Raw genomic sequence first — 230686 nt, 5'->3', positions numbered from 1 at the left:
GGATGTGTTGTTTAACTATTTGTTTATGAATAATTTATTGGGTTTTCTGGGAGGTGGTGGAATCTCAATCCGATGGTCCTGGAAACCATTGAATTGAGTTGTTAACCATTTGAAATGTAAACCTTTATATCTAGTGGGTGCTGTTAAGTATTTCTCAGGTTCGTTGAGCCTGAACCTGTCAGCACTGATCATTGCAGCGATCTTACCATTTTAGCAGCCGTTTACCTAACTGGGGTTGGGTAAATCACGCTCATTTGACAAGGTATACATCAACATATTCATGCTTAGCGTCTATTTCAGCCCTTGCGGCTTGCGTATTCCTGTGGTGTACACCCAAACAAAGACTTAAATGCCGAGATAAAACTGCTGACGCTTTGATAGCCGAGCTGGTGGGCGACGGTGGTTGTATTGGCGCCATTGACGATATGCTCCAGAGAATTCATCAGTCGAAAGCGACTGCGCCACTGACGGTAAGTCAGGCCAGTTTCAGCTTTGAACAGTCGCTCAATGGTTCGCACACTGGCCCCCACTCTGCGTGACAGTACGTCCAAAGGTTCGTTCTGCGCGGCATGGTTAACTATGTGGCTGATGAGCTTTTTCAAGCGCGGATCGTCACCGGAGGAGATGAACAGTTGCAATGGCTCCAGAGCATCAAGTTCATCCAAGGCGACCAACCCCAGACGCTGAATCCGTTCTTTAGAAAGGTGATTTGCACTTTCCGTCAACTTCAATACGATTTCTCGCATCAACGGACTCATTTTCAACATGATGACCGCTTTTTCATTCTCTCGAATCGCAAATGACGGGTCGATATAGATGTTGCGTGTCTGCGCCGCAGTTTCACTGCTGACCTGATGCAGTAATCCCCCCGGAATCCAGACTGCGTGTGTTGAAGGCACGACCCACACTGCGTGCTCACTGGTGACGCGCAGAATGCCTTTGGCTGCCCATAATAACTGACCACGGGGATGTGAGTGAGGAACGATGCCTGATTCAGCCTGCATGCTGCGGGTATGAGTCAGTACCGGCTGAGAAGCATCCAAAGTGAATGCCACTTCGCTGGGCGTTTGCATTGTCGTTTCAGGAATATGGTTTGGCATATGAGGTTCTTAAAACGTCACGGAATGTCGGGTATCTTAAAGCTCTGTTCACGTTGTATGCAATCTTTCTTTGACTGTGGAGTCAGTCGCTATGATGAATAAATTAAGTGCCAAACCGGTTATTGTTGTTTCCGCGATGATGCTCGCAGCCGTATTGGCGGTGTATCCGTTTGCCGGGCAATCGGCCAACTTTTCGCAAAGCGCCGCGGTGGTGTTGATTACTCTCGTGTTCTGGAGCACGGGATTGTTTCCGCCATTTCTGACCGGGCTGCTGTTTTTTGCTCTGGCTACGGTGTTTCATCTGATTGAGCCATCTGCGTTATTTGCCGGATTCGGCTCAACGGCGGTATGGCTGATTATTTCTGGTTTTGTAATTGGGTCAGCGATATCCGTCTCTGGGCTCGGCAAGCGTCTGGCATCATTCATTGCGCCACATTTGACGAGCAGTTACCCGCGCTTAATCGGTGGTTTGGTATTCACTTCCGCCTTGCTGGGGTTTGTGATGCCCTCGTCGGTCGGCCGCGCGGTGGTGTTGATTCCGATCGGCATGGCACTGGCCGATGCGGTTGGGTTTGCCAAAGGCAGCAATGGGCGATTGGGGATCGCGACGTCTCTGGCTATCGCCTGTAACATGCCGAGTTTTGCGGTGCTGCCAGCCAATATTCCCAACATGATTCTTGCTGGGGCCAGTGAAACACTGTTCGATATTCATTTTGGTTACACTGAATATTTGTTGCTGCATTTTCCTGTGCTTGGGATTGTGAAGTCTATTTTGTTGGTTTGGTTGGTGGTGCGAATTTTCCCTGCGCAGATTGATCCATCTTTTCTGCTGACAGCGGCGCAGACGGAGGAATTCCCCTCAAATTATGCGATGCAAAAGAAAGTCTCAGTTCTTCTCGCGATCACGTTGTTGTTCTGGATGACAGACACGATTCATGGCGTGAACCCGGCTTGGGTTGGGCTGGTCACTGCCATTTTATTACTACTGCCAAAATGGGGCGTGGTAGAACCAAAGGCGTTCAATAGCTCGGTAGACTTTGGCACCGTAGTATTTGTTGCATCCGCACTTGGCCTTGGTGCGCTGGTCAATGGTTCCGGCTTGGGGGCAGAGATGGGGCAGATGTTCAGCCATATGTTGCCTTCTGATCCAAATACGCCGTTTCTCAGCTATATGGCGCTGTCGATGATTTCAACCTTAACCGGATTAGTCGCAACGATTCCTGGTGTACCGACGGTGTTGACCCCAATGGCCGCTGATTTCGCTAATGCGACAGGCTTTTCAATACCTGCGGTACTGATGACTCAGGTGATCGGCTTCTCGACGGTAATCTTCCCTTATCAGGTTGGGCCATTAATTGTCGCTATGCAGCTTTCTCAAGAACCTTTATCTAAACTGGTGAAAGTGACACTTCCGCTCGCTGCGGTCACCATTATTGTACTGATGCCACTGGATTACCTGTGGTGGAATCTGTTGGGTTGGATCCAATAATTTCGCCGACTATGGCGGTATGTGTGACGGTTTATGGCATGGAATTCCGTGCCAGAGGCGACAATACCGCCGATCCTTGCTTATGTTTGATAAATTGACACTAATCACTCCTAATCCTCTGTATAGCGACTAAATTAGTAATGACTAAATTTAACGTCGCGTTTAAACAGCGCCGCCATTAAGAAGCATCGGCCCTCCGTAGAGGGGAATGCAGTTCGTACCAACAAGGGACGGGTTGGTATTGCGGCAGGGATAGCTCGTATTTGATAGGAGTTTCAGGATGTTTGATGTGTCGTCATCCAAACCGACGCTGTTAGTAATCGATGATATCCCAGAGAATCTGACGCTGATGTATCAGTTACTCAAAGAGGATTACAAGGTCAAAGGGGCGAACAGTGGTTTACGCGGTATCAGTATTGCGGAAGCGGCAAGCCCGGATCTGATTCTGCTCGATATTATGATGCCTGAAATGGATGGGTTCGAGGTGTGTGAGCGTCTGAAATCGAACCCGGCGACTGCGCATATTCCGGTGATTTTCCTCACCGCCAAATCTGAAAAATTCGATGAGTGTCGAGGCTTGCAACTGGGCGCGGTAGATTACATCACCAAACCAATCAACCCCGATATAGTGAAAGCTCGCGTTAATGCGCATGTTTCGCTCAAATTGGCTAAAGATCTGCTTCACGGTGAAAAGCAGGCGCTGGAGAAAGAAGTCGAACGTCGCACGCTTGAGCTGGTGCGCCAGCGTGAAGAGCTGCATGCGATTCAGGACGTTGCGTTCTACGCTATGGTGTCGCTGGCCGAGACCCGCGACAATGAAACTGGTAACCATATTCGCCGCACACAAACATACATCAAACTGCTCGCCGAGAATCTGCGCAAAAATCCGCGCTATGCGTTGCAACTCGACGATCGCACCATCGATTTACTCTACAAATCGGCCCCTTTACACGACATCGGTAAAATTGGTATTTCCGACACTATCTTGCTTAAAGAGGGCAAGTTGACGGAAGAAGAGTTTGAAATCATGAAAACTCACACCACGATTGGTTATGAAGCGATCCAGAAAGCCGAAGTCGTCACCGGAAAATCGATTGAGTTTCTGCGCTACGCCAAGGAAATAGCCTATTCGCATCATGAACACTGGGATGGCCGGGGTTATCCGCGCGGCTTGTCCGGCACCGATATTCCTCTGGCGGCACGTCTGATGGCGGTTGCCGATGTGTATGACGCGCTGATCAGCAAACGTGTCTATAAACCTGCTTTCACCCATCAGGATGCGGTGCAGTTGGTCTTGGATGGTAAAGGAACACATTTTGATCCGGATATTGTCGATGTTTTTGTCGACATTGCCGATGAGCTATATGAAGTCGCGCTTCGTTACGCGAATTAATCTTTGTCGTATTGCTGCCAATAACGTGGAATAACAATGAAATCAAACACGATCAGTACACAAGCCTGGGTATGGCGTTCTATGGTCAAGACCGGGATCATTCCGCTGATTCTGGTGGAGTCGGTGCTTATAGCTGTCTATCTGTTGAGTAACCATTTCATCAGTGCCGACAACATGAGCTACATCAATCGGCAGGTCAATACCGAGCTGGAGAGGTCTTCAAAGCGAGAGACTGAAATCATCGGTGAAAAGCTGAAAAACATCGCCAGCCTGACGGCGTTATACAGCCACGAAACTGAGCGCGCTTTTGCATCTCCTGTCAGCGAAATCGACACTGAAAAAGCCAATATTCAACTCAGCGACAATGGGGTGCTGTATTCATTGCGCGATGAGGGTGGGGCCGCGTCGTATTATTCCGGTTTGACGAAAAACAAACAGATGGAAAAGGTCTATCAACTGGCGACCTTGGATCCGCTGATGAAACAGATTAAAGAGAACAACGATCTGGTGGCGGCGGTTTATTTCAACAGCTGGGACTCATACAACCGCATTTATCCTTGGTTCTCGACGTTAGAGCAGTATCCGCCGGACATGAATATTCCGGATTACAACTTCTACTATCTGGCGACCTACCCACACAACCCGCAGAAAAAAGTGGTGTGGACGGATGTTTATATTGATCCCGCAGGTCAGGGTTGGATGGCGTCGTCGATCGCACCTGTTTATTTCCGCGGCTTTCTTGAAGGTGTGGTAGGTCTGGATATTACTGTCAGCGCCATTGTTGAGAGTATTCAGAATCTGGCGGTGCCGTGGAATGGCTACGCAGTATTGGCGAGCAACACCGGGAATATCATGGCACTGCCGCCACAAGGCGAGCGGGACTTCGGTGTTAAAGAATTAACCGATCACCACTATCAGCAAGCGATTTCGGAAGAAGTGTTCAAGCCGGAGCAGTTTAACCTTCACAAACGTCCGGATACGGCGGTACTCAGCCAGCAACTCAGTCATCAGGAGCACGGGATTACCCAAATGACGCTGGGCGGAGAGAACAAGTTGGTTGCCTGGGCCACGATTCCCGAAACCAAGTGGCAATTGCTGATGATCGTTGATGAAAGCAAGATGTTTGCGGAATCTCGCCTGCTGGAAACCAAGTACCAGAATATCGGTTATGTGCTGATTCTGGGGTTGATTGGCTTCTATTCGCTGTTCCTGATCTTCATCTGGCTGTCGTCGAAGAAGATGAGTCAGGCTATCGCTCAGCCATTGGCACAGATTCAGGATATGGTGCACAAGGTCAGTATCGGTGACTTCAATGTGTCTCACGGTGGCTATAGGCTGAAAGAGCTGGATGAAACCGCCAACTCGGTCATGCTGATGGGGGACAAACTCGATAAGTTGACGGGCGCGTTGAAAGACGCCAAGTTGCAGGCGGAAAATGCTAACTTGGCGAAAAGTCAGTTTATCTCCAATGTCAGTCATGAAATTCGCACGCCGATGAACTCCATTCTGGGCATGTCGCATCTGCTGATGAGTTCCAGCCTCACCGACGAGCAGCGTAACCATCTGATCACGATTGATAAATCAGGCAAACACCTGTTGTCACTGATCAACGATATTCTCGACATGTCGAAAATTGATGCGGGTAAAGTAGAGATTGAGCAAATCCCGTTTGATATCAAATCGGTAGTTTACGATGTGCATGACATTTTCGATTACAAAGCGAAAAAACATGGCGTAAAACTGCATGTGGATATGAACGGAACACTGCCGCCGCTGGTGGGGGATCCACTCAGGATCAAACAGATCATGCTTAACTTTGTCAGCAATGCGATTAAGTTCTCCGAACAGGGCGAGGTGACCATGCGCTTGCGAGGTGAAGCAAGTTCGGAATCGGTCATGGCGCTCCACTTCAGTGTACAAGACAACGGAATTGGCCTGAGCGAGGAAGAGCAACTCAAAGTGTTTGATAACTTCCAGCAAGCGGATTCTTCGACAACGCGCAAGTATGGAGGGACAGGGCTTGGTCTGGCAATTTGCAAACGTATAGCACACCTGATGGGGGGAGAAGTCGGTGTGGAAAGTCGTCCGGGCGAAGGCAGCACCTTCTGGCTGGCGTTAGAGCTGAGTATCGATACCACGCAGAGTGTTACGCTCACCCAACGTGAAGAAGCACAGGACTCGCACGATATGTTGGTCGAGCCGAGTCAGGAGAGTTGCGAAGAACTGGATTTTTCCGTGCTGGAGTTCAAGTTACAGCATTTGTATGAACTGCTCGAAGAGAATGATCTCGAAGCAGAGTATTACTATACCCAACATAAGTCCTGTTTTGATAAGGCTAACTCTGCGCTCAGTTCACAACTAGAAATCTGTGTTTCTGCCTATGACTTTGAAGGCGCATTGCTGGTAGCGAAAGAATTTCGCGAGTTTCTGCTTGAGCGGATAAAAGAGACCACATGATACCTGCAGTGATGTACTCGCGTATCAGTAACTTCCATCTGCACTTGATCTGTGAACGTCTGGAATCGGGTCAGAATTGGTCGGGTTATCGTGGTTATCGGGATGAAGAGATGCAGAAATGGCCGCTGAAGAAGCGGATGCCATTGTGCCGAGCAAATTGATTGAAGTGGCGTTTACCAACAGCGACAAATCGGTACATATTGCACAGGGCGAAACGGTGCACGCTGCCGCGGCCAGAGCGGGGTTGACCATTCCTAAAGCGTGTAGCATGGGGATTTGTGGTACTTGCAAAGTCAATAAAGTCAGCGGCAACGTGGAGATGCTGCACAACGGCGGCATTACTGATGAAGACGTGGCGGAGGGGTATATCCTTTCCTGCTGTAGTATTACAACCGAAAACGTGATTGTTGAATACCGAGCTAGCGGCCATTGATTCCACCCGGTTATTGAACGATGACCGGGTGTTTCATTAATGGAATGTTAGTTTAATCTTATGGTTAGTGGTGCATATAATGCATGAACAGCCTGTAAAGAACGTTAATGTGCGGGCATCAGCTGCGAATATACGTCAAAAATAAACCTTTGATAAAATATGGTTTTCTTGACCGAACGCAAAGTGAGGAGTAGTTTGCTGCCAACTGTGTTTTAACACAGCTCCCACTTTACACATTAAGCCATTGCTCTGGGTATCAACAACGTTGCCACTTGCCATGCTTATCGTGAAAGTCAGTCAGCCAATAATAAGAATCATGTTAGAAAAAACCGCCACTACGACCACTCAGAGTGCTAAATCTGAGGGGGTGGGTCACGTTTATCGTCAGCGTTTCGATTGCGAAATGGGGCTGATTCTTGAGCACGATCCTCTCGCCATCGAAGAACCATTGCAGATCAGTGTGCAATGGCAAGACACTGCGACTCAAATTCTGCATACGCAAGAATGGAGCATGACGATGCGCACGCCCGGAGATGATGTGCATTTGATTCGAGGCTTGTTGTTGTCACAACAAATCGTGGATTCACTGGATCAGATACTCAACATCGAAATTGCCGATGAGGAAGCGTGTAATGCCGACAACCATTGGCTCGTCACGCTGAATCATCAACAAGCCATGCGCATTCAAGGTCAGGAACGCCGTTATGTGAGTCAGTCCAGCTGCGGAATTTGCGGACTAACCTCGATTAAGGCATTGGCGCTGCATCGGGAAATTCGCGTAGATAGTGAAACGGATTGGCTAACTTCAGACACAGTGATGCACCTGCCGGCTATGCTTGCTTCGCGTCAGCCTCTGTTTGCTGAAACCGGGGCTGTGCATGGCGCAGGTTACTTTGCGGGCGGAGAGTTTATTGCGGCGGAGGAAGATGTGGGGCGCCACAACGCCGTCGATAAGTTGATTGGGAGAGTGGTCAGTGAACAACGCTGGCATCCACAAGGGGTATTGATCCTCAGCGGGCGTGTCAGCTTTGAACTTATGCAAAAGGCGGCGATCGCGCATATTCCGGTGGTCGTTGCTGTTGGCGCACCATCAAAACTGGCGGTTGATATGGCGCGCCAGTTTGACATTACGCTTATCGGTTTTACCAAACGTCAGCAGTTTAATATTTACCACGGTCGTTCGCGTTTGCAGTCAGTGAGAAAGTGAGAAGAATAAAATGAGTATTAAAGAATATACCGGGTCAGCGGGTGGCTGGGGCGCACTGAAAAGCACCGCGCATCATCTGTTCAAAAGTAATAACGTTGCCAAAAACATTTCAAACCTATTGAGAACCAACCAGGATCACGGTTTTGACTGTCCGGGCTGTGCCTGGGGTGAAAAACATGTCCCGGGACGCTTCCGTTTCTGCGAAAACGGCGCAAAAGCGGTGAACTGGGAAGCGACAGCCCGTCGCGTTGGTGGTGAGTTTTTCCAACAGTATTCGGTCAGTTGGCTGAACAAGCAAAGCGACTATTTTCTCGAATACCAGGGCCGTTTAGCCGAGCCCGTACGCTACAACGCAGAGACGGACCATTACGAGCCGATCAACTGGGATGACGCCTTTGCACTGATTGCCAGACACCTGAACCAACTGGACAATCCGAATCAGGCCGAATTTTACACCTCCGGCCGAGCCAGTAACGAAGCGGCATTTCTCTATCAGTTGTTTGCCCGCCGTTTTGGCACCAATAACTTTCCAGATTGCTCCAACATGTGTCACGAAGCCACCAGTGTTGCGTTATCACGCACAATCGGGATTGGTAAAGGCACCGTGACGATTGACGATTTTGAAGAAGCTGATGCGATTTTCCTGTTTGGTCAGAACCCGGGCACCAACCACCCACGTATGCTGGAAACCTTGGCGTCGGCTTACAAACGTGGCGCGCGCGTGGTGGCGTTCAACAACCTGAAAGAGCGTGGATTGGAACGCTTTACCAACCCGCAGAACCCATTTGAAATGCTCAGCAATGGTTCAACGCCAACAACCAGTGACTATTTCATGCCCAAACTTGGTGGTGACATGGCGGCGGTGCGTGGTCTGGTCAAAATTTTGCTGGGTCGTCACGAAGAAGCTCAAGCGCGCGGCGAATCAGTGTTTGATTTGGCGTTTATCGAACAACACACCGAAGGACTGGATGCGTATCTGGAGTTAGTGCGTGTAACGCCTTGGGAACACATCGAACAACAATCGGGCCTCAGCCAGGCTGAACTGACGCAAGCAGCGGATATTTATCAAAACGCCAATCGCGTTATCGTCACTTGGGCGATGGGCGTGACACAGCATAAACACTCGGTAGCAACGATTCAGGAACTGGTGAACTTACAGCTACTGTTTGGTCAGGTGGGTAAAGACGGTGCCGGCTTGTGTCCGGTACGTGGTCACTCCAACGTGCAGGGTGACCGCACGGTGGGCATCAATGAAAAACCGCCAGCCGCGCTGCTGGAAAATATTGAAAAAGCACTTGGCTTTATTCCTCCAAAAGAACACGGACACAACGTCGTCAATGCACTGCAGGCAATGAGTCGCGGTGAAAGCAAAGTGTTTATCGGCCTGGGTGGCAACTTGGTTGCTGCCGCGCCGGATACTGAGCTGGTGGCTAAAGCGATGCGCAATTGCGAGCTCACCGTAAACATCGCAACCAAGCTAAACCGCAGTCATGTGAATCCGGGTAAAGATTCGCTGATCCTCCCGTGTTTGGGTCGTACTGATGTCGATATGCAAGCGTCGGGACCACAGAAAGTGACTGTGGAAGATTCATTTTCCATGGTGCACGCATCATCAGGCCGCGTCGACATGACCGGTGAACAGATGCGCTCGGAACCAGCCATCATTGCCGGCATGGCAAAAGCAACACTGGGCGAAAACAACCCGGTTAACTGGCAGTCGATGGCAGATAACTACGACAACATTCGCGATTTGATTGAAAAGATCATTCCGGGATTCACAAACTTTAACCACCGAATTGAAGGTCCGGGAGGCTTTTACTTAGGTAACTCAGCGCGTGATTTGAACTGGAAAACGGCGAGCGGCAAAGCACAAATCAGCTGCAACGCACTGCCTCAGTCAATCATTCCGGTAGAAACGGAGCAGATGACCAAAAAGCCAGTATTTGTGCTGCAAACCATGCGTTCTCACGACCAGTACAACACCACGGTTTACGGTTTTGATGATCGCTATCGCGGCGTATTTGGTGAACGAAACGTGATTTTCATGAACGCCAAAGATATTGATAAACAAGGTCTGCAAGCGGGCGATCTAGTGGACATCGAAACATTGTGGACTGATGATGTGAAGCGTCAGATAATCGGATTTAAAATCGTGGCGTTTGACATTCCTAAAGGCAACGTCGCCGTGTATTTCCCGGAAGCCAACGCGTTGATTCCACTGGGCAGTAAAGGGGATTTGAGCGATACGCCAACGTCGAAGTCGATTGCGGTGGTCATCACCCCGACACAAGTCGCGCCGTTACTTGTAAAAGCCCAATAGTCACCAAGCCCACTGATTCAGTGGGCTTTATTTTAGGTGACAATGTCACAAATGAGTTAAGTTATACATTTCAAAAGGATAGGTGATTTCATGAATCTGTTTGAGACCATACCCGCTGAGTTGCTTAACGAGCAGTTTACTGACTTGCTACGCCATCACCATGTGCGTATAGAACGTATCTTGTCAAAAGGTCACACATCCCCGGAAAGCGGTTGGTACGATCAGGACGAACATGAATGGGTGTTGGTACTGCAGGGCTGTGGTACGGTCGAGTTTGACAATGGTGAGTCAACAACACTGAATGTGGGAGATTACCTCAATATTCCGGCACACACTCGACATAAAGTATGCTACACATCGCCCGATCAGGTCACACTCTGGCTGGCGGTATTTTATCAGGACTAGTGGTGTTACATCTGGTGACGCTGTCACTAATTATGAGTCATTGAACGTAATGACGCTCAAAAACTTGAGTGAGTTTAGCGTATGTCATTCTTAAAGTGATCGACTTTTGCTGTGAACGTGTCGCTATTTTGCACTAAATATCAGATTGACTGAAAAACGTTTCGGCATGGTTTTGTAAGTTGGATATACTACCCACTTCATTTAAAAACCATCATTAGAGCGGAATATAAAAGTGGCACCGTTACCACATCAGAATATCGTTCACCATCATTCATGGTTGACGCTGGTTCGAGCTCATTCTACGTCAGTAAAGATCAGACTTATCACAGCAACATATCAGTTGCCTAAAGTCGTTTTGGGCATAATGGCTTTCTTTATGCTGTCTCTTTGTGTGGGGATACCGCAGGCTCTTGCGCAGTCCAGACTGGTACTGAATGACCAAAGTGCCACAGTGATTCCTCTGAGTGGCAAAGCCGAATACCTGAGCGATACGTCGGCTCAGCTAGCCATTCAAGATGTACTCAAGTTAAGTCATAAGTTCAAAACCACAATGCATACGCAGGAAATGAACTTTGGTTATACCGACAGTGCGATTTGGCTCAAGTTGGATTTGTCATCCGAATTTAAAACCAGTCAAAACTGGGTGTTAGAGTTTCAATACGCTTACCTGGATGATGTGCGCTTTTATATTGTTTCCGACCAAGGGATTGAAACCTTCTATTCCGGACGGGATGTGCCAGTCAACCAATGGCCACTTGCCAGTCGTAAACCCGCATTTCCCGTTTCTTTCCAACCGGGAGAGCACGCCACTATCTATATTCGCGGAGCGAGTCATGCCGCTTTGGCGATGAGCGTGAACCTGATGACGCAGCAGGCGCATGCCAAGTCTGATACCCGCACACTGGTGGTGCTGTCTTTGTATTACGGCATGTTGATCGCGCTGGGTAGCTATAACTTGCTGCTGTTTATCGGTTTGCGACAACGTATTTTCCTGCTGTACGCCAGTTTTGTGTTCACCTTCGCTCTCGCTGCTTCCAGCATGAATGGTATTGGTCCGTTGCTGCTATGGCCGGACGTGACACATGCGTCAGATCGTGTGGTGCCAACTGGCTATAGCATTGCGGCAACTCTTGCATTAATGTTTGCCCGCCGTTTCCTCAATCTCGCGACTTTCGCGCCGCGCTGGGATAAGTTTGTACTTGCGGCGATTGGTGTCTGGGGCGTTTGTGTCGTGGCGACCTGGTTTACCGAGATTCCTCTGGCGTTCAAAATTATGTCGATTCAGGCGGTCCTGACCACGGTGAGTTTACTGTCGGTGGGGATCGCAGCGGTGCGGCTGAAGATCCCGGCCGCCAGAATATTTGTATTGGCTTGGGCTTTGTTGCTGGTGGGCACGTCGCTACTGGCAATCCGTAATGCCGGGTTACTGCCATCAAATTTCTTTACCGTATACAGCATGCAAATTGGTTCGGCAGTTGAGATGTTGCTGCTCTCTTTCGCGTTGGTGGCAAAATTTAACGATCTCAAGCGTCAGAAAGAGAAAGCACAGGCCGATTTGGTCAACACTTTGATCGAACAAGAAAAAGTACTGGAAACCCGCGTTGCCGCACGTACGGCGGAACTTGAGCAGGCGAAGAGTCAATTGGAAGTGCACGTGACGGTAGACCCTCTGACCGGTATTCTCAATCGCCGTGGCCTCAATAAATATTTCGAGAAACTCAAATTGCAAACTCGTCATGAAGATGACGCCGCAGTTGTGGTTCTAATCGACCTTGATGAATTTAAACCCGTCAACGATCTTTACGGCCATGAAGCGGGAGATATGTTGCTGCAAACACTGGCGCTGAGAATGAAAAAACAACTCAGTGATACTGCAGGTTTAGGTCGCTTGGGTGGGGATGAATTTGTTGTTCTTCTGGCCGGCCAAACGGTGACTTCTATCGCCGAGCTTGAAGCTCTTGGGGAGACGTTATTGGCCGTAATCTCGGAACCTGTCGCCATCAAACCTGGTGTGTTGGTGAATGTACGGGCAAGTATCGGTGTTTCATTATGTCAGGTTGAGAGTCACACACTGTCGACGGCTCTGCGAGCTGCCGATGCAGCGATGTACGACATCAAGCATAATGGGAAAAACGGCGTGGTGGTGGTATCGGAAAGCGACTTTCCTGAATCCGTTACGATGTGAATAAATAAAAGTGGTCGATACAGATGGTCGGCCACTTTTTTATTGGCCGATGGCCATTTTGATTGATGCGCTGCCACCAATAGGAACAATCGCTTCTGGCATGCCCAGGTAATAACCCTGAAACATATCAATATCCAATGCCTGCATTGCACGCAGTTGCGATTCAGTTTCAATACCTTCTACAACCGTCATAGCGTTGGCTCGCTTGGCAACGTTCATCGCGTTGAGCAACAGTGCGGTATTACCTTGCATATACTCCGCCAATAAATGGCGGTCAAACTTGATAATGTCAGGACACAGTAAATCAACGCGGGCCTGATTAGAGGCCTGACAACCAAAATCATCGATTGCAATCCTATATCCGTGTGTCGACAACTGACGCGTAGCTCGTTGCAACTGAACATCATCATCAGAAGCGAGCTCTACCAGCTCCATGACGACTTGGTCATGAGATAAGCCCAGCTCATCTAAACGGTGGGACAATAAACTGTCGCTGATACTTTGATTGACGGCATTCCCACTAAGCGGAAGTACATTGAGAAAGAGTTTTAAGTGGCGGAAGCATGAAATGGAGAAATTACGCAGGTGGAGAATACGGCTCAAATATTCGACATTCAGTTTATCAATCAGGCCATATTGGTCTGAATGAAAGAAAATGTCTGGCCGAATTTGCGTATGGTAATGGGTATGAATGCGTACCAGAGCTTCAACGCCAACCATTCTCTGAGTCCTTGAGAAGATAGGTTGAAAAACGCTACGCAGTGTTAAGCCTTTGTAGTGAGCAATATATTGCCCATCCATATCAAATGTGACGTATTGCTGATACTGCTGTGGCTCAGTGAGAATCATACAATTTTCGATATCCTTGAGTAATCACGGTGCTGACGCGTCCATGCCGTGTTTATTTTGACATGGTCATAATATTGACGAAGAGCCGATCGTGTCAACCAGATAAAACACTTAAATTTGGAGCAGATCAAAGGCTAGTGGATCAAAACGTCTATTTTGATCGTTTTATGATCTAATGTATGCTGGCTTATGAAATAACACATTAGTTTACATAGAGTTAAATCATGTCGAGCCATATCACATAACGTCATGTTCACGATTTTTTAGCCTTACATCTGTGGCAGGGGGCGAGTGTTGCTGTGTAATCATTAGGTAAGTTGCGGATAAATAGGGACGAAGTTCAAATTTATACATTTCATCGTTCATCAAAAAAATCTTTGTTGCGTATGTAGCGGCTCATCAAATGATAGGAAAATGGCCTTATTAACCATGAAACCAAAGATCTTCCCAACCGAATAAACGTGGGTGTGTTTTCATAGATCTTGCCATTATGGAGCCAGAGCAGTTTTCCTACGTGCCAGTAATAAAGCGGAATCGGCGGTAAGAAGGTCACTATATCCAAATCGCAACACACACGATAAGTGCGGTGAGACAGGCGATAGTGTTTGTGAAATCGATAGCCGCCAATCGCTGGTTGGCCAAAAGTCACGACACGTTTTATGCGCTTTGGGTATCGTTGCTCCAGCATATCTGCGAGTACGCAACCAATCGCACCTCCTGATGAGTGTCCGGTGATCGTTATCTGTTTGCCTTGGGCGATCAGTGGCTCGACATAACTTAACAATCGCTCGTAAACCGCAAGACCCAACTTGTCACTGTTGTAACCCGGTAAGCTTTCCTGATTGATCAGATAGTGATAGCCCGCGTGTATCGGATAACTGAGTCCCAGTTCCCTAGTATTACGTTTCCACATACCCAAATTGAGCAACCAGTCGACCAGAGAGTGAGAGCCTTTGATTACGACGATCGCCTCGTCATCGCGTTTGCTCCACAGCACTCGCATCATGATTTTTCCAACGCGGTTATAAACAATGCGCTGGCCGTTGGGATCAAACCCATAGTTGGTTTGTTTGAACACGCGCGGATAGGCCAAATTACATAAAACTGCATATCGTTCATATTGATAGCGCTTGAGGCTCTTCACATCAGTGTCATATCCAGTGGCTTTGGCTGACACTATGCGACATCAAGATGAAGCTTATGTGACGGATGAAAAAAAGCCGTGAAAGTCGGGGACTTCACGGCTCTTTCAGGGATCAGGCCCATTGCAGGACGGCGTATAACTGAATGTATTTCCGTACCAACTGTTGATTTTTGGAGCGTTTCAGCGGATGACCAAACTTAATATAGCAGGGGCTGATATTGAAAAAGGTGTCCAAAGCTTGAGTCAGTTGCGATTCGCTTTCATACAGTGTGATGCCTTGTGCGCTGTAATCTTCGATTTCATCGGGAAGTTGTCCGGTCCACCAATGCAGCAGTTCGCGGCTTTTCTGGCTGCGGCTGATCCAGTGATCCGTCAACAACAGCAACAAATCATTGGGTTGAATGGCGTAGCCGTATTCCTGCTTCCATTGGGTAATGTCGCGCATAAGTTTGTCTCGGCATGTTTTGCCTGCGCTGACCATATGATGCGTAAGAACCCAAACTGTCCCGGCATCACTGCTGATTCGGTAATGGTGGGGTTGTTCTGTCTGATAAACCGATTCGATGGGCGCGTATTCGCAGCGATGGCCAAATTCTGTCAGCGTACGTGCCAGACGGCGGGCAAAGGCTAAGCCGAGATGATGTTCACTCATTCCCTGATTGTGAATCGTCGGGTAGTGCTTTTCACACAGCTTTAAGCAGTCTGCCTGGAATTCATTGACACTTTGAGTGAGGATGTCCAGTAACAACTCGTTGTTCTCCATTACGAAAGCTAGGTAAGATTATCACAGTTACTGTTTGCCACTAGCGGCAAATGACCACTTCTTGATCTTTTGCACCTTTATTCTCTGTGCTGATGAATAATTGGCTGAAAAATGATCACGCTTATCAACAACGCCGAAGGAAACCTGCCATGAGTGACGTATCTTTTACTCAACAACAGCGTGAGGAACTGGCTTCTGCACTGCAAAAGTTTTGTGCCGATGAGCTCGATATTGAGCTGGAGCAGTTTGATGCCTGGTTCCTGTTAGATTTTGTTACAAATAAGATAGGGCCATTTTACTATAACCGAGGTGTTTCTGATGCCCAATCTGTGGTTGAGCGCAAAATGCTTGATATCGCTGATGAGCTCTATCAAATTGAAAAAGAAAGTGAATTTTAAAAACGTCTTTTTAACCTGCCACTTCAAATTATTCGAACGTCTTCATCAATCCAGTCGTCTATTCGCTGCGTAAATCTTGGTAAATACTCTGTTACGAATATGTAGTAACCGATATGCTTGCCGTTGATTATTGTTGTACTGACTACCAATGAGAGAAATATCATGAGTACAGAAGTCACCCATTACAACCGAACTTCTCAGCTTATCCACTGGCTGTCAGCGGTGGTTGTTGTCGGTATGTTTGCTGCCGGTATCTGGATGGTCGATTTATCGTATTACAGTCAATGGTACCAAACGGCACCACACTGGCATAAATCGGTCGGCATCTTATTAATTGCCCTGACTATATTCCGCATTGTGTGGAAATTGGTGACGTTGTCACCTAGGGTTGAAGGGGCAAGCTGGGAAAAAGCATCAGCAAAATTAGCTCATGGTTTCATCTACTTAGATTTGATTATTCTGTTTGTATCAGGCTATTTGATTTCAACAGAAGATGGCCGTGGAATCGACGTGTTTAACTGGTTTACCGTTCCTGGCGCGGGTGCGCTGTTCGAAGGGCAAGCCGACTTAGCAGGTTTGATCCACGAGTATGCAGCGTGGACATTGATTGCGATGGCGGTACTGCATGCTGCGGCTGCTTTGAAGCACCACTTTATTAACCAAGATAATACGCTACGCAAAATGATAGGAGCATCAAAATGAAAAAGACGTTATTGGCATCGGGCTTAGCATTGGCAATGGTAATGCCATTCGGCGCTAGCGCAGCGGACTATGTGATTGACACAAAAGGTGCACACGCATCGGTAAACTTTAAAGTTAGCCATCTCGGCTACAGCTTTACAATGGGTCGTTTTAATACATTTAGCGGTGAATTCTCTTACGACCCAGCAAACGTTGCTGCATCTAAAGTAAGCGTAACGGTTGATACGACCAGCCTGGATTCAAACCATGCTGAGCGTGATAAGCACATTCGCAGTTCAGACTTCATTGACGCTGCAAAATACTCAACAGCGACCTTTACCAGCACCAAAGTGGTCGATAAAGGTGATGGCAAACTGGAAGTGATGGGCGATCTGACGTTACATGGTCACACCAAGCCAATTACTATTGATGCTGAATTCATCGGTGCAGGTAAAGATCCATGGGGCGGTGAGCGCGCTGGTTTTAGCGGCACAACTCGTCTTGAACTGAAAGATTTTGATATTGCGGTGATGGGCCCGACATCTTACGCGGACATGCAGCTGTACATCGAAGGTGTGAAGAAGTAATTCTTTCGCTCTGACAGAAGAAAGCCCCCTTGTCTCTAGAGACAACGGGGGGCTTTGTCTTACTTAGCCGTCTGACTTATTCGTGTTGTAAATTAGGCGCGGGCCAGTTCTTGTTCTTCGACGACACTCAGACGCTCGCCGTAAATCGGTCTCAATGCTGCCAGTACATGATTGCGTTCCAACACGCCGACAAACTTACCGTTTTCCAGAACAGGCAGCACATGCGGTTTGCTGACTTTCATACTTTTCGCGCGCTCTTCGAGTGAGAGAGAGTTAAAGCGGGTTGCTATGCCCATGTTAGTGGTTGGGAACAGCTGCTCTTTATCGATACAGAAGAATTCAGCCACATCGACCAGTTTGTCGTTGACGTCGATGGCAATCACGTCGCGTGTCATCAGGTCTACGACTTTTTGTTCGTCTGCCGGAATGTAATCCTGACACCACAAATCAACCATAATGTCGTGTGTGGACAGAATACCCACCAAACGACCTTCAACATCCACCACTGGCGCAGCATTTAAATGGTGTTCAACCAGCGTATCCACAGCCACTGCTGTTGGTTGTTCTACGCTCAGAGTGACAGGTTGAGCATTCATCATGTCTTTAACAGTTAGGGTATTTTTCATCATAGCGTCCTTCAGTGACTTGATATTGGTGGTTTCCGTAATGGTGGCAACACTGGCCACTTTCAGATGAGGGCGGCGGTAGATAACCCAGTTGGCCAATCCCACCAGAACTGCACCACCAACAATGTTGCCGAGCGTAACGGGAATGAGGTTAGCGGTGATAAATTGTGTAACGTTTAAGTCGGCGTATTGAGCCGGATTCATCCCCACTTGCTGCCAAAAGCTTTCAGGCGCGAAGTAATGGATAACAATACCGAGTGGGACCATGAACATGTTGGCGACACAGTGTTCAAAGCCGCTGGAGACAAACATCGCCACGGGCATAATGGTCATGGCTGCTTTGGTCATCGCATTCGCCGAGCTGAAGGTCAACCAGATAGCGAGACAAACGAGCAGGTTACACAGCACACCCAACGCAAAGGCCTGCAACATGGTGTGATGGAGTTTGTGCTGGGCGATGTTCAGTGCATTCAAGCCCCATTGGCCGTGATCGAGCTGGTATAAACCCGCTGCGCTCACTAATGCCAGCAAGAACATCGCACCAATAAAGTTACCCACGTAGACCTTGCCCCAGATGGACAGCATCTTGCCGAAGCTGATCTGTTTATTCGCCCAGGAAATACTGGACAGCACGGAGCTGGTGAAGAGCTCGCCACCACAAATGACAATCAGTATTAAGCCCATGCTGAATGCCAGGCCACCAGCCAAACGGCTCAGACCCCATCCGGCACTTCCACTGCCAGTGGTTACTGTGATGTAAAACAAGAAAGCCAGTCCTATGAATGCACCGGCCATGACAGCAAGGCTGAGTGTCATGCCACTGGTCTTTTTTGCTTTGCTCAATGCGAACTTCTCTGCTTCCGCCATCATTTCGTAGGGCGAAAAATAATTTTGATTTTCAGAGTAGGCTGCAGACATATTCGCTCCCCCAACTGATGTTCATGTATTACCTCCTTATGTAAAACAACACGTTATGTGCTGCGTTGAAATCAGATTAGGGACAGAAGCCCTACAGGTAAAATTGATAATTTTTCTTATCCACATCAATTGTATTGATATAAGAAACTTAACCAGTAAAATGAAACCGCTTGCGCATAGACAAGCTGTTCAATCACAGAACACATAGGAAAAGCAGTGCGATATTCATTGAAACAATTAGCCGTATTTGAAGCGGTCGCTGATTGTGGCAGTGTCAGTGCAGCAGCGGATAAGCTTGCTCTGACACAATCTGCGACTAGCATGTCTTTAGCTCAGTTGGAAAAAATGCTTGGCAGGCCTTTATTTGAAAGGCAGGGTAAGCAGATGGCTTTGACCCATTGGGGAATGTGGCTGCGCCCTAAAGCCAAGAAGCTGCTGCAGGACGCACAGCAAATCGAAATGGGTTTTTATGACCAGCATTTACTCAGTGGAGAAATACGCTTGGGGGCAAGCCAAACTCCCGCTGAACACCTAGTTCCAGACCTTATCAGTATTATTGATAGTGACTTTCCAGAGATTCGAATTGAACTGGGTGTGAAAAGTACTCAGGGGGTTATCGAGGGGATTCTCGATTACAAGTATGATCTTGGCATTATTGAAGGACGATGTGATGACAATCGAATTCATCAGGAAGTGTGGTGTCGTGACCATCTGACGGTTGTCGCGTCCGCCCATCATCCATTTGCCAAGCGTGATTTTGTCAGCCTGGCGCAGTTGGAGCAGGCTAAATGGGTTCTGCGCGAACATGGATCAGGGACTCGCAAAACGTTTGATAGCTCCATTCACAAATTAATCGCCGATCTCGACGTATGGCGTGAATACGAGCATGTACCGGTACTGCGCAGCTTGGTCGCAAACGGTTCTTATCTCACGTGTCTGCCTTATCTGGACGTCGAGCGATATATTCAGAGTGGACAACTTGTCGCTCTGAATGTGCCAGAATTGAATATGGAGCGGACGTTGTCGTTTGTGTGGCGTGCGGACATGTCTGAGAACCCGTTAGCAGAGTGCATAAAGCGGGAAGGGCTGCGAATGATGAAAGGAAGACCTTCAGTTCTATAGGTGTTTTATATTTCCTAAATCTGTTGATTTACCGTTTGCGTCACGATTTTTATGATATTCATTTATAGTTTGCATATTTAATGTGATCAATATCACTGGTAAAGGTGTGTTTTAGCTCTTAGTATTCTCGCTTGATTCACTGATGTGACCATCCTTATGGGGTGGAAACTTCGCAGAGGGTATTATGAGCACACTGTTCGCTATTTCACTGACTACAGGAATTCTGTCGGGTATTTGGGGCTGGGTAGCCGTTTCACTTGGACTACTATCATGGGCTGGCTTTCTTGGATGTACCAGCTACTTTGCCTCGCCGAAAGACGGATTGAGAGGTTTAGGTGAAAGCCTGCTGACCAATCTTAGCGGCGTATTTTGGGCGATGGTGATTATTGAAGCTTCTGACTACGTTGGCATTGAAATTCTGGGGTATGTCATTACTGCGGTTGTTGCATTTTTCATGTGCATTCAGGCCAGTAAACAGTGGCTCGCGTACATTCCTGGAACCTTCATCGGTTCATGTGCGACGTTTGCCGCCAGTGGCGACTGGAAGCTCGTCATTCCTTCACTATTCTTGGGTGGGCTGTTTGGCTACCTGATGAAATCGAGCGGCGTTTGGCTGCATCAGCGATCAAAACAGTCCGATCTTAATAAAGAGTTAAACAAAGCGGAGCACGTTGCCTAACGGCGCTCGGCTTACCTCTTGCTTCTGAGAAAAGACACCCCCGATTAATTTGTATCGAATTATCAGTTTATTTGATATTGGCGTTCAGTTGACTGTCCCTTTGTTCTGAACTGCATTGATACCAGGCACACAGGAATGTGTGCCTTTTTTTATGCGGTGGCGATATCAGGTGTTGCCATTGGCCATGGTAATGACCCGCTTCAGTGTCCAGCGCAGAAGTACCGGAATACAATCAACGCCATTCTCTTCGCAGTGTGAAACAATAGCTAATGCCAAATCCGGTTTAGCATGCTTCTTCAGTACCTTCGTCACGACTTTTTTGGCCGGGATCGGATGATCATGTGGGATCTTTACCATGTCTTTGAAAAAGAACTCAAAGCCGTGTGAATAAAGGAAGTGTTCAATATCACGGTCAGGCAGTTCCGTTAAGCGGTGACGCTCCTGATCATGGCCAAGCATACCTTGAACTGTCGCTGCGTACTTTTTACCTGCCGCGTCACCATCGGTCACTACGTGCCATTCAATACCAAACGCTTTGGCGACTTTGATCAACGATTTCAAACCTGATTGCGCAAACTCAATAATTTGTACACCTTCGGCTGCCAGGTTGTAGCCGCATTGACGCGCCAACTCGCTGAACAGCCAGACTTCCGTTTCGCCTTCCACTAATAGCCAGCAGCGCGCATAGAGCGCGCCCGAACGATGAAAGCGAATGTGGAAACCAATGCGTCTGAGTTCGTCACGGCTCAAACCTTTCAGCGGCATGCTGGTCGCGACTGTTTTATCGGATTTTCTCACTAAGCGTCGTATGGAATGCAGTGGCACAGAGCCAAGCAAATCTCCGCTGTTGGTGGTCAGAATCTTCTGCATTGGCAGCAGTTCGAGCAGGCTCCAGGCGCGGGCAAGGTGAGTGGGGTGCAGACGACCTTCAGGGTCTTCAACGATGAGAATCGGACGCGCAAAGCGTCGCAGCTCATGTGGGCCTTTTGCCTGCAGATAGGCATTCAATAATCCTAATAGCAGCAATCGAGTTTGCCGATTCTTCGTTTCGTCAACAATTTGCGTCAGGCTTTTTTCGTTGGCCGGGGAACCATACACCAGACTTTCGCGCTCGCGCCGAGGATTCTTTCGACTCTGGCTTTTAAACGAAAAGTAGTGTTCTACCAGAGCGTGCATGGCATTTAAGCTGCTGCGCATTTCGCCTTTGTTGACGTGACCAGGAATGGCCATCAAACGCCTAGCCGTATTATTGATGCGTTTTTCGACCCGAGAGCTGACGCCATTTTTGCTGTCGAACGGGCGATCAAACTGGCGTGAGTCACGCAGACGAATGACCGGATGCAGACTCATCAGCTCTTTGGCCAGTACTTCAGTATGATGAATCGGAATCGGATTTCCGTCGAGATCGAGGAATGCGTAATCAGTGGTGATATTGTATTGCACTCGCGAGCCGCTCACGCGATAAATAATGCGGTGCTGGCCGTTATCGTCTTCACGCCAAACCGGTTTGAGATTGCGGTAACGCCCGGCACGATGCTCTTTCGCATCGGACGCGACGAAACTGAGGATGATCTGAATATCCTGAGTTTGTGGGTGCGAGATGGAGTAGTCGACGTGGAAGTCTTGCAACTCGAATTGATACGGCTGGCCATTGGCCGGCAACATCACTGAAAGCGCATCCAGCAGGGAAGATTTACCCCAAGTATTTTCGCCTATTAACGTTGTGAGTTCATCCAGAGTGAGCGATAAACGACGAATGCCACGAAAACCAGATACTTCTATTCGCTCTAAATGCATAGGCTCAACTTCCTTTTGGTTATCTGCGTTGAGTTTTCTTTAAGAATAAAGGAAAAAGAAGCCTAAGGCAGAACCTTAACTCACAGAATAGTATGTATGTATCACAAATTCAGTGTCTTACAGCGAGCAATGCCGAATCTTTACCGACGCGTAAAGGGTGACAAACATCAAATACGTTAAGTTTCTTTTCAAAGCCATTTCATAAAAGTCACGATTCTGTCATGATCGGTGCGCTAGGATGAGAGTGAAAGAAAAGAGAAAGAAAGTATGAAAAGAACAAAAGAGATTACATCCGTCACTCTGGCACACATCAACGATACCCACTCCTATTTCGAACCGACTTCCCTGCAACTGACACTGGACATCAACGGCCAAACGCTGACCCCTTTCGTGAGTGCAGGTGGATTCGCACGCATCGCAACACGCATTCAACAGCTCAAAGACGATGCAGCGCGTATGAAGCGGGGCTTCGTGTTTGTTCATGCCGGTGACTGTTTCCAGGGCACCTTGTACTTTTCCCTGTTTAAAGGGAAAGCCAATGCCGACATGCTCAACGCGTTGGGTATTGATGCGATGACGCTGGGCAATCATGAATTGGACATGGGCAACGAGCCAGTGGCTCAATTTGCCAAACGAATCAATTTCCCGTTGCTGGCGGGCAACTGGGACTTATCTGCTGAACGTACCAACAAAACTTATCGTTTGTCGGACAACAACAACGTCAAAGCGTTTGATGCTGCGCGCCGTTGTGCTAATTGGGTGACAAAATCTGTCGATGACAGTGAAGTGGCCATATTCGGGGTATCACTGGATAAAATGGCCGATATCGCCAACCCGGATATTGACACTCCGTTTGTCGATTCGCTGCAGACTGCTCGCAATACCGTGGCAGAGATTCAGCGTTCAGGCATCAACAAAATTATTTTAGTCAGCCACTTAGGTTACGATGTCGACAAAGAGATCGCAGAGCAAGTGGATGGCATCAGTGTGATTGTGGGCGGACACAGTCATGTGCTGCAGGGCGACTTTAGCGCGCTGGGGCTCTCGAAAGAAGACGAATACGGCCAGTTTATCAACGGGACTTACGTAGTTCAGGCCGGGTTATACGCGTTGGCGCTTGGACACTGCCATATTGACTTTGACCAGAACGGCAAAGTCGTGCACTTCGAAGGTCGTAACGAGCTGCTGCTGGGCCGACGTCTGTTCCTGGATGCCAGCATGAATGAAGCGGGCAGCGATTCAGCGCATTTGCAGGCGTGTGAGTATGTTAACAATCACCCGAATGTGGTGGTGTGTAAGAAAGATCCGCAAGTGCAGGGGATTTTGATCAATAAATACATCCCTCGCGTACGTGAGCTGCAGAGCCAGGTGATTGCGAAAGCGCCGGAGAAACTGCGTCACGTGCGTATTCCTGATGAAGATGGCCCGAGTGAACTGGCACCGCTGGTGGCAAAATCATTTGTCTATGCAATGCGCCAACGGGGTCATCAGGTTCAGTTTGCGATTCACAACGCAGGCGGTGTTCGCACCTCGATTCTTCCGGGGGAAGTGACGGTTGCCGATATTGCCGGAAAACTGCTTCCGTTTGCCGTTCCGATCGGTGTGTATAAAGTCTCGGGGCAAACCATTGCCAGTACGCTGGAAGGGGCAATCAATAACGCGACGAATAATGGCGTTTCTGGTACTGGTTCGGGCAGTTACCCGTACACCAGCAACCTGTCGTTCCAGTATCATGCGGAAAAACCGATGGGGCAGCGTATCAGCCGACTGCATATTTTCATAGAAAATCAGTGGCAACCCGTTGACCCTAATGGCATTTATTGCGGTACATCGTCGGCCTACACCATGAAAGGCAAAGAGGGTTACGACGCGCTGGTGAACATGCAGGGCGAGGGGATTATCACGACGGTTTCGATGGCGGATGCGTTTATTGAGACGTTGTCTGAGCAGCCGGATTTGTTGCAACCGGGTAAATCACTGGCGGTAAACGGGCTAAACTAGCTTGGCATACTCTTTGCTGACTCTTTTTTGTCTCAGTTTCTCAACTCGGAAATTGAAGGGGGAAAAGATGTGGAGTAAAGACTGGCTGGACACGCTAGTTGTCGTAGCATGGGTCGGGGTATGGTCAGCATTAGTTTATATACTGCCATTTGCCGGAATCTGACAAAAAGGAGCGGGAATCGCTCCTTTTTTGATCTTGGTCTGGACCTGATGAAACTGAGGGCATAGAATTGCCCTGTTTGGGGAGTAGTCGCCACCGGTTTACTTGTCGTCATCACGTTAAGCTTAGGCTTATCCGGCAAGTATGAGTGCCTGAACTGTTGAACAACAGATCAGCCGCTTCGACGAGACCAACGCATTCAACGCTGCTTTAGAGCAGTGGTCGTTGCTATGCGGAAGGTGTCGTGGTGTGTCTGTTTTCGATCCTTCCGCTTATGGAGGATTGTATGACCCCGATAACCTATGCAGGATTCGCTATCCTGACCCTTTCTTTAGTCTCTCTCGATATTTGGCAAACCCGAGGCGGCGCGGTGACGTTAAAGCGCGCGGTCGTCTGGAGTCTGTTTTGGTTCGTGCTTGCTTTTGCTTTCGCCGTCAGTATTTATTTCTGCTGGGAATTTTATGCGCCTGCCAGTGATTACAGTGCAGAAAAAGCCACTGTTGCGTTTCTGACGGGCTATCTGCTAGAAAAATCACTTAGCGTCGATAACTTGTTCGTGTTTGCCATCATTTTTCACCAGTATGCGGTACCGGAGCATTTACGGCCTCGTGCGCTGTTGTGGGGGGTGATCGGTGCTCTGATTCTGCGGGCCGTCATGATCATGGTAGGGGCTGAACTGTTGGCCAAATATCATTGGTTACTGTATGTCTTTGCTCTGTTCTTGATTTGGACGGGTATCCAGTTGGCGCGCGATAACGGTGACGAAGAGATCAACCCGCTTCCTGAACGCTTGATTCGCCGTATTTTCCCTGTGTCGGACCGTTATGCCGGCAATGCATTGTGGATTCGCCACAACCATCGCTGGTGGGCGACTCCGATGTTGATAGTCGTTGGTGTGATTGCCTTCATGGATGTAATGTTTGCGCTGGATTCTATCCCGGCCATCTTTGCGGTGACGCAGGAGCCGTTTTTGGTGTTGGCTGCCAACGTATTCGCATTACTTGGATTACGGTCTCTTTACTTTGTTCTTCAGGGAATGATGGATAAGTTTATCTACCTCAAACCTGCGTTATCTTTCATCATGATGTTTATTGGGGTGAAAATGTTACTTGTAGGATCTGTCTGGGAGATCCCAACGCCTGTCTCCTTGTTGGTTTTGTTATTCACCATGGTGACTGCGGTGATTGCGTCGATGATAAGAGGTCACGCCGAGACCAGATTGAGACAAGTAAAATCAGAGGATTAGAAACGCATTCGATGCCAGTGAGGTATCAACCTGGCGGTGAACACCGTTTTATCTCCGGATCAAATTTTTTCAGATATTTAGATGTAAAATAATTGTATGCGGTTGTGACCATTTAAAATGCTCACGCGTTAATTATGCTGATGGCAGCAATTTAAATGACTAAAAATGCGTCATTTCTGAATGGGTATTTTTGCGATTGTTATCACCTTGTTTCATAAGTTTAACTAATCCGAATGGCCAATTTTTGTCATTTTTTTATTCGAACAAACTTGCCTAATATTCGAGCCAACACAGTAAGTTACCGATTTATTTAAGAGAGGCTCACATGGCACAAGCAATGCATTTGGGTACTGTTACAGCACCAACCTCTATGGATAAAAAAACCTACCCGGTTAACTTCAAAGGATTGATGAAACATTTGGTTGATATTCTGTTTGTTGATAGCCAGCAAACTCGCAGCTACTACAGTGCAGAACTATCTAGCCACATGCAACGTGATATTGGTTTATCACGCTAAGCTGAACACAAAAAAAAGCCGACAGTGATGTCGGCTTTTTTATTGGCACTTTATGACAGATAAAGAAAACGCGGCCGGAGCCGCGCTTTTTCTGAATTACTTCTTGCGGCAGTATTCCGCAATAATGTACATCGTTTGACCGTTCACTTTACCCTGAATGTGTTTAGGATCATCGGTCAGTGCGATACCGCGTACCGCAGTACCTTGTTTGATCACCATGCTGGAACCTTTTACTGGCAGATCTTTAATCACGGTTACGTCATCGCCTTTTTTCAGCTCAACGCCGTTCACGTCCAGTGGTTTCTCTGCGTCATCGTCCATGCCGATTTCTGCCCATTTCTGAGTTTCCTCGTCCATGTACATCATTTCGACCAGATCCTGAGCCCAGCCTTCAGAAGTCGCCAGGCGCTTCAGTTGACGCCAAGCCAACACCTGAACAGGCGTAACCTGACTCCACATGCTGTCATTCAGGCAGCGCCAGTGGTTTGCATCTACTGTGTCTGGGTCTTCGATTTGACCTTTACAGGTATCGCAAAGCATCACTGCGTGATCCACAGTAATTTGCGTGTGTGGTGCAACCACAAAAGGAGTTAGCGGTGACTCTGCAGAACAGAGTTCACATTTAGATTCGCAGCGTTCAAGTAGCGTTGCTTCAGTAGACATAATACCCACCTTGTAAAATTTCGTAAGCGCGTATTATCCACTTTACGCACAAGATTTAAAGGGGTATTGCATCAAACGCGGCAAATCAATGGGTTATTTGTATTGATTTGATGCAAATAACCCCAATTGACTTAAGTTATCTCAGCCACACTGCGGATGTGGTACAGAATAAGACGGCAATTTTTTGATCATCGCAGTCAGATCCTGAATGCGGGTGCTGTGCGAAGGGTGGGTTGAAAGCAGTTCTGGTGGCTGGTTGCCTCCTGACGCTTTTGCCATGTTTTTCCAAAGTTCGATGCTTTGGCGTGGATCGAACCCCGCTTTAGCCATGATCTCCAGTCCAACGATATCAGCTTCAGACTCCTGAGATCGGCCGTAAGGAAGGATCACTCCGTATTGAACGCCCACGCCCAACGCGGCCATCGTGATGTCTTTGTATTGAGCATAGGCTGAAGAGCCGATAGCCATATCCGTTACCTGCAAACCGACACTTGCCAACTGAGTTTGTGATAAGCGCTCGTTACTGTGATTGGCCAGTACGTGTGCGACTTCATGGCCAAGCACCGTTGCCAATTGGTCTTGATTGACCGCGACTTTGAGCAGTCCGGTGTAAACGCCAATCTTGCCTCCGGGCAGGGCGAAAGCATTCACTTGCTCACTGTTGAACACCACGACTTCCCATTGTTCGAACCCCGCTTGCTTGGGGACTTGAGCGGTGATGGCGTTGGCTACACACTGCACGTAAGCATTAGTTTTTGCGTCTTGATTAATCGGTGTGTCTTGCTTCATTTGTGTGAAAGACTGAGCGCCTAAATTGCTCATGTCGTTGCTCGAAAACAGCAGAATCTGGTTTCGTCCGGTAGGGGATGCGGCACATGCGGTCAGACCGATCGCTGTCAGAATACAAGAAGCTTTAAACCATGAACGCATTGCTGGCTCCATAATTTTCAGAGGTTAATATTAAACGTGCAAATAATATCATGGCTTAAGCTGAATTGAAGGTGAATGTGGTTTTGTCATTGGCATTCAGAGCGTTACAATAGAACCCACTCACATTTCTTTGCTGCGCACCTGTCTGCGTCTCATCTCAAGGAATTACCTATGGAAATTTGGAAAAAACCGATCAGTCTGGAGATTCTTAATGCAACTTCAAAAAATACGCTGATTGATCATCTCAATATTGTTTATACCGAGATCGGGGATAATTCTGTATCGGCTACTATGCCTGTTTGTCATTTTACTCATCAACCTTTGGGTATGCTGCACGGAGGCGCTTCGGTTGTTCTGGCTGAAACATTGGGCTCTGTGGCGGCAAATTTCTGTGTGGATGATGATTCTTACTGCGTTGGTCTGGATATTAATGCTAATCATATTCGCTCAATGCGTGACGGTCATGTGATTGGGACGGCAACGCCAATTCATTTGGGCGTATCGACTCAGGTTTGGCAAATCACGATGACCGACGAGCGCGGCCGTTTGGTGTGCACCAGTCGCCTGACCATGGCGGTAAAGAAAGCGAAAAACAGCAAGCAGAAACTAAACACTGAGGCGTAAATGGTTATTGAGTTTAAAAGCGGAAAAATTGTCGTCACGGCGCATGAGCTGGTGATCCGTTTACAAGGTGACCATCATGTGACGCTTCAGGCGCAAAGTGATGCGGTCGAACTGATTGGTCGCGGAGCGAATGTGGTGGCCGTGAATGGCTCGGAAGCGAAGTGGTCATTGAAGTTGGACAACGAAGAGCAACTGCGCCAACTAGCGGCTGAACTGGGTTGTGATATCGCTTAAAGAATCCTGTCTCTGACTTGAAAAAATACCATAAAATAGGGAAACTCATTTCGTAGCTGTTTAAATGAGATTTCCCCTTTATGAGTAGCCCCCGCTTACGTGTCCAGTTCGAAACCCTATTCGAACACTTCAATGGTCAGGATGCTGAAACCCAGCTCGAAGATGTCACTGAAATTCTGTTCTGTACCCGTCGTAACGCACGTATTGTGCTGAACAAAATGGAAGAAGAGGGCTGGATAGAATGGCATCCGGCCGCGGGGCGCGGCAAATTGTCTCAGTTGCTGTTTAAACGCAGCCGAGCCGATGTCAGTGAAAATCTCGCCCGGCGTTATCTTGAAGAAGGAAAGATCGGCCAAGCGTTATCGGTTTTGGATCAGGATGCTGCCAAGCTGACTCAGGTGATTCAGAGCTACCTCGGGGTTCAGCATCAAGAAGGTCTGCAAGTTGTCCGGCTGCCATACTACCGACCACTGTCGATGCTCAATCCGTCCAAGCCAATGCGTCGCTCAGAGCAACACATTGCACGCCAGATATACAGCGGCCTGACTCGGCTTGATGAAGACGAGCAATTACAGCCAGATCTTGCTCATACCTGGCAAGCAATTACACCTACTCATTGGCGGTTCTATATTCGCCCGGGTGTGCGCTTCCATAATGGTGAACTGTTGACGACGGATATTGTCATTCAAAGCCTGTGGGAATTGCGCTTTGTGAATCTGTTTTCTCACATTGATCAGGTGGAGTCTCCGGGAGATTGTGTGGTGGATATCCACCTGCAAAAACCGGATCACCGTTTACCGTTGCTGCTGTCGGAAGCGTGCGCGAAGATCCTGTTACCGGAATCTCAGCGCAGTGAAGATTTTGACCTGATGCCAGTCGGGAGCGGTCCATACAAGGTGATCGTCAATGACGAAAAACGTTTGGTTCTGCAGGCATTTGATGGCTATTTTGGTTTTCGCCCGTTGTTGGATCGGGTTGAAGTGTGGGTGATTGACGAAGTGCATTCATCGATGGTCTTCCCGAGTTTGTCTCACCCCATTAAAACGCAGCGAGGATCCTCTACAGAAGATGTGGATCTCGATCCGGGATGTACCTATTTGTTGCTGAATAAGAAAAATGGTCTTGCCAAAGAGGATGAGTGGGCAACCTATTTTCATAACAAACTGAGTACTCTAAACTTGTTCCGCCGATTACCCGAGGAAAAAGTAGTTGAGCTCGGCGTGCTGCCTGCCTATGGTTTGAAGCCGGGTTGGTACCATCAGGCGCCAAGTAATTTTTCCATCACACCACCTGCGCAACGTACTGTCACGGTTGCCTATCATGCGCAGCATCCCATGTTTCCAACGCTTGCGAAGGTGATACAACAAGTTCTCAATGAGGATGGCATCAACGTTGAATTCATCAAATATGAGCTTTCCCTAACCGAAGTGGGTGAGGTGGATATCTGGATTAAAGCCATGGGGATTGCCAATCATCGTGATGACGCATTAGCAGGCTGGCTGTTGAACTATTCGGATGTTGAACACCTGAGTTTGGCTGATGATTTCAATTACTGGTGTGGATTAGTCGATCAATGGCGTGCGGACAAATACGCGACCTTCCCCGCAAGAGAACTGGGTAAGTCGCTTGTGGAGCAACACCAAATTATCCCAATGTTCCATTGTTGGCTGGGAGTCTCAAAAGATCAGTGTGGCTCGCTACAGAATGCCAAGTGCAATGCTTTGGGATGGTTTGATTTCAGCCAGGTATGGGTTAAACCTGAGCTCGATTGAGATGGCAAAACCAAGAAAAAAACTACCGGAAAAGGTAGTTGATATCTACTGTGCCAAGTGCCGGACACTATTGCTTAAGTACCATAAAGGTGGAAAAGGAGCTTTAGTGAAGTGCTTTAAAGAACGTATTGCTCAGGATTTCACGTCCGGTGATGGTCGCTGCCCAAATTGTGGTAGCGAGTTTGCCAGGGACGCAATGGTCAGGGGCACGCCTGCTTTAAAAATGGTGGGTGGCAAAGTGATGATGAAATAAACAACTCTCAAGTTATCTTTTGAAAAAATCGAAAATTCGGTTCAGAAAACTTAAAATTTCATGTAGTTGATACCGATATTGATCTCGGTCGATAAAAAAGGGAATTCTTAGGCTAAAAGCTACAAATATGTTTTAGACGTGTTAAACTTCAATTGTTCCAAATTTGGACCAGAAGTAGCTCTAAAATAGGGGGAGAGTCAATGGAACTCGCGCTAATCATCACTTTTATCGTAGCGGCAGTTGTTATGGTGAAAAAAGAGATGGCAGAAAACAAATAATTTAGTTCATTCTCATTTTTTCTTTTCCTTTTGAATGCATTAAATGTAAAAAAGCCAGCTTTCGCTGGCTTTTTTGACCCTTCAAATGTGCGTCATCAGAATTCGTACTTAGCGGTAATGGCAAAGTTACGTTTTGGCTGAGACTTATCCAGATCCAGTTCGCTTGATCCGCGTACATCGTTCCACTTGTAATACTCTTTGTCGGTCAGGTTGAAAATACCTGCTGTCAGAGTTACGTCTTTGATTGGCTTATAGTATGCCGTGATATCAATAATGGTTGCACTTGGTAGTTCAGTTTGTGCGGAATCCTCACTGTTGATATTACTGGACGATTTCTTCGCCGTGTAGTTTACCTTTAGGCTTGAACCCCATTGAGTGCTCGGTGCGTCATAGTTCAGGGCAACGACTGCATTCCAGGGGTTAACACTGTTTAACGGGTTGCCTTCGCCATCTTCGCCTTCTGTGTATGCTGCCACCAGCTTGGTGCTCATACCTTGTGGAGCATTCACAAGTTTATCCAGCAATAGCGTATTGCTCAGCTCCACACCTTTGATGGTCGCCTTATCAATGTTGGTGTAGTAGTACGAAGTCATTGAGCCATCGTTGGTACTGGTTTGATCAATAAAGTTGTCGTAATCACTGTAGAATACCGAAATCTCTGATCGCGAGGCATCCGTTTTGTGGCGGTAACCCAGTTCGTAAGAAATACTTTCTTCTGACTTCAGATCTGGGTTAGGTATGTTTTCATAGCAGAAGCCATAGTAACAGCCGCCAGCGTAAACATAGTAAAGCTCACTAAACGTCGGTGCTCGGAAGCCTTGGCTGACTTGGGAGAAAACGCTGTTTTCGGTATTGAGATGGTAAACAGCGCCGACTCGACCAGTCACTGCGGAATCTTTGTAGGTTTCGTAATTTGTGCCTTCCACATCACCAGGATTGGTGTTGAACCAGTCGTAACGCAAACCCGGTGTGACGATCAGGTCACCGTTCAAAAATGCCATTTCGTCTTGCAGGAACACGCCAACCTTTCGCTCTTTCGCATCCGGTGTGTACACGATTTGAGAGCTGCTGTTGGTCGATGAATCATACTGGATATTGGTGTTTTCGATATCAGCAGCGGTCAAGCTGATACCATAAATGAAGTTATGTTCTACACTGCCAGTGGTTAACAGTTTGTCGAATTGAGTTTCCACATCCCAACGATTGTCTTTATATACGTAGTCTTTGGTCTGGTTGTTTGACGAGGTTGAACGGTGAGTGACACCGTTGTCGTCCTTTTTCTGCCAGGTGACTTTACTGGTAATGGTGTCTGCCAAGCCAATGTCTGCGTTCCAGATGTGCTTTAATCCCAAACGTGTTTTCTTGGTCGTGTCGTCACCAGTGTAATTGGTGTAAGTCGAATGATAGATATCCGAGTTCGACTCGTTGTGCGTAATTTCGCCCAGCAGCTCAATACGATGAGCAGGGTTTAGCTGATATTGCAGCTTGAGAAGCAGATCGTTTTTTTCTGTGTCTTGATCTGTAACGGAATAGTTCTCATGTTCGGCATTGGCGAAGTTATTGACGTTCTGACCGTCACGACGGGTGAATGCGACCAACGTTTCCAGATCGCCGATACGGTTTGCCAGTGCGACGTGCTCACTGAATGATTTGTCTTCTGAAAAGTAGGAGAGCTTCACCTGGCCGCCAAAGGATTCACCATCTTTGAGAAAATCGCGCGGATCTTTAGTTTCGAATGCGACAACCCCGCCCACCGCATCGCTGCCGTGAAGACTTGAAGCCGCGCCTTTCACGACTTCTACGCTTTTGACCATGTCTGGTTCAATGTACACTGCACTGGAATTCACGAATTCGGTGTTGCCGCCGTCGAAAGATTGACCTTGAGCTACGCCATCGACAAGAATTTTGACTCGGTTCCCTTCGACACCACGAATGTTGACGGTTTGAATGCCTTGACGATTAGAACCGTTCACGGTTACACCCGGTGTGTACTCAAACACTTCCGCGACATCTTTTGACATGTTTTTTTCAATGTCTTTGTCACTGACAACGTCGACTTTCGCGGCGGTATTGCCTAACGTTTGATTTGTGCGGGTTGCCGATACCACCACTTCGTCGAATGAGGCATAATCATCGGCATAGGCGGAAGGAGAAAGGGCAAGAACAATCGCAATCGATAGTAAAGATTTGTTATACATCTGCTTTTACCTTATTAAATCCATATAACGTAAGTTCGCCGCAGAGTCTATTTGATCTAAATAATAATTACTATCATTTGCATTTGTGTTTGTTGTTGGTTTTTGCTGCGAAAGTGAGTGCTCTGTTCACAGTTATACCAAATATATCAATAAGTTAATTAATAATTTCGCTAGAAATAAAGTTTTTGCTTTATTAAATAAGTGTGATTTAGATCACCAATAACTGGGTATTCTATCAATATTAGGATGTTGGTTTTGCAAAGTCCAATTACGTTAGAAGCGTTACATATTCTCGATGCAATTGACCGACGAGGCAGTTTTGCAGCGGCGGCGAATGAACTAAATCGTGCTCCGAGTTCGCTCAGCTATCAGATTCAAAAACTGGAGCAAGATCTGGATATCATGATTTTCGACCGCTCCGGTCACAAAGCGAATTTCACCGATGCGGGTAAGCTCATTCTGGAACGGGGGCGGGCCATTTTGTCTGCGACCGAGAAGCTTGTTAATGACGCAACGCTTCTGGCTAACGGCTGGGAGCTGGATATCACCGTAGCGTTTGATGGCATCATACCGATTGCCAACTTCTTCCCATTAGTTGAAGCGCTGGGCAATGTGAGCAAAACCCGTATTCGCTTACAAGAAGAAATTCTTGCGGGTAGCTGGGAATCTCTGGCGACTGATCGCGCAGACTTACTGATTTGTCCTCGTATCGAAACGCTTCCTCAGGACGTTAAGGCTGAGACATTGGGTGAGATGGAAATGGTCTGGGTAGCGGCAAGTAACCATTATGTGCATAAGCGGACGGGTGAATTTGATGAAGAAGCACGCCAGAAGTATCGTGCGATTGCTATTGCCGATACAGCTCGCGACCAGCCAGCGATGAGTGTGAATATCCTTCAGAAGCAGCCACGTTTAACGGTGACCAACTTTAACGCGAAGTGCCAGGCTCTGGTGAATGGTTTAGGCATCGGTACGCTGCCAAAGCATGTTGCCGAACCGTTGATTGCTGAAGGTAAGTTAAAGAAAATTGAAGGTAGCCAAGGGTCGAAAATGGAAATCATTATGGCGTGGCGCCGAAACAAAATTGGTGAGGCGAAATCCTGGTGTATTCAATACCTTAAGAAGCACTGGAATCTGGTTTAAGATCAAAAATAGAAAGGCGGATCAACAAGATCCGCCTTTTTGCTTATCGCTGCTAAGGATTGAGTGGCAGTACCATATCTGCCGTACCATCCTCAAAATGGATATCGACTTCAAATCCGAGTCGCTGAGCCAAAGTTAACATGCCTCGGTTGGTTGGCATTGTCATTCCCGACATCTGTGTTGTGCCTTTGTGGCGGCAGTAATCTATGATCTTGCCCATCAAAATTTTACCTAATCCTTTTCCTTTGAGATCGGATCGAATCAGAATCGCAAATTCGGCATCGGTGTTCTCTGGATTAATCAAAGCGCGCGAAACGCCAATGATCTCATCTTTATCGCCCTGATGGCTTACCGCAACAAACGCCATCTCCCGGTCGTAGTCAATCTGGGTCAGGTTGGCTAGCGCTTCGTGATGAAATTCACCGACATCAGAGAAAAAGCGTTTATAAAGGTCCTCTTTACTTACTTTCTTAATAAATGCGGCGTGATCGGGTTCATCTTCAGGAAGAATTGGCCGAATGGTCACCAGCTCGCCGTCTTTGGCCTGAACGTCTTCCGCCATCTCTGAAGGATAAGGGCGAATCGCCAGTCTGCTTTGTGCGTCGCCTTCAAAACGTTTGAGCGTTAAATCTGCATCGAGGATGGTAAATTGACTGCCATTTACCAATACTGGATGAATATCCAGTTCGTGAACTTGTGGGCATTCCACCACCATTTGGGAAATTCGGACCAGAAATTCAGACAAACCTTCAATGTCTATCGGCACAGGCAATTTCTGCAGACGAATCTTCCCGCTGCGAATAGCCCGCACAATCAAATAACGCGCCAGCGTCATATTGAGAGGCGGTAAGGCCGCGGCGGCATCGATCGATTCATTCCACTCTGATCCTCCTTGGCCAAGCAGGATCACTGGGCCGAATGTGGTGTCGTTTTTCACTTTAATTCGCAGCTCTTCACCGCCAGCGAGTTTAGCCATGCCTTGGACAAGTAAGCCGTGAATGTTGGCTGATGGGTAGGAGATCTGTGTTCGGTCTAAGATCGCCTGCGCTGCGTTGGCGACTTCAGTGCTGTTGCGCAGATTGAGCATGACACCCTGAACATCGGATTTATGGGCAATGTCCGGTGAGCGCAGCTTTACCGCAACCGGATAACCAATCGTTTCAGCAATATGCACGGCTTCGCTGGCATCAGATGCTATCCAGGTCGGTAGCACATTGAAGTTAAAACATCTCAGCAAAGTGCCAATCTGGTGGGTATCAAGGTGAACCAGATTATTACTCTCCAGATGTTCTTCTATCCATTGTTTGGCACTGTTCACTTCTGAGACATGGACCGCTTCCGCCGTGGTTGGGGTCTCCATCAGTTGTTTTTGGTTGCGGCGGTACTCGACCAAGTGCATGAAGGCCACGACTGCACTCTCGGGAGTACGATAAGTCGGAATACCAGCTTGATTAAAAATCTGCCGCGCTGGCTTGGCCGTCATTTCGCCAGACCAGTTGGTCAGAATATTAAATCGTGGTGAACGAGGATGCGCTTTAATTACATCGACAATAGCTTGAGCCGTCTGTTCAGAATGAGCAATTGCTGAGGGGCTATGCATGATCAGAATGGCATCAATAGTCTCGCTATCCAGTACGGCTTTAAGTGCATTCACATAACGGGTATGGTCGCCGTCGCCAACAATGTCGATAGGATTACTGTGCGACCAGCTCTGCGGTAAGCACTGATTCAACTTTTCGTACACACTTTCTTCAAGCTCGGCCAGTTTCCCGCCTCGCTCTAACAATGTATCAATCGCCATAATTGCCGGCCCGCCGCCGTTGGTGATGATCGCCAAGCGCTCGCCGCGGAGAGGGACTGAATGAGTCAAGGTTTCTACGGCAGCGAACAACTCATGCGTGTTGTTTACTCTCAACATACCCGTGCGTCGAATGGCTGAATCGTAAATGATGTCCAGTGTGTCATCGCCGCCGGTATGCATTTGCGCGGCCTTGCGTCCGGCGCTCGTGCGTCCGCCTTTCAGAACCAATATCCGCCGGTTGCGTGATGCTGCACGCGCTGCTGACATAAAGCGTCTCGCGTCTTTAATTGTATCAATGTAAAGCAGAATGGCATCGGTATATTTGTCAGTGCTGAGACAGTCGAGCAGGTCGGAAAAGTCGATGTCACTGGCGTTACCTAAGGAAACAAAAGCAGAGAACCCGATCTCTTTATCGTTTGCCCAATCAAGAATCGTGGTGCATACAGCCGCTGATTGTGAAATGAAAGCAATGTTGCCTTTAAGCGCAGTCACGGGAGAGAAAGAGCCATTGAAATTGATCCAGGGCAGAATCAGTCCCAAGCTGTTGGGCCCAAGGACACGCATTCCTGCCTCTTTGGCGATGGCGCTACATTGTTCTTGGATTTCTCGCCCCTGAGCATCCAGTGAATACATATCGGAAGAGAGGACAACGACGTTGGATACGCCTTTTTCGGCCAACTGACGAAAAATGGAAATATTACGTGACGCGTGAGTGCATAAAATTGCGATATCCGGAACTAACGGCAGCGCATCAATGGTTTTGTACGCAAGGACGCCACAAACGGAGGGATAATAGGGAGTCACTGGCATAATGGCGCCATCAAAGCCTCCTTGCAGCAAATTCTTCATCACAATATTGCCGGCACGGAATGGGCGGATAGAGGCACCAATCACCGCAACGGATTTAGGCTTCAGTAACTGACTTAAATTATTCATAATTATTGCGCCACAAGTTGACCTGTCTATATCCTAACCAATTCTCGTATTGGCTGTTCGTCTATTTGGTCTGGTTGTGATCCTGTCAGCACCGGAGTGAGTCGACTTTGTGTCACAAATCACAGGATATCCTTGATAAATCGGCCGCTAAGCTTGATTCTCAGCGCCGCTATCGGCATGATTTAATTACTTTCTACTTAGAGTGTTTATGAATCCATGAAAAAAGTTGCAATTGTTGGCTTGTCAGCGTTACTCGCTGCTTGTTCCTCGGGAAGCTACATCACAGATGTGACCACGGAAAGTCATACGGAAGAATATGCGGTAGCTGAAGTACCTCAACCAGTTGTTTCAGACGAAGGAACAGCAGTAGGTGTGACAGAACAAAACGTTGAAATGAACGTCATCAAGATGGCGCCAACTGACAACGATAAGAAAGTGGTTAAAATGAGCCCGCAAACTCAGGCGAAACCTGCAGTTGCCATCACGCCTCCGACAGCTAAGCAAGTTGCGATGAATCCTCGCTACGGTTTTACGATTCAGGTCGTTGCTGTAGGCACTCAGAACAAAGTGGATCACTTTGCCAACAATCTGCCAAAAGATGGCCAGCCGATTTGGGAAAACTACAAAGTTGTAAACGGAACAAAATGGTACACCGTGCTTTATGGTGACTACGCGACGCGCAAAGAAGCAGCGGAAGCGATTACCACGCTACCAAGTGAGTTCCAGTCTCTGAAACCTTTTGTGAAGAGCATTGACTCAATTAAAAACTCTGAGTTCCCGACGCTGAATAAGCTTAACTAACTCTGACTGAAACGATAAAAGGGGCGATTTGGCCCCTTTGTTGTTTGTTCTCTGACCACTTAAACCATGATTGTGTGAGAAATTGTCTCGAACGGTGTAAGTTCATGGCGAATTGTCTATCATAGTGGACAAATAATCTCTGGTGTCACGGAAAGATCTAATGACAAAAACGACTATCTTACTTTTGTGTGGCGGCGGCTCTTCTGAACATGAAGTGTCGCTGGTTTCTGCTAACTATTTGCAGCAGCAATTATCACAAACTCCTGAATTTGATGTGTTCAGGGTTGAAATGAAAAAAGAGGGATGGTTCTCTGATTGCGGTGAGATAGTATATCTGGATACAAACTCAGCCACATTGAATGGCGAAGGTTTATCAATCAAGATCGATTTTGTTGTGCCGTGTATCCATGGTTACCCGGGTGAAACGGGCGACATTCAATCCATGTTTGAACTTGCTGGTATTCCTTACTTAGGCTGTGGCCCAGAAGCCAGTTCAAATAGCTTTAACAAAATTACATCCAAACTATGGTACGACGCGTTAGGTATTCCAAACACACCTTATCTGTTCTTGTCAGAAAACAATGCGGATGCACTAAAGTCGAGCCAAGAAGCATTTGCTAATTGGGGCAGTCTCTTTATAAAAGCTGCGCGTCAAGGGTCTTCTGTTGGCTGTTACAAGGTCACAAAAGAGGACCAAATTGCTCCCGCTATTGATGCCGCATTTAGTTATTCAGAGCAAGTACTGGTTGAGAAGGCCGTTAAACCCCGTGAACTGGAAGTCGCCGCCTATGAAATGGGTGGTAAGGTTTTTATCACCAAACCTGGTGAAATTATTGCTCCTGAAGATGCGTTTTACAGTTACGAGGAAAAGTACAGTACCGACAGCCACTCGCGCACTGAAGTGGAAGCGGGTAATTTGACTGACGACCAACAAACTTTGATTCACAGTGTTGCTGAGAAAGTCTTCACCCACATGAAACTGCGTCATTTGTCGCGTATTGATTTCTTCTTAACACCAGAAGGTCAGGTTTATCTCAATGAGGTAAACACTTTCCCAGGCATGACGCCGATTTCAATGTTCCCTAAAATGCTTGAACATAACGGCCATAAGTTTGCCGATTTCCTGGCAGATTGTGTTCGCACCTCACTTACTCCCAAGGCTTAAATTTCACAAATTTTAGCTTCTCTCGCTCTGCGGTATTTTTATCACCAATGTATTGATAAGGCATCGCAGGGCTGAGCCAACGCCCGAATTCTTGAATCTCTCTCGCTTTATATCCTTGTTTCGCCAGTTCTTTCGCCGCTCCTATGCGCGTTGATTGTCCTGAGAAACGCAATTGTTCATCGCCCAAATATCTTCCTGCGTTTCGTAGGATCCGAAATATTGATGAATCATCAAGTGGAGATGTAGAAACGTTACCATGTCGATCGATAGCTCGGAAAAGTACGCCACTTGTATCTTCGATACAGGTGAGCCATTTCGACAGACATTGACTCGCTTGTTCAGAAAGCGAATAAGTGTAGCCTGACATTTGCAAACTCAAATTAGGTTGTTCGTGATTAAGCCTAACTAACTGAGATGCATCGAGAGATTTAAGCTCTGAGCGCTTTAACGCACACTCAAACATAACGTGGTAAATCGCAAGATCCCGGATCGTTTTTATTGCCTGACGATCTTTAAGCTTTCCAAATAGCTGACTCAGATGGTCTTGATTAAAACTTTGAGCTTGTGTGGCATCGCCATGTTTATCTAACCGTAGTCGCTGTAACGATGTGCGCACCTGACTATTCGTTGTCGGGTCTCGTTGGCCGAGTAAGGTGTGAACTAAACTTATGGTGACCGTGTAACGTTTAAGAGTGCTAAATTTTCTGGAACGAGCCTCTAATTCAATGAACTGACGCACTGCGGTGATTGATGCAGGAATTGCGTTAACTGATCGAAATTGACAGAATTCCAGAAATAGATTCCAGTCTTTAGTGAACGCAAGTAATGAATTGCGACTGTACTGATGTTGGGTGAGTTGATTGAACTGTTCGAGAGTGACTAGACGACCAAAATCGATAAGCATCTGTTTTAAAATGCTTTGATCTGTGACGACAGTAAGGTTTTTTTTCATACTAGCGCACTATAACTTGATGTTTTGATAATAAATATACTTGCTAACCCGAGATATACAATTATTATTTAGGTAACTGCAACTAAAAGAACCAGATGCGTATGGCTATAGCTACTTATAGAGGGTTTACCCTCAAATCTGCACCAAATTCAACTGAAGTATGGCAAGTTCAGATAAAAAACCATGTTTTGACCGGCAACCTTGCGGCAGTGAAGAAGAGTATCGATTGGTGGTGTGATACGGCATCAATTATCGATCCTCGCGAATTTGAATCGGTCGGCCGTAAACGAGAAGTTGCTGCAGGAACGCAAGAGAACTTCAACGGGTTCAGCCTCAAAAACGACACTGGTGAAGCAAATGGATGGTACTGCTTTTTTAATGGCCGCTTAATCAAAGGTTCTAAAGTTGCTATTCAAAAACACATCGAAGCTTTTTTGCTTGCTAAACAGCGAGCAGAAACACAACACAAGAAGTAGTAAAGATCATGACACTCGTATATTCGACAGACGTCGGCCGAATTAAGCAGGAACCAGAGAAAGCAGAACGTCCTAAAGGTGATGGTATTGTCCGTATTCACAAAGAAACGAAAGGACGTAAAGGTAAAGGTGTCTGCATCATCAAAGGACTAGACCTGGATGACGCGCCGCTTAAGCTGCTTGCCGCCGAACTCAAGAAAGTCTGCGGTTGTGGTGGTTCGGTTAAAGATGGTGAAATCGAAATCCAAGGCGACATGCGAGACAAAATTAAAGCGATGCTTGAGAAGAAAGGCTTTAAAGTCAAGCTAGCCGGCGGCTAATAACCAGGTTGATATCGTTAGATAGCAAAGTAGTTATTAGCTATTTTATGGTAAATCCAGTTATGTTGAATAGCTTCGCTAGATAACCAAGCAAATACAGCACAGCAGAGAAGAGCACCCAAAAACGTGCTCTTCTTATTAGCAAATACAATTTAACATAACGTACATAATGCGCACTGAAGTAGTGACGCTTTAACCTCGGTCGCATACAGCGCAAAACTGCTCGAACCCATTAATATATAGTTTGTATCTGTAGCGTGTCCGGGCTTTTAGTTGAAGTTACCACCAAAGTGTTTATTAATCTGCTGTCGCGTTTCTCTACGGTTTTACCGCTTGATCATTTCGTCGCTACACTGTCACGCTGTGTGCACTAAATAATAATGTTCGTCCGTGATGCGAGTTGCCACATGCTTCATCATGGCGTTGAGCTTTCCAAGTAACTAACTCTATGGTTCGACATTCGCTGACTGTTCAATCGATGACAGAGAAATTACTCCGGTTTAAACCGCGTTCTGTCCGCTGCCAGTCATGCCTAAACTCAACGTCGTCAGCGCGATCCAAATTCCAAATACTGAATGACACTTGAAATCTTTCCCCGTTGCCATTCACACGCCATCAAATTAAGACAGAAGCACTCACCATGCTTCAAACCTTCTCTATCTGCGCAGAGATAAGCGCACGAAGCCTAACTAAGTGACGGCGTCACCTGGTATGTTTTGTGCTGTATTAAGCTGTCATTAACGACCAAATCAAATCTTGATGCGATACCTTTCGATTGGCGGTTGGATCGATTGTCATTTCTTCCATGTTTAATTCAATGATAGTTACGACGATGGATATGACGACAGTGAGTAATCACACCGTAACGCATCAGGATAATAAACTGGCTTTTATTTTGAGTGTAATTTGATGTGTAATAAAATTACAAGATAGTGAAAGTTCACACTTACGACAGGATTTTATCCTGTCGTAAGTGTTTGTTATACATTGGTTTGTTTTGGTTTCTTGGTGTTTTTGGTGGGGTTATTGATTTGAAGCGTGACTTGTAAGTCTAAATGAAAGGCAAAAAAAGAGCACTTACGTGCCCTATTCTTTGGTTTGTTGCTCTGTTTGTTGTTGTCTTATTTCTTGAGCAACGATTTTTATTGCTTCTGCAGTGCTGATTCCTTGCGCCATAAGCGCCTGAATCTTTTCTACTGCCGCCTGCTGTTCGGCGTGAGAGAGAGTTGGTATATCGTCAAACATAAAAAAGGCTCCTTTTAAGGAGCCCAACTATAGTGTTTCGCTTAATAACTCGCAAGGAAGTTTACGTAAGCACCCATTGCTTGTTCATTGGTGTAACTTGCGCCAATATCTAATTGGAATAGGTTGAGTGGCGAAATACCCACACCAGCCGTTACCGTCCCTTCACTACCGCTGTAGGCCAGATTTTTGTAATAACCAGCACGCAGTTTTAGCTGGCGTAGTAAATCAATTTCACCACCGACACGAATCATTTGCGTGTTGTCTGCAAAACTTTTGTAACGCTCGTCTTCGTTGAGATCGTAGTCCACGCTCAGAGTGACATAGTCGGCAACCAAACCGACACCAACCGTGTACTGTGGACGAATCTGATAGGAGTACTGCAGATTGGGATTGCCTGAAACTTTTGACGCTACGGTTTTGGTTTCAATGTCTCGACTGATCAAGTTGGTTGCTGCAAAACCGATTCGAAATGGGCCATAGAACCACAAGGCACCAGCATCAATATTGAACGTTGTTTCGCCCGTGCTGTTTTCGCGAAGATCTTTAAAGTCATAATCGCTGATGCTGGCTTCATACACGTATGTGTAGATACGTTGCAATTTCGGGCTGATACCAAACGAAAGGTGCTGTCCCATAAAGGTTTGATATTTGGCTAATGAAATCCCTACTTCGGTTACAGCGACAGATACCGCATTAACGGTGCTGTTCTGGGCTTTTTCGAACGTACACTCGTCGGAGCCTTCGCTATAACTCGGGCAACTATCGGCAATATTGGTTGTTGCAAATGATTCAGTGTAAGCCTTACCAAAAATGTTCATGGCCAGATATTGGTTTGGAATACCAAATGCCACCACGCCACCAAGATGTGCGCTTAGAACATCGCCACTGACGTCATTCATTGCACTCTGTAGTTCGTCGACACGAGAAACGTCATTGCTATCGAGAATGCTTGAGATCTGATCAAGGCCGTCGACCATTTTATCTGGGTCATTATACGAACCACCGATACTTGGCAGGATCATACCGGCATCGTCATTGCGGCGGTATATTGCAACAATCGCTGGGTTGTAGAAAGGAGCGGTCAAATAGTTTGCTGATACGACGCCAACACCACCCATTGCATCACCGCGAGCTTCAACGGCGTAGTTGGCTGCGAGAGCACTTGGTGCTGCCAATGCGACAGACAGTGCGAGAAGTTTGATTTTATTATTCATGCCGATATAAACCGTAAGTTCCGTTTCGTTTTATAACGGCATATTGTCCATTATCTTTAGTTATTCCTCTAGCGAAACGTCATATGTTTTGCTGATAACTTGAGATTGCTCAATGGTGATTGGCCCTTGCCAACGTTGATGGGTCATCGAGACTGCCAAAACATAGCGATCGGACGGTAAATTATTTAGCCCTAGCGATGTCGGGTAATCCGATTCGTAACTCTGGCTCCAAATTTCCTTATATTTGCCGTCTACGTAATCAAAGACCGACACGCCAAGTTTTGGTAGTGGACAGAATCGATTTAGGAGTGCATTTTTCTCCACAATCCACTGATCTTTGGATGCCCAGCGAACAGTTTGCTTCGCTTTGGGTTCACCAAATATAATCCACGCGCTCCAGGATTCTTGATCACTTGCCGTAATATCCAGTCGGTACAATCCCATACTTAGCTTAGTATTCAAGTTGTAACGTTTAAGATAGGAAATGGTTGAGCTAGTGACGTTGTCACTATCGGTTTTGGTGAACGTACTGTCTGTGGATAACGGTTTATCTACCCACTGAGTGAGTCGAATGTCAGAAATATTCTTTTTGGATTTCGCGTCAATAATTACTTGATAGGCGTCTCGACCAGGGCTTTGTATGTCGACCCGACGAATAAGAACAGACTTAATCCACTCTGGGAAAGGTTTGGAATCGAGTCCTTTTCCACAATCGACAGTCAGTGACTGAACTAACAGATCGTTCAGATGTGCAGTTATGCTTTTGTTGTGCTCCAACTGCCACACCTCAACTAAGGAAGCGAACATGCTTTCCAAGTCGTTATTGAGCAAATGTTGGTGTGCTTGGGTTAATGGCGTGTTTTTCTCAAACCATTCGACCGCTTGTGTAGATAAGGGCACGCATAATAGCGTGCCCATTAACAATGCTGATTTCCGCATTCGTTACGCTTTCATCTTGTAACCGACACCACGTAGGGTTTCGATTTCCAGACCGGGTAACTTTTGGCGCAACTGAAGTACGTGAGTATCTACAGTACGGGTTGTTGGGAAATGGTTGTAACCCCAAACGTGGTCCAGCAGCTCGTCACGGGTAAATACACGGCCTAAATTGCTTGCCAAAAACAGCAGTAGATCGAATTCAGTACGAGTCAGTGTTACCGATTCGCCGTTGAAATAGACTTCTCGTGTTGCTTTATCAATCGTCAGGTTCTCGGTGACCACTTTGCTGTCGTCTTGATCTTCATTTTCAGGCGAACGAAGTTGAGCGCGCACGCGTGCAAAGAGTTCTGCTTCGGCAAAAGGTTTAGTCAGGTAATCATTCGCACCTGCGTCCAGACCTGTTACTTTATCTTTAACCGTCACCAATGCAGTTAAAAGAATCACAGGGACATCTTTCAGTTTTTTCCAATCAGCCAAGTGTTGTACTGAATCACCATCAGGTAGCTGGCGGTCCAGAATCACTAAATCCGCTTTCTCCCAGTATTGCTTTACACCAGCAATCGTTTCTGCATGTAAACAGTCATATCCTGCTTGCTCCAAACTAACCAGAAGTCCGTCAGCTAGGTTTTTATCATCTTCAACGAGAAGCAATGTCTGTTTCACAGGGTATCTCCAATATAAAAGTGGTCGGCGGTCCAACAAGGGTCATTGTTCCCCCCATTCTTCCGACCATCGATTCTACTATAGTTAAGCCAAGTCCTAAGCCACTTTTACTGACAAATGGCTTGCGTAAATGACGCCAATCCTTGTTTGTAAGCGTTCCTTGGTCCGTAACCTTAATTGTGACAGCGTTAGATTTTGTTGTTACTTCTAGTGTCACTGGAGCAACGCCGTATTTCACCGCGTTGCGTATTAAATTATCTACACAGGTTCCTAGCCAGTAGACATTGAGTTTGGCCGCTATGTCTTTGTCTATTTTAAGTTCTACGGGATCTACGAACTCTTCTTCAACTTTGTATCTTAACCACTCTTCAACCGACGGAACCCAGTCTGTTGCAAGAGGTTTGTTATCGGATTGCAAATAATCTTTGCTTGCTTCCGCTAATTGACGTAATCGGCGTGAATCTTCACACAGTCTACGGAACTCATCGTATACAGACTCAGGCAAATGTTCAAATTCGCGACGAAATCCTTCTACGGTCAATGAGAGACTTGCGATCGGTGTACGCAGCTCATGAGTCAGAATTTGCAGGATGAGCATTCGGCTCTTCATTTCCTGACGCTTTGAATTCCAACGATAAATTGACCAGCCAAGTACCAAGAGTATGTTGGCAATGACTAGGGCAACCATGCTGATACGCAGCAAGTCAGAATGGTCTTCTATATCCCAACAAATGTTACCACGCTGTACGAAACAGGTGCTTTCTGAGGTTGCGATACTGTAGGAAAGCCCCGCTTTGCTGGCGTTACGGTTCCAAGTCTCTTCGTCGAAAACGTAATATTCGTCCCCTTTTCTCAGCCAAAGTTCCGTATCGTCACCAAACATTACCGCGCCAGCGATTAACGCGGTCATGGTATCTTCATTCATACTTTGCAAGCGGCCTAACAATGAATCTTTCGCTGCTTTCGGGCGTTCCTGAATATGCATGTATTGCTGCAACTCATTCAGTTTGTCCGGGTGCATCTCAGCATATCGTGAAGCATAAGTGCCTCCGCCTGGATGGATCAACGCACTTCTTGCAAACCAACGCATCGGCAGTTGGGTACCTTTACATATGGCACGTGTAAACACTAAAGGTTCAGTTACCAGCGGGTTCAGCGGCAGTTTACCGGTACAGGTTTGAGCCAGACTATAAAGTTGCTGGATATCTTTTAATGGATACGCTGATGTTTGCGGCAGCATGCTGTCTGGGGTCAGCAAACGTGTTGGATAATCATTCTGAATGCCGCGAATGTCGTAGGAGACCGCCGCCGATTTATAGTCAAATAGCGATACGAACAGATCTATGCGCTCAGGCAGAGAATCCGCGTATGAGGAGGATGTGGTAAACAGCCCTACAACGACTAGGGTTCTTAGTATCGCTTTAATCAATTTGAATCTTCGGCAGATCATAGGGTTACAAAACTATAACGTATTATCCTAGAAAGATACATTTGGCTTGTTATATTGCTGTCAATAATGCATCAACGAAAAATAAAGAAGCCAGCGAAATGCTGGCTTCTTAGAGGTCTTAACCGGAAGGTTACAGTGCTTTAGAAATCGCGTCTACACTATCCTTCGCATCGCCGAACAACATATGTGTGTTCTCTTTGAAGAAAAGTGGGTTTTGTACCCCAGCGTAACCCGTATTCATCGAACGTTTGAATACGATAACGTTTTGCGCGTGCCACACTTCCAGTACTGGCATTCCCGCGATTGGGCTGTTTGGATCTTCTTGTGCGGCTGGGTTCACCGTATCATTCGCGCCAATCACCAGTACGGTATCCGTATCTGAGAAATCATCGTTGATTTCGTCCATTTCCAAAACGATATCGTAGGGCACTTTCGCTTCAGCAAGCAGTACGTTCATGTGGCCAGGCAAACGACCAGCTACCGGGTGAATACCAAAGCGCACTTCAACACCCATGGAACGAAGTTTTTCTGTGATTTCATACACTGGGTACTGAGCTTGCGCTACCGCCATGCCGTATCCAGGAGTGATGATGACAGATTTTGAGTTCTTCAGCATATCTGCCACATCTTCAGCGTTGATTTCGCGATGCTCGCCCTGCTCTTCCTCACCGCTAATCACCACTTCTTGGCCAAAGCCGCCGGCAATAACACTGATAAATGAACGGTTCATCGCCTTACACATGATGTAAGACAGAATCGCACCCGATGAACCAACCAATGCACCTGTTACGATCAGTAGATCGTTTGCCAGCATAAAGCCCGCTGCCGCTGCTGCCCAGCCTGAGTATGAGTTCAGCATTGAAACGACGACTGGCATGTCTGCACCGCCAATCGATGCTACAAGGTGGTAACCGAAAGCAAACGCGATCAGAGTCATCACGATCAGTGCAAACATGCTGCCGTCTGCGTTTACAAAACGCGTCAGTAGCAGTGCTGAAATTACAATAGCAGCCAGATTCAGTTTGTGTTTATGAGGTAAGTTCAACGGCGACGATTTAATGATGCCGCGCAGTTTACCGAATGCCACGATAGAACCCGTAAAGGTTACCGCACCGATGAATACACCGATAAATACTTCAACAAGGTGAATGACATGTTCGGCATGGGTGGCCACTTCTGGAGCATCCAGATAGCTGTTGTAACCAACCAAAACGGCAGCCATACCCACGAAGCTGTGAAGAATCGCCACCAGTTCTGGCATCTCGGTCATTTCAACTTTCTTCGCGAAATGCATACCGATAGCACCACCAATCACCATAGCCAGAATGATCCAAGCAAGGCCAGATGCACCCGGGCTGAAGATCGTTGCCAGCAGCGCGATGGTCATACCCGCGATACCGTAATAGTTACCTGCCTTTGCAGATTCCTGCTTAGACAGACCCGCCAGACTCAAAATGAAAAACAGAGCAGCAACAATGTACGCCGCTTGTACTAATCCTGCAGACATTGTGTACTCCCTTAGTTTTTACGGAACATTTCAAGCATACGTTTGGTCACGGTAAAGCCACCAAAGATGTTAATGCTTGCAATTAGAACTGCGATGAACGCAAGGAAGGTGACTGCACCATTGCCTTGCCCGATTTGCAGCAGTGCACCTACCACGATGATGCCTGAAATCGCATTGGTTACGGACATCAGAGGCGTGTGCAATGAATGCGTTACGTTCCAAACAACGTAGTAACCCACAACACATGCGAGAACAAATACTGTGAAGTGACCAAGGAAAGCGGCTGGCGCAACCGATGCGATCCACGCGAAGGCGCCAACACCAATCACCATCCCAGCAAGTTTCTTGATTGGAGAAACAGGTTCTTCAACTTTTTTCTCTTTGATCGGTTGTACTTTTGCCTGTTGCTGAGGTTGTGCAGAGACCTGAATGGGTGGTGCTGGCCAGGTAATTTCACCACCTTTCACCACTGTGACGCCACGCAGTACCACATCTTCAAAGTTGATGTCGATGTTGCCGTCTTTCTCTTTGCATAGCAGTTTCAGAAGGTTGACAAGGTTCGTTGCGTACAACTGAGAAGATTGCGTTGGCAGACGGCCGACCATATCGGTATAGCCAATGATTTTCACGCCATTTGGTGTAACAAAGACTTGGTCTTTGACTGTGTATTCACAGTTACCACCGTTTGCGGCCGCAAGGTCAACGATCACACTACCCGGCTTCATGCTATCGACCATCTCTTTGGTCACCAGTTTTGGCGCTGGCTTGCCCGGGATAAGGGCGGTCGTAATGATGATATCAACGTCTTTGGCTTGCGCGGCATACAGCTCCGCAGCTTTCTTGTTGAAGTCATCGGACATTTCTTTCGCGTAACCGTCACCCGAGCCTGAGTTTTCCTTGTAATCGACTTCAAGGAACTCTGCACCCATCGACTGTACTTGTTCTTTTACTTCAGGGCGAACGTCGAATGCGCGCACGATAGCGCCAAGGCTACCAGCCGCGCCGATAGCCGCAAGGCCAGCAACACCTGCACCCGCTACGAAAACTTTCGCTGGTGGTACTTTTCCTGCAGCCGTGATTTGGCCAGTGAAGAAACGGCCAAACTCGTGAGCAGCTTCAACCACGGCGCGGTAACCTGCGATGTTGGCCATTGAAGACAACGCATCAAGAGCTTGTGCGCGTGAAATACGAGGCACGCAATCCATCGCCATCACGTTGATGTTCTTAACGGTCAGTTTTTCCATCAGCTCAGGATTCTGAGCAGGCCAGATAAAGCTAATCAGTGTAGCGCCTTCCTTGAGCAAAGAAATCTCATCAACTTCTTCGTTGCTAACAGGAGCATTCACCTTTAAGACGATGTCTGATTGCCATACGTCTTCTTTACTCACCACTTTCGCGCCCGCTGCTTCATAAGCAGTATCTTCGAAACTGGCCAGTGATCCTGCCTGAGACTCGATAGCGACCTCAAACCCTAGCTTAATGAGCTGTTCAACCGACGTTGGTGAAGCAGCGACTCGCGTTTCTCCTGCGAGTATTTCTTTTGGTACACCAATTTGCATAGCTGTTCCTTGACTATTGGCACAATGATTATTCTGTTTTTATCTAACGACTAACCTAACTTCAAGCTATTTGTTATATAAATACAAACTTTCATTAGTTATAACGTTAGGTAGTAAAGGATTCTGTTGACTCTGCCCTTGGAATACAACATCACTTCAACACAGCAGAGGTCAAACCAGTATAGACAAATATCTATAAAAACAGGAATTTGCAAAGTGCACAGAAAAACAAAAGAGCCACAAGCATATCGACTTATGGCCCTTTTATTTATGATTTCTGTCAACGACTGGATGAGTTAAGAGAAGATCTGACCACTCATTTGGTCGATAAACATCTGCGCCTTTTTCAGCATCAGTTCTTTGGCATCTTCTTTATTTGGCAGTACATCGGAACGAATAAAGCGGTGTGTTTTTAATTCACCATCGACTTCTTTGGTTATGCGCCCGGCAATACGGTATTGCCCGCCTTCAGCAAGCGGCTCCTGGTAAATGAGAAAGCCTTTGTATTCGACAGGCTGAACAACTTCGATTTGGTTTTCTGACTTACCGCCAAACAAACGAGAAAACAGTCCCACAACAACTCCTTTGGGTAATCAATTTTAGGCTGGATCTTTGTGGCCGAGAATCGGCTTTTCGTACCACTCTAATTCTGCATCGTCATCAAAACGCGTCTGAGCGATGACAACCGGCAGGTCATCATCACGATTTTTGCGACGATCATCAACGATCATCGATTCTGCAGCCTCGATAGCTGTTTCGGCCCTTTTCTTCAATATCACCAAACGGGCCTCGGGCAATGCCGATAAAAAATCGATGTCATGGCGAATGTAGATTGGGCGAATCTGACTGAGCGCGAGGCATGCCAAATCGGCTAACTGCTCATTGGAGTAGTTTTCCACATAATACTCTTGGGCTAACACCTGGCCTACCAGAGTTTCCATATAGTTGTGTACGTCGACACTGATTTGCATCTTGACTCTCCTGAACACAAATAATCGGCGATCCTACGCGCGATTTGATGTTTTGCTACACTAGCCAACACTTAACCGATAGGCAATCAATGTCGCGTATACAAGATTAAATGTATGGTCAAGCACCCGCTTTTACGACTTAAGTTTAGCAAAAAGCTTGGAAAATCATTAAATAGAAGTATGCTAGCGAACATAACTATTTTTGAATTTGTCATTAAGTCAAATGGCTAGTTGTTAGAACATGTCGTCGAGTCTGGTTACCTCGTATTGGTTTCGTTTTTCATTTCCAATCATTCTGCTGTCTGCACTGTGGTTCGGAATGAACAACGTCATTCTTATTACCCGCTCAAATCTCGGATTTGCGGGCAACTTACCCTACGTGCTATTTATTGCCGCTATTGCGATCGCGCATCTCTTTAAACAAAGTCGTATGGCCATGGTGGCCTGTGCGATGATGATATGTTATTGGGTGATTCAGTATCGTTTGCAAACCCCGCTAACGACAGGCACCACCCTGCTCGAACTGTCTCTGTTGGCTATTTTACTGCCTATCGCTTGCTTGCTCAGCTATGCCTTTAAAAACGGCGGATTATTTAGCCGTGGATTTGCGGTGTACTTAGGTATTCTCACTCTATTTGGCGTGTGGTGTTATCTCATTATCACGCAATATCAATCCGGTGGCTTTGCGGATCTTAACGACGGCTTGCTCTATTCAGTCGAACAAGTATCTAAACTGCCGTTCATTCTGGTGCTCTATCTTGCGGCATTAACGGGCATCACCAGTATTTTTGTGTTAACCAAAAATCGTCTAATGGATGTGGTGATTTACACCTCAATTCTGTTGGCGTCGAACACCTTCATTTTCTTTCAGGTGCAGTATGTCTCCAGCACCATGTTCTCGTTAGCTGGTGTGCTTCTGATACTGTATTTGTTATCGGCCAGCCATGAGATGGCATTTAACGATAGGCTGACGCAGCTACCTGGGCGTCATGCACTGGATCTTGATATGCGCTACCTCGGGCGACGTTTTACGGTAGCAATGGTGGATGTGGACCACTTCAAGAAGTTCAACGATTCCTATGGTCATGAGACCGGCGATGACGTGCTCAAGTTAGTTGCGGCCCGGCTGCGCTTGGTTCAGGGGCGCGCTAAAGTGTATCGCTACGGCGGCGAAGAATTTACCGTTCTGTTTAAAGGTAAAACCGCCGATCAAGCGGTGGATTTTCTGGAGCTGCTGCGCGCTGATATTGAACAGTATGATCTTGTGATTCGTAATTTTGATTCGCGGCCAAAGAACGATAAAGATGGCGTGAAACAGCGCTCTGATGCTAAACGTACATCGGTGAATATTACCGTCAGTATTGGTGTCTGTGACAGTACTGTTGAGCGCAATCCTATTTCGGCAATCAAATTGGCAGACCAGGCACTTTACTCGGCGAAAAAAGCGGGTCGCAACTGTGTCAAAGTGGCGAATCAGTCCTGATTGAAAAACAGCACAATACTGCCGCCTTTGAATGCGCTGCCGTAGTTTAAGGCCAATCCAATTCCAATATTGTCTATAAAACTGATTTCAAATGGTGGTGTCATTAACCATCCAACGCTTGCCTCATAGTACATTGATGTGCCCAGGGGCTGGTTGATGTCTCCACCCACGTCCACCCTTTTTAGGCTTGAGTAGATAGACTGAACAGAACGACCGAGCTGTGAAAAGTCATAAGCTGCAGTTACTCCGTTGGCGATATACCACCCTTCGGGATGACCGATATCGCCTTCATTCGCTTCCCCCCATCCATAGCCATAAAAGTAGTGCCAGGAGGATGAAACTTGCCAACGCCCCCAGGATTCTTCTGACTTATATTTCACTTTAAAGTGCGGCTCATAAACGTTGGCCCACGCTGTGGTATTGAACAATAAATTGTCCAGAAACGGCGCAATTTGTTTTCCGGTTGGGCTGTTGTAATCCATGCTATTTTCATAGCGCAACAAATGAGCTCCAAATCCGGGCTCAAACGACCAGTGTTCATCGAAATGGTGTGTAAATCGGTAGGCGACATATAAGTCAGCGATCACCTGACGAAAATCGTCTTTCGGCTCGTCAGTAGCAAACTGCACCGTTTCTTCAGATACCATCCCCGATAAGCGCAGTAAAATGCTGTGCTGATTAATGGCATCCGCCTCGCTGAGTTCAAACGTATAAGGTAGTGTCGAAACAGCATATTTCTTGCGGTTGTCGAGCGACTCCTCCGTGCCCCATTCTTCATTATCAGTGTTGAGCAACTTGTTAGGATCAAAATCGCTGATGCCAACGGTAAATACATCACTGTCGCTCAGTACGATCGTTGCCGCAAAGCTGTTCTCCAAAAAATTCTGGATGGATGAGTAACCTGCGATGGCCCATGAGGAGTAAGTAAAAAGGAAAGTCCCAAGAGGTATAGCGAAGTTGCGTTTCAACATACGTCTGCAAGTCATCTGTATTCAGTTGAATATTAAACTTATGTTAGTCGATACTCGGCACCGAGGACATCAAAGTTTTTCCGTATGTCTCCATGTTGAGAACTGGCGCTACTCTAAGTGCTATCGTGGTGCAATCTTATGATTTATGTCAAATTTCTTTAATCAACTTGTAAGTAAATGAATAAAAACTCAATAACGACTTAGTGAGTTATTGTTCAGTAACTACTATTAAATAAGCCTACGTCATGCAGTGAAGGTCAAGGAGGACATTTGGCTGTTAATCAAGATGTTCTGTCGATTTATGACAAATGGATGCGATCAATTTCTCTACGCCCGATTTTGGTCGCTTGTGCTTGGCTTATCATGTGGCGGGCTGCTGCTCTGATGGAATATGAGCCACACGTCAGTGTCTGGTTTCCTCCCTCCGGTGTAACATTCGCTATCTTTTTGGTTTTGGGCTGGTCGTATTTACCCGTTCTCATTTTGTGCTCAATTACTGCGACCTTTTGGGAAAATAGCATTTACGGTGCCAATCAGTCATTTACGACATTGGTTTCCACCGGTTTGTTATTCGCAGGTATTCACAGTTTCGCATACTGGCTTGGTGCTTCGTTGCTTAAGCAGATCAGTGCAGAGCAAGACACCGTTAAAGTTCCCAATCTGATTTTGCTATTTTTGATCTTAGCCGTGTGCTCCTCGTTGGTTGCCGCCATCGGCGGCTCGACTGCGTTGGCGATGACCGGCATCATCGATTACTCCGACATCATGCAATTGTGGGTCCCTTGGTGGGTGGGTGATTTGATTGGTGTTGTGGTCATCACACCGCTGATCGTATCAATTCTCGGGAAATTTTACCCTTCTGAAGGCCGATGGTTGATAAAGCATTTCAAACCATTGTTGGATGATTTACCGCTGAAGCCTTTTATTTATAAGCTGATTACCGCAGGCCTTATTTTATTGAGCATCAGTATGCTTGTGGCCGCCTATCCTTCTTCACAGATTGTGTTCATGGTGTTCTTTCTTGGTATTGCACAGATGTGGATTGTGTTTACCGAAACTGCCTCACGTTCGTTCATCAGCTTGGCAGTGCTCAGCACGCTAACGGCGGTGCTGGTGGATGTTCTGGGATTATCTGAACGCGCGATGGTGTATCAGTTCACCATCTATTTACTGGCGGCCAACACTTATTTCGGGCTCTGGGTGCCGCACATTTTAGTCGACAATCAGAAGCTACGCCGCCTTTCCGAGCAAGACATTCTGACGGATGTACAAACCCGTCAGTTCTTTATTCGTAATGTTCATGACGAAGTTGTTCGCGCGCGTCGTTATAACCAGCCGATTTCAATGATTTTGTTCGATATCGACAAGTTTAAAGTGATTAACGATAATTACGGCCACATCATTGGCGATAAAGTATTGATAGCCATTGCAAATCTCGTTAAGCAGGAGATTCGCCCTTCCGATAAAATCGGCCGATTTGGTGGCGATGAGTTTATGCTGTTGTTACCCGGCGATGACCTACCGGGAGCGTTACAGGTTGCAGAACGCCTGTGTGAAGCAATCGGAAAGTTACGCGTCCCCGGAATGAGTGACATTGTCACTTGTAGTTTCGGTGTCACTGAGATAAAAGATAACGATAACTTCGTTTCGGCGTTTGAACAGGCAGATAAATTGCTGCTTGAAGCTAAGAAAGAAGGACGTCATCGAGTGAAGTCCTAACGACAAAGGAGCCGATTGGCTCCTTTGTCGTTTATGGCGTAAGTCTATTCTGCCCGCGCATAAACAGATTGCTTAAGTACAATGTGTTGCTGTAAAAGTTCGTCAAACGTCTGCTCAACAATCAGGGAGTGGATTTCGGGATTATCAATACGTGTCGAGTCATACAGCACCGCGCACAGTTCATCACCGGATTGTAATTGGTGCTCTTCACCGTATTTCGTATAGCGAGATGAACCCAGTGAGATCAACATGCGTTTGGGGTACCCTGCCTCGCCAATCAGCTTGGTGAGGTTATGCAGTGCTCCTTCGTTTTTCTGGGTGTTGAGCTGCTCTATCAACCAAGAAATCAACTGTTCATAGCAATAACTGTAATCACTCAATGAGACGTCATGGCAACACGCTGACCAAACGCCATCTCGGCGATGAAAGCTGCAGAATCGGTACTTCCCGAGCCCATCTGCGGCGCTGAAACTGGTCAGTGGCCACGCTTTTTTCGCAATGCCTTTTGATGCCAGCCCCCAGTTTTTCTTTTCAGCCAATTTGCTAACAACGGCATTGCGATGAGTCAAATCGTTGAGCAGCGTCATCGATTCTGGTTCCAGCCCGATAACGGTTGTGCCAAGATAGTTCACCTTAACCACAAGTGCGATTTCAGGCTCCATCTGCACCCGTGCCGTTGGATCATTAGGTAACAGAACACTGTCAAACGAATACGGATTAACCGTTAAGTATTCGTCGCTGGCGTCCGTGACATAAAAGGGAAAAAGCGCCTGCGGGCGACTGGTATCCACGTCACCTTGAAGCGCTTTTGCTTCGCCAGTCTGTTGTAAGTGGCCAGCGAAATTGCCGGCAATCCCGATCCCAAATAATGGGACTTTTTTACTGCTGTTCGGGCTCAAGTCTTCCTCCATGAAGCTTAAAGTTACGATGTCACGGCAAGGCCGCGTAAAATCATATCGACAAGAAATTGCTGTGCCTGTTCAAACTCTTCTTCGGACATGGGTGCACCTTTGATGAGCTGAATTTCAGTATCAAAATCAGCGTAAAATTGGGTGGCTCCCCATATCAAAAACAGCAAATGTAGCGGATCGACCGGGCGAATTAGCCCCTGTTCTACCCACGCGTTGATCACACTTGCTTTGCCCGCTGCCCAGTTGACGACCGGAAACTGAATTTCATCACGAATCACCGGCGCGCCTTGAATAATCTCTTGAGCGAAGATCTTCGACTCTTGAGGATGCGTTCGGCTATAGCGCATTTTGCCGACGATATAATTGCGAAGCACAGCTTGTGGCGAACTGTCGATGGCACTTTCTGAAAAACCTTCATTCCACAGCGTGAGAATATCCTGCAATAACGCTTTATACAGTCCCGTTTTGGACTTGAAGTAATAGAGAATATTGGCTTTGGGCAAATTCACTCGATCGGCAATCGCTTGAACCGATGTGCCTTTGTATCCATGTTTGACGAATTCATCAGCAGCAGCCTGCAAGATTAATTCCTGGTTGCGACGACGAATTTCTCCCGAAATAGAGCGTTTCTGCTGTCCCAGTTCAGTCTCCAAGAGAACTCCTTTCATATTGGCCCTTTATTACAGTAATCATTGCTTACGCATCGGTTGTCAAGTGTCTAAATATGCACCGTTTTCAGGCATCTGCACATTTATGGTTCAGCAGGTTGCGACATAGCGCAGCGCAGCCCTTGTTGCCACTCTATTTGAACACTTGGTCAAGTTTTTGCATTTACCCTTTCGAAAAAAATAGAAAGGAATCTGCTCAACATGACTACACCACTTCTCGAACTGTGGAATCTCAGTAAGTTCTTCCCGGGTGTCGTGGCGAATGACAAAGTGAATCTCAAACTGTTTCCCGGCGAAATTCTCGCTCTACTGGGTGAAAATGGAGCCGGAAAGTCAACGCTGGTGAAAATGATTTATGGGGTCAACACGCCCAGTGAAGGTGCGATTTTATGGAATAATCATGAAGTCAGCATGACATCCCCTAATCAGGCTCGCGCCATGGGGATTGGCATGGTGTTCCAGCACTTCTCTGTGTTTGAAACCCTGACGGTGTTAGAAAATATCCAGTTGGGGCTAGATAAGGAATTTCTCGACTCCTTGGATGATTTACGCCAAACCATTGTCGAAAAAAGTGAACAATATCAGTTACACGTTGACCCGGACCGTTACGTTCACAGCCTGAGTATCGGGGAGCGCCAACGAGTCGAAATTTTGCGTTGTTTGATTCAGAACGTAAAACTGCTGATCCTTGATGAACCGACCTCGGTACTGGCCCCTCAGGAAATCGAAGGGCTGTTTACCGTGCTCAATCAACTGGCGTCGGAAGGTTGCGCGATTTTGTTCATCAGCCATAAGTTGAAGGAAGTCACCACGCTTTGTCATCGCGCCGTTATTCTGCGAGGCGGCAAAGTGACTGGGGAATGCAACCCTTCACACGAAACGCCCAATTCAATTGCGCGCATGATGGTTGGCGATGAAACCCAGTTGTCGGAAACGTATCCGAAAACAGCCGGTGAAACGGTGGTGATGCGCACAGTCAATCTGTCACTCGCGCCGTCTCATCCGTTCGGATGCAGCTTAAAGCACATTAATCTTGAGCTTCGCAGTGGCGAAATCTTTGGTTTGGCGGGCGTTGCGGGCAATGGTCAGGAAGACTTGTTGGCTGTGCTGAGCGGCGAAGACACTCGCGCCGATAACGACTCTATCCAGTGGCAAAATGCGCCGATTGGCCATTTGCATGCGGGACGCCGCCGCCAACTGGGATTAGCCTACGTCCCTGCCAATCGCTTGGGGCAAGGCGCCGTGCCGGAGATGAGTTTAGAAGAGAATACCCTGCTGACGCATGCGCGTTCGCTTTGTCGCAGCGGTGTGATTCAATTTCCCAAACTCAAAGCCATGGCCCAAAAACTGATTCAAACCAATCAGGTCAAGTGCCGCAATGAGCAGTCGCAAGCGAAAAGTTTGTCTGGCGGGAATCTGCAAAAATTCATCATGGGGCGTGAGGTTGCACAAGCACCGCGTGTGTTGATTTGTGCGCACCCGACTTGGGGTGTGGATATCGGTGCGGCCAGCGCGATCCACCGACAGTTGATCGCATTGCGCGACGAAGGCGCTGCCATTCTGGTGGTGTCTGAGGATATTGATGAGCTGTTCGTTCTTTGCGATCGCCTCGCCGCAATTTATGAGGGCCACGTCTCTTCGGCGGTGAAAACGGCGGACACATCCATTGATCAAATCGGTGAATGGATTGCAGGCGGCTTTATTGCGTCGCAGGAGGTGGCCCATGCTTAACGTGCAACCTCGTCTAGAAAGTTCAAAGTTGATGATGTGGCTCTCGCCGTTCATCGCCGTTACCTTAACGTTAGCCGTCTCCAGTGTGCTGTTTGTGTGGCTGGACGTCAGCCCGCTGAAAGCATTTCAGGTGTTTGTGATGATGCCCTTTTCCGACAGCTACAACTTGGGCGAATTGCTGGTGAAGTCGGCGCCGTTGATGCTGTGTGCCGTGGGTTTAGCGCTCTGTTATCGAGCCAACATCTGGAATATTGGCGCTGAAGGCCAGTTATTGATTGGCGCCGTGGCGGCAAGTGCGGTCGCGGTGAACGCCGATGACACCTCAGGAATTGGCATGCTGCTGGCGACCTTAATTGCGGGCATGGCTGCAGGCGCTGGCTGGGCCGCGATTCCGACGTGGCTGAACCGTCGTTTTCACACCAACATCATTCTCACCACCATCATGCTCAACTACATCGGTTTGTATGTGCTGTTGTGGGCGGTGCATGGCCCGCTTCGCGATCCGCAAGGATTCGGCTTTCCTGAATCCCAAATGTTTGCCGATGCTGCGCTGCTGCATCCGCTGTTTGACAGCGGACGCGCATCATCATCGATCATTGTTGCAGTCGTGATTGCGATGGTTTCGGGTGTTGTGCTGTTCAAAACCCTGCCCGGCTTTCAATTGCGCGTGCTCGGTTCTGAGCGTGCGGCTGCCAAATACGCCGGTTTTTCAGAGCATCGCCTCGTTTGGGGCGTGATGTTGTTTGCTGGCGCATTGGCAGGCTTTGCCGGGGCTGCCGAAGTCGCGGGCCCGATTGGTCAACTGGTGCCCTCTGTTTCGCCGGGCTATGGCTACGCAGCAATTATCGTGGCGTATTTGGGGCGTCTGAATCCGATCAGTGTCATTGTTGCGTCGCTGTTTATGGGCGCGCTCTATATGGGAAGCGATCTGGCACAAATCGAACTCGGACTGCCAACTGCGGTCACCGGGCTTTTCCAAGGCACGCTGCTGTTTTTCCTGCTAGCGTGTGATTTTCTGATTCACTATCGCTTTGTCCCCAAAAGCGCGTTACGGGCGCCCGCTCAAACCACGCTTGTAGACGAAAAAGGAGCCGCATAATGGATGCGTTATTGATTCAATCGCTGTGTATTGCGGCACTGAAAACCGGAACCCCGTTACTCATCATCGCATTGGGCGAGTTGATTTGTGAAAAAACGGGCGTATTGAATTTAGGCCAAGAAGGCATGATGCTGATGGGCGCGATGGCAGGCTTCGCGGGCGCCTATTTCTCCGGTAGTTTGTTAGTTGGCATTCTGGTTGCTATGTTGGCTGGTATGTTGATGGCGTTGCTGTTTGGCGTCCTGACCTTAACTCTGAGCACCAATCAGGTGGCGACTGGGCTGGCATTAACCATCTTTGGCACAGGTCTCAGTGCGTTTCTCGGCGGCAGCTTGGTTGGATCCACGATCGTCGGCTTCAAAGCGATGCCGATTCCGCTGTTGAGTGACATTCCGTTCATTGGCCCATTGCTGTTCAATCATGACTTGCTGGTCTACCTCAGCTTCGTGTTGGTCGTTGGCGCTTGGTGGGTGCTGCACAAGACGCGTGCGGGGCTGATCATTCGCGCGGTTGGCGAAAATCCTCACTCAGCCAATGCGCTTGGCATTGAGGTGATTAAAGTTCGTTACATTGTCACGTTAATCGGAGGCGCTCTGGCTGGTTTGGCAGGCGCTTATATGTCCCTCGCCTACACGCCAATGTGGATGGAGAACATGACCGCAGGCCGCGGCTGGATTGCGCTGGCTTTGGTGGTGTTTGCGTCGTGGCGGATTGGCTATCTGGTTTTGGGCGCGTATCTGTTTGGTTTCACGTCGATCATGCATTTGATGATGCAAGGTGTGGGCGTGGATATTTCACCAAACCTCTTAGCTATGACGCCTTATGTGGCAACGGTTGTGGTCATGGTGCTACTCAGTTCAAATGAGCTGCGCCAGAAATTGGCAACGCCGATGAGTTTAGGCAAACCATTCGATCCCAAACGTCACTAAGTTGCAATCGTCATGACGTTCCATCGTAATTAAAACCAAAACGTCACGACATGAGGAAGCCCGCCACTGCGGGCTTTTTTAATCGCGGTTGATTTAAGCTGCATCAAATGTGTGCACATCGTGAATCACTAAGCACCAAAATTACGCATTCCCACATCAGGTCCAACGTATGTTTTCCATGCTTGAAGCACGTCTTTCTCTTTTGATGCCTTGCTGCGTAAGACTTTCTCTCATCAATGAAAAATAAATTTTCAAAACACGACCAATTGGTCAAGTTTTTGCTTTATCCATTCATAACGATGCGTTGCAAACCGAAAGCCTTAATTCAAACAGCAACAATCTCAACTCAAACCATAAAATGAAAACGGAGAATTTCATGAAACTAAATCAGTGGATGACTGCTGCGGCACTTTCTGTGTCTGCACTGCTCTCAACTTCGGCGCTGGCGGATGATCCGCTGAAAGTCGGCTTCGTCTATGTCGGACCGATTGGCGACCATGGTTGGAGCTATGAGCACGACCAAGGCCGTATCGAAATGGAAAAGTACTTCGGTGGAAAGGTCAAAACCACGTTTGTTGAAAACGTACCGGAAGGTGCGGATGCGGAACGCGTGATCACGCAGTTGGCGAAATCGGGCAATGACGTGATTTTCACCACCTCTTTTGGCTTTATGAACCCAACGGCGAAAGTGGCGAAACGTTTTCCGAAAGTGACCTTTGAGCACGCCACCGGCTACAAGATGGATAAAAACCTGGGCACGTACGTGCTGCGTACCTATGAAGGTCGTTATGTGTCCGGCGTCGCAGCGGGGATGGCAACCAAAACCAACACGCTGGGCTACATCGCAACATTCCCGATTCCTGAAGTAATTCGCGACATCAATGCCACCTATCTGGGCGCGAAGAGCGTCAATCCAGACATCAAACTGAAAATTGTTTGGGTCAACACCTGGTATGACCCAGGCAAAGAGTCGGATGCAGCGAACGCACTGATTGACCAAGGCGCAGACATCATCATTCAGCACACCGACAGCCCGGCGCCACTGATTGCCGCTGAAAAACGTGGCGTGATGGGGATTGGCCAAGCGTCTGACATGAGCCATTTTGCGCCGAAAGCGCACATGTTCTCTGTGCGTGACCACTGGGCGCCGCACTACATCAAAACCGTCGAAGGTGTGATGGATAAAAACTGGAAGCCACAGGATTACTGGGGCGGCCTGAAAGATGACGTTCTGCAGATCGTGTCAATTAACCCTGACCTACCTGCTGAAATCAAACAGGCTATACTCAGTACAGAAGACAAAATTAAATCTGGCGCTATCGTTCCGTTTACCGGCCCGATGAATGATAACCAAGGTCATCAAGTGATTGCTTCAGGTCATTCTCTGACGGATAAAGAACTTGCAGGCGTGAACTGGTACGTCGAAGGTATCGACGCCAAGATCCCTAACTAATCTCACCTCCGGCTCGCGTCTCCTGCTCACGGTGCGCGAGCCGTTTTTTACCTAGTAAGTTGACCAATTGGACAAGTTTTAAAAAACAGAGGAAGTTATGTTAGAGCTCATGATTAACAGCGAAGTGATCAGAGTGGAGTCGGCCAAGGCGGATTCCATGCTGCTCAACTATTTGCGCGAACAAAAACAGATGACAGGCTCTAAAGAAGGATGCGCCAGTGGCGATTGCGGTGCCTGCACCGTCGTCATGGTTGATCTGGATGAATCTGAGCATCTTCGTTATCGTCAGATCAACGCCTGCATTACGCCGATTCATGCACTGCATGGCAAACAGATCATTACCGTCGAACATCTTAAACAGGGTGACACCTTGCACCCGGTTCAGCAAATGGTGGTCGATAAACACGGCACGCAATGCGGCTTTTGTACGCCGGGGATTGTGATGTCGCTGTACGCCCTTTCAAAACAAGAAACAGCACCAGAAAAACCCAGTGACTTTCTCGCCGGAAATTTATGCCGCTGCACAGGCTATGGCCCGCTGATTGACGCCGCCAACACCATTGCTCATAGCCAAATCGACGACCCACTCAGTCGTCATGACGACACGGTGAAATTCTGGCTCGGCTCTGTTGCCGAAAGCAGTGAGCCGCATTATGCGCGTCCTGCTAACCGTCAAGCGTTAGCCGAAGCGATAGCCGCCATGCCGGATGCCAAAATTATCGCGGGCGGGACCGATTTATCGCTCGAAGTGACCCAACAAATGAAATCGCTGCCTCAGCTCATCGATATTTCTCATGTGGATGATCTGCTGGGGATTTCTGAAACCACGTCAGGCTGGCGAATTGGCGCTGCGGTGCCGATGAATCAGGTTCACGAGTTCGCCAAAGCGCATTTCCCAACGGCAGATGAAGTTATTGAACGCTTGGGCAGTTTAACCATTCGTCACCGCGCAACGCTCGGTGGCAGCCTTGGTCATGCCTCGCCAATTGGCGATATCGCCCCGCTTCTAATTAGCCTCAACGGTCGTATCGAAGTCGATGATGGTGAAACCCGCATTCTGTTTGCACCCGAAGATTACATTACCGGCTATCGTGAAACGGTATTGAAACCCAATCAATGGATCAGCGCGATTCAGCTGCCGCGTTTAGCACCGAATCAGCATCATGCGATCTACAAAATCAGTAAGCGTTACGAAGACGACATTGCGACCGTGACTCTGGGCATCAATATGACCATTGCCACCGATGGTCGTATCAAGAACTGCATTATTTCAGCAGGCGGCGTCGCAGCGAAATCAGTGCGATTGCATGAGCTGGAAAAAGTGTTTGTCGGTCGTCCGTTGACACTGCCCATCGTAAATGCAGCGAAAGCGTTAGTGCCAACATTGATTAAGCCGCTGAGCGATGTACGCGGCAGTGCTGACTATCGGGTGAAGTTGGTACAAAACCTGCTGCAACGCTTTTATCTTGAATCGCAACACGTTGAAACAAGGTTGGTGCAACATGCGTAAGTTAACGTCGATTGAATCCTCACACACGCAGCCGCATACCGCGTTCCAGGTGGTTGGGCGTTCTCACAAGCACGAAAGTGCTGAAAAACAAGTCAGTGGTGAAGCGCAGTTTCTGGATGACTACGCCACGCCACGCGGTTGTTTGCACGCTGCCGTCGTTACCAGCGCGATTGCAAAGGGCCAAGTCAGATCGGTGGATCTGAGCGCGGTCAGTCAGGCTGACGGTGTCGTTCGTGTGCTCACGGCGGACGATATTCCGGGCGAAAAAGACATCGGGACCATCTTTAAAGGTGACCCGTTGCTGATGCTGAACGGCGAGATTCGCTATTTCGGTCAACCCATCGCTTTGGTGCTGGCCACCAGTCATGAACTTGCCTGGAAAGCGGCTCGTCTGGCGAACGTCGAATACACAAAAAGTGACAATGTCACTCTAAGTTATGCCGAAGCGAGCCTTAACGAACCTTTGTTGGCTCGCCATCAAATGGGCCCGAATCCCGATGCGACGTTGTTCGACCAAGCCGACATTCATCTTGATGGCGACCTGCATGTGGGCGGTCAGGAGCACTTTTATCTGGAAGGCCAAGCGAGCCTTGCTGAACTCACGGAAGATGGCGGCATCTTTCTGCGCTCTTCAACCCAAAACCCGTCGGAAGTTCAAAAGCTGGTTGCCGAAGTGCTGGCAGTTGATTTTAACCGCGTCACCGTCGATATGCGCCGCATGGGCGGCGGATTTGGCGGTAAAGAGAGCCAGGCTGCGCAGTGGGCATGTATGGCGGCGCTGGGGGCGTTCTACACTAAACGTGCGGTAAAAATGCGTTTGCCACGCGCCGTGGATATGACGGCGACGGGTAAACGCCACCCCTTCTATAACCGTTATCAACTCGCGGCGGATAAACAAGGTGTGATCCAAGCCGCCAGTATCGAAGTAAACGGCATCTGTGGTCACTCGCCGGATCTTTCGGATGCCATTGTCGATCGCGCGATGTTCCATGCCGACAATGCTTATTCCCTCGGCAAGGCCACGGTGGTTGGCAATCGTCTTAAAACCGATATGGTCTCTCACACTGCGTTTCGAGGCTTTGGGGGCCCACAAGGCATGATCGTGATTGAAAAAGCGATGCAGGATCTGGCGCTAGCCACCGGACTCGATGCACTGGATGTGCGCCTGAACAACCTGTATCGCGCGGGCAAGAACATCACGCCATACGGGATGGAAGTGGAGCAGTATGACGAGATGCGCGGCATCATCGAGCAGTTAGAAGCTGATGCTGACTACCGCGCGCGCCGCTTAGAAATCGAACAGTGGAACATGCGCAATCCGGTGCTGAAAAAAGGTCTGGCGCTTACCCCCATCAAGTTCGGTATCGCGTTTACCGCTACTCACCTCAACCAAGCGGGCGCGCTGATTCACATCTACACCGATGGCACGTTGCAGGTGTCGCACGGCGGGACGGAAATGGGCCAAGGTCTGCACACCAAAGTTCAGCAGATTGTGGCGCAGTCGATGGGCATATCGCTTGATAAAGTCCTCGTCACGTCAACGCGCACCGACAAAGTGCCAAACACCTCGCCAACCGCCGCCTCTTCAGGCGCCGATCTCAATGGGATGGCTGCTCACAACGCGGTCATGACCATCAAGGAACGTTTACTGGCGTTTGCTCGCGAACATTATCACTGCGATAACCTGGATATCGTCAACGACACTTTAGTCGGTGCCGCGAACCCTGTTTCTTGGGCGGAGCTGGTGCAACAGGCCTACATGCATCGCGTGTCGCTCTCGGCCAGTGGCTTTTATCAAACACCGAAAATCGGTTACGACCGCGCCACCGCGACCGGTCGTCCGTTCTTCTACTTCTCGCTCGGCGCCTCTTGCTCAGAAGTCACCATTGATACGTTGACGGGCGAACTGCGCGTGGATCGCGTGGATATTCTGCATGATGTGGGTAGCAGCCTTAACCCGGCAATTGACCGCGGCCAGATCGAAGGCGCGTTTATTCAGGGATTGGGTTGGCTGACAACCGAAGAATTGGTGTGGGCCAAAGACGGTCGCCTGCTCAGCAACAGCCCGATGAATTACAAAATTCCGACCATTGGCGATTATCCAAAACAGATGCAGATTGCGTTGTATGACAAAGCCAATCCGGAGCACAGCATTTATCGCTCGAAAGCCGTTGGTGAGCCGCCGTTTATGCATGCCATCAGCGTTTGGTGTGCCATTTACGATGCAGTGGCGTCCATTTCTGAGCATCGCTGCGCGCCGCACCTGCATGCGCCGGCAACAGGCGAAATGATTTTGAGCGCCTGTGAGCATCAACAGCGGTGGCTTGAAAGCCATCCAGTGAAGGAGAACGCCGATGTCATTCTCTCATAACGCCTTTCTGGCAAGTCCGGGCCTCAATTGGCTGGCGGCGTGTCAGCAGCTCGAGCAGCGCGGCGAAGCGTACTGCATCGCAACGGTTGTCGCTTATGTCGGATCTGTACCTCGTGCCAGCGGTGCCAAGATGGTGATCACGGAGACAGCGCAGTTTGACACGCTAGGCGGTGGCAATCTGGAGTTTCAAGTCATTGCGCAGGCGCGTGAACATCTCAAAGCCAAGCACAGCGACGTCACGATTGAACGCTTTTCTCTCGCGGCGGATTTGGCGCAATGTTGTGGTGGCGCGGTGCAAGTGATGTTTGAGTACTTTCAAACGCAAACGCCGCAAGTGGTTATCTTCGGCGCAGGCCACGTGTGTCAGGCGTTGACGCGTGTACTTTCGGAGTTACCGTGTCACGTAAAAGTGGTGGATAACCGTGCTGAGTGGCTCACGCCGCTCGCTCAACTTGGTGTCGAAACACACCATTGCGACGACCCGCGTCAGGCGATGATCAGCCTGAACGATAACGCCTATCTCATCATCATGACCCAAGATCACGCGCTGGATTTCGAACTGACGCTGTCTGCGTTAGAAGCTCGGCGCTTTGCGTTTGTGGGTCTAATTGGTTCGCAAGGCAAGCGCCAGCGTTTTGAGTTTCGTCTCAAAGAACAGCTGAGCAATCCGGCATGGATTGATGCCCTGACCTGCCCGATCGGCCACCCGGATGTGCAAGGAAAGTTGCCGATGCAAGTGGCAGTGTCTGTCGCCGCGCAATTGATTGGCCTGTTCGCCCTTCAAACACCAACGCCATCATCCGGTGATGCGCAGTGGCAGCAGGCCAACCAAGCCCGCAAATCACTTAAGGAAACGCACGAATGAACTCCACCCTGAATCAACTCGATTTGAGTGAAGAACAGCTGGCACAAATTTGTACCAGCAGACGTTGGCAGCAACTCATGCAAGCTGCCATGCCGTTTGAGTCGGCCGCGGTATTGAAGAATGCCGCAGATGCCGCGTTTGCCCAGCTTGATGAAGCCGATTGGCTGGAAGCCTTTGCCGGACACCCGATGATCGGCGACATGGCCAGTCTTGAGAAGAAATACGCGCAGGGTAAAGCGCTGAGTGCTAAAGAACAAGGTCAGGTTCAGCTCGCGTCCAACGAAACGCTGCAAGAACTGTTGGTGTTGAATCAACAATACCGCGCGAAGTTTGGTTTTATTTTCATTGTCTGCGCCACCAACAAAAGTGCCGACGACATGCTGGGCCTGCTTAAGGCGCGCATTCACCGAACTTACCAACAAGAGCTGCAACAAGCTGCAATTGAACAACAAAAAATCAGTCATATCAGAATGGAAGCGTATATATGAATCAATTAAGTTGTCATGTACTCGACACGGCCAATGGCCGCCCGGCCGCAGACATTACCGTCAAGCTGTTTCGCTTGGGCAGTTTTGAGTGCCTTGCTGAAGCGCAAACCGACCAGGATGGTCGAGTCAAATTTTCCGAGGTCTCACTCGATACGCACAACTACACCCTACGATTTTTGGTACAACCCTACTGTGAGGCGCAATTTGGACAGGCATTTTTCCCGATGATCGACGTTCATTTCACGGTGGGTGAAACGCGTAACTATCACATTCCATTGCTGCTCTCGCCTTATTCCTACTCGAGTTACCGAGGCAGTTAATATGGTGAAAGACAATTCAGCATGGCAAGTTCACCGGGGAAGCATTCTGCACTTCCCTAAAGTGACATTGTCACCAAAAGACAACTATGAATACTGGAACGACGGTGTTTTAGTCATTGAACATGGTCGTATACAGCATGTGGGGGATGCGAAAGCGTTCTTCGCTGTGTCGGCCAATAAAGCGTTGCTGATACAGGGCAACGTGGTCCAGCACCGTGGGTTGTTGATCCCCGGCATGATTGATTCACACGTGCATTTTCCGCAAGTCGAAATCATCGCCAGCTACGGCAAACAATTGCTCGACTGGCTCAACACCTACACGTTCCCGACCGAACTGCGCTTTTCCAACTACGACTATGCAAAAGTTCAGGCGCAATTTTTCCTGCAACAATTGTTTGCGCATGGGACGACAACGGCGAGCGTTTACGCGACGGTGCATCCTCAGTCGGTCGACGCCTTTTTTGAAGCGGCCGAGCAATACGACGCGCGCATGGTTTGCGGAAAAGTGATGATGGATCGCTTCTGTCCTGACGAGCTGCAAGACACGCCTGAATCGTCGTATCGCGACAGCAAAGCGCTGATCGAACGCTGGCACAATCAGGGCCGCGCCCTGTACGCAATTACGCCGCGTTTTGCGCCAACCAGCACGCCGCAACAGTTGGCAAAAGCCGGACAGTTGGCCGATGAGCATCCGGACACCTTCATTCAGACTCACTTGAGCGAAAACATCAACGAAGTGGCGTGGGTGAAAGAGCTCTATCCGCATGATGATGATTATTTGGGGGTGTATGAACGTAATCATCTGGTGCGCGACCGTGCGCTGTTTGGCCATGCGATTCATCTGAGCGAGCGTGAACAACAAACGCTGGCCAGTAGCGGCGCGTCCATCGCCTTCTGCCCGTCTTCCAACCTCTTTCTCGGCAGCGGGCTGTTTCCGTATGACAAAGCGAAAGACGCCGGCATTCCGGTGTCGATTGCCAGCGATGTGGGTGGTGGAACCAGTTTGAGCCTGCTGCGCAATCAGGCCGATGCCTACAAAATCTGTCAGTTACAAGGCGTCAGCCTGGATGCGTTTGAATCGCTCTACCTCTGCACTCAAGGCGCCGCCGCTTCAATGGAACTCGATCACCTGATTGGGAATTTTAACATCGGCACTGAAGCCGACTTTATCGAACTCGATCTCACTGCATTTCCGATGCTCAAGCAGCGCACATTGCGTTGTCAGGATTTGTCTGAGCAGCTTTTCGCCCTTATCACCCTTGGCGATGAGCGAGTGATCGAGAGAACTTACGTTCATGGAAAATTAGTCTATCAAAAGGATATGTTGTTATGTGGCCACAACTCTACGAATGGTTTGCGTTATTCATCAAATGGTTTCATGTAATTTGTGGCATCGCATGGATTGGTGCGAGCTTTTATTTCACTTGGCTGGACAACAGCTTAGAAACCCCGCCGCAATGGAAAAAAGACAAAGGTATTAAAGGCGATCTTTGGGCTGTACACGGTGGCGGTTTTTACGAAGTGGCCAAATATCAGGTTGGCCCGGAAAAAATGCCGGAGAAACTGCATTGGTTTAAATGGGAAGCCTATTCGACCTGGCTGACGGGTTCGGCATTGCTGATTTGGATGTATTACTTCAACGCGCAAGCGTATCTGGTCGACCCACGTGTGATGGAACTCACCTCGCTGCAAGCAGTTGGCGTGGGTGTGGGCGGTATTTTGCTTGGCGTCGTGGGGTATGAGGGCTTGATGCGCTCTCCGCTTGGCCGCAACACGCTGTTGTTCAGTGGCGCGTTAATCGCCTTTGGCGCTCTGTTTTTCTATGGATTTACGCACCTGTTCAGCGGCCGCGGCGCGTTCATCCATATGGGGGCATTAATTGGCTCCATTATGGTCAATAACGTCTTCCATAAGATTATTCCGGGTCAGCGCAAAATGGTGGCGCAGGTGGCTGCGGGTGAACCGGTCGATCCTGCGCCCGGCCTGGAAGGCAAACGCCGCTCGATTCACAATAACTACTTCACACTGCCGGTGATTTTCCTGATGATCAGCAACCATTACCCGATGGTGTATCAACATGCGCACAGCTGGTTGGTGGGGATGCTGATTCTGGTGATCAGTGCTTACATCCGTCACTACTTCAACCTCAAGCATTCCGGTGAGAAAAAACCGTTCGTGATGTTTTCCGGTGCGGCCGCGATGTTTGCTCTGGCCATCGTGATTAGCTGGCAAGCGACCGAACAGATGCACATGGCGAAATCACTTCCCCGTGAAGCTGCGCCTGCCAGCGCGACGGTCACGGCCTCGCTCAATGCGGAGCAACACATTGCGCAGCAGATCATTGAGCAGCGGTGCAGCCAGTGTCACAGCGCCACGCCAACAGATGATGTATTCAAAGTGGCGCCGAGTGGCGCGGTGTTTGACAGTTGGCAAGACATTGACCGCTGGAAATCTCGCATTATTGCCCGCGCCGTAGACAGCGGTGATATGCCGTTTCTCAACAAAACCCAGATGACGGACGAAGAGCGCCAGCAGCTTAAGCGGGCATTGTCCGCACTCAATTAATTAAAAAGACGAACATAAGTAAAAGCCACCTAGGTAACTAAGTGGCTTTTTTATCGGCTATGGACTAACCATGGTTGCTGGTTAAAGGGGGGGAAAAGAAGTGACCAGAACAGTGACTTAATTTCTCGCCGAGGAAACTTGGTGAATCATCGCAGAAAGCGATAATTCCGGTAGGTTTAACAATGCGAAGACCACCAACGCAACAATCATGAAGGTTGGTAACAACTGCATAAAGTAGAAAAACAGAAAGCCTTCACTGTAGTTTGAAGAGGAGTATTTCTTTTTCATCACTCTAGCCTCAATCTCCATCGCCTATGGAGCGGTTTGACGTCGTTAATTTGGGTTAACGCATGGTCACTGCTTGTCATTCCGAAAACATCAATGAGGGCGATTGAACTTTGCCAATTTGTGCCGTTCATTTTTCATGAATGTTGAAACCATACGTACGCGAGTAGCGTGATCTTTAGGTCGTGAGTTGACAGACTTCAAGGTGACCACATACCTACTTCTCCTGTTCGGGAAGATGATATTAATACTAGTGCATATATTTTGAATTACCACTTAACACAAATAAAAAACATTCTTATTTGCTGTTTCTTATTTTAGAGACACAAATGGGGCAGATTGAACCGCAATGTAAAGCATTGTAAATCGACGAACCCTTTTTCTGTTGGATGCTCCAATGCTGGGTTCGATAAAACGAACGGCATTAAAATATTTCAATAAATTAAGGACTAACACATGAAATCTGTTTCGCTTTTTGCCTTACTGGGCTGCGCTTTGTTGTCGACGTCAACCATGGCACAAGATCAACCCTCTGGTCGTCCGGACATGGGGCCGCCTCCGAGCTTTTCGGATATGGATAGCAACGGCGATGGCGTATTGACGCAAGATGAAGTTCAGGGACCCATGCAGCGTGATTTCAGCAGCATGGATACCAACAATGATGGGCAGTTGACGGAAACCGAAGTCGATACGTTTATGAAGAACCATAAACCGCCACAGCGTCCTAACAACGATGAATGACATCGAGTTATTATAGAAACAGAAAGAAGAAGCCCGGTTACAAACCGGGCTTTAGTTTAATTGGCCGATGATAACTGTTAGCGAAAGCGTTTGACCATCTCAATAAAGCAGCTGAGCGCAGTCAGCACATCAGCTTCCATCACTTGTTCTCGCGGATTATGACTGATCCCTTTCTCGCAGCGCACAAACAGCATGCCAATGTCGGTGAGCTTGGTCATTGCCAGCCCGTCATGCCCTGCGCCACTCGGCAGGAAACGTGGCGCGATCTGCGTAACAGTTTCGACCACATCCGCCCATTGTTGCTGAAGCTTAACGTTGCACAGTACCGCTTCGGCCTGGTAGATGTTTTCGTGGTGAAAAACCAAGTTGCGATTGTGTGCAATGTCGGTCAACTGCTTCAGCAGATCAACCGTGCACTGCTCCAGCGATGGTTGAGACAGGCTGCGAATATCAATCGTAAAACGGGTTTCGCCGGGGATCACATTGACAGCGCCCGGCAACACGTCACATTTACCAACGGTGGCAACAATCCCATTTTGCTGCGCAAACTTCTCGATGGCGATGATCATTTCCGCAGCGCCACACAACGCATCGTGGCGTAAATCTACCGGCACGGTGCCAGCGTGGCCTGCCATGCCTTTTACTTGGCATTGAAAGCGCTTCGCGCCCGCGATGCCCGTGACCACTCCTACTGGCAGGTTTTCCGCTTCCAAAACCGGGCCCTGCTCAATATGCACTTCCAGATAGGCCAGAGTTTCCTTTGCTGTCCGTGCATCGCAGCCCGCTTGGTTCGGGTCAAGGCCAAAGGTGCGCATCGCTTCCGCCATCGAAATGCCATCAGCATCTTTCACGTTCAGCCATTGCGGATTAAAGCATCCGGCCACGCCGCTGGAACCGATCAATGTGGTGTTAAAACGGGTGCCTTCTTCATCGGCAAACGCAACCACGTCGATATGAAATGGAAACGCTTCATCCGCCAGTTGAGCGAGCGTTTCGATGGCCAGAATAACGCCTAAATTGCCGTCATATTTGCCTGCATTAGTGACGGTGTCACTGTGAGATCCGAGGATCAGCGTCGGTTGTGATGGATTAGCGGACACTTTACGCCCCCACTGATTGCCGACACTGTCTTGCCAGGTTTCAAGGCCTGCTTCACGCATCCATTGCGCCAATTGGTCATGGGCGGCGCGATGCTGTGGCGTCAGATAGGCGCGCGTAATTGCGCCCTCGTCAGCGCTGAATTGAGCCAGCGCGTCTGCTTGCTCCATCAGCTTTTTTGCCTGCTGCGCCATGGTATTTTTTTCTGCTGTAATCATCAGCGCTCCTTGCGTTGATTCACCAAACTCACGTTGTGTTCTGTATGCACCTTACTGGTGTGATTAGGCATAGAATTCCATTGCTGCAATGACCGATTGCCCCGGCACAATCACCGCTTTGTGTTTGATCAGAATCGCTTCCAGCGCCGCAAGCGTTGCCAACACGCATTCTTGGCGAGCGTTATACCCCATGGTACCGATGCGCCAAATTTTGCCATGCAGCGGACCAAACGAGGTGCCAATTTCAATCCCGAAGCGTTGCAGCAGCTCAAGGCGAATCGCATCACCATTCACATTTGCCGGAATGTAGACACCTACCACGTTGTTCATTTTGTAAGCTTGGTTGCCGAACAATTCCAAACCCATGGCACGAAGGCCTGCCGCCAGCGCATCCCCTGCTTGTTTATGGCGTGCAATCACCTTGTCTGCGCCTTCTTCAAGGAAAAGGCGCGCACATTCACGTGCGGCATAGAGCATCGACGTCGCTTCCGTATGGTGGTTCAAACGTTCCGGGCCCCAGTAATCCATGATCATCGCCAAATCGAAGTAGTTGGACTGAATCATCGCCTCTTCACCTTGGGTGTGGTGGTCGGCACGAATGCCCGCTTCGACGTGTTTACGGCGGTTAATCAATGCTGCGCAGCGATCGCTTAAGGTAATGGGCGCAGAACCGGAAGGACCGCCAAGGCATTTCTGCAAGCCAGCCGACACCGCATCAAGATGCCATTCGTCGACTTTAAGATCGTTCCCCGCAATTGACGCGGTGGCGTCACAGTAGAACAGCACGCCATAACGCTGACAGATTTCGCCCATCTCTTTGAGCGGCTGGTTCATTGTGGTGGATGTATCGCCTTGAACGGTCGCGAGCAGCTTAGGTTGAAATGCTTTGATTGCCGCTTCGACTTTTTCCGGCGGGCACACTTCCCCCCATTCGATATCGATGGTCTTCACTTCAGCGCCAACACGTTGGGCAATTTCACACAGCAAGTGACCAAAGCGGCCAATCACCGGTACCAGCACCTTGTCGCCGGGCTGTAACACCGAAACCAATACCGCTTCAATGCCGGAACGCGCCGTGCCATCCACCAACATGGTTTGCTGGTTTTGGGTCTGGAAAACACCACGATACAGGGACTGTACCTGATTCATGTAGCCGGTCATGACCGGGTCGTACTGGCCAATCAGAGATTGAGAAATGGCCTGATGAACGCGTGGGTAGGCATTAATTGGCCCGGGCCCCATAAGCAGACGCTGCGGTGGGTTCAGGGTTTCAAAAAGTTCGTTTTGGGCGGTCATGTTATTCTCCAAGTAAACTGGTTCCATCACTACGAGGATCGCTGGTCGCACACGCCTTTCCATGCGTATCGAGAATGATTGCGCCAGCGTGTCCCATGAGTTCGTTGCAATCGGCCACAAAGGTGACATCGTGGCCACGTTGTTTTAACGCATCGCCATATTGCTCATACAGCGATTGTTCAAGTCGTAAATTGTTGGTGCTGTTACCCCATGTGCGGCCAAGAAGCCAGCGCGGTGCAGCAATCGCATCACTGAGTGAGAAATTTTGATAGTGGTAGCGACTAAACAGGCACGCTTGTGTTTGTGGCTGGCCTTCGCCGCCCATGGTGCCGTAACTCATGCGGCGACCATCGGCGAGTTCGGCATAGGCCGGATTCAAGGTATGGAACGGCTTTTTACCCGGCGCTAACACATTGTGGTGACGCGCATCGAGCGAGAAACTTTTTGAGCGAATGTTCCACAAAATGCCCGTTTCTGGCAAAAACACGCCCGAGCCGAACTCCCAATACACGCTTTGAATAAAGCTCACCATGGTGCCATATTGATCGCTCGCGCCCATCCAAATGGTATCGCCCGGTTTGGCCTGATGCGGCCAAGGCAGCGCCTCACTTAAGGAAACATTGGCCGCACATTGGTCGACGACGGAGTCAATGAGCCACTCCTGAAGCGGCTGACTTAAAAATTCTTCGTCGCATACTTCGCGATCACGAATGATGAAGGCTTGTTTGGTCGCTTCAACCAGCAGATGAATATGGTCGACTTCGCTCTGCGCTTGTGACGCCAGCCGATCGTAAATCGCCAGAATCAGCAGTGATGCCACACCTTGCGTAGGCGCGCCAAAGTTGTATAAACGCCCTTTTGCGGTGTTGACGGTGAGCGGTGCCAACACTTTTGCCTGATGAGCATGAAAGTCGTCCAACGTCAGCGGGCTGCCTGCGGCTTGCAGCTCTTTCGCCGCGGAGGCGGCTATCTCGCCACGATAGAAATCATCTAGCCCACGTTCAGCCAAGGCTTGTAATGTGTTGGCGAGCGCCTCATTCACTAAGGTATCGCCGACTTTGAGCGTTTTGCCTTGCTTGAGAAAGTTCTGCGCAAAAGCTTGCAATGAGGCTAGGCGTTCAAAGGTTTTTTCGCTGGCGTTGACTAAGCTTTGCGTCACTTCAACACCGTCACGGGCGGCATCAATGGCAGGTTGCAGCAACTCGGTTAACGTGAGCGTACCCGCGTCTACTTCCAACGCTTTTTGCCAAGCCGCAATGGTGCCGGCCATGGTAATCGCAGATTCACCGCCGCTGAATGGCAGTTCATCACCCAGCGCGCGATAGTGTTCGACGTTCACATTCAGCGCTGCGGCGCCGCAGCCATCGATGGCAACGGGTGTCTGGCCAGCTTTGGCGATCAGCCAAAAACTGTCACCACCTATGCCGTTCATGTGCGGGTATTGCACCGCAATCATCGCGGCGGCGGCGACCATGGCTTCACTGGCGGTGCCGCCAGCGTCGAGAATTTGCTGACCGACTTGCGCGGCCTTAAAGTGCGGGGCAGTAAATGCCGTTTGATGCTTCATTCACGTTCTCCTTAACATTAGCCGTTGTAGACGGCTTCACCCGTTACGAACAGAGTCTCTTCCTGATGAGGCAAGCCCATCAGTGAGATACCGCACGGGCCTTCTAATAATTCTTCCATAGGCAGATGGAGTTGCGGTAATCCCGACAGTCCTGCAATGCTGGTCAGTCCCATCAACTGTGAGCGATAGACCGCCAGTTCATCAGCCGGCATCGTCAGTGATGGCGGACCCGATGGCGTGGTCGGCATTGCCCACAGGCAACGTTGTTGTTTCAGGTGTGTCAGCACCTGTTGCTGAAAGTCCTGTTGCCGGGCTTTCGCGTGTTCATACTGCTCATGAGTGATGGTTCTGGCCCACTCCACACGCTCCCAGATCGCCGGATCCAGGCTGTCGCCATACAGCGTGAGCCACGCATCGTGATGTTCGATAATTTCAAAACCTTGAATGGTGCGAAACAGTAAGCTCAGTTCGGTCAGTGACCAGCCGTTTTGTGCCAGGACATTGCCTTGAATAATCTCAATCCCCGCGCGCTGACACTGCTGACTCAAACGTTCAATACGAACAGCGCTCATCACCGCTTGGCACTGCGCATCGAGATAAACGCGCGTCACCCGTTCGCCAGATTGATGACGTGCCGCCAGCACCGACCACACATCGCGCATCAGGCGCAATTCGCGCGTAAAAATGCCGGCGGTATCGAAACTTTTCGCTAATTCAAAACAGTGGGAAAGATCAAGCGTGCCGAGAGTTGGACGCAAGCCAAACAATCCGCAATAACTGGCAGGCACTCGGATCGAGCCGCCAGTGTCGGTGCCGATAGCAAAGTCACACTCCTCATTCGCGACTGCGACAGCGCTGCCACTGGATGAACCACCGGGAATGCAATTCGGCGCTTTCGGATTGATGGGCGTGCCGTAATGACTATTCTGACCATTGAGGCTGTAGGCCAACTCGTCGGTTTGAACGCGGCCAACGCATTCAGCGCCCTGCCCGAGCAGCGCGGTGATCAGTGGTGACGTAGCCGTCGCAATTTGATGGGTTTTCAACCAGGTTGGATTGCCAGCGCCTGTGGCGTAGCCTTCGACGTCGAATAAATCTTTGAAGACAAATCGGGTGCCAGAGAGCGTTCCCTGGGCGGTAGCGGGCAGCGTGTCTGGCCCCTGAGAGCAATAAATACGAGCGTCCTTACTCATTGTGCATCCTTACGTGATGTTCCTTTCAGGCGCTGAATCCGCAGCGCCTGACCTAGTGTTGATTTTTTGAAGCGGTTTGGCTGATGCTACTTAATTGGTCACCGTCTTCAGGGATTCACTTTGGCGCGCGTATCGGTTTGCCAGTACCGCGCAGTAGAAAATCTGAATCGGGTGATACAGCATGATGGGCAGCAGAATCATCCCCAGCGACGGATCCGCGCCGAAAATAACCTTCGCCATCGGAATTCCCGCGGCCAGCGTTTTCTTCGTACCACAGAACACCGCAGCCACTTCATCCGGCAACGTAAACTTGGTGCGGCGCGCGCCCCACTGAATGAGGTGTACCATGACCAACAGAATCACGGTACAAATGATGATTGATGTAGCCAGCAGGCCAACCGAGAACTCACTCCAGATGCCATTCACCACAGAATCACAGAAGGCGTTGTAGACGATTAAGAGAATGACGTATTTGTCGACTTTATTAACCACTGCTTTGTGACGGTCAACCCACGCAACCAAGTATGGACGCATGATCTGACCTGCAATCATCGGCAGCAGCAACAGTTTGGAAATTGAAATGACCGAGTCCAGCAAATCCAGTTGTACGCCTTCAAATCCCATGAAAAGTTGAATCAAAAGTGGAGTGATGAACACGCCAAGAATGCTGGAAAGCGAAGCATTAAAGATAGCACCCGGGACGTTCCCTTTACCGACGCTGGTCATCGCCACCGACGACGAAATGGTGCTTGGCAGAACCAGCAAATAACAGAAACCGAATGCCAATGCGGAAGGCATGTAAGCCAGGAATGCTTCGCCGAAAATCACCCACAGAATCGGGTAAACCACGAACGTTGCCATTTGGATGTATACGTGTAGGCGCCAGTTAGTCAGCCCCGCTTTGATTGCTTGTGGAGAAAGCCCCAACCCGTGCAGGAAGAATACAATCGCGATACCAATTCCGGTCAGTTGATCCAGATGGATCACGCCACCAGAGCGGCCAAATTCAGACGTAACAGTCGCCAGCGCGATGGCAACAACCATCCCGACAAGAAACCACTCCTTTTTAAGTTTTGCTAATACATTCATATTGTTATTTTTGCTCTTTGTTGTGTTATTCAACAGTTCCTGTTATTCCACTTCGTTCAACTGCGCATAGCTTTGTGAGATATGGCGACTGAGTTTCGCGGCATTCTGTCCAAGGTGTCGATACACCTTGTTAACCAGATATGATATTAAGCTCATGGGCACCGCATAGCTATCCAAAGGTGCCTGATTATTCATGTGACAGACCAGAAAATGTGCAACGGAGTCTGCGTACTTCTGCCCGGATTGATCCGTAATTAACAAACTCGGTTTGCCATTCAGATGTTGAATGATTTTCTCAAACTGAGCGATGCGACGTCGAATACCAATCACAATCACAAAATCGTCGTCCGTAATCGAGACCAGATCTTCTCCCAAGGTCTGGCCTGGTAACGGCAGCAATTCCACGTTGGCGCGGCACTGCATCAGTTGCTGACGAAAATGCATCGCCAACGGATAACTGTTGCGATAGCCGATGATTTTCACCCGTTTGGCGTTGGCGATGGCCTCAACCAATTCCGTGACATCCAGCGTCGCCAACTGCGCCCACAGCTGTTCCAAGGCGCGCATATCGTGTTGAATTTCCGGGTCTTCGATGCTGGATGTTAATACCGGAATCCCCTTTTCACGCTCCTGCATCAATTCCTGACGGAGTGCAACATGATCGTCATAACCCAGTTGACGAATAAAGCGACTCACACTGGTTTTCGATACCGAGCAGGATTCAGCGATTTCTGCCGTCGACAGCATTAAAATCTTTTCCGGATTCAGTTGTAGATAGTCGGCCACCCTGCGGCTGCTTTCGGTCAAGCGTGAATACTGCTGGGTAATTCGTTCACTGAGTGAGTGGTGATTATTGGTCATGCTGACTCCATCTGGATGATTAACGAACGGCGGACAAAAAGCTTTGCAGTTCCGGGGTCTGAGGCGCGGCAAACACGGTTTCACTCGGTCCGGTTTCCCACACTTTACCCTGATTCATAAACACCACGCGATCGCCCACATCGCGGGCAAAGTTCATTTCGTGAGTCACCAGAATCAGTGTCATCCCTTCCGCTTTTAGTTGTTCCAGCACTTTCAGCACTTCGCCAACCAGCTCCGGGTCCAGCGCTGACGTGATTTCATCACACAACAGCACTTTCGGATTCATGGCTAATGAACGTGCAATCGCCACGCGTTGTTGCTGCCCGCCGGACAGATTGGTTGGATACGCATCAAACTTATCCGCCAGACCGACTTTTTCGAGCAGTTCACGAGCCAGTGTTTCACACTCTTCACTGCTTTTCTTTAATACCAGCTTTGGTGCCAGCATCACGTTTTCGCCGACAGTCATGTGCGGGAAAAGGTTGAAGCTTTGAAACACCATGCCCACACTGCGGCTCAACAGACGTAATTTGTAATCGTCGTTTTCTACCGCTTGGCTATCCACAATGATCACGCCTTCCTGATAGTCTTCCAAGCCATTCATACAGCGCAGCAGCGTACTTTTCCCCGAGCCACTGCGGCCGATGATCGACACCACTTCACCCGGATTTATTTTTAAGTCGACCCCTTTCAGGACGTGGTTTTCGCCATAATATTTATGGACTTGTTCAACACTAACGAGCGACATGGTTTCGAGTCTCCAAATATCGGGCTAACGCAGAAAGCGGAAAGCAAATGGCAAAGTAAAGCAGTGCAACCAGCGCGAAGACTTTGAACGGCTGGAATGTGGCGTTGTTGAGCATGGTGCCGGCTTTGGTCAGTTCAACGAATCCGATGATGGACGCCAGCGCAGTGCCTTTGACAATCTGCACTGAAAATCCGACTGTTGGCGCAATGGCCAGACGCGCTGCTTGCGGCGCAATGATGTAACGCATGGTTTGCAGGTAGCTCAGCCCCAAAGTGCGGCACGCTTCCCACTGGCCTTTTGGCAGTGATTCTATACAGCCGCGCCAGATATCGTGAAAAAAAGCGCTGCTGAATAACGTCAATGACAACACGGCGGCTGTCCAGGCACTGACTTCCACGCCCACCAGGGATAAACCAAAGAAGGCGAGAAACAGTTGCATCAGCAGCGGCGTGCCCTGAAACAGCTCCACATACAGCTTGATGACGCCGGTAAACACGGGGTGTCGCGTGCTACGCAGCAAGGTAATAAACAGTCCGAGCAACCCGCCGCCCACAAAAGCGATCAGCGACAGTGCGACGGTCCAGCGAGCGGCCATCAATAGGCTGCGAAAAATATCCCAATCGGTAAATTGCATCATGGTGGCGCTCTCCTACAACGACGGGTTCTTAAACGCGACACGCTTAACGAACGCAAACATCTGGCGCATCACAATTGCAAGCACCAAATAAATCGCCGCCGTCAGCATGTACGATTCAAAACTCAGAAAACTGCGCGACTGGACGAAGTTGGCCGCGAACGTCAGATCTTCCACCGAAATTTGTGACACCACCGCAGAACCTAACATCACAATGATGCACTGGCTGACAATCGCCGGATAAACGCGTTGATACGCAGGCGGAATCACAATGCGTGTAAAAATCTGCATGCGGGTCAATCCCAGCGTTCTTCCCGCCTCCCACTGCCCTTTTGGCGTCGCTTCGATGCCAGCGCGAATGATTTCCGCCGAATACGCACCCAAGTTAATCACCATCGCAATCACGCCCGCCTGCCAGGCGCTGAGTTTGATACCGAGTGCCGGCAGACCAAAAAAGATAAAGAACAACTGCACGATAAACGGGGTGTTACGAATCACTTCGATGTAGCAGGTGCAGACAAACTTCAGCCATTTGGCCTGACTGGTTTTTGCTCCCGCACAAAGCGTGCCGAGCAACAGTCCGCCAACGGTTGAGATGATGGTCAGTTCTACGGTGGTTCCTAGCCCTGCCACAAACTGTGGCAGGTAAGGAGTCAAACCGCTAAAGTCCAACTGATAGCTCATGCTTCGTCCTTAACGTTACGCACCCAGGTCCGCAGGAAACGGTGCTTTTAACCATTTTTGCGAGAAACCTTCCAACACACCGTCTTGTTTTGCTTCGGTGATCAGGCGGTTCACTTCTTTTAGCAGTGCTTCTTCGCCCTTCATCACACCCACATAACACGGTGAGTTTTTGAGCAGAAACTTCGTTTGTGGCGCTTTGGCCGGATAACGGGTTGCGATTTCTGTCACCACCAGATTGCCGGTAGCAATCAGGCTGACCTGACCAGACAGGAATGAGGACAACGTTGCGTTGTTATCTTCAAAACGTTTGATCGTGGCGTCGCTCGGCGCAATCTTGCTCAGTTCCAAATCTTCCACTGAGCCGCGTGTCACACCGATGGTTTTGCCGCTCAGATCCTGCGCGCTGGTCACCGTTTCATCCGATGAGCCGAATACGCCGAGATAGAAAGGCGCATACGCCGCACTGAAATCGATCACTTTTTCACGTTCCGCATTCTTACCCATGCTCGAAATCACCAAATCCACTTTACCGGTTTGCAGGTAAGGAATTCGGTTCGCACTGGTAACTGGCACCAGTTCCAGTTTGACATCGAGCTTTTGGGCAAGATACGCGGCCATATCAATGTCGTATCCGTGAGGCTTTAGGTCGGTACCGACAGAACCAAAGGGCGGAAAGTCTTGGGGTACGGCAACTTTCAACACACCTTTCTGTTGGACAGACTCCAGTTGGTCGGCTTGCGCTGTGGTCGCGCCGAACAACAGGCTGGCGGACATGAGTACACTCGACATCGCTGCAAATAATTTCATTGTGAATCTCCTTATAGATAATGAAACGTTTGAAACATTTATCAAGTAGTTTGCAACGATTGCGCCAACTTGAGATAAAAATAAAAACCGCAATGATTTTATTAGGTTATAACCAACTACGATTTTTCTGGCCTTACGAATTGCTCAATTTATGAAACTTTTGGTGCAGAATTGATCAATGGTGGTGCAATCGTTTCAAAACAGTACCTAGTTCCTGTGCTTAAATGGCGGCTGAAGTTCAACCGCCTTTTCTAACCGTAGGGATTCAAAGACTTACGCTTTGTTCTTGCTTAAACGCAGCGCTGGCACCCAGGAGAATTCGGTTTCCATCAGGTAACGATAGACAATCGCCGCCACCCCGCCACCGATAAACAGTGCGTAGTTCGCCAAGTCGGACACCACAAACGTCGCGACGATGGCGAGCAAGCTGGCGCACACCAACGCATACACGCTGTTCATGTTCACCCCGTTGTGATACCAGTATTTGCCCTGCTTCGATTCGGTGTACAGCGACGCCACATCGATCTCGCCTTTCTTCACCAGGTAGTAATCGACAATGATGATGCCGTACAGCGGACCAATCATTGCTGCCAGCACATCCACCGTGTAGTGAATCACTTCAGGATTGTTGAACAGGTTCCAAGGGGTCAGCAGCACCGAACCGAACGCGGCAATAAAGCCACCGGTTTTAAAACTGATTTTCTGCGGCGACACGTTGGAAAAATCAAATGCGGGCGCAACAAAGTTCGCCACAATGTTGATACCGACCGTCGCGAAGATAAACGTCATTGCACCCAGCACCGTAATTAATCCCGAATCGAGACGTTTCACCGTTTCGACCGGATCGGTGATCATCTGGCCAAATACCGGAATCGACGCCGACACAATCACTACGCTGAACACTGAGAACAACAAGAAGTTCAGCGGCAGGCCGAGCAAGTTACCCAACTTCAATTTTTGGTAACTGCTGCAGTAACGGGAAAAGTCACTGAAGTTGAGCGTTGGTCCGGCGAAGTATCCGGCAACCAGCGCGCTGGCAATGAACATCTGCACCACGACATCCCAGCCTTCGAGCTTTTTCGTGCTCAGGTTAAAGCTGATGTTGTCCCAACCCGCAAGATCAATCATATACAGACACAGCGCGAACATGGCGACGTAAATCGCCGGGCCCGACCAGTCGATGACCTTGCGAATCATGTCCATGCCGAACATGAACACGATGCCCTGAATAACCCACATGGCACTAAAACCAATCCAGCCAAGGTAGGAAAGCCCTAAAAACGTTGGCTTAGCCAGGCTTTCCAGCCCGGGGAAAAAGTACAGTAACAGAATGATAAATGAACTGGACGCCAAAAAGGTCTGGATGCCATACCACACGACCGCAATCAGGCCGCGAATCACCGCGGGGATATTAGCGCCAAATACGCCGAACGACATCCGCGCCACCACCGGAAACGGCACACCCGCTTTCTGACCCGGTTTACCCATCAGGTTGGCAAACACCATCACAATCGAAATGCCAACCAATAAACTGATAAACACCTGAATACCGTTCAGACCCAACGCAAACAGGCTGGCGGCAAACACGTAGCCACCGACGCTGTGAACGTCTGACATCCAGAAAGCAAAAATACTGTACCAGCCCCACTTCTGTTCTTTATCCGGAAGCAAATCTGCGTTAGCGAGTCTGTCGCTGACTGGGAATTCCTTTTTCATCATGTCGCATCCTTGTTTTTACATTGTATACAATCCTAAATACAAGGAGCGTGCCAAAATCGAAATGTATTGAAATCACTGGCTTTCAGTGATGATACCTACTTTGGACTAGACTTAGAATGCACCACGAAAGTTCAGCGCGCCACAAGTTAGTGCATAAAACTTCAACAAATTTAAGCTTCAATGCAGGCTATGACCGATTTATTGGCTTGTATGCCTTCCACAACATGGTATACATATTGCAACGGTAAGTTGTATACAACAGTAAAGAGAATGCGTATGTCTAACGACGAAAAAATTTATCAAAAGATGCTGAAAGCGATCGTCGAGCACCAGCTTCCCCCGGGCGAACGACTGCCAGAAGATAAGCTTTCAGAAGCGTTTGGTGTGAGCCGGACGGGCATTCGAAAAGTGCTGCAACGTTTGGCACTGGAGCGGTTTGTGGTGATTCAGCCCAATAAAGGCGCACAGGTTAACCGCCCCAGCCGCCAAGAAGCGGAAGAAGTGCTGGATAGCCGCATTATGTTGGAGCCGCTTCTGGTGCCTGAAATCAGTGAAAACTGGAATCTGAAAGTCGCGCAGCATTTTCGTGACATGGTGGCGTTGGAAAAACAGGCAGACAATGAAGGCAATCTCTCTAAGTCGATTCAACTGACGGCGAAGTTCCACTATGAACTGGCGCGTATGGGAAACAATCAGGTGTTGTCAGAGTTTATTGAGCAGTTGTGCTATCGCTCATCGTTAGTGATTGCCGCCTACGGTACGCGCGAAAGTGTGAGTTGTGATTGTGGTGATCATGTTGAGCTGATTGATCTGCTCGACCAACGTAAAGTCGTCGAAGCACAAGAATGGATGCGTCACCACCTACTTCACATCAAACAGTCGATCTCGTTAACCGGCAAACAGGATGCTCAGGTGGACTTTAACTCGCTGTTCGCGCAAATGGATTAATCAATGAAGATTCAGCTTATCAACCCCAATACGTGTCAGGGCATGACCGACAAAATAGCGCTTTCTGCGCAATCTGTATGTTTATCCAGTAGTGAGATAATTGCGCGCAATCCGGCGCATGGCCCGGAAAGTATCGAATGCGCCTTGGATGAAACCATTGCCGCCGCCGCGCTGCTCGATGTGATTGCACAAGGTGAAGCAGAAGGCGTTGATGCCCATATTATCGCCTGCTTTGGCGATCCGGCGATAGATGCCGCGCGCGAACTGGCTTCGGTGCCTGTCATTGGCATCGCGGGCGCCGCGTTTCAATTGGCAAGCCTAGTGTCACACCGCTTTGGAGTGGTGACCACCATGTCGCGCACGCTGCCTACAGCCGAGCATCTGTTGCATCGTTACGGTTACCATCATCTGTGCTCAGGCGTTCGCGCAACCGACATCGCAGTGCTGGATCTGGAACAGATTCAGGCATCGGCCTATCAACAGTTGTTGCAAGAATGCCGGGCAGCGGTCAACCAAGACGGCGCAGAAGCGATTGTGCTCGGTTGCGCCGGGATGTCTGATTTAGCGACGGAACTTTCGGCGGCACTCAATGTGCCGGTGATAGATGGTGTGGCTGCCGCCGTTAAGCTGGCCGAATCATTACACGCACTCAAACTTACTACGTCCAAAAGTGGCAACTACGCCGCTCCACTCAGCAAATCGTTTCACGGCCGTTATCAACATTGGAGCCGTTAAGTCAGTGACAAGGAACTTCGATATGGAAATCTCAAATCCTCGCGATTACATCGGCTACGGCCGCGACAAGGTGCCGGATGCCAACTGGCCAGGCGGCGCAAAGATTGCGCTGCAATTTGTCTTGAACTACGAAGAAGGCGGAGAAAACTGCGTCTTACACGGCGATCCGCACGCCGAGACCTTTTTATCGGAAATTGCGGGCGCCGAGCCGTTCCCCGCTCGCCACATGAGCATGGAATCCCTGTATGAATACGGTTCGCGCGCTGGGGTGTGGCGCATTCTTAACGAATTTAAAAAGCGGGAATTACCGCTGACCATTTTTGGCATCGCCACTGCGTTACAACGTAACCCAGAAGTAACACAAGCCTTCATTGAAGATGGGCACGAAATCGCATGCCACGGTTTAAAATGGATTCATTACCAAAACATGCCGATCGAGCAAGAGCGCCAGCACATGCATCAGGCGCTCGAGCTGATTGAAACCCTCACGGGGAAACGCCCAATCGGTTGGTACACTGGCCGCGATTCTCCCAACACCCGCGAATTGGTCGCTGAACAGGACAGTTTGCTTTATGACTCGGATTACTACGGGGACGATCTGCCGTTCTGGACCCAGGTGCCTGACAAGAAGCATCCCGGTTCAACGCGCCCTCACCTGATTGTGCCCTACACCTTGGATACTAACGATATGCGGTTTTCCTCGCCTTATGGGTTTAGCCACGGGGAGGAATTCTTTCAGTATCTCAAGGAGAACTTTGACTGTTTGTACGCTGAAGGTGCCGAGAAACCTAAAATGATGTCGATCGGTCTACACTGCCGCGTCATTGGTAAGCCCAGTCGTTTTATGGCATTAAAGAAATTCCTCGATTACGTCGCGCGGCATGAGGGCGTTTGGGTGGCGACTCGTGAACAAATTGCTCGTCACTGGATCGAGCATCACCCTGCTTAACCCGTTGATTCTGTCTTTACAAACCGCCGCGACGCCCTTCCTGTCCGGCGGTTTTTTTATGCAACCCAATTTAATGCAAGTGCACCACAATCGAACAACATTTCAGCGCCAATATTCGTGCGTTATATCCTAACTCGCTGAATTACCTTGACTAACTGGTCAGAAATTTACTGGCATAGTGTTTGCTGTATTGATGAAAAATATGTCAACAATATTGTATACAAGGAAGTCAGAATGTCTCACAAGGAAAGTCACGACCTGATTTACGGGCTCGACGATAAGCCAACGCCCGGCGCAGCACTGTACGCAGGCCTACAACATGTGCTGGCCAGTTTTGTCGGAATCATTACGCCTACGCTGATTATCGGCGGCGTGTTGGGATTGGGCGACCATGTGCCTTACCTCATCAGTATGGCGCTGATTGTGTCCGGTATCGGGACGTTTATTCAAGCGCGCCGCATTGGGCCAATTGGCGCAGGCATGATCTGTGTGCAAGGCACCAGCTTCGCGTTTTTGAGCTCAGTGCTGGCCGCAGGCTTTATCGCCAAAGCCAAAGGCGGAGGCCCGGAAGAGATTCTGGCGCTGATCTTTGGCGTCTGTTTCGTTGGGGCATTCATAGAAATCGTGCTTTCACAATGCATTGGCAAGTTACGGCGCATCATCACGCCGATGGTCACGGGCATTGTGGTCACCACCATCGGTATTTCCCTGATTAAAGTCGGCATGACGGATTTAGCCGGCGGCGTCAACGCACCCGATTTTGGCCAATGGCACAACTTAGCGCTCGGCGCAGTCGTGTTAGTCACCATCATTGCGCTCAACCGCTCTCGGCATTTGATGGTGCGCCTCTCTTCGATTCTGGTCGGCATGGTATTGGGTTATGTGGCCGCCGCCAGCATGGGCATGGTGCATCTGGGTCACGCATTTCATCAGCCGTTGGTCAGTATTCCTGTGCCATTCAAATATGGCTTTGACTTCGACTGGTACGCTTTTGTGCCGATTGCCGTGATTTATGCGATTACTGCGATTGAATCGATCGGCGACATCACCGCCAACTGCATGATCACCAAGCAGCCCGTCACTGGCCCGACGTATTTAAGCCGCGTGAAATCCGGCATTCTCGGCGACGGCGTGAATTCAATGCTGGCCGCGATATTCAACACTTTTCCAAACACCACGTTCAGTCAGAACAACAGCGTGATTCACCTGACTGGCATTGCCAGTCGCTACGTGGGTTACTTTGTCGCGCTAATCCTGTGCGTACTGGGTTTGTTCCCGCTGATTGGCGCGATTCTCACCACCATTCCCAAACCGGTGATTGGGGGCGCAACCTTGGTGATGTTTGGCACCGTCGCGGCGGCAGGCATTAAAATCATCGCGCGTGAGCGTTTGGATCGCCGCAACCTGATGATTCTGGCCGTCTCGTTCGGGATCGGTTTGGGCGTGATGCTGGTGCCGGATGTGATGAAGGAGATGCCTAAGTTGCTGCAAAGCGTGTTTGGCTCTCCGGTGACGACCAGTGGCATTGCTGCCATCGTGATGACTTTGGTTCTGCCGCAAAACCGAACGGATGCAGCCGAAAAAACCGATTCATCCGTGGCCGCCGTCAGCGAAAGCTGATCAGCCAGATTCCCATACTGCCAAAGCCTGCGTTCAAGCAGGCTTTTTATTGTGTCTGATCGGGTTTCTCCCATCGCGTCAATTTGCTAGAGTCGCACCACATTCATGACGTTGTAGATGTGAACAATGGAAGAAATTTATTTTGCGGGCGGCTGCCTGTGGGGCGTTCAGGAATTCATGCGCCATTTGCCGGGCGTAACACACACCGAAGCCGGACGTGCCAATGGCACCACTGATACCACTCAAAGCGAATATGACGGCTACGCCGAGTGCGTGCGCACCCAATTCGATCCCGCGCAAGTCAGCGTTGAGCAGTTGATGGATTACTTGTTTGAGATCATCGACCCATACAGCATCAACAAACAAGGTATCGATGTCGGCCCTAAATACCGTACTGGTGTTTACAGCGACAATCCGGCACACCTTGAACGAGCGATAAAGTACATCTCCGAGCGTCCGGACGCCGACAAAATCGCGGTTGAAGTGTTGCCACTGACCAACTATGTCAGAAGTGACGATGAGCATCAGGATCGCCTGACACTACATCCGGATGATTACTGCCATATTCCGGTTGATTTGCTGCACAAATATCGCAATCAGGAGTAATAACAGGTTGTTAGCGGTGGGTTGCGATCAGAATCTTCTTCAATCAGCAACAATTCTGTAAGACAGCAAGGTTAATGTACAAACGCTTAAACACGAGTCTTGTTTACGCATTACTCCATTTAAGGTCCATGTCCTTTTCTTACACCGCTTCTGTTAGGTACACGCCAGCCCCCTGGCGTGTTTTTTTTTGCCTGTTTAACATGAATACCCGCGATATCAGAAGAAGCTGATCGGCAGATAGAAGTCGATTTCAAACCGTTCATCCTCATTGAGGAAATGGTTCTTGTGGTAATGCACGTAAGCGGGCGTTGAACGCAGCTTATAACCGGAGTTCGGCAGCCATTTTTCAAATATCTTGCTTACCTGAGGCAGTAATTCACCGTACACGCCGCGCAGACGAAACACCGCATGCAGCCCGCCGGGTATGGTCATTTGGTTCACCACGCCGCGTACTTTCAACGGCTCATCAATTTCCAGACACGCCACGTAACGACACTTATCCAATTCTACCCATGCCGGGTTTGAATGATGCAGACCAAACAATTGTTCAAACGTGCGCCCTTCTTCTTTGGCCCACGCTTTAAGAACTAACCAGGCGCGACGAATGGAACGGTTATAGCCTTGGTGGCGCACATAGGCGGTAATCCGCTCTTTGGTTTCTACAATTTTCGGTGTCGGCAAATCAAGATTCGCGACCCGATTGTAACCGGCGGCGACTTCCGGATCTTTCAGATACGGTTTGCCATCGAGATGCTGCTCGCCATGTCGCCAGTTACCCGGCGCCATATGAAAAGTCGCTTTGAACGCTTTGGAAAATGATGACAACGAGCTGAAGCCGCACTTGTTGGCGATATCAATCACCGATGCGTTGCCATCAAACATCAGTTGGTTAGCGGCATACTCCATGCGCGTGCGGCGAATGTACTGATGAATCGATTCTCCCACTACCTGTTTAAACACTCTGTGAAAGTGCTGTTCGGAGTACGCAGCAAGGTCTGCCAGATGTTTTGCCGACAGATCGTTGGTGATGTCCTGATGGATGTAGTACAGAATGTCGTTAATACGGGAGACGTGCTGCTGATTCATTTCAGTAGATCGCATAAATGGACAAGTATTTGAGCATAAATGGACAAACAAATTTACGCAACGAGTCGTACTATTCGAAAGATAAAAAAAGCATAAATACAGGAAGCACACATGGAAATCGCCCGTTCACTGCAACAGATCAAATCCTCTTATATTCGCGAAATTTTGGCTGCAGCAAGTGACCCAAACGTCATTTCTCTCGCTGGCGGTCTGCCAGATGAAAAAACATTCCCCATTGATCTGATGCGTTCTACGCTCGCTGAACTGGCGGAAAGACCTGAAGTTTTTCAATACGGTGCAACCGCAGGTTACGCGCCACTGATCGCGTTTCTGAAACAGTACTTTGATTTACCACAGACACACGAAGCCATGGTGTGTACGGGTTCTCAGCAAGGTCTGGATTTGATTGCCCGTGCTTACATTAACCCTGGCGACAAGGTTGTGATGGAAGCTCCGAGCTACCTCGGTGCGATGCAGGTGTTTGGTTTGGTGCAGGCAGAAATTGTCACCGTAACGCAAACAGCGCAAGGTCCGGATTTGGCCGAGCTGGAAGACGTATTCCGTCACCAGAAGCCTAAAATGTTCTACGCGGTGCCGGATTTCCATAACCCAACAGGCATCAGCTGGGCATTGGAGACGCGCAAAAAAGTGGCGGAGTTGTGTGAAGTGTTTGATGTGGTGATGGTAGAAGACGTGCCTTACCGCGAACTGCGTTTTGAAGGCAGTGCTTTCCCGCTCGTTTCTGATTTCTGTCCGAACAAATCGATCGTACTGCGTTCTTTCTCGAAAATTGCATCACCAGGCCTGCGTTTAGGTGCAGTTTCTGGCCGTAGCGAATACCTGACGCCGATGATCAAAGTAAAACAAGGCGCAGATTTGCACTCCAGCGTACCGATGCAAGCTCTGTTACATGCCCTGCTGGCGCACCCTCAGTTTCCGGAGCACCTGACGCGCATTCGCGAACTGTACCAATCTCGTTACGAAGTATTGTCTAACGAACTGAATAAACAACTGCCAGAAGGCTGCGAACTCAAAGCTGTTGAAGGCGGCATGTTTGTGTGGATGACGATTCCTCAATGCGACACCTTTGAGCTGGCTAAACAGCTGCTGGCAAAAGGCGTAGCGGTCGTGCCGAGCCCGGTATTCTACCCGAATCCGGACAATGCCCCTTCCGCACTGCGTTTGAACTTCACCAACTCCACGCCACAAGATTTGGCTGACGCTGCAGAGCGCCTGACCTCAGTGCTGCGTTCGCTGTAATGATTAAACGAAACGAGTAAAAAAGCCCGGTTATACCGGGCTTTTCTTTGCCTGTTGAGTACGCATGAACCACGATTTACGCGCTCTTTGGCTTAAACTTTTTCGTCATACCGTGGCTGGCCGGCGCAACCAGTTGATAGCCCAGTTTTTCGTAGAAGCCTGGTTCATCAGCAATCATCGAGACGTATGACCCTTCCAGTACCACCGAGGCGAGGTAGTTGTCGATGTACTCCATGATTTCTCGCCCAAAGCCGTTTCCCTGATAGTGCGGGTCGACGGCAACATCGACAATTTCAAAATTGCACGCACCATCACCCACCACGCGTCCCATGGCAATGAGCTCTTCTCCATCTCTTATTGAGATGCCGTACAAGCTGTTCGGTAGTGCGATCGTGGCCGCTTGTAATGACTTAGGCGATAAGCCCGCTTTGACGCGCATATCGCAGAATTCCGCTGGGCTTGGGACTTTCTCTTCGTATTTAATGGCCATTCCTTTACTCACTCTTTGATCAATCTTGCACCCTGTTTTCGCTACCAGATACATGCGTGACATTGTAACCAATGTATCTGCCATATCCTTAAGCGATAACCTGTTTTATATCTTTCTTTAAATCAATAACATAGTTACTGATTGGAAGCATCAGGTCAACGTTAATGCGAATAGCGAATTCGCCGCAGTGTTAAGCTATCGCGACCAACACGATGATGTCTGCCGGTTTGCTGCATCATGCGCATTAAATGAGTCACTCATGAGTATAAAAAAGCCCGGCGAATGCCGGACTTTATTCTTCCTCTGAAACGGTTACTTAAATAAGCTGAATTTGCCCGTGAACTCTTTCAGCTCAGCGGCATCACCGAACATACAAATACCAAAGTATTCGAGATCTTGTTCTGCGGTTTCTGCGGTCGCATTCACCTGTTCCTCTGACGAACCGACAATCATGGTATGAGTAAAATCAGTAAAGGGAAGTCCACGCTGCAGCAGTTCTTCGCGCACTTTTCTAATTTTATTGGAGTTGTCCGCTTTCAATACGATGAATGGATAATGAGAAATGGATGGATGCGTGCCGCCATCCTTATCTTTATATTGTAGAAAACAAAGGTCATCGACGTCTTCAATTTGACCGACCAGCCCCGCGGTCATGTGACCCAGCGCGTTAAACAGGCGCCCCATCTCCACTTTTTTATTCAGTACGGCGATAAATCGCTTTGAGTTTTCATCAGGCAAAGTAGAAAAATCGATCATAAACGTCCTTAATTGTTTGAAAATTTGTGCTTTGTTTAAACGGTAAGCGGCGTGAACATGAAAAGAGAAACGGGAGCACGATGTTAGAAGTATGCGGGTAATGGGCGTTCGTAAACCAACGGGTCAGTAGAGATACACATGCAATCTGAACCTTGTAACCGGCAAAAACCGAGTTTTTCGTAGTAGCGATGGTCGATGTCGCAATGCAAGTAAATCGCTTTCGCTTGTTGATTATTAAACAGTTCAGCTTTGACCAAATTCACTATTTCAGCGCCATAACCTTTATTGCGCTGCTCAGGAAGCGTTGCTAACGAACCGATACCAAAGCAGCCATCTTCCAGGCCAAACATGCGTGAATACACTATCAGGGAAGCGACGATTTGCTCGCCTTGAGCCAACACATACCAGGTACCGGAACGATACTTTCCACTATCGCGGCAACCAGCCAGGTATTGTTCAAAACCAAGGCCACCATTCCACACATCGAACCCCATTGCGTAGATGGTATCCAATTCATCAACTTTGGCTTTTCTTAGAGGCATCGTCAGTGCTTTCCTTGGTGAGTTTAAATTTGCTTTGTTAATCGTGCAGTTTCTTGGAGAGTATGTTGAACTGCACATTTAGACAAAATACCCGCGGTCGCTCCTAGACTGCCATGGCCACAAGGATTGCCGGAAGCTGACTCGCCAATAAACACATCATAAATATCTAGTTCAATAACCCACCACCCTCACTTCCTTATTGCGTTGAAGCTAAAGACTATACGCCTTCGCCTTAATTATTAAACCAGGTGAATATTATCGATAAAACCAAGCTAACTCAGCCCCTAGCCCGGCAGCATATATCGTGTGCTGCGGCCACCAGCGTCGGATTTAACTAAACAGCCCAGTTCCACCAGCGCGGCCAAGTGGCGGGTTGCGGTGGGTTTACTGACTTTGGCTACTTTATGATATTGCGTGGTGTTGATGCCCTGTTCGAAATCACCATCCAGCATGCGGTTCAAGACCTTAACCTGTTCTGCAGTCAGTTTGGTTTGATCCACTGTACGCCAGAAGTTGGTTTTGAATAGGGTTTGATCGATCTCTTTCAGTACGTCCGCAAAGGTTTCATTCAGCGTATTAAAAAACCAAACCAGCCAGGGCGTGATGTCTACATCGCCCTTTTGAGTCTGTTCGAGGATCTCATAGTAGCTTTTGCGGTTCGCCAGAATGCACACCGACATAGCGTAAAACCGGACTGATTGCTGCTCGGCCTGAGCGAGCGCCAAGTCGGTGAGTAAGCGCGTGATACGTCCATTACCATCATCCAGCGGGTGCAGCGTAACAAACCATAAATGGGTGATGGCCGCTCTGATCAATGGATCAAGCGAAACGTTTTGTTTGGAGGTGTTGAACCATTCTAAGAACATTGCCAGTTCGTTATCGAGCCGCTCACGATCCGGCGCTTCAAAGTGGATCGTCGGTTTATCGATACGGCCAGATACCACCTGCATTGGCGCGTCACCACGCAGTTGGCCACCAATGACGGGATTAAACATGGTGTAACCTTCAGGAAAAAGCCTGTCGTGCCAGTGGAGAATACGTTCCAGAGTCAGTGGAGTCTCAAGGTTCTCAACAGCGTCGAGCATTATTTCGGCTAAACCGTCCGTCTGCTCGGTGGTTGGAAATGGTCTTTCTTCCGTCAGGCCAAGTCGGTTCGCCAGCGACGAGCGCACCGAAAACGCATTGAGCGTTTCCCCTTCGATAGCGCTGGAATGGACGATGTTCGCCAGTAAAGTATCAAGCATACTTTGCTTTTGATCCTGAGACTGACTGGTGATTTTACCCAACAGGATGCCTTGGTTGAGGCGTGTTTGCCTCACCATGGGTTCGATGGTGTTCTTATCCCACGTAAAGTGAGGCCAGTTATCCTGCTGCCAGATCCACATAATGCTACTCTTGATGCGAAAATCGTTGTTATTCAAATCACAATGTAATGCGATTATGCCCAATAATCAAATCACAGATTGATTTGTTTAAGCGAGATATTCGAATCATGGTTTGGTTTGTATCGGTAAATGCACTATCCGGCCTAGCACTTCGCTCGTGTTAGAGCGATAATCCCGCCATTCGTGAGTGTTACGCTCAACTCTTAGCAATACAGAAGTAGAACAACAGCAATGACAACACAGTCAACGGTCATTATTGGCCTGCATAACCCGAAAAGCCCGACCAATGTGGGCGCGGTCATGCGCGCAGCAGGATGCTATAACGCCACTCAGGTACGTTACAACGGCACCCGCTACAATCGCGCAGCGAAATTTCAAACTGATACACAAAACATGCAGGAACGTATCGATTTAGTCGAAATGGACGAGCTCACCGCAGGCCTTGGCAGCGACGTGGAGATCGTCTGCGTTGAGTTGGTGGTTGGTGCAACAGCGCTGCCGCATTTTGAGCATCCGGAAAACGCCATTTATCTGTTTGGTCCGGAAGATAGCTCGCTGCCGCAAGAGGTGGTCGATCAGGCTCATCATGTGGTTTACATCCCTACTCATGGCTGCATGAATCTGGCGGCCACAGTGAATGTTGTGATGTACGACCGCTTAGCGAAAACCCTGGGGGCAATAGACGACCGGGAACAAGTGATCACCAATCGTGACAACAAGAACCGCTTAATAGTGAAAGAATTCGCTTAAACGTGAAAAGGGCCATAGGCCCTTTTTTTTGTTGCGGCTTACTCTGTTTAACGTGGCGTTATCGAGCCAGCTAAACGCTCACTCTAAAATGCTGCGATAAAGGTATGAGAGCATGCCTTGCGAACCGTTAAAGTCGATGAGAAGCAACGATGTCAGCAGGACTGCCATAATCGGCGTAACCAACTGTGATAAACGGCGCTTTGAAGCCTCACACCGAGCGTTTTCATCAACGGGGTCATGTTTAGTATTGATATAACGATGGCCGGATTGCGCTTCGCCATTCAACTTAACAGACTCTGCTCCCTCCTCTCGTGAGGTTTCCACCAGATCGTCCAGTGGAATCTCAGAATACAGCGGATCAACCGGTGCAATGAACCGATAACCGATGCGCGACTCGGTCTTGATGTATTCGGGGGTCGTTGCCTTATCGCCCAACATCTTACGCAGCAACGAGATAGACTGAGTCAGGCTTGAATCATCCACTTTACCGCCTCGTTCCGTCCATACCTGCCGGTAGATCTCTTCTCTGCTCAGCACTGAATTGGGATGGTTGACCAACAGTGAAAGTATTTGTGCTTCATTAGTGCCGATGATGATTTTCTCGTCATACGCGTCGGTTAAGCTTCTCTCTACCACATCGAACAGGAAGCGCGAGTTAATGACAACTTTTTCGTTTGGTGTTTCCATTGGGAATAGCAACCTCAACTAACCATATTTTTCATAAAGTTGTTTCAGGGTTTGATTCAACGAATCATACCATTTGAGAATTTCGCTATTTGTGTAGAATCTTGAATGACTTTATTAGAAAAATTATTGCGTTATCGTTATAAGAATTGAATCAGAATCTGAGTTCTGTTGCCAGCAGGCACCGTCGAGGTGCTCAACTGGCAACAGTGTAACCTATTTTTTATGCAAGATGCTGCTGAAAAAATGCGGTAATTTTGTCGAATGGAATGACATCCATCTGATCGTAAAGGTCAGTGTGGTTGGCACCCGGGATAATCATCAGCTCTTTTGGCTCTGCGGCCGCTTCGTATGCTGTTTCACTAAAGTAACGCGAATGCGCCTTCTCTCCGTGAATAAACAGCACCGGGCGTGGCGAAATTTCTGCGATGTACGTCAGGATGGGCATGTTCATGAACGACAATGGAGTCGTGACTGTCCATGATGCATTCGAGTTAATCGCGCGAGGATGGAAGCCACGTTCAGGCGATTTATAATAAGCTGCGTACTCCACCACAAACTGAGGTTCACCACCTTTAAGCTCAAGAGATACCGGGCCATAAGCGGGTTCACCTTTTTCGGCATCAGCCCAACGCTGTTGGCCAAGCTGTTCTAATGCAGCGGTACGTTGCTCAAGCGTGACGCTATCGAAGTAGCCTTTAGACATCACACGTGTCATATCATACATGGTGCTGGTCACCACGGCTTTCACGCGTTTGTCGATAGCAACCGCATTGAGAGCCATACCACCCCAGCCACAAATACCAATAACACCAATACGTTCGCGATCCACATTTGGCAACAAGCCAACAAAATCGACCGCGGCACTGAAATCTTCAGTGTTGATATCCGGTGAAGCCACATTACGAGGCTCACCACCACTTTCGCCAGTGTAAGACGGGTCAAATGCGATAGTGACGAAGCCACGTTCAGCCATCGTCTGCGCATAAAGGCCGGAAGATTGCTCTTTCACGGCACCAAACGGGCCGCTCAGGACTAAGGCTGCAAGCTTACCGCTGGCATTTTTAGGTTGGTACAAATCAGCCGCCAGAGTGATCCCGTAACGGTTCTTAAATGTCACTTTCTGATGGTCTATTTTGTCGCTCTTGGCAAATGTTTTGTCCCACTCGTCACTCAGTTTGAGTTCCGATTGCGCGATCGCTTTACTTGAAGTCATCGTACCTACTCCTAATGCAACTAAACCTGCGCCCGTTAATTTAAGTACGTCGCGGCGTGCTTCATTTGGCGCTTTTTCTGCGTTATCGGCCATAGCCGTTTCGCTGTGTGATTTCATGATCAATTTCTCCAAAAAATAACATTCAGAACAACAAGGAAATATCGCAACTGAATACCATCAAATACCGTTTTCTGACCGAGCAAGAAATATAAACGTGACGTTTAAAGTTGGAATTTACTGGCCTTCTTGATGTTCGTATTGTCGCTTTTTATTCCGCTAATTCGGTAGCGCGATAGTCTTGACTTCTTGCCTGATATTCCAAATTTCTCATTGACCACTGAGGTACTGCTCGTCCGTGACTTTCTCTTTCCAGATGACGTTTTTTCCCTCAGCTGACGCCGTTACCACAAGATGTGTCATGGCCGCATCCGGTGTCGCTCCGTGCCAGTGGTCAATACCGGGTGGACACCAAACGCTTTCACCAGCATGGAAATGGATGACGTTGCCGTCGCGAGTACCAGTTAAAGCCTCGCCCTGAGTGACAATCATGTGCTGACCTGCTGGATGAGAATGCCAGGCAGTTCGTGCACCAGCTTGAAAAGTCACGTACGCCGCGCTGTAATGGGCGACCTCGTTTTCCGGAAACAGCATGTCGACGTTCACGCTGCCAGTGAATAAGTTATCTGGCCCAGTGAAAGATTGCAGATCCTGCGCGCGATACACTTGTTGGCCGTCTGCGGCCTGAGCTTGGGTTAGCGTTACGCCGTTCACAGCAGCGATCAACAACATCATTGACCTTGTATTTTTCATCATATTGTCTCCTGATTTGATTGATTTTTCCGATGAGATGTCATCAGGCTATTGTTTACTCGCAAGCACCTGATCCAACACCTGCTGGGCATTGACTGAAATGGCTTCGCCACAATACGTCTTCAGTACGGAAATGAATGCCTTCAGCTCCGCCGGAGAAATGTGGTTGTTCATGCTGATGTTGAAATGGGCAGCCAGCTGGCTGTTTACACCATGGATATTGGCCAGCGCAGCAATCGTCGCCAGTTCACGTTGTTTCCAGCTCAGTACGTCACGCTCGAAAATGTCACCAAACAGGTGTGCTTTCAGGTATTCATCAACCTGAGGAGAGAAATCGAATAGCGCCCCTTTTACTTCCACTCCAATCAACTTGGTTTGGTTCTCGGTACCAAATTCAAGGCTGGATTTATCTGTGGGGAGCGGAGATGACTCTCGACCTAACACATCCTGAATACCCTGGCTTTTACGTGCATCCAGCACGGTCATAAACGTTGCCAAGCCATTCAAACTACGTGGAAACCCAGCGTAGGCGTAGAGTTGAACCAACACCTCTTTGAGTTCGTTAATGGTTAAGCCGGCATCCAGTGCTTCGTTCAGGCTGATTTTCAGTTTTTCGCTTTCACCGCTTGCCGTAAAAGCGGCAACAGGAATGATTGCGCGATCTTTCGCGCTTAGGATTTCGGACGACCAAGCACTGGCCGCACTGAATAACGATGTCATCGCAAATATTAGCGAGAGGGATTTTATATAGGCTTTTAACTTCGACATTCTGATTACCTTCCGTTAGTGAATGAGAACTGATTGAACGGGTTGATTTAATCTAGCGTGACTGCTTGCCTCATCCATTGCCTATAAGCTTCTATTTTTTGCCTATTCTTCCGAGTAGAAACATCCAAAGCCTCTGATGAATTCAATCCAAACAGAAAATTACATTTAGCAACATTTGGCGGAATTTTTTATATTCCGTTGGTGGATAGTTATTCGACGTTTATAAAAAGCAGCGAGCAAGTTCCATCAGAGAAAACGGATATAAGTAGTGAGCAAATTAAGATGCGAAAACGAATAAATATTTTCTGGCAAACTTTAAGGAGGAATGGGCAACGAGCTCACCGCATCAGACCTTTACAATAATGCTATCCGCTGAATCAGCCGTTATTCATCTCAAGGACTCTTGCGTGCAAATCACTACTAATCGATTTTCTTTTGTGAGCGCTTCACTTGCTCTGATGGTCACCTATGTGACCTCTGCCGTTCCGATTCCGTTATATGGAACCTATCAGTTGTACGACCATGTCAGTTACTGGCAGCTCTCGCTGAGCTCTGTAGTGTATTTCATTGGTGCCGTGACGGCATTAGTACTGCTCGGACGTTTGTCCAATCATTGGGGACGAAAACCTGTGGCTCTGCTCTCACTCATGCTCGCCGCTCTATCGGTCGCGGTGTTTGTGAATGTACACAGCGCGCCGCCTTTAATTGTCGGGCGTTTGCTGCAAGGATTGTCGTGCGGGTTGGCGTCTACAGCTTTGGCTTCCTGGCTGGTCGATCACGCGCGTTCCGTGCCTAGCTGGATTCCTGCTGCTGTCATCAGTTGCGGGCCAATGACAGGCCTGACACTAGGAGGCGTCGGCTCTGGCTTTCTGATCGAATATGCGCCCTATCCACGCCAATTGCCTTTCGTCACCGCACTGGTTCTTATTGCTGGCTGTTTACTGTTGGTGGCAAAAAGTCAGGAAACCATGCCGCGTAAACCGGGCTCGCTCAAATCACTCAGGCCAAACTTCAAATTACCTGCCAGAGCCAAAAAAGCGTTTCCTCTGGCGGCGTGTACCTTTGTTTGTACCTGGGCACTGGGTGGGTTCTTTCAGGCATTTGGTCCTGCGATGGCACGTGAACAACTTCACTCTCAAAGCGCTATCGCGGCGGCTCTGGTCTTTGCATCAATCATGGCGCCCAGTTCTGTTGGTGCATCATTGGCAGGACGAATGACTGCGGCCAAAGCGCAGTTTACAGGGATGCTGATGTTCAGTGTGTTTGTGGGGGGTGTACTGCTCGCTTTGCAGCACGGCGTTTTAACTGGCTTTCTGATTGCAAGCATTTGTGCGGGTATTGCACAAGGCATGGTACTCACCGGCAGCATCGGAACAATGGTGAACGGCTTACAACCCGAAGAGCGGGCCAACGTCTTTGCCGTTATCTATTCCACATCCTACGCGGGTGCCGCGATACCGACGCTTATCTCTGGCCAGCTCTCTTCCCACTTCAGCTTGCTACAAATCGCGAGCGGTTATGGTTTGCTCGCTCTGTTCGGTTCGGTCATCGTATTGACCAGTCGACTGATAAAGAACCCACGGCAAACCTCTCGTGAAATACTTTAAACACAAAAAAGCGCCTTTGATTTCTCAAAGGCGCAGCCACTTCATTCCTATAGGGGGAAGGATGAATCAGCTTAAATCGACATTCTTGCTGCCAACTAAGTAAGTCGCAATAAAACCCACAACATAAGAGATAAGCAGGCCAGTAACGAATACCGCCATGCCAGCAAAGATACCGCTGTTTGAGGTCATCAGTGGGATCGCAACGATACCTGATGGACCAAAGACGGTGTTCAGACCCACTGGCAACCCAAGGTAAGAAACCAGACCGATAAAGAAACCACCGGCCGCACCGCCCACGCAAGCGGTCACGAATGGTTTTACGCGAGGAAGCGTAACACCGTAAATCAGTGGCTCACCGATACCGAGAATCCCCGGAATGATGGCCCCTTTCACCTGAGTTCGCAGCACCGCATCTTTGTTGGCTTTAAAGTACAGCGCGAGTGACGCTCCCACTTGTCCGGCACCCGCCATAGCAAGAATCGGGAACAGCGAGTTAAAACCTTGCGCTTCCATCAACGCGAAGTAAACCGGTACAAACCCCTGGTGAATACCAAATACGACGGAAATCAGAAACAGACCAGCCAGAACAGCGGCACCCAGCGGGTTATCGTTGAGGTTCATGAATAGCCACGACATACCTTTAAACAGCTCGCCACCGATTGGCATGATCACCACGTAAGTGACTACGCCCATGATGAGCAGCGTGACCACAGACGTCAGAATCATATCGAGGTCATCCGGCATGTATTCACGTACTTTACGTTCTACCTGCGCACCAATGATCGCGGCCAGCAATACACCAATGATGTTCCCGCGCGGGTCAATGGTGTAGCCGAAGAACTCACTCATCCCGGAATAGATTCCCGATGTCGCATCCGGGTTATAGCCAAGCACGAACAGAGACGCGAGTATGGCGCCGTTCACACCTGAGCCACCAAACGCCTGTTGCGCGTTGTAGCCAATCAAAATACTCAGGAACGCAAACAGGCCTTTACCAAACACTTTCATGTACGCAATCAAATCCAACATGAACTGACTTGGCGTCTGATCGACCACGTAGATTTGTTCCAGCAACGTGGCGAATCCCAGCAGCAAACCCGCAGCGATAAAGCCTGGGATCAGCGGCGTAAAAATGGTGGCGAACTTGCTCAGAAAACGTTGTACCGCGCTGGTTTGCTTACTTTTCATTTGTTTTTTCTGCGCTGCCGCCACAGAAGAGACATCCTGAGAGTCGTTGGCCTCAATAGGCTGCGCGTTTCCACTGATGATGCTTTCTATCAGTTGATTCATCAGATCCGCCGCTTGTTGGGCTTTGCCCGGGCCGAGAATGATCTGAAACTGCTCATCACTTTCCACAACTCCCATGACACCGGGAATTTGTTTGAGCGTTGCCTGATCCGCCACCCCATTGTTGGCCAGAGTCAGGCGCAACCGGGTCATACAGTTGCCACATTTGTTGACGTTACCGCTCCCCCCGACTGCCGCCAGAATCTGCGATATCATTGTTTGGCTAATCTTTGCCATAACGCTCTCCTTGAGAACCTGAATACTTTATTGGTCGTTAAGTGCAGCGCGAATAAATCCATTGTGCTGCTGTAATTTGGCCGTTGCTTGTTTTGCATCAAGCCCGGATAGAATCATCAGAATCGCGGTTTTGCAGTGACGATTGCACGCGTTCAACGCCGATTCCGCTTCTTCGGCCGAAGCACCTGTCGCTTCGACGACGATGTTGGTTTGGCGTTGAATCAGCTTGGCGTTGGTCGCTTCAACATCCACCATCAAGTTACCAAATACTTTTCCGCTGCGAATCATTGCGCCCGAAGTCAGCATGTTGAGCACCAGTTTTTGCGCCGTTCCCGCCTTCATGCGAGAAGACCCGGTCACCACTTCGGGCCCGACAACGGGCAAAATCGCTATCTTGGCCGCATCAGCCATCGGACATTCCGGGTTGCAAGCCACAGAAACCGTCATCGCGCCCACCTCATTGGCGTAGTCCAGCCCACCGAGCACATATGGCGTACGTCCGCTGGCGGCGATGCCTACCACCACATCACGTTCGGTTAGGTTGAGCGATTGAAGGCCTTGCTTGGCCAGTTCGCGGTTGTCTTCTGCATTTTCCACTGCTTTGAGAATGGCCTGATGTCCGCCAGCAATCAGGCCCACCACCAGTTCGTGCGGCGTGCCATACGTTGGAGGACATTCGCTGGCGTCAAGAATGCCCAACCGGCCAGACGTGCCAGCGCCCATGTAAATCAAACGTCCACCTTCAGCAAAAGCGCGGGTGATTGCATCCACTGCCAGCGCAATGTTCGGTAGCACCGCCTCCACCGCCAGTGCGACTTTCTGATCTTCTTGATTGATGACTTTTAACATCTCAACCGTCGATAACGTGTCTATAGCAGCGCTTGCCGGATTGCGGCTTTCGGTGACCAAACGGGTTAAATCAATTTTCATTACGACATCTCTAAACGGAATTGAACTGAGGGCGATTCTATGGAATAAAATATTCAAATTAGGTGATAAAAATCACACTTGAGGTTATTCTTTAGACGCTAAAACTCTGGAATAATGCCCAGTTAAATCGCGTTACAGTTGAAGAAATTTGGCCAAACAATCTTTGGCGTGAGTAAGTTAGCGTATTTGACTTTTATTTATTGATTGGAATAATTTATTTCACTTTTTTGAGATTTTCACATGTCAGTCATCCATAAAATCGTATCGAGACGTACTCAGTTATCGCACAGTGGTCGCCAGATTGGTGATTGGGTTGTTGAACACACGGCTCAGGCTGCCCAGTTAACCAGTCAGGAGTTAGCTCAAGCGGTGAATGTGAGTCAGTCAAGCATTGTGAAATTTACCCAGCGATTGGGGTTTAAGGGCTACAGCGCGTTTAAGCTGGCGTTAACTGAAGAGATTGGCCGTAAACAGGCGATGCAAAATACGCCGCTACACAGCGATATTCTGGCCGATGACCCCATCGCCGTGATCGCGCAAAAGCTGGTGAAAGCCAAAACCGACGCGATGTTTCACACCACCAACGCCTTGTCGATGGAAGCGTGTCACCAAGCCGTGCAGTGGCTAAGCGACGCGCGCCGAGTGCAGATTGTGGGCATTGGCGGATCCGCACTCACCGCCAAAGATCTCAGTTATAAGTTGCTCAAACTCGGCATCACCGCATTGGCCGAACAAGACAGCCATGTCCAGATTGCGGTCGCGCGTACGCTGACCGAGCAGGATGTACAAATCGCGATTTCGTTTTCCGGCGACCGAAAAGAGATTTTGGTGGCGGCCGAAGCGGCAAAAGAACAAGGGGCGAAAGTCATAGCACTCACCTCGCCCAACAAAAGCCGGCTACGCCAGTTGGCGGACATGACGTTCGACACCATTGCCGACGAAACCGAGCACCGCAGCTCAGCCATTGCTTCGCGCAGCGCTCAGAATGTGATCACCGATTTGCTGTTCATCATTCTGGTCCAGCTACGTGATGAGAGCGCAAGAGAGATGATCAGCAACATTTCGTCCGATATTCGGCAGATTTTGTAATGTTAGACAAAGGAGCCGGAACGAAACATCCCGGCTTTTAGCTTACTCAGCATCCCAATTTATCTCGCGTTGTACGCCAGATTCTTCGGCGAATGTTGGATCATGGCTGATCAGCATAAAACCGCCTTGGTATTGTTGCAGCGCTTGCGCCAACATGAGTTTGGAATCGAGGTCGAGATGGTTATCCGGCTCATCCAGCAACAGAAACGGTTGTGCGTTCTGATGGCTGGCAATAAGCATCGTCAGTTTCATCTTCTCGCCACCGCTCAGCGCTTTACCTTGGCGAAACACACTGTCACGGCGAAAACCGATGCCAGCCAACAAGGTTCGCGCATCCCGTTCTTTCATTCCCGCGCACTGTTGAAGTAGGTTTTCAAGCACCGAGCGGTCTTCACGAACCGCACCAAAATGTTGGTCGAGATAATACAACGCGCTATTCAGTTGTAACTCGCCGCTGGGCAGCGGCACGTCTCCCAATAGGGTTTTCAGTAACGTCGATTTACCGCAACCATTGCTGCCGGTCAGGTGAACTTTTTCGTGAGCATACACCGTGAACGTTTTAGGTTTTGCATTACCAAACGCCAACACCGCTTCGGTTATCGTGATCGCTTTGCGGGTATTTAGAAGGGAGCCAGCCAAGTACAACTTCTGGCCTTTTAGTTGCTCCTTTCGCGCGCTCAAGGTTTGTGCCTTCGCTTGCAAGTGGCTTTGCCGTAGCTGTTCATTCTTACTGCGGTTTGTCGCTCGAGCCGTAGCTTTATCCTTTTTACCATCGAGCAAAATGGTCGCCTGACTGCCCGCTCTGCGCAGTTTGTTTCCTTGCGACGCTCTTTGCTCCGCTTTTTCACGATTACGCTGCGCCTGTTCTTCCAGTTGTTTTTGTTGCTTGGTGACACAAGCTAACTGACGCTCTACCGCCAACAATTCGCTACGCTTTTGCTCGGCGTACACATCATAATTACCGCCAAACACCTGCAAACCGAGGCCAGACAGCTCCCAGATTTCGTCCATTTCGCGCAGCAACTGGCGATCGTGACTGATCAGTAAAATGGCGCCTTGGAAAGATCGCATGGTTTCGATCAGCCACTGCTTGGCATGGGTGTCGAGGTGATTCGACGGCTCATCGAGGATCAACAGTTGGGTACTGCGATGAAATAGCTGCCAAAGTTGCAGCCGGGCAAGTTGTCCTCCGCTTAGCTTGGCGCATAAAAAGGCCGGATCTTGTGGCAAGTGCATGCTGGCCAGCTGTTGGTTGAGCTTCGCGGGCAGATCCCACTCATCCCCCACGATATCAAACCAATGTTGAGAGCAATCACCCGATTCAATCCGTTTGAGCGCATCAAGAATCGTCTGCTTACCCAGAAACCCACCGATTGAGCGTGTTCCTGACAGCAATTCAGACGGTAGCTGGCGATAAATGGCAACGGAATTAGGTAACGCGACGCTGCCTGTTGATGGCTGGCGTTCGCCGCTCAATAGTTCAGCCAGCAGCGATTTTCCCACTCCGTTTCGCCCAACCAATCCCACACGGCGCTGGGTCATGGAACAGGTGATGGAATGAAACAGCGTGTCGCCGTTATCGAACTGGTAACTGATTTGGGTTGCTTGTAAAAATGGCATTGTTTGCCTCCTGTGTGACAGGGGCAATAGCCGTAGCTGAATGAAGCTGGGCGCACGAATCAATGCGCGTGATGACAAACAATGTCGGAAAGTGAGCTACGCCTACTAACCCTGTATATCCAAAAATAAAATCAAACATGGATGACAGGTTTAGTTGTTCATATTGGCGTAAACTCCGAAAGAAATGATGGCGAAACCTTAACCAACTTACCGATACGCGTCAAGCTGCTTACCGAGAATACTGTTCCTGGAATAAGCGCAGCGCAGCATCACTGCTAATCGGCTCGCTCGATAGTGACGCTCATTGAGCCGTTGCTGGTAAAGCGATCCAAACCACCATCAATCTTACCCAAATTGATCAGTCCAGAGGCGTAACCAAAGTCTTTGTAGAAAACGACTAAGTTTCCCCACGGCGCATAATAAGAAATATCACCCGCTTTTGAGCTGGTGCCGGATGGCGCGCCTTGGCTGGTTAGTTTAGCGGGCAAATAGGCAATTTTTTCCGTACGCGCGTAATCTTCCAATTCAAAGCTCAACGGCAGTTGACGAAGGAAATCCTGTGTAGACGGTGAATCACTGAGTGTTGCAGTCACGGTGTGATCGTCAAAGACGAAACGGATCTTCATGGTTTGTTCTCCTTGGACGGGCGCAGTGTTGGCGCTCGCCGTTTTGATTATCAATGTATTGAGTAGAAACAACCCAAATCGCAATGAACGTGAGAGTTTTCTCATTCAATGTCACCTAGTTCAATTTGCTTATCACTACGCGAAGTCGGTTTAAACCGTCTATCAATTGCTCGCGTGGGCACGCCATGTTCAGGCGCAAATACCCTTCTCCCGCGCCGCCATACACGGTGCCAGCATTGAGCATGAGTTTGCCTTCACGGCGCAGCATGTCGGTCAGTTGAGCAGAGTTCATTGTCAGGCTTCGGCAGTCAATCCACGCCAGATAGGTCGCCTGCTGTTGAGTCAGTTTGAGCTGTGGTAAATGTGTGGCGATAAAATCACTCACCACTAAGTAGTTCTGATGTAAATACCCGGTCAGAGCATCCAGCCAGGCTTCACTGTCGTTATAGGCCGCAATCAGCGCGGTGACACCAAACGGGTTCACATCGCACACTTCGTGAATATTAAGCGCGCGCTCGATCTTCGCTCTGAGAGTTTCATCCGCCGCTACAATATTGGCGATTTGCAATCCGGCGATATTGAACGATTTACTCGGCGAATGGGTCGTGACGCTGTTACGCAGGAACTCTTCACCTAACGCCGCAAACGGTTGATGCGTTTGCCCCGGAAACATCAGATCGCAATGAATTTCATCACTGATCACCGTTACGCTATGTTTAAAGCAGATCTCACCAACACGTCGCAACTCTTGCTCACTCCATGCTCGGCCGACCGGATTATGTGGATTGCACAAAATCATCGCTGTCACATGGGGTTGCGCCGCTACTTGTTCCAGATGTTCAAAATCCATCTCATAAAAGCCATCACGATTGACGAGCGGATTTTCCACCAACTGACACTGCATATTACGCACGGAGCTGAAAAAGCAGTTGTATGCTGGCGTTTGCACAATGACGCCATCGCCCGGCTCAGTCACACCTTTTAATATGGCCGAAAGCGCGGGCACGACACCGGAGGTATACAAAATCCATTCACGCCGCATGGCAAATTGATGACGTCGTTCAAACCAATCCAATACCGCCTGAAAATAGGCGTCCGGTACACTGGCATAGCCAAAAACACCGTGCTCCACTCTGCGCTTCAGCGCGTCAATAATCGGTTCTGCAGCGCGAAAATCCATGTCGGCGACCCACATCGGTAATACCGATTCATCTTGTGGGCTGTCCCATTTCACACTGCCGGTTTGGTGCCGGTTGATGATTCGGTCGAAATCAAATTGCGTCATTGCGTGCCTGCCTTGGTTTGCGTTTCAATCTTGCAGGCATTGGGATCTCGGCTGTTTTCGTCGATGATGATGTCACCAATCGAGCGCGCCTTGATGTAGCCTGACAGTGGATTCTTGACGCTCATAATGTCAGAAATAATCTCAGCATTCAGTGTTGCATACTCAAAACAGAGATCCGTCTCTTCCATAACGCAATTTTCCATCACCAGGTCCTGCGCGTAGCACAAAGGCTGTTCGCCGCGAATGGTGCAATTAACCAAACGCAGATTTTTTGAGTGCCAACCAAGATATTCACCGTCGAGCACACTGTCATATACCGTGACATTCTCCGCTCCCCAGAAGGCATCTTTGGAATCGAGATAGGCGTTACGGATCGTGACGTTTTTCGCGTCCTGAAACGAGTAGTTACCTTGTAGTTTGAAGCCATCGATATCCACATTTTCGCCATTCATGAACACATAATCAGCACCACGCATTTCCACATTGTTGAGTGTCACATCGTGGCAATTCCACAACGTTTCACCTGCGTTCGGGAAACGGGAGTTTTCAATATAGAGATGCGAGACTCGGCGAAACATCTTCGGCGCCTCCACCACACAGTTTTTCATGATCAGATTATCGGTGTACCAAATCGCAGCACGCGCATAAACGGTAAACAGGCACTGTTCTAATACCACATGGTTGCTGTGCCAAAACGGATACTTGCCCATGAATTCACATTGCATGGCTGTCATATTTCTGGTGTGCTTCATCGCCGACTCGCCCGGATAGAAGCGGACTTTGTGTAGATATTTGTTTTTCTCTGCGTACAAAGGACGTTCACCTTCATAAAAGCGGTCGCAGATTTTTTCCTGAGTTTGGATAAAGCTTTTCATTAGTTACCTGAGCTTAGCGATGAAGAGAAAAGAAAAGAGAAGCGCCAGACTGATTCTGGCGCAAAGACGTTGTCGTACCCGCGCTTATTTCAGTGCATCGTACTCTTCGTCCGAAACCGGCTCACACCATTCATTGCTTGAACCTTCTGCCGGAATTTCAACCGCCACATGAGCAAACCAACTGTCTTTGGCCGCGCCATGCCAGTGTTTGGTGCCCGGCGCAATGTGAACGACATCGCCGGGGTTGAGTTCTCGTGCTGGTTGACCCGCTTCCTGATACCAACCACGACCTCCTGTCACCAGCAGGATCTGGCCACCTTTGTGGTGAATGTGCCAGAAGTTGCGGCAACCGGGTTCAAATGTCACATTCGCGACTATCAGACCTGGCATATTCAGCAGAGCCAAATAACTGGTTCCGGTAAAATAGTCGGCATACGCGACGTTCTCTTCACCAAAGTCAAAAATGCCTTTGCCGTTAAAATTGCCCGCTTTCAGCGCTTCCGGGATAAACGTTTTTTGTTCATTACTCATCATAAACTCCAGTGATTTCTTAGTGTCATTCGCAAATGGTGCGGAAAACGATTCAATTCAGCACGGTGTTGAGAACATCCGCGGCGTTTAATGCAATGTGTTCTCCACACTCTTCGCGCATAACGTCGATAAAATTCTTTAATTGAGTCGGCGTGACACCATTGTTCATTGCAATCAAATAGTGCGCTTGCAGTTGGCTGTTCACCCCGTTCATATTGGCCAGTGCTGCGATGGTGGCGAGCTCCCGCTCTTTCCAACTCAACACTTCACTTTGGAAGATATCGCCAAACAAGTGTGCTTTGAGATACGCATCGATGGCGGGAGCGAACTCAAATAGCGCGCCAGACACTGGTTGGCCAACCAACAGGGTCTGATTTCGAGTACCGACTTCCAGGCTGTCGCCATGAGTGATCGCCCGCCCGGCATCGCCTTCCTCGTCAACAATGCCGCGACGTTTACGCGCTTCCAACACAGCCATGAACGCCCCTAATCCATTCAGGCTGCGTGGAAACCCTGCGTACGCATACATTTGTACCAACACAGATTTGATGGTGTTTACCGTCAGCCCGGATTCCAGCCCGTGTTCAAGGCTGGTTATCAGTCGTTCGATTTGCCCGCTGGCAGTAAATGCTGCGATAGGCAAAATGGCGATTTCTTTATTATTCAAGGCTTGTTCACTTTGGGTTTGCATAAGCATCTCCGGCAGGACGGGAAAACACGGATCCAGTTTGATCTTGATATCAGCCGCATGAGCTTAATCGCCAAACTGTGAGAACAATTTACGCCTGAGGGGGGAATTTACGTTAGCCTATTCAACGCTAATTCTTGCCCATTCCTCCAATCATCTTTTAGGGAAAGGAAAAACAAGCCATGTTCCCAACTAAGTAGAGAAAGCTGCAAGGTAACTATAACTAATTGTATTTAAATGAATACGTATTCAACTCGCGTTGATTTTCTTAGCCCAAAACCAGCTAAGTCGTTGCCTCTGAGCAAGACAAGGATTCAAACTACCTTTGCCTGATATTCTTTACTTACGTCGATTTGCTGTTATAACTACTGACATTAATCACAGCCAAAATGACCCTTTGCGTCACTCAGGGAGCCGCGATGACACGTTCAAATTCCATAGCAGAAGCCACCGCAACGTTTGCCAGGCAAATCGAAAAATGGACTCACAATACCAATCAATTTGAGACTGCGATTCCAGGAGTAAGGTTGAGTCATTGGACGGCGCCGACCTCACCGACCAGCTACACGCATAAATCCAGTATCTGCTTGATTGCACAGGGTAAAAAACGTGTTCTGCTCGGCGAAGAGAGCTTTACTTATGACGCGAACCACTTCCTGATTTCTTCTGTTGACTTGCCTATCATTGCCAACATCATCGAAGCCAGTGAAGAAACACCGTATCTCGGCTTAGTGATGGAACTCGATCTGCAGGAGATCTCGCAGTTGATCGTCGACAGTGAACTGTCGTTCAATCCGAGCAAAGAAGCGCAAAAAGGGATAGCGGTTGGCGAACTGTCTGAACCGCTATTGAATGCTTTTGTGCGTCTGATGGAGTTACAGGACGATCCGGCGAGCATCAAGATTCTCGCACCAGTGATTAAACGCGAAATTTTTTACCGCCTGCTTACGTCCGAACAAGGTGGACGTTTGAATCAAATCGTGACCGCTGGCAGCCACAGTCACCAGATTTCCAAAGCGATTGATTGGCTGAAAAACAATTTTGTGAAGCCGCTTAGCGTCAGTGAACTTGCCTCCTACACCGGGATGAGCAAATCGGCGTTTTATACTCATTTTCGAGCCATGACATCGATGACTCCACTGCAATTTCAGAAGAAACTGCGCTTAAGTGAAGCCCGCCGTTTGATGCTGACCGAAAATCTCGACGCAATGGCGACCACTTTTCGGGTTGGCTACGAAAGCCCTTCCCAATTCAGCCGCGAATACAGTCGTCTGTTTGGAGCGCCGCCTTCTAAAGACATTAAAACGCTGCGCGAAGCCGACATTGTGTGATAGCAAGCCCGCCGATACCAGGCGGGCTTTTTGTTTCCTGTGTCTGCCACTGCAACGAGAAAGAAGATTAAGCAATGATTTTTCATTAATTTGGTTAATTAATTCATCCCGAAAGGCATACATCTAAATTAAAACAAAACCTTACAAGAGTTAATGTTAGTTTTCGCTCTGGGGCGTTCATATACCAACTAAATAACGATTGGACGATAAGGCAAGACTCAAAGACGATCGGACATTCACCATTACAGCCTCTCGCCGTAAACTTTGCTTCATCTCAACGACGTTGCCTGACTTATTAGGTAGCGACGATTTATGAATGTCGCATTGAACACTGAGTCGATAACGCCTCAGTAAGCGGCCGAAAAAAGAAGGATGTGACAATGCAACTCGACTTTTCTTACTACAATCCAACCACTATTCATTTTGGCAAAGAGTCTCTGACTAAACTTGCCGATGAACTGCCACATTACGGTGAAACCGTCCTGTTGGTGTATGGCCGCAATGCAATTAAATCGAACGGTCTTTATGATGACGTGATGGCGATTTTGTCCGCTGCGGGCAAAAACGTAGTGGAACTTTCCGGTGTGATGCCTAACCCGACGTACGACAAGATGATGGAAGGCGTAGCGCTGGTACGCGAACACAATGTCGGCCTGATTCTGGCGGTCGGTGGCGGTTCGGTCATTGACTGCGCCAAAGGTATTTCCGTATCAGCTCACTGCCACGATGCAGATCCATTCCAGAAATACTGGGTGGAATTCAAAGATGTTGACAACGATGTCGTGCCAGTGGCCTCAATACTGACCATGGTCGGCACAGGTTCCGAGATGAACGGTGGTTCAGTGATCACACACGAAGCCACCAAATACAAAGCAGGACGAGTATTTCCGGCGCATGTGTATCCGAAGTTCTCGATCTTGAACCCAGAGTACACCTACAGTGTTTCTCAATATCAAATGGTCAGCGGCGTGTTCGATACCATGTCCCATCTGATGGAGCAGTATTTCTCGGATCAAGGTGCAAATACCACCGACTATGTGATTGAAAGCCTGCTGAAGTCGTCAATTGACAACCTGCGCGTGGCGCTCAGCACGCCAGACGATTACGAAGCCCGCAGTAACCTGATGTGGAACGCCACTCTGGCACTCAATACCATAACTGGCCTGTCTAAAACTCAAGACTGGCAGGTACATATGATTGAGCACCAACTGGGCGCTTACACAGACTGTGCACATGGTATGGGACTGGCGGCAGTATCTCTGCCTTATTACCGCCTGATTTATAAGTTCGGCATTGAGAAGTTTGTTCGCTTTGCCACTCAGGTTTGGGGAATCTCAACCGCAGGCAAAACTCAGGAACAAATTGCCCAAGAAGGTCTGGACGCGCTGGAAAACTTCACTAAAGAGTGTGGTATTGTGACTTCTCTGGAAGCTCTGGGGGCGACCCAAGAGATGCTGCCAGCGATTGCTGATTCCACCATCATTCTGGGCAACGGCTACAAAACGCTGACTAAGGAAGAGGTACTGGATATTCTGCAAGCGTGCTTCTGAGCGAATTCAACACAAAAAAGCGAGCGGATATCCGCTCGCTTTTTCATTTAGCGAATTCGTACCGCCAGCGCATCAGCATTTCAGGCGTGTCAATATCGAGAGCAGCATTGGGAAGTGAGATTTCTCGGACTGAGGTAGTGTCTCCACGCAACAGACTGCGGGCACCATGCTCTCCGTTGAGCATGGTTAATTGAGAAAAGCAACTGACCGGAAACAGTGCAGGAACGCCACGGCGCTGATTATAGTAGGCACAAACAATGTGCTGCGAAGAAGCAGCTTCAACAAGTTGCTGCGAAGAAGCAGCTTCAACAAGTTGCTGAAAATCTTCACTTTGCAGTGCCACTTGGTCGGCCAACGTAATCAAAACAGCATCGAAATCCGGTGCCAGTTGACGAACGCCATAAGCAATAGAGGCCCCCAAACCTTGTGACCATTGGGGGCAATAGATCAGCGGCACGATGGGTACTTGCCCTTGCTGCTGAGCGAGCTTTATCTCCTGATGCCAGCGCCCGGTAATAACGAAAACCGGGCCGACATCGCTCTGAGACGTTTGTTGAATCGAACGAGAGAGCAGGTTTTCTGTTTGGCTAACCGCAGTTAACAACTTACATTCGCCAAAACGCCGGCTCTCTCCCGCTGCCATGATCATGACTGCGATCTTCATGACATCGTACCCGGCAAAACACCACTCAATGATTGCGCATTGGTGCAAGTCACCGCCGCCTGACATTCTGCCAGCATCGCCAACGCGATGGTTTCTGGCAGGTCTGCACCGATGTTCAGGCCAGCGGGTCCGGAAAGCGGCACCGACAGTTGATTCAATTCGATGCCCGATTGCTCGATCACACGTTCACGCCGATTGACCGGCCCTAAAAGGGCGATGTATTTCATCGGCAAACCCGCGACTGCGGCCAACGCCACAGCATCAAACGTGACGTTGTGACTCATCAGAATCACGGCCTCCACGCTGTGTTGCTGGCAGTAATGCGTAAGTTCACTGGCATCGCCACTGAGCTTATTCTCCAGATTGGGAAAATATTCCATTCGCCCGTTGGCAGGCCGCGGATCCCACAAGCTCACCTGCCAGCCTAACTGATGTGACAAGTGAGCAACGGGTCTTGCATCAATACCACCGCCGACAATCAGCAGATGCAGTGGCGCTTCTATCGGCGTGCACAGCCATAGGCCATCATCCTGTTCCATCAACTGTGCGCGCACGGTATGCTGCTCATTCATTGGTTCTGGCATAAAACGGGCTGAGATTTCTTTATTGGAAATCTTCTGAAAATAGTGCCCTTTCTGATGCCTCCGTAACGCGTCCAACACTTGGGGAAGCCCAAGGTAATCATTTTCTGCCGTTAACGGTTGTAAAAGAATGTGAACCGTTCCGCCGCAGCCGATCCCAAGCTGAAAAGCCAGGTCATCTTCGTCGCTGCCATCGTAGGTCAGAGTGACAGGCTGACAACTCAACATCACTTTGCGCGCATGTAAGTGAATGTCCGATTCCAGACAGCCACCACTGAGCATACCGAGTTGATGTCCGGCATCGCTAAACAGCATCATCGCACCGGATTTTCGATACGCAGGCCCCTGCGTTTTATAGACAGTGCCCAGAACCCAGTTGGCCTGGTCTTTAAGACCAAGCCACTGAGTCAGCAGATACATCAAATGATTAGACATCATGACCACCTGAAGTCGTTATGCTGAATAAGTCATACATCATCATGAAAACGGCGGCCTACGACGTCGCCAATTTCAATGGTAACGTATGCAGGCGCTGACCCGTTGCTGCGGCCACGGCATTCGCCACGGCAGGTGCAATCGGAGGGACACCGGGTTCACCAACACCAGAAGGCGCTTCCGCCGAAGGGACAATGTGTACTTCCACGTCCGGCATCTGGTTCATTCGCAGCACCTGATAGTTATGGAAATTCGACTGTTCGACCATGCCGCCTTCGCCGAGCGTGATGGCACTCATTAATGTCGGAGACAGACCAAAGCCAATTCCCCCTTCCATCTGAGCAGCGATCACATCCGGGTTAACTGCAACACCACAGTCGACGGCACACACCACTTTGTCCACCGAGATCTGACCGTTCTTGACCGAAACCTGAGCCACCTGCGCCACAAAAGTATTGAACGACTCATGCACTGCAACGCCCATGCCGCTTCCGGCAGGCAGTGTTTTCCCCCATCCGGCTTTTTCGGCGGCCAGTTTCAGCACACCTTGCCAACGTGGATGTTTGGCCAGCAGTTGCATGCGCATTTCCACCGGATCTTTCCCAGCGTTTGCGGCCAGTTCATCAATCATGGTTTCCACTGCAAATGCGGTGTGTGTACTACCTACCGAGCGCCACCACTGAACCGTTGGCCCGTCCTTGACCGTCGTCAGTTGAATTGAAAGATTGGGAATCGCGTAAGGAATATTCGATGCCCCCTCAACGGAAGTGCCGTCAATGCCCTCTTTCACCGCAAAAGCTTCAAAAGCAGTGCCCGTCAGAATCGACTGACCAACAATGTGCTGCTTCCAACTGGAAATATTGCCGTTCGCATCCAGACCAGCCTGAATATGATGCACATAAGCCGGGCGGTAATAGCCGACTTGAGTATCATCTTCCCGGCTCCACACCATTTTGATTGGCGTGCCTTTTTTCTGTCTGGCGATTTCGACCGTTTCAATCAGGTAATCCGAATGTGGGTTGGCGCGGCGGCCAAAACTACCACCCGCTAACAGCATGTGCAGCGTGACTTGTTCCGGTTTCAAGCCCAGCAGCTGAGCAATGTTCATCTGATCAACGGTTTGGAATTGCTCGCCATTCCAGATTTCGCATCCCTGATCGCTGACCTGAGCGACACAGTTCATCGGCTCCATCGGAGAGTGAGACAAGAACGGGAACTCGTAAGTGTTGTCGATAACGCTATCGGCTTGCTTGAGCGCAGAGACCGCATCGCCTTCATTGCGGGCAGAAAGGCCCTCTTTCTGGCTGAGCGTTTTGTACTCCGTCATAATTTGCGCGGAGCTCTTGGTGAACGCCTGACTTTCATCCCAGGTGACTGAGAGCAAGTCGCGGCCTTTCTTCGCACTCCAATAGTCTTTCGCCAGCACAGCCACGCCCGTCGGAATGGTGACCACATCCACCACACCCGGTGACGCTTTGGCTTGCGTCGCATCGACGGTTTTCACTTTCGCTCCAAATTTAGGCGCATGCAGTACCATCGCCGTCAGCATACCCGGCAACTTGATATCCTGCGTGAAGATTGCGGTGCCGTTGTTTTTGCCCGTGTCTTTGCGACTAACTTTCCGCTTGCCGATAAACACAAACTGCTCCGGCGTTTTGAGCTTCACACTGGCTTCATCAGGAACAGGTTGCTTCGCCGCGTCCAATGCCAGTTCGCCAAAGGTGGCTTTCTTGTTGCCATGACTCACAATGCCTGCACGAACCTGAATTTGACTCGCATCCACATTCCAACGCTGCGCAGCAGCGGCAACTAACATCGCTTTGGCAGCCGCCCCTGCGGTACGCATTTGTATGTAAGAGTTGGCAATTGCGGTACTGCCGCCCGTACCCTGCATCGGGCCCCAGAATGTGTTGTTGTAACGACTGGCATCTGCCGGTGCGCCTTCGGCAACCATTTGTGCCCAGTCAGCATCCAGTTCTTCAGCCACTAGGGTAGTCAGACCGGTATAGGTGCCCTGGCCCATCTCTATGTGTTTGATCATCACGGTCACCTTATTGTCGGAGCCAATGCGAACAAACGCGTTAGGTTCAAATGGCACAGCACTCGAGGTCATATCCGCAGCCTGCGCCTGATTAGAAACAGGCAGAGAGAAACCCAAAGTTAATCCGGCTCCCACACCACCCATCAATTTGAGAAATTTTCGGCGACCGGGTACCACCTCATCAGCCACCGTCGAAAAGGACATTCTACGCATGATTTATCACTCCTTTCTTCAACGAGTTACAGCTGAGCGGCTGCATCTTTAATCGCTTTGCGAATACGAACATAGGTTGCACAGCGACAAATATTGCCCGACATCGCTGCGTCAATATCCTCATCGCTTGGATTCGGATTGCGTTCGAGCAGCGCAACCGCAGACATGACTTGCCCTGACTGACAGTATCCACATTGCGGCACTTGTAACTCATCCCACGCTTGCTGAACGACTTGCGCGGTCCGGCTCTGTATACCTTCGATGGTAGTAATTTTCTGGCCGACTGCTGCCTGAATTGGAGTAACGCAAGAACGAATAGGCTGGCCGTTCAGATGCACCGTACACGCGCCGCACTGCGCCAGTCCGCATCCAAACTTAGTACCTGTCATTTCCAGATGATCCCGAATGGCCCATAAAATGGGCGTATCTGGGGTAGCATCGATTTCGCGATCGACACCGTTCACATTTAAAGTTACTGACATGGAGCTTCTCCTGCTCTCTTTATAAATGAAGAGCGCGCTCCTTTTCCTTTGTCGAAAATAGTGAGGCACTCAGTTTTTGGATAGTCTTGTTGAGCATTACTAATTATAGAAATACGTGAAATATGTGTTAGGCAAATAATCCAAATTGTTTGCCTAATCTTCCAAGATTTAAAAAGGAGGGAAACTGGCCACACACTGACTATGGGGATCGCCTGTGTGCTATAAGGCTTTATTTGGAGGCGCTAGTCATTACAGCGTTGTGTTTAAGAAATAACGCTAATCCCGCCTGTGCTACTAAAATCGTCCAGAGCACAGGCCTTTAACATGTTGTTTACGTGAGGATTAAACGGTATCAAACCACTGGTGAAACGTGTTGGCAAATTGTGAGCCCAGCCGACTCTCCTCACGCGGTAACAGGAAGACTTGCTAGCCATTCCTTGCGAAGGACGGCGAGTACCACGGTATCCCACCATTTTCCTTTGAAGTAGCGATGTTCTCTAAAATGCGCTTCTTTTCTCATGCCAAGCGACTGACACAGACGGATTGCGGGCAGGTTTTCACTGATAGTCTCGGCGTAGATGCGATGGAGACTTAAGTTTGCAAAGCCAAAATTTGCCAACGCCTGTGCCGCTTCAAAGCTTAACTTACGCCCTTGTGCCGCTCTGGAGAACGCACATCCCATCGAGGCTTGCCCGTTATCTTCTAAACGTAGGCAAACTGTGCCGATAAACTGGCCTGTCTCTTTACATTCAACCGCCAACTGATAGGACATACGCGGGGATTCCATCGCCTGAGTGACAAACAGCTGGGTCAGCTCCCGATACTTTTCCGGCTTACAGTCGCCTTCATCATAAAAACGTTGATACTTCGCGTCCTGAGACATCATCACAAAGGCATCTTCATCAGCGAGCTGCATATCACGAAGGAGCAACCTTTCTGTTTCCAGTTTAAACATCAACACCGCCTTTGGGTTACAAGAACTCGTTTGCCTGAACGTCAACAAAGAACACTATAAACCAAACACTTAGCGAATGAGTCAGCAAATCTGGGACTCGCGCAGCGAAACGTCAACAGAGTGAAACACGAGGTACAAAATTTAATTTGAAATGGGATACGTTAGAAACAAAAAATCACGCAAAGCGCGTGTTCAGGACATTTGATATGAGATGTAATTTAAGAAGGATTTGGAGCGGGCAGCGGGAATCGAACCCGCATCATCAGCTTGGAAGGCTGAGGTAATAGCCATTATACGATGCCCGCGCATCGAAGTGCTGGGGTTAATATGCCACAGCTTTAGAAAAAGAAAACCGTTTTTTTACTTGAACGCGACTGTTTGAGTAGTTAATAAACAATTGAACATCAGAGAGTTAGGAATCTGACTCACATCACAGTTATTTCGTCAGGAATCCAGAGTCATAAAGAACGAAAGCCTCCACAACGGAGGCTTAGTGAAGAACCACGAAAGAATCGGATTATAGTTGAGTGGTTTGAACGTAGTTTTCCAGTTCCATATTGGAAACGGTGGTTACGTATTCATTGTTGACGTAGAAAGCCACACCATCTTCAGTTTTCTTACCGCGCAGCGTTTTTTGCTGGCCATCCAGGTAAGTCACATCCATTTCAATGGTGTTGTCATCAATTTTCTTCCAGTTGGTATCTTTGATTTCAGAGTTGTTGCCCAGCGGGGTCTCTGTCATCGAACTATCCAACTTGTCGTTTACTTTCAACATGGTGTCCGCAGGTCTATCAACCACAGCGGGTGACTTACCAGAGATTGGGTTGGTACCTGTCCAGAATTCAACGGCGTTGACAATGAATAAGTCGACGATAGACGCAATACCATACACAGGAGAAAGCAGAAGGAACAAACCTTCTCGGCCGTAACGGTTATCCACGACTTCAAGGTTAAATTTAGTCACAAGACCTGTTGTTGCCATTTGGCCCATACAACCTGTAAGAGAACTGACACCCAAGCCGACGGCCATTGCAATAACTAGAGATTTACGTTTCATATTTATCACCACTGATATCGTTGTTGTTTCCCTCCTACACTCTAGTACATATGCAAGTCATTGATCGATTTTGATTAAAAAAAGTGCGATTTTCTGAAGCGTTCGCAACCTTTCTTATAAATTAGACAGTTAAGAGACAAAAAAGCCTCCCGAAGGAGGCTTGTCATTTATTGAAGCGATGCTGTTTCCAAATAACGTTCCATTTCGAGATTTGAAACGGTCGTGACGTATTGGTCATCGAGGTAAAACGCCACCTCATCGTTTTGTTTCTCACCGCGCAGTGTCGCCCGTTCACCGCTCAGATAAGTGATGTCCATTTGCATCGTGTTGTCATCGATTTGTTTCAGCGTCGCAGACTCGATATCACGGTTGTTGCTTTGTAGCGGTACCTGTGTCATCGACTTATCGAGTTGATCGTTCACTTTGATCAGTGAATCAGCCGGAATATCAACCACCGCTGGAGACTTACCGGAGATAGGGTTTTTACCCGTCCAGAACTCAATCGTGTTGAAAATGAACAAGTCGGCAACAGAAGCGATACCATAAACTGGAGATAGCAAAAGGAACAAACCTTCGCGGCCGTAACGGTTATCCACGACTTTCAGGTTGAATTTTGTCACCAGGCCCGCTGTTGCCATTTGCCCCATACAACCCGTTAATGTACTGACACCGACAGTCAGAGCTACTGCCATTGCAATCGTTTTGCGTTTCATAATATCCACCAGTTAAAAAAAGCAGTGGTAAATAATACGGTTAACCTTATAAAAACAAAGGGAATAAAGACCGATTGCATACAAACTAGCCGTATAATTTAGCTGACAGCATACTGATAACTCACACGGATAGTTATTTAACAAAATCAAACATATAGTTTCGAAATTGTTATCTTTCCTTTAGCACAAACCACATTGTGGTTACGTCTGCACAATGGCCCATGTGCAGTTCAATTCAAAGCCAGTTAAGATGTAACACTCAACCGCGAAGAGATTTTGAGATCGATAAAGCTATGCCACCGCTCCCTACTCTGCCTGACGACTATTATCTGACTAACTTTCGTAAACTGACTTCCCATGCGCTGGAATGGTATGCGGATTTACTCACTGACGAAGAGCGCCATTGGTTGGCCGACTTTGATTGCTTGTCGCACGGCGGACAATGCTTACTTGTGCGTCTGTTGTCACGCAGAGGAAACTGGTTTCGCAGCGACAAAGCTGAGTATAAGGAAATTGGCGACCAGCATCAGGCATTAAGCGAACTGGCCGCTTTGGGATTTATCACACTCAATCCCGACGCAGACATCAGTACGCTCGCAGAGAAACTGCTCACCAAGGCAGAGATTATTGCCCTGTTTCCAACGCTTCCTAAACAGAGCCGCAAGGAAGCGTTATTGGCACAACTGAGCCAACAAATCATCGCGAAGGAAATCGGGTTACCTTTCAGCGTGATCTACCTCAACCAAGGAGAGATGATTGAGCTGCTGCTGGTGCTATTTTTTGCCAACACTCATCAGGATTTTTCTCAGTTTGTCCTCGATGATTTGGGACTGAACAATTTTGAACGCTATCAACTCAGCCGCGAGCGTCGTTTCTTTCAAGACCGAGAGCAAGTGGAAGTGCTGCGCAAACTTACCCACATTCAATCCCTTTACGACCTTTGCCCAAAACCGACACCCACTGAGTTGGATGAGTGGCAACGTCTGCTGCCAGAGCCTTGTGAACATCCTTCCATCGAGCGTAAACGTCAGCATGTCATGAACCAACTGGCGCGCGACTACGAACGGCATCAAGCTTTTGCACCAGCGTTGATGCTCTATCGACAAACGCAGGTTATGCCCACTCGCGAGCGTCAGGCGCGTATTCTGGATAAACAACAGCAAATCCAGGCAATGCGTGACATTGTCACTGAAATGCTCGATACCCCGCTCAATCATTCCGAACTTGAGGTCGCGCAAAAACTCAATCAGCGAGTCCTGCGTTTGCAGGGGCAAAAAGCCCCACGCACGATTAAGCCAGCACATAAAACGTTGCATCTCGAACTGGATCTCTCACAGCAGCGTGTGGAACTGGCCGTGAAGAGCCACTTCGAACAGCTCGGTTATCAGGTTTACTATCTTGAGAACCAATTTCTCAACACGCTGTTTGGCCTGACATTCTGGGACGCCATTTTTGCACCGGTGGAAGGCGCATTTATCAATCGCTATCAGCATCGTCCACTCGATCTCTATCACGATGACTTTGTGTTAAAACGTCAAAGCTATATTGAATCGGCAATAGCGGAACTGATGAACGATGGTGTTAAACCTCTTTGGCTGCGCTGGCAGAACAAATTTTCAATCGCCAATCCTTTTGTGTTCTGGACCGACTGTGACGAAAGCTTGTTTGAACTGACGGAACAATCTTTTCCGCGCGCTTTGCTGGTTGATCTGTTTAAGGTGCAATTGAGCGACCTCAAGCTCTATCGTAATGGGATGCCGGATTTGATCCTGTTTAAAGACGGAGAGTTTGAATGGGTTGAGGTGAAAGGCCCGGGTGATAAGTTACAGGACAGTCAATGGCGTTGGATCGAGCAATTTTCGCGGCTAAATGTGCCTTTTTCAGTCTGTTATGTGAATCACACCGTCTAAAAGATGGTGATCCTCAGTTCTCTTTGCTTTAATTAACTCAAATTTAATTCATAAGATAACCGGATGAAATTACGTAAATTATTCGTCGTTGGTTTGGTCACCCTTTTCTCTGGCTGCGCGGTATTGGCCAGCCTCAATTTCGACCAAATCTTTGGCAAAGCAGAAGTGCGAGATCGTCAGGCTCCTATTGAGTCAACCCAGGCACATTTCTTTCTGGATCAGGTTAAACCTATCATCGATAAACGTTGCGTGGTTTGTCATGCCTGCTATGACGCGCCATGTCAGCTCAAAATGTCCTCCGTTGAAGGTATCGACCGCGGAGGCAGTAAGGATATGGTGTATCAGGGTACACGTCTGACCGCTGCCACGCCGACGCGCCTGTTTGAAGATGCGCAGTTAACCGAAGAGTGGCGCAAGTTTAACTTCCATCCCGTGTTGAACGAACGCGATCAAACCCCGGAGGCCAACCTGCAAGCAGGATTAATGGCACGTTTGTTGGCGCAGAAAGAAGCACATCCTCTGCCACAGCAGGATCAACTAGAAGGGTTTGATTTTTCCATCGATCGCGAACAACAGTGCGTCACGATTGAAGAGTACGAGTCCTATCAGCATAACTACCCGAACTGGGGTATGCCCTTCGGCATGCCGAATCTGGCAAAGTCTGAATACAACACGCTGATGACCTGGCTGGAACAAGGTGCGGTGATGAACGCGCACATGCCACTGACCGCAGAAGAGCAGTCCGAGGTCAATCTGTATGAAGCGTTGTTCAACCACGACGCACTTAAAAATCGTTTGGTCGCACGCTACATTTATGAACACCTGTTCTTGTCGCACCTTTACTTCTCGGACATCAAAACCGCCGATGGTCGTCCGCGCTTCTTTACTATGGTGCGTTCTTCTACTCCGCCCGGACAACCCGTTCAGCGCATTACCACCCGCAGACCATACGATGACCCGGGTGTAGAGCGCGTGTACTACCGTCTGATTCCGGAGCAAGGGACGATCGTCGATAAAACGCACATGCCTTTTGCGCTCAACATGAAACGCATACGCGATTGGAAAACTTGGTTTATTGATGCGCAATACGTTGTCGATGAATTGCCAAGCTATAACCCTGAAGTTTCCGCCAACCCGATGACCGCATTTATCGAGATGCCCGTCAAAGCACGCTTCAAGTTCATGCTCGACAACGCACAGAACACCATTATGGCGTACATCAAAGGCCCGGTATGTCGTGGCCAGTTAGCGCTCAACGTGATTAATGACCGTTTCTGGGTGTTTTTCCTCGATCCGGATAAAGCCGACATGCCGGAAGTGAACGAATTTTATCGTTCTCAGGCAGACAACCTGAAACTGCCTGGCGAGCTTGAGAGTAATACATTGCCACTGACCAACTGGGTTCGTTTTTCGAAACAGCAGGCGCGCTATCTGCAAGCTAAGTCGGATTTCATCAACCACTGGTTTAAAAACGGCACCCACTTATCCACCGATGTGATCTGGGATGGTAATGGCACCAATCACACCGCCGCACTGACGATTTTCCGCCATTTCGATAGTGCCTCTGTGGTTGAGGGTTTGGTGGGAGAAAAACCGAAAACTGCTTGGGTTATTGATTATGCATTGCTGGAACGGATTCACTATCTGCTGGTAGCTGGATTCGATGTGTATGGTAACTTCGGCCATCAGTTGATCACGCGCATGTTCATGGATTTTCTGCGCATGGAAGGCGAAAGTAACTTTGTTGCCCTGCTGCCTCGGGATGTACGCCACAAAGAGATGTCGAGCTGGTACGCGGATCAGAGTCCGCAGTTTTCCGACTATCTGCTGCGTAACGTTAAGCCGTTCGATCAGCCGACTCAGGTTCAGTACCAGACTACCGATTACAAATCAGAGCTGTTTGACAAACTCAAAGAGCACGTAGCTCCAATCCTGACTCAGCGTTATGACATTGTCGATACCGGATTTAAGCCGGAATACGAGAAAGCACTGGCCAGCATCAGCCATATCAAGGGCGAGGGTTTGCGTTCTATCCCACAAATCATCATGTTAATGATTGAGTCGGATAAGGGGCAATCACAACTGTTTACCCTATTGCACAAAAACGCCCATACCAATATCTCGAGTTTGTTTGATGAAGAGAATAATCGGGACTATAAAAATGATGATCTCACGATCGTTCGTGGAGTGATCGGTAGCTACCCGGCTGCGTACCTAAATCTCAGAGAAAAGGATATTCCGGAACTCGTACAGCGTTTACAGACACTAAATAGTGAAGACGATTACGTCCAACTGCTGGATCGATTTGCTGTTCGTCGCAGCTCGCCGAAGTTCTGGCCTTTCAGCGATAAGGTTCACGCTTGGTACCGTCAAGACCAACCTATCGAATTTGGTCTGCTTGACTACAATAGATTTGAGAACCGATAAAAAACTCTCAACTCACGTTTAATGAACAGGAGGTGCGAGATGAACATTCGAGAGAACATTGATGCATTAGAGCAACAAATTTACATTGCCTGCTCTGAAGGGGACTACGAAACCGTCAACTTGTTGGAACAAAAGCTTGAACGCCTGCGGGGCAAAATCGAGCATCCATTTGACGAAGACCCCTATTCACTTGAAGGTCGCACCTTTATGGATGACGACTGGCGTTAGCACTAAAGGGAGCCAATTTGGCTCCCTTTTTATTTTCCTCAAACAGAAGTAACACGTGAACTTTGGGTAACCAATATTGCAAAAGTGTTAAGTCGTTCATTTCACTAATAAGCTTATTAATTGGAATATAATTTCAAACATTAATATCAATATAGAAATATCCACTATTCACTGTTCAAAGGGTTGCCACGTTATAGGGCATCCGTTTATAACAAGCCCACACAGGGGAGATGAACTCCCCGGAATTTACTGCCAGCCAGGACTCAGTATGTCATTCGTCGCTACCACAATTTGTCTGTTGCATCGTCGCCAGCAAGCTATTGCGACTTATCTGCTCCTCCTGCTCTCTCTGGGTCTACTACACAGAAGCTGACAGGCTATTTTATTTTCTGTCAGTCAAGAGTTGCTGGCAGAGTCATCTTAACGTTCACTCACCAGCCGCTTCCTAACTGACAATATTGAGGAAGACTATGTTAAGTGCACGCAACATCGCCGCTTTAGGCTTTATGACCTTCGCCATGTACTTGGGCGCCGGCAACCTTATCTTTCCCCCTTTTCTGGGCTATCAGGCCGGTGGACATCTGTTTGAAGGTATGGCTGGATTTCTGCTGGCGGGTGTCGGCCTACCCGCTTTTGCTTTAGTGATTGTCGCTCTGGTCGGCGGCTCGGATAACCTGACATCGGTACTTCCACGCCCTATCGCAACCGCGTTTTGGATCATGGTGTTCATCGTGATTGGACCGGCTTTCGTGATTCCACGCGCGATTACCGTCGCATACCAATTTGGTTTCAGTCCATTTTTTGGCGACAACGCGCTGGTTCCTTTTTCTATCGTTTTCTGTATTGTCTCTGTGCTGTTTTCTTTGTACCCGGGCAAACTGATTGACACTTTAGGCAAATGGTTAACTCCGGCTCTTCTGGCGATTCTTGTCGTGATGGCGGTTGTTGCGTTGCTGTATCCAAGCCAGGGGATCTCTGAAGCGACTGGCGCGTACGTCAACGGCGCCTTTGCAGAAGGCGTCACTCAAGGTTATATGACGATGGACGCGCTCGGCTCAATCGGCTTTGGCTGGGTTATATTCCGCGCGATTCAAAGCATGGGCGTCAGCCAGCCGAAAGCGATTGCCAAATACACCTTGATTGCTGCGGTGATGTACGCGGTAGCCATGGCGCTGGTTTATATCTCGCTGGCTTACATCGGTGCCACCAGCGTCGGCACATTCACTAACGGCGGTGACATCCTGACCACATTCACCACGCAGCATTTCGGCGTATTTGGTACGCTACTGCTTGGTGCCGTGATGGTATTGGCCTGTTTAACAACAGTGATCGGGGTTACAACCGCAGGCAGTGAGTTTTACAGCCGCACATTTAGCAAAGTCTCTTACCGAAACAGCGTTATCGTTACCATGATCATTGCCGCACTGGTAGCGAATATTGGTCTGGAACAATTGCTGGCGATCACCTTGCCTGCCGTTGTCGCGCTGCATCCGATTGCGATTGCGTTGCTGTTTATCGCGCCGTTGAAACGTATCATCTCAATGACTGGTGTATTGGCGACAGTCGCAACAGCACTGATTTTCGGGGGATTAGATGCGCTGCATATTCTGGGCAGCATGCCAGCGAAATTCGATGCCACGTTGTCTCAACATCTACCACTTTACACTTACTATGCTGGTTGGATCGTGCCGACTGTGATCGTTTTAGCATTGGTAAGCAGTGTGAGTCTGTTTACCCGCCCTGCTGTTACTCGCGCAGTAACAGAAAGCTAAGCTCAGGACGAAAAAAAGGCCCCAATCGGGGCCTTTTTTATGCAACATATTTGCAGACTCAGAAGAAACTGATGGCGTTACGGCCACCTTTGCTGTCCTTCGGTTGATCGTCTTCGCTTTCCTTTGAAGCCTTTGCTTTTGCCTTGTTATTTTTGCTGGCTGACTGGGACAACTTACTCGCTTTACTGCCCGATTTTTTACCTGCTGCCGGCTTGTTGGAAGGCTTTTTCTTCGGCGCTGGTGGTGGCGTCACCGCTTTGAGTTTCTCTTCCACTTCAGTCACCGGCGCATCACAAATGATCAGGTAGTATTCTTCATTGAATTCAACCAAGTCACCATCATAGAGTTTGCGACGCTTGCGCATTTCAAGCTCGCCATTGACCGCAACATAACCTTCAGCAATCGCATACTTTGCTTCACCACCACCGCTGACTGCGTTGGCGATTTTCAATACTTTGTACAACTCAATCGGCTGAGCATCGACTTCGATACCAATTGCTTCGATTTCAACTTCTTCATCTTCCCATTGAGGGTTCTCAAATTCATTCATTCTAGGTGTCTCAACAACATTTGGCGCTAGTGTACCGTGCAGCTGGCGAATAATAAACGTAATCCTTTGCACGGCTCGAATTGTATGCAGCCAAACGTTTTCGGTAAACGACAGCTAAATTATATAATTCTTATATACGAGACTTTTCATTTGTCTTTGCACCAATTAGTATGCATACACACGGATAATATCTTGCTTAATGGAAGGAGTGCCATATCAACTATAATCACAGAATATAACTGGGATGGATTAATATGCCTAACGTTATAAACCGCGCACTTGTCGTCAATCCGTATCCGCTAGAGCAACACGCTCTGGAAGATATCATTCAATCAACCAATCAATTTCAACACATTCACTTTGCCGTTTCACCTGCTGAGGCCTACCGCATTGTGAGTCAACAACCGATCGCTTTTGTCATGCTGGAAGTTGAAGCTGATGATGCCAGTGGACTCGACATTCTTCGTCGTTTGCGCGCTAAAGGCTTCGCCGGAAAAATTTTGTTTATCAGCGCAATTGATAAAGCGATGTATTCAAAAGCAACCCAAAAGCTCGGTGCCAACGGTTACCTACTCAAAAGCGAACATGTTTCTGTCATTCAGGACGCCATCTGCAGCGTGATGCGTGGATACAATATCTTTAAGCACGAGAATCACGCCGCTATAAGTGAAACCGCTGAGTTGTCAAAACGAGAAACGGTGATTTATCACTATTTGATTGCGGGTTTAACCAACAAAAAAATCTCGGAACTGTTGTCTATCAGCAGTAAAACCGTGAGTACCTACAAAACACGTATTCTTACCAAATTCGGCGTCAAATCCGTGATTGAGCTGATCAAACAAGAGAAACTTGCCTGATATCAGGCGGTTTGAACTTCGGAAGGTTGAAGAGAAATATCAGATTTGCTGATGTACGCCCCTCTTCGCTGTATCCAATAACGAAGTTCCGAACCATACGCTCACGAATGCTCATGGCGAGCAGAGAATCCGGAACCCCGCCCTCCATCGCTTTGAGCATCTTCACTGCTACTTTCGGACAGTAAAAACGCCATTAATATTGCGTATATGCTAGCTCGATCCCCTGAATTCGATTATCAACGTTCAGGCTTTAATCTCTTTAAGCAGTGGTAATTTTCGGTGCATGTAAATGAATCTAAACCAAGCCAGGACGTGGAGATAAAGGACTCAGCTGTTTTTCCGAATACAGGTTGGAATCTGCACGCTTAAGCGCATCGTCGAGTGACTCCGAATTCATCAGTAACGTTATTCCGACGGAGATACTCACCGTCAGTTTGTAGGAGGAAAACGCGGTGTCCGTCACCGCCTCTTTCAATCGCTCGGCTAGAATGATGGCATTGTCGATATTGCACCCCGGCAGAACTGCTACAAACTCATCGCCGCCGGTTCGAATCAGGTAGTCGTTTTCCCTAAACACCTGACGCATACCATAGGCTATTTGCTTGATTGCTTCATCCCCCACATGATGACCATAATTGTCATTGATCTGTTTAAGTTTGTTCCCGTCGATCGCCAGAATCGCCGCACCAAACTTTTCCAGATCCGCAGTAAATTTTTGATCTTTGAAGATGTTCCGATTGAGCAATCCGGTCAGGTCGTCCAACTGCACGTTCGATTGAACTTCAAACAATTTGGTTCGGTTGAGTTTTAGTGTGCGGAACAGATAGATCACATACGAAAGCGCAATCCACAACACCAGAAACAGCCACAGCAGTTTAAACACAATCCAAATGAACGGCACCTGATACACATAGACCGTGGAGTTGTCGGCAACATACTCCTTGGTGTACGCGATATGCGCCATCAATGCGTTGCCATAAATCATCTCATAGAAGGTGTTGGCGTTGAGTTCACGGGTACGAATCTGCAATGCGCCAAGGTCGAAGAACCGAGCCAACCCCACATCGATATTGAGATCGCCCACAATGATATTGTGTAAGTAAACAGGGCTTGATACCGTGATATACAGGTCGTCCGAACCATTTTTGCGGTAAGTGCCGGACACCAGAATACGGTCGGCCAGACGTCGTTCCGGTGCGTTAATCGTGCACACAGAAGCTGTGCCGCAATCCTTCACCACGGAGACTTCATCTTTATCTGATGAGGTCATGTCGCTCAGATAGGAGCGGTAATACAGCACGTCTACTTTTGGCAGAATAGCCGGCATCGTCGAGACCAAAAACTGAAATTCGTTCGCCAGTTCAATGTCGATATTGGTCGGTTTCAGCTTCTTGTGCAGATTGTATTTGCGTTTCTCAATGTCCTTGATCGCCCCTAAGTCACTCTTTTTGATGGTATCAATTTCCTGAATGCGGTTTTCCAGGATTCGACTGGTCAGAAACAGCGTCTGTTTGTACTGCTCCATCACATTAACGAAGTTTTCAAACTCGTGATTGCGGCGATCCAAATAGGACTCAGAGAAGATAATCACCGCAACCAGATATAGCACCAGGCTGCAGGTAAAACCGTGTACGATGATGTCCGAGATATACTTCTTATTCAGCTCTTTCATAACTCAACCCGACCAATCACGCTGCCGTTGAGACTCATGAGCTCAACAATAGAGTTAACCTGATATTTATCGAGGATGCGCGTTTTGTAGGTACTGATGGTTTTCGGGCTCAGATTGAGTATTTGTGCGATCTCTTTGTTGGATTTGCCATCTACCAGAAAACGAAATACCGCCAACTCTTGCTTAGATAGCTGAATATCTACCGCCTGTGTCTCTTCTGCGACTTTAAAAAAGCTGTAGCCATTTAGAATGCATTCCACCGCATCTTGCAAAATAGACAAATCTTCTGCTTTGCTGACATAACCATCGGCACCCACACGCAGCGCCGTTTCCGAATAGAGGCGGCTGTTGTTGCCTGACACAAACAGGGTTTTACCCGTAAACCCATGATGCTTCAGCCGGCGCAGCACCTCGAAACCATCCTGCTTTTCCAGATTGACGTCCAATACCAGAAAATCGATTTGGCCTTCGCGTAACATTTTCACGCCTGCTTGGGTGTCAGTTTCCACCAGCACTTGGCCAAAGCGCGGGTTTTGCTCCATTAACTTTTTGATTGCCATACATACCAAAGGATGGTCGTCGAGTACCAAGGCTGTCAGGCCGGATGTTGTTCTTTTGTTCATGACTTAATTCACTATCATCAAATGTTCAATGGGACGTGGCTTTCCTGTGTAATACCCCTGACAAAGATCCATGCCGAGCAGGCTTAAATACTTCCATGTTTCTCGATCTTCGACGCCTTCCGCGACAAGGCGCATGTTGAGCTGTTTGGCCATTCGAACAATGACATCCAGAATGGTCCGTTTGCGGCGGTCCTGATGGCAGGAAACAATCAGCGCGCGGTCTATTTTCATTTCCGTAAACGGCAAATCAGCCAATTTCAACAACGAAGAATAACCGGCTCCAAAATCGTCAATCGCGAGTTCAACGCCGTTGAGCCTTAACCGGGCAAAGTTTTCAATCATCACTGAATCGTACTGGTATACCTCCATCTCGGTGAGTTCGATAATCAAACGCGAGGGAGCAAACCCCAGCGTCTGACAGCACGCCAATACCCGACGGGCAAATTCAGGATCGGCAAAATTAGTGTGAGTCGCATTGACTGACACGGTGCCAGCAAGCCCCTTATCAGAGAAATCGTTAAGTGCCTGCTTGAGAACATAAAAGAACAGACGATCGTGCCAGTTCGCCTGTTCAATCAACGGCAAAAACAGGTATGGGGTTATCACTCCGTATTGCGGGTGATACCAACGAATGAGTGCCTCGTACCCATCAGCGATCCCATTATTAAAGCGGTGCTGAGGCTGATAAACGTTGCGTAAATGCCTCAATTGAAACGCTCGGTCTAAGTCAGCAACGAACAGAGATGGCAAGGTTTTGGCGTAATGCTTTCCGCTGTTTGACGACGCTACCGTGTGCAGCGCCGATTTCAGGTTCGCGAACGTCACTGGTTTCGACAAGGTGGCCACTAAATCGAGCCCCAGTTTCTGACACATGGTCGTCGCCAGAGACAGGATGTTCTGATCATGTCCGCTGAGCAAACATAAGCGGCTGTGATACTGCCGGGCAGCGAGTTCGTTGAGTAGTGCCAGTCCATCCATTTCCGGCATGGCCAAATCAAACACAATCAAATCAAATGTGAACTGATCACACAGTGCCAGCGCGTCCCTACCGTGGTGCGCGACATAAATATGGCTCACTCCCAACGTTCTGAGTGCGACTTCGATGACGCGGCAATGCAACTTGCAATCGTCCACCACCAAAACGTGTTGCGATGCAGGATCAATGCTCATTCAGCCATACCTCCGCTCGATGAATTGATAACGTCATGGCCGCAACGAGTTGCTTCAGCTCTGCATCGTAGCCTTGTTCGCCCTGTTTACTGCGGTTTTCCAGCTGGGTCGCCGCGAAACAAATTTTCTGGTCGCCGACTGTCCCCGCTCCGCCTTTGATGCGATGAGCCAGATCATGGATCGCATTTCTGTCTGTTCGCTTGGTTTGGAGTGCCATCAGGTCATCGTTCATGCTGGTGATAAACACTTCAACCAACATTTCAGCATCCTGCATTTCATAATTCTGCCACCACATAGCCGGAGCGTTTTCAGCTCGTTTTGACACAAACTGTGCGACGGTTTGGTATAAGCGCTGCAAACCATACGGTTTGTAAAGCACGCTATCAAAACCCGATAACATTGCTCGCTCATTAGCCACTCGTGAGTCTTCCGCGGTGCAACCAATAATGGCGTAGTTAGAAAACTGCGGCAGATGTTCGCGGACTAAAGTCGCCAGTTCATACCCATCCATCACGGGCATATGGCAATCGGTTAGCAGCAAGTCGAACTGCTCAGCGCCTTTTTGAAGCCGCTCATAAGCTTCTTGTCCGTTGTTCACCAGTTCAACACTCAGGCCAAACGACGTCAGTTGCTGGCTGATCACCAGTTGATTAATGGGATTGTCCTCTGCAACCAGTACATGTCCGAAAAGCGGTTCGTTAGTCTCGTCAGTCGCTTCTTCACTGGCTGCTGTGTTCGTCAGGACGGCATAAAGCAGATCAGGGAAGAAAGGGCTCACGCTCAGCTCAACGACATCTTTCGAGCGCTGGCTGAATACGGTGATGTCCTGGCGCATCAACACGGTCATTCCTCCCGGACAAGAGTCAGGAATGGGTTGGTCGCCATCGTAAATGTGGACGTCTTTCATTGCCTCATCGGAAGATGGGTCAAGACGCCAAACAGACAACCAGGCTTGAATAACCGGATCTTCCCCGTGGTAGTGCACCAGTTGTTGTGAAATCGGCTCGAGAAAATGACTTTCCACCTGAACAGGAATGCTCACCTGAATACTGGTGCCTTTACCCGGTTCGCTCTGAAGCGAAATCTCGCCCCGCATTACATCGACCAGATCATGCACAATGGCAAGCCCGAGCCCGGTGCCACCATACCGACGAGCGATACTGGAATCTGCCTGCACAAAGGGATTAAACACGGTTTGCAGAAGCTCCGGAGACATACCATCGCCGGAATCGCTGATCACCATCAGAACTTCGTTTTCGGTGACGTTAATGTCGACGCGGACAAAACCTGAGTGAGTGAACTTGATGGCATTCGACAATAAGTTATTGAGGATCTGGCGTAGGCGCAGCGCGTCAATAGTGACGGTTTTCACCGTTCCCGGCGCCCAGTTAACCTGAAAATCGAGCGACTTTTCACGAGCAGCGCTGCAATGCACCCGTAGTAATTCTCCGATTTCACGCAACAGGCAGCATTCCGCTAGGTCCAGTTGGAGCTGCTGAGCTTCGAGCTTAGAAAAATCGAGAATGTCGTTCACCAGCAGGTGCAAATGATCCGCAGAGGAAATCACGTTGTTAAGGATCAAACGTACATCTTGGTTGGTTTCGCGAGTTTTCAGCATCTCTAATAACCCAACCATGCCAGCGATTGGTGTACGAAGTTCATGGCTCATGCTGGCGAGGAATCGTTCGCGAGACAATACCGCTTGCTGAGCGACGTTTTTAGCCTGCAATAAGTTGCGCTCCTGCTCTTTATGCGCGGTCACATCGTCAATCACCGTTAGTATTATTTTCTCGTCACGGTTCGCACCAGAGAGCGGTGTGCGGTGGTAATTGATGGTTTGAATCCCACAAGGACAAGACTGCACATCGACGTCACTTTCGCTGACATCCCGGCCACGCAGAACAGTGTCAAACTCGGCCTGATTCTCAACTACACAGGTATGCTCTGACGATGAAATGCGCATTTGACAAACCTTACCGTTGCCGGACGCTGCGATTTGGCAGTGATGACAATTGGTCAGCAACAGTCTGTGGTTGGTGTCGTGGATAAAAATTCGGTTGGGCAGCGCATCAATCACATGTTGCAACAGCGCCAATCGTTCGTTGCTGCGTAAGGCTTCGCGCTCTTGAATCGAGACCTTCAACTTAAGGTTTTTGTGCCACAAAAAGCCAATCAAACCGAGCAGTATGAAGACCGAAGCCCCGATATAAGAGCCGGCCATCACCAGAGATTTATCCACCCCGTAGACAATATTGAATGGGCTGTAACTGTTTTGCAGGCGCTGTATATCGCTGGCATCCACCGATGCAATAATGCCAGCCAGAATTGCTTTTAACTCGGTGTTGTCCCCTCGCACCGCCATTGCGATTTCAATATGTTTATCGTCCCCCTTCAACACGACATAGCGATCATCGCCACGCTGTTTAGCGAGATATTCCAGAATATCGTGGCGCAGATAGGCACTGCCAAGTTTGCCGCTTTCAAGATCACTGATCAGCGAAACGACACTGGTATAAGTCGTTAGTTCTTCGCCAAACACCTGGTTTTTGACGTATTGATAGGTCGGACTGTCTGAGAACAGCACGCCGATCTTCGCATCAGATTTCGCCAGCACGCCAGGCAACTTGATATGTTGGTACGTGATAGACATCAACGTGTCTGTCACGTACATCCAAGCCGGGTTATTCACTCCTTTTACGACCAAAGGCAGAATGTCAATCTCACCGTACTTCAGCATTTGAACCGGTGTTAACCCTCCACTTGCCGGAACATAATCAAAATCGAAAGCAGTTCTGGCTTCAACCAATGTGAGTAAGTCGTTCAGATAGCCTCCGTGGTGGCCGTCCCGATTGCGGTAGAAAAGTGGATAGGCATCATTCCAAGCGGAATACCTGATCGGTTGCATTCCGGAATTTTGATAGTTGAGCGCGGCAATATCGACCTGATGATAAGGGTTGGCCGAACGCAACCGAGAGGTTTCGCTCTGACGGCTTAATACCACATCTATTTCGTCAATTAGGGCACGAAAATCTTGCGTGGCGGCGATGCGTACCTGCTGCGGTTTCGCCCAAGATGGCAGTTCTACTTGCCCCAACGTATTCATCGGATGTTTCACCGAAGTGAGCAACGTGGTGTAACTTTCAAGCACCGCATCGATTTTGCCCTGTATCAAGTAGTCAGGCAGAGTGACAAAATCCGGTAGCTCCACAATATGAGCAAATCCCATCTTCGACAGTTGCTGACAATACACTGCCCCCTTATGGCAGCCCCAGGTCAGGGATTCAGCCGCCCAATGACTCAGGCTCTGATTACGGAACCAAACTGCGGTCGAACTGGTATACAGCGGTTGACTTAAGATGAGGTCGGTTTTGCCTGAGTCAAAGATGCCGACGGCAATATCGGCCTTCTTCGTTTCAACAGCCAGAATCAACGACTTCATATCGGCAAACATCTTATATTTGGGCTTGAAACCAATTTCGCGAGCCAACGCCTCGATGTAATCGGTATTGATGTCTCTCAATGGATCATGACCATCCAACTGATGCTGTAGCATCGCGACCGTGAAAGAGTTCACTTTGGACTGTCCGAACGAAAACGCCAGGTCCGGCAGACTCATGCTGTAGGCAGACATTGGAAAAACAGAGATAAATAAGGCGATAAGTAAACGTTTCACTGCCGTCTCGATTGGGGAGGTTTCAGACGGCGCAAGAATAGGATTTGTGGAAAGAATGTCAAATTTACACTACGACACAAATTATCGTAATTAATTGTTATTATTAGAAAATATTTTCACTTGTAGGCCTATTCCCACAGAAAGTTCAGACCTTAGACGAGCTTTAATTGATCGAGGTCATAAGACGTAGAAGACGCCTTACAACCTCAGACAGGATATTATTGGAAAGCAGGACGCTGCTGAATCATTTCAAACCAACGTGCAATGTTTGGATATTGCGCTAATGGGCTGAGTTCCAACGCTTTATCCGCAAAACCGATAAAGATAAACGCGGTAATGTCCACAATCGTGAAATAGTCTGTTGCGACAAAGTTCGATTCCTTCAGGCGCGCATCAAGCAGTGGCAGGAAACTGGCCGCGCGGGCTTTGCTTTCTTCACCCCAAGCCAATACGCAGTTTTCGCGATCTTTGTAGATTCCCGTAAGGTTACGAAATGCCTGAAAACCGGCGTACAGTCCCTGAAACTCGGTGACACGATGCCACATTTCAACTTTCGCCTTATCCAGCGCATCGCGACCAAACAGATGACGGTCATTCGGATTCGATTCATCAAAGTAACGGCAAATCGCCACGCTCTCACACAGCGTGGTGCCATCATCAAGTTCCAACATCGGTACTTTGCCATTGACACTTTTGCTTTTAAACGACTCCGTCAGGTTGTCCCCTTCGCGCACATTTAACGCCACACGTTCAACATCCACACCCAATTCTTTGAGAAAAATGCTGACACGACGGCAACTTGGCGTAACGGCAGTTTCGTATAGCTTCATAAATCTTCCTTTTTATCTCTTTTTCAGAACGATCGTTTAGGTTAGACTCTACCCGTTAACTAAACGATCAGTCAAGAATGAGTTTGCAGGTAGTCACACCATGGCACGAAAATGTAATTTTGACCGCGATGAGAAGCTCACTCAGGCAATGGAATTGTTCTGGCAGCGCGGCTACGCCAATACGGCGATTTCTGATTTGGTTGATACACTGCAAATCAACCGTTTCAGCCTCTACAACACCTTCGGCGACAAGCAAAATCTTTATTACGAAGCGTTGGATAAATATCTCAATACCGTTTCACTGCCGGGCTTAAGCGCGTTGCAGGAAGATGGTGCGTCGCTAAGCGCCATTGAGACATTCCTCAATCAGTTTGCCGCGCTACAACGCAAACGCAGTTGCGGCTGCTTCATTCAAAACGCCTTGGTTGAACATGCCGGGAGCGATGAAAAGGTGCTCGACAAAGGACAAGCTCTGTTTGATCAGCTTTTAGAACTGCTTTCCCACGCCATTCACAATGCGCAGCAAGAGAAACAAATTTCGGTAGCCGCAAGCCCACATGCTCTGGCGCAGTTGATTCTGACTCAGATGCAGGGAATGCGGGTACTTGGCAAAGCCAAACGCTTTGACGATTTGGATCAGGCAGTACATGCGCTGCTGCAACTGCTTAAGCGTCACTAACCAAGGTTTGCAGAGATGATAAAGGTATTGGCAACACGCCTGACACAAGGCGCTGACTTAAAACAATCAATTATGGCACTGGTGCAGGAGCACAGCATAACAGCAGGTTCCATTGCTTCATGTGCGGGATGTTTATCACAGCTCAATATCCGCTTAGCGGACAGCACTTCTACGTTATCATTGCAAGCACCGTTTGAAATCGTGTCGCTGATGGGCACCTTAACCCCCCATCACCTTCACTTGCATATTGCCGTGGCGGACTCACAAGGCAAAGTCTGGGGCGGTCATCTGCTCGATGGCAACCTCATCAACACCACTGCGGAATTGATAGTGCATGGCTACCCTGATTTAGCCTTTGACCGCGAATACGATGCGCACACTGGATTTACTGAGCTGACCATACAAACTAAGTAAGCATTCAACAACACCCAAGCAAAAAGCCCGGATTCTCCGGGCTTTTCTTTTAATAAGAACAATGATTTAGAACGATGAGAGGCGAACCAACTCCTGAGTGTAAGGGTGATTAGGATGTTGGAACAGGTTTTGTGTCGCGCCCTGTTCGACAATCTGCCCCTGTTTCATCACGATGGTGTAATGGCACAGCGATTTCACGACATTGAGATCGTGGCTGATGAACAGGTATGTCAGGCCATATTTCTCCTGCAGCGATTTCAGCAGATCCAGCACTTGCGCCTGCACCGTGCGATCCAGCGACGAGGTCGGTTCATCCAGCAGAATAAACTCCGGTTTGAGCACCAAAGCGCGGGCAATGGCAATTCGCTGGCGCTGGCCACCTGAAAACTCATTCGGATAGCGATGACGCGTGTCGGGATCCAAATCCACTTCGCGCATCGCTTCACAAATGGCGGCATCAATCTGTTCATCGCTGAACTCGGTGTGCACATGCAAACCTTCACCAATGACCTGAGCAACAGACATTCTTGGGTTAAGCGCCGAAAACGGATCCTGAAACACGACCTGCATTTTGCTGCGATATGGCAGCATGCCCTTGCGATCAAGTTGCTGGATGTCCTGCCCCGCGTAGTTAATTACGCCTTCTGAATGCACCAGTTTCAGAATCGCCATGCCTGTTGTTGATTTACCGGAACCACTTTCCCCCACCAGCCCGATAGAATGGCCTTTGCGCAGTTCAAACTGCATGTTAGTGACGGCTTTAATGTGGTTGACTGTGCGTTTGAACAATCCGCCAGTGATGGGAAACCACACTTTGAGTTGCTCAGTTTTGAGCAACACCGGGCTTTGACTGTCAGTCTCCACAGGCAAACCACGCGGATCCGATTCAATCAGGAGTTTGGTGTATGGGTGTTTAGGTTCACTGAACAACGCTTTGCATTCGTTTTCCTCAACCAAGCGCCCTTCTTGCATGACCGCAACGCGATCGGCAATGCGACGCACGATACTGAGGTCGTGTGTGATAAACAGCATCGCCATCCCCAGTTCTTGTTGTAAAGATTTAAGTAGATCGAGGATCTGCGCCTGAACCGACACGTCCAGTGCGGTGGTGGGCTCATCAGCAATCAGCAGCTCGGGCTCATTGATCAGCGCCATGGCAATCATCACTCGTTGGCGTTCGCCACCGGACAACTCATGGGGATAAGCGTTGATTTTCAGTGTCGGATTACGAATCCCGACTTTTTCCAGCCAACTGATGGCCAGAGATTCTGCCTTTTTCTGGCGCATACCGCGGTGAATCGCCAAGGTTTCCACCAGCTGTTTACCGACCTTATGCAGCGGGTTGAGCGACACCATCGGCTCCTGAAAAATCATGCCGATACGCCCGCCACGAATACCGCGCAACTGACGCTCCGAACACGCCAGCGTATTGGTGCCAGCAAAGTCAATTTTACCTTCCAGATAGTGGGCCGAACCTTTGGGTAGCAGCTTTAATATCGCGTTCGCAGTGACTGATTTCCCCGAGCCGCTTTCCCCTACCAGAGCCAGCGTTTCCCCTTTACGAATCGAAAGCGAAACCTGATGAGTGACAGGTTCAACATTACCAGCGCGACCAAAGCCGACAGAGAGGTTTTCAATGGTGAGTAACGTTTCGCTCATTAGCCTCTCCTTTGTAGATGTGGGTCAAAGGCGTCACGAACCGCTTCACCAACGAAAACCAATAAGGTCAGCATTAAGGACAACACCACAAAGGCCGAAATGCCCAGCCAAGGCGCCTGCAAGTTCGCTTTACCTTGTGCCAGCAATTCCCCCAAAGACGGCGAACCAACAGGTAAGCCGAAACCCAGGAAATCGAGCGACGTCAGTGTGGTTACGGAACCAGAAAGAATAAACGGCATCATGGTCAGCGACGCAACCATAGCATTAGGTAACATGTGGCGCATGATGATGCGAGAATCACTCACACCCATCGCCTGAGCCGCACGTACATAATCAAAGTTGCGGCAACGCAAAAACTCGGCGCGCACCACACCCACCAAACTCATCCAACTAAACAACACCATGATACCCAACAGCCACCAGAAGTTCGGTTCAACAAAGCTCGACAAGATGATCAGCAAAAACAGCGTCGGCATGCCCGACCAGATTTCGATGAAGCGCTGGCCGAAGAGATCTAACCAACCACCGTAGTAACCCTGACTTGCGCCAACCACGACGCCCACAAAAGAGGAAACAATGGTCAACACAAATCCAAACAGCACCGAAATACGGAAACCGTAAATAATACGCGCCAGCACGTCACGCCCTTTATCATCGGTACCCAGCCAGTTGACCGAGTCTGGTGCCGACGGCACAGAGCCTACAATGTCGTAGTTGATGGTGTCGTAACTAAAACGAATTGGCGCCCAAATGATGTAGCCTTTTTCTTCAATCAGACTCACAACATAAGGATCGGTGTAGTCCGCTTCGGTTTCAAATTCGCCGCCAAAGCGCGTTTCTGCGTACTGCTCCACCACCGGGAAATACCAGTGATGGTCATAGGAAATAAACAGCGGTTTGTCGTTAGCGATCACCTCAGCAAACAAGCTGATGAAAAACAGAATGGAAAAAATCCACAGCGAATAGAAACCACGCCGGTTAGATTTGAACCGCTGCCAGCGTGCGGCGTTCAGCGGGTTAACTTTCTTCTTTAACAACGCCATTTAACGGGCCTCAAAATCAATGCGCGGATCGACCCAGGTGTAAGTCAGATCCGAAATAATGCCGAGCAACAAGCCCAATAGAGTCATGATATACAGCGAACTGAACACCACAGGATAATCACGTTGAATGGTCGATTCAAAGCCAAGCAGACCAATGCCTTCGAGCGAAAACATCACTTCAATCAGCATCGAACCAGTGAAGAAAATGCTGATAAACGCACTCGGAAAGCCAGCAATGATGATCAGCATCGCGTTGCGAAACACGTGTTTATACAGGATGTTACGCTCGTCGAGCCCCTTGGCGCGCGCGGTCACCACATACTGCTTATTGATTTCATCGAGAAACGAGTTTTTCGTCAGCATGCTCAGCGTTGCAAAACCGCCGATCACCATGGCGAAAATCGGCAGCGCCAAATGCCAGAAATAGTCGATGATTTGTTGATACCAGGTCAATTGAGCGAAGTTATCCGACACCAAGCCGCGCAGCGGGAACCAACTGAAGTAGTTACCGCTGGCAAATACAATGATCAGAATGATCGCAAACAGGAAGCCGGGAATCGCGTAGCCGACAATCACCATAGCGCTCGACCAGACATCAAATCGCGAGCCGTGATGAATCGCCTTCATGATACCGAGCGGAATCGAAATCATGTAAATGATGAGCGTGCTCCACAACCCAAGAGAAATGGAAACCGGCAAACGTTCGACAATCAGGTCGATGACGTTACCACCGCGAAACAAGCTTTCGCCAAAGTTAAACGTCACGTAATTCTTGAGCATATCGAAATAACGTTCATGCAGCGGTTTATCAAAACCGAACTGGCGTTTAATGGCTTCCACCACTTCCGGGTCCAGGCCACGTGATCCCTTGTAACCGGACGGGCTGCCGTTATCCATTTTCGATAAGTCAACTTCCTGCCCGCCACCGGAAAAGCGCTCCATGATGCCGTTCGAATGCCCTTCCAGATTGGCGATGGCCTGTTCAACCGGGCCACCCGGCGCAATCTGAATGATAAAGAAGTTAATTGTGATAATGGCCCACAGCGTTGGGATCACCAACAGCAAACGGCGAATAATGTACGCAGCCATACCTTCCTCTTAACGACGTTTTTCAGGTAACTTCTGGGCTTTCTCTTGTGAGATCCACCAGGTATCAATGCCTAAATCGTATTTTGGCATTTCAGCCGGACGTTCAAACTTATCCCAAGTCGCGACTCGGTACATGCTGGTGTACCACTGCGGAATGAGGTAGAAGTTCCATTGCAGAATCCGGTCTAACGCTTTGCCGAGCGATTTCAGCTTGTCCGGATTCTCCTGATTTTTGGCAATCTGCATGGTCAGTTCATCAATCACCGGATCCATCACCCCTGCTGTGTTGTAGGTCGAATCAATGTAGTGTGAGTTCCAAACAATCATCAGGTTCGGACTTGGGAACGGATTGGCGGAATAAGCCGACGACACCATGTCAAAGTCGCGGTCACGCAAGCGCTTGATGTATTGAGTGGTATCGACGGTACGGATCTTCATATCGATGCCCATGAGCTTGAGATTCTTTTGCAGAGGAATCGCAATGCGCTCCGTCGTTGGGCTGTAAATCAGCAGTTCAAACGTCATCGGCTCGCCAGTTTTGACGTTGGTCATCACTTTATTCTTCAGCTCCCAACCCGCCTCTTTCAGCAGTTCGAACGCTTTGCGCATTTGTGGGCGAATACGACCGCTGCCATCGGTCACTGGTGGCTGGAATTCTGTGGTAAACACGCGCGGCGGGATCTTATCTTTTACCGGATTGAGAACGGCAAGTTCCTCTTTATCTGGCAACCCTTTGGCTTCGTACTCGGTGTTCTGGAAGTAGCTGCGGGTGCGAGTGTACTGGCTGTAGAACATGTTCTTGTTCATCCACTCGAAGTCCATCGCATAGTTCAGCGCCTCACGTACGCGCACGTCGCTGAACACCGGACGCTGAATGTTGAAAACAAAGCCCTGAGTTGCGGCGGGTGCATTGTGTGGAATCTCTTCTTTCTTGATGAAGCCGTTGTCAAAGTTCACCCCAGTATAAGAAGTCGCCCAGAACTTGGCCTGACTCTCCTGGCGAATATCGAACTCACCAGCTTTAAAGGCTTCCAGCATCACCGTGTCATCACGGTAATAGTCGTACTGCACCTGCTTGAAATTGTTGCGGCCAACGTTAACCGGCAGATCTTTTGCCCAGTAATTGTCGTCGAGCTTATAGGTAATGCTTTGTCCCGGTTTAAACTCGGCCACTTCATAAGGGCCGCTGCCCACTGGGGGTTCATTGAGCGGTTCGGAGAGATTTTTGTCTTTCCAGAAGTGTTCTGGCAGTACGCGGGTTTGCTGAGCAAAACTGAACAGTTTGTCGCGGTTCGGTTCGCTCATTTCAATGCGTACCGTTTTGTCGTTCAACGCTTTAACCGATTTAATCTCTTTGTAGTACACGCGATATTGCGGCACGCCTTCGGTCATGAACTTATTGAAGGTGAATTCCACATCGTGCGCGGTGATGGGAACCCCATCCTGAAAACGCGCCTTAGGATTGATATCCAGTTCGAGCCAGGTGTAATCGTCGGAATAACGCACTTTTTCGGCAATCAACGGGTAGTATGAGTCGATTTCATCGGAAGGCGAAAACATCAATGAATCGTAAAGCTCACCGCTGGCTGCCGCCGCGACGCCGCGTGATGCATAGCGGTTAAAGTTATCGTAAGTACCGACCTGACCATAAGTCACTTTGCCATACTTAGGGGCATCAGGATTCACATAGTCAAAATGAGTGAAGTTATCGGGGTATTTGGCTTGACCAAAACCGACCAGACTGGTGGTTTCGATGACGTTGGCGAGAGAAACGTGGCTGAATAACGACAGTGCCACACCCAACGTAATTGGTTTTATTTTGCCCATTAAAGAATCCTTCTACTTAACGTCGTGCTGCCCATGTTCAGGCCATTTGAATGCATAAGTTTGGCCTGACAGGAAAATCATCGGTTCGCATCACTATGCTTCCGAATTAAATCCGCTGCGGAGTTACCAGCAACTTCAAATTGTTCAGGTACATTTCTTATTAATAATTCAGCTACTTGGGTAAGTATAGAGAAATTTATCGATTACGAAACCGCTGAAACCTTATAGACACGCCAAGCGGCGGCATAGTTCAAAGATTTCAGCGGTTGATGGGCGTCAGATGAGGAGAATCAGAGCAGTTCTTTGGCAATCAGGCGCAATAAAAAGGTTTCGCGTTCAATGCTCATGCCCTTTTTCTCACTTTCCGCCATGGTCAGTTCATTGTGCGTAATTGCATCACGAATGTTGATCCAAACGGGCTTCATGCCGTTTTTGATTTCGTAGTCTTCGTAGTTGGTGTCGCCAAGCTCACGATCGATTTTGCAGGTAAAACAGTAAGAAACCATGTGCATTACATCCGCATCATCTTTATACCAAGGACGGAACTCTTCATAGAGGCCGAATGGTTTAATGTTGTGAATGTTCTGTGCACCTGTCTCTTCTTCGAGTTCACGCACCATGCCCTGCAGAATGTCTTCGCCTTCATCGACCCCGCCGCCAGGCAAAGTGTAGTCGTGATAACGCTCGGTATACAGCATCAGAATGTCTTCTCCATCCAGAACGATGGCGCGAGCGGCTTTACGTTGCAAAATACGTTGTTGGCTGAGCGGTTCCACTTCTGGATGCGTAGCAATATGTAAGTGTCTCATATGGCGTCCCTCTAGAAATTTGGCGGCAACTTTATCAGAGAGGTAAACAAAAAACCCTGCCGCAGCAGGGAATTTTCGCCATTTATCGAGAAACAGCGTCAATCATGACGCATGATTAACCATCTTTTGTGATTTGCAAGACCAGCTCTCGCTCTACCTGCGCGGCTTTCTCAACTGGAATCTGGCACGTGCCAGCGGCCGGATGACCGCCACCACCGTACTGCAACATCAGCTCGCCGATATTGGTGCGTGAGCTGCGATCAAAGATCGACTTGCCCGTAGCAAACACAATGTTCTGCTTCTGAAAGCCCCACATTTTATGTATTGAGATATTGCATTGCGGAAACAGCGCGTAAACCATAAAGCGGTTCCCGGCATAGATGACTTCTTCTTCGGTCAGGTCAAGCAACACCAGATTATCGTGAATGTGCGCGCAACGTTGAATCTGCTCTTTAAACAGATTTTCGTGCTCACGATACAAAACGATTCGCTCTTCCACATCCGGCAACGCCAGAATCTGTTCGATCGAATGATCGGCGCAGTAATCGATTAAATCCATCATCAAGTTATAGTTGGAAATGCGGAAATCGCGGAACCGACCGAGGCCAGTGCGGGCATCCATCAGGAAGTTCAGTAAATTCCAGCCCGTCGAATCCAGAACTTCATCGCGGCTGAATTGCGCCGAATCCCCTTTGTCGACCGCCGCCATCATTTCCAGCCATTGGTCGGGAAAGACATCTAAACCGCCATAATATTCCCACACGACACGAGCAGCCGAAGGAGCATCAGGGTCAATGATGTGGTTATGCCTGTCCCCTGCGTTACGCAGAGTTTCAGAATGATGATGGTCAAAGACTAAGAATGCATCACCGACATACGGCAAATTAGTGACAATGTCACTGTCATAGATCTCTATCTTGCCATCTTGCATATCTTTGGGATGAACGAACTTTATATCATTGATTAGTTGAAGTTTTTTAAGCAAAACAGCGCACACGAGTCCATCGAAATCACTGCGTGTCACCAGTCGATACTGTTTCTCTGTCATGGGCAGATCCCCTAAAAATACGTTCACCACTGCCGCGCGGAGCGATGCGGAAACCAAAAGCAAGCTCGATTTTTGGCACCAAGATCAAAGTGCCTTATGAAATAATTCTAGACAGCATACTGCTTTTGACAAATTTGAAAGTAGCCGCAAAAGAGGTTATTTGATCGCTCTGAAACGTCGGTCACACCTTAAACGGTTGTTCGGGGTCAAAGTGACGATTCAAACAGGTGAGATGCGGATGTAAAATCCGCAATGCATGTTGTACCTGATCAACAGATGCATCCGGCGTTGTTTCCAGCATGGTGCGTTCGATTTCAAACAACGCAGCGAGAACATCAGCACCTTCCCCTCGTTGCTGACACAGAGTTTGCGCCAAGCTGATGGCGTTCTCCGCTAATTTGAACGGCACCTCTCTAACCAGCGCCAGCGGACGTTGAAAAACGCCGCCTACTACACCTTCGAGATACACACGGTAAGGCGTGATTTCATCCATCAGCAAAAACAGAGCAGCTCGATCGCAGCAGTAAGGATAAGGCGCAAGAATATGGTGCCCGAGGTTACTGTCGATATGAAGATTCAAGCCATGCTCAGCACAACGTTGCTTCAGTACGCGCAATAACCCCTGCTCATCCATCAAGGACTGAATCTCAAAGATGCGCTTGAGGTGATAATCGTTCGAGGCAAAAATGACGTCAATGTCGCTACCTGTGGTAAAAATGCCCTTCTCAATCAGGGTCTGAGCCATGCATTCAATGTTTTCAATGGTATTGGTGGATTCTTGCTCTAATACCAAGGTCATTTCACTGGGATTCAGACCGCGTTTAAGGCATTGCTGAATAAAGGCGTCGGCCATGGCAGAGGCTTCCGAAACGCTCTGCCCATCGGTATAACCGCCACAAAAACCAATGACCGGATTAGAGAACTGCTTCGCTGTGAGCCATTCCACCAACGCAGACACACGGCTTTTACCTTCCAAAGTTAACTGGTTATTCACCAAACGTTTTCCGAGTGCCAGAATAAGTGTGTGCTGCATGGTTTTTCCTTTATTTATAAGCCCTCAGATAGTGCAACAAATTCAGCGTGTTGGCGAGCCTAATCCCCGACTATCCCGATGTGATCGGACGGTTATTTTGCAAATCAATAGAAAACACAGAGTTCATATATTAAACCTTAATGGGTCATTTGGTGTTTTGTGTAAATTTAGGTAAATGACAACAATTATCATTGCCGAATAGAAAGATTAACGCTAAGGTTACAGGCAATAATAAGTTGTTACATTTATGGGCTACTATGCAAAACAAACCACAAAAACGAAGCTTTCATGCTCTGACCGTTACGGATACCCAACAGATTTCTAATAATTTTCAACGCATTACCCTACAAGGCGATGCGATCGCGCATTTTGGTAAAGAGAGTGAAGGCGGCTACATCAAGCTGCTGTTTACGCCCGATGGCGGCACGGATATCAGCACACTAGGCGATGACGCCCGCCCACTGATGCGCACTTACACCATTCGTCAGTTCGACCCACAAACCAACAGCATTGTGGTTGATTTTGTGCGCCATATTACACAAGACCTTTCTTGCGGCTTTGCAGCACGTTGGGCCGAAAGCGTTCAAGTGGGCGACACCATTTCGATCGGTGGCCCAGGGAAAAGCCAAGGCCTCAATACCGAAGCTGATTGGGTCTTTATGGCAGCCGACATGACTGCCCTGCCTGCACTTTCCGTCACGCTCGAAAGCTTAAGCGCCGACACGCAAGGTTACGCAGTGATTGAAATCGAAGATGAAGACGACAAGCAAGCACTCAATGCACCAGTTGGCGTCAAGGTCATTTGGAGTGTTGGCACGTCGTTGGTTGAAGCGGTGAAAGCGCAGCCTTGGCTTGATGGACAATGTTCTGTGTGGTGTGCGTGTGAATTTGAATCGATGCGCGCGCTGCGTCAATACTTCCGCAACGAAAAAGAGATTGACCGCGAACACATCTACATCAGCAGCTATTGGAAAAACGGCGTCAGCGAAGATGGTCACAAAGTGATTAAACGCGAAGACGCAGAAGCCAACAGCTAAGCAACCGAACCTTAAGAAGTGTCACAACACTTCCCCCCTCAATGGCCTTCGGGCCATTTTTTATGTCCGCTACCTATTAATTTTTATGTCTACTACCTGTTGATATCAGGAACAAAGACAAAAAAACCAGCGACATGGCGCTGGCTTTCAATGTCAACATTGCGCTTGAATTAGATCTTGTCCGACACAGCGAGAACTGCCGCCAGCATGTCCTGACCAAACAACACACTGCGTTCTGGCGACCATCCGTACAGCGGATCCGGGTGATTGTTGTGATCTTTAAATGGCATTTCGACGGTGTAAGACAGGCAATGGAATTGCTCGGCAACCCAATTCGAGCCTACAGTCAGGTTCGCTTTGCCCGCTTCGTCTTTGTCGTAGCCGATGTCATCCTGAAACTCTGGCGTAATCGTCAGCAGTGCTTGTTTGAATGCCGTTTCCAGTGCCGCCAGCTCTGCATCGTAAGAAGGAATGCCTTCAGAACCGGCCACAAAGTTGTATGGAATCGCTTCATCCCCGTGGATATCAAGGAACATATCCACGCCGGTTTGCAGCATACGCTCACGCACCAAGTAAACTTCCGGGCTCTTTTCCATCGATGGCGTTTGCCATTCGCGGTTGAGGTTTACGCCGACCGCATTGGTGCGCAGGTGACCACGCACACCGCCATCCGGGTTCATGTTCGGCACCACGTACAGCACCGCTTTTTCCAGCAATGCACGAGCCACGGTATCGTTGTCGTCCAACAGGCGCTGAATCATCCCTTCCACAAACCATTCGGCCATGGTTTCACCCGGGTGCTGACGCGCAATCACCCAGATTTTCTTTTTGCCTTCGTCTGGCTCGCCAAACGTCAGCAAGCTCATGTCGTTGCCGTCGAGTGTATGACCCAGCGTTTCCAACTGGCAATGGTGCGCGCTTTGCGCCATGTGCAGCAGATCAAGGTGACGATCGTAACTGTACGGTGCAAAGTACGCGAAATAGATAGAGCTACGCTCAGGGATCACCGTGAAAGTCAGGGTGTCGCCATCAAATTCAGACGGAATGCGGAACCACTCTTCACGATCGTAAGATGCCACCACATCGTAGCCCTGCCAGCCTTCCGGATACGCCGATTTGGCCAAATCGAGCAGTTTGATGGTGTGCGATGCTTCGGCTTGTGTTTCGAGACGGAAGTGGAACCACTGGTAAAACTCCGACATATTGTCATTCGGGATCTTCAGTTGAATATCGTCTTTGTTGTCCGCGCTGACAACGTGAATGCTGCCGCTGTCGAAGTTGCTGAATATTTTCATGATTGACTCACCTATTGAATCTGAGCTGAAGCGCAGAGGCTATCACAAATGAGAATACGTCCCTATTACTTTGCGCACATTTCCAATGGGTAACTGGCAGGAATCACTGTTTGAATACGCTCGTTGAGGACGTTTATGCTTTGCCCAGTGTCAGAACGATCCCTGAGAGGATCAACACCACGCCCGCCCCGCGCGTGTAGTGCCATTTCTCAGCCAGAAACCACACGCCCATCAACAAACCCATCACGATACTGATTTGGCGCAGCGCCACGACTAAGCTGACGTTATCTGTCATCGTCATCGCAAACAGCACCAAACCGTACGTCGACGCCATCATCACCCCGGCCATACTCGCCGCCTTGCGGATTTTCCACGCACGCTGCAACTCTTGGCGATTGCCCGTCACCACACACCACAAAATCACCGGCAGCACCATGGCCCAGAATTGAACACCCAGATAGAAAATCGCGCTGTAGGAGTTGCCCAGCACATCGCCTGCTGCTTGAGTCAGTAAAAGCAGCGCCTCTTTATCAATTACGGAATAGCCCGTCGTGCCAAGTGCGGCCACCAAGGCCCACAACACCCCGACATTCAAGTACGAGCGTGGCGTAAACTGACGAAACCCCGTGAGCGGCACCAGCATGCACCCCAACGTGATGAGTACAAAACCAAGCCATTGGAATTGCGTTAAGGTGTGACCAAGCAACATGCTAAGCGCGCCGACCATCATCACAGGGAGTGCTCGTGCGATGGGGTAAATCACACCTACATCGGCGTGTTTATACGCTACGATCAGTCCTACCAGATAGACCATCTGCGCCAAGCCGCTGATGAGCAGCAGACCCCAAAATGCCATCGGTAGCGTTGCCCAGCCAACGGTCACTAAATACCAAATGAGATACGGCGTCAGCAACAAACACGCCGAGAGACTAGCCGCCATGGTAAAGGCAACGCCTGAACCAGCGTGACTTTTGCCCAGAATGTTCCAGCCTGCGTGCAATACAGCTGAAAAAACCACTAACCCTATCGCCAGGACGTCCATGGCAGCTTCCTTACTTCGAAGAAAAAGGCTCCGTGCGGAGCCTTAAGACCTGTTCGTTTTGTTTTTAGCGGCTTAACTGCGCGACCGATTCAATGCTGATCGCATCATGACGCCAATATTCAATATCGCAGTCGATCAAGTCGCCATTTTGGTTGTAGTTCACTCGTTCCACGACCATGGCGGGGGTGCCCGCGGTGGCTCGCAGCGCCTGCGCAGTCTCGCCCAACAGGGAACTGGTCGTGATGCGGTAACGAATGGTTTCATACTGGGTGCCGAAGTGCTCGCGATAGATATCCGTCAGTGAATTCGACAAATCGAAATCAAGCAAATTGGGAAACAGTTCCGGGCGAATGTAGTTGGTCACATACACCACCGGACGGTTTTCCAGATACCGCACTCGGTCGACGCGATACACATCCGAAAACGGTTTGAGATTGAGTAGCTTGGTTGCCAGCTTGTTGGCAATCATCGACTTGGCACTCACAAGTTCAGTTTTCGGCTGGCGATTTTGCGCCAACGCCATATTGGTGAAATTGAGCGTTTGTGACGGATCGTAACGCAGCGTCTCTGGCGAGATAAACCAGCCGCGGCGATCTTCACGGTAGATTTTCCCTTCCGCTTCCAACAGCGACAGCGCTTCGCGCAGCGTCACGCGCGTGGTATCGAACGACTCGGCCAACTTTCGCTCAGCGGGTAATTTCTGTCTTGGGGTAAGCATGCCCGCGTCGATTTGCTCCACGATGGCATCTTTAATTTTTACGTATTGCACGTGATTCCTTATTACTCGTTTATCACTCAATCGCGGTCATTGGACTTTGAACTTTGGGCTTAGGGCTTAGGGCTTAGCACTTAGCGTTTTCGCCAAGCTTGAGTGCGTTTAGTCAGCAGCCTTTCGGTCACCAGATGCACAACTTTCGCCCCTGCCGCCGAGCCCATGATCATCACCGCCATCGCCGCTGCGGCGCCCGTTTGCCCTGCATCGTCCATATTCAATACCGAGACCGATGCCGGGATGGTGTCTGTTGAGTAAAGAAATACTACCGCAGAAGTGGTGGTCAATGCATTAATAAACAGATAACTAGCGATGTCCAGTACCGCAGGCAAGCACACCGGCAGCGTCACTTTAAACAGCAAGCGATATTGTGGCAGTTTAATCGATGCCGCCGTCGCTTCAATTTCCCCGGGCAGTTGTTTAAGGGCGGTCAGCGCCGTCATGTGCCCTACGGTGTAGTAATGCACGATGGTGTTCACCACCAAAAATACCATGGTGCCGTACAGCACACTGAGCGGATTGGCCGCATCGTTAAAATAGAAAATGTATCCCAACCCCAGCACCATGCCCGGCACCGCCATCGGCACCACACTCAGCATCTGCATCAGTTGGCGCACTGGCGCAAATGCGCGGCCTTTTTCGATGCCATACGCACCAAGAAAAATCACCACCGTGCCAATCAATGCGGTAAAGGTCGCCAGAATCAGCGAGTTGAAATACGGGCTCCAGCCATAGGTGCTCATCTCCGCAAAGTTGTAGTTATTGAGCGTCAGCGCTTTGTTCCATGGCCAGAACGTGACCAATGATCCGTACACCGCCATGCCCAGCACCAGCACAATCGCCCCACACACCGTCAGGCAATAGAGAAAGCACAGTGAATCACGCACGCGATTTGGGCTTGGGACATACGCGACGGAGCGGGTATCAAACAAGTTCTTTTGCTTTCTCTGCACCCAACGATCGGCGATAAACGCCAACGCCGCAGGAAGCAACAGTAACAAGCTGGTGACCGCGCCCATGGCAAAGTTTTGTTGCCCCACCACCTGTTTGAAGATGTCGGTGGCCAACACGTTGTAGCTCCCGCCGATGACTTTCGGCACACCAAAGTCACACACCACCAGCGTGAACACCACGATGAGCGTGCTGATCAAACCGTACTTCGCAGCGGGCAACGTCACGACCAGAAAGGTTTTCCAACCGGGCGTTTTCAGAGCGCGCGCCGCTTCGTAAAGACGCGCATCAGACGTGCGCAGCGAGATATTTAAAATCATCAAGGCATGGGGAAACGTCCAGAAGATCAACCCAAGGCTAATCCCCATCAGTCCATACACCGATTCACCGCCAAGCCAGGACTTGAAAATGCCTTGATTGCCAAACAGAAAAATCAGGCTGATCGCGGGCAACAACGAGGGCGCCAAAATCGGCGCGCTGCCCAGCACTTGAAACAGCCCCTTCATCGGCATGCACGAACGGCTTAACGCGTAGGCATAACCAAATGCCAACGTCGACACCACCACCGTCACCAGCACACCGACGGTGAACGTATTGCCCATCGACTGCCACAAAGCGTTGGAGGAGAAATACGTCGCAAAGTTGGCCAAGCCGACATACTCACCGGCGCGGTTTTGTACCGATTTGATTAACATGGCCCACAACGGCATCAAAATGAACAGCCACATAAACAGCAAAAGCGCGGTCAGTGTCACGCCCAAAATCAGGTTGTCGCGACTGATGCGTTGCCACCAACGACTTGATGTGGCAGCGGTTGCGTTCGATAAAATCATAGCTTTCACTTTCTCACCTTAGGCAGCATCGCGCGTCGTCATGCGGGTTGGATAAACCTGAACTACGGTGTCGCGAATCGCCAGATGACGCACATCACCGGCCTGAATGGCGCTATCGACAACGTGTTGTACCGAAAGATCCACATGCACCGCGGGCAACGACGGTTCATCCTGAAAGCGGCACTCAATACGATAGAACGCGCCAAGAAATTCCAGCGATATAATCTTCACCGGCATGGCATTGCTGTTGCGTTCCACAAACGCCAACTGTTCTGGCCGCACGGCCAGTTCAAAGTGATCGCCCTGCTGCACACTGGCATTGCCAATCGCAGGCAAGCTAATCAGCGACTCAGCAACGCGCATTTGTAGCGGCGTGGTCATCGACGCCGGAATGAAATTCATGTGGCCAACAAACTGCGCCACAAATCGGCTGGCCGGTTGCTGGTAGATCTCTTGTGGTGAGCCAACCTGCTCAATGACACCGTGGTTCATCACCACAATCCGGTCGGCCATGGTTAACGCTTCGTCCTGATCGTGCGTCACCATGATGGTGGTGATCCCAAGCTTGCGTTGCAGGCGGCAAATTTCATCGCGCAGATGGGCGCGAACTTTGGCATCCAGCGCCGACAAAGGTTCATCCAGTAGCAATAAGCCGGGCGACAGCGCCAATGCACGCGCCAGCGCGACACGCTGTTGCTGGCCGCCGGAGAGCTGATTGGGGAATTTTTGTCCTGAAGTTGGCAAACCGATGGTGTCCAGCCACTCATCGACTTTTTCTAACGCCTCGCGCGTCGAGAGTCCCTGATTTTTCAGGCCGATAGCAATGTTTTCTTGCACAGTTAAATTGGGAAACAGCGCGTAAGATTGGAAGACGATGCCGAAATCACGCTTTTCAGGCGGCAAAAAGGTCATCTCGTGCTGGTTTTGGGAAATGGCGCCCGACGTGGGTAAATCTAATCCGGCAATGGCACGCAGCAATGTGGTTTTGCCACAGCCCGAGGGGCCAAGAAAGCAGACAAACTCTCCTTGCTGAATGTGAAGGTTGATGCCTTTGAGCGCCGTAAACTGGCCAAACTGTTTGATGACGTTTTGAATTTCTAAATAAGGCTGTGAGGTCATAACAAGATCCTTAATTTGGTATAGTCCAAATATAAAATCCCTATGTGACACTGTGGTGACGATTTTATAGACGTGAGATGACAGGAATGTGTCAGTCGATTATTCAGCCAAAAGATTGCCGTACAACATGACGCAAAAAACGAAAAAAGGAGGCCAAAGCCTCCTCAATCATGCGTTGATGAACCCATTAAGATTTAGGTTCAGACTTCGCATCAAACTTCTCAGACCAAGTTTTTAGCACGCGGGCGCGCTCGTTGCCCATCTGCGCAAAGTCCATTTTCGCCATCGCTTTTTCGACGTTCGGATAGTTCGCCACGGTTTTTCTGACATCTTTATGGCCCACGACCGGATACATATCAATGTACAACTCGTTGGCTGCTTTGGAGATCGACCAGTCCACCACGCGTTTTGCCGCATCCGATGCTTTCACCAAACCCACCGCTTCCGATTCCCAGCCGATGCCTTGAGGAATGATGACATCCAGTGGCGCGCCTTGCGTTTTCAATTTCGCGCCGCGACTTGCCATCGAAATGCCAATCGCCACTTCACCCATGCCCGCTTGAACGCACGGTTTTGAACCCGAATGGGTGTAATGCGCGATGTTTTGGTCCAAACGCTGCATGTAGTTCCAACCTTTATCTTCTCCCATATTTTGCAGCCAAGCCGACACCTGCATGTAACCCGTGCCCGAAGATGCTGGATTTGGCATCGCGATGTGGCCCTTATAAACAGGCTTGGTCAGATCTTCCCAACTTTGTGGTTTTGGCAGATTCAACTGTTTAGCAACCGCTTCGTTGAAACACACTGCATTGAAGAACGCGTCATTGCCGTACCACGCCTGCTGACCTTGCGGATCATTCAAATTGGCGCGCAGTTCATTCACACCTTTCGGCGTGTATGGCTTCAAGATGCCTTCGTTTTTGAGCAGTGCCATGGAGGAGCCGGCAAGCCCCCAAACCACTTCGGCGCGTGGGTTTGATTTTTCAGCTAATAGCTTGGCCGTCATGATACCGGTCGAATCACGCACCCACTTAATTTCGATATCTGGGTTCTCTTTTTCAAACGCAGTTTTGTATTTCGCCAAAATGTCGGTTTCGAACGCGGTATACACCGTCACCTCTTGCGCTGCGTATGCTTGCGCCGCAAATAACGCGACCAGTGAAGCCAGAGTTCCTTTCATAAAACGGGTTTTCATCGTTATCTCCAAGTTGTAGTTAATTTGGTATGTACCAGATTTATTTTCTACGCTAATCCTGTTATGTGACGATTCAATGACGTTCGTTTGGCATTTTTGTGAGCATTTCATACTTACATTCGCGGCATGGCGATCCGTATAGCCGTGACGGAAGATGTGAAAGTTTTATGAAATCCGCGTTGGTTGCCTTTACCAAGGCGATTTTTCCTTGCTAGAGTAGCGTTAAATTATTGGTATAGTCCAAAATGGAGTTCATATGAAAAACGACTACTTGCTGCTCACCCCTGGCCCCCTGTCGACCACGGAAACTGTGCGCGAAGCCATGCTAAAAGACTGGTGTACGTGGGATGACGAATACAACAAAGACATTGTGGAAGTGATTCGCCAAAAATTGGTGGCGCTGGCGACCCGTCACAGCGGATACACCTCGGTGTTAATGCAAGGCAGCGGCACCGCGTCGGTCGAAGCCACCATTGGCAGCACATTGGGCCAGCACGGCAAATTGTTGGTCGTTGATAATGGTGCGTACGGCGCTCGAATCGCGCAGATTGCAGCATACTTGCACATTGATTGTGCCATCGTCTCACCCGGTGAAACCGCGCAACCGTCTGTTGAACACATCGAAGCATGCCTTCAGCAAGATACCACCATTACACATGTGGCTATCGTGCATTGCGAAACCACCACCGGCATGTTGAACCCCATCGCGGAGGTCGTCGCGCTAGCCAAAAGATACGGCAAAACCGTGATAGTGGATGCGATGTCGAGCTTTGGTGGCATTCCGATGGATATCGGCGACCTCGGAATCGACTTTATGATCAGTTCGGCCAACAAATGCATTCAAGGCGTGCCGGGGTTTGGATTTGTGATTGCAAAGCAGAGCGAACTGGAACAATGCCAAGGCCAAGCCCGTTCGCTGAGCCTCGATTTGTACGACCAATGGCAATGCATGGAGAAAAACCACGGCAAATGGCGCTTTACGTCGCCAACTCACACCGTGCGTGCGTTTTATCAGGCGCTGCTTGAACTGGAACAGGAAGGTGGTATTGTAGCGCGTCATCAGCGTTATCAGACCAACCAAACCACGCTGGTGCGCGGCATGCAATCCCTTGGCTTCACGCCTCTACTCGATGTGTCACTGCACTCGCCGATCATCACTTCATTTTATTCCCCCACGCATCCGGACTACCAATTCGCCGAATTCTATCAGCGCCTGAAAGCGCAAGGGTTTGTGATCTATCCGGGGAAAGTGAGCCATGCCGACTGTTTTCGCATCGGCAATATCGGGGATGTACACCCTTACGACATTGAGCGCCTGATTGAAGCCGTGCAAAACGCCATGTACTGGAACGTAGCCTCATGAGCCACGCGAAACCCGAAACTCATTGGCGCAGCGAGGGCGACATCAACACCACACCCGCACGCGAGGAATGGGGCCGCAACCTGCAACATCCCGGCACACGCTCGCTGCTTGAGCGCGATGCGAATGTGTTTCTTCATCAGGCGATGTCGACGCCGTGCCTCAATGCGCTGAGTGCCGCGTGCGATGTGTACCTAGACGACTTGGCTGGCAAACGCTATCTCGATTTTCATGGCAACAACGTACATCAGTTGGGGTATAGCCATCCGCATGTACTTGAAAAAGTAACTCAGCAAATGCAAACCTTAGCGTTCTCGCCGCGCCGATTTACCAATCCGATTGCGGTGGCATGCGCCGAAAAACTGACTGAGATTTGCGACGGTGAACTCAATCGGGTGCTGTTTGCACCTGGTGGCACCTCGGTGATTGGCATGGCGCTGAAACTCGCTCGCCACGTCACCCAGAATTTTAAAGTCGTGTCGCTGTGGGATGCGTTTCACGGCGCATCACTGGATGCCATTTCTGTTGGCGGCGAAGCCTGTTTTCGCCACAACATGGGGCCGTTGCTGGCAGGCGTCGAACGCATTCCCCCAGCGGTGAGCTACCGCGGCGCTTTCCCTCGTGAAGACGGCAGCGACGTTCACTACGCCGATTACTTGGAATATGTGATTGAAAAAGAAGGCGGCGTTGGCGCGTTTATCGCTGAAGCGGTGCGCAATACCGACGTGCAAGTGCCCAGCCGCGCGTATTGGAAACGCGTGCGTGAAATCTGCGACAAACACGGCGTGTTGCTCATCATTGATGACATTCCCAACGGCATGGGACGCAGCGGCCACTGGTTCACCCATCAGGCGTTTGATATCGAACCGGACATCCTGTGTATCGGCAAAGGTTTGGGCGGTGGCATCATGCCCATGGCGGCGCTGATCACCAAAGACCAATACAACACAGCCGCCGCAGTGTCATTGGGACACTACACACACGAAAAAAGCCCGCTGGGCTGCGCCGCCGCACTCGCCACCATCGAAGTCATTGAACAGCAGCAGCTACTGAACAAAGTACAACGCGACAGCCACTATTTGCACCAACGCTTGCACGCGATGAAGCAGCGTTACGCGTTGATCGGCGATGTGCGCGGCATCGGCTTATTGTGGGGCGTGGAGCTGGTGCAAGACCCCACCAGCAAAGAGCGCGCGTACGATGAAGCCGAAGCGGTACTCTATCACTGCCTCAATCGCGGATTGAGCTTTAAGGTGTCGCAGGGGAATGTGATTCAACTCAGCCCTCCACTTGTTATCGAGCGTGCCGAACTTGATGACGCACTCGCGATCTTCGAATCCGCACTCCAAGAAATCAGCGCCACATTTGGCTACGCCATCAACCATTCATGAAACAAACCGTTCAAGGAAATCATCATGCACTCACCGATTCAAGCCGTTATTTTTGACTGGGCTGGCACCATTGTCGACTTCGGATCTTTCGCCCCGACAACGATTTTCGTCGAAGCCTTTCAGCAAGGTTTTGATTTTGAAATTTCACTCGATGAAGCCCGTGTACCCATGGGATTGGGCAAATGGGATCATATTCAAGCTGTTGGCCGGCTGCCCGACGTGGCTCAACGCTGGGAGCAGCAAATGGGCCGCGCCATGAGCAGTGCGGACATCGATGCCATTTACGCCGCGTTTATGCCGCTGCAAATTGCCAAAGTGGCGGATCACGCCGCGCCGATTCCACACGCGATTGAGGTGGTGAACGCGCTTAAGCAGCGCGGCATTAAAATCGGCTCTTGCTCCGGTTACCCGCGCCAAGTAATGGATGTGTTAATCCCCGCAGCACAGGCATACGGGTATCAACCAGATTATGTGGTCGCAACCGATGATCTGCCGCAAGGGGGGCGACCTGCGCCGTTCATGGCACTCAAAAATGTGATTGAACTTGGTGTGACAGATGTACGCACCTGCATCAAAGTCGATGATGCAGTGCCCGGCATTGATGAAGGCCACAACGCTGGTATGTGGACGGTCGGATTGCTGCTGTCGGGCAACGAAGCAGGACTCACCGAACAAGAGTATCTGTCTGCCGACGAAGCCACACTCAACGCAGCTCGTGCTCGCGCTCGCGACAAACTCTCGCAAGCCAATCCCCATTACCTGATTGATACCATCGCCGACTTTCCGGCTGTGGTTGCGGATATCGAACGCCGCCTACTCGCAGGCGAACGACCATAAACAACGGGCCTTGGCCCGTTTTTCTTCAGAACAGTTTTAAACTCGAGATGATCGTCGACATCAACATTGCCCCGGGCGCCGTCAGGGTATAGACGAAGATGGAAAAATTAATCAACACGGTTAACCAAAATATCATTCGAAATGGCTGTTCAAGGGTTTTGAATTTCAACAGCGCCTGTGCCATCAAAGCACCAGGCCAACCACCCAGAACGGATAGCGTGTGCAGCAACCACTCAGAAACCCGCCAATCGTTGTGATACATAGCACTTCGGTCAAACGCGTACACCGCATAGGTAATGGCGCTGATTAAGATGTAGAACAACACCACTATGGGCGGATACTTCACCAGATAGATACTGGCAAAAAGCACGGTAATGAACCAGACTGACAAAGCGAGTGACAATCCGTACACCAAAGGCCGATGAATATCGACGGCGTGCAGAGAACCGTCTGGTTCTTTCGTCAGTTTGAAATGTACCGCCTCATTAACTTTTGGTCGTTGCGCGTGACCTTGAAGATCGGAAATGTGGAAGAAGATTTTGCCGCGATAGTTATCGACAGTAATAAAGCCATACCCTTTCGCGTCATTCCATTCAGAGATTTTACCTGCAATAGCCATGATGAACTCGCACTCATCCCTCACACTCAGTGTCAGAGACTTGTTATGCCCAGCCGCCACTTCGCCTGTCGTTATTATGTTTGGCAAAGCTCCTGAGAACGCACAGACGTACTCAATTAAAGCGTAGTCCCTGCTCAAAAATAAGATCAAGCCGAAGATCGTTTTTTTGTCGATTTTGCTTCGTCGGCTGTGGCTGGATGAAAGCTCATCACTATTTACAAACATACACAATTTATTACTTAAAAACTGTGTGCATATCGATTGAATTCTTACATTACAAAGACTAAGGTTTCACGTACCACCTTGTGAAATCTATAAACCGTATGGTTTTATGCCGCCCTGACCTGTCAGGGCGGTATTTCTTTTTGGAGAAAATAAAATGTCTACTAATCATACAATCGTGGTATCAACTCTGGATATGGACCGCATCAGTGCGCTTCTGGAGCAGATGCCAAAATTGTCACCAGAACTGGAAAAACTAGAAGATGAACTCGACAGAGCGACCATCAAAGAGCCACAGGAAATGCCGGACAATGTCGTCAGCATGAACTCAACCGTGCGGTTTAAGTTCATGGGTAAAGAAGAGATCATTCAGAAGAATCTGGTCTATCCGAACGAAGTGAAAAGCAATGACGATATTTCTATCTTTGCTCCGGTTGGCAGTGCATTGCTAGGCTTAGCAGCAGGCCAAACTCTCACTTGGCCAATGCCTGGCGGCGCGGAGAAAACCATCGAGATCCTCGAAGTGGTGTACCAGCCAGAGCGTGAAGGTGACTTTAGCCGTTAAGAGCGGGATTCCGGTGCAAAGTGATCACTTTGCACCAGGAGCGATTTACGCGAGCAGAATATCTTTTAATTCGTGCAGTGAGCCCACTTCATAGTGCGCATCGATACCGTCCGGCTTTGGATGCTGATGCACATTCAACCAGCAAGTTTCAATCCCAAAGTTCAAACCGCCCAGAATGTCTGAATGCGGGTTGTCTCCCACCATCAACACACGCGCTTTTTCCGGATTTCCCATTACCGACATCGCATGAGCAAAAATGCCCGCATCTGGTTTGGCGATCCCAACCTCTTCTGAAATCACGATGTGGTCGAAATATTCCTTCATGCCCGTTTTAGTCAGGCGTACATCCTGAAGCTCCGTAAAACCATTGGTGATGATCCCCAGTTTTGCTTTGCCTTTTAGCGCTTCCATCAGCTCTTTAGCACCTGGCAGCAACGTACAAATGTCGGCCATCGCTTCCAAAAACGCGCTGTTCAGCTCTGCCGTGGTGGTTTCCAGCTTTTGCGCCCAGGATGCAAAACGAATGTGTTTCAATTCTGCCGCCGTGATCGTACCGTTCTGGTAATCAACCCACAGGGGCTTATTGACTTGTTGGTAGTGGTGAAAGTCTTGCTCCGTAAAGTCTACGCCTTTACGCGCAAACATCAGCTGCATCCCTTGAAAAGCATCGAAATGAAACAGGGTTTCGTCAGCGTCAAATAAGATCCAATCGTACTTCATGTTGGTTTCCTCAAAATGTCGCGCTCAGTCTAGATTGTTTTCCATGAGATGTTAATCTCTGTATATGGAAACTTTTTGTTAAGAATATCTCAACAATTATGATGAATAACACGTTTGCCGCCATTCCTATTTTTGTCGCAGTGGTCGAATGCGGCAGTTTCTCGAGCGCGGCCGAGAAACTCAACATCACTAAGTCTGCCGTGAGTAAACGGGTGACGCAACTCGAAGATGATTTAGGCATTCGCCTGCTGAACCGCACCACACGAAAACTGAGCCTGACCGAGGCCGGAGAGCGTTATTACTACCATGTATCCCAAGCCTTGAGCTATGCGCAACAAGGAAGTGACGCGGTCACTGAATTACAAGGTGAGCCCCAAGGTAAACTCAAAATAACGGCCCCCATGTCATTTGGTGTGTTGCATATTGCGACCATCATTGCCGAGTTCCTTGATCGCTATCCCAAAGTGGAAATCGACTTGCAGTTGGAAGATCAAATGGTTGACTTGGTTCAAGGCGGCTTTGACCTGGCGATTCGTATCGGCCATTTACCGGTCTCAAATCTGGTGGCCAAACGATTGGTGCGTTGCCGCAGTGTGCTGTGTTGCTCGCCCGATTATCTGACCCGTTATTCCGCGCCGCAGAAACCTTCTGATCTGCTGCAACACAATTGCCTGGTGTATTCCTATTTTCGAGGCGGCAGCGAGTGGACGTTTACCCAAAACGGGGCAGATTTCAAAGTCATTCCTCAAGGCAACCTTAGCGTGAATAACAGCGAAGCGATTCGCCGCGCCCTGCTTGACGGCCTTGGCATTGGTCAGTTGCCAACGTTTCTGGTCAGCAAAGATATTCAAGCCGGAAAACTGCAAACCATCATGGCGGATTTTCCTCTTCCTGAGCACGCCATTTATGCCGTATTTCCTGAAAGGAAACATCTGCCACACAAAGTGCGCGCCTTTATGGAATTTGTCAGTGAAAAATTGGGAGCAGATCAACCATATTGGGATCAAGGTATCTTCTGAGCCAATAAGTGCTCAAAAACTCAGAATGACAGTGATTTAACGCAAAGAACGTGTGCCAGAACCGGCTTATAAAACGGCGGGTTAAACCAACCACCGGAGTAGCCGATGAAACACTTTTTGCCCTCGTCCGTCATGCTGATTCCTTTTGTGGTGAAACCCTACCCCGAATCAGATGACGAAATTCGCGACAACGAACAACAACACGAGCAAACAGCTCAACTAGACTTACAAAATAAGCGTCAATCTCAGGCAGGATCAGACCAAGAATAGCACTGGATAATTATTGCACTAGCTCTGGATAGTTAAGGAATCGACCGATGAAAAAAGTAGCCGTGATATTGAGTGGATGTGGTGTTTTCGATGGTGCCGAAATTCATGAATCGGTGCTTGCCCTCCACGCCATTGAAAGACACGGTGCCTCTTGGCACTGTTTTGCGCCCAATATTGATCAGATGCACGTCATCAACCACCTGACGGGTGAAGAGATGGACGAAAAACGCAACGTGCTGGTAGAAGCCGCACGTATCGCACGTGGAAAAATTGAGGATGTCGCGAAGCTTAAAGCCGAAGATTACGACGCTTTGCTATTACCCGGCGGTTTTGGCGCAGCGAAAAACCTGACTGACTTTGCCGTCAAAGGCGCCGATTGCAGCATCAACACTCATGTCGCAGCCGCGTGTCGCGCCTTTGCTCAAGCGGGCAAACCGGCCGCCTATCTTTGCATTGCGCCCACCATCATTCCAATGATCTACGAACATGGCGTGGAAGGCACCATCGGCTGCGACCCGGATACGGCGTGCGCGTTCCGGAAAATGGGCGGAGAACACGTCACCTGTCCGGTCGATGACTTTGTTTTCGACCAGAAACACAACGTGCTGTCCACTCCGGCTTACATGCTGGCCGAAAATATTTCCCAAGCGGCAGCGGGTATTGATCGTCTGGTGGACGAGTTGATCAAACTTGCCTAATCACAGTAAAGCGCCGACCGTGGCGCTTTAGTTTTACGCAACTGCGTCCAGCAATTTGCTCCCGATGCATTTGATCGAAATCAGGAATGGTTTAGAATTCTCGCCTCGCAAAACAATCCTCTCGTTAATTCGCTTTACAACCTTCCATTTAAAGCTATTATCGCGACGCAAACGTTTTCCTCACCAATTTCATCCTTATGATGAGGGTTTTATGCTGCCAGATATTGAAATTTGCCGTACCACACCGCTGACTGCCATTGAACAGATCGCCCACAAAGCCGGACTTCTGCCCGAGGAGTTTCACAGTCAGGGGCGCTATAAAGCCAAAGTCTCGCTCAATTGCCTGAATCGTCTGCACGATAGACCTTCTGGAAAATTCATTCTGGTGACCGCAATTACGCCAACACCGCTGGGTGAAGGTAAAACGGTGACCACGATAGGTCTGGCACAAGGTTTGGCTCGCTTACAGCATTCGGTCATGGCCTGTATTCGTCAGCCGTCCATGGGGCCAATTTTCGGCGTCAAAGGTGGCGCTGCTGGGGGTGGTTATTCGCAGGTCGCACCAATGGAAGAGCTCAACCTGCATCTGACTGGCGACATTCATGCCGTCACCGCAGCGCATAACCTTGCCGCGGCAGCGATTGATGCGCGTATTTACCACGAACAGCGCAACGGTTATGAGGATTTTGCCGCAAGAACGGGTATGCCTGCCCTGCGTCTCGACCCGCAACGTATCGTGTGGAAGCGTGTGATGGACCATAACGATCGCGCGCTGCGCATGGTCACGGTTGGCCGCAATGAAGATGGCAAAACCATCAACGGTTACGAGCGTGAAGACGGGTTCGACATCTCAGCAGCGTCTGAATTGATGGCGATTCTTGCCCTTGCTGAAGACCTCAAAGATCTGCGCCGCCGCATTGGTAATATCGTCGTCGGCTACAACATTGATGGTCAGCCTGTCACCACCGAAGATTTGAAAGTGGCTGGCGCGATGGCGGTCAGTATGAAAGAAGCCATTGAACCCACACTGATGCAGACCCTTGAAGGCGTGCCGACGCTGATTCACGCAGGCCCGTTTGCCAATATCGCGCATGGAAACTCATCGATCATTGCTGATGACATCGCCACACGCCTCGCCGACTACACCGTGACCGAAGGCGGCTTTGGTTCCGATATGGGCTTTGAGAAGGCTTGCAACATCAAAGCTAAGGCCTCCGGTAAAGCGCCGGACTGCGCGGTGATCGTCGCAACGTTACGCGGCCTGAAAGCCAACTCGGGGCTCTATGATCTGCGTCCGGGTCAATCCGTACCTGAAACCCTGTTCGCGCCAGATTGCGACGCTTTGACCGCTGGGTTTGAAAATCTCAAATGGCACATCAACAACGTCAATAAATACGGTATTCCTGCAGTGGTGGCGATTAACCGCTTTCCGCAAGATAGCGAAGAAGAACTGGCGCAGTTGAAAACAATGATTGAAGCGCTGCCGAATGATGTGACGGTTGCGTTGTCTGAAGGCTTCGCCAAAGGCGGAGAAGGCACACGTGAACTGGCGGAAAAAGTAGTCGAGCAATGCAGCAAAGCCGCGCGCTTTACACCGTTGTATCAACACGATGCGCCTTTATTCGACAAGCTTAAGGCTGTCGCTATCAATGGTTATGGTGCCGGCTCAGTCACTCTGAGCGAAAAAGCGCAAGCCCAGCTTGATGATTTGCAAGCAAAAGGCTTTGGTCATCTTTCCGTGTGTCTGGCGAAAACGCCGTTGTCCATCACCACAGATCCAGCGCAAAAAGGTGCGCCAAGCGGATTTGATGTTCCCATTCGTGAACTGAAACTGTGCGCGGGCGCAGAATTTGTCTATGCCTTATGCGGCAACGTGATGACCATGCCGGGGCTGCCCGAGAAACCGGCGTTTATGGGGTTGGATATCGACGATCAAGGCCGCATCATCGGACTGAGCTAAGCACCTGCATTACATCCCCCTATTGAAAAGCTTCGCTACTGCGAAGCTTTTTTCTTTGCGTTCGATTTGAAATTTTTCCGTCCGTGTGCCGTTCTTTTCGTATATCCGTTCAACAAAACGAGTAAGAACCGCCATGAAACGTATTACGTTATTTTTGTTTGCCTTACTGGTCTCCGTACCACTCTCTGTATCGTTTTTCTCACAGGCAGAAACTTCTGCCACCAGTAAACACGCCAGTCATGAAGAAATCGCAACACTGGCTGGTGGCTGCTTTTGGTGTACTGAATCTGATCTGGAAAAACTCGATGGTGTGATTACCGTTGTCTCTGGTTATTCCGGTGGCAATGTCGACAATCCGACTTACAAGCAGGTCTCTTCAGGTTCTACGGGTCACATCGAGTCGGTGCAGGTCACGTATGACGCCGATAAAGTCAGCTATGAACAGGTATTGGACCATTTCTTCCGCCATATCGATCCCACCGATGACCAAGGCTCGTTTGTCGATCGTGGTAACCAATATCGTCCGGCGATTTTTTATCATAACGCCCAGCAAAAGCAGATAGCCGAGCGCTTTATGAAAGAGATCGACGAGTCCGGAATCTTCAGAAAACCGCTCAAAACCGAACTGATCGCCTTTCAGAAGTTCTGGCCGGCTGAAGAGTACCATCAGGATTTCTACAAAAAGAGCTCACTGCGTTACAAATACTATCGCTACGCCTCTGGCCGCGATCAGTACTTAGATGAGATCTTTGGTAAAGACCGCATTGAACACCCAAAAACACTGCGCCAAATCATCGATGAGAGAAAAGGCATCAGCAGTGTGAAGGCCTACACCCGCCCTTCGGATAAAGAGATTCGCGCCAAACTGACTGAGCTACAGTACTACGTCACGCAAGAAGAAGGCACCGAGCACGCGTTTAAAAACGAGTATTGGGATAATAAAGCAGAAGGTATCTATGTTGATGTTGTCTCAGGCGAACCGCTGTTCTCGTCCACCGACAAATACAAATCCGGCACTGGCTGGCCAAGTTTTACCAAGCCGATTAACCCGGCGTATATCGTGACCAAAGACGATAACACGCTGTTTTACACCCGCACCGAAGTGCGCAGCCGCTTTGGTCAATCCCACTTGGGTCATGTATTTAATGACGGCCCTGCGCCGACAGGTTTACGCTACTGTATGAACTCCGCTGCGATGCGATTTGTACCTAAAGCGGAGATGCAGGCACAAGGTTATGGTGAATACCTGACACTGTTTAAATGAATGCTGAACGCGATGTGGTGACGAACTGTTGCACCACCGCGGCATGTTGATACCTAAGCGCCCGGTCACGCGTCTGACTGGGCGTTTCACCAAATAACAGCTTGTAATAATGGTTGAACGTGCCGAGATGATAGAAACCAAAGCCAAGTGCAACGTCGCAGATTGCCCGCTGCTGCGATTGATCCAGTAGTACGCGTCGCACCGCATTCAAACGGCACTCACGCAAAAACGTCGCCGGGCTCACTCCAAGCTCTTGCTCAAAACAGTTCTGCAACGTGCGTTGGCTGACACAAGCAATCGCGCACATATCGCTAATACTTAACGGATAATCCCCATTCTGATCAATGTATTGATACAAGCGCCGCAACGCCTGACGCCGAGTATGGTAACTGCGCGGTTCACGTTCAGTCGACACTTGAAACGCACTCAGACGATCAATTACCGCTGCTCGCAACATGGCATGCAAATGCGCTTGTGCGGCACTCTCTTCAATCAGCTTCTGTCCGAGTATCGACCGCGGGCTCAGCGCGTCACGAATCAAAGCCACCAGCGACCAGCAACCGTGTTGCGGTAGACTGTTTTCAACCAATGCTGCCGTTTCCCACTGGGCATTTTCCCATTGTCCCTGACTGCCAAATTGCATTCCGTTCAACAGCAGATCACGGTCGATCACAATGCCAAAAATATGAAAATCCTGTGGTGTGGCCAATTCAAATGATTCTTGCGCCGGACGAATCATCAATTGATGCGTCTCAGCTTGCAGACCATTTACTTTGGGCCGGTGAGTATCCATCGAAAAACCAATCCAAACGGCATTGGGATTCACGCAACACTCCTGATGGACGGCGTGACTGGTGTACTCCTCAAACAGGTGCAAACCGGGCAACTTTATTTCATCCAGATACCCATTAAATTGCCCTGCACCATGTTGATTATACTTTTGTTCCCAAGCACTTAGGCTTTGTGCCTGCTGGTTGACATCAAAACTGTACTGTTTGCACCTCGTTGGTGCGCATGAATTCCCTTCATGAAGCAATTGAACCAAATTCATTTTCACCCTCTTGCACCAGCATTACGCACAATTTCTTTTATCTTACTGTTTTTATTGGCTTATTTAACTTTGCCTATTTCCGTCATGCTCGCGGAACAGTTTTCGCACTGTTTTCACAATCATGTTTGCAACAGGTATACCAAGGCAAATTGCAATGTTCAGGCCGCACAGCCCTGAACAAACCCCACCGCACAACGGTAAATATAGAGAGACATAATGAGTTCACGCTACCGATATCAATTAGGCAGTCAGACCTACCAGTTTGCTTCTTTGAAAGAAGTGATGGCGAAGGCGTCACCGCTGCGCTCCGGCGACCAATTGGCGGGGGTGGCCGCCACATCGGCGGAAGAGCGCGTTATCGCGCAGATGATATTGGCGGATCTGCCACTCAAAACCTTCCTCAACGACACCTTGATTCCGTATGAGGACGACGAAATTACCCGTCTGATCATCGATGATCATGATGCCCGCGCATTCTTGGAAATCGCGCATCTCACTGTCGGCGATTTTCGTAACTGGCTGCTGCAAGAAACCACCACCCATATTGAATTGGCGCGGGTTTGCTCTGGCATCACGCCCGAGATGGCCGCGGCAGTCAGCAAAATCATGCGCAATCAGGATTTGATTCTGGTGGCGAAGAAGTGTCAAGTGACCACCGCATTTCGTAACACCATCGGTCTGCCCGGCCGTTTATCGACCCGTTTGCAACCCAATCACCCGACCGACGATATGAGCGGCATTGCGGCATCGATTTTTGATGGCCTGATGTACGGCAACGGCGATGCCGTGATTGGCATCAACCCCGCCACCGACAGCGTAAGCCAGGCGATTAAGCTCATGAAGCTGATGGATGAAGTGATTCAGTATTACGACATCCCGACCCAATCGTGCGTCCTGACCCATGTGACGAACACGGTCGAAGCGATCGAGAAAGGCGCGCCGGTCGATTTGGTGTTTCAATCCATCGGCGGAACCGAAGCCACTAATCAAGGGTTTGGTATCAACCTGAATGTGATTGCCGAAGCCTATGATGCCGCTCTGAGCCTCAATCGCGGCACGGTCGGCAACAATGTTATGTATTTTGAAACGGGCCAAGGCAGCGCGCTGTCGGCCAACGGCCATCACAACGTCGACCAACAGACCTGCGAAGTGCGCGCCTATGCGCTCGCGCGCAAGTTCAAACCATTACTGGTCAACACCGTGGTAGGCTTCATCGGCCCGGAATATCTGTTTGACGGCAAGCAGATAACTCGTGCCGGGCTAGAAGATCACTTCTGCGGCAAACTGCTTGGCCTGCCGATGGGATGTGACATCTGCTATACCAACCACGCTTACGCCGACCAAAACGACATGGACAATCTGCTGACGCTGCTCGGCGTCGCCGAGTGCTCATTCATCATGGGCATTCCGGGCTCCGATGACATCATGCTCAACTACCAGACCACCTCGTTTCATGACGCGCTCTACGCCCGCCAAGTGTTGGGTTCCCGCCCTGCTCCAGAATTTGAAGCCTGGTTGAAGAAAATGGAAATCTTCGATCAGGATGAACGCAAGCAACTCGCCGACGATTTATCGCTGCACTTTAGCCATCCCTTACGATTGATTCAGGAGGCCGTATGAGTAAGACGCTGACTTCCTCGTTGATCCATGAGGATCCATGGCACAAGCTGCGCCAGTTTACGCAGGCGCGCATCGGTATTGGCCGTGTGGGTACCAGCATTCCGACGCAAGAGCTATTGCGTTTTCAGCTCTCGCACGCTCAAGCGATGGATGCGGTGCATGTGCCGCTCGACGAAGCGGAGCTGGTTGACGCCTTGGCGCAAAAATCAGCCATTGCGCCCTATCTTCCTGCGTTTTCGCTACATAGCCAAGCCAGTGATCGCCTCACGTATCTGCAACGGCCCGATTTGGGCCGCAAGCTCGATGATGCCTCGATAGAACGTTTGAAGCAGCACAGCGATAGCACGCCAAGCCCGTACGATCTGGCGATTATCATTGCCGATGGTTTGTCGTCTTACGCAATCAGTCATCATGCGGCTCCCTTTATCGACGCCTTAATCACGCAGCTCCATGCCGACCAACGACATGATTGGCGTATCGCGCCATTGAGCATCGTGCATCAGGGCCGAGTTGCGGTCGGTGATGACGTGGGTGAAGCGATCAACGCACGCGAGGTGCTGGTACTGGTGGGCGAACGCCCGGGATTAAGTTCCCCCGATAGCTTGGGGCTGTATCTGACCTGGCATCCACAGCGCGGCACCGAAGATTCATTGCGCAACTGTATTTCCAACGTGCGCCCACAGGGGCTGCCTTATGAAGCGGCCGCGATGAAATGCTTCTATCTGCTGGCGGAGTCACGTCGGCTCAAACTCACTGGCGTCGGACTGAAAGATCGCTCTGACGACGCGCAGTTGAATCAACCGATTCAAGCAAACCAATTTTCGTTAACCACTGAATAGATTTTAAGGACATTACTGAGGATCGTTATTATGGAAAATAGCAGCAAACCGGGTCTGAAACGGACCCTTGGAAAATTTCACTTATGGGGCATTGCCGTCGGGCTGGTCATTTCGGGCGAATACTTCGGCTGGAGTTACGGTTGGGCACAGGCCGGAACACTCGGCTTTTTGATCACCACGCTGATCATTGCCACTATGTACACCGCGTTCATTTTCAGCTTTACCGAGCTGTCGACGTCGATTCCCCATGCGGGCGGTCCGTTCGCTTATGCGTATCGCGCCTTTGGCCCGTTAGGTGGCTATGTCGCGGGTTTCGCCACCTTGGTTGAGTTTGTGTTTGCGCCACCCGCCATCGCCATGGCCATCGGGGCTTATCTCAATGTTCAGTTTCCGACGCTCGACCCGAAATTGGTTGCCGTGGTTGCTTATGTCATCTTCATGGGGCTCAACCTTGTTGGGGTAAGCATTGCCGCGACGTTCGAACTTTTGGTCACCATTCTTGCTATCGTCGAACTGCTGGTCTTTATGGGCGTGGTCTCGCCCGGTTTCTCGATGGCAAACTTTGCCGCGAACGGTTGGGCTGGCAGCGATGTATTCTCTGGAGAAGCCATTTCCGGCATCTTTGCTGCGATTCCTTTTGCCATCTGGTTCTTCCTCGCCATTGAAGGCGCGTCGATGGCTGCAGAAGAAGCGAAAGATCCGAAACGCACCATTCCGGTGGCGTTTATCGCCGGCATTTTAACGTTGGTAGTATTGGCTGTTGGTGTCATGTTCTTTGCGGGTGGCGCCGGCGACTGGCGTGAACTGTCTAATATCAACGACCCACTGCCGCAAGCCATGAAAATGATTGTTGGTGAATCGAGTGGCTGGTTACACATGCTGGTGTGGCTGGGTTTGTTTGGCCTTATTGCGTCATTCCACGGCATCATCATGGGGTATTCACGTCAGATTTTCGCTTTAGCGCGCGCAGGCTTCCTGCCAAAATCACTCGCCGCTGTAAACCAACGTTATCAAACGCCGCATTGGGCGATTCTGGCGGGCGGCGTGGTGGGTATCGCAGCTATCTTCTCTGACAACCTGATTGTCATTGGCGGACAACCACTGACTGCAAATATCGTCACCATGGCTGTGTTTGGGGCCATCGTGATGTACATCGTATCCATGTTGGCGCTGTTCAAACTGCGTCGCACGGAGCCAGCGCTGGAACGTCCGTTCCGCGCCCCGCTCTACCCATTTGCTCCGGCGCTTGCTCTGGGTCTGGCGGTACTTGCTCTGGTTGCGATGGTGTATTATAACTTCCTGCTGACACTGATCTTTGTTGGTCTGTTTGCCCTTGGTTTCATCTACTTTAAAGCCACACACGATGAAAGCTCGATGCAGGAAGGCAATGAAATGCTGCTGATGCCACAAGCCAGTGAAGCGTGACAGAACACCGTCTCCCTGAATTTCAGAGACAAAAAAAGGACATCCTCGGATGTCCTTTTTCATTGAATATTCGTGTAGTTAGCGCAAACCGTGCAGAAATTCAGCGCGGGTGGCGGGGTTGGACTTAAAAATACCACCTAGCGCCGTGGTTGTGGTTTCGCTGGTTGCATCCATCACACCACGTGATTTCACGCAGTAGTGAGTTGCATCGATGGTGACTGCCACGTCTTCTGATTCCAACAGGGTTTGCAGCGCAACCAGAATTTGTTGCGTCATACGTTCTTGCACCTGTGGGCGCTGCGCAAAAAAGCGCACAATGCGGTTAATTTTCGACAGGCCGATAATCTTGCCACGCGGAATATATGCCACCGCCGCTTTTCCATCGATGGTCACCAAGTGATGCTCACAGGTACTGGTCACGGTAATATCTTTGACACGCACCATTTCACTGACGTTCATTTTGTTTTCGATGACCGTGATTTTCGGGAAGTTTTGGTAATCCAGACCCGAGAAGATCTCATCAACATACATCTTAGAGATTCGGTGCGGGGTTTCTTCAAGGCTATCGTCAGTGAGGTCCAGTCCTAGGAGAGTCAGAATTTCACGCATGTGGTGTTCAATTCGTTCTTTTTTCTCATCTCGACTGATCGTGTTTGGTTGCATTGGCGTTTCCAAACCACGACGTTCCAGCGCATCTTTTACTAACTTCGCGGATTCGCTCAGACCTGACATTACCTTACCTCGTATTTAACCCTTTCGGATGGCTGACAAGGATACTCGGATTTTTTAATAATTACACCCATATTTTATTGGTGGACATTATTGCCACCGGGCTTTGTATGCTAAAGTACTTCTCAAAAATGAAGACCATAGGATTTCATCATGGGCTGTTGTGACGCTCCTGGCTTAATGCCAATTGAAGACGCGCTGGATAAAATGCTCTCGCGCATCACTCCGATTCAAACCACACTGACTCTTCCCCTTGCCGACGCACTCGGTTTTGTCCTTGCTGAAGATATTCTCTCCCCGATTAACGTGCCGCCGTTTGATAACTCCGCGATGGATGGCTATGCCGTGCGCCGTGCCGAACTTGCGACCGCGACGCCACTACCGGTCGCAGGCAAATCGTTTGCCGGCCAACCCTTTGACGGTGAATGGCCTGCCATGAGTTGTGTGCGCATTATGACCGGTGCAAAGATCCCGGACGGTTGCGATGCAGTGATCATGCAAGAACAGGCCACGGTGTCGGAGCAAGGCGTCACATTCAGCCACACCGACGTCAAACCGAACGACAACATTCGCCCGACCGGTGATGACATTCACCAAGGCGATGTGGTGTTGAGTAAAGGCGCGCGTCTCACGCCCCGTGACATTCCGATGATCGCCACACTTGGCGTGGCTAATGTAACCGTTTATCGCAAGCCGAAAGTGGCATTTTTCTCAACCGGTGACGAATTGAAACCACTGGGTCAACCGCTGGATGCAGGCCAGATATACGACAGCAACCGTTACGGAATTAAGCCGCTGATTGAAAACTTCGGCTGCGAAGCGATTGACCTTGGCATCATTCCTGACTGCCCAGAGACGTTAAAAGCCACGTTTGAGAAAGCCCAAAGACTGGCGGATGTGGTGGTCACCTCTGGCGGCGTGAGCGTGGGCGAAGCGGACTATACCAAAGATATTCTGGAACAATTGGGTCAAATCGGTTTCTGGAAACTGGCGATTAAACCGGGTAAACCGTTCGCATTTGGCGAACTGGAAAACGCTTGGTTCTGCGGCCTGCCGGGTAACCCGGTCTCCGCGGTTCTGACTATGTACGTTCTGGTGCAACCAATGCTGGCAAAACTGTCTGGCCACACTGAATGGACAGCACCTGAGTCAATTCCGGCCATCACCCGCACCACCTTCAAAAAAGTCCCGGGACGCACCGATTACCAACGCGGCATTTACCGCATCGAAAACGGTCAGTTCGTAGTTGAAACCACTGGAAACCAAAGCTCCGGCGCATTCCGCTCGATGAGCTTGGCGAACTGTTTTGTGGTGCTCGAACGCGAGCGCGGCCGAGTCGAAGCTGGCGAAACCGTCAACATTCAGCTATTTAACGCAACCTTATACTAGGAGTTCGTGTGGATATTCTCAGCGACTCAGAAATGCTGCGTTACAACCGTCAAATCATTCTCAAACAGTTTGATTTTGATGGTCAGGAAGCGCTGAAACAGAGTGCCGTATTGATCCTCGGTGCAGGCGGTTTGGGCTGTGCGTCCAGCCAATATCTGGCCACAGCGGGTGTGGGAAAGATCACGCTGATTGACGATGATACCGTGGAGCTCTCTAACCTACAGCGCCAGGTATTGCACCATGATGCCAATATCGGCGAGCTTAAAGTGGCATCAGCGGCCCAATCGCTGCAAGAACTCAACCCGCACATTGCCATTGAAACCGTCGCCAAGCGCCTGAGCGACAACGAACTGGAAGCCCTGATTGAACAACATTCATTAGTTTTGGATGCCTCAGATAACGTCGATACGCGTAATCAGTTGAATCGCTTGTGCTTTAAAACCAAAACCCCACTGGTTTCCGGCGCGGCGATTCGTATGGAAGGCCAAGTGAGCGTGTTTACTTACCAAAGCGAAGACGAACCGTGTTACCAATGCCTGAGCGCCCTGTTTGGCAACGCCGCATTAAGCTGCGTGGAAGCTGGCGTCATGGCGCCCGTGGTTGGCATCATTGGCGCCGTGCAAGCGATGGAAGCGATCAAAGTATTGGCCAATTACGGCACACCGATTCGCGGTAAAATTCTGATGTTAGATGCCATGAGCATGTCTTGGCGTGAAATGAAACTGATGAAGCTGCCCACCTGTCCGGTGTGCCACTCCTAATCCACAGGCGCAATGAAGCGCCTGTTTTTATTTGGATTCTTAGCCAGAATTGAGTAACGTAGCTCAATACCCCCAACACAGGATGAAGTGGAATGTCGCCATTAGTAACCCCAGCTTGGCTCGCAGAAAAACAAAACGATCCGCGCTTAGTCGTGCTCGACGCCAGCATTGATTTTCAAATTCCGAGCGAAACCGAAAAAGACAAAGTCAATAAGATTCCCGGCGCCCGCCGTTTCGATTATGACAGCGTGTTTTGCGACACCGAATGCGACCTTCCCCACATGATGCCCACTGAAGCACGCTTTAATGAACTGGCGCAGCAACTGGGACTCAATCAAGATTCCATTTTGGTGGTGTACGACAACAGCGGCACGTTTGCATCGCCTCGTGCGTGGTGGATGTTTAAAGCATTTGGGCGCAATGACGTCTACATTCTCGATGGCGGGCTGACTGAATGGAAAGCCCAAGGTTACACTGTCACCCAAAGTTACGATAATTCATACGCGCCCGGTAACTTTGCCGGTACGCTCGACCCGCGTTTCTTTGTCGATGCAAATTACGTGTTAAATAAAATCAATGACGACAGCAGCCTGACCGTTGATGCGCGCTCCAAAGCCCGTTTCCTGGCGCAAGTTGCTGAACCACGCGCGGGTGTGCGCAGCGGCCATATTCCCGGCTCCTGCTGCCTGCCCTTTGCTGAGCTGATGAACGGCCATAAAATGAAATCACCGACGGAGCTTAGACCGATTTTGCAACAAGCGCTCATTCGCCCAGCCGATGAGTATCTGTTCAGTTGTGGCTCCGGCGTTACCGCCTGTATCGTATTACTCGCTGCCACCCTCTGCGGCTACCAGAATCTAGCGGTCTATGATGGTTCTTGGACGGAATGGGGTCAGCGCCACGACTTACCGATTGAGAAGTAACTTCTCAATCGGTAAAAAGGCCACGTTAAGTGGCCTTTTTAATTTTATTTCGCGACCAATATACCAGCACGCTACTGAGCATCTCGCATCTGTTCATCTAAGTTAAGCACCGTCAGCGCGTTGGTAACGCTGGTCGCAATCACATCGATTGCGCCAGTGCGCAGCGCACCGAGCAGTGCGAGCGGCTTACTGTTTTCTGCGGCAATCGCGATCACTTCGGCAATACGGCGAAACTCTTCAATACCCAAACCAATCACGCGGTCACTCATCACGGTGTTGGCAATTTCGCCATGCACATTAAAGAAGTCGTACCCTGCGAAATCACCGACCACGCCTTGCTGCAGACGCGACTGCACCACTTCATCCGGCGTAAACCAGCCCAAATCGACCATGTAGCTGTTTTCACTCATGTCGCCGATACCGACCAACGCGATGTCTGCTTTGCGCGCCAGATCGAGCGTTTGCTTGACGGTGGCGTTTTGCATGAAGGCCAGTTTCTGCGCGCGGTTTTCGGCATACGCCGGCGCATACAGGGTTTCTGATGTTCCACCGTATTTCTTCGCCATCTGACGGCAAATGTGGTCGGCGTTAAACATACCGCCACGTGGGTGAATGCCGCCAATACTGCAAACGAACTTACAGTCACGCGGCGTAATCACGCCGACATGATGCGCTACCGATGACACGTTGCGCCCCTGACCGACACTGACCACCATGCCGTTCTTCAGAGTGCTGGAGAGATAATTCGACACCAATCCCGATACTTGTTGGCGCTGCAACTCTTCGTTCGGTTGGTCAAGCGCCACCAGCGCTCGTTTCACCCCAAAGCGTTCGATCAAACGTTGCTCAATCTTGGCACTGAACACCGGGTGGTATTTCACGGTGATCTCGACAATGCCTTCATCACGCGCCTGTTTCAGCATTCGGCCCACTTTGGCACGCGAAATGGCAAACTTCTTGGAAATTTCTTCTTGAGTTGCCCCATCCTGATAGTAGGCAACGGAAATCTCCGTCAGCAAATCGGTGCTTTCCACCGAGATATCTTGGTTAGAACCGCTCATGTTACGCTCTCAATCATTACGTTACTCAGCATGGTATCCAATACTGAGCATCTGCTCATTGACGTAGCATATGTTATAGCGCCAATTGAATGCAACATTTGCTCACTTGGATGACATTTTCTCACCTCATATTTTGACGGCATTTTTACTTTGCAACGCTAGGCATGACTTAGGCAAACGTTTCTTTATTTGTCTCGGCTGACGTCGAATCAAATTAGTGAGTAAAAGTCGGCATAAAGGGTAAATCACGATTGACTTTCAGCATAGATAAGATAAATATGGGTACATCATTTACTCAACGAACGAGCAAATGTTCACTACAGTTGCTCGGTCGCTGAAAAACATTGTGTTAGTCATAAGCAGGCTTGTCATTGCATGACAATTCGCTTAACTAACCTGCATGCCAATGCCCAGCGAATCGCTGGCCTAGCCCAAAGAATAGGACGATCGAAATGAGCAACAAATTAGAGCAACTACGTAAACTTACAACTGTTGTGGCTGACACTGGTGAAATTGATGCAATCAAAAAATACCAGCCAGAAGATGCAACAACGAACCCTTCTCTAATTCTTAAAGCCGCTCAAATTGCAGAATATGCCCCACTGATCGATCAAGCGATCGAATACGCGAAATCACAGACCAGCGATAAAGCAGAACAAGTTCAAGAAGCGTGTGACATGCTGGCGGTAAACATCGGTAAAGAAATCCTGAAAACTATCCCAGGCCGTATCTCGACTGAAGTTGATGCACGTCTGTCTTACGACACTGAAGGCAGCATCGTTAAAGCTCGCAAACTGATCAAAATGTACAACGATGCAGGCATCTCAAACGACCGCATTCTGATCAAACTGGCGTCAACTTGGGAAGGCATCCGCGCGGCAGAAGTGCTGGAGAAAGAAGGCATCAACTGTAACCTGACTCTGCTGTTCTCTTTCGCGCAAGCTCGTGCTTGTGCTGAAGCTGGCGTGTTCCTGATTTCACCATTCGTTGGCCGCATCATGGACTGGTACAAAGCAAAAGAAGGTCGTGACTTCGAAGCACAAGAAGATCCAGGCGTATTGTCAGTATCTAAAATCTACAACTATTACAAACAGCACGGTTACAAAACTGTGGTGATGGGCGCAAGCTTCCGTAACATCGGCGAGATTCTGGAACTGGCTGGCTGTGACCGCCTGACTATCGCACCATCTCTGCTGGCTGAACTGGAAGCGGCTGAAGGCGAAGTGGTTGAGAAACTGGTTGATTCTAACGGTACTCAAGAACGTCCAGCAGCGATGACTCATTCTGAGTTCCTGTGGGAACACAACTTGGATGCAATGGCGGTAGAAAAACTGGCTGAAGGTATCCGTAACTTCGCAGTAGACCAGGGCAAACTGGAAACGATGATCGAAGCGAAACTTTAATCGCTCGACAACTCCTCGCCGAGGGAAATCAAATTCAAGGGGAGCGCCCGCTTCCCCTTTTAGTTTCGACTATAACTTTTAAATCCTAACGATTACGGAATCTATTATGAACCGCAAACAACTGGCTAACGCAATCCGTGCACTGAGCATGGATGGTGTACAAAAAGCTAACTCTGGCCACCCGGGCGCACCGATGGGTATGGCTGACATCGCTGAAGTGCTTTGGCGCAGTCACTTGAACCACAACCCACAAAACCCGAACTGGGCAGACCGCGACCGTTTCGTGCTGTCCAACGGCCACGGCTCAATGCTGATTTACTCTCTGCTGCACCTGAGCGGTTACGAGCTGTCGATTGACGATCTGAAAAACTTCCGTCAACTGCACTCAAAAACCCCAGGCCACCCTGAGTACGGTTACGCACCTGGCATCGAGACCACCACTGGTCCTCTGGGCCAAGGTGTCACCAACGCAGTAGGTATGGCGATTGCAGAAAAAGCACTGGCAGCACAATTCAATAAACCGGGCCACGATATTGTTGACCACCTCACTTACGTGTTCCTGGGCGATGGCTGTCTGATGGAAGGCATTTCGCACGAAGCGTGTTCACTGGCGGGTACTTTGGGCCTCGGCAAACTGATCGCTTTCTGGGATGACAACGGCATCTCGATCGACGGTCACGTGGAAGGTTGGTTCTCAGACGACACTCCAAAACGCTTTGAAGCTTACGGCTGGCATGTAATTCCAGCGGTTGATGGTCACGATTCAGACGCGATCAACGCAGCGATTGAAGCGGCAAAAGCCGATCCTCGTCCAACACTGATCTGCACCAAAACCATCATCGGTTTCGGCTCGCCAAACAAAGCCGGCTCACACGATTGTCACGGTGCTCCTCTGGGCGCTGACGAAATCAAAGCTGCGCGTGAATTCCTGGGTTGGGAATACGCACCATTTGAAATCCCGGCAGACATCTACGCTGAGTGGGATGCCAAAGAAGCAGGCGCAGCCAAAGAAGCCGCATGGGATGAGAAATTTGCCGCATACGCAGCCGCTTACCCAGCAGAAGCTGCAGAATACAAACGCCGCGTAGCCGGTGAACTGCCAGCCAACTGGGAAGAAGCCACCAGCGCCATCATCGCAGAACTGCAAGCGAACCCAGCGAACATTGCGTCACGTAAAGCATCGCAAAACGCGCTGGAAGCATTTGGTAAACTGCTGCCAGAATTCATGGGCGGCTCAGCGGACCTGGCACCTTCTAACCTGACCATGTGGTCTGGCTCGAAGTCTCTGGAAGCGAGCGATTTCTCAGGCAACTACATCCACTACGGTGTACGTGAATTTGGTATGACTGCCATCATGAACGGTATCGCGCTACACGGTGGTTTCGTGCCTTACGGCGCGACCTTCCTGATGTTCATGGAATACGCGCGTAACGCGATGCGCATGGCCGCGCTGATGAAGATTCAGAACATCCAGGTCTACACGCACGACTCGATTGGTCTGGGTGAAGATGGTCCAACTCACCAACCGGTTGAGCAAATGGCTTCTCTGCGCCTGACTCCAAACATGAACACATGGCGTCCATGTGACCAGGTAGAATCGGCGGTGGCTTGGAAACTGGCTATCGAGCGTAAAGACGCGCCAACCGCGCTGATCTTCTCGCGTCAGAATCTGGCTCAACAACCGCGTGATGCAGAGCAACTGGCCAACATCGCTAAAGGCGGTTACATCCTGAAAGATTGTGCAGGCAAACCTGAGCTTATCCTGATTGCCACCGGCTCTGAAGTTGAGCTGGCTGTGGAAGCGGCAACGCAACTGACTGCTGAAGGCAAGCAAGTGCGCGTAGTGTCGATGCCATCTACCGATGCATTCGATAAACAAGACGCCGCATACCGTGAATCGGTACTGCCAGCAGACGTGACCGCTCGTATCGCTATCGAAGCCGGCATTGCAGACTTCTGGTACAAGTACGTTGGCTTTGGCGGTCGTATCATCGGCATGACCACTTTCGGTGAATCCGCACCAGCCGGCGAGCTGTTCAAACTGTTCGGCTTCACCACTGAAAACGTGGTGAACACAGCCAAAGAACTGCTGGCATAAGCACGTTTCTTAAGCTGAACGCCAAGTAAAAAGCCCCGCTCAATGAGCGGGGCTTTTTTATCATTATTTTTCTTCAAACCGCTTGGCAAGCTGCCTGAAATCATCCACTCGCGCGTTCATGTCTCTACTGTATTCTTCAACCATATTGGTAGCAGCCAGATTCTGAGTGGCCATTGAGGCAATCGAATGGACATGTTGGTTCACTTCACTGGTCAGTTCACGTTGCGCTGTTGCCGATTTAGCCATGTCGCCAACGATGTTGTGCATATCCAGCAGCAGTTGTTCTACTTCGTATAAACGAGTCGCACTTTCCTGAGCGACTTCACCGCACGCCTGCGTCTGCTGTTGGCTATCGATGATTTCACTTTGCCACGATTCAATCGTACTCAGCATCTTATCAATGCTGGCCTGAATCTGATGCGTAGCTTTCTGAGTACGGCCGGACAGTGCACGAACCTCATCGGCTACCACCGCAAAACCACGCCCCTGTTCGCCCGCTCGCGCAGCCTCAATTGCGGCGTTGAGCGCTAACAGATTGGTTTGGTCGGCGATGCCACCAATCTCTTCCATCATCTGGCTGACATGCTGCGCCTGATCATTTAGCGCATAGGTAGTGCTGGTTGCACGTTCCGCTTGATCGCACAGTGCTTCAAGATTGTGGTGCGTTTGATCAATGCTTTGCTTGGTTTTCAGGCATTGCGATTTCGCTTTGTCGATCAGTTCATACGCTGCCTGTGTGTTGCTCGAGACTGAATCGGCAGCCGCTTCCACCGCATCGGTTGCCTGCATCACACTGCGAATATCCTGATTCTGTTGTTTGAGCGCCTGTACCACTTCTGCGCTGGTCTCATTGAGTTTTGCCGACATCTCACGCAGCGGTCGCGCTGAATCCACCATACGACCGAGAACTGTACGAATACGTGCCGAAGCCATTTTCAGGTGGTAGTCCGCAACGGAAAACGCGCTGTTACCCGAATAGATCAAGCGACTGATACTGTCATATTGTGACTGCAACTGCCCTAAATGTTTTGGTGTATCAATCAGTTCCTGACGGAACAACAAAGCCAATGAAGCGGCAGGCAATAAGCTCGCCAATAGCTGCATATTTCCGCTAAGCGACAGGAAATGCGCCGCTGCTGGGGCTGCAAGAGAGCCCAGCAGAATTGCATAGCGAACTGATGCGGAAATACTCAGAGAAAACTGACGGCCTTTCTGCTCGGAATCACGCAGCGCTTTATACGCTTTAGTTGCTATGTCTACCCATTGACGCTGCGCTTTGACTCGTACCGATTGATAACCGCACATTTTACCGTCTTCATAGATAGGCGTGACATACGCGTCTACCCAGTAGTGACCATTGGTTTTGGTTCGGTTTTTTACGATGCCGCGCCAAGCGTGGCCTTGTTTGAGGTGTTTCCACATGTCAGCAAACGCCGCTTTCGGCATATCGACATGACGGACAATATTGTGATTCTGTCCAAGAAGTTCGTGTTCCTGAAACCCTGCAACACGACAAAACGTCTCGTTGCAGTATGTAATGACACCTTTAAGATCCGTGGTTGAAACCAGTTGATCGTGCTCGCCAACAGGAACTTCTTGTTGCATAGATGATTGAGTGGCTGACATATTTTCTTAATAGTTGTTATAAATTTTGGGAGTGATTGTATACATAAATCCCCCTTGTGTTTCCATACAATGTACCGATAAAACATCATAACCGTGAGTGCCATCAATATCCTTTAGGGTTATATGGATAAAAAACATCCCAACCGAGGCTGGGATGTGATTGAAAGCAGATTAGGTTTGAAAATTCGGTACGGCTTTGTTCAGTTGTTTGACACAATAAACAGCAGTTCAACACGGCGGTTACAGGCTCTGCCCGCTGTCGTGCGGTTGGTGCATGCCGGGACATATTCGCCATACCCACGGGTATAAATCGCATCGCGTGATACATTCTTCTGGATCAGGGTGTTTTTCACCATCTGGGCACGTTTGACCGACAGCGAATCATTAAATTTAGGCTTGCCTGTATTGTCAGTGTGTCCGTCAATCACGACATCAATGCCGTGCTCGCGTGACAGAAAACTGCCCATCACATTCAACCAGTAAGCTGAATCTTGAGAGACGTTTGAAGACCCCGTATCAAATTTGACGGTGTTTTTCAGTTTTACCATCACATGATTGCCTGGCATCACTTCATAGTCGATCCCGTTGTCCAGCAGGAAACGCTGTAACGAATCGTAACTTGAGGTTCTGGTTTGCCCCATCGGACCATGAACACCAGCAGCCACTGGCGCAGGCGTATTGCCCCAGTCCGGGTAAATCACGTCGAAATCACCCTTCGGCGCAGTATCGAGCATGTTGTTGCCCATCATCTGCATCGGAGACATGGAACCACAACCGGTCAACAGCAATAATACGGAAAGCGCGATAATTCTCATGTAACCATCATCCATTCTTCAAACTACTCTCTAGTTATCGGCAGATGAGCGAAAACTTTATGGCGAATTGGTAACAAAACCCTTTTTCTCTGTTTGCCTCACAATTTGAACCCGCTAAAATCAGGGTATTCGTATTCAACTCTTGGTTTTCAATGAAAAAGTTCATTAAACACACTCTTGGCATTATGGCTGCGTTGTTGGTTCTGGCTGGCTGTAGTGACAACTCGACTCCCAAAGAAGGCGTTCAATATCAGGCTCTGCCAGTTAACCTGGCCACTTACCGCCTCGCTCCCGTTACGGAAGTCTTCTCCCTGACCTGTGGCCACTGCCGCAGCATGGAAGATGTGATCCCTGAATTGGAAAAAATGGTGGGGCAGCAGTTTGGTCGCGTCCATGTGACGTTTAACCAAGGCGCGCAGATTGGCGCGATGTTCTTCTACAGTGCGGTGATGCAGTTGGGCCACAATCCCGACTATGACATGATGCAAGAGTTGTTCGCCGCCGTGCAAATGGCTGAAGGCAGCACACTGACCGATCAGAAAAATGCTATCGATAAAGCTTTCCAAGACCGTAACCTGATAAGCCCGTACGAATTTGATGAAGCGCAGCAGAAACAGTTGTTTGTTCTGATGAAAACCGCTGACGAAATTTCGCAAAAAGGCCAGATCAACTCTGTACCTACCTTTGTCGTCAATGGCAAATATATGGTACTGACAGCAGGTCATGAAAATGCCGAAGGCATTGGCAAAACCATCTCCTATCTACTAACCCAACCTTAATTGAGTGTTCCGACCATGTATAAAATTGTGTTACCCATTGTTGTCTTTGTGCTGGCAGCTCTCTTCATTTACCGCACCTGGAATAATCATAAAGCGGCAGAGCAAAACATCGCAGAAGGACAAGCGTTCATGATCGAGAACGCAAAGAAACCTGACATTCAAACCACAGAGAGTGGTCTGCAGTATGAAGTTTTAGAACCAGGCACCGGAACTGAACATCCAAAAGCAAACAGCCGGGTAAAAGTTCATTACGAAGGACGCCTGCTGGATGGCACCGTGTTTGACAGTTCATACCAACGCAACGAGCCTATCGTATTTGGTTTGAATCAAGTAATCAAAGGTTGGCAAGAAGGTGTGCAACTGATGACCGTTGGTGAGAAAGTTCGCCTCTATATTCCTTCGAACCTCGGTTACGGCAAAAATGGCGCGGGTCCGATTCCACCGTCAGCTACCCTGATTTTTGAAGTAGAACTGCTGGAAATTCAGTAAATTTGCACTGAATGAGGATAAAAAAAGAGCTGCTTTGGCAGCTCTTTTTCATTGACGATATCGTTATGGCAGCGGGAAAAACTTTAATCCCTCTTCGGTGACCATGATGCAATCCATTCCACCGGCATGCGCTGCTTGCTTACCCAGCTCGGTATCTTCAAACACCACACAATCATTCGGCGTTAAACCAATCAGCTCACACGCACGCAGAAATGTTTCAGGATGTGGCTTGTGGTTATCAACGTCAGTGGCCGTCACCACCGCATCCAGCTTATCCAGCACGCCAACGCGTGTTAGCAATTTCTCGGCACTCTGACGTTGACTACCGGTTCCGATGGCCAGTTTTTTACTGCCCAGAAAGCGCTGAAAAACCGCAAAAGTATCTGGAATCAGGTCACTTTTCTCATCCATTGCAGCGAAGGCTTTCATTTTGTATTCAGCCACATCTTGCGGAATCAAATCGATGCCAAATTTCTGGTTAATCTCGCCGACAATTTTAAAACTCGGCATACCGCCCAAACTATTCAGCCAAGTGGCTTCAAACGGAAAGTCGTAAAATTTTGCGGTTGCACGCCAAGCTTCGATATGCGCAGGCATGGTATCAATCAATGTGCCATCCATATCGAAAATCAGCCCTTTATAGCGCTCTAAGTTCATAAAAACTCCATATGACTGTGCTAATGATGGAATCAGTCTTACAAACCCATTCTATTGTTTATTGCTGGCGATGCAATTGCCATCTAAACTTCACACATAATAATTACATTTATCAATATATCTCATTCATTGGTCTACATATGAATATTAAACAGAAGCTATACTTGCTTGGTTTTATCGCCGTAATGGGCATTATCTCATTGGTGATCACCACAACACACTTTGCTCGTCAAACCAACGAGCTGTCGTCCGCAATCGGTTTGGTAGAGAAGTTAGAAATTCGCCTTCTCAATCTGCGCCGGAATGAAAAAGACTTTTTGCTACGCAAAGACGCCAAATACCTGGACACCTTCAAACAAAACAGCGAGCTGTTCCTTTCTATGGAAAGCCAGCTGTCAACCATCTTAACCAATCACAATCTGGCGTCTTCTGCAGCATTAAAAGCGGATCTGCTGAAGTATAAACAAGGTTTTGAGCAATTGGTCGGCGCTTATCAGGTGCTGGGATTAAGCGACGGTGATGCGTTGTTGGCGAAATATCATGCCCTGCTGGCACAAGCTGAAAATGGGGCGGATGCCGAAACGCTGCTGGCTCTGGCCAACTTTGATGAAGCGGTGAAAGCAGGCAAAATGCTCGACATGCCAGTGCTTTCTCAATATTCCGCTCTGGTACAAGCCGCCCGAGGGGTCATCGAGCAGGAAAAGTTGATCGGCCTAGCCTATAACGAAGGTTACCTTGGCAATACTCGCAGCTTGTCACATAACGTTGAAGAGCAGTTTAAAACCTTCTCGGAAACGCTGACGGCTGAAGTCAGCAAAATGCGCAGTGAACTGGATGTGATTAAGCAGATTGTGACTGTCATCGTCGTGATTGTGATCCTCGGTTTCATCTGGCAGATTTCACGCTCGATCAACCTTCAGGTGCAAAGACTGCTGCAAGTCATGCAGAACATTGCCAGCACTAACAACGTTGGACTAAGAACCGATTTACAAGGGCGCGATGAACTCACTTCTATTGGCACCTACTTCAACCAACTGTTGGATAAGTTCGAACACTTGATCTCGGGGTCACAAGCTAAGTCACATCAGCTGACCAGCAGTACGACCAGCATGCATAACGAGCTTGAGGAAGTGATTAACCAGTTCCATGTTCAAGCCGATCACACCACCATGATGGCCACGTCAGTGCAAGAAATGGTTGCCACCATTGGCGAGATTTCAGAAAGCACCAATGTGGCGGTAGAAGGTGTTCAGCAGGCGGTAAGAAATGCAGAGAATGGACGCAGCGTTGTCGAGTCGACGTTGAAGAATATTGACCAGCTTTCTACTACTCTGCAATCAAGCCAACAATCGATTGCTTCACTCAATGATCACGTCGAAAAAATCGGCGGTGCGGTCACCATCATTCAAAGCATCGCTGAACAGACGAACTTACTGGCACTGAATGCGGCCATCGAAGCGGCACGAGCCGGCGAACAAGGCCGAGGATTTGCGGTAGTGGCGGACGAAGTTCGTTCCCTGGCGACACGCACTCATCAATCGACCGAGGAGATCACGAAAGTGGTCTCTGCGATTCAGGCACAAATGAGTTTGGTGATCAGCGACATCGACCAGTGCAATTCGCAGGGCCAGGAAACGCTGCACGCTTCGCACCAACTTGACGAGAGCCTGCGCCAGATCATCACTGACATGTCGACGATTCAGGCCAACTCCGAACGTATAGCGTCAGCCATTGAGGAACAAGGGATTGTGATGAATCAGGTGAGCGGTTCGATTGCAGAGCTCAATACTATCTCTGAAAACAACATGCATTCTGCTCAGGAAGTGTTGTCAGAGGTCGACAGTGTTTCACAACAAGCCCGGCAAATGGATGAAGCGGTATCTGAGTTTCAGACTCGCTAATGTCAGCTTGATAGCGCGCACAAAAAAGCCCGGATTAACCGGGCTTTTTTTAGTTGATCACCAACCGACTCTTTTTTGCCTGAAAAGCGAAGATGCCAATCACAATCAGTACGAAAGGTAGCACGTAAATATTCAACGCTTGCCAGCCAACGGTAGATTCAAGCCAACCAGAAAGCAGCGCAGTCATGGTGACACAACTGAACACGGAAAACTCATTAAACGCCTGTGCTTTGGGCTTGTTGTGTTCCTGATAAGACTGACTAAACAAACCCGTCGCCGCAATAAACATAAAGTTCCAACCAACGCCAAGCAACACCAGAGCCGCTCGGAAATGCCAGATGGATTGACCATGAATATTGATAGTCACACACAATATAAACAGCAAGCCACCAGCCAATATCATGCGTTGCGGACCAAATTTTTCAATTAGACGCCCCGTAAAGAACGCCGGAACGAACATGCCCAGCACATGCCATTCAATGACACCAGCGGCTTTGGTGAAATCAAAACCACAACCAATCATCGCCAGCGGTGTTGCGGTCATCAGGATGTTCATCACCGCATAAGAGACCATGGCAGCAAAGACGGACGCTTTGAAATTGGTCCCTTTGGCAATCACCGACAACTTATCCGTCGCTGGCTGGCTGTCATGGCGAACGGGTTTGGGAAACTGAATCGTCTGCAGCAAGGTCAGCGCCAGCAGATTAAGGCCAATCAGCGCGGCGAAAGCACCAATGTACAAACCGCCCTCGCTCCAACGTTGAGAATAGATGGCAAGATTCGGCCCCAATACCGCAGCCAGCACACCGCCAGCCATCGACACCGAAATTGCTCTGTGACGCAGATGAGCGTCGCACACTTCAATCGCCGCAAAACGATACAGAGTGCCAAAGCCAATGCCGATCCCCAACAGGAAAGTCGCAGTACAAAATAGCCAAAATGACTGGTGATACAGTGCGTAAGTGGCGAGAGACGCGCCGATAATTCCCACGCTGTTACCGATACTAAATCCCAGACGGCGCCCCAGCCTGCCCATGATCAGCGACGCGGGAATAGTGGCCGACATTAAGCCGAGAAATTGGAGAGCGACTGGCAGTGTAATCATACTGCTGCTCGGCGCAATTACCTTACCAATCAGACCAATCACAGAGATTAACAGTATGTTGCCGGTCATCAGCAGCGCCTGACAGAGCGACAAAAGCCACACGTTGCGGTTCATTACTTATCCTTTTCATTTGAATGTGGTTACTACAACAGAATGCTCTAATCTATTCAACGCCAAGAAAAAAAGGGCTATTCGCCCTTTCCTTTATTCCATCGCCGCCATAAGCGCCTTGGGTGTTTTCCAGCTATATACCCGCTCAGGGACATCAACGCCTCCCGGCGCGTGCCACATCTTTTCCGTCAGCAGTTCACCACCAATGTGATCGTAAAAATCGATGGCTTGTTGGTTTTTCTCCAGCACTTCAAGGTAAACACCGTTGTCCGGGAAATAACGCTCAATCCAAGTTGCCATCTCTTTTACCAGCAAACGGCCTAAACCACGCCCCTGGTGTTTAGGGTCAATATGCAGGGATTCGATAATTGTGCCTTTTTCAAAATCATGATTGCCGAACGCACAAATAAAACCACACAGCACGCCACCCTCTTCAATGAGCAGAATATGTTGATTAAAAGGTGGGTTGGTCAAACGCGTTTGCCAGATCAACAAACGGTCTTGCAGTGCCTCGTTGGCGAGATAATCCTTGTCCAAAATGTCAGCGTAATTGATCTGCCAGCTTAGTGCGTGCAGATGGGCAATTCGCTCAAAATCGCTATATTCAGCTACCTTAATTTCCATTTAATAGTCCTTATAACTTCCTGTAAGGATTTTTAACCACTCTTCATACTATGCATTTAGAGTTAAAAAGCAAAACATCCTGATCACAATTCAGTTAAACATATTTGACTTACACATGTTCGCTGATATTCTGGCGCACAGTTGTAAGCTTAAAGGATCTTTAAATGGCAAATAAACCGCCTTTGATTTGGTTGAATATTACGATTTTCGCCGTCAGCTTTGTTCTGGCCGCTGTTGTCGCGCCTTGGTATGGCTGGCAATTTGGTTATGGATGGGAACACCTGATTTGGCTGATTGTCTGCTTCTCGTTCTGCAACTTGTCGATCACGACGGGTTATCACCGCCTGTGGTCACACAAAGCTTTTGAGGCTCACTGGTTGGTTCGCCTATTGTGCGCGCTTGGCGGCGCATTTGCGGTACAAAACAGCGCACTGCATTGGGCATCCGATCACCGTGTTCACCATAAGTTTGTCGATCAGAACGACAAAGATCCTTACTCTGCCAAACGCGGATTTTGGTTTTCGCATATGGGATGGATGCTGAGAAACTACAACTCGGTGACCTACGACGACTACAGCAACTGTCGCGATCTACATAAAGACAAGATTGTCATGTGGCAACATCGCTTCTACGTACCACTTGCGCTGATCATGAACTTTGGTGTGCCTATCGCTCTGGGCTGGTACTACAGCGATATCTGGGGAATGTTGCTGATCGTCGGTGCCGTCCGTCTGGTACTCAATCACCACACCACCTTCTTTATTAACTCGCTGGCGCACATCTGGGGTAAACAGCCTTACACCAACAAGAACACTGCGCGCGATAACGGTATTCTGGCCTTTTTCACCTTCGGTGAAGGCTACCACAATTACCATCACATCTTTGAAAATGACTATCGCAACGGCATTTACTGGTGGCAATACGATCCAACCAAGTGGTTGATAAAAAGCTGTGCCTGGCTTGGTCTGGCGAAGAAACTACGCACCGCTCCGGCCATCAAGATAGAGAAAGCGCGGGCGGAGATGAGCCTGAAATACGCCGCTGAACGTGTCGCTCATCTGCCAAACCATCTGGTGATACTGGCGAACGTTCAAGCCGAATTTGACGCTTTCATTCACGAATTGCACAACTACTACGATGTGAAAAAGCAACTGCTGGAAAGCAAGAAAAATTCGGCACTTAAGCGTTACGAACATTCAGTGCTTAAAGCTCGTTATCAGTCTGTGAAATCTGAGTTTCTTGAAAAAAGGCAGCGTTGGCAGCAAACGATTGCTCAATACGCTTAAATATCTACAATCGTGAAAAAGTGACGTTTAAACGTCACTTTTTTTATACCTCCTCGTTTCACATTAGAAATTTCAATCCATTTAATAACACTGGATAATGCATTTAACACGGCATTTACCTCTAAAATATATTTATTTCAATAGGATTTTACTCCGCAAAACTAATTAATAGTTTTGTTTGTTTTAGATCATGAGAAGCTCAAGTTGACCTCGTGCTACAAGTCAGTTTTCAGTAAATTCAGCTCATACCTTGAAATACTTTTTGACAACTTAAAATATTTAACTGGAGACAACTATGCTCGAGCTCTTAATCGGCTTAGTCGTTACGATTGCAGTGGGTTACTTCATCGTAAAAGGCTATAAACCAGCGGGTGTACTGCTAACAGCAGGGATTGTGCTATTGCTACTGACTGGCGTACTTGGCCATTCGGTGTTGCCTGCAAAAATGACATCCACGGGTAACATGGTGACCGACTCGCTGGAATACGTGAAATACATGCTGCAAAACCGTGGCGGCGGTCTGGGTATGCAAATCATGCTGTTGTGTGGTTTTGCGTCTTATATGACTCACATCGGTGCCAACAATGTGGTGGTAAAACAGTTTTCTAAGCCGTTGTCAGTCATCAACTCGCCATACATTTTGTTGGTTGCGGCTTATATCGTTGCCTGTTTGATGTCACTGGCGGTGAGCTCAGCTACCGGCCTTGGCGTTCTGTTAATGGCAACCCTGTTCCCGATGATGACAGCAATGGGTATCTCTCGTCCTGCTGCAGTAGCTGTGTGTGCGTCGCCAGCAGCGATCATTCTGTCGCCAACGTCTGGTGACGTCGTGATTGCAGCCGAAAAATCCGGCCTGCCGCTGCACGTTTTTGCCGTTGAAACAGTTCTGCCTGTCTCTATCTGTGCGATCATCGTGATGGCTGTCGCCGCGTTTTTCTGGAACAAATATCTGGATAAGAAAGACAACACACCAATGGAACGCGTTGATGTATCGGCGATTGAAGTAAAAGCCCCTGCCTACTACGCAGCACTGCCTTTCCTGCCTATCATCGGTGTCTTCCTGTTCAACGGTGAAACGATTAAAGGTCTGTATCTGGATATCTACACCATTGTCGTTCTGTCCATCTTTATTGGTGCACTAGTAGATTTCGTCACCAAACGATTCAAAGGGAAAGAAACGCTGGAAGACTTAGAATCTTGCTACGAAGGTATGGCTGAGGCATTCAAAGGCGTGGTGATGCTGTTAGTAGCCGCGGGTGTATTCGCTCAGGGCCTGATGTCGATTGGCGCTATCGATAACCTGCTGCATCTGGCAGAGACTGCTGGCGCAGGTGGTATGGCACTGATGCTGATCCTGACTGGCCTGACGGTTGCCGCAGCGATTGCAACGGGTTCTGGTAACGCGCCTTTCTACGCGTTTGTTGAACTGGCACCGTCTCTGGCAGCGAAAATGGGCATCAACCCAGCGTTCCTTATCATTCCAATGCTGCAGGCATCTAACCTGGGCCGTACCATTTCTCCGGTTTCGGGCGTAGTCGTTGCCACGGCTGGTATGGGCCACATCAGTCCGTTCGAAGTCGTAAAACGTACTTCTGTACCCGTACTGGCAGGCCTGGTTACTGTTATTATTGGTACCATGGTTCTGGTTCCGATGTACAACTGATAATCTGTTTATAAAAAAGGGCGCTGATTTCAGCGCCCTTTTTGTTTATTTCTGAATCGGATTACTTGAGCTCGCCATAGCGCTCAAGAAACAGCACAGTTGCGGCTGTGCGCGAAGGCACTCTTAATTTTTTCAGTAAGCTCTTCATGTGTACTTTCACGGTTGATTCCGAGATAAACAGGCGGTCAGCGATTTGTTTGTTGCGATACCCTTTCGCCACCTCCCCCAGAATCTGCGCTTCACGCTCTGTGAGCAGGTCAAACACATCGGTTTGATCCTGACGATCGCGCAGATAAGCCGCCACGACATCGCTGTAAGCTTTATTACCGTGAACGGCATCTTTGAGCAATTCAACCAGTTGATCCGGCTCCGTATCTTTCAGCAGGTAACCGTCGGCCCCCGCACGCACAATCGCCTCAATGTCCGCCGCACTGTCTGATACAGTCAGAATCACAATCGTTGCGCTGGAGCCGTCGGTCCGCAGCGCTTTCAGCGTGTCCAAACCGGACATACCTTTCATATTGAGGTCGAGCAGAATCATGTCCGGCTCCACTTCATGGGCTAACGCAATGGCTTCAGTACCATTACTGGCCTCTGCAACCACTTCGAATTCATCTTCCAGGCTTAAAAGCTGATTGATTCCTCTGCGCATCAAAGGATGATCATCCACCAGCATTACTCTACATTTCGTCAACATGTGTATCCTTTGATCTTGTATATTTGAGTGTGACTTTGCAGCCGGTATCCGGTGAGGTTTCTATGCTCAAATCACCGTTCAATCTAGCTGCCCTTTCTTGCATGATGCTCATCCCGTAGTGATTCAACTTGGCATTGTTCTGTTCAAAGCCGACGCCATCGTCTTCAATACTCACTACGACGTCACCATCGCTTTCGTTACATTCGATGTTGATTCGAGTCGCGTCTGCATGCTTGATTGCATTGATGGTCGCTTCACGAATCAGTTGTATCAAGTGCACCTGCTGATGGGCATCCAGCTCCATCGATGACAAGTTATTATTCAGCGCAATCGTTGCGCTGGTTTGTTCTCCGAGCTGGTTCAGCATCTCTACCAAGGCCTGGCCAAAATTGCCCTCTTTGATGGTCAGTCGGAACGTGGTCAACAGTTCACGTAACTGTGTATAAGCGCCGGACAACCCTTGATCGATATCGACAATAATCTCATCGGTTTTCTCTGAATATTGATTGTGTTCAAGCTTTGACATCACGCGTTTCAGCAATGACACCTGAATTTTCAGGTAAGAGAGCGATTGCGCCAATGAATCATGCAATTCTCGTGCGATGGTCGCACGCTCTTCCATCAGTAAAAGCTGTTCGGCTTTCTTCTGAGCTCGGTTGTAGTACACCGCCCGCGATAGAATCTGGACAAAGTTATCAATGAGCGCTTTATCCGGACAAGGTAAACCCGCTTCCCAGTGTAAATATCCAAGCTGGATACCATCCAACATTAGTGCCTGATGGTTCGGATTTTCACCACACATATTGCCTTGAGAAAGCAGCAAACCTTTGCCTGCCTCTTCTTCGATCTCCAGTTGCACCGCAGTGATGCCCTCAATACTGACAATATGTTTCAAAATAGCCTGAAAATTGTCCTGACTGATGCGTGAAGCCGTCAGCTCCTGAGAGGAGTTATACAGCACCTGCAGCGACTGATTGGCGTGTTGCAGCTTACGTGTTTTTTCGTTAACCGCTTGCTCCAGGCCGCGATATAGCTTGCCCAGTTCTCCGGCCATAACGTTAAACGTGCGGGTCAGAATGCCCATTTCGTTCTGACTGTTGGTACTGAGTTCAATATCAAATTCGCGATTCTGAATCTGCTCACTCGCCACCACCAATGCTCGCAGAGGGCGCACAACCTCTTTGCGAATGTAGTGAATAACAAACAGTGAAATGAACAAAACAGCCCCCAACCCAAGCCCACCGACCCAGGCAAGATTGATGAGCTTTTGTTCCGAAAAGCGTTGTAACTTGAAGACAAAACTGTCGATCTGGCTGACAAACCCCGCGACCAGCGTGAGATAGTCGCGGTTATCTTCACTACGAAGAACCTGTTTCAGTTCGTGCCAGCGGGCGATTAACGTGTAGTAATCATGAGTAATGTCTGACGGTACATTCCATTTCTGGAGCGCTTTCATCGATGGCGAATACAACGAGTGTTCAAATGCCGCGATATGTTCAACATAGTTAACTGAGTTACTCTGAATATCGTGCGCTAATCGGTAGCTTTGCATCCGCATCGAACCTGCGACGTTAACGGCTTCAGCATCGTTCAGAGAAGATGCCAGAGTGATAATGGCAAAACCCGTGGTGGCTATCGAAAGCAATAGAATCAACAGCATCGATTTCGCAATCGTGCTGGTCACCGACTTCTCAACTTTTATCCCCAATTCACCTTCCCCAACGGCGCTTTTTAAACGCACTTTCGCATGCTCTAGTCTGGCTTTTTCATAATGGTATCAATATGTGATCATACTCGCCCGAATTTATTGATCCAAAACAATATTCCATTCTAATTAACCCCTTAGGGGTATTTATACAAATATGGCAAAAACTACAATTTGTGTATGGATAAATGACAGTTTATTAATAGAAATTGTGAACTACGCTTTATTAATAATCTTTCAGCATGCTGGGTGAATTCAGTGGTAGATCTTTCCAAGCGGCGTTTATTTGCACGTCGTTCCGTCGACACATCAAAGGTACGTTTACCTTGGATTGCCAATCCAGAATCCTTTATTGACGACTGTACGCGTTGTGGCCGCTGCCGCGATGCCTGTGAAATGAAAATTATCGTCAACGGCGATGGGGGTTATCCCACTGTCGATTTTCAAATTGATGAATGCACCTTCTGCTACCAATGCGCAGAAGTTTGCCCAGAACCGATTTTTTTACCGCAAACCAATACCGCATGGCTGGCCAAAGCCGCCATCAACGACCAATGCCTGGCTAAGCAAAACGTCGAGTGTCGAAGCTGCGGAGAAACCTGCGACCCAATGGCAATTCAGTTCCAACTGCAAGCCGGAAAAGTTGCACAGCCAATTATCCACCTTGATGAATGTACTGGTTGCGGCGCGTGTGTATCGCTCTGCCCCACTTCAGCCATCAGTGTGAGCAATATTGAATAAGAACGAGAGATAACTATGTCACTCAATGAAGTGCACATTTCAAGTTTGGTGGTTCACGCTCTTCCGGAACATCTGGAAACCGTAAAGGCGCAAATCGAGCAGTTCGAGAACGCGGAAATTTACGGCGACAGCCCGGAAGGCAAAATCGTTGTGGTGCTTGAAACTCAGAACCAGGGGTTTGTCACCGACACCATCGATGCCATCAACAACTTGCCAAACGTCCTGAGTGCGGTTCTGGTGTATCACCAAATTGAAACCAACCTGGACGAGCTAGATTCAGACACTGGAAATCAACATTCCCAACTCGAGGGTGAAGTATGAAAATGACAAGACGTGCGTTTGTGAAAGCAAACGCGGCAGCATCAGCAGCGGCGGTAGCAGGTATCACTCTGCCAGCGTCTGCAACCAACCTGATTGCCAGCTCAGATCAAACCAAAATTACCTGGGACAAAGCTCCTTGTCGTTTCTGTGGTACCGGATGTTCCGTTCTAGTTGGTACGCAGGATGGCCGCGTCGTGGCAACTCAAGGTGACCCTGAAGCGCCGGTAAACAAAGGTCTGAACTGTATCAAAGGCTACTTCCTCTCGAAAATCATGTACGGTCAGGATCGTCTGACACAGCCTTTACTGCGTATGAAAGATGGTCAATACAGCAAAGATGGCGACTTCACTCCAGTTTCATGGGATATGGCCTTTGATGTGATGGCGGAAAAATGGAAAGCCTCACTGAAGAAAAAAGGCCCAACCAGCGTTGGTATGTTCGGTTCTGGCCAGTGGACAGTCATGGAAGGTTACGCAGCGGCGAAAATGATGAAGGCGGGTTTCCGCTCAAACAACATCGACCCGAATGCGCGTCACTGCATGGCTTCTGCGGTTGTCGGCTTTATGCGTACTTTTGGTATCGACGAACCAATGGGCTGTTACGACGACTTTGAAAACGCCGACGCATTCGTGCTTTGGGGTTCGAACATGGCTGAAATGCACCCGGTTCTGTGGACTCGCATCACCGACCGCCGCCTAAGCCATCCTCATGTTAAAGTGAACGTGCTGTCGACTTATTACCACCGTTCATTTGAACTGGCAGACCACGGTTACATTTTCCATCCTCAATCTGACCTGGCGATCGCTAACTTCATTGCCAACTACATCATTCAGAACGATGCGGTGAACTGGGACTTCGTGAACAAGTACACCCACTTCAAGCAAGCCGTGACCGATATCGGTTACGGTCTGCGTGATGACCACCCGCTGCAAAAGCAGGCAAAGAATGCCAACTCCGGCGAAATGACCAACATCTCGTTTGAAGAGTACAAAAAATCTGTCGCGGAATATACGGCTGAAAAAGCGTCTGAAATGTCCGGCGTGAGCATTGAGAAACTGATCACGCTGGCGAAACAGTATGCCGATCCAAACACCAAAGTGATGTCCCTTTGGACCATGGGTATGAACCAACACACTCGTGGCGTGTGGATGCAAAGCCTGGTCTACAACCTACACCTGCTGACGGGTAAGATCGCGACTCCGGGCAACAGCCCATTCTCGCTGACAGGCCAGCCATCTGCGTGTGGTACTGCGCGTGAAGTCGGTACATTTGCACACCGTTTGCCTGCGGACATGGTGGTTGCCAACCCGAAACACCGCCAGATTGCAGAAAAAATCTGGAAACTGCCAGAAGGCACCATTCCACCAAAACCGGGCTTCCACGCGGTTCTGCAAGACCGTATGTTGAAAGACAGCGTATTGAACTGTTACTGGGTGCAATGTAACAACAACATGCAAGCAGGCCCGAACATCAACGAAGAGCGTCTACCGGGTTACCGTAATCCAGAGAACTTTATTGTGGTTTCCGATCCATACCCAACCGTGACTGCGCAAGCCGCCGACCTGATTCTGCCAACCGCTATGTGGGTAGAGAAAGAAGGTGCTTACGGTAACGCTGAACGTCGTACTCAGGCTTGGTACCAACAGGTGAAAACCGTGGGTGATGCGAAATCGGATTTATGGCAGGTCATGGAATTCTCCAAACGCTTCAAAATGGAAGACGTTTGGCCGGAAGAGCTACTGGCGAAAGCGCCTGAGTACCGCGGCAAAACCATGTACGACATGCTGTTCCGCAACGGTCAGGTTGACCAGTTCCCTATCGCGGAAGCTCGTGAACTGAACGACGATGCGCACCACTTCGGTTACTACGTACAGAAAGGTCTGTTCGAAGAGTACGCAAGCTTTGGCCGCGGCCATGGTCACGACTTAGCCCCATACGATGTGTACCATAAAGTGCGTGGCCTGCGCTGGCCAGTGGTTGATGGTAAAGAGACCCAGTGGCGCTTCAAAGAAGGCTCTGACCCTTATGCGAAAAAAGGCAGTGGCTGGGATTTTTACGGTAAACCTGATGGCAAAGCATGGATCATCTCTGCGCCATACGAAGCGCCACCAGAAGTGCCGAATGAAGAGTACGACCTGTGGCTCTGTACCGGCCGTGTGCTGGAACACTGGCACACTGGCACCATGACCCGTCGTGTTCCTGAGCTGTACAAAGCGTTCCCGGATGCGGTTTGCTTCATGCATCACGATGACGCTCAGGCTCGCGGCCTGCGCCGTGGCGATGAAGTGGTCATTGCCAATAAACGTGGCGAAGTGCGTGCCCGAGTGGAAACTCGTGGCCGTAACAAGCCGCCAAAAGGTCTGGTGTTTGTGCCGTTCTTTGACGCGCGCATTCTGATTAACAAACTGATTCTTGATGCGACCGACCCACTGTCGAAACAAACCGACTTTAAGAAATGTCCGGTCAAGATCACCAAAGTGGCGTAAGCCGTTAACAGAATGTTCGGGGCAGCGGTTTGCTGCTGCCCCAGTCAGGAATTGAGCCATTAGGCGGAGAATGTACGATGAAAAAATTACTTATTGCACTGTTGTCTGTAAGTGCACTCATCACCGGGGTTGCACAAGCTGAACTCGATAACCCGGGCGGTGTCGGTGGCGTGGAATCGCTGCGCGGCGCAACGCTGATTGAGTCAACTCGCCCAGCGGATGAAATGAAAAAGTACCCTCGCGAGCAAGCATTGGATAGCGATTACGTGTATCAGCCACCGCTGATCCCACACAATATTCGCAACTACGAAGTTTCTCTGAACGCCAACAAGTGTCTGTCTTGCCACAGTTGGAAAAACGCGAAAGAAATGGGCGCGACCAAAATCAGCGTGACCCACTTCATCAACCGTGAAGACGCTGTACTGGCCGATGTGTCGCCACGCCGCTACTTCTGTCTGCAATGTCACGTTCCTCAGGCAGAGGCAAAACCTCTGGTTAAGAACGAGTTTGAACGCGTTGATTCGCTTCGCTAATCAGGCACCGCATTAAATTAAGAGGCGATTTATGAAACTACTAAAAGCGTTTTGGAAGAGACTGACAAGCCCGAGCAAAGCCGCCGTTGGTGTGGTGTTGTTCATGGGTTTTGCTGGTGGTCTTCTGTTCTGGGGCGCATTCAACACCGGCATGGAAGCCACGAACTCAGAAGAATTCTGTTCTGGCTGTCACGCGCCTATCGTCGCTGAAATTCAGGAAACCATCCACTACTCAAACCGCTCAGGCGTACGTGCTATCTGTTCTGATTGTCACGTACCGCATGAATGGACAGACAAAATCGTGCGTAAAGTTCAGGCTTCGAAAGAGTTGTTTGCCCACTTCATGGGGAACATAGACACGCCAGAAAAATTCCAGGCTCGCCGGTCTCATCTGGCGGAACGGGAATGGGCGCGGTTGAAGAAGAACGACTCGCTGGAATGTCGTAACTGTCACCAGTTTGAATACATGGATTTCTCTGAACAGAGTGAACGTAGCCGCAATCAACACTCAACAGCACTGGCATCTGGCGAGAAAACCTGTGTAGACTGCCACAAAGGTATCGCACACAACTTGCCGGACATGCACGGCGTTGAAGGCTGGGAATAAGGAGCGCACACGATGAGTACACTTGAATCGGTTATCTGGCACATTCTGGGTTACAGCGCGATGCCAGTCATTATCCTGAGTGGATTTCTTGCTGTCGCAGTATTCTGTATCTGGCTACTGTCGCTGACCAAAGACAAACGGTTGTAATGAACTGAAACCATAAAAAAAACCGGTGACGTTTCACCGGTTTTTTTGTTTCTTATTAATCGCCAATCCAGAGTTTATAAAAATCACTGTAACCAGTGCTATTAACCTGTATGCCCTGCACTTGCTGGGTACACGTCACTTCCTCTCGTCCGACAAACAGTGGCAAACAGCGCCGTTGTTCATAAAGCTGTTGTTCCAGTTGCTGTAATCGGCAATAGGGCTCGGGATCACTCACAGCCTGCGCGAGAGCTTGCTTGTGCTGCGCCATTTCCGCTTCAGTAAACGTAAAGCGCAGCCCCGTCGACACCAATAACCACTCGTATAATCCGTAGTGCTTCGGTTGCTCCACTACTTCTTCAATCAACATCATATCCGCCAGATGAGCAACGCTGTGCGGTTCGCTTATCGCTTGTAGCTCAATCACTTCCAGTTCCAATCCGGTGCGACGAATAGCATCGTGTAGCCAATCCGCCACCGTTTGAAGGTACGGTATCGTCCAGATCGGTTCTGCCAAAACGATGTTGCCTTTCAGGGTTGGCGCTACGCAGGCTACTGCATTGTGGTGGTCCACTGCACCACGGCTATCACAGGCCAAATTTTCGACACAATTGTCGGCATCAAACTGATACTTTTCTCGAGCCAGATAGGTATACAGCTGCGTCAGTGTATCTGCATCCACGCCGCATTTGCTTCGAGGATTAAAAGTCAGGTAGGACAACGCGCTGATGACCGAGCTTTCGGTGGCCCCATTTTTCTGGTTAAAACTCATCGCACGAACCACCTGTTCATCGCTGTGCGACAGTGTGATTTGCTCAATCAGTGCTTTGCTTGAGTAGTAATGTTGATGGCGAATGAGTGTCAGTTTTTCATCGTCCCAGCTTCCGACACTAAACGGTCCTGTCCCCACGCATTTACGTGGATCCACACCATTACGTTGCGGTCGACATAAAATCGCGCTGTTGGACATCGCAAGAGTATAAGGAAAGAAGGCATTCGGCGCGTTCAACTCAATGACGATTCTGTGGTCAGATTCCGCATTCACCGCCACCATGCATTCGAACAGATGCTGCACAGGTCCAGACGTATTCTTTAGCCGCTGCAGGCTCCATACGACATCTTCAGCCACCAGTTTTTGACCATTATGAGCAACAACATCCGGTCGCAACCATAGAATTAACCGGCACTCCTCCTGTTTCCAAAAGTGCACTAATGCGGGAATCAGGTTGCCCATCACATCTTGCTTCAAGAGTGTGTCATAGACACTTTTAATCACCTGAAGCTCAGCCAGACGCAACGTCTTCAACGGATCCAAGGTATCGACTGCAGGATATCGGGTGATGAGCAAATGATTGTTTGATTCGTTCCACTGATTCTGCTTCAAGGTCGCCGAGGCGAGCGCCAGCACCGTGTCGTCACCATAGAGTTCCAACAACCGCGTGATCAACGTAAAGCGGCCTTTGCTCAGCTCCTGAATGATCACTTCAAGCAACGCACCAGAAAAAGACACCAACACCACTAATTGACTGGCTTTGCTGCGACCCACTGCTGGTTTCCACGTTACCCAACCGATATCCGCCAGATGCTTGAGGATCAACGAGGTATTTCTGCGTGAGGTGGCAAGCACCTCCTCCAGCTTATCAATACTGACGGAATGAACAGCACCGGTCGGATAATGTTGTAGCAGTTGATTCAGTCTTCTTAGGTACGTGTCATTCATCGTCGTCGTTTGAGTTTTCATTTAGCTTAGGGCAGAAACAACCAATGCCCTTAACGGGCATTGGTTTAACAATTAATGGAAATGATAGCTGACCCCGAGGGAGAAAACATTGATATCCGTTTCAACCGTTGCACTCGCGTAACCCACGTTGACGACATCCAGTTCCGGCCTCAAATAATCCCATGACGCGCGAATGTGCCAGTTGTCCGTCGCAGCTACTTCAACACCCAATCCCAAAATCCCCGTTACGTCTGAATCTGAAAATGTACTGTAACCTGAATACCCGGCAACGGAGTTGCTGACTTTGATTTCGGCATTGAAGTAGGCCAAACCAGCTTTGGCAAAAAGGCTCACTTGGTCAGTCACAGGAAGGGAGAATTTTGGCTGAAGCGCAATGTAGCTCATATCGCCAACCGTCACCACAGAGCCATCGAGCGCATCAATCCCGGTAATGGTGCCTTCCAGCGCGATATAGCGGTTGAACTGATAGCCACCAAAAATTGAGGCCGTCGTAGATTTATCATCTTCCAGAGACAGGTCTTGAGTCGTTGAGTACCCCATCACCTTGCCACTTACGCTGGCGTCATCAAAACGAGCCTGACCCAACGCACCACCCACATACCACTCGGCTTGAGCAGAGAGAGAAAAGAGACTTGCCGCAGTGGCAAGCAGAAGTAAATTTTTAGACATAAATGGATTCTCAGGTGAATAAACAACACGGTTATCTTGCTCAAACCCTGAGTCCCAGTGCGTTCCCTGCCACGACGATAACCACGCGGATCATGCACTAACGAATTACCTTAAAACAGGAAACAATTAGGGAGATTATTGCTTGATTTACTCGAATGAAAAAAGCGCCATGAGGGGGATTCAATGGCGCTGATAAAGGTCAACTATTCCGAATCGGGGATCGGCAGAACCTGTTTCACGTATTGCCCCGGTGCAACATCAATCACCGGATATTCATCGTTACCAATGGCGTACGGCGCCACCTGCTCTTTGGCGCTGAACGCGGTAAGCCACTCGTTCCAATGCTTCCACCAAGAACCGTCTGTGCGCTGCGCACTTTCCAGCCACTCTTCGGCAGAATCTTCCAACGTATCATTGGTCCAGAAGCCATATTTGTTTTTGTCCGGATGATTGACGATACCCGCAATGTGGCCCGATTCACCCAACACAAACACTTTATTGCCACCGGTCTTCAGAGCACCGCGATAAGTCCCTTGCCACAAAGCAATGTGGTCTTCTTTGGTCGAGATGAAGTAGCTCGGGATTTTGATCTTATCCAGATCAATCCACACACCACCGACTTTCACGCCTTTGTCCTGAACGAGTTTGTTGTCCAGATACAGTTCGCGCAGCAAGAAGTTGTGCGTCGCAGCAGCAACGTTGGTGCTGTCGCTGTTCCAGTACAGCAGATCGAAGTCGACCGGGCTGCTGCCTTTCAGGTAGTTATCAACGTAATAGTTCCAGTAGAGGCTATTTTCACGCAGTAAACTGAATGTCACGCTCAACGAGCGACCATCCATATAGCCTTTGGCGTTATTCTGCATTTCAATCGCGCTGATAATGGTGTCATTGATATAGGCACCCACTTCACCTGGCTGTGAAAAGTCCAGTAGCGTCGTAAAGAAACTGGCTGACTTGATGCGTTTTTTCATGCGCTTCGCAGCATAGTAAGCAATCGTCGTTGCCAGAACGGTGCCGCCAATGCAGTAGCCTGCCGCATTGATCTGTTCCTGGCCCGTAATCGACTCTATCGCCGTTACCGCTTTAACAACGCCCTCCAGCACATAGTCTTCGAAGTTGACTGCAGCCTGAGCTTTGCCCGGGTTACGCCAGGACATCATAAATACCGTATGTCCCTGCTCAACCAGCCAACGTACCAGTGAGTTCTTTTCACGCAAGTCGAGAATGTAGTATTTGTTGATGAACGGCGGAACAATCAACAGCGGTGTAGAGTGAACGGTTTCCGTCAGTGGTTTGTACTGAATCAGTTCAAACAGATCATTTTTAAACACCACTTCGCCTGCCGTATTCGCCACGTCTTCACCCAGGCGGAACGCGTTGTTGTTGGTCATGCGAATTTTCAGGATTTCCGCGCTCGACTCCACATCTTCTTTCAGCAGTTCCAGTCCCTTAAGCAGATTCTCACCGTTTTGTTCAACAGTCAGTTTCAGCAGCTCTGGGTTAGTTGCAATGAAGTTGCTTGGTGATAGCGCATTAATAGCCTGGCGCGAAAAGAACAGAATGCGTTCTTTGGCTTTCTCATCCAAACCCTCAATCGAGTTAATGGTGTCCAGATAGGTTTTGCTGTAAAGCAGGTAGGATTGTTTGATAAAGCTGAAAAACGGGTCGGATTGCCATGACTCACCAGCGAAACGTTTATCACCGTGTTCGCTTTCGACCACCGACTCTTTTTTGCCTTCCAGCACCACCGTTTGCCAGATTTTCAGTTGTTGTTCCCACCACTCGGTTTGCAACTGCAAAAGAGCTGCGGGCTGATTAGCCGCCTTTTCAAGGAACTGGACTGAGTCGTCCCAGTTCACTTCTTGTAGCGCCTTATTCAGGGGGGTATTGACCGCTGCCTTGTTGACTTCGAAGTCTTGCCACCACTGGTGGTTGGCTTCTTGCAGCTTCACAAGATAGTCGGTAAAGACATGTTGAAACATAGACTTACTCCTTAAACAGAAAAAGCGCCGCCCTGAGGCGGCGCAGAATTGCAGTGTTAAGCAGGAGTCACTGACTTAAGGTTTTCTGAAGCAAGTTTGTCGATGTCTTCTTTGAACTCTTTAGCAATAGATTGCAGCTTGTTGCTGTCATCCATCATTTGCTGAGACAGTTTAGTCAGCACGCCCATTTGCTGAGAGCTGAATGCGGTAAGCGTAGCTGTGTCTTTCACTTCGCTGGCAGCTTTCATTTGCGCCAGGCCCATTTCACTGTAAGTACGGATTGAGCTCAGTTGCAGCTCAGTAAGTACTTCAACATTTTTCGCAACCAGTTTGTTGAATTTCACATATGGTTCGAGTGTTTTTTCAGTTTGGTCAGTGAAAGTTTTGAAAAAATCCGTGTACATGACGTATCTCCTAGTGATTGAAATAAATATCTGAACCGTTATTACAACGCTTTGATGACCACTGCGGTACCCATACCACCACCTACGCAAAGTGATGCGACACCGTAATTCTCACCACGACGTTTTAATTCGTGAACCAGAGTAACCAGAATGCGGTTACCCGAAGCGCCTAGCGGATGTCCCAAAGCGATGGCACCGCCATTGACATTCGACTTGGCTAAAATGGATTCGGTTGAAACATGATGTTCCGCTGACAGGCCGTGGATGACACCCAGCGCCTGCGCTGCAAACGCTTCATTCAGTTCGAACAGGTCGATTTGTTCGATAGAAAGCTCTGCTTTTTCCAGCGCTTGGGTCACTGCACTTACCGGCCCTAAACCCATAACGCGTGGGTCAATACCGGTTTGGGCGTAACCCAGAATTTCTGCCAGAGGCTCCAGGCCGTATTCGTCAACCGCAGATTGTGATGCAACGATGATGACACTGGCACCATCATTGATACCGGATGCGTTACCCGCCGTGACCGAGCCTTCTTTGTCGAACGCTGGGCGCAGGCCTTGCAAACCCGCCAGAGTCGCCTCGGCTTTCGGATATTCATCGATGGCAAATGTCACAGTCTCACGGCGTTGCTGCACTGAAATTGGTACGATTTCATCATTAAACTTGCCCGCTTCAATCGCCGCCACCGCTTTTAACTGGCTATCCAGAGCAAAGGCGTCCTGCGCTTCGCGAGAAATCTCAAACTGCTTGGCAATATTCTCTGCCGTGACACCCATGTGGTATTGGTTGAACACGTCAGTCAAACCATCATTGATGAGCAGATCTTTCATCTCGAATCCGCCCATTTTGTTGCCATCTCGCAGTGTGCTTGGTGTAGCGAACGGAATTTGAGACATCACCTCAACACCGGCAGCAATAGCAACGGAGACGTCACCCGCACGAATATGTGCCACGGCATCCATCACCGTTTTCATGCCGCTACCACACACCATATTGACGCCATAGGCTGGCACTTCTTCCGGAATGCCCGCATAGATGGCAGCCTGACGGCCAACACCCATACCCTGACCCGCGCTGATCACGTTACCCATGATCACTTCATCAATTTGATTGACATCGACATTACCAGCCTGCAGCGCACCCTTAATCACATCAGCGGCGAGCTTACCCGCTGATACATTTTTTAGTGATCCGCCAAAGGCGCCGATTGGGCTACGTTTCGCTGCAACAATAAATACTTTTTCCATCTCATCGCTCCCTTAACGCATGTACAAGCCGCCGTTGACCGACAGCGTTTCACCAGTGATATAAGCACCCGCTTCGCTTGCAAGAAAACTCACTGCTGAAGCAATTTCTTCTGGTTTAGCCAGGCGTTGCATTGGGATCGTTTGAACAATGGATTCCAACACTTCTGGACGCATTTGCTCTACCATCGGTGTGGCTGTGTAACCTGGGGCAATAACATTGACCGTTACACCACTGCGCGCACCTTCTGCGGCCAGCGCTTTGGAAAAACCGATCATGCCGGCTTTTGCCGCAGAATAGTTGGTTTGACCGAACTGGCCTTTCAGACCGTTCACGGATGAGATGTTGATGACACGGCCATTCCCCTTCTCACACATGGCGGCGAAGAGAGGCTGAGTGACGTTAAACAAGCTGTTTAGGTTGGTATCGATGACTTCCTTCCATGAAGCCGCCGTCATTTTTTTAAATACGCCGTCACGGGTGATTCCGGCATTGTTGACCACAACGTCGATAGTGCCTTCTTCTTCAAGCAGTACACTCAAACGTTCTGCACACTCCTGAGTGTCCGTCACATCGAGTTCGAATAGGCGAACCTGCTCTTCAGTGAAGTGTTTCTCGTTGAACCAGTCCAACGCACACTGATAATTTCCTGTGTAATAGGTTGCAATTACACGATAACCGTCTTCCACTAATTTCGAAGAAATAGCCGAACCGATTCCACCTTTTGATCCCGTGATCAAAGCGACTTTTTTCATTGATGACTCCATTCAAAAACAACTTGTAGGTTACAAATCATTGTTAACTTGATGCCAACTACATATATAGCATCAACGGACGTTTATATTTCTTTGCAAAGAATAATTTGTCTGTCGCTACTTATTTAAATTAATGGGTGATTGTGACAATTCAAATTAAAGTTTAGTGTTTTCTAATAAATTTGATTTAGTTCTCAATGCGGGTGAAATGTAGAATAAATGTTAACAAAATACAGGTTGTTGATTTAACGGAGTTTTATTTCTGGATTTTTTGCACTAATTTTTATAACAAACTGATTTAAAAGGTTTTTGTTTTTATATTTGTGTTACACACAATATGGTAAATATACCTATTAATCAGTGAATTATCATCAAGCACCTACTGCTCATTTTGGTTCATTTGCACCAAAACATTACAAATAAATTGCACTTTCATGGTGATTGCAATAAGACTTTCGCACAAGAATGGTGAAGAAATATTCCAAATAAAATTAATTAGCATTTAATTAATGATGATTATCATCCATGAAATGACGCCGATATTTATAATAATTGGAAATTAGATATATAGTTATAAATCGATAAAACAGTCAGAAGTAAATATAACACAGTCAGTTTTGAGGTCTGACCTTATACCAGTCCGCATCTCCAACAAAAAAAGGCCGACATAAGTCGGCCTGATAAAACAATATCTTATGGTGCTAAATCAACTTCAACAGGTAAATAATGTTTTGGTTGAAGCTTTAGCCATTCTGGCAAAACAGTACCAATCGAAATGGATGACCAAGTACCGGAGATAATCCCGATAAACATCGCAGTGGCAAAGCCCTCCAAAGGAGCACCACCCATTAACCATAGCGCGGCAACAGTGATCAATGTGGTCCCTGACGTCACCATGGTACGTGAGAATGTCGCGATAACCGCTTGATCATTAATATCAGGAGTTGGCGTTTTCTGTTTCGCTACCAGCAATTCACGAATGCGGTCCGCAATGATGATCGAGTCATTGAGCGAGTAACCGAGAATCGCCAACACGGCGGCAAATACCGTCAGATTGAACTCCATCTGGGTTAATGCGAAGAAGCCCAAGACCAGTACAACATCGTGCACTAGTGCCAGCAATGCACCACTGGCTAAACGCCATTCAAAACGGAAACAGAGATAACCAAGAATACACAGCATGCACACCAAAAGCGCTAAACCACCTTGGTCAACCAAGTCCTCACCGACCTGTGAACCCACCATGCTGTTGCTGATGATCTCAACGTTGCTCGATACTTTGTGCAACAGTTGATCAACGTTCGGCGTTTCCTGTCCTTCTGCCGCCAGTGGATAGCGAATCACCCAGCGGCCATCTTCTCCAGACTGAGTCACAGAAGTTGAATCACCCAACACTGGCTTCAAAACATCCAGCAGTTGGTGATTCGTTACCGAACTGTTGACCACCGCTTCAGTCACCATACCACCGGTAAAATCGAGGCCCATATTCAGGCCACGAACGGCAAACGCTGCCAATGAAATCACCATCAGCGCGATTGAAACAAAGCTGGTGATATAGCGGATTTTACGAATGCGAGATTTCAGAAATTCAATCATGATTTACACCCTTACATCACGACGGTTGTCGCGTCCCCAAACCAAGTTAATCAATGCACGTGAAGCGAATACGCCGGTAAACATACTGGTCAACAGACCCAGTCCTAAAGTCAACGCAAAACCCTGAATAGGTCCGTTACCAATTGAATAGAGAATCAGTGCAGTGATCATTGTGGTGATGTTGGCATCAAGAATGGTACTGAACGCGCTGCTAAAGCCCAAATCAATGGCCTGCGCGAAACTGCGCCCTTCCGCAAGTTTGTCTTTAATCCTTTCAAAAATCAGTACGTTGGTATCTACCGCCATACCGACCGTCAATACCAGACCAGCAATACCCGGCAGCGTCAGCACCGCACCAGGCAATAGTGCGATCAAACCCAGTAAACAGATCATGTTGGCGATCAGAGCGACGTTTGCAACCCAGCCCAGACGGCGATACCACAGGGCCATAAACGTCAGCGTCATTGCCATACCCAGCGCCAGCGCCGAGAAACCGTTTTCAATGTTTTCTGCACCCAGAGATGCGCCGATAGTGCGCTCTTCCACAATCGTAACAGGGGCAGTCAATGAACCTGCACGCAGCAGCAGAGCCAGTTGCTGCGCTTCCTCAGTAGATCCGGCTCCCGTGATACGGAACTGGCTACCAAGCTGGGACTGAATGGTCGCGACACTGATCACGCGTTCACTGCGTTCCGTTTCGCCACGGGCATTGGTTTTGTATTCGCGATAGACCGTCGCCATTGGTTTGCCGATGTGCTTGCCGGAAAAGTCACTCATGATTTTTCCGCCTGCATGATCAAGCGAAATGTTCACTTCGGAGAAGCCCATTTTATCGATACCCGCACGGGCATTGACAATATGATCGCCAGTCAGTACCGGACGTTTGCTCAACATAACGGTTCTGCCGTTGTTGTCTTTCAGCACCAGATCATCACCCGACACCGCTTCTGAACCGCTTTTCGCTTCGTAGAATGCCAAGCTCGCGGTTGCACCAATCACTTTTTTCGCTTGTGATGGGTCTTGAACACCTGGTAATTCAATGCGGATACTGTGCTCACCCTGACGCTGGACCAGCGCTTCGGTAATGCCTAGTTCTTCAATACGATCGCGCATGATCTTGAGGTTTTGTTGCAGTGTCGCTGACTGGAAATCCAGCTTATTCTGTTTAGTTGGCGTCACGGTCAGGCTGTCGGAGCCGCGTTTAACGTCCCATCCTGAGTAGTTTTGCTTCAGGTAGCTCGAGACCTTATTGAGTGCCTCACCAGATTTTGTATCGACACTGAATCCATCAACGCCTTGCTGTGCAAGGCGCACACCACGCAGATGCTCGCTGCGTAACATGTCTTTCAGCTCGTCTACCATGGTGTCGCGCTGCTCCTGAAATGCTTTGTCGACATCCACGTTAAGCAGGAACTGAACACCACCTCGCAAGTCCAGACCCAGCTTGATTGGGCTAAAACCCAGCTTACCGTACCATTTAGGCGCCACCGACACGTAAGAATAGGTAATACTGTCCCCCTCTTTGATTAACTTATCGAGCGCTTCGCGAGCATGCGTCTGATCGGTTTCATTGCCAAAGACTAAGACGATTTGATTTTTCTGTTGCGTGATTTCCTGCGCATCCACTCCTTGCTGCTTCAGATAGCGATTGACAGATACCACGTTTGCCAGCTGACCACTCGGATCAGAGGATTGAATCTGAATGGATGGCTGCTCGCCATACCAGGTTGGAATTGCGCTTAAGGCCAGTACCACTACCGTTACCACGAGGACCACATATTTCCAGGTCGAATAGTGGTTAAGCACTCGCGACGGTGCTTTTGATTTACTTTTCTTCATAAATATCCCCTCAGCATATGCCGAGTCAAAAAACAAGAAATGTGACAATGTCACCTAACAGTTGGGGAGTATCAGATGAAGTACTGGCTGTTTAATGCCACATACATGGCATTCGTTTCTTTCCAACCGGAAAGACGGTAGGACGGATGAAATTCCTGATAGGCTGCTGGCGTCGAGCGTTGGAGAAAACGCAAAACCAGACTGGTATCAATGATCGGATAAAACGGCGGAACGGTATCGAGAACATCCGGATCGCCATCACTGAAACTGTAGCGCTCACTGATGTTCCAGCGAACAGAATTGAGGATAGCCAGGCCAGAGCCAGCATAGTGAGATTGAGTCGCTGGCGTCGACTGAACAGGCTTGTGTTCGTTTGCTGTGGGTTGTTGATTCAGCGTCTGAACAACAGAAGGTGGTGCCGATAAATTTGTCGTGGCCGATTGCTCTTCCAGACACGCCAAAGCCTGCGCGGGTAATACCAACGCAAACAGCGATAACCAGAAAATACGAATTAAATGCCAGGACATACAGCGCCTACTTCAGTGACTAGAGGCAGTGTATGTCTGAGTGTGACTTCGCTCAAGTAAAATTTTGAACAGCATTCATTGGCCAATCGCTGGATATTGAACTGGATTGACGAACACTAACGATAAAATATCTCGCCAGTCTGCACATTGAGATAGATTTTATTGGCTTGTTTCATACCACCGCAATAGACGAAGTACACATCACGATCCTGATATTTCACCGAACGTACCCATCCGCCCAGTTCTTCAAAGTCGTCCGGAGAACACGTTCCTTCTTTCAACAACTCATCGGTCTTCTGGACAAATACGGTTTCAAATTGAAGTAGATCGTCGGATTTTTCAATGTAACCTAAAAGTGTTTTCTTGCGTTCGTCCGGAGTGATGACCGGCGGTTGCTCCACCAGCCCGGATAACGGTACCCACTCTGCCACTTCCGGCCCGCCTTCCTGATACACGAAATATTGGGTGATTCGGCCCCAGCCGTCTTTCTTCTCGTACAGGTGCACTTTGTCGCCGCGATACATTAAACGTTCAACAAACGCTTCTTCGCTCGGCGCTTCGCGAATGCCGAGTTTTGGAAGGTCGACGTAGTAATCCCAAACTTCAGGCTTTTTCACGACAGCTTTAGTTGTCGCCCCCTCCGACACGTCTTCACTTGCCGCTTCGTCAGTGTGCTCGTTAGCAGCATTTTTTGCGGCCTGCTGCGGCTGATAGTAGAAAAGATAATAGCCAGCCCCCGCACCACCCAGACCTAATAGCAGAATCACGATCATCACTAGTTTTTTCATTGATGTTGTTGCTCCGTTATCTCAGACACGAAAATGAGGCATAGCGCTCACTTATCCTTTCCTATACTAAAGCTAGACTCATTAATGGTCTCAAACGATGACAGGTACACGAGCGAGCTTATTTCTATTAACGGCCATAGTTGGTATGACTTTACCTTCGCAAAGTCACGCTAATCTGTGCAATGAAAAAGATTGGAATAAAGCCCTCACTTCTCAACAGATTTTAGACCATAGGTACAACTTGCTCGCTTCTCAATACAACAGTTGGCTGCCTAATTTCAAACAGGCGATTTTTCTCCATCAGGAGTTTTCCCGCCCCGAGCTCGACTACTTGTGGCGCAACAATAACAACGATTTTCAAACAACGTTAACCATGCAGTTGGAAAGTGCGGAGAAGGCCACACGAGATATCGACAGTTTGCTCGCATTGTTAGACAACACGCCGCCCTATATTCAGAAACAGTGGGATAAATGGTACACCATCGGAGAAGATTGCAAACAGGAAGGATTAATGAGCAACTTTTTCGCCACTGAACTCTATTTAAAAGCCAATAAAGAGCTCAATATCGAAATCATTAATCTGCGCCAATATCTGGTTACCATGCGCCATTATTACGAATTTGAAGTGGTGACGCTGACCGAGGTCATGCAAACTACGGAAGAGAAACCATAGGTCTCTTTTCAGTCCGCGGAAACATGCCCAAAACAAAGCGTCTTCGCACCAATTGGTCCCTCTGCTTTACATTGTAAATTGATCTTCATTTGTCCAATAATGACCCTATTATTCGTGAGAATAATTCGCGCTCGCATATGCATCGGGTAGATATGTCAAAAAGTGACCATTTAAGTTTGAGCTAAGCCACGATCTGGAAAAATTGGAAGCGAAATCTCATTTACAAGCGATATACTGTGCGCCTGATTATTTGATTAAACCGCCATGTCTTCTTCATTTGCTAAATCTTTCAGCCAATTTCTGATCGTGCTGTTTGTCATTGGGTTCGTTCCTTCTCTCTACTTCATCCAAGAGTTCAAAAAGTTGGATGAACGCGCGATCGCCCTCATCGAGCAGAAACATCGGGTCAAGCTGGAATTTAGCAAGCACGAGCTGGTCTCATCGCTAAACGAATCATACAAATCGATATCCACGCTGATCAACAACGGCATTTTTCATCAGGCCGTGCGTCAGCCTTCCCTACTTAACGTCGCCAGCGTTGAAGATTTCTGGTTGCTGGTTGCCCGCGCTCAAGGTTTCTACTCCTGTTTACGTTTCATTGATACTCATGGGCAAGAACAAATACGCGTTGACTATGAAGACGGCCAGGCGCAGATACTGAACGGTTCTTATCTGCAAAACCGCGCGAAACAAGATTACTTTCTTTATGGGCAAAGCCTTAAGACGGGTCAAATTGGCGTATTTGGTATGCAGTCAACTGGCCAGCAGATGACTCCGATAAAACCATCACTGCATTTTGTCGCCCCGATAGAGCTGGATGGACAGCGCCAGGGCTATTTTGTCGCTAATATCAACCTGACCTACATCTATCAACAAATCGCAGGCAGCAGCAACACGGAACCGCTACCGGATATCCTTAACCTGAGTGGCGATGTTTTAATGAGCCAACGCAAGACTGACGCAGAGCAACCCTATACCAATGTCGCACAGCAATACCCAATACTATGGGCAACGCTGATGTCATACGATCAAGGCACCGTTTCAGACCACGGTCAGTGGTACAGTTTCGTGAAGGTTTCGCTTAATACCGCTCTGTCGAACATGCCTACGGTGGTGCTTCTGGATAAAGTCGAAAGCAGCGAGATTCGCCAATTTGTGCGCATCAATAAGAACACCTTAACGGTGCAGATGTTCGCGCTGTTTGCGTTAATCAGCCTGATTGCCTCGATATTCGTGCTTTGGAACAACAACCACCAGAAAAACAGCATTGAGAGTAAACTGGCTCGCGCGGCAATGAACGGTATGTCAGCGGTGATCATTACCGATAAACAAAATCGCATCATCAAAGTCAACAACGAGTTCACACGTCTGAGTGGCTATTCATTCGAAGAGGTAGAAGGCCACCAGCCGTCAATGTTTGCGTCGGGTAAACATGATCCCCAGTTCTATCTGGAAATGTGGAAAGCCCTGCAAGAAGATGGATTCTGGGAAGGTGAAGTGGTGAACAAGCGTAAAGATGGTTCAATGCAAACTGAAATCCTGCGTATCCAGACCATTCTGGACGACGAAGAGGTGATTCAGTTTTATGTTGCCTCCTTTGTTGATATTACCGAGCGAAAGCAGCTTGAAGATCAGCTTCGCGATCAGAGTGAGAAAGACGGCCTGACAAACATCTGGAACCGACGAAAATTTGATCAGGAGTTTCGTTCCGAGTGTGTTCGGGTGAAACGCTACCCTGCCCATGAGCAGTCTTGTCTGGCAATCATTGATATTGACCACTTTAAACGTATCAATGATAAGTTCGGGCACGCAAAAGGGGATAAAACGATTGTTGAAGTTGCCCAATGTTTGCGCAATGAACTGCGTGAATCGGATTTCCTTGCACGAATTGGTGGCGAAGAATTTGCCATCATCCTCCCTCATACGCCGATTGAAGAAGCTGAAGCGGTGCTCAATCGCCTGCGCTTAGCGGTGTTTAATCTGCATCAAGAATCATTATCAATCAGCGGCGGAGTCACTGATATTACAGAGATTCCGGAAGAAGTGTATCAGCGTGCTGACATGGCGCTGTATGAGTCCAAAGAGTGCGGCCGCAACGTCATTTCGATACTGACCAGCACGGAAATGGAACAGTTCGCTTAAGCACTAATTAGGTGCAAATTTTGCGCTATTTTTGCGCCATTTAAGTGCATTAGCGACAACTTAACTAATATACCGCTATATTTGACGGACTTTCCAATTGTGGCGTGAAACTTGTACTACTCTCTAAAGTGGTTATGAATTGCACATAATTAGGGAGTAAAAGATGCAAGATACCTTAGCAGTCGTTTTGGCCGGCGGTATGGGCTCACGACTTTCCCCCCTCACCGATGACCGGGCTAAGCCAGCGGTACCGTTTGGCGGCAAATACCGGATCATCGATTTTACCCTCACTAACTGTCTTCACTCCGGCTTACGCCGAATTCTGGTGCTGACACAATACAAATCGCACTCATTGCAGAAACACCTGCGCGATGGATGGTCCATTTTCAACCCCGAATTGGGCGAGTTCATCACTGTGGTCCCCCCACAAATGCGTAAAGGTGGTAAATGGTACGAAGGAACCGCAGATGCGTTGTTCCATAATATGTGGCTGCTTTCACGCAGCGACGCCAAACACGTTGTTGTTCTTTCTGGTGACCATATCTATCGGATGGATTACGCTGCCATGCTTGAAGAACACATCGAAAAAGGTGCCACACTGACCATCGCCTGTATGGATGTGCCGCGAGAAGAAGCCAAAGCGTTCGGTGTCATGGCGATCGATGATGAACACCGTATTACGTCATTTGTTGAGAAGCCGAGCGATCCCCCATCAATGCCTTCACAACCTGACCGTAGCCTCGCTTCTATGGGTATCTATATTTTCAACATGGATACTCTGCAGCAGGCACTGAACGAAGATTCGGAAAACAGCTGTTCCAGTCATGATTTCGGTAAAGACATCATTCCTAAGCTGATTCCGACACGCAGCGTTTACGCGTATCAATTCGGCAACGATAAAGGTCGTGTAGCCAAAGACTGTTACTGGCGAGATGTTGGCACCATCGATTCTTTCTATGAAGCGAACATGGACCTGCTGGAACCCGTACCACCGATGAACCTGTACCAGAAAAACTGGGCTATTCGCACTTACGAGCCACAGCTTCCCCCTGCACGCACCGTGTCATCCGCGACAGGAAACGAAGGTATTTTCATCAACTCGATCATTTCAAATGGCGTGATTAACTCCGGTGGCTCGGTGCAGCACTCGATTGTTTCTTCCGGCGTACGCATTAACGACGGCGCGACAATCGTCGACAGTATTCTGTTTGATGATGTTGAAGTGGGCGACGGTTGCCAACTGGTGAACTGCATCATCGATAAACACGTGAAAATTCCGCCACACACGCAAATCGGCCTCAATCGCATCGAAGATGCACAGCGTTTTCAGATCTCTGAAAAAGGCATTGTGGTTGTTCCGGAAAGCTATCAGTTCCAGAAACAATAACTGACCTCATCTAAGCCTTAACAGCGTGCGTTAAGGCTTAGTCATTCATGAGCTAGCTCTACGCAGAAATACTGGCAGACACGCCGACACAATATGATCAACGTGCCGTTGATCGGTCCCACAACATCCACCGACAATATTAACGTTAGTCAGCTGCTTACCTAGCAGCCGACTGTAATCCTCGCTCAGCTCTACCGGATCACCATCATCCAGTTCTTCACATTCATTGAGTTCAGAATGACTCAGTTTGGAGGCATTGGCACGAACACCATGAATTCGCCTGACCCAAAGATCGTCGGTGCTGACCGCAGCGATAAAATGCTGCGGATGGGCGCAATTAATCATGTAATAAGCCGGATAGAATTGGGTTTCCAGGTCGACCTGTTGAATCGCCGCTGAGAGTAATTGACCCGATGGGAGACGCCCGTCCGTTTCGACGGTAAATGAAATGACAACCGGTATGTGCATGCGTTTGGCTGCGCGTACTATGCCGATCGCTTCATCAGCGTAGGTCAGTGTCAATGCGGTGACCATATCCGCCGCCGTTTCCGCAAACGTATGGATCTGAAATTCGTGGTAATCCTCGGCTTCCTCGTCAGACATTCGCTCTTCGGCGACATAGCCGTCCCCTCGCGGACCAATGCAGCCACTGATGACCACTGGTGTATGTGATGACTCATATTCCTGACGCACATCCAGCAGCAAACTGACGGCCTTACGATTCTCTTCTTCCAGCTCTGCCAGACTGTACCCCAGAATTCCGCCCCAGTATGGATTGGAACGCCAGGTAGCGGTTTCCAGGATCAAACCAATTTCGTGTTTGCGAGCAAGTTCAGCATAAGATTTGAAGTAGCGCCGCAGCGCCTCTTCTCCCTCTTCAGACTGGAACAACAGGAACGCCGCGAAATACGGAAGTTCACAATTGTCGAGATAGATAAGCGTGGTTTCAAGGCCACCATCCGTCATAAAGAAACTGTGTTGCAGCTGCGGCAACGCTTGTCGATATTTCGCCATACCCCCTCCTTGTAAAACGCTTTACGGGGTGTTTGTGGTGCGACGAACCGAACCACTCGGTTGCTAAGCGGCAACTTCTTGTTGGGATTTTCTGTTCACACTGAGGCTGGCAGTAGACTTACCACCGCCCTTAAATGACAATATAGTCAACATAAGTCATTCTTTCGCAGTTTTCAGATAGAAAAATAAAAAAACCGCCTCGAAAGGCGGTTTTCATGGACTCATCTACCCATTAAGGACAGGTGACCTCTTCCCAGAACCAGTTGGTTTGTGTTGGGCTTTCCCACACACCAGGGCTGTTTTTCGCGATAAAGCATTTACCGCTATAGCTAACTGTTGTGCCATTGCTGACTTGTGTTGATCCCGGAACCCACTCAACTACATCACCCGGTTGAGTCGTACCACCACCCGTATCACCACCGCCAGTGTTACCGCCGTTACCCGCAGACAAATCAGCAACAGGTAGCTCAGGCTGCTCAAACTTGAATGCGTAGTCCACGCCGTTGATCTTCACGCTGTAGTTAGCTGGGCCGGAGATTGGCAGGTAATACACCATATCCAACTCATAGCTATCGCCTGCTGGCAGTGTTTTCCACGCTGGCAGAGAGAACGCAACGCGGTGCATCGTACCATCCAGTCCTCCGATATTGTCAGCGCGAGTATGGCCTGAAGCAATCACACTCAGGCCTGCGCCTGATTGATCTTTGGCATTGTCTGGCGAAGAAACCGGGATATCAAACTGGAACTCTGTACCTCCTGGGATCTCCACACCGCTGTTGTTGGTGAAGGTAATTTTCGGGTTGATCGGATAGTTCTGATCACCCACTTTAAAGCCGGCAATCGAAACAGTGATGTCCACGGTTTCTGTAGGGATCGCGCCAGTCGCGACTTTGTTACCGTATGGCGTCGCCACTTTGAACTTGTCGTAGATGGCTTTGGTCATCGTGTTACCCATGTGGTATTCACCCTGACCGCTTGCACACGCCTGCTCAGAGGCATCCACACTGGTGCGCTGACCATTCGCGTCCAACACGTAACAGTTGTAATCGCCCGCCAGTTCCCAGAACATGATGCCGCCGATCTCTTTATCGATAACGTAATCCGCTTTGACATCGATAGACTGCTTGTCTTCAGTTGAAAGGAAGACTTTCTTCTCCGCATTCCACAGCCAAGGCGCTACCGCTACGTTATCGTAATGACGCGCATAGGTGCCCACCAGCGGAGCCGTTGCCGGATCCAGACCATAGGCGGCCAGGTAAGAACCCCAAATACCATGCTCCAGGTTCTTCGCATGCCACATTGGGTTAGAACCCGCGCCCATTTCATCGCCAGCGGCGTTAACGTCATGCCACATGTTGTCCAGGCCTGTTGCGCCGTAACCACAGTTGTTCTTCTCACCTTCACCAGTTCCAGCCGGACAGTCGCTCTGATTAGGCAACGCAGCACGCCCCCATAAGCCATTGTCACCACCCGTTACGCCTTGCCAGCCACGGGTATAGTACGGAACACCGATGTTGATACGTCCCGCAGGCATCGAACCACGGAAATAGTGGAATGCCCAGTCGGTGTTCAGATAACCAATGCCGCTATACTGCGCAGTGCCGTACACGTTCCACTGTGCCAGTTCAGAATCTTTACCTGTGTCATACAGCGCGGCGTTGTGACCCACGTGATCGTTCCACGCACCGTGTAAGTCATAAGACATGATGTTGACGTAGTCGAGGTACTTCGTCACCGCCATGGTTTCCATGCCGCGCAGTAAGTAAGCTGAGGAAGGCGCCGCAATGGTCAGCATGTAGTGCGTGCCATCTTGCGAGCTGGCGACATCCAGTTTTTCACGCAGCACACGCATCAATTCGTGGTAGGAATTCATCAGGTAAGCACGACGAGATTCAGAGAAAGCTTTGTCGTCCGGGTTACCCGCGCCAGCCATCGACGTTGGGTATTCGTAGTCGATATCCAGACCATCAAAACGATATTTACGCATCATTTCTACGGCTGAATTGGCGAATGTTTCGATACCTTGCTGGTTGATTGAACCGTCAGCATTGGTCGTCATGGTGTAGAAGCCGCCGTCCGCAACACGGTTACCACTGTTATCAAAATGACCGCCGGTTTCTGCCCAACCGCCAATCGAAATCAGCGTTTTCACACCGTATTTCTGCTTGTATGTGGCCAGCGCACCGAAGTGCCCTTTGAAGCCAAGTGTCGGGTCAATCTCAACACCATTCCACTCTTTTCCCACTGCTGCGTTATTCGGATCATTAACATCCCCGATGTTCACTTTGCCATCTGAACCGATACTGACGAAGGCATAGTTAATGTGTGTGAGCTGTTCCCAAGGAATATCTTTAACCAGATACGCCGTTTGATCGTCGTCTCCGGCACGCCAACTGGTGAAGTAGCCAATGACACGGCGTGGGTGGTCCGCGCCCATTTTCTCGCGGCCATCTTCATCGTAAACCGTACAGTAAGGTACGTTTACCCCTTCGGTTTGATACAGACCATCCGGACGACAATTACTCACCACAGGCCCTGCCGCCACGCTCAGAGTGCTTAGCGCCGAGTCAGTTGTTGCGCCCAGGTTGTCTGTTGCGCGTGCAAAGACTGCCAGTGAGCCGGATTTGGTCGTTGTGTAGTCGAGTGTGTAAGGCGCAGTGGCGGCGGTGCCAACCAGCGTGCCGGCCACATAGAAATCAACTTTATCTACCGTGCCATCAGCATCGGCCGCATTAGCGGTTAAGGTCACTACGCCGCCGACATCGACGCTCGTCGCAGACAAGGCCAGGCTCACACTCGGCGCTTCATTACCCGGTTGTGTACTGTCACTAACCGATACCGTAACTTGGCTCGCAACGCTCGCCAGACCTTTATCATCATACGCAATGGCGCTGATTTGATGACTGCCTGTAACCGCTGTCCAAACAACGCTGTAAGGTGCTGACGTTGCCTGACCGACTACAACGCCGTCCACCAGAAAATCTACGTTGGCGACAGTGCCATCGCTGTCTGCTGCATTCGCAGCCAGCGTGACCGCATCACCCACCGTCAGCGCATCTGTTGCCGAAGGAGAAGTTAACGTTGCCGATGGCGCTTGGTTTTCGCTGCCGCCGCCAGTCGTACAAGTGTCGAGAAGTTTCCACTGTGCGTAATCGCCCGAGAATTGCTCCGGGTCTTGGTTTTGAGTCCAGTAATTGGCCTGATAAGCTGAACCCTTGTATTGAACCTGATCACCGCCATTGTAAATGGTGCCAGCTTGCCACTCATTTAGCGAAGAACAATCTACCGCTGCATAGCTGTTGAACGCCATCAGGCACGAAGCCGTCAAAGTGCTGAGAGTAAAGATACTCTTCGTCACCTTAGCTCGATCTAAGCGCATTTTCATTTCCTTAAGTTATTGTTTCACGGGAATAAAGCTTTCAGTCCTTACTCTGAAAACTTTAATTTTTTTCGTAAAACAACTTTAGGTGAGTTGGCGAATTTGGCACCGAGTAAAGTGCAAAACTTCAAAATCACTCGCAAACAGAACGCCAAATCACACAAATGTCACAGTGTTAATTTGCAGCAACAACTAAATTTTTGGTATTCATGGAAACAAAAAAAAGCCCGTATCTAACGATAAATACGGGCATCTCAATCAGGAGCACATCGAATGCTCTATAGGGGTAGAGAGAGTATGGTCGCGATGCAAATGTTAGAAAAGAGTAAACATTCGCAGATACACTTCCCCTTTTATGCCGCTTTGGCACCTCGTGGCGTTTCATTAAAATGACGTTTATATTCGCGACTGAACTGCGACGGACTGGTGTAACCAACTAAACGCGCCGCATCGTTCACCCGTTTGCCTTCAACCTGAATCAACTCTTTCGCTTTATTCAAGCGAACTTTTTTCAGGTACTGCAAAGGCGATTCCATCGTCACACCGCGAAATGCCTGATGGAACGCAGAGACGCTCATATTGGCCTCTTCCGCCAGTAATTGCACCGTTAACTGCTGATCATATTCGCGGTGCACTTTACTCAGCGCTTTCGCAACACGTGCGTAATGCCCCTCATGATGGGCCAGGTCGAACAAAACATGGCCTTCGCAACTGGTCAACGCACGATACACCATCTCTTCCATCAGTGACGAACCGAGAATTTGCGCTTCCAAACCGTCATTGAGAGCATTCATTAATCGTTTACAGGTATTGAGCATCTCTTCACCCATTCGCACCGATTTCAGGCCACACTGATTCTCTTTATCCTGATTGCACGGTTTGAAACCTGCCTGTTCCAACATGTCGACCTGTTTAAGCAGAATCGAATGATCAATATCGATACTCAAACCCAACATGGGTTTGCCATCTTCGACAATCGCCTCGCATTCCAGCGGCATCGGAACGCCAACCACCAAATAGTCATTCGGGCCGTATTGCACCGGGTTGGGTCCGATGTGGATGTTTTTCTGCCCCTGACCGAGAATGATGATGCCCGACTGATAGATAAACGGACGACGCTGATTACCAGCACTACTGCGATAAAACCAGACGCCCGGAATCTCGGTTTCAGCAATGCCTTCTAATTGATGTAATGATTGACGCTCAACATAATGTTGCATCAGTTCAGCCAACTCAGTCATGCTTGTTCACTCCGTATTCAATATCGCGCCAAATTGCCACATCTTGTAGAAATAGGCAATTTATTTACAGGAATCGCTCTATTAAGAGTAACAATCAAAGACTATTATGCATTTCGTAACTCCCTGAACATGTGTAGCGCGTGGATCAGGAAACACTGCCTTTGGGGGAAATTTCCCCCTTTTTTGATGCACGAGGTGAGAACAATGCAATTTACCTATGTTAACCCTACACGTATTCATTTTGGTCAGGCGCAAATCGCAAAGATTCAGAACGAAATTCCACAAAATCAAAAAGTTCTGGTGATCTACGGCGGAGGCTCGATCAAACGTAACGGCGTTTACGACCAAGTGGTTGCCGCGCTGAAAGACCACACTTGGGTCGAATTTTCAGGCGTTGAGCCAAACCCAACAAAAGAAACACTGGACAAAGCCGTCGCGATCGTCAAAGAACAAGGTATCGACTACATTCTTGCCGTTGGTGGTGGTTCAGTTATTGATGGTTCTAAATACGTTGCTGCAGCAGCCAAATACAACGGTGACGGTTGGGATATTCTTACCGGCAAACACGCTGTGTCTGACGCAACATCAATCGGTGCGATCCTGACTCTGCCAGCAACCGGTTCGGAATCGAACTCAGGTGCTGTAATCACCAAAGCGGAAACGCAAGACAAACTGGCATTTATGTCTAAATTCGTGCAGCCAACATTTGCGGTAATGGATCCGGACGTGATGAAAACTTTGCCTGAACGCCAACTGATTAACGGTATCGTTGACGCTTGGGTACACGTATGCGAGCAGTACATCACTCTGCCAGCTGATGCGATGGTTCAAGACGGTTACGCGGAAACGTTGCTGAAAAATCTGCTAGTGCTGGGCCGTAACTTTGCAGGTCGTGACAACGATTCATGGCGCGCAAACCTGATGTGGACTGCCAACCAGGCGCTGAACGGTCTGATTGGTACTGGGGTGCCACAAGACTGGGCAACTCACATGATTGGTCATGAACTGACAGCACTGTGGCATGTGGACCACGCTCGTTCTCTGGCTATCGTTCAACCTTCTTTACTGCGTAATCAGATTGAAGCGAAACGTGCAAAACTGGAGCAGATGGGCAAAAACGTATTTGGTCTGGAGCAGACGGCAGATCTCGCTGAACGCACCATCGATGCGATTGAAGCCTTCTATCATGAGCTGAATGTAGCGACTCAGTTTGCCGACCACGGCTTGTCTCACACTGAAGCGGTTGACGCGGTCATCGCTCAATTGGAAAGTCACGGCATGCTGAAACTGGGCGAAAACCACGCGATCACACTCAAAGAATCACGTGAAATTCTTTCCAGTGCTTTAGTGTAAGTCTCTGACAAAGCTAACAATAAGTTAAAGGCCTACTATAACCCTAGTATTCCTGTTAATATTTGGCAGCGCATTCGCGCTGCCTTTATTTTTTGGGAAATCACATGTGGCCAACCATCCTGCTGCTGTCTAGCATTCACCTGTTCACCATAGAACGCGGGCCGCGTTGGCTATTTTATGGCTCAAAGCCCCTACCCGTTTTATTGATGGCGGCTCTAATTACGCTCAATCCGACGGTGGATGCCAACCTTGCATTCTGGATATTCAGTGGTTTGATTCTCTCCGCCATTGGCGATGTACTGCTTTCTCTTCCCAAAGATAAATTTATCAGCGGCCTGAGCAGCTTCCTGCTTGCCCACATCTGCTATGTTCTTGGTTTTATTGGCATGGTGAACACCATATCCTGGTGGATACCCGTCATGATCCTGGCTCTCGGGATTCTGGCCTTTTTACTGCTCCTGCCTAACCTAGGCACCATGACGTTGCCCGTTGCCATTTACATTCTGATTATTGTTGCGATGGGCTCCGCCACCGCAGAATACTGGCTCAGTTACAACAGCAGTTCCGCCCGTCTGGCATTCACCGGCGCCTGCATCTTTATGGTGTCGGATCTGGTGCTGGCTATCGATCGTTTCCGCTCGTCGTCCAAGTTCTCGCGCCATGTCGTGATGTTCACCTACTACACAGCACAGGCGCTACTCACGCTGTCGGTACTCGATTCCTGATCAGCCTTTTGATTTGAACTCTTCTTTTTCCAGACCGTGTTTTTTCATGCGCAGGTAGAGTTTCTTACGCGGGATTTGCAAGTAATTGGCCGCATCCGCTACGCGCCCCGAATAGAGAAACAACGCATCTTCGATAATCTGCTTCTCATAATCATCCACCAGTTCATCAAGCGGAGAGGTCATCTCCACTTGATTGTAAATTCGCTCTTTACCCGTCAGTTTAACGATGCCGATGGCATACAACTCCGCAACGTTGCGCAGCTCTCGAACATTTCCCGGCCATTGATGGGCACGCAGCAGCGCCAGATAACTGCTGTCAACCGAAGGCATTGATTTACCAAGCTTATGACAGCTTTGTTTGAGGAAATAATGGAATAACGCAGCAATATCATCCGGACGATGACGCAGCAACGGCACGTCAATCGTGCCTTGATTCAGCAGATAATAGAGCTCCGGCAGTAACCGATCCTCTGCAATCAATTGCTCCGGATCCGGCCCGATAATAGTTATCACCCGAACTTTCGGCATGCTCATTCGTTCCTGATGCAGCAAAATGCGGCTCAAATGACGCTGCATCGTTTCAGAGAGCTGTTCCACGTTATCCAAAACCAGCGTGCCACCTTGCGCCTGTTTAACTTTATCATCGAGTTGTTCGGTGCTGGTCTCTGCCGTCACGGCCAGTTCAATCAAAGGATTGCTGTGCGCAGCAGAAGTAAGTTGGTGCACCAGATAGGCAATCGTATGACGCCCTACGCCGGATTCACCACAAATAGCGATGTGATTGTCCAACATCGCATACTGCGTCACATGCGAGCGAATACGCTCGATCTGGGCGGATTTGCCGACCAGTTCACGTTTCACGGTACGGACCAAAGAGATCTTTTGCTCGATGTAATGCCTGCGCTGCTCAATATGCTGCTTCACCAGCGTCAGCAATACAGGTGGATTAATCGGCTTTTCGAGAAAGTCACACGCGCCAAGTTTCACCGCTTCCACCGCCATAGGGATATCTCCATGTCCAGTCACGACAATCACCGGGATCCGCTCATCGATCTGCTTAATGGCTTTCAACACGTCCATACCATGCATCGTCGGCATGTACATATCCAGCAGCACCACGCCATTCCAGTCTTCAGAGAGCTGAGTCAGAGCCTCAACAGGATCTAAATGCGCTTTTGAAGTCAGCCCGGAAATCGCCATCAGGTGCTGATAGGAATCGAGCACATCCTGATCATCATCAATCAATAACACCGTACTTTTAGTCATGCGCGAGCTCCAAAACCACCATTGCCCCTTTGTCTAACGTCGACGCCAGGTAAATATTGCCATTCATTTTTTCAATCAGGGACTGACAAATACTCAGCCCCAAGCCCAAGCCCACCTCTTTGGTTGAGGTGAACGGTGTAAACAGTTGTCCGACGACGTCATGAGCAAAGCCAGCCCCGGAGTCTTCAACCGCAATACGATGCCAGTGATCATCACTGCCAATCTGACTTAAGGTGACTCGTTTGACCTCGCTATTACTGACGGCATCACAACCATTGACCAGTAAGTTAATCAGCACCTGCTCCAATCCGAGCACATCCCCCATCACGCGAAGATCCGGCGCAAGTTCTGAACTCAGCGCCACTTGCTGGCGCTTCGCTTTGGCCTGCACCAGAGTTAAGGCCTGCTCCACGACGAGTTGCAGACTGAGCGCTTGCAGCGGTTCGTCGACCCGGCTCTTGCGGGCAAAGTTACGCAGGCTATTGACGATTTTTCCCATTCGCTCAGTGAGACTTTCAACCTGATCGAGACTCATGGCTATTTGCGAATGTTCTGCCTGTTCCAGCGCCAAACGCGCGGTAAAAAGGTAGGTCGACATCGCACTCAGAGGCTGATTAAGTTCATGTGCAAGGCTGGTCATGGTTTGTCCGACTACCGCCATCTTTGCGGCCTGAATCAGTTCGTTCTGCGTGCGTTTCAAGTACGCTTCAGCACGTTCACGCTCTTCCACTTCAGCCTGCAACTGCTCGTTTTTATCGATCAGGTCACGGGTTTTCTCCCGCACCCGTTCTTCAAGCAGCCGATTGGCGTGCTCCTGATCCGTTACGTCGGTAATGGTTACAATGATCTTGTCGCTCAGGCCCTGATTGAACTTGCGCAGGTAAAGCCGCAGGTAATGCGGTTTCTCTTCGCAGCCTAACGACAGAGTCACGCTTTGCGCCCCTTTTCTAATCAGGTCATCATTGGGAGCAAACAGAGCTTCGATCGAGGCTCGCAATTTTTCTGGAAAACAGCGCCACAGTGTTTGTTGCAGCTTACCCACTTCCAGCTTCAGCGTGGCTTGAGCACTTGGGTTAGCCGATTCGATCACACCTTGCAGATTGCAGGTGATCAGACTCGCCTGAGTATTGTTGATAAGGCTAAGTGCATTAGTGCGCTCCATCTCTTCCACTTTGCGCCCGTACTCAATCAACTGTTTGCTGAGCTTGCCGATTTCATCTTTGCCATCCACCACAATAGGGTGCGACAAGTCATTGTGAATGATCGCATCCAGGCTATTACTGAGGTTGGCCAGCCGAGCCACAATGCGTCGTTTCACAAAGTAATACGCCAGAATCAGACTCAGACAGATCGAAACACCAAAGCAGGCTAAGAGCACGCGGTTCCCTTCGCGGATCATCTGTGTGGTGTCGTTCTGCACATCGGTGAATGTATTGTCCGCCAACTCGACCAGCTTGGCGATTTCCGCGTGCTGAACGGAAAGCTGCTGCTGAATGTTCTGCATCAGGTCATCAAGTTCATTGTTCAACCGCACCATTTGGCTGATTCCCCGATGAAAAGGACCATCAATGACCAATAGCTCCGCCAACTCACCCAGCATCTGTTGGTAAGCAATCGAAGCTGGGATCTCGAAAATAGGCTGACTGGCGGTCTGCAGCTCTTCCAGTCGGTATTGCAAAACCTTCATCCCGTTTTCAACCTGAGTCTGATGGCTGGCCAACATCAGTTCGCGAGAGAAGGTGTAAATCTGCGCTTCACTATCCAGCAGTGATTGGATCAAATTGATTTTAGCCAGCAACGCACCAGACATTTCCCCTGCGTCGCCTCGTTCCAGTTGCCATTGCAGTTCCTGACGCAGTGGCGTCAGCTCCCAGTTGATGTCCTGATGCGTCCATTGCAGTTGCTCGATCAACATATCGATCTGGCGTTGAACATCAATACGCAGCGAGACTAACTCGCTGTAGCGTTCGGTAAAGGTGCGTAAGCGTTGATAGCCAACGCGCAACGTTTGCACCTCACTGTCATTCGCGAGCGTATTCCACACCTGATCCATGACCAGAAAATCTTGTTGTAGCCGCTCTGTCTGAGAATCCAGCACCACCTTATTGGTGGCACTGCCGATTATTTGTATCCGACGGCGAATTTCAGAGCTGCGACTTTCGAGCACATAACTGGCATTGAACTTCGGCACACTTTTTTGCAGCACTTCACTGACCTGCGATTCCAGTTTGTTCCAGTTGAACCAGGCAACCAGACAGACAGCAATCACCACCAAGGTACTGGCACCGAAGGCCAGCAATAAACGAGCGCCAATAGTGTGATACTTGGGTAAACTCATTGGCCCGCTTCTCTCAGCAGTTGTTTGATGTCAGCATTTGCTCGGTTCAGCGAGACTTCCAACTGTTTTTTCCATTCGTGACTCAGCTTGGCCAGCAACATGGCTTTGTTCGCCTGCAATTCGGTATCCTGTTCATCGGCCAGCGGATAAATACTATTGATGACGCCATCCAACGCCGATTCCGTAATAGGAACAGAAAACAGGCTGCGCTCTATCTGCAGCAAACGCGCTAATACTTCCGGCTGACTTTTAAACTGCTCGCGCGCATTGATGATCATCAGCCAGGTATCTTTCAGCGCAGGCAGACGTTTGGTTATGGTCAAATCAAACAGCAGGTTCATGCACTCTTCGCGGCGCATCATCGTCGCCATCGACAGGCGAGTGAAACTGTCACTGAACAGCGAATCATCATTGACGCCATGTTTGGAGAAATCATTGGCGTCCATGTTGGCCTGCACCCCTTTTGACATCAAGAGATCAATAAAGGCCTTGGCGTAGACATCGTTCTGCTTTTGGCTGACCTGAGCGACATATGTCGGCATCAGAGTAAACGCATCATCATAGGCAAAACTAACGTGCGGGAATTTGCGCTCGAGGATCAGTGCGTAACTGTCAATAGTCGGCCCGGCACCAAATTGGCCGCGCGCGATATAATCACTGACGCCAAAACTGCGGGAGGAGACAGTTCCCAGGTTGGCACCAACATTCATCAGTAAACGCCAGCCAGCTTCCCAGCCATATTTTTTCAGTACGCTTTCCACCATCAGCTGCGTGGTGCCCGAGCGCGCTGGCGTGCTCATCGTGACGTGGCCAAAAAACACCGGGTTGGCTAAATCGGCGAACGTCTTCGGCGTCGGCAGATGATGGGCGGCCAGATAATCTTTGTTCCAGGTGACACCCGCGCCGGAGTAACCAATGGTGACAACTTTGTTGGTCGGCGGCAGCACAAACGGATGCAGCCAGTCCGGCGTCTGAAAACGATCGGGCAGGATTGCCAGCCGGCCACTTTCCGCCAACTGCTGCATCAGGTAAGGCGAGGAGCTCAGCACCAAGTCAATATTGTTGATGTAGCTCTTATTGAGCAATTGCACGCTCGATTGCGCCCGGCGGTGAACAATCTGAACATCAACACCTTCATATTGGCGGGTAAATTCCTCTATTAAGGGCAACAAAGGTTCGCGCGAAAAGGTGGTCAGGATCACCAATTCACGTTCACTGCCCACCGCTAATGAACTCATAAGCGAGCTCAGCACCATCACATGGCGCAGCCTCAACCCACTTCGAATCCCTCGGACGAAGCGATAAATCCCTAAGTTTTGTGCGTTCAATCAAATACCCGTCAATTCATCAAAATTTGCTTGGTCAGAGATTGAGTCAACTCTGACGCATCCACATTATGAATTTTATCAATATTTGGCGCATTGCCCCTCGTCAACTTCCCACTTTTGACCCGCCTGAGTACGTCAGTTGGGTCAGTTTTGCCCCAAATCCGCCATTTTGTACCTTGTGCGCAATTCACCAATGATGCTCCCGAAACACGTAATCCGCTTTATTGTTGTTACTTATGGAGAGCATTTATGTTCAACTTCTTTAAAACCCGCCCGGATCTGCCGTTATCGGACAGCTCCAGTGCGGAGATGCAAAAACGCTACAAAAGTTTTCAATGGCAGGTCTTCTCTGGCCTGATCTTTGGTTATGCTGTCTTCTACGTCGTACGTATGAGCCTTGGCGTGGTGAAAAAGCCGATGCTGGATGCCGGCATCGTCACCATCGAAGAACTGGGTATCATGGGTTCTGCGTTCTTCTTTACCTACGCATTCGGTAAGTTCCTCAATGGCTTCTTGTCCGACTATGCGAACATCGGCCGTTTCATGTCGATCTCTTTGATGTTCTCCGGTGTTACCGCCGTTTTCATGGGGATGAATACCGTCGGCTTCTTCTTCGTTCTGCTTTGGGGCTTGAACGGTTGGTTCCAATCTGTCGGCTCCGCACCTTCTTGTGTATCCCTGTTCCAATGGTTTTCGCCGTCACAGCGTGGTAGCCGTTACTCTATCTGGGGTGGTTCACGGAACATCGGCGAAGGTATTACCTGGATTCTGACAGCATCTCTGGTGAGCTACTTCGGTTGGCGTGCAGGTTTCATCGGCGCGGGTATCGCAGCAGTAGTTGCAGCGCTAATTATGTTGAAGCTGTTGAAAGACCGCCCTCAGACTTACGGCCTGCCGGATCCGGCGTCGGCATTTGGTGAAGAAGCAGAGATCAAAAAAGCTTCTGATCCGAAAGAAACTCGCCGTGCACAGATGTTCATTCTCAAACAACCGGTGGTGTGGCTGATTGCTTTCGCTTGTGCTGCGATGTACATCTCTCGCTACGCGATGTCTTCATGGGCGGTTCTCTATCTGCAAGAGTCTAAAGGTTACTCACTGATTGACGCTGGCTTTGCGATGTCCATGTACCCAACGGCTGGTCTGGCGGGCGCAATTTTGTCCGGTATCTTGTCTGACAAAGTCTTCAAAGGTAACCGTAATATTCCTAACCTGATGTACGGACTGGCTAACGTGGCGGGTATGTGCCTGATGTTCTTCGGCCCGGACAACCGCTTCGTTGATGCAGCCGCACTCAGCATGATCGGTTTCTCTATCGGTGGTCTGGTTGTCTTCCTTGCGGGCTTAATGGCGTGTGACCTGATGCCGAAAAACGCGGTGGGCGCAGTAAAAGGTCTGATTGGCCTATGTTCATACATCGCCGCTTCTGCGCAAGAACTGATTTCAGCGTCGCTGATCAAAATCACTGAAGTGGATGGCGTATCAAAGTACGACTTCAGCAGCGCGCAGTACTTCTGGCTGGCCGCAAGTATTGTCTCTGTTCTGCTTGCTCTCACCGTTTGGAATGCGAAGAAAGTGGTCGATATCGACGACGTTGAAGGCAAAAAGCTGCAAACCAGCACCGCTTCTTAATTATTGATCTTGCAGGGGCTTCGGCTCCTGCTCTTCATTTTTGTATTTTGTTTCGTCGTTATTAGGAATTACAGATGTGTAAAACCAAAATTGTGGCTACGCTAGGCCCTGCCAGTCAGAGTCGTGAAAAGCTGACTCAACTTATTCAATCCGGCGTCAATGTCGTGCGCCTGAACTTTTCACACGGCAGCGCAGAAGAACACATTGCCCGCGCCGAACTGGTGCGGGACATTGCCCGAACGTTGAATGTCAGTGTCGGAGTGCTGGTTGATCTTCAGGGTCCCAAAATCCGCATCTCCTGCTTTGAAAATGATGTGGTACAACTCACCGCTGGCGATATCTTCATATTGGACGGTCGATTGGGTCAACAAGCTGGCAATCAGCAACGTGTCGGACTCGATTACCCACAGCTGATTGCCGACTTAACGCCAAGCAACATCCTGCTGCTCGATGATGGACGTATTCAACTGGAAGTGTTGGACGTCAATCAAGCCGAACAACAGGTCACCACCAAAGTGCTCAACAGTGGCAAACTTTCTAACCGTAAAGGCATCAACCTGCTGGGCGGTGGCCTGTCTGCACCAGCACTGACGGACAAAGATAAACAGGACATCATCACCGCCGCCAAACTGAATGCCGATTTTCTCGCGATCTCCTTCCCTCGTAATGGTCAGGATATTGAGTACGCTCGCAAGTTAGCTCAAGACGCAGGCTGCTTTGCACAAATCGTCGCCAAAGTTGAGCGCGCGGAAGTGGTCAGCAGCCTCGAAGCCATGGATGACATCATTCAGGCTTCCGACGTCATCATGGTTGCGCGTGGCGACCTTGGCGTTGAGATTGGCGACGCACGTTTGCCAAGTGTACAAAAAGTCTTGATTGCCCGCACCAAACATCACGGCAAGCCAGTGATCACCGCGACACAAATGATGGAATCGATGATTGAAAACCCTCTGCCAACGCGCGCAGAAGTGCTGGATGTTGCCAACGCCATTCTGGATGGTACAGACGCAGTGATGTTATCGGCAGAATCGGCCGCAGGCCAGTATCCGGTCGAAGCGGTTCAGGCCATGGTTCGCATTGCGACGGGCGTTGAGAACGAAGCGTCTTGTGCTCAGGACTGCTGGGACAAGCTGCATCATCTGTGCAGCGATGCGGGTAAAAGTTTTGCTCTTTCATCGATGATTTCCGCCTCAAAAGTACACAAAGATCTTGGCGTAGCCATCATCACTCAAAAGGGTGAAACACCGCTTTTGATGTCTCGTTGCCAAAGTCAGGCAACCATTTGGGCTATTTCAGATAAGCCTGAGCTACTGAACAAACTGGCTCTGCTGCGTGGTGTCACGCCGATTTATTTGCCAAACATCAACCCAAATGCCGACCAGCTATCACAACAATTGCTCAATGTATTGCGGCCTGGAGCAGAGCAGAAGCAAATTTCGTCTATTTTGCTGACGCAACTGGAATCAGTTGAAGGGGTCGGCAGCGTGAATGTCTGCCGCCTGCTGAGCCTCACCACTCCCAAAGATTTAGCGGCTTAAATTGTAGGGTTTACCGCACTCGCTGGTTCACATAGTGACCACACCCTCCCCCTGCTCCACAGGGTTTTGGCCTGCGCTTGTCGCAGGCCCTTTTTATGACCAGTTAATTTCTGCCTCTAGTGCAGCGAGCGAAGCGTCTATCGTTTGCTGAATTTCATCCAGCTTCTCACTCGCTCGTTGGCGTGGCGATGCAGCGCGCTCCACCTCCTCACACAATTTCATCAATTGTATTAAGCCCAAGCTTCCGGCCGATCCTTTGAGTTTATGGGCAGCCTGCTTGATCGCCTCTTCGCTGAGCGTTTGGTCAGCAAACTGCATCGATGTGTGCTGCGCGCCTTGTCGGAAATAGCGGACGATTTCGGCCATTTTCTCCATGCCAAGTACCTCAATATCGTCATGCAATTGCGCAGTATTGAGAATATTGTCCTGATGAGACTGGCTGTTTGTCGCCTTGTGCGGTGTATCGCTCAGCCTCAGTTGTTGCACCAGCATGCGTGCCAATTCTGACTTCACCAGCGGTTTGGGCAGATAACCGTCAAAACCGGAAGCGAGATAATGGTTCACTTCTTCATTAAATACGTGAGCCGACACCGCCACCATCGGTATCGGTGTTTGCCCTTGCTGCTGTTCCAGTGCTCTGAGCTGATTCATCAGGCTCACGCCATCTCCGTCCGGCAGATTGATATCAAGCAGCGCAATATCGAACCGCTGCTGGGCAAACACGCTCAGCGCTTGTTTAGTATTGGCTGCAATCACCACTTGATGGCCCAGGCTATTAAGAAAACCTTCCGCCACCAACTGGTTAACGTCGTTATCTTCGACCACCAACACCTTGACTGATGACGTATTGGTCAGCGGCACCTCCGCCGGTTCGGTTACCGCGTCTCCGAGTTCCAAAGGCAGAGAGAAGTAAAAGCGACTACCTTCATTGAGGCTCGATTCAACCTGCAGTTCACCTTGCATTGCTTCCACCAAGCGAGAACTGATGGCCAAACCGAGCCCTGTTCCGCCTTGAGTTGCAAGCCCAGCCTCCGCCTGAGTGAAGGCGTCAAACAAGGTTTGCTGATCGGCAGCACTGATGCCAATACCCGTATCGCACACTTCAAACAGCACGTCGCACTCGTCATTCGGGTCAGGATAAACCGCCAGGTCAACATGCCCTTGCGGCGTGAACTTAATCGCATTGCTCACTAAATTGTTCAGAACTTGTTGTAGACGGGTTTCATCCCCTTTCCAGTAATCCGCCAAATCCGAATCAATGTGCAGGTTGAGAGCTAAACCTTTTTCCTTCGCCCGGCTTTCCATCAGCTGATACACGCAGCGCAGCATGTGACGCAAATTAAAGCTGGCATGGCGAATCTGTAAATGTCCGGCTTCGATTTTTGAGTAATCCAAAACATCGTTAAGAATGGCCAATAAGTTCTGTCCGCTGCGGTCAATCACGTTGACATAATGACGCTGCGTGTCGGACAGCGGAGTATCTTGCAGCAGATGCGCGGTACCCAATACTCCGTTCATCGGGGTGCGAATTTCATGGCTCATGGTGGCGAGGAATACCGATTTAGCGCGACTTGCCTGCTCTGCATCCAGACGCGCTTTGGCATGGTTGAGTACTTCCTGATTGAGCTTTTGGTTCGTTTCGCGTAGCTGTAAGGTGCGCTCTTCAACCACATCTTCCAGATGCGCCTTGTGCTCTTGCAGCTCTCGCTTGGCCTTAACTTCGCTTTCCGCGACAACTTTCAGCGCTTTTGCGGTGTCACGAGCCGTCGCAATCGCGCGGCCCATTTCCGCCAGCTCATCATGGCCTTGCGTTTCCACTTCGACTTGTAATTGTCCTTTTGCGACCGAAAGCAGTGCCGATGTATGCCGCGCCAAGCGTTTAACCACCGATTGATACACCACGCGCCAGACAATGATCGTCGTGGCGATCAGACCAACTAAGCTAAGAACTGACAACGTCCATTGCGCCAGACTTAATGTTCGCGACAGTTCATACACCGCAGCAGTGGCCGACTGGTTAGACGTATCCACCAACTGGTTGACCCGCTGGTTCAAAGAGGCGAACTGGTCCAGCGATTGAGTGGCTAGATCCTGCGCGCGCAACGTACTGTTATGGCGTGCGATCAAATCATCAAACAGAGTCTGCTGCTGTTCCAATTGAGTGAGCAGCAGAGTCATCTGTTTGGAACGGGTTGGATCTTCAACCGCCTGGACGCGGCGCTGCATCACTTCAATATTGGTGACAAATTCCTGCTGAAGCGCGACGATACGCTGAATATCCGTGACGGTGCGGGTCTCTTCAATTTCATTAAGCACTTTGTACGCCAGCAAATGCAATTCGTGCAGGCGTTCGGACAAATCCAAATCGACCTCGACCAAGGTATCGAGCGCCTTATAAACCTGCGCCGTGCGTTTTTCCTTTAGCAGATCGTAGATATGTGTGACATTGGCCACCGCCACTGTGCTGGTGTTGAGCACCTGCGTGCGGGTGAGCTGTTCAAGCTCTTGCGCCGAAGCGCGCATGTTGAGCGCCTGGTGGTTTAGCGTTTCCGTCAGTTGCAGTTTACGTTCAACTTCTTGTCCGAGCAGACCCAGTGTATCAATCACACTTTGCACATCCGCTTCCAGTGAGCTCAGCAACTGAGTATCGGAAGAGTCCTGGCCCAGGGTTTTAACGTGTTCAAGCAACTGGCCGAGTTGTTCAAACAGGGTTTTACCAACCTGCTTACGCTGCTCTTCATTGTTAGCGGTAGAGAGCGTTTGCACCGAACCAATGATGCGATTACTGAGTTCGGCCACCTGACGCGCTTCCAGCATGGCCGGAATGGCGCTGTTGACGACCTGACGTTCGGTTTTTGAAACCTGCGAAAAACCCAACACGCCGATAATTGCGGATAGCAGCACCAGAAATGCCATCGCGATAAACGATAACAATAATTTACGTCCGATGCTGGTTTTGCTGATTCGCATATTGTTGACCTGCTAAGTCGCTTCTTTAAAGGGTGGGAATAGGCTATATTTTGCAGTGTTTACCACTGTTCGCCAATGAATAACCTCATGCTTTATCCGTTTTTTTCTCGCTTGTTTCACACACTGTTGATCCTCGCCTGCTCTGCCTTCAGTGGAATAGCGGCTGCGCAACCTAAAGTGTGCGCTCTTTATCCGCATCTGAAGGATTCCTACTGGTTGTCGATCAACTACGGCATGGTTGATGAGGCGCGCAGAGAACACATCGAACTCAAAGTGCTGGAAGCTGGTGGCTACCCAAACCAACTTAAGCAGCAGCAACAGATCAAAGACTGTATTGAATGGGGTGCCCAGGCGATTCTGCTTGGCACGGTGTCACCCAATCTATACCAGTATGACTTGAGCCGATTGACTGGCGAAGTGCCCGTATTTGCCACCGTCAACCATCTGATTTTAGACGATACTCAGCGTTCGCATCTCAAAGGAGAAGTGGGCGTCGACTGGTACTGGATGGGGTATTATGCTGGCGATTACCTCGCCAAACTTCATCCTCAAGGCAGTGGAATTACGCATATCGGATTGCTACCCGGACCAGAACAGCGTGGCGGTACGAAGCCCATGGTACAAGGTTTTTATGATGCGATTCAGCGCAGCGATATTCGCATCGACATCACTCTGTGGGCAGATAACGACAAAGAGCTGCAACGCAATCTGGTACAACAAGTGATCGAACAGCCAGGTATTGATTACATCGTCGGCAGCGCCGTTGCGATTGAAGCAGCCATCAGCGAACTCAGAAATGCTAACAAACAACAGCAGATTCAGTTGGTATCAACCTACCTCAGTCACGGCGTCTATCGGGGACTATTGCGAGACCGTGTGGCGTTCGCTCCAAGTGACAGAATGGTCGAACAAGGACGCTTATCGGCTCGTCAGGCCGCGCACTATTTACGCGGTGAATCGTACCAACATCACGCGGCACCAGAGATCGCCAAACTCACCCCAGAAACGCTGAGTGAACAGATTATTGCTGAATCGTTATCTCCATCAGAGTTCAGGCCAACTTTTGAAGTAAAAGTCGTTGAATAGCCAAGCGCTTTTGGTTATTACACACCAAGATAAGAAACATTAGGAATGGAACCAATGAAAAAAACAACGCGCACGATGGCGGCGAGCAAACACGTCGCACTGGTTGCTCACGATAACTACAAAGGCGAGCTGCTGCGCTGGGTGCAAGAAAACCGCGAAAAACTGGAGAAACATTCGTTGTACGCAACGGGTACCACGGGTCACATGTTAAGCAAAGAGACCGGATTGGCGATCACCAGTATGATCAGTGGTCCGATGGGCGGCGACCAACAGATTGGCGCACTGATTTCTGAAGGTAAAATCGATGTGCTGATTTTCTTTTGGGATCCACTCAACGCGGTACCGCACGACCCGGATGTCAAAGCGCTGCTGCGTATCGCCAGTGTGTGGAACATTCCGGTTGCCACCAACCGTGCCACCGCCAAGTTCCTGTTCAACTCTGAACTGATGGCACAAGACGTCGACATTGAAATTCCCGATTACCAAGCTTACCTGGCTGACCGCACATAAGAAAATCCCCTCAATTGAGGGGATTTTTGTTTAGCAGTGCGCCAGAAACTCAGTGGAAGTGATCACGTGGCAGCCTGCCGCTTTCATCGCAGCCAAAGCTTGCTCAGAATCTTGCGGCGACATATTCACGCCGCGGCATGCATCTTCAATCACTGAGGTCTGAAAACCGAGTGATGCCGCATCCAGTGCCGTGAACTTCACGCAGTAATCTGTCGCTAAGCCAACGATGTAGACTTCACGAATCCCTTTATCTTTCAGGTAATCCTCCAACCCTGTACTTTGCAGACGTTGGTTATCAAAAAAGCCGCTGTAACTGTCGATATCCGGATTCGTTCCTTTGTAAACCACGTAATCAATCGCGTCGGTATTCAAACCGGGAATAAACTCCGCCCCGGGTGTTTTCTGTACGCAATGATCCGGCCACATGATTTGGCTGACACCTTTAAGATCAACCACTTCACCAATCGATTTGCCTTGCACGGAAGCAAAGCTGG

204 protein-coding genes and 1 tRNA gene (1 of these 205 running past the window's edge) are annotated in these 230686 nt (G+C 49.2%); 96 read left to right on the top strand and 109 right to left on the bottom strand.

The genetic code is table 11. The features are described 5' to 3' along the window. Positions 1-296: 296 nt before the first annotated feature. Positions 297-1100 carry an AraC family transcriptional regulator gene (locus tag DYA43_RS21650; RefSeq protein WP_061055659.1) on the bottom strand — a complete coding sequence of 268 codons (804 nt, stop codon included), beginning with the start codon at positions 1098-1100 and terminating at the stop codon, positions 297-299. Between the two features lie 91 nt (positions 1101-1191). Between DYA43_RS21650 and DYA43_RS21645 the strand changes: the two genes are divergently transcribed. The 9 genes from DYA43_RS21645 to DYA43_RS21610 all read left to right on the top strand — a co-directional run bounded on the left by DYA43_RS21645 (position 1192) and on the right by DYA43_RS21610 (position 12989). Continuing rightward, entirely contained in the window at positions 1192-2589 is a 1398-nt protein-coding gene (locus DYA43_RS21645) for an SLC13 family permease (RefSeq protein WP_061055658.1), read from the top strand. A 280-nt stretch (positions 2590-2869) separates the two neighbouring features. Continuing rightward, positions 2870-3982, top strand: coding sequence for a response regulator (locus DYA43_RS21640; protein WP_055453415.1), 1113 nt, complete (start codon positions 2870-2872; stop codon positions 3980-3982). Positions 3983-4018: 36 nt separating this feature from the next. Beyond that, positions 4019-6439, top strand: a complete 2421-nt coding sequence (locus tag DYA43_RS21635) for a sensor histidine kinase (protein WP_061055657.1) — start codon at positions 4019-4021, stop codon at positions 6437-6439. Then, positions 6436-6600, top strand: coding sequence for a hypothetical protein (locus DYA43_RS23005; protein WP_155724447.1), 165 nt, complete (start codon positions 6436-6438; stop codon positions 6598-6600). The genes DYA43_RS21635 and DYA43_RS23005 overlap by 4 nt, the downstream gene beginning before the upstream one ends. Continuing rightward, the gene (locus DYA43_RS21630; RefSeq protein WP_061055656.1) at positions 6558-6872 is read left to right on the top strand and encodes a 2Fe-2S iron-sulfur cluster-binding protein; all 315 of its coding nucleotides are present in this window, start codon (positions 6558-6560) and stop codon (positions 6870-6872) included. Before DYA43_RS23005 ends, DYA43_RS21630 begins: the two co-directional genes overlap by 43 nt. A gap of 316 nt (positions 6873-7188) precedes the next feature. Continuing rightward, positions 7189-8079 carry a formate dehydrogenase accessory sulfurtransferase FdhD gene (locus tag DYA43_RS21625; RefSeq protein ID WP_061055655.1) on the top strand — a complete coding sequence of 297 codons (891 nt, stop codon included), beginning with the start codon at positions 7189-7191 and terminating at the stop codon, positions 8077-8079. A 10-nt stretch (positions 8080-8089) separates the two neighbouring features. Further along, positions 8090-10399 carry an FdhF/YdeP family oxidoreductase gene (locus DYA43_RS21620; RefSeq protein WP_061055654.1) on the top strand — a complete coding sequence of 770 codons (2310 nt, stop codon included), beginning with the start codon at positions 8090-8092 and terminating at the stop codon, positions 10397-10399. 90 nt (positions 10400-10489) lie between these two features. Further along, positions 10490-10804, top strand: a complete 315-nt coding sequence (locus DYA43_RS21615; RefSeq protein ID WP_024375102.1) for a cupin domain-containing protein — start codon at positions 10490-10492, stop codon at positions 10802-10804. 376 nt (positions 10805-11180) lie between these two features. Continuing rightward, positions 11181-12989: a diguanylate cyclase gene (locus DYA43_RS21610; protein WP_225869407.1), complete on the top strand. Its 1809-nt coding sequence runs from the start codon at positions 11181-11183 to the stop codon at positions 12987-12989. Between the two features lie 39 nt (positions 12990-13028). Here DYA43_RS21610 and DYA43_RS21605 read toward each other — a convergent pair whose 3' ends face one another. The 3 genes from DYA43_RS21605 to DYA43_RS21595 all read right to left on the bottom strand — a co-directional run bounded on the left by DYA43_RS21605 (position 13029) and on the right by DYA43_RS21595 (position 15730). Then, entirely contained in the window at positions 13029-13838 is an 810-nt protein-coding gene (locus DYA43_RS21605) for an EAL domain-containing protein (RefSeq protein ID WP_061055652.1), read from the bottom strand. A gap of 355 nt (positions 13839-14193) precedes the next feature. Next, the gene (locus DYA43_RS21600; protein WP_061056075.1) at positions 14194-14982 is read right to left on the bottom strand and encodes a lipase family protein; all 789 of its coding nucleotides are present in this window, start codon (positions 14980-14982) and stop codon (positions 14194-14196) included. Between the two features lie 112 nt (positions 14983-15094). After that, positions 15095-15730, bottom strand: coding sequence for a hypothetical protein (locus DYA43_RS21595; protein ID WP_061056074.1), 636 nt, complete (start codon positions 15728-15730; stop codon positions 15095-15097). A 164-nt stretch (positions 15731-15894) separates the two neighbouring features. Here DYA43_RS21595 and DYA43_RS21590 point away from each other — a divergent pair, with 164 nt between their 5' ends. From DYA43_RS21590 to DYA43_RS21580, 3 genes are all read left to right on the top strand, one after another. After that, on the top strand, positions 15895-16143 hold the full coding sequence (locus DYA43_RS21590) for a DUF2164 domain-containing protein (RefSeq protein ID WP_020328534.1): 249 nt from the start codon (positions 15895-15897) through the stop codon (positions 16141-16143). Between the two features lie 162 nt (positions 16144-16305). Continuing rightward, positions 16306-16845 (top strand): cytochrome b, encoded by a 540-nt coding sequence (locus DYA43_RS21585; RefSeq protein ID WP_055453407.1) that lies wholly within the window; start codon positions 16306-16308, stop codon positions 16843-16845. Next, a complete protein-coding gene (locus DYA43_RS21580) occupies positions 16842-17411 on the top strand; it encodes a YceI family protein (RefSeq protein WP_020328536.1) in 570 nt (189 codons plus the stop codon). The genes DYA43_RS21585 and DYA43_RS21580 overlap by 4 nt, the downstream gene beginning before the upstream one ends. A 92-nt stretch (positions 17412-17503) precedes the next feature. Here the strand turns inward: DYA43_RS21580 and focA are convergent, their stop codons facing one another. Further along, positions 17504-18955: a formate transporter FocA gene (gene focA / locus DYA43_RS21575; protein WP_061055651.1), complete on the bottom strand. Its 1452-nt coding sequence runs from the start codon at positions 18953-18955 to the stop codon at positions 17504-17506. Between the two features lie 216 nt (positions 18956-19171). On the opposite strand from focA, the gene DYA43_RS21570 reads away from it, so the two are divergent. Continuing rightward, complete coding sequence (locus tag DYA43_RS21570; protein ID WP_020328538.1) at positions 19172-20077, top strand: LysR substrate-binding domain-containing protein; 906 nt, start codon at positions 19172-19174, stop codon at positions 20075-20077. A gap of 184 nt (positions 20078-20261) precedes the next feature. Then, the gene (locus DYA43_RS21565; RefSeq protein WP_020328539.1) at positions 20262-20756 is read left to right on the top strand and encodes a DUF1097 domain-containing protein; all 495 of its coding nucleotides are present in this window, start codon (positions 20262-20264) and stop codon (positions 20754-20756) included. Positions 20757-20921: 165 nt separating this feature from the next. Here the strand turns inward: DYA43_RS21565 and DYA43_RS21560 are convergent, their stop codons facing one another. Further along, positions 20922-22553, bottom strand: coding sequence for an ATP-dependent endonuclease (locus DYA43_RS21560; protein WP_020328540.1), 1632 nt, complete (start codon positions 22551-22553; stop codon positions 20922-20924). 267 nt (positions 22554-22820) lie between these two features. Between DYA43_RS21560 and DYA43_RS21555 the strand changes: the two genes are divergently transcribed. The 3 genes from DYA43_RS21555 (at position 22821) to DYA43_RS21545 (ending at position 26477) form a co-directional block, all read left to right on the top strand. Next, positions 22821-24554, top strand: a complete 1734-nt coding sequence (locus DYA43_RS21555) for a bifunctional metallophosphatase/5'-nucleotidase (RefSeq protein WP_061055650.1) — start codon at positions 22821-22823, stop codon at positions 24552-24554. Positions 24555-25000: 446 nt separating this feature from the next. After that, entirely contained in the window at positions 25001-25960 is a 960-nt protein-coding gene (locus DYA43_RS21550) for a TerC/Alx family metal homeostasis membrane protein (protein WP_047458239.1), read from the top strand. A gap of 325 nt (positions 25961-26285) precedes the next feature. Then, complete coding sequence (locus DYA43_RS21545) at positions 26286-26477, top strand: hypothetical protein (RefSeq protein ID WP_020328543.1); 192 nt, start codon at positions 26286-26288, stop codon at positions 26475-26477. Positions 26478-26573: 96 nt separating this feature from the next. Here DYA43_RS21545 and DYA43_RS21540 read toward each other — a convergent pair whose 3' ends face one another. Both DYA43_RS21540 and DYA43_RS21535 read right to left on the bottom strand, forming a co-directional pair. Continuing rightward, positions 26574-27140, bottom strand: a complete 567-nt coding sequence (locus tag DYA43_RS21540; protein ID WP_020328544.1) for a PhnA domain-containing protein — start codon at positions 27138-27140, stop codon at positions 26574-26576. Positions 27141-27281: 141 nt separating this feature from the next. Beyond that, on the bottom strand, positions 27282-28070 hold the full coding sequence (locus DYA43_RS21535; protein WP_047458243.1) for a M48 family metallopeptidase: 789 nt from the start codon (positions 28068-28070) through the stop codon (positions 27282-27284). Positions 28071-28241: 171 nt separating this feature from the next. Here DYA43_RS21535 and DYA43_RS21530 point away from each other — a divergent pair, with 171 nt between their 5' ends. The 4 genes from DYA43_RS21530 (at position 28242) to DYA43_RS21515 (ending at position 30953) form a co-directional block, all read left to right on the top strand. Further along, the gene (locus tag DYA43_RS21530; protein WP_061055649.1) at positions 28242-28694 is read left to right on the top strand and encodes a hotdog fold thioesterase; all 453 of its coding nucleotides are present in this window, start codon (positions 28242-28244) and stop codon (positions 28692-28694) included. Then, positions 28695-28928, top strand: a complete 234-nt coding sequence (locus tag DYA43_RS21525; RefSeq protein WP_061055648.1) for a DUF3389 domain-containing protein — start codon at positions 28695-28697, stop codon at positions 28926-28928. It begins immediately after the preceding gene. An 80-nt stretch (positions 28929-29008) separates the two neighbouring features. Continuing rightward, positions 29009-30700 carry an SgrR family transcriptional regulator gene (locus tag DYA43_RS21520; protein WP_038127461.1) on the top strand — a complete coding sequence of 564 codons (1692 nt, stop codon included), beginning with the start codon at positions 29009-29011 and terminating at the stop codon, positions 30698-30700. Position 30701: 1 nt separating this feature from the next. Next, positions 30702-30953, top strand: a complete 252-nt coding sequence (locus DYA43_RS21515) for a hypothetical protein (RefSeq protein WP_024375092.1) — start codon at positions 30702-30704, stop codon at positions 30951-30953. Between the two features lie 373 nt (positions 30954-31326). Here DYA43_RS21515 and DYA43_RS21510 read toward each other — a convergent pair whose 3' ends face one another. After that, the gene (locus DYA43_RS21510; protein ID WP_061055647.1) at positions 31327-33429 is read right to left on the bottom strand and encodes a TonB-dependent hemoglobin/transferrin/lactoferrin family receptor; all 2103 of its coding nucleotides are present in this window, start codon (positions 33427-33429) and stop codon (positions 31327-31329) included. Positions 33430-33675: 246 nt separating this feature from the next. Between DYA43_RS21510 and DYA43_RS21505 the strand changes: the two genes are divergently transcribed. Beyond that, entirely contained in the window at positions 33676-34572 is an 897-nt protein-coding gene (locus DYA43_RS21505; RefSeq protein ID WP_161624191.1) for a LysR family transcriptional regulator, read from the top strand. 52 nt (positions 34573-34624) lie between these two features. Here DYA43_RS21505 and DYA43_RS21500 read toward each other — a convergent pair whose 3' ends face one another. Further along, positions 34625-37309: a bifunctional acetate--CoA ligase family protein/GNAT family N-acetyltransferase gene (locus DYA43_RS21500; RefSeq protein WP_061055646.1), complete on the bottom strand. Its 2685-nt coding sequence runs from the start codon at positions 37307-37309 to the stop codon at positions 34625-34627. A 216-nt stretch (positions 37310-37525) separates the two neighbouring features. On the opposite strand from DYA43_RS21500, the gene DYA43_RS21495 reads away from it, so the two are divergent. Together DYA43_RS21495 and DYA43_RS21490 are read left to right on the top strand one after the other, a co-directional pair. After that, the gene (locus DYA43_RS21495) at positions 37526-38110 is read left to right on the top strand and encodes an SPOR domain-containing protein (protein WP_055452343.1); all 585 of its coding nucleotides are present in this window, start codon (positions 37526-37528) and stop codon (positions 38108-38110) included. A gap of 160 nt (positions 38111-38270) precedes the next feature. Further along, a complete protein-coding gene (locus DYA43_RS21490; RefSeq protein ID WP_061055645.1) occupies positions 38271-39275 on the top strand; it encodes a D-alanine--D-alanine ligase in 1005 nt (334 codons plus the stop codon). On the opposite strand, the gene DYA43_RS21485 is transcribed toward DYA43_RS21490, so the two are convergent. Beyond that, entirely contained in the window at positions 39259-40227 is a 969-nt protein-coding gene (locus DYA43_RS21485) for a tyrosine-type recombinase/integrase (RefSeq protein ID WP_061055644.1), read from the bottom strand. The two genes, DYA43_RS21490 and DYA43_RS21485, sit on opposite strands and share 17 nt — an antisense overlap. Positions 40228-40328: 101 nt before the next feature. Here DYA43_RS21485 and DYA43_RS21480 point away from each other — a divergent pair, with 101 nt between their 5' ends. Further along, the gene (locus DYA43_RS21480) at positions 40329-40703 is read left to right on the top strand and encodes a DUF3319 domain-containing protein (RefSeq protein WP_024375550.1); all 375 of its coding nucleotides are present in this window, start codon (positions 40329-40331) and stop codon (positions 40701-40703) included. A gap of 8 nt (positions 40704-40711) precedes the next feature. Next, entirely contained in the window at positions 40712-41023 is a 312-nt protein-coding gene (gene yciH, locus DYA43_RS21475; protein WP_020328556.1) for a stress response translation initiation inhibitor YciH, read from the top strand. A 1086-nt stretch (positions 41024-42109) separates the two neighbouring features. Here yciH and DYA43_RS21470 read toward each other — a convergent pair. From DYA43_RS21470 to DYA43_RS21430, 9 genes are all read right to left on the bottom strand, one after another. Next, entirely contained in the window at positions 42110-42268 is a 159-nt protein-coding gene (locus DYA43_RS21470; RefSeq protein ID WP_020328558.1) for a YoaH family protein, read from the bottom strand. Positions 42269-42309: 41 nt separating this feature from the next. After that, entirely contained in the window at positions 42310-43482 is a 1173-nt protein-coding gene (locus DYA43_RS21465; protein ID WP_061055643.1) for a conjugal transfer protein TraF, read from the bottom strand. A gap of 60 nt (positions 43483-43542) precedes the next feature. Continuing rightward, positions 43543-44421 carry a DUF2861 family protein gene (locus DYA43_RS21460; RefSeq protein WP_024375592.1) on the bottom strand — a complete coding sequence of 293 codons (879 nt, stop codon included), beginning with the start codon at positions 44419-44421 and terminating at the stop codon, positions 43543-43545. Between the two features lie 3 nt (positions 44422-44424). Further along, positions 44425-45084, bottom strand: a complete 660-nt coding sequence (gene vxrB / locus DYA43_RS21455; protein WP_020328561.1) for a response regulator transcription factor VxrB — start codon at positions 45082-45084, stop codon at positions 44425-44427. Further along, the gene (gene vxrA, locus DYA43_RS21450; RefSeq protein WP_020328562.1) at positions 45059-46534 is read right to left on the bottom strand and encodes a sensor histidine kinase VxrA; all 1476 of its coding nucleotides are present in this window, start codon (positions 46532-46534) and stop codon (positions 45059-45061) included. Before vxrA ends, vxrB begins: the two co-directional genes overlap by 26 nt. Positions 46535-46664: 130 nt before the next feature. Further along, positions 46665-48041, bottom strand: a complete 1377-nt coding sequence (gene pntB, locus DYA43_RS21445; RefSeq protein ID WP_024375590.1) for a Re/Si-specific NAD(P)(+) transhydrogenase subunit beta — start codon at positions 48039-48041, stop codon at positions 46665-46667. An 11-nt stretch (positions 48042-48052) separates the two neighbouring features. Continuing rightward, on the bottom strand, positions 48053-49600 hold the full coding sequence (locus tag DYA43_RS21440; protein WP_061055642.1) for a Re/Si-specific NAD(P)(+) transhydrogenase subunit alpha: 1548 nt from the start codon (positions 49598-49600) through the stop codon (positions 48053-48055). Positions 49601-49896: 296 nt separating this feature from the next. Beyond that, positions 49897-50175, bottom strand: coding sequence for an HlyU family transcriptional regulator (locus tag DYA43_RS21435; RefSeq protein ID WP_061055641.1), 279 nt, complete (start codon positions 50173-50175; stop codon positions 49897-49899). 24 nt (positions 50176-50199) lie between these two features. After that, positions 50200-50571, bottom strand: coding sequence for a late competence development ComFB family protein (locus DYA43_RS21430; RefSeq protein WP_061055640.1), 372 nt, complete (start codon positions 50569-50571; stop codon positions 50200-50202). Positions 50572-50812: 241 nt separating this feature from the next. On the opposite strand from DYA43_RS21430, the gene DYA43_RS21425 reads away from it, so the two are divergent. After that, positions 50813-52054, top strand: a complete 1242-nt coding sequence (locus tag DYA43_RS21425; protein WP_061055639.1) for a GGDEF domain-containing protein — start codon at positions 50813-50815, stop codon at positions 52052-52054. On the opposite strand, the gene DYA43_RS21420 is transcribed toward DYA43_RS21425, so the two are convergent. Then, positions 52045-53025, bottom strand: a complete 981-nt coding sequence (locus DYA43_RS21420) for a Solitary outer membrane autotransporter beta-barrel domain (RefSeq protein WP_061055638.1) — start codon at positions 53023-53025, stop codon at positions 52045-52047. The genes DYA43_RS21425 and DYA43_RS21420 overlap by 10 nt on opposite strands. Before the next feature lie 270 nt (positions 53026-53295). Here DYA43_RS21420 and DYA43_RS21415 point away from each other — a divergent pair, with 270 nt between their 5' ends. After that, complete coding sequence (locus DYA43_RS21415; protein ID WP_024375428.1) at positions 53296-54744, top strand: sensor domain-containing diguanylate cyclase; 1449 nt, start codon at positions 53296-53298, stop codon at positions 54742-54744. A gap of 44 nt (positions 54745-54788) precedes the next feature. On the opposite strand, the gene DYA43_RS21410 is transcribed toward DYA43_RS21415, so the two are convergent. Together DYA43_RS21410 and DYA43_RS21405 are read right to left on the bottom strand one after the other, a co-directional pair. Then, the gene (locus tag DYA43_RS21410; protein WP_020430901.1) at positions 54789-55643 is read right to left on the bottom strand and encodes a DUF5718 family protein; all 855 of its coding nucleotides are present in this window, start codon (positions 55641-55643) and stop codon (positions 54789-54791) included. A gap of 23 nt (positions 55644-55666) precedes the next feature. Further along, on the bottom strand, positions 55667-56308 hold the full coding sequence (locus tag DYA43_RS21405) for a TetR family transcriptional regulator C-terminal domain-containing protein (RefSeq protein ID WP_020328571.1): 642 nt from the start codon (positions 56306-56308) through the stop codon (positions 55667-55669). 216 nt (positions 56309-56524) lie between these two features. Here DYA43_RS21405 and DYA43_RS21400 point away from each other — a divergent pair, with 216 nt between their 5' ends. From DYA43_RS21400 to DYA43_RS21350, 11 genes are all read left to right on the top strand, one after another. Next, on the top strand, positions 56525-58054 hold the full coding sequence (locus DYA43_RS21400) for an ABC transporter ATP-binding protein (protein ID WP_061055637.1): 1530 nt from the start codon (positions 56525-56527) through the stop codon (positions 58052-58054). Next, positions 58047-59153, top strand: coding sequence for an ABC transporter permease (locus DYA43_RS21395; protein WP_061055636.1), 1107 nt, complete (start codon positions 58047-58049; stop codon positions 59151-59153). Before DYA43_RS21400 ends, DYA43_RS21395 begins: the two co-directional genes overlap by 8 nt. Beyond that, positions 59153-60082, top strand: a complete 930-nt coding sequence (locus tag DYA43_RS21390) for an ABC transporter permease (RefSeq protein ID WP_020328574.1) — start codon at positions 59153-59155, stop codon at positions 60080-60082. Before DYA43_RS21395 ends, DYA43_RS21390 begins: the two co-directional genes overlap by 1 nt. A 376-nt stretch (positions 60083-60458) precedes the next feature. After that, complete coding sequence (locus DYA43_RS21385; RefSeq protein WP_024375425.1) at positions 60459-61535, top strand: BMP family ABC transporter substrate-binding protein; 1077 nt, start codon at positions 60459-60461, stop codon at positions 61533-61535. Positions 61536-61632: 97 nt separating this feature from the next. Then, a complete protein-coding gene (gene xdhA, locus DYA43_RS21380; protein WP_061055635.1) occupies positions 61633-63045 on the top strand; it encodes a xanthine dehydrogenase small subunit in 1413 nt (470 codons plus the stop codon). After that, complete coding sequence (xdhB, locus tag DYA43_RS21375; RefSeq protein WP_061055634.1) at positions 63038-65416, top strand: xanthine dehydrogenase molybdopterin binding subunit; 2379 nt, start codon at positions 63038-63040, stop codon at positions 65414-65416. The genes xdhA and xdhB overlap by 8 nt, the downstream gene beginning before the upstream one ends. Continuing rightward, positions 65400-66281, top strand: a complete 882-nt coding sequence (gene xdhC, locus DYA43_RS21370; protein ID WP_061055633.1) for a xanthine dehydrogenase accessory protein XdhC — start codon at positions 65400-65402, stop codon at positions 66279-66281. Before xdhB ends, xdhC begins: the two co-directional genes overlap by 17 nt. Next, positions 66278-66769 (top strand): 2-oxo-4-hydroxy-4-carboxy-5-ureidoimidazoline decarboxylase, encoded by a 492-nt coding sequence (locus tag DYA43_RS21365; protein ID WP_061055632.1) that lies wholly within the window; start codon positions 66278-66280, stop codon positions 66767-66769. The genes xdhC and DYA43_RS21365 overlap by 4 nt, the downstream gene beginning before the upstream one ends. Beyond that, positions 66766-67089 carry a hydroxyisourate hydrolase gene (gene uraH / locus DYA43_RS21360; RefSeq protein ID WP_061055631.1) on the top strand — a complete coding sequence of 108 codons (324 nt, stop codon included), beginning with the start codon at positions 66766-66768 and terminating at the stop codon, positions 67087-67089. Before DYA43_RS21365 ends, uraH begins: the two co-directional genes overlap by 4 nt. A 1-nt stretch (position 67090) precedes the next feature. Further along, entirely contained in the window at positions 67091-68473 is a 1383-nt protein-coding gene (gene guaD / locus DYA43_RS21355) for a guanine deaminase (protein WP_061055630.1), read from the top strand. Next, positions 68419-69654 (top strand): urate hydroxylase PuuD, encoded by a 1236-nt coding sequence (locus DYA43_RS21350; protein WP_081094700.1) that lies wholly within the window; start codon positions 68419-68421, stop codon positions 69652-69654. The genes guaD and DYA43_RS21350 overlap by 55 nt, the downstream gene beginning before the upstream one ends. A gap of 117 nt (positions 69655-69771) precedes the next feature. On the opposite strand, the gene DYA43_RS23000 is transcribed toward DYA43_RS21350, so the two are convergent. After that, a complete protein-coding gene (locus DYA43_RS23000) occupies positions 69772-69942 on the bottom strand; it encodes a hypothetical protein (protein WP_169804145.1) in 171 nt (56 codons plus the stop codon). A 453-nt stretch (positions 69943-70395) separates the two neighbouring features. Between DYA43_RS23000 and DYA43_RS21345 the strand changes: the two genes are divergently transcribed. Further along, positions 70396-70680 carry an EF-hand domain-containing protein gene (locus tag DYA43_RS21345; protein WP_020328585.1) on the top strand — a complete coding sequence of 95 codons (285 nt, stop codon included), beginning with the start codon at positions 70396-70398 and terminating at the stop codon, positions 70678-70680. Positions 70681-70757: 77 nt separating this feature from the next. Here DYA43_RS21345 and DYA43_RS21340 read toward each other — a convergent pair whose 3' ends face one another. From DYA43_RS21340 to DYA43_RS21290, 11 genes are all read right to left on the bottom strand, one after another. Then, positions 70758-71996: an allantoate amidohydrolase gene (locus DYA43_RS21340; RefSeq protein ID WP_061055629.1), complete on the bottom strand. Its 1239-nt coding sequence runs from the start codon at positions 71994-71996 to the stop codon at positions 70758-70760. Between the two features lie 63 nt (positions 71997-72059). Beyond that, positions 72060-73292 (bottom strand): pyridoxal-phosphate-dependent aminotransferase family protein, encoded by a 1233-nt coding sequence (locus DYA43_RS21335; protein WP_061055628.1) that lies wholly within the window; start codon positions 73290-73292, stop codon positions 72060-72062. A gap of 1 nt (position 73293) precedes the next feature. Continuing rightward, a complete protein-coding gene (locus DYA43_RS21330; protein WP_061055627.1) occupies positions 73294-74859 on the bottom strand; it encodes a gamma-glutamyltransferase family protein in 1566 nt (521 codons plus the stop codon). Positions 74860-74876: 17 nt separating this feature from the next. Continuing rightward, entirely contained in the window at positions 74877-76052 is a 1176-nt protein-coding gene (locus DYA43_RS21325; protein ID WP_061055626.1) for an amidase, read from the bottom strand. Positions 76053-76142: 90 nt separating this feature from the next. Continuing rightward, positions 76143-77141 (bottom strand): bile acid:sodium symporter family protein, encoded by a 999-nt coding sequence (locus tag DYA43_RS21320; protein WP_020430924.1) that lies wholly within the window; start codon positions 77139-77141, stop codon positions 76143-76145. 42 nt (positions 77142-77183) lie between these two features. Further along, positions 77184-78002 carry a MurR/RpiR family transcriptional regulator gene (locus DYA43_RS21315; protein ID WP_020328592.1) on the bottom strand — a complete coding sequence of 273 codons (819 nt, stop codon included), beginning with the start codon at positions 78000-78002 and terminating at the stop codon, positions 77184-77186. Between the two features lie 19 nt (positions 78003-78021). Further along, positions 78022-78750: an amino acid ABC transporter ATP-binding protein gene (locus DYA43_RS21310; protein WP_020430926.1), complete on the bottom strand. Its 729-nt coding sequence runs from the start codon at positions 78748-78750 to the stop codon at positions 78022-78024. Beyond that, on the bottom strand, positions 78737-79387 hold the full coding sequence (locus DYA43_RS21305; protein ID WP_061055625.1) for an amino acid ABC transporter permease: 651 nt from the start codon (positions 79385-79387) through the stop codon (positions 78737-78739). The genes DYA43_RS21310 and DYA43_RS21305 overlap by 14 nt, the downstream gene beginning before the upstream one ends. A gap of 12 nt (positions 79388-79399) precedes the next feature. Next, positions 79400-80068 carry an amino acid ABC transporter permease gene (locus DYA43_RS21300; RefSeq protein WP_020328595.1) on the bottom strand — a complete coding sequence of 223 codons (669 nt, stop codon included), beginning with the start codon at positions 80066-80068 and terminating at the stop codon, positions 79400-79402. 15 nt (positions 80069-80083) lie between these two features. Continuing rightward, positions 80084-80875 carry a transporter substrate-binding domain-containing protein gene (locus tag DYA43_RS21295; protein ID WP_061055624.1) on the bottom strand — a complete coding sequence of 264 codons (792 nt, stop codon included), beginning with the start codon at positions 80873-80875 and terminating at the stop codon, positions 80084-80086. A 273-nt stretch (positions 80876-81148) separates the two neighbouring features. Next, the gene (locus tag DYA43_RS21290) at positions 81149-82594 is read right to left on the bottom strand and encodes an NCS1 family nucleobase:cation symporter-1 (RefSeq protein WP_020328597.1); all 1446 of its coding nucleotides are present in this window, start codon (positions 82592-82594) and stop codon (positions 81149-81151) included. A 276-nt stretch (positions 82595-82870) separates the two neighbouring features. Between DYA43_RS21290 and DYA43_RS21285 the strand changes: the two genes are divergently transcribed. From DYA43_RS21285 to DYA43_RS21265, 5 genes are all read left to right on the top strand, one after another. Next, complete coding sequence (locus DYA43_RS21285) at positions 82871-83542, top strand: GntR family transcriptional regulator (RefSeq protein ID WP_055452406.1); 672 nt, start codon at positions 82871-82873, stop codon at positions 83540-83542. 3 nt (positions 83543-83545) lie between these two features. Further along, positions 83546-84277, top strand: coding sequence for an aspartate/glutamate racemase family protein (locus DYA43_RS21280; RefSeq protein WP_061055623.1), 732 nt, complete (start codon positions 83546-83548; stop codon positions 84275-84277). 22 nt (positions 84278-84299) lie between these two features. Continuing rightward, complete coding sequence (gene puuE / locus DYA43_RS21275; RefSeq protein WP_061055622.1) at positions 84300-85226, top strand: allantoinase PuuE; 927 nt, start codon at positions 84300-84302, stop codon at positions 85224-85226. A 234-nt stretch (positions 85227-85460) separates the two neighbouring features. Beyond that, positions 85461-86846 (top strand): uracil-xanthine permease family protein, encoded by a 1386-nt coding sequence (locus tag DYA43_RS21270; protein WP_061055621.1) that lies wholly within the window; start codon positions 85461-85463, stop codon positions 86844-86846. Positions 86847-86972: 126 nt separating this feature from the next. Next, the gene (locus tag DYA43_RS21265; protein ID WP_061055620.1) at positions 86973-87452 is read left to right on the top strand and encodes a peptide-methionine (S)-S-oxide reductase; all 480 of its coding nucleotides are present in this window, start codon (positions 86973-86975) and stop codon (positions 87450-87452) included. Positions 87453-87668: 216 nt separating this feature from the next. Here DYA43_RS21265 and DYA43_RS21260 read toward each other — a convergent pair whose 3' ends face one another. Next, on the bottom strand, positions 87669-88538 hold the full coding sequence (locus tag DYA43_RS21260; RefSeq protein ID WP_020328603.1) for an AraC family transcriptional regulator: 870 nt from the start codon (positions 88536-88538) through the stop codon (positions 87669-87671). A gap of 111 nt (positions 88539-88649) precedes the next feature. Here DYA43_RS21260 and DYA43_RS21255 point away from each other — a divergent pair, with 111 nt between their 5' ends. Then, positions 88650-89798, top strand: coding sequence for an aminotransferase-like domain-containing protein (locus DYA43_RS21255; RefSeq protein ID WP_061055619.1), 1149 nt, complete (start codon positions 88650-88652; stop codon positions 89796-89798). Between the two features lie 76 nt (positions 89799-89874). Here DYA43_RS21255 and DYA43_RS21250 read toward each other — a convergent pair whose 3' ends face one another. From DYA43_RS21250 to DYA43_RS21235, 4 genes are all read right to left on the bottom strand, one after another. Beyond that, positions 89875-90288, bottom strand: a complete 414-nt coding sequence (locus DYA43_RS21250) for a GNAT family N-acetyltransferase (RefSeq protein ID WP_055452411.1) — start codon at positions 90286-90288, stop codon at positions 89875-89877. A 312-nt stretch (positions 90289-90600) separates the two neighbouring features. Next, positions 90601-91044 (bottom strand): DUF2000 domain-containing protein, encoded by a 444-nt coding sequence (locus tag DYA43_RS21245; RefSeq protein WP_061055618.1) that lies wholly within the window; start codon positions 91042-91044, stop codon positions 90601-90603. Positions 91045-91127: 83 nt separating this feature from the next. Then, positions 91128-91586, bottom strand: a complete 459-nt coding sequence (locus DYA43_RS21240) for a GNAT family N-acetyltransferase (protein WP_061055617.1) — start codon at positions 91584-91586, stop codon at positions 91128-91130. A gap of 284 nt (positions 91587-91870) precedes the next feature. Then, on the bottom strand, positions 91871-92971 hold the full coding sequence (locus DYA43_RS21235; protein WP_061055616.1) for a Fic family protein: 1101 nt from the start codon (positions 92969-92971) through the stop codon (positions 91871-91873). A gap of 231 nt (positions 92972-93202) precedes the next feature. Here DYA43_RS21235 and DYA43_RS21230 point away from each other — a divergent pair, with 231 nt between their 5' ends. Continuing rightward, complete coding sequence (locus DYA43_RS21230; protein WP_061055615.1) at positions 93203-93721, top strand: RNA methyltransferase; 519 nt, start codon at positions 93203-93205, stop codon at positions 93719-93721. Between the two features lie 78 nt (positions 93722-93799). Here DYA43_RS21230 and DYA43_RS21225 read toward each other — a convergent pair whose 3' ends face one another. The 4 genes from DYA43_RS21225 to DYA43_RS21210 all read right to left on the bottom strand — a co-directional run bounded on the left by DYA43_RS21225 (position 93800) and on the right by DYA43_RS21210 (position 97199). Then, positions 93800-94408, bottom strand: a complete 609-nt coding sequence (locus DYA43_RS21225; RefSeq protein WP_061055614.1) for a winged helix-turn-helix domain-containing protein — start codon at positions 94406-94408, stop codon at positions 93800-93802. A gap of 220 nt (positions 94409-94628) precedes the next feature. Further along, the gene (locus DYA43_RS21220; protein ID WP_024374047.1) at positions 94629-95738 is read right to left on the bottom strand and encodes an alpha/beta hydrolase; all 1110 of its coding nucleotides are present in this window, start codon (positions 95736-95738) and stop codon (positions 94629-94631) included. Positions 95739-95948: 210 nt separating this feature from the next. Continuing rightward, positions 95949-96431: a (R)-mandelonitrile lyase gene (locus DYA43_RS21215; protein WP_061056071.1), complete on the bottom strand. Its 483-nt coding sequence runs from the start codon at positions 96429-96431 to the stop codon at positions 95949-95951. A gap of 48 nt (positions 96432-96479) precedes the next feature. Further along, complete coding sequence (locus DYA43_RS21210) at positions 96480-97199, bottom strand: carboxymuconolactone decarboxylase family protein (RefSeq protein WP_061055613.1); 720 nt, start codon at positions 97197-97199, stop codon at positions 96480-96482. Between the two features lie 407 nt (positions 97200-97606). Between DYA43_RS21210 and DYA43_RS21205 the strand changes: the two genes are divergently transcribed. After that, a complete protein-coding gene (locus DYA43_RS21205; RefSeq protein ID WP_225869406.1) occupies positions 97607-98806 on the top strand; it encodes an MFS transporter in 1200 nt (399 codons plus the stop codon). 66 nt (positions 98807-98872) lie between these two features. On the opposite strand, the gene murP is transcribed toward DYA43_RS21205, so the two are convergent. Next, positions 98873-100330 carry a PTS N-acetylmuramic acid transporter subunit IIBC gene (gene murP / locus DYA43_RS21200; protein WP_061055612.1) on the bottom strand — a complete coding sequence of 486 codons (1458 nt, stop codon included), beginning with the start codon at positions 100328-100330 and terminating at the stop codon, positions 98873-98875. 27 nt (positions 100331-100357) lie between these two features. Then, positions 100358-101260, bottom strand: a complete 903-nt coding sequence (gene murQ, locus DYA43_RS21195; protein ID WP_061055611.1) for an N-acetylmuramic acid 6-phosphate etherase — start codon at positions 101258-101260, stop codon at positions 100358-100360. A 240-nt stretch (positions 101261-101500) separates the two neighbouring features. On the opposite strand from murQ, the gene DYA43_RS21190 reads away from it, so the two are divergent. Continuing rightward, positions 101501-102349, top strand: coding sequence for an SIS domain-containing protein (locus tag DYA43_RS21190; RefSeq protein WP_044364796.1), 849 nt, complete (start codon positions 101501-101503; stop codon positions 102347-102349). 42 nt (positions 102350-102391) lie between these two features. Here DYA43_RS21190 and DYA43_RS21185 read toward each other — a convergent pair whose 3' ends face one another. The 6 genes from DYA43_RS21185 to DYA43_RS21160 all read right to left on the bottom strand — a co-directional run bounded on the left by DYA43_RS21185 (position 102392) and on the right by DYA43_RS21160 (position 107977). After that, positions 102392-103969, bottom strand: coding sequence for an ATP-binding cassette domain-containing protein (locus DYA43_RS21185; RefSeq protein WP_061055610.1), 1578 nt, complete (start codon positions 103967-103969; stop codon positions 102392-102394). Between the two features lie 275 nt (positions 103970-104244). After that, complete coding sequence (locus tag DYA43_RS21180; RefSeq protein WP_020328624.1) at positions 104245-104595, bottom strand: cyclophilin-like fold protein; 351 nt, start codon at positions 104593-104595, stop codon at positions 104245-104247. Between the two features lie 115 nt (positions 104596-104710). After that, complete coding sequence (locus DYA43_RS21175) at positions 104711-105880, bottom strand: MalY/PatB family protein (RefSeq protein WP_020328626.1); 1170 nt, start codon at positions 105878-105880, stop codon at positions 104711-104713. Continuing rightward, entirely contained in the window at positions 105877-106755 is an 879-nt protein-coding gene (locus DYA43_RS21170) for a DUF3737 family protein (protein WP_061055609.1), read from the bottom strand. Before DYA43_RS21170 ends, DYA43_RS21175 begins: the two co-directional genes overlap by 4 nt. Positions 106756-106839: 84 nt before the next feature. Then, positions 106840-107286: a cupin domain-containing protein gene (locus DYA43_RS21165; RefSeq protein ID WP_061055608.1), complete on the bottom strand. Its 447-nt coding sequence runs from the start codon at positions 107284-107286 to the stop codon at positions 106840-106842. A 52-nt stretch (positions 107287-107338) separates the two neighbouring features. Then, positions 107339-107977 carry a carboxymuconolactone decarboxylase family protein gene (locus DYA43_RS21160; protein WP_020430970.1) on the bottom strand — a complete coding sequence of 213 codons (639 nt, stop codon included), beginning with the start codon at positions 107975-107977 and terminating at the stop codon, positions 107339-107341. Between the two features lie 416 nt (positions 107978-108393). Between DYA43_RS21160 and DYA43_RS21155 the strand changes: the two genes are divergently transcribed. Next, the gene (locus DYA43_RS21155) at positions 108394-109305 is read left to right on the top strand and encodes an AraC family transcriptional regulator (RefSeq protein WP_061055607.1); all 912 of its coding nucleotides are present in this window, start codon (positions 108394-108396) and stop codon (positions 109303-109305) included. 380 nt (positions 109306-109685) lie between these two features. Further along, on the top strand, positions 109686-110855 hold the full coding sequence (locus tag DYA43_RS21150) for an iron-containing alcohol dehydrogenase (protein ID WP_061055606.1): 1170 nt from the start codon (positions 109686-109688) through the stop codon (positions 110853-110855). A 43-nt stretch (positions 110856-110898) separates the two neighbouring features. On the opposite strand, the gene DYA43_RS21145 is transcribed toward DYA43_RS21150, so the two are convergent. The 8 genes from DYA43_RS21145 to DYA43_RS21110 form a co-directional block, all read right to left on the bottom strand. Further along, complete coding sequence (locus DYA43_RS21145; protein ID WP_061055605.1) at positions 110899-111519, bottom strand: nucleotidyltransferase family protein; 621 nt, start codon at positions 111517-111519, stop codon at positions 110899-110901. Then, a complete protein-coding gene (locus DYA43_RS21140; protein ID WP_061055604.1) occupies positions 111516-112535 on the bottom strand; it encodes an XdhC family protein in 1020 nt (339 codons plus the stop codon). The genes DYA43_RS21145 and DYA43_RS21140 overlap by 4 nt, the downstream gene beginning before the upstream one ends. Positions 112536-112593: 58 nt before the next feature. Continuing rightward, on the bottom strand, positions 112594-114789 hold the full coding sequence (locus DYA43_RS21135; RefSeq protein WP_061055603.1) for a xanthine dehydrogenase family protein molybdopterin-binding subunit: 2196 nt from the start codon (positions 114787-114789) through the stop codon (positions 112594-112596). 26 nt (positions 114790-114815) lie between these two features. Beyond that, a complete protein-coding gene (locus DYA43_RS21130) occupies positions 114816-115271 on the bottom strand; it encodes a (2Fe-2S)-binding protein (protein WP_061055602.1) in 456 nt (151 codons plus the stop codon). A gap of 403 nt (positions 115272-115674) precedes the next feature. Beyond that, positions 115675-116226, bottom strand: a complete 552-nt coding sequence (locus DYA43_RS21125) for a GNAT family N-acetyltransferase (protein ID WP_061055601.1) — start codon at positions 116224-116226, stop codon at positions 115675-115677. Between the two features lie 230 nt (positions 116227-116456). After that, a tRNA-Gly gene (locus DYA43_RS21120) sits at positions 116457-116531 on the bottom strand. Positions 116532-116743: 212 nt separating this feature from the next. Next, positions 116744-117283 (bottom strand): DUF3332 domain-containing protein, encoded by a 540-nt coding sequence (locus DYA43_RS21115; protein ID WP_020328639.1) that lies wholly within the window; start codon positions 117281-117283, stop codon positions 116744-116746. A 167-nt stretch (positions 117284-117450) separates the two neighbouring features. Continuing rightward, positions 117451-117996: a DUF3332 domain-containing protein gene (locus DYA43_RS21110; RefSeq protein ID WP_020328641.1), complete on the bottom strand. Its 546-nt coding sequence runs from the start codon at positions 117994-117996 to the stop codon at positions 117451-117453. A 293-nt stretch (positions 117997-118289) separates the two neighbouring features. Between DYA43_RS21110 and DYA43_RS21105 the strand changes: the two genes are divergently transcribed. The 4 genes from DYA43_RS21105 to brnQ all read left to right on the top strand — a co-directional run bounded on the left by DYA43_RS21105 (position 118290) and on the right by brnQ (position 124333). Then, positions 118290-119906: a VRR-NUC domain-containing protein gene (locus tag DYA43_RS21105; protein ID WP_061055600.1), complete on the top strand. Its 1617-nt coding sequence runs from the start codon at positions 118290-118292 to the stop codon at positions 119904-119906. 63 nt (positions 119907-119969) lie between these two features. Then, positions 119970-122333, top strand: coding sequence for a fatty acid cis/trans isomerase (locus tag DYA43_RS21100; RefSeq protein ID WP_061055599.1), 2364 nt, complete (start codon positions 119970-119972; stop codon positions 122331-122333). 39 nt (positions 122334-122372) lie between these two features. Further along, positions 122373-122561: a hypothetical protein gene (locus tag DYA43_RS21095; protein ID WP_020328644.1), complete on the top strand. Its 189-nt coding sequence runs from the start codon at positions 122373-122375 to the stop codon at positions 122559-122561. Between the two features lie 470 nt (positions 122562-123031). After that, the gene (gene brnQ / locus DYA43_RS21090) at positions 123032-124333 is read left to right on the top strand and encodes a branched-chain amino acid transport system II carrier protein (RefSeq protein WP_061055598.1); all 1302 of its coding nucleotides are present in this window, start codon (positions 123032-123034) and stop codon (positions 124331-124333) included. Between the two features lie 58 nt (positions 124334-124391). Here brnQ and DYA43_RS21085 read toward each other — a convergent pair whose 3' ends face one another. Continuing rightward, positions 124392-124883: an RNA-binding S4 domain-containing protein gene (locus DYA43_RS21085; protein WP_061055597.1), complete on the bottom strand. Its 492-nt coding sequence runs from the start codon at positions 124881-124883 to the stop codon at positions 124392-124394. Between the two features lie 254 nt (positions 124884-125137). Between DYA43_RS21085 and DYA43_RS21080 the strand changes: the two genes are divergently transcribed. Then, a complete protein-coding gene (locus tag DYA43_RS21080; protein WP_055452635.1) occupies positions 125138-125740 on the top strand; it encodes a response regulator transcription factor in 603 nt (200 codons plus the stop codon). A gap of 295 nt (positions 125741-126035) precedes the next feature. Here DYA43_RS21080 and DYA43_RS21070 read toward each other — a convergent pair whose 3' ends face one another. The 5 genes from DYA43_RS21070 to DYA43_RS21050 form a co-directional block, all read right to left on the bottom strand. Further along, positions 126036-127412: a diguanylate cyclase domain-containing protein gene (locus tag DYA43_RS21070; RefSeq protein ID WP_061055595.1), complete on the bottom strand. Its 1377-nt coding sequence runs from the start codon at positions 127410-127412 to the stop codon at positions 126036-126038. Further along, the gene (locus DYA43_RS21065) at positions 127409-128035 is read right to left on the bottom strand and encodes a response regulator transcription factor (protein WP_024375050.1); all 627 of its coding nucleotides are present in this window, start codon (positions 128033-128035) and stop codon (positions 127409-127411) included. The genes DYA43_RS21070 and DYA43_RS21065 overlap by 4 nt, the downstream gene beginning before the upstream one ends. A gap of 3 nt (positions 128036-128038) precedes the next feature. Beyond that, complete coding sequence (locus DYA43_RS21060; RefSeq protein ID WP_104408441.1) at positions 128039-129205, bottom strand: EAL domain-containing response regulator; 1167 nt, start codon at positions 129203-129205, stop codon at positions 128039-128041. Beyond that, complete coding sequence (locus DYA43_RS21055) at positions 129195-132878, bottom strand: ATP-binding protein (RefSeq protein ID WP_225869404.1); 3684 nt, start codon at positions 132876-132878, stop codon at positions 129195-129197. Before DYA43_RS21055 ends, DYA43_RS21060 begins: the two co-directional genes overlap by 11 nt. A gap of 218 nt (positions 132879-133096) precedes the next feature. Then, a complete protein-coding gene (locus tag DYA43_RS21050; protein WP_061055594.1) occupies positions 133097-133708 on the bottom strand; it encodes a glutathione S-transferase in 612 nt (203 codons plus the stop codon). A 100-nt stretch (positions 133709-133808) separates the two neighbouring features. On the opposite strand from DYA43_RS21050, the gene DYA43_RS21045 reads away from it, so the two are divergent. Both DYA43_RS21045 and DYA43_RS21040 read left to right on the top strand, forming a co-directional pair. Further along, positions 133809-134387: a TetR/AcrR family transcriptional regulator gene (locus tag DYA43_RS21045; RefSeq protein WP_061055593.1), complete on the top strand. Its 579-nt coding sequence runs from the start codon at positions 133809-133811 to the stop codon at positions 134385-134387. A gap of 15 nt (positions 134388-134402) precedes the next feature. Further along, entirely contained in the window at positions 134403-134801 is a 399-nt protein-coding gene (locus DYA43_RS21040; protein WP_047458428.1) for a PPC domain-containing DNA-binding protein, read from the top strand. Between the two features lie 66 nt (positions 134802-134867). Here DYA43_RS21040 and DYA43_RS21035 read toward each other — a convergent pair whose 3' ends face one another. From DYA43_RS21035 to DYA43_RS21005, 7 genes are all read right to left on the bottom strand, one after another. After that, on the bottom strand, positions 134868-136460 hold the full coding sequence (locus DYA43_RS21035) for an ABC transporter ATP-binding protein (RefSeq protein ID WP_061055592.1): 1593 nt from the start codon (positions 136458-136460) through the stop codon (positions 134868-134870). Next, positions 136460-137503, bottom strand: coding sequence for an ABC transporter permease (locus DYA43_RS21030; RefSeq protein WP_024375055.1), 1044 nt, complete (start codon positions 137501-137503; stop codon positions 136460-136462). Before DYA43_RS21030 ends, DYA43_RS21035 begins: the two co-directional genes overlap by 1 nt. After that, positions 137504-138592 carry a microcin C ABC transporter permease YejB gene (locus DYA43_RS21025; RefSeq protein WP_020430993.1) on the bottom strand — a complete coding sequence of 363 codons (1089 nt, stop codon included), beginning with the start codon at positions 138590-138592 and terminating at the stop codon, positions 137504-137506. Positions 138593-138601: 9 nt separating this feature from the next. Further along, positions 138602-140419 (bottom strand): extracellular solute-binding protein, encoded by a 1818-nt coding sequence (locus DYA43_RS21020; RefSeq protein WP_047458429.1) that lies wholly within the window; start codon positions 140417-140419, stop codon positions 138602-138604. Positions 140420-140709: 290 nt separating this feature from the next. Further along, positions 140710-141228 carry an NUDIX hydrolase gene (locus DYA43_RS21015; protein ID WP_032081339.1) on the bottom strand — a complete coding sequence of 173 codons (519 nt, stop codon included), beginning with the start codon at positions 141226-141228 and terminating at the stop codon, positions 140710-140712. Between the two features lie 115 nt (positions 141229-141343). Beyond that, positions 141344-142276, bottom strand: coding sequence for a DHH family phosphoesterase (locus tag DYA43_RS21010; RefSeq protein ID WP_020430999.1), 933 nt, complete (start codon positions 142274-142276; stop codon positions 141344-141346). A gap of 181 nt (positions 142277-142457) precedes the next feature. Beyond that, a complete protein-coding gene (locus tag DYA43_RS21005) occupies positions 142458-143309 on the bottom strand; it encodes a YdcF family protein (RefSeq protein WP_061055591.1) in 852 nt (283 codons plus the stop codon). A gap of 257 nt (positions 143310-143566) precedes the next feature. Here DYA43_RS21005 and DYA43_RS21000 point away from each other — a divergent pair, with 257 nt between their 5' ends. After that, positions 143567-144346: a siderophore-interacting protein gene (locus DYA43_RS21000; RefSeq protein WP_061055590.1), complete on the top strand. Its 780-nt coding sequence runs from the start codon at positions 143567-143569 to the stop codon at positions 144344-144346. 170 nt (positions 144347-144516) lie between these two features. Here DYA43_RS21000 and DYA43_RS20995 read toward each other — a convergent pair whose 3' ends face one another. From DYA43_RS20995 to DYA43_RS20970, 6 genes are all read right to left on the bottom strand, one after another. After that, positions 144517-145641 (bottom strand): M14 family metallopeptidase, encoded by a 1125-nt coding sequence (locus tag DYA43_RS20995; RefSeq protein WP_061055589.1) that lies wholly within the window; start codon positions 145639-145641, stop codon positions 144517-144519. Positions 145642-145774: 133 nt separating this feature from the next. Next, complete coding sequence (locus tag DYA43_RS20990) at positions 145775-146683, bottom strand: EamA family transporter (RefSeq protein WP_020328672.1); 909 nt, start codon at positions 146681-146683, stop codon at positions 145775-145777. Between the two features lie 64 nt (positions 146684-146747). Next, the gene (gene phnR / locus DYA43_RS20985) at positions 146748-147452 is read right to left on the bottom strand and encodes a phosphonate utilization transcriptional regulator PhnR (RefSeq protein ID WP_061055588.1); all 705 of its coding nucleotides are present in this window, start codon (positions 147450-147452) and stop codon (positions 146748-146750) included. Between the two features lie 80 nt (positions 147453-147532). After that, positions 147533-149239 carry a putative 2-aminoethylphosphonate ABC transporter permease subunit gene (locus DYA43_RS20980; RefSeq protein ID WP_061055587.1) on the bottom strand — a complete coding sequence of 569 codons (1707 nt, stop codon included), beginning with the start codon at positions 149237-149239 and terminating at the stop codon, positions 147533-147535. An 18-nt stretch (positions 149240-149257) separates the two neighbouring features. Then, the gene (locus tag DYA43_RS20975; RefSeq protein WP_061055586.1) at positions 149258-150358 is read right to left on the bottom strand and encodes a putative 2-aminoethylphosphonate ABC transporter ATP-binding protein; all 1101 of its coding nucleotides are present in this window, start codon (positions 150356-150358) and stop codon (positions 149258-149260) included. A 187-nt stretch (positions 150359-150545) separates the two neighbouring features. Further along, positions 150546-151553, bottom strand: coding sequence for a putative 2-aminoethylphosphonate ABC transporter substrate-binding protein (locus tag DYA43_RS20970; RefSeq protein WP_061055585.1), 1008 nt, complete (start codon positions 151551-151553; stop codon positions 150546-150548). Positions 151554-151809: 256 nt separating this feature from the next. Between DYA43_RS20970 and phnW the strand changes: the two genes are divergently transcribed. From phnW to phnX, 3 genes are read left to right on the top strand one after another with little or no spacing between them, the layout of a single operon-like run. Then, entirely contained in the window at positions 151810-152916 is a 1107-nt protein-coding gene (gene phnW, locus DYA43_RS20965; protein WP_061055584.1) for a 2-aminoethylphosphonate--pyruvate transaminase, read from the top strand. Then, positions 152913-154304 carry an aspartate aminotransferase family protein gene (locus DYA43_RS20960; protein ID WP_061055583.1) on the top strand — a complete coding sequence of 464 codons (1392 nt, stop codon included), beginning with the start codon at positions 152913-152915 and terminating at the stop codon, positions 154302-154304. The genes phnW and DYA43_RS20960 overlap by 4 nt, the downstream gene beginning before the upstream one ends. A gap of 21 nt (positions 154305-154325) precedes the next feature. Next, positions 154326-155141: a phosphonoacetaldehyde hydrolase gene (gene phnX / locus DYA43_RS20955; protein WP_104408439.1), complete on the top strand. Its 816-nt coding sequence runs from the start codon at positions 154326-154328 to the stop codon at positions 155139-155141. A 25-nt stretch (positions 155142-155166) separates the two neighbouring features. Here phnX and DYA43_RS20950 read toward each other — a convergent pair whose 3' ends face one another. Continuing rightward, complete coding sequence (locus tag DYA43_RS20950) at positions 155167-155985, bottom strand: DUF1294 domain-containing protein (RefSeq protein WP_225869403.1); 819 nt, start codon at positions 155983-155985, stop codon at positions 155167-155169. 154 nt (positions 155986-156139) lie between these two features. Here DYA43_RS20950 and rnk point away from each other — a divergent pair, with 154 nt between their 5' ends. Then, on the top strand, positions 156140-156547 hold the full coding sequence (gene rnk / locus DYA43_RS20945; RefSeq protein ID WP_020328682.1) for a nucleoside diphosphate kinase regulator: 408 nt from the start codon (positions 156140-156142) through the stop codon (positions 156545-156547). 45 nt (positions 156548-156592) lie between these two features. Here rnk and yjjG read toward each other — a convergent pair whose 3' ends face one another. Beyond that, the gene (gene yjjG / locus DYA43_RS20940) at positions 156593-157267 is read right to left on the bottom strand and encodes a pyrimidine 5'-nucleotidase (RefSeq protein WP_020328683.1); all 675 of its coding nucleotides are present in this window, start codon (positions 157265-157267) and stop codon (positions 156593-156595) included. Positions 157268-157368: 101 nt separating this feature from the next. Between yjjG and DYA43_RS20935 the strand changes: the two genes are divergently transcribed. The 5 genes from DYA43_RS20935 (at position 157369) to msrB (ending at position 162478) form a co-directional block, all read left to right on the top strand. Then, positions 157369-158286, top strand: coding sequence for a LysR family transcriptional regulator (locus DYA43_RS20935; RefSeq protein WP_172465320.1), 918 nt, complete (start codon positions 157369-157371; stop codon positions 158284-158286). 105 nt (positions 158287-158391) lie between these two features. After that, positions 158392-158556: a hypothetical protein gene (locus DYA43_RS22995; protein WP_164076311.1), complete on the top strand. Its 165-nt coding sequence runs from the start codon at positions 158392-158394 to the stop codon at positions 158554-158556. Between the two features lie 47 nt (positions 158557-158603). Beyond that, positions 158604-159254, top strand: coding sequence for an isoprenoid biosynthesis glyoxalase ElbB (gene elbB / locus DYA43_RS20930; RefSeq protein ID WP_061055581.1), 651 nt, complete (start codon positions 158604-158606; stop codon positions 159252-159254). Between the two features lie 211 nt (positions 159255-159465). Then, a complete protein-coding gene (locus DYA43_RS20925; RefSeq protein WP_061055580.1) occupies positions 159466-161214 on the top strand; it encodes a formate--tetrahydrofolate ligase in 1749 nt (582 codons plus the stop codon). Between the two features lie 133 nt (positions 161215-161347). Next, positions 161348-162478: a peptide-methionine (R)-S-oxide reductase MsrB gene (gene msrB, locus DYA43_RS20920; RefSeq protein ID WP_061055579.1), complete on the top strand. Its 1131-nt coding sequence runs from the start codon at positions 161348-161350 to the stop codon at positions 162476-162478. On the opposite strand, the gene DYA43_RS20915 is transcribed toward msrB, so the two are convergent. Continuing rightward, entirely contained in the window at positions 162471-163304 is an 834-nt protein-coding gene (locus DYA43_RS20915; protein WP_061055578.1) for a helix-turn-helix domain-containing protein, read from the bottom strand. The two genes, msrB and DYA43_RS20915, sit on opposite strands and share 8 nt — an antisense overlap. A 441-nt stretch (positions 163305-163745) precedes the next feature. On the opposite strand from DYA43_RS20915, the gene DYA43_RS20910 reads away from it, so the two are divergent. The 3 genes from DYA43_RS20910 to eat are packed head-to-tail and all read left to right on the top strand — an operon-like array spanning position 163746 to position 167413. Then, positions 163746-165149: an ethanolamine ammonia-lyase subunit EutB gene (locus DYA43_RS20910; protein ID WP_061055577.1), complete on the top strand. Its 1404-nt coding sequence runs from the start codon at positions 163746-163748 to the stop codon at positions 165147-165149. Continuing rightward, on the top strand, positions 165146-165988 hold the full coding sequence (gene eutC, locus DYA43_RS20905; protein ID WP_061055576.1) for an ethanolamine ammonia-lyase subunit EutC: 843 nt from the start codon (positions 165146-165148) through the stop codon (positions 165986-165988). Before DYA43_RS20910 ends, eutC begins: the two co-directional genes overlap by 4 nt. A gap of 30 nt (positions 165989-166018) precedes the next feature. After that, a complete protein-coding gene (eat, locus tag DYA43_RS20900) occupies positions 166019-167413 on the top strand; it encodes an ethanolamine permease (protein ID WP_020328692.1) in 1395 nt (464 codons plus the stop codon). Positions 167414-167491: 78 nt separating this feature from the next. Here eat and folE read toward each other — a convergent pair whose 3' ends face one another. Continuing rightward, positions 167492-168145, bottom strand: a complete 654-nt coding sequence (folE, locus tag DYA43_RS20895) for a GTP cyclohydrolase I FolE (protein WP_020328693.1) — start codon at positions 168143-168145, stop codon at positions 167492-167494. Between the two features lie 150 nt (positions 168146-168295). Here folE and moeA point away from each other — a divergent pair, with 150 nt between their 5' ends. From moeA to DYA43_RS20880, 3 genes are all read left to right on the top strand, one after another. After that, positions 168296-169531 carry a molybdopterin molybdotransferase MoeA gene (gene moeA / locus DYA43_RS20890; RefSeq protein WP_061055575.1) on the top strand — a complete coding sequence of 412 codons (1236 nt, stop codon included), beginning with the start codon at positions 168296-168298 and terminating at the stop codon, positions 169529-169531. Between the two features lie 8 nt (positions 169532-169539). Then, on the top strand, positions 169540-170292 hold the full coding sequence (gene moeB / locus DYA43_RS20885) for a molybdopterin-synthase adenylyltransferase MoeB (RefSeq protein WP_020328695.1): 753 nt from the start codon (positions 169540-169542) through the stop codon (positions 170290-170292). A gap of 92 nt (positions 170293-170384) precedes the next feature. Next, on the top strand, positions 170385-171215 hold the full coding sequence (locus DYA43_RS20880; protein WP_061055574.1) for a sulfurtransferase: 831 nt from the start codon (positions 170385-170387) through the stop codon (positions 171213-171215). Between the two features lie 71 nt (positions 171216-171286). On the opposite strand, the gene DYA43_RS20875 is transcribed toward DYA43_RS20880, so the two are convergent. Then, entirely contained in the window at positions 171287-172276 is a 990-nt protein-coding gene (locus DYA43_RS20875) for a sugar-binding transcriptional regulator (protein WP_020328697.1), read from the bottom strand. Between the two features lie 452 nt (positions 172277-172728). Between DYA43_RS20875 and tal the strand changes: the two genes are divergently transcribed. Beyond that, entirely contained in the window at positions 172729-173679 is a 951-nt protein-coding gene (tal, locus tag DYA43_RS20870) for a transaldolase (RefSeq protein ID WP_020328698.1), read from the top strand. A 106-nt stretch (positions 173680-173785) separates the two neighbouring features. Continuing rightward, positions 173786-175777 carry a transketolase gene (tkt, locus tag DYA43_RS20865; RefSeq protein ID WP_061055573.1) on the top strand — a complete coding sequence of 664 codons (1992 nt, stop codon included), beginning with the start codon at positions 173786-173788 and terminating at the stop codon, positions 175775-175777. Positions 175778-175840: 63 nt separating this feature from the next. Here tkt and DYA43_RS20860 read toward each other — a convergent pair whose 3' ends face one another. Together DYA43_RS20860 and DYA43_RS20855 are read right to left on the bottom strand one after the other, a co-directional pair. After that, a complete protein-coding gene (locus DYA43_RS20860) occupies positions 175841-177403 on the bottom strand; it encodes a methyl-accepting chemotaxis protein (RefSeq protein ID WP_061055572.1) in 1563 nt (520 codons plus the stop codon). A 200-nt stretch (positions 177404-177603) separates the two neighbouring features. Further along, entirely contained in the window at positions 177604-178218 is a 615-nt protein-coding gene (locus DYA43_RS20855; RefSeq protein ID WP_024375611.1) for an OmpA family protein, read from the bottom strand. Between the two features lie 152 nt (positions 178219-178370). On the opposite strand from DYA43_RS20855, the gene DYA43_RS20850 reads away from it, so the two are divergent. After that, entirely contained in the window at positions 178371-178997 is a 627-nt protein-coding gene (locus DYA43_RS20850) for a thiol:disulfide interchange protein DsbA/DsbL (protein ID WP_061055571.1), read from the top strand. 15 nt (positions 178998-179012) lie between these two features. Next, on the top strand, positions 179013-179486 hold the full coding sequence (gene bamJ / locus DYA43_RS20845; protein ID WP_024375634.1) for a BamJ family beta-barrel-assembly machinery protein: 474 nt from the start codon (positions 179013-179015) through the stop codon (positions 179484-179486). Positions 179487-179549: 63 nt separating this feature from the next. Here bamJ and DYA43_RS20840 read toward each other — a convergent pair whose 3' ends face one another. Then, entirely contained in the window at positions 179550-180143 is a 594-nt protein-coding gene (locus tag DYA43_RS20840) for a beta-phosphoglucomutase family hydrolase (protein WP_061055570.1), read from the bottom strand. 140 nt (positions 180144-180283) lie between these two features. On the opposite strand from DYA43_RS20840, the gene DYA43_RS20835 reads away from it, so the two are divergent. After that, positions 180284-182044 carry a methyl-accepting chemotaxis protein gene (locus DYA43_RS20835; RefSeq protein ID WP_061055569.1) on the top strand — a complete coding sequence of 587 codons (1761 nt, stop codon included), beginning with the start codon at positions 180284-180286 and terminating at the stop codon, positions 182042-182044. A gap of 49 nt (positions 182045-182093) precedes the next feature. On the opposite strand, the gene DYA43_RS20830 is transcribed toward DYA43_RS20835, so the two are convergent. Together DYA43_RS20830 and DYA43_RS20825 are read right to left on the bottom strand one after the other, a co-directional pair. Beyond that, positions 182094-183263 carry an MFS transporter gene (locus DYA43_RS20830; RefSeq protein WP_032082478.1) on the bottom strand — a complete coding sequence of 390 codons (1170 nt, stop codon included), beginning with the start codon at positions 183261-183263 and terminating at the stop codon, positions 182094-182096. 90 nt (positions 183264-183353) lie between these two features. Continuing rightward, positions 183354-183884 (bottom strand): GNAT family N-acetyltransferase, encoded by a 531-nt coding sequence (locus DYA43_RS20825; RefSeq protein ID WP_020433110.1) that lies wholly within the window; start codon positions 183882-183884, stop codon positions 183354-183356. Between the two features lie 164 nt (positions 183885-184048). Between DYA43_RS20825 and DYA43_RS20820 the strand changes: the two genes are divergently transcribed. Next, entirely contained in the window at positions 184049-185170 is a 1122-nt protein-coding gene (locus tag DYA43_RS20820) for an acyl-CoA desaturase (protein ID WP_061055568.1), read from the top strand. 295 nt (positions 185171-185465) lie between these two features. Next, entirely contained in the window at positions 185466-186833 is a 1368-nt protein-coding gene (gene dcuC, locus DYA43_RS20815) for an anaerobic C4-dicarboxylate transporter DcuC (RefSeq protein WP_020332420.1), read from the top strand. Positions 186834-186894: 61 nt separating this feature from the next. Here dcuC and DYA43_RS20810 read toward each other — a convergent pair whose 3' ends face one another. Beyond that, the gene (locus DYA43_RS20810; RefSeq protein WP_024375531.1) at positions 186895-187527 is read right to left on the bottom strand and encodes a response regulator; all 633 of its coding nucleotides are present in this window, start codon (positions 187525-187527) and stop codon (positions 186895-186897) included. Beyond that, on the bottom strand, positions 187514-189190 hold the full coding sequence (narQ, locus tag DYA43_RS20805) for a nitrate/nitrite two-component system sensor histidine kinase NarQ (RefSeq protein ID WP_051141224.1): 1677 nt from the start codon (positions 189188-189190) through the stop codon (positions 187514-187516). Before narQ ends, DYA43_RS20810 begins: the two co-directional genes overlap by 14 nt. Before the next feature lie 303 nt (positions 189191-189493). Between narQ and napF the strand changes: the two genes are divergently transcribed. From napF to DYA43_RS20775, 6 genes are all read left to right on the top strand, one after another. Beyond that, a complete protein-coding gene (gene napF / locus DYA43_RS20800; protein WP_024375533.1) occupies positions 189494-189976 on the top strand; it encodes a ferredoxin-type protein NapF in 483 nt (160 codons plus the stop codon). 15 nt (positions 189977-189991) lie between these two features. Then, complete coding sequence (locus DYA43_RS20795) at positions 189992-190297, top strand: chaperone NapD (protein WP_020332424.1); 306 nt, start codon at positions 189992-189994, stop codon at positions 190295-190297. Next, a complete protein-coding gene (gene napA / locus DYA43_RS20790) occupies positions 190294-192783 on the top strand; it encodes a periplasmic nitrate reductase subunit alpha (protein ID WP_061055566.1) in 2490 nt (829 codons plus the stop codon). The genes DYA43_RS20795 and napA overlap by 4 nt, the downstream gene beginning before the upstream one ends. A 77-nt stretch (positions 192784-192860) precedes the next feature. Then, positions 192861-193316, top strand: a complete 456-nt coding sequence (locus tag DYA43_RS20785) for a nitrate reductase cytochrome c-type subunit (RefSeq protein ID WP_020433122.1) — start codon at positions 192861-192863, stop codon at positions 193314-193316. A 31-nt stretch (positions 193317-193347) separates the two neighbouring features. After that, entirely contained in the window at positions 193348-193923 is a 576-nt protein-coding gene (locus DYA43_RS20780; RefSeq protein WP_020332428.1) for a NapC/NirT family cytochrome c, read from the top strand. 12 nt (positions 193924-193935) lie between these two features. After that, positions 193936-194070: a TIGR02808 family protein gene (locus tag DYA43_RS20775; protein WP_062789290.1), complete on the top strand. Its 135-nt coding sequence runs from the start codon at positions 193936-193938 to the stop codon at positions 194068-194070. Between the two features lie 55 nt (positions 194071-194125). Here DYA43_RS20775 and DYA43_RS20770 read toward each other — a convergent pair whose 3' ends face one another. The 10 genes from DYA43_RS20770 to DYA43_RS20725 all read right to left on the bottom strand — a co-directional run bounded on the left by DYA43_RS20770 (position 194126) and on the right by DYA43_RS20725 (position 205613). Further along, on the bottom strand, positions 194126-195787 hold the full coding sequence (locus DYA43_RS20770) for an ABC transporter substrate-binding protein (protein ID WP_061055565.1): 1662 nt from the start codon (positions 195785-195787) through the stop codon (positions 194126-194128). A 72-nt stretch (positions 195788-195859) separates the two neighbouring features. Beyond that, complete coding sequence (locus tag DYA43_RS20765; protein ID WP_020332432.1) at positions 195860-196477, bottom strand: outer membrane beta-barrel protein; 618 nt, start codon at positions 196475-196477, stop codon at positions 195860-195862. Positions 196478-196680: 203 nt separating this feature from the next. Further along, the gene (phaC, locus tag DYA43_RS20760) at positions 196681-198459 is read right to left on the bottom strand and encodes a class I poly(R)-hydroxyalkanoic acid synthase (protein ID WP_047462180.1); all 1779 of its coding nucleotides are present in this window, start codon (positions 198457-198459) and stop codon (positions 196681-196683) included. Between the two features lie 56 nt (positions 198460-198515). Then, on the bottom strand, positions 198516-198863 hold the full coding sequence (locus DYA43_RS20755; protein ID WP_020332434.1) for a phasin family protein: 348 nt from the start codon (positions 198861-198863) through the stop codon (positions 198516-198518). Between the two features lie 41 nt (positions 198864-198904). Then, positions 198905-200110 (bottom strand): acetyl-CoA C-acetyltransferase, encoded by a 1206-nt coding sequence (locus DYA43_RS20750; RefSeq protein WP_061055564.1) that lies wholly within the window; start codon positions 200108-200110, stop codon positions 198905-198907. Positions 200111-200122: 12 nt separating this feature from the next. Then, on the bottom strand, positions 200123-200863 hold the full coding sequence (locus DYA43_RS20745) for an SDR family oxidoreductase (RefSeq protein WP_024375584.1): 741 nt from the start codon (positions 200861-200863) through the stop codon (positions 200123-200125). A 693-nt stretch (positions 200864-201556) separates the two neighbouring features. Beyond that, positions 201557-202459 (bottom strand): protein translocase subunit SecF, encoded by a 903-nt coding sequence (gene secF, locus DYA43_RS20740; protein ID WP_024375500.1) that lies wholly within the window; start codon positions 202457-202459, stop codon positions 201557-201559. A 3-nt stretch (positions 202460-202462) separates the two neighbouring features. Beyond that, positions 202463-204298 (bottom strand): protein translocase subunit SecD, encoded by a 1836-nt coding sequence (gene secD, locus DYA43_RS20735; protein WP_061055563.1) that lies wholly within the window; start codon positions 204296-204298, stop codon positions 202463-202465. A 71-nt stretch (positions 204299-204369) separates the two neighbouring features. After that, complete coding sequence (locus DYA43_RS20730) at positions 204370-204825, bottom strand: hypothetical protein (protein ID WP_020433134.1); 456 nt, start codon at positions 204823-204825, stop codon at positions 204370-204372. A 116-nt stretch (positions 204826-204941) separates the two neighbouring features. Continuing rightward, complete coding sequence (locus DYA43_RS20725) at positions 204942-205613, bottom strand: hypothetical protein (protein ID WP_061055562.1); 672 nt, start codon at positions 205611-205613, stop codon at positions 204942-204944. A 241-nt stretch (positions 205614-205854) separates the two neighbouring features. Between DYA43_RS20725 and DYA43_RS20720 the strand changes: the two genes are divergently transcribed. The 3 genes from DYA43_RS20720 to glgC all read left to right on the top strand — a co-directional run bounded on the left by DYA43_RS20720 (position 205855) and on the right by glgC (position 209815). After that, positions 205855-206286 carry a hypothetical protein gene (locus DYA43_RS20720; protein ID WP_172465307.1) on the top strand — a complete coding sequence of 144 codons (432 nt, stop codon included), beginning with the start codon at positions 205855-205857 and terminating at the stop codon, positions 206284-206286. 264 nt (positions 206287-206550) lie between these two features. Then, a complete protein-coding gene (locus tag DYA43_RS20715) occupies positions 206551-208428 on the top strand; it encodes a sensor domain-containing diguanylate cyclase (protein WP_061055560.1) in 1878 nt (625 codons plus the stop codon). A 163-nt stretch (positions 208429-208591) separates the two neighbouring features. Next, positions 208592-209815 carry a glucose-1-phosphate adenylyltransferase gene (gene glgC, locus DYA43_RS20710; RefSeq protein ID WP_020433140.1) on the top strand — a complete coding sequence of 408 codons (1224 nt, stop codon included), beginning with the start codon at positions 208592-208594 and terminating at the stop codon, positions 209813-209815. Positions 209816-209860: 45 nt separating this feature from the next. Here glgC and DYA43_RS20705 read toward each other — a convergent pair whose 3' ends face one another. From DYA43_RS20705 to DYA43_RS20695, 3 genes are all read right to left on the bottom strand, one after another. Next, positions 209861-210829 carry a homocysteine S-methyltransferase family protein gene (locus DYA43_RS20705; protein ID WP_020332444.1) on the bottom strand — a complete coding sequence of 323 codons (969 nt, stop codon included), beginning with the start codon at positions 210827-210829 and terminating at the stop codon, positions 209861-209863. A 232-nt stretch (positions 210830-211061) separates the two neighbouring features. Then, positions 211062-214208: a chitinase C-terminal domain-containing protein gene (locus DYA43_RS20700; protein ID WP_061055559.1), complete on the bottom strand. Its 3147-nt coding sequence runs from the start codon at positions 214206-214208 to the stop codon at positions 211062-211064. 353 nt (positions 214209-214561) lie between these two features. Beyond that, positions 214562-215449, bottom strand: coding sequence for an AraC family transcriptional regulator (locus DYA43_RS20695; protein WP_061055558.1), 888 nt, complete (start codon positions 215447-215449; stop codon positions 214562-214564). A gap of 204 nt (positions 215450-215653) precedes the next feature. On the opposite strand from DYA43_RS20695, the gene DYA43_RS20690 reads away from it, so the two are divergent. Beyond that, positions 215654-216802 (top strand): iron-containing alcohol dehydrogenase, encoded by a 1149-nt coding sequence (locus DYA43_RS20690; protein ID WP_032082577.1) that lies wholly within the window; start codon positions 215654-215656, stop codon positions 216800-216802. Positions 216803-216906: 104 nt separating this feature from the next. Continuing rightward, positions 216907-217527, top strand: a complete 621-nt coding sequence (locus tag DYA43_RS20685; protein ID WP_024375215.1) for a lysoplasmalogenase — start codon at positions 216907-216909, stop codon at positions 217525-217527. Here the strand turns inward: DYA43_RS20685 and DYA43_RS20680 are convergent, their stop codons facing one another. Genes DYA43_RS20680 through DYA43_RS20670 form a run of 3 tightly spaced genes read right to left on the bottom strand, consistent with a single transcriptional unit; the run spans position 217528 to position 222459 of the window. Beyond that, a complete protein-coding gene (locus DYA43_RS20680) occupies positions 217528-218793 on the bottom strand; it encodes a sigma-54-dependent transcriptional regulator (protein ID WP_061055557.1) in 1266 nt (421 codons plus the stop codon). Then, on the bottom strand, positions 218786-221131 hold the full coding sequence (locus DYA43_RS20675; RefSeq protein ID WP_061055556.1) for a sensor histidine kinase: 2346 nt from the start codon (positions 221129-221131) through the stop codon (positions 218786-218788). Before DYA43_RS20675 ends, DYA43_RS20680 begins: the two co-directional genes overlap by 8 nt. Further along, entirely contained in the window at positions 221128-222459 is a 1332-nt protein-coding gene (locus tag DYA43_RS20670) for an ABC transporter substrate-binding protein (protein ID WP_370446018.1), read from the bottom strand. Before DYA43_RS20670 ends, DYA43_RS20675 begins: the two co-directional genes overlap by 4 nt. Positions 222460-222708: 249 nt before the next feature. Here DYA43_RS20670 and DYA43_RS20665 point away from each other — a divergent pair, with 249 nt between their 5' ends. After that, positions 222709-224088 (top strand): MFS transporter, encoded by a 1380-nt coding sequence (locus DYA43_RS20665; protein WP_020332452.1) that lies wholly within the window; start codon positions 222709-222711, stop codon positions 224086-224088. A 74-nt stretch (positions 224089-224162) separates the two neighbouring features. Continuing rightward, positions 224163-225626: a pyruvate kinase gene (pyk, locus tag DYA43_RS20660; RefSeq protein ID WP_061055554.1), complete on the top strand. Its 1464-nt coding sequence runs from the start codon at positions 224163-224165 to the stop codon at positions 225624-225626. 93 nt (positions 225627-225719) lie between these two features. Here the strand turns inward: pyk and torS are convergent, their stop codons facing one another. Further along, positions 225720-228596 (bottom strand): TMAO reductase system sensor histidine kinase/response regulator TorS, encoded by a 2877-nt coding sequence (gene torS, locus DYA43_RS20655; protein WP_061055553.1) that lies wholly within the window; start codon positions 228594-228596, stop codon positions 225720-225722. 75 nt (positions 228597-228671) lie between these two features. Between torS and torT the strand changes: the two genes are divergently transcribed. After that, a complete protein-coding gene (torT, locus tag DYA43_RS20650; protein ID WP_061055552.1) occupies positions 228672-229682 on the top strand; it encodes a TMAO reductase system periplasmic protein TorT in 1011 nt (336 codons plus the stop codon). 54 nt (positions 229683-229736) lie between these two features. Continuing rightward, a complete protein-coding gene (locus tag DYA43_RS20645) occupies positions 229737-230192 on the top strand; it encodes a methylglyoxal synthase (protein WP_020433155.1) in 456 nt (151 codons plus the stop codon). A gap of 30 nt (positions 230193-230222) precedes the next feature. Here DYA43_RS20645 and pncA read toward each other — a convergent pair whose 3' ends face one another. Further along, on the bottom strand, positions 230223-230686 hold the 3' portion of the coding sequence (gene pncA / locus DYA43_RS20640) for a bifunctional nicotinamidase/pyrazinamidase (protein ID WP_047462149.1). 160 nt of this gene lie beyond the right edge of the window; the window shows 464 of its 624 coding nt (coding positions 161-624); its start codon lies beyond the right edge, outside the window; the stop codon is at positions 230223-230225.

Origin of the sequence: Vibrio fluvialis (genome assembly GCF_900460245.1) — a bacterium.
Taxonomy (GTDB): domain Bacteria; phylum Pseudomonadota; class Gammaproteobacteria; order Enterobacterales; family Vibrionaceae; genus Vibrio; species Vibrio fluvialis.
The sequence above is the reverse complement of the archived record's forward strand: the minus strand, read 5'-3'. Positions and strand labels throughout refer to the sequence as shown.

Coding starts and splice junctions, on each gene's coding strand:
- DYA43_RS21245 (WP_061055618.1), bottom strand. CDS start 91,044: ATGATCGATTTTTCTACTTTGCCTGATGAAAACTCAAAGCGATTTATC.
- rnk (WP_020328682.1), top strand. CDS start 156,140: ATGTCTACTAATCATACAATCGTGGTATCAACTCTGGATATGGACCGC.
- DYA43_RS21305 (WP_061055625.1), bottom strand. CDS start 79,387: ATGATGCAATTTACCGATTGGGATATTTTTCGCAGCCTATTGATGGCC.
- DYA43_RS21490 (WP_061055645.1), top strand. CDS start 38,271: ATGACAAAAACGACTATCTTACTTTTGTGTGGCGGCGGCTCTTCTGAA.
- DYA43_RS21265 (WP_061055620.1), top strand. CDS start 86,973: ATGGAAGAAATTTATTTTGCGGGCGGCTGCCTGTGGGGCGTTCAGGAA.
- DYA43_RS21500 (WP_061055646.1), bottom strand. CDS start 37,309: ATGAATAATTTAAGTCAGTTACTGAAGCCTAAATCCGTTGCGGTGATT.
- narQ (WP_051141224.1), bottom strand. CDS start 189,190: ATGCTGTTGATTCTATTGCTTTCGATAGCCACCACGGGTTTTGCCATT.
- DYA43_RS21125 (WP_061055601.1), bottom strand. CDS start 116,226: ATGTTTAAACTGGAAACAGAAAGGTTGCTCCTTCGTGATATGCAGCTC.
- DYA43_RS21400 (WP_061055637.1), top strand. CDS start 56,525: ATGACTACACCACTTCTCGAACTGTGGAATCTCAGTAAGTTCTTCCCG.
- DYA43_RS21180 (WP_020328624.1), bottom strand. CDS start 104,595: ATGAAGATCCGTTTCGTCTTTGACGATCACACCGTGACTGCAACACTC.
- DYA43_RS20750 (WP_061055564.1), bottom strand. CDS start 200,110: ATGGAAAAAGTATTTATTGTTGCAGCGAAACGTAGCCCAATCGGCGCC.
- DYA43_RS21140 (WP_061055604.1), bottom strand. CDS start 112,535: ATGTCTAATCATTTGATGTATCTGCTGACTCAGTGGCTTGGTCTTAAA.
- DYA43_RS23005 (WP_155724447.1), top strand. CDS start 6,436: ATGATACCTGCAGTGATGTACTCGCGTATCAGTAACTTCCATCTGCAC.
- DYA43_RS21420 (WP_061055638.1), bottom strand. CDS start 53,025: ATGTTGAAACGCAACTTCGCTATACCTCTTGGGACTTTCCTTTTTACT.
- DYA43_RS20995 (WP_061055589.1), bottom strand. CDS start 145,641: ATGAAAATATTCAGCAACTTCGACAGCGGCAGCATTCACGTTGTCAGC.
- DYA43_RS21215 (WP_061056071.1), bottom strand. CDS start 96,431: ATGAAAAATACAAGGTCAATGATGTTGTTGATCGCTGCTGTGAACGGC.
- DYA43_RS21225 (WP_061055614.1), bottom strand. CDS start 94,408: ATGGAAACACCAAACGAAAAAGTTGTCATTAACTCGCGCTTCCTGTTC.
- DYA43_RS21115 (WP_020328639.1), bottom strand. CDS start 117,283: ATGAAACGTAAATCTCTAGTTATTGCAATGGCCGTCGGCTTGGGTGTC.
- DYA43_RS21170 (WP_061055609.1), bottom strand. CDS start 106,755: ATGAAAAGCTTTATCCAAACTCAGGAAAAAATCTGCGACCGCTTTTAT.
- DYA43_RS21025 (WP_020430993.1), bottom strand. CDS start 138,592: ATGGCTGCGTACATTATTCGCCGTTTGCTGTTGGTGATCCCAACGCTG.
- DYA43_RS21060 (WP_104408441.1), bottom strand. CDS start 129,205: ATGAGCATTGATCCTGCATCGCAACACGTTTTGGTGGTGGACGATTGC.
- DYA43_RS21610 (WP_225869407.1), top strand. CDS start 11,181: ATGCTGTCTCTTTGTGTGGGGATACCGCAGGCTCTTGCGCAGTCCAGA.
- DYA43_RS20705 (WP_020332444.1), bottom strand. CDS start 210,829: ATGGCGAAATATCGACAAGCGTTGCCGCAGCTGCAACACAGTTTCTTT.
- DYA43_RS21155 (WP_061055607.1), top strand. CDS start 108,394: ATGACACGTTCAAATTCCATAGCAGAAGCCACCGCAACGTTTGCCAGG.
- DYA43_RS20820 (WP_061055568.1), top strand. CDS start 184,049: ATGGCAAATAAACCGCCTTTGATTTGGTTGAATATTACGATTTTCGCC.
- DYA43_RS21605 (WP_061055652.1), bottom strand. CDS start 13,838: ATGATTCTCACTGAGCCACAGCAGTATCAGCAATACGTCACATTTGAT.
- DYA43_RS21630 (WP_061055656.1), top strand. CDS start 6,558: ATGGCCGCTGAAGAAGCGGATGCCATTGTGCCGAGCAAATTGATTGAA.
- DYA43_RS20665 (WP_020332452.1), top strand. CDS start 222,709: ATGTTCAACTTCTTTAAAACCCGCCCGGATCTGCCGTTATCGGACAGC.
- DYA43_RS21335 (WP_061055628.1), bottom strand. CDS start 73,292: ATGACCGCCCAAAACGAACTTTTTGAAACCCTGAACCCACCGCAGCGT.
- yciH (WP_020328556.1), top strand. CDS start 40,712: ATGACACTCGTATATTCGACAGACGTCGGCCGAATTAAGCAGGAACCA.
- DYA43_RS20715 (WP_061055560.1), top strand. CDS start 206,551: ATGTCTTCTTCATTTGCTAAATCTTTCAGCCAATTTCTGATCGTGCTG.
- DYA43_RS21550 (WP_047458239.1), top strand. CDS start 25,001: ATGACCCCGATAACCTATGCAGGATTCGCTATCCTGACCCTTTCTTTA.
- DYA43_RS20835 (WP_061055569.1), top strand. CDS start 180,284: ATGAATATTAAACAGAAGCTATACTTGCTTGGTTTTATCGCCGTAATG.
- DYA43_RS21080 (WP_055452635.1), top strand. CDS start 125,138: ATGCCTAACGTTATAAACCGCGCACTTGTCGTCAATCCGTATCCGCTA.
- eutC (WP_061055576.1), top strand. CDS start 165,146: ATGAGTAAGACGCTGACTTCCTCGTTGATCCATGAGGATCCATGGCAC.
- DYA43_RS21160 (WP_020430970.1), bottom strand. CDS start 107,977: ATGCAAACCCAAAGTGAACAAGCCTTGAATAATAAAGAAATCGCCATT.
- DYA43_RS20765 (WP_020332432.1), bottom strand. CDS start 196,477: ATGTCTAAAAATTTACTTCTGCTTGCCACTGCGGCAAGTCTCTTTTCT.
- DYA43_RS21495 (WP_055452343.1), top strand. CDS start 37,526: ATGAAAAAAGTTGCAATTGTTGGCTTGTCAGCGTTACTCGCTGCTTGT.
- DYA43_RS21110 (WP_020328641.1), bottom strand. CDS start 117,996: ATGAAACGCAAAACGATTGCAATGGCAGTAGCTCTGACTGTCGGTGTC.
- DYA43_RS20875 (WP_020328697.1), bottom strand. CDS start 172,276: ATGAGCGGTTCTAACCAAGATATCTCGGTGGAAAGCACCGATTTGCTG.
- DYA43_RS21290 (WP_020328597.1), bottom strand. CDS start 82,594: ATGATGAAAAAGGAATTCCCAGTCAGCGACAGACTCGCTAACGCAGAT.
- DYA43_RS21485 (WP_061055644.1), bottom strand. CDS start 40,227: ATGAAAAAAAACCTTACTGTCGTCACAGATCAAAGCATTTTAAAACAG.
- DYA43_RS21350 (WP_081094700.1), top strand. CDS start 68,419: ATGTGGCCACAACTCTACGAATGGTTTGCGTTATTCATCAAATGGTTT.
- DYA43_RS21045 (WP_061055593.1), top strand. CDS start 133,809: ATGGCACGAAAATGTAATTTTGACCGCGATGAGAAGCTCACTCAGGCA.
- DYA43_RS21100 (WP_061055599.1), top strand. CDS start 119,970: ATGAAATTACGTAAATTATTCGTCGTTGGTTTGGTCACCCTTTTCTCT.
- DYA43_RS20980 (WP_061055587.1), bottom strand. CDS start 149,239: ATGATTTTATCGAACGCAACCGCTGCCACATCAAGTCGTTGGTGGCAA.
- DYA43_RS21095 (WP_020328644.1), top strand. CDS start 122,373: ATGAACATTCGAGAGAACATTGATGCATTAGAGCAACAAATTTACATT.
- DYA43_RS21145 (WP_061055605.1), bottom strand. CDS start 111,519: ATGAAGATCGCAGTCATGATCATGGCAGCGGGAGAGAGCCGGCGTTTT.
- DYA43_RS21425 (WP_061055639.1), top strand. CDS start 50,813: ATGTCGTCGAGTCTGGTTACCTCGTATTGGTTTCGTTTTTCATTTCCA.
- DYA43_RS21580 (WP_020328536.1), top strand. CDS start 16,842: ATGAAAAAGACGTTATTGGCATCGGGCTTAGCATTGGCAATGGTAATG.
- DYA43_RS21525 (WP_061055648.1), top strand. CDS start 28,695: ATGGTTATTGAGTTTAAAAGCGGAAAAATTGTCGTCACGGCGCATGAG.
- DYA43_RS21235 (WP_061055616.1), bottom strand. CDS start 92,971: ATGTGGATCTGGCAGCAGGATAACTGGCCTCACTTTACGTGGGATAAG.
- DYA43_RS20840 (WP_061055570.1), bottom strand. CDS start 180,143: ATGAACTTAGAGCGCTATAAAGGGCTGATTTTCGATATGGATGGCACA.
- DYA43_RS21615 (WP_024375102.1), top strand. CDS start 10,490: ATGAATCTGTTTGAGACCATACCCGCTGAGTTGCTTAACGAGCAGTTT.
- brnQ (WP_061055598.1), top strand. CDS start 123,032: ATGTTAAGTGCACGCAACATCGCCGCTTTAGGCTTTATGACCTTCGCC.
- DYA43_RS21545 (WP_020328543.1), top strand. CDS start 26,286: ATGGCACAAGCAATGCATTTGGGTACTGTTACAGCACCAACCTCTATG.
- DYA43_RS21315 (WP_020328592.1), bottom strand. CDS start 78,002: ATGACCAATAATCACCACTCACTCAGTGAACGAATTACCCAGCAGTAT.
- DYA43_RS21015 (WP_032081339.1), bottom strand. CDS start 141,228: ATGAGACACTTACATATTGCTACGCATCCAGAAGTGGAACCGCTCAGC.
- DYA43_RS20795 (WP_020332424.1), top strand. CDS start 189,992: ATGTCACTCAATGAAGTGCACATTTCAAGTTTGGTGGTTCACGCTCTT.
- DYA43_RS21365 (WP_061055632.1), top strand. CDS start 66,278: ATGAACTCCACCCTGAATCAACTCGATTTGAGTGAAGAACAGCTGGCA.
- DYA43_RS21440 (WP_061055642.1), bottom strand. CDS start 49,600: ATGCAAATTGGTGTACCAAAAGAAATACTCGCAGGAGAAACGCGAGTC.
- xdhB (WP_061055634.1), top strand. CDS start 63,038: ATGCGTAAGTTAACGTCGATTGAATCCTCACACACGCAGCCGCATACC.
- DYA43_RS21530 (WP_061055649.1), top strand. CDS start 28,242: ATGGAAATTTGGAAAAAACCGATCAGTCTGGAGATTCTTAATGCAACT.
- DYA43_RS21520 (WP_038127461.1), top strand. CDS start 29,009: ATGAGTAGCCCCCGCTTACGTGTCCAGTTCGAAACCCTATTCGAACAC.
- DYA43_RS21190 (WP_044364796.1), top strand. CDS start 101,501: ATGTCAGTCATCCATAAAATCGTATCGAGACGTACTCAGTTATCGCAC.
- DYA43_RS21385 (WP_024375425.1), top strand. CDS start 60,459: ATGAAACTAAATCAGTGGATGACTGCTGCGGCACTTTCTGTGTCTGCA.
- DYA43_RS21210 (WP_061055613.1), bottom strand. CDS start 97,199: ATGTCGAAGTTAAAAGCCTATATAAAATCCCTCTCGCTAATATTTGCG.
- DYA43_RS21040 (WP_047458428.1), top strand. CDS start 134,403: ATGATAAAGGTATTGGCAACACGCCTGACACAAGGCGCTGACTTAAAA.
- secD (WP_061055563.1), bottom strand. CDS start 204,298: ATGAAGAAAAGTAAATCAAAAGCACCGTCGCGAGTGCTTAACCACTAT.
- DYA43_RS20690 (WP_032082577.1), top strand. CDS start 215,654: ATGCAATTTACCTATGTTAACCCTACACGTATTCATTTTGGTCAGGCG.
- DYA43_RS21050 (WP_061055594.1), bottom strand. CDS start 133,708: ATGAAGCTATACGAAACTGCCGTTACGCCAAGTTGCCGTCGTGTCAGC.
- DYA43_RS20770 (WP_061055565.1), bottom strand. CDS start 195,787: ATGAATGACACGTACCTAAGAAGACTGAATCAACTGCTACAACATTAT.
- DYA43_RS21270 (WP_061055621.1), top strand. CDS start 85,461: ATGTCTCACAAGGAAAGTCACGACCTGATTTACGGGCTCGACGATAAG.
- guaD (WP_061055630.1), top strand. CDS start 67,091: ATGGTGAAAGACAATTCAGCATGGCAAGTTCACCGGGGAAGCATTCTG.
- DYA43_RS21280 (WP_061055623.1), top strand. CDS start 83,546: ATGAAGATTCAGCTTATCAACCCCAATACGTGTCAGGGCATGACCGAC.
- DYA43_RS21505 (WP_161624191.1), top strand. CDS start 33,676: ATGTTGGTTTTGCAAAGTCCAATTACGTTAGAAGCGTTACATATTCTC.
- DYA43_RS21515 (WP_024375092.1), top strand. CDS start 30,702: ATGGCAAAACCAAGAAAAAAACTACCGGAAAAGGTAGTTGATATCTAC.
- dcuC (WP_020332420.1), top strand. CDS start 185,466: ATGCTCGAGCTCTTAATCGGCTTAGTCGTTACGATTGCAGTGGGTTAC.
- DYA43_RS21340 (WP_061055629.1), bottom strand. CDS start 71,996: ATGATTACAGCAGAAAAAAATACCATGGCGCAGCAGGCAAAAAAGCTG.
- torT (WP_061055552.1), top strand. CDS start 228,672: ATGAATAACCTCATGCTTTATCCGTTTTTTTCTCGCTTGTTTCACACA.
- bamJ (WP_024375634.1), top strand. CDS start 179,013: ATGTATAAAATTGTGTTACCCATTGTTGTCTTTGTGCTGGCAGCTCTC.
- DYA43_RS20925 (WP_061055580.1), top strand. CDS start 159,466: ATGCTGCCAGATATTGAAATTTGCCGTACCACACCGCTGACTGCCATT.
- DYA43_RS21555 (WP_061055650.1), top strand. CDS start 22,821: ATGAAAAGAACAAAAGAGATTACATCCGTCACTCTGGCACACATCAAC.
- DYA43_RS20960 (WP_061055583.1), top strand. CDS start 152,913: ATGAGCCACGCGAAACCCGAAACTCATTGGCGCAGCGAGGGCGACATC.
- pyk (WP_061055554.1), top strand. CDS start 224,163: ATGTGTAAAACCAAAATTGTGGCTACGCTAGGCCCTGCCAGTCAGAGT.
- vxrA (WP_020328562.1), bottom strand. CDS start 46,534: ATGATCTGCCGAAGATTCAAATTGATTAAAGCGATACTAAGAACCCTA.
- tkt (WP_061055573.1), top strand. CDS start 173,786: ATGAACCGCAAACAACTGGCTAACGCAATCCGTGCACTGAGCATGGAT.
- DYA43_RS20725 (WP_061055562.1), bottom strand. CDS start 205,613: ATGAAAAAACTAGTGATGATCGTGATTCTGCTATTAGGTCTGGGTGGT.
- DYA43_RS20755 (WP_020332434.1), bottom strand. CDS start 198,863: ATGTACACGGATTTTTTCAAAACTTTCACTGACCAAACTGAAAAAACA.
- DYA43_RS20975 (WP_061055586.1), bottom strand. CDS start 150,358: ATGACCTCACAGCCTTATTTAGAAATTCAAAACGTCATCAAACAGTTT.
- DYA43_RS21185 (WP_061055610.1), bottom strand. CDS start 103,969: ATGCCATTTTTACAAGCAACCCAAATCAGTTACCAGTTCGATAACGGC.
- DYA43_RS21220 (WP_024374047.1), bottom strand. CDS start 95,738: ATGAAATCACACAGCGAAACGGCTATGGCCGATAACGCAGAAAAAGCG.
- DYA43_RS21065 (WP_024375050.1), bottom strand. CDS start 128,035: ATGAACAAAAGAACAACATCCGGCCTGACAGCCTTGGTACTCGACGAC.
- DYA43_RS21020 (WP_047458429.1), bottom strand. CDS start 140,419: ATGGGCAAAATAAAACCAATTACGTTGGGTGTGGCACTGTCGTTATTC.
- DYA43_RS21480 (WP_024375550.1), top strand. CDS start 40,329: ATGGCTATAGCTACTTATAGAGGGTTTACCCTCAAATCTGCACCAAAT.
- DYA43_RS20830 (WP_032082478.1), bottom strand. CDS start 183,263: ATGAACCGCAACGTGTGGCTTTTGTCGCTCTGTCAGGCGCTGCTGATG.
- DYA43_RS21255 (WP_061055619.1), top strand. CDS start 88,650: ATGGAAATCGCCCGTTCACTGCAACAGATCAAATCCTCTTATATTCGC.
- DYA43_RS21320 (WP_020430924.1), bottom strand. CDS start 77,141: ATGAATGTATTAGCAAAACTTAAAAAGGAGTGGTTTCTTGTCGGGATG.
- DYA43_RS21130 (WP_061055602.1), bottom strand. CDS start 115,271: ATGTCAGTAACTTTAAATGTGAACGGTGTCGATCGCGAAATCGATGCT.
- DYA43_RS20850 (WP_061055571.1), top strand. CDS start 178,371: ATGAAAAAGTTCATTAAACACACTCTTGGCATTATGGCTGCGTTGTTG.
- DYA43_RS20935 (WP_172465320.1), top strand. CDS start 157,369: ATGAATAACACGTTTGCCGCCATTCCTATTTTTGTCGCAGTGGTCGAA.
- DYA43_RS20680 (WP_061055557.1), bottom strand. CDS start 218,793: ATGACTAAAAGTACGGTGTTATTGATTGATGATGATCAGGATGTGCTC.
- DYA43_RS21010 (WP_020430999.1), bottom strand. CDS start 142,276: ATGACAGAGAAACAGTATCGACTGGTGACACGCAGTGATTTCGATGGA.
- DYA43_RS20950 (WP_225869403.1), bottom strand. CDS start 155,985: ATGTTTGTAAATAGTGATGAGCTTTCATCCAGCCACAGCCGACGAAGC.
- DYA43_RS20695 (WP_061055558.1), bottom strand. CDS start 215,449: ATGACTGAGTTGGCTGAACTGATGCAACATTATGTTGAGCGTCAATCA.
- DYA43_RS20780 (WP_020332428.1), top strand. CDS start 193,348: ATGAAACTACTAAAAGCGTTTTGGAAGAGACTGACAAGCCCGAGCAAA.
- DYA43_RS21005 (WP_061055591.1), bottom strand. CDS start 143,309: ATGCAGCACACACTTATTCTGGCACTCGGAAAACGTTTGGTGAATAAC.
- DYA43_RS20745 (WP_024375584.1), bottom strand. CDS start 200,863: ATGAAAAAAGTCGCTTTGATCACGGGATCAAAAGGTGGAATCGGTTCG.
- DYA43_RS21165 (WP_061055608.1), bottom strand. CDS start 107,286: ATGAGTAATGAACAAAAAACGTTTATCCCGGAAGCGCTGAAAGCGGGC.
- DYA43_RS20880 (WP_061055574.1), top strand. CDS start 170,385: ATGTCGCCATTAGTAACCCCAGCTTGGCTCGCAGAAAAACAAAACGAT.
- focA (WP_061055651.1), bottom strand. CDS start 18,955: ATGTCTGCAGCCTACTCTGAAAATCAAAATTATTTTTCGCCCTACGAA.
- glgC (WP_020433140.1), top strand. CDS start 208,592: ATGCAAGATACCTTAGCAGTCGTTTTGGCCGGCGGTATGGGCTCACGA.
- DYA43_RS20860 (WP_061055572.1), bottom strand. CDS start 177,403: ATGTCAGCCACTCAATCATCTATGCAACAAGAAGTTCCTGTTGGCGAG.
- eat (WP_020328692.1), top strand. CDS start 166,019: ATGGAAAATAGCAGCAAACCGGGTCTGAAACGGACCCTTGGAAAATTT.
- DYA43_RS20785 (WP_020433122.1), top strand. CDS start 192,861: ATGAAAAAATTACTTATTGCACTGTTGTCTGTAAGTGCACTCATCACC.
- DYA43_RS21390 (WP_020328574.1), top strand. CDS start 59,153: ATGGATGCGTTATTGATTCAATCGCTGTGTATTGCGGCACTGAAAACC.
- DYA43_RS21230 (WP_061055615.1), top strand. CDS start 93,203: ATGACAACACAGTCAACGGTCATTATTGGCCTGCATAACCCGAAAAGC.
- DYA43_RS21470 (WP_020328558.1), bottom strand. CDS start 42,268: ATGTTTGACGATATACCAACTCTCTCTCACGCCGAACAGCAGGCGGCA.
- folE (WP_020328693.1), bottom strand. CDS start 168,145: ATGTCAGGTCTGAGCGAATCCGCGAAGTTAGTAAAAGATGCGCTGGAA.
- elbB (WP_061055581.1), top strand. CDS start 158,604: ATGAAAAAAGTAGCCGTGATATTGAGTGGATGTGGTGTTTTCGATGGT.
- DYA43_RS20990 (WP_020328672.1), bottom strand. CDS start 146,683: ATGGACGTCCTGGCGATAGGGTTAGTGGTTTTTTCAGCTGTATTGCAC.
- DYA43_RS23000 (WP_169804145.1), bottom strand. CDS start 69,942: ATGAAAAAGAAATACTCCTCTTCAAACTACAGTGAAGGCTTTCTGTTT.
- DYA43_RS21295 (WP_061055624.1), bottom strand. CDS start 80,875: ATGAAATTATTTGCAGCGATGTCGAGTGTACTCATGTCCGCCAGCCTG.
- DYA43_RS21540 (WP_020328544.1), bottom strand. CDS start 27,140: ATGTCTACTGAAGCAACGCTACTTGAACGCTGCGAATCTAAATGTGAA.
- uraH (WP_061055631.1), top strand. CDS start 66,766: ATGAATCAATTAAGTTGTCATGTACTCGACACGGCCAATGGCCGCCCG.
- DYA43_RS21565 (WP_020328539.1), top strand. CDS start 20,262: ATGAGCACACTGTTCGCTATTTCACTGACTACAGGAATTCTGTCGGGT.
- DYA43_RS20700 (WP_061055559.1), bottom strand. CDS start 214,208: ATGCGCTTAGATCGAGCTAAGGTGACGAAGAGTATCTTTACTCTCAGC.
- pntB (WP_024375590.1), bottom strand. CDS start 48,041: ATGTCTGCAGGATTAGTACAAGCGGCGTACATTGTTGCTGCTCTGTTT.
- DYA43_RS21175 (WP_020328626.1), bottom strand. CDS start 105,880: ATGACGCAATTTGATTTCGACCGAATCATCAACCGGCACCAAACCGGC.
- DYA43_RS20910 (WP_061055577.1), top strand. CDS start 163,746: ATGAGTTCACGCTACCGATATCAATTAGGCAGTCAGACCTACCAGTTT.
- puuE (WP_061055622.1), top strand. CDS start 84,300: ATGGAAATCTCAAATCCTCGCGATTACATCGGCTACGGCCGCGACAAG.
- DYA43_RS21310 (WP_020430926.1), bottom strand. CDS start 78,750: ATGTCGCTCGTTAGTGTTGAACAAGTCCATAAATATTATGGCGAAAAC.
- DYA43_RS22995 (WP_164076311.1), top strand. CDS start 158,392: ATGAAACACTTTTTGCCCTCGTCCGTCATGCTGATTCCTTTTGTGGTG.
- DYA43_RS21260 (WP_020328603.1), bottom strand. CDS start 88,538: ATGAATCAGCAGCACGTCTCCCGTATTAACGACATTCTGTACTACATC.
- phnW (WP_061055584.1), top strand. CDS start 151,810: ATGAAAAACGACTACTTGCTGCTCACCCCTGGCCCCCTGTCGACCACG.
- DYA43_RS21105 (WP_061055600.1), top strand. CDS start 118,290: ATGCCACCGCTCCCTACTCTGCCTGACGACTATTATCTGACTAACTTT.
- DYA43_RS21395 (WP_061055636.1), top strand. CDS start 58,047: ATGCTTAACGTGCAACCTCGTCTAGAAAGTTCAAAGTTGATGATGTGG.
- murQ (WP_061055611.1), bottom strand. CDS start 101,260: ATGAAAATTGATTTAACCCGTTTGGTCACCGAAAGCCGCAATCCGGCA.
- DYA43_RS21150 (WP_061055606.1), top strand. CDS start 109,686: ATGCAACTCGACTTTTCTTACTACAATCCAACCACTATTCATTTTGGC.
- DYA43_RS20685 (WP_024375215.1), top strand. CDS start 216,907: ATGTGGCCAACCATCCTGCTGCTGTCTAGCATTCACCTGTTCACCATA.
- DYA43_RS20730 (WP_020433134.1), bottom strand. CDS start 204,825: ATGTCCTGGCATTTAATTCGTATTTTCTGGTTATCGCTGTTTGCGTTG.
- torS (WP_061055553.1), bottom strand. CDS start 228,596: ATGCGAATCAGCAAAACCAGCATCGGACGTAAATTATTGTTATCGTTT.
- DYA43_RS21345 (WP_020328585.1), top strand. CDS start 70,396: ATGAAATCTGTTTCGCTTTTTGCCTTACTGGGCTGCGCTTTGTTGTCG.
- DYA43_RS21070 (WP_061055595.1), bottom strand. CDS start 127,412: ATGAAAGAGCTGAATAAGAAGTATATCTCGGACATCATCGTACACGGT.
- DYA43_RS21085 (WP_061055597.1), bottom strand. CDS start 124,883: ATGAATGAATTTGAGAACCCTCAATGGGAAGATGAAGAAGTTGAAATC.
- DYA43_RS21330 (WP_061055627.1), bottom strand. CDS start 74,859: ATGAAGCATCAAACGGCATTTACTGCCCCGCACTTTAAGGCCGCGCAA.
- DYA43_RS21625 (WP_061055655.1), top strand. CDS start 7,189: ATGTTAGAAAAAACCGCCACTACGACCACTCAGAGTGCTAAATCTGAG.
- DYA43_RS21000 (WP_061055590.1), top strand. CDS start 143,567: ATGCAAAACAAACCACAAAAACGAAGCTTTCATGCTCTGACCGTTACG.
- DYA43_RS21645 (WP_061055658.1), top strand. CDS start 1,192: ATGATGAATAAATTAAGTGCCAAACCGGTTATTGTTGTTTCCGCGATG.
- DYA43_RS21430 (WP_061055640.1), bottom strand. CDS start 50,571: ATGCAAATCAGTGTCGACGTACACAACTATATGGAAACTCTGGTAGGC.
- DYA43_RS21250 (WP_055452411.1), bottom strand. CDS start 90,288: ATGGCCATTAAATACGAAGAGAAAGTCCCAAGCCCAGCGGAATTCTGC.
- DYA43_RS21640 (WP_055453415.1), top strand. CDS start 2,870: ATGTTTGATGTGTCGTCATCCAAACCGACGCTGTTAGTAATCGATGAT.
- xdhA (WP_061055635.1), top strand. CDS start 61,633: ATGTTAGAGCTCATGATTAACAGCGAAGTGATCAGAGTGGAGTCGGCC.
- DYA43_RS20970 (WP_061055585.1), bottom strand. CDS start 151,553: ATGAAAACCCGTTTTATGAAAGGAACTCTGGCTTCACTGGTCGCGTTA.
- xdhC (WP_061055633.1), top strand. CDS start 65,400: ATGTCATTCTCTCATAACGCCTTTCTGGCAAGTCCGGGCCTCAATTGG.
- DYA43_RS21035 (WP_061055592.1), bottom strand. CDS start 136,460: ATGAGCGAAACGTTACTCACCATTGAAAACCTCTCTGTCGGCTTTGGT.
- secF (WP_024375500.1), bottom strand. CDS start 202,459: ATGATTGAATTTCTGAAATCTCGCATTCGTAAAATCCGCTATATCACC.
- DYA43_RS21635 (WP_061055657.1), top strand. CDS start 4,019: ATGAAATCAAACACGATCAGTACACAAGCCTGGGTATGGCGTTCTATG.
- DYA43_RS20675 (WP_061055556.1), bottom strand. CDS start 221,131: ATGAGTTTACCCAAGTATCACACTATTGGCGCTCGTTTATTGCTGGCC.
- DYA43_RS21465 (WP_061055643.1), bottom strand. CDS start 43,482: ATGAATAATAAAATCAAACTTCTCGCACTGTCTGTCGCATTGGCAGCA.
- DYA43_RS21590 (WP_020328534.1), top strand. CDS start 15,895: ATGAGTGACGTATCTTTTACTCAACAACAGCGTGAGGAACTGGCTTCT.
- DYA43_RS21325 (WP_061055626.1), bottom strand. CDS start 76,052: ATGAGTAAGGACGCTCGTATTTATTGCTCTCAGGGGCCAGACACGCTG.
- DYA43_RS21535 (WP_047458243.1), bottom strand. CDS start 28,070: ATGCGTTCATGGTTTAAAGCTTCTTGTATTCTGACAGCGATCGGTCTG.
- napA (WP_061055566.1), top strand. CDS start 190,294: ATGAAAATGACAAGACGTGCGTTTGTGAAAGCAAACGCGGCAGCATCA.
- DYA43_RS21300 (WP_020328595.1), bottom strand. CDS start 80,068: ATGAGCTATCAGTTGGACTTTAGCGGTTTGACTCCTTACCTGCCACAG.
- yjjG (WP_020328683.1), bottom strand. CDS start 157,267: ATGAAGTACGATTGGATCTTATTTGACGCTGACGAAACCCTGTTTCAT.
- murP (WP_061055612.1), bottom strand. CDS start 100,330: ATGGCAAAGATTAGCCAAACAATGATATCGCAGATTCTGGCGGCAGTC.
- DYA43_RS21285 (WP_055452406.1), top strand. CDS start 82,871: ATGTCTAACGACGAAAAAATTTATCAAAAGATGCTGAAAGCGATCGTC.
- DYA43_RS20855 (WP_024375611.1), bottom strand. CDS start 178,218: ATGAGAATTATCGCGCTTTCCGTATTATTGCTGTTGACCGGTTGTGGT.
- msrB (WP_061055579.1), top strand. CDS start 161,348: ATGAAACGTATTACGTTATTTTTGTTTGCCTTACTGGTCTCCGTACCA.
- DYA43_RS21030 (WP_024375055.1), bottom strand. CDS start 137,503: ATGGCGTTGTTAAAGAAGAAAGTTAACCCGCTGAACGCCGCACGCTGG.
- DYA43_RS21650 (WP_061055659.1), bottom strand. CDS start 1,100: ATGCCAAACCATATTCCTGAAACGACAATGCAAACGCCCAGCGAAGTG.
- DYA43_RS20775 (WP_062789290.1), top strand. CDS start 193,936: ATGAGTACACTTGAATCGGTTATCTGGCACATTCTGGGTTACAGCGCG.
- tal (WP_020328698.1), top strand. CDS start 172,729: ATGAGCAACAAATTAGAGCAACTACGTAAACTTACAACTGTTGTGGCT.
- phaC (WP_047462180.1), bottom strand. CDS start 198,459: ATGTTTCAACATGTCTTTACCGACTATCTTGTGAAGCTGCAAGAAGCC.
- DYA43_RS21135 (WP_061055603.1), bottom strand. CDS start 114,789: ATGCGTAGAATGTCCTTTTCGACGGTGGCTGATGAGGTGGTACCCGGT.
- DYA43_RS21240 (WP_061055617.1), bottom strand. CDS start 91,586: ATGCCTCTAAGAAAAGCCAAAGTTGATGAATTGGATACCATCTACGCA.
- DYA43_RS21585 (WP_055453407.1), top strand. CDS start 16,306: ATGAGTACAGAAGTCACCCATTACAACCGAACTTCTCAGCTTATCCAC.
- moeA (WP_061055575.1), top strand. CDS start 168,296: ATGGGCTGTTGTGACGCTCCTGGCTTAATGCCAATTGAAGACGCGCTG.
- DYA43_RS20645 (WP_020433155.1), top strand. CDS start 229,737: ATGAAAAAAACAACGCGCACGATGGCGGCGAGCAAACACGTCGCACTG.
- DYA43_RS21460 (WP_024375592.1), bottom strand. CDS start 44,421: ATGCGGAAATCAGCATTGTTAATGGGCACGCTATTATGCGTGCCCTTA.
- DYA43_RS21620 (WP_061055654.1), top strand. CDS start 8,090: ATGAGTATTAAAGAATATACCGGGTCAGCGGGTGGCTGGGGCGCACTG.
- DYA43_RS20825 (WP_020433110.1), bottom strand. CDS start 183,884: ATGGAAATTAAGGTAGCTGAATATAGCGATTTTGAGCGAATTGCCCAT.
- DYA43_RS21510 (WP_061055647.1), bottom strand. CDS start 33,429: ATGTATAACAAATCTTTACTATCGATTGCGATTGTTCTTGCCCTTTCT.
- DYA43_RS21560 (WP_020328540.1), bottom strand. CDS start 22,553: ATGCATTTAGAGCGAATAGAAGTATCTGGTTTTCGTGGCATTCGTCGT.